Raw genomic sequence first — 224108 nt, forward strand, 5'->3', positions numbered from 1 at the left:
GTCTAGCTCAATGAATGCAATAAGTCAAAAAGCAGAAGATGTAACAAGACAATCCGAAGAGATAAAAAATATCATCGTAATAATAAGAGATATAGCAGATCAAACAAATTTACTTGCTCTTAATGCTGCAATAGAAGCAGCAAGAGCAGGAGAACATGGTAGAGGATTTGCCGTAGTGGCTGATGAAGTTAGAAAACTAGCAGAAAGAACTCAAAAATCACTTGGTGAAATAGAGGCAAATGCAAATGTCCTAGCTCAATCAATAAATGAGATGAGTGAATCAATCAAAGAGCAAAGTGAAGGCATAAATATGATAAATCAATCAGTTGCTCAAATAGATAATCTAACAAAAGAAAACGTGGTAATTGCAAACCAAGCTAACGAAGTAACATCAGAAGTAGATGAGATGGCTAAAGCTATAGTTGAAGAGGTTAGGAAGAAGAGGTTTTAAATTTCTTAATAAACAAACTTAAATTTGTTTAATACAGATTACTTCATTAATATTCATAAATCCCAACCTGGTTTAAGCTGGGTTGGAATTTTTTAATCTTTTTAATTCTAGACTTTAAATTTAATATTCAAGAACTATCTATAAATTTCAAATTTAGCACTCAAGAATTATCTATCAAATTTTAAAATTTCTAATTACAAACTAAAAATATTTTTTATAAGAGAAACTCGAGTAAATTTTAAAATTTCATGAGCGAGTAATTTCGGCTCTAAAATTTGAGCTAAGCTGTAAGCGAAGCCAAATTTTAGTAGTTAATTCTTGCGAGTGAGGTTTAAAATTTATCAGAGTTTCTTTGACATAAACGGCATGCAATGCAAAGCACTGAAGCATACCACCTCTAGTGAGGAGATTTGGAAATTTTAAAAAGGGGAATAAGGGGGACGGCTTCGTAATTTAAGTCCCCTTGTCCCTCTTTTGAATAAAAAGAAATTTACAAATTTAATAAAGCTATCTTTACAAATTTTAAAACTTTACTCGCTCGTAAATTTTAAAATTTTCCCGAGTTTTTAACCGCACGCTATTTGTTTCAAATATTAAATTTTCACTATAATTTTTCCTGTCACAAAACATATATAATTGTGACAAACCTTGCCAAATATTAAAAACATCTTAGATATAAATTTTAGCTTCATATTTATTGCGTTTTTGGATAATTTAACTAAATAAAAGATAAATTTAGCCCATTTTATATGTTACTTTTCTACACATCATTTAATAAAATTTTTAATATATTTTTTTAAGATTAATAAAAAATAAATCTATATAATAATTTATATTTTTGATTTTAAATTTACGATTTTGCGCTCTTGGCAAGGCTCTTTTTTATAAAAAATCTTTGAAGTAATTTATAATTTAAAAATTTAAGTTTCTCAAAATTTAGCCGATGTAAATCAGGTGTAAATTAAGCTTTGCAAAGTTAATATCTATTTAACTTTGTTTTAAACTTTCAAGGAGAAAAAATGAATCGACGAGATTTCATCAAAAGTGCTGCAGCTAGTGCTGCTTGTGCTAGTGCCGGTATCGCTGTGCCAAGCTCGCTAAGTGCGGCAAACGAAGCTGAAAAAGGCTGGCGTTGGGATAAGGCTGCCTGTAGATTTTGTGGAACTGGATGTGGCATCATGGTTGCTACAAAAGAGGGCAAGATAGTAGCTGTAAAAGGCGATCCAGAAGCACCAGTAAACCGCGGTCTAAACTGTATCAAAGGCTACTTTAACGCTAAGATCATGTACGGCGAAGATAGGATCACTCATCCACTTTTACGTGTAAATGAAAAGGGCGAATTTGACAAAAAGGGTAAATTTAAGCAAGTAAGCTGGAAGCAAGCATTTGACGTGATGGAAGCTCAGTTTAGAAAGACTTATGACGAGCTTGGACCTCACGGCGTTGGCGTGCTTGGCTCTGGTCAATACACAATCCCAGAGGGCTATGCAGCAGTTAAGCTTATGAAAGGTGGCTTTAGAAGCAACAGCATCGATCCAAATGCAAGACACTGCATGGCAAGTGCAGTTCTTGGCTTTATGCAAGTTTTTGGTATTGATGAGCCATCAGGCTGCTTTGATGACATCGAGCTAACTGATACTGTCATAGCTTGGGGCGCAAATATGGCTGAGATGCACCCGATCCTTTGGGCGCGCGTGAGCGATAGAAAGCTTAGCGATCCTGATAGAGTAAAGGTTGTAAATTTAAGTACTTACTCAACTAGAACATCAAATTTAGCCGATATTGAGATCATTTTTGCTCCGTCATCTGACCTTGCTATATGGAACTACATCGCTCGTGAGATAGTTTATAACCACCCTGAGATGATCGATGAAGAATTTGTTAAAAAACACTGCGTCTTCACAGCTGGCCCAGTTGATATCGGATATGGTCTTCGCCCAGACATCCATCACAAAAAATATGCTCCAAGCGAGCTAGACACAGCTGCGACTGAGAAGTCAAAGGTTCTTAGCGAGGCTGAGGGCGTTACACTTTCTTATCTTGGTTTAAAAGCTGGCGATACGCTAGAAAATAAAAACGCTGCAAAAGCTGGCGATCACTGGCAAATAACATTTGAAGAGTTTAAAAAAGCTCTTGCACCTTACACACTTGACTTTACGGCTAAGGTAGCAAAAGGCGATCCTAACGAAGATATAAATGAATTTAAGAAAAAACTAAAAGCGCTTGCTGATCTTTACATCGAGAAAAATCGCAAAGTCGTTAGCTTCTGGACGATGGGCTTTAACCAACACCAACGTGGCACATGGGTAAATGAGCAAGCTTATATGGTGCATTTCTTGCTTGGCAAGCAAGCACTCCCAGGCTCAGGTGCCTTTTCTCTAACTGGTCAACCAAGTGCGTGCGGAACAGCAAGAGAGGTTGGAACATTCGTTCACCGCTTGCCAGCTGACATGGTTGTTGGCAATCCAAAACATAGAGAGATCACTGAAAAACTTTGGAAACTACCTGCTGGCACACTAAATGCCGTACCAGGCTCACACTACGTAAAAATGATGCGTGATCTTGAAGATGGCAAGGTTAAATTTATCTGGGTTCAAGTAAATAACCCATGGCAAAACACTGCAAACGCAAACCACTGGATCAAAGCAGCCCGCGAAATGGACAACTTCATCGTTGTAAGTGACCCTTATCCAGGAATTTCTGCAAAAGTAGCTGACCTTATCCTCCCAACTGCTATGATCTATGAAAAATGGGGCGCATACGGCAACGCCGAGAGAAGGACACAGCACTGGAGACAGCAAGTGCTCCCTGTTGGCGAAGCGATGCCTGATATCTGGCAGATGCTTGAGTTTAGTAAGCGCTTTAAGCTAAAAGACGTTTGGGGCGAGAAAAAGCTAAATGACAAAGTGACACTTCCAAGCGTGCTTGAAGCTGCAAAAGCTATGGGATATAGCGAAGAAGATACGATATTTGACGTGCTTTTTGCAAATGAAGATGCTAAGAAATTTAGCGCAAACGATCCGATCATGGAAAACTATGACAATACAGAAGTCTTTGGCGATAGCAGAAAGGTGATCGGCTCTGATGGTAAAGAATTTAAAGGATATGGATTTTTCATCCACAAATATCTTTGGGAAGAGTATAGAAAATTTGGAGTTGGTCACGGTCACGACCTAGCTGACTTTGACACTTACCACAGAGTAAGAGGTCTAAGATGGCCAGTCGTTGATGGCAAAGAGACTCAGTGGAGATTTAACACTAAATTTGACCCATACGCTAAAAAAGCTGCTCCAAATGATAAATTTGCATTCTACGGCAACAAAAACGCAGCCCTTCCAACAGGCGATCTAAAAGGTGTGAAAAATCAAGAGAAAACTCCTCTTGCAAACAAAGCAAAAATTTTCTTCCGCCCTTACATGGATCCATGCGAGATGCCAAGCAAAGATTATCCATTCTGGCTATGTACTGGCCGTGTCCTAGAGCACTGGCATACAGGCACGATGACTATGCGTGTTCCTGAGCTTTATAGAGCCGTCCCAGAGGCACTTTGTTATATGCACGAAGATGACGCTAAAAAACTTGGCGTGCTTCAAAACGAGATCGTTTGGGTCGAGTCACGCCGTGGCAAGGTAAAAGCAAGAGTAGATCTAAAAGGTAGAAATAAGCCGCCAGTAGGTCTTGTTTATGTGCCTTTCTTTGACGAAAACGTATTTATAAATAAAGTCTGCCTTGACGCTACTTGCCCGATCTCAAAAGAGACAGACTATAAAAAGTGCGCGGTTAAAATTTACAAGGCATAAAAGTGGCTGATATGGAATTTTCAAGTAGGCGTGAAGCTTTGAAATTTGGAGCTAAGGCAGCGATCTTAGCTCTTGGCGGAGGCTTTATATGGTCACTTAGTGCCAAAGCCTCACCGCTTGTACTTCTTAGACCGCCTGGTGCGAAAGCGGAGAAGCAGTTTTTAAAGAGCTGTATTAGGTGTGGGCTTTGTGTAGAGGCCTGTCCATTTGATACGCTAAAACTCGCTACTCTTGAAGATGGTATAAGTGTCGGTACGCCTTATTTTGAGCCTAGAAAAATTCCTTGTCATATGTGCGAGCATATCCCTTGCGTGCCAGCCTGTCCGACTGGTGCGCTGGATGCAAATTTAGTAAGCACAGCTGGCAAACTAGACATAAATAAAGCCAAAATGGGCGTTGCAGTGGTCGATATGAAAAACTGCGTGGCATACTGGGGCATACAGTGCGATGCTTGCTACAGATCTTGTCCGCTCATAGATAAGGCCTTGTATCTTGAGTATCGCCGCAACGAAAGGACGCAAAAGCATGCGTTTTTGCTACCAGTAGTTGATAGTGATATCTGCACAGGATGCGGCGTGTGCGAGCGAGCCTGTATCACCGAAAAAGCAGCCATTACCGTACTAAACCGCGAAGTTGTGCTTGGCAAAGTTGGCGATAACTACGTCAAAGGCTGGGTAAAAGAAGATGAAAGGCGCGTAGATGATGCCGACAGCAAGATAAAGCTCGACATCAAAAAGGCGACTGACTATCTAAATGGTGGTGAGCTATGAAATTTTTAATCTTAAGACGAATAACTCAAATTTCTATCCTAGTGCTATTTATCCTAGGAAATGTTTATGGAGTTAAGATACTTAGTGGAAATTTAAGCTCATCTTTGCTTTTTGGACAAATTCCACTAAGCGATCCATTTGCGGTGCTTCAAATTTTACTAGCAGGCTTTAGCGTAGGCATAAATGCAATAATTGGCGCGATCATCGTCTTTGCATTTTACGCACTCATCGCTCCAAGGGCGTTTTGCTCGTGGGTTTGCCCAGTGAATTTACTAACCGACATTGCTTACAAGCTAAGAGAGAAATTTGGCTTTAAGGGCGAGAAAATTTTAAATGTAAGTAAAAATTTGCGCTACTACTTGCTAGCGCTCACTCTTATCTTAAGCCTAGCTCTTTCACTGCCAGCGTTTGAGAGCATTAGCTTTATAGGTATCATCCAGCGTGGCATCATCTACGGCTCAGTTAGCGCCATTGGCATCGCCCTTGGCATAGTTGCCTTTGATATGTTCGTGCTAAAGCGTGGAATTTGCTCACACGTCTGCCCGCTTGGTGCATTTTACGCTGTGATATCAAAATTTGCTCTTATTAGAGTAAAACACGACGCAAATGCCTGCACAAAATGCATGAAGTGCAAGCTCGTCTGCCCAGAGGTGCAAGTGCTAGATATGATCGGCAAAGAGAGCCGCGTGGTTAGCTCAAGTGAGTGCATAAGCTGCGGTAGATGTATCGACGTTTGCGGCGACGGGGCGTTAAATTTTAGTATTAGAAATTTAAGGAGAGAAAAATGAAAATGAAAATAATGGCGCTTGGAGCACTATGCGCTGCCTTTTTAGCGGCATGTGCATTGAATAATCCAAGCATTAGCGATTCGCAAATCGGCCTTAGAAATGTCGATTTATTAGATGATAAAGACGTTGTTTTAAAAGACATCAACTACACAAAAGAGCCAGCCGGTATGGCAAAGAGGTTTGATAGATCTTTTGAAAATGCACCTCCGTTTATCCCACACGACACTGAGGGCTTGGTGCCTATCACAAAAGATTCAAATATGTGCGTAACCTGCCACATGCCTGAGTTTGCAAAAGATAGCGGAGCTACTCCTATCCCAGCTTCTCACTTTTATGACATCAGAAACAAAAAAGATCTTGCAGGCAAGCTTGATGATGAGAGATATAACTGCACAACTTGCCATGTCGAGCAACAAAATGGCGTAACTCAGCTTGTTGGCAATAAATTTAAGCCTGACTTTAGAGATAAAAACGGCTCACATAAGTCAAATTTACTAGACGTCTTAAATGACGGCGTTAAGTAATGCAAAGCAGGCGAGAGCTTTTTAGCAAAATTTTGGGGGCAAAACCTGCTCCCAAATTTATAAATCCACCATTTTTTAGCGGTGAATTTGACTGCGTTGGCTGTGGGGCTAGCTGCGTCAGTGCCTGTGAAAAAGAGCTTCTTAGCTTTGAAAATGAAAGAGTTGTTTTTAAAGTTAAAAAGCTAGGCTGCGACTTTTGTGAGGAGTGTGCGAAGGCTTGCCAAAGTAGCGGGCGAGCGACGCTAAATTTGAACTCGCCAAAGAGCATAAATGCAAAGGTTAGCATAAATGTAGCTAGCTGCCTAGCGTGGAATGACACGATATGTTACAACTGCCTTGATGCTTGTAAATTTAAAGCGGTTGAGTTTCTTGGTGTTTTTCGCCCTATAATCAATCAAAATTGCGTGAGCTGCGGCGAGTGCTTTGATGTTTGTTTTAAAAATTCGCTTGAGATGGAGGCTTTATGAGAGTTTTATTTTTTCTTTTTTGCTTGTTAAATTTTATCTTTGCAAATGAGATCACAACGCCTATTAAAGAGATAGAAGCTAGTGCAAATGTGCTTAATACTACGCTGATAAATGGCAAACTTTTTATCGCAACTGATGGTGGCACGGTTGAAATTTACGATCCAAAAGAGTCTAAATTTGACGAGATTATTAAAATGGATGATATAAAAACATATGTGAGCGATCATGAGAGGCCAAAAATTTTAAATGTCGATGAGCTAAATGGCAAGATACTCATCCTAAGCGAGGGCGACTACGCTACAAAGGTGCTTTATATAAGAGAAAATGGGCAGATGAAAAGCATAAATTTAACAAATCAAGCGATAAAAAAAGCTCTATTTTTAGATGATGAGCACATCGCACTTGCCTCAATCAGCAATGAAATTTACTTTTTAAACCTAAAAAGTGGCGAAATTTATGATAGTTTTAAGATATCAATCGCAATGCTCTCAGACATGGAGATAAGCGAGGATAGAGGCACGCTAGTGATCGCTTGCGAGAGTGGTAAGGTCTATTTTTACAACGTTCGCACTAAAAAAATGGATAGAATTTTAGATATCCACACTGATAATATCTACGACATCGCCTATAAAAATGGCGTCATGATAAGTGGAGGCACCGATAGGATCGTTGGCATCTTCTCAGCTGGAACGCTAAAAAAGATAAACACTGGCTTTTTGGTTTATGGCGTGGGGCTTAGTAGTGACGGCAAGATCGCAGCGTATATGAGCGATGAGATGAGCGATGTAAATTTAGTTGATAGTGCTAGCCTGGAAAATATCGCGATGCTAAAAACTGGGCAAAGCACGATAAATAGCATAGTTTTTATAAGCGACAACGAGGTCGTAACCTCTGCTTATGAGAAGAAAATTTTATTTTGGAGAGTTAGATGAATATTTCAAGCCTGATAGTCTATACGGATAATAAAAATGAGAGCGTCAAAAGCGAGATAAGCAAGCTAAAAGAGTGCGAGATCATCACTGACGCGGATGATAGGATAGTTGTGGTCGTTAGTTCAAAGAGCATTGAAGATGAGATCAGAGTTTTTAAGATGATAGAGGGCATTAGCGGTGTGGTGAGCGTTGCGATGGTTTATAGCTATCAAGAAGACGCTCAGGAGAATAGAGAGAGGCTTGAAGCAAACGGCAAGATAAGTGAAATTTTAACAAGCGATGACCTAAAAGCCGAAGATATCGCATATGGCGGTAGCGTGCATTATAAGGTGAGATGAAATTTAACTCCCTTTTGGTTTGAAATTTAATCAATATGTTGATAGGTTTTGCAAATTTTAAAATTCCACTCACTCGCCTTAGCAATTTACTAAAAATTATTTTAACAAAGCCTAATTATTAAATTTATAATCGCAATATTTTCTTTTATAAAAATTTAAAATGGTCTGATCAAAAATCTATAAAAGAAAGGTAAAGAGGCTCAAATTTTATTTAATAAAATCGCGATTGTAAGTAAAATAATAATTTTATCAAAGTAGTTTTAAAACTTTTACTCTGCTATAAATAAAAATATTTACTTATTTTATCACTTTAAAACCCATAATGGTTCAAATATATCATGCGGTTAAAACTCTTTATGGAGTGAAATATCATAAAACATAAAAAATAAATTTAAAATAATACAAATTATATATCTATAACTTTCTCTTATCTTTAAACCGAAAAAAGATATGCTAAACATAATTCAAAAATTTAAATAAAGAAATAAAATTTCTTACTTTATTTAAAGAACAATTTTTAATATAATATTAAAACTATACAATAAAATTTAGATAAAAAATCTTTTAAAGCTAATAATAAAAATTCACTCAAGGCTTAATCGAACCGCACGAAATATACGCCATATATAAAAATAACTATTCGCTAGTAATAGAAAAACTTGACAATAATTAAATTATTAAAGAATAAATATATTGAAAAATAAATGCTTTTTTATCAAATAAAGATCACCACCATTAAATAATAATATCTTTAAGCAATTTTTCAAACTGCACACCATATTTTGTGCGGTTATTATCTTGTAGCGTGATCTTGATGCTCTCAAGCACAAAATTTGCTGCCTTTTTGATAGCATTTTGCATGCTTTCGCCATTTATAAGCGAGCCAAAAAGCACTGAAGCGAAGATATCTCCGGTGCCACTTGCGTGAAAGGGCAAATACTCGTGAAAATACTCCACTTTTTCTTTCGTCTTTGCGTCATATGCTATGATGCCACACTCATTTTGCCTATACCTAATGCCCTTTAAAACGATCTTTTGCGCGCCAAAACTAGCCAAGCCCTCAAGTAGCTCTAAAATGTAATCCTCGCCGTATCCCTCGCTTAAAAATGACTTTTCACACATAAAACTTGCCTCAGTTATGTTTGGCGTGATGACGTGTGCCTTTGTGCAAAGCTCTCTCATCTTTGCGACAAATTTCTCATCAAAGCCGTGATAGAGATTGCCATTATCACCCATGCAAGGATCCACAAGCCTTAGCAAAGAGCCACTATCAAACTCAGCAAAGACCTTCTCTATAAGCTCAAGCTGTCTAAAACTACCTAAAAATCCAGTGTAAATTCCATCAAAGCTGATGCCCTCTTTGTGCCAAACCTGCGTTATAGCGTCAAATTCATCAGTTAGATCACGAAAAGTGAAATTTTTAAAGCCAGTGTGAGTTGAGAGCAGTGCCGTTGGCAAGATGCACGCCTCGATGCCTTGGGCGCTGATTATGGGAAGTGCGACTGTGAGCGAGCATTTGCCCACGCACGAGATGTCTTGTATAGTTAAAATTCGTTTCATCTATCATCTCAATTTATAAAATTTAACGCCAGCAACGTCAGTTTGATAAACCGCACCGTCTTGCAAAAGGCTGTTTAAAATTTGCTTTGAGTGCTCTGAGAAATTTTCTTCGACATTTGCCGTAGTTTGCGGACGGCGCTCTAGCATGGCTAAAATTTCACTCTTGCTAAATTCATACTTTTGCTCTACCTTGTGAGCCCTAGCTATGGTGACTGGCACGCCTTTTATCTTGCTTGCAAGCTCTTCAAGCCTACTAGCATCAACGCCTTTTACGTTGTAAGCTGGCGGGCGATCTATCGTACCCACATCCACTCGGTGCGGAGCTATCTCATTTATAGCCTCATTAAGCGCTATAAATTCCTCTTCTTTGTCGTTAAATCCAGCCACTACCAAAATTTCAAGCACAAGCTCGCCCTTAAAATCCTTGCGAAATTTAGCCATCGCTTTTACAAGCTCTCCAACTTCTATGCCACTTTTGTTGCGGTCTATCTTTTTAAATGTGCTTTGCACGGCGCTATCTAGGCTAAATTTAACTATATCAAGCCCTTGCAAGGCTTCACAAATTTTTTGGTCCCTCACGCCTGAGCCGTTGCTTAAGATGAGAGTTTTTGCCATGCCTTTTAGCTCATTTACCTTTATGGTCAGCTCTTTTAAGTGCGGATAAAGAGTTGGCTCGCCATTTGCTGTAAGCGTGATGACATCGATGTTTTGATGAACTTTTAAAGCTTCTTTTAAAGCGCTTATGATCTCATCAACACTTGGTGGATTTTCTATCTCTTCAACCGGCTTTGCGCCCTTTAACTCGCAATAAATACAGTCAAAATTGCATGATTTTTGCTTTGGACTTAGATCGATGCCAAGGCTCATGCCAAAACGGCGCGAATTTATCGGCCCAAAGACTGGAGTGCTATCTTGCACTTTTTCTTTGAACCTCTTTTATAAAATATTTTGCGTTTTCAACTGGCACATCAGGCAAGATCCCATGACCAAGGTTGAAAATATGCGGTGCGCCTTTCATCGTGCTTAAAATTTTATCCACGCCCTCATCGATCGCCTTTTTGCTATAAAGCCTTGTTGGCTCCATGTTGCCTTGAAGGACGTATCTTGGGCTAAGTTTTTCTTTTGCTAGCTCGATTGGCGTGCTCCAATCAACTCCAAAAACGTCAAATTTACCTGAAATTTTATCCAGATAGCCGCTTATGCCTTTTGGGAAAACGATGATCGGGATCTCTGGAAATTCAGCCTTGACGCTATCAACTATCTTATTTATATAGCTAAATCCAAACTCAAAATAAGCCTCCTCTTCAAGCGCAGCCGCCCAGCTGTCAAAAATTTGCACTGCATTTACGCCAGCTTTTATCTGCTCTTTGACGTAAAGGATGAGCGCTTGCGTCACTTTTTCTAAAATTTGATGTAAAAATTCTGGATTTTGGTAGAGCATCTTTTTGCAGACCGCATAGTTTTTGCTGCCGCCACCCTCTATCATATATGTAGCTATCGTCCATGGCGCACCACAAAAGCCAATGAGCGCCTTATCTTTAGCCAAATTTTCTCTTGTAAGCTTGATCGTGTCATAGACGTATGCTAAGCTTTTAACCGATCTTTCGATACTAAGCGCATCAAGTGCGGCCTCATCACGCAAAGGCTTTGTAAAAACTGGTCCCTCGCCCTTTTCAAAGCGCAGATCCATGCCCATTTCAAGAGGCACGACAAGGATATCGCTAAACAAAATCGCCGCATCAACGCCTAGGATTTCAACTGGCTGAAGCGTGACTTCGCTAGCCTTTTTATAGTCTTTACAAAGCGATAAAAAGTCCCCTGCTTTAGCTCTTACAGCCATATATTCTGGTAGATATCTACCAGCTTGGCGCATCATCCAAACAGGCGTGTATGGGGTCGGTTTTTTAAGGCAAGCGTCTATGAAAATCATCAAATTTCCTTTAAATTTTTAAATAGATATTATCCAAAAATAGCTAAAGAAAAGATGTAGAAGAAATTTTAAGCGTAAAAACGCTTAAAATTTTAGTGATCTCCCTTGTGAAGGAAGTAAAGTCCAAGACAAAGTGCGAGGATAGAAGCCGCAAGATAGGCCATCTCAAGCGGAGTTGTGAAGTTTGCGTGAAGCACCCTTTGGAAGAAATTTACGATTAAAACCATGACGATCACTTTGCCAAGCTTGTCTTTTAACTCATCAAGTGAATGCACTTCAAGCACCTTGCTCTGCTTTGACTGTTTTAGCTGTGTGATCTCTGAGATGAAAAGCTCGTAAATTCCGAAGCTAAATATATAAAGAACAAGTGCCATCAAGTATAGATCGATCGCTCCAACTATCTCGCCAACGACTTCTGAGTGAAAATTTTCAACGTGAAAATCTGTGGCAAAAAAATATTTATAAACCTCTAAAAGTACCTTGCCGACGTCATAACTTGCGATGATAAAAAGTACGATCGCACCTAAAAGTCCAAAAACTACCGGAAAAAGTGTAAAGCTGTTGCTTGCAAGCAAAATTCTCTCGAATATTTTACGCAATAAAAACCCTTTTTGTGAAATTTAAAAAGGGGGTATTTTATAGTTTTTTCCTTAAAATTTAGGTGCAAAATCGCAATTAATTTTAATGCAAACTACTCCTGCATCGCTATCCATTTTTGTGCGATCCTGACGGCATTTGTCGCAGCTCCAACGCGGATCTGATCGGCACTACACCAAAGATGAAGCACATTTGATCTAAAGTTATCAACCCTGATCCTGCCAACGTAAGTCTCGTTTGTATCGCTTGAGATAGTAGGCATCGGATACTCTTTTTTAGCTGGATTATCGACTACGACGACACTTGGAGCTTTGCTTAAAACCTCTCTTGCCGCATCTGCGCTCACGTCTTTGTCAAAATGGATAGTAATCGCCTCAGAGTGGCTTCTAAGCACTGGCACACGCACACATGTCGCGCTCACTTCGATATCTTTGTGAAGAATTTTTTGCGTCTCATTGACCATTTTCATCTCTTCTTTTGTATAGTCATTATCCAAAAAGACGTCGATGTGTGGGATCACATTTAGCGCTAGGCGGTGCGCAAAGACCTTTGGCTCGCACTCATCAAGCTTAAATTCAAAAAACTTTTGCATCTGGACGACAAGCTCTTCCATACCCTCTTTGCCAGCACCGCTTGCTGCTTGATAAGTAGATACATCGACTCTATTGATACTAAAAGCGTCGTTTAATGGTTTTAAAATTTGTACCATTTGGATAGTCGAGCAGTTTGGATTTGCGATGATACCGCGGTTTTTCCACATGGCGATATCACTTGGGTTACACTCAGGCACGACTAGCGGGATATCTTTATCCATCCTAAAATGGCTAGTGTTATCGATAACTACTGCGCCGCTGTCGGCTGCAAATTTGGCAAATTTCTCTGAAACTGAGCCGCCTGCACTAAAAAATGCGATATCGATCTCGTGCTCGCTAAAAACTTTCTCGGTTAGCTCTTTTACTTTGTAATGTTTGCCCTTAAATTCGATCTCCATGCCAACGCTCTTTGCGCTTGCAAGTGGCAAAAGCTCACCAACTGGGAAATCAACCTCTTCCATAACTCTAAAAAGCTCTTCGCCGACCGCTCCTGTCGCACCAACGACCGCTACGTTAAATTTTCTCATCTGCTCTCCTTTACCCTCTTAAATTTCATAATCCTGCGTAATTTTACTAGCCAAAAACTTAAATTTATTATTATTTCTTACTTCTTGCTTGTAAAAATAGATCTTTTGGTAAAATTTCATCGCCCTCGCTTAGTATCACCGCACGCTGCACGACCGAGATGAGCTCTCTTATGTTGCCTGGATAGTCGTAGCCTAAAAGCTCCTCTTTGGCTGCTTTTGAGAAATTTTTAGCCTCAAAGCCATACTCTTTGCAGCATTTGTCCAAAGCATCCTGCGCGATAGGCAAAATTTCATCCTTTCGCTCGCGAAGTGGCGGGATAAAAAGCGGGATCGTGTTTAGGCGGTAGAAAAGATCCTCTCTAAACCTGCCCTCTTTCATCGCAAGCTCTAAATTTGCATTTGTAGCGCAGATGATGCGAACGTCTATCTTTTCGCTCTTTGTAGCGCCAAGTCTTGTTATCTCGCGCTCCTGCAAAGCACGAAGCAATTTTGGCTGTAAATTTATAGGCATCTCGCCGATCTCGTCTAAAAATAGCGTTCCGCCATTTGCCAGCTCAAACTGCCCTTTTTTGGTAGTCGCAGCGTCAGTAAATGCGCCCTTTTCAAAGCCAAAAAGCTCACTTTCTATCAAATTTTCAGGGATAGCAGCCATATTTAAAGCGATAAATGCAGCGTCTTTTCTTGGTGAGTTTGCGTGGATAAATTTAGCAAAGACCTCCTTGCCAACGCCGCTTTCGCCACTAAGCATGACTGAAGCGTCAGTTCTTGCGGCTTTTAGCGCGATATTTAGCGTCGCTTCTAGTGCTTTTGAAGTGGCCAAAAAGCCGTTATTTTCGCTTTTAGTTTCAACTTTTTTTATGTTTTTTGGAGTCTTTTGCTTTAGCGCCTCTACCCTTTTTATCGCTTCATATAGCGTCGAGACGTCAAATGGCTTTGTTAAAAAGTCTTTCACGCCAAGTCTAACGCTCTCAATCGCCTTGTTAAGTGTGGCGTTTCCAGTCATTATGATGACGTCAAATTTGCCGTTTAGCTCTTTAATGAACTCAAGTCCGTCCATCTTTGGCATGTTTATGTCGGTGATGATTAGATCAGTGTCGTCGCTCATCTTTTTTAGAGCCTCAACTGCGCTCTTATAGCTCTTGATCTTTAGCTCGTCGTACTCGCCAAGTGCGATCTCAAGCGACTTTCGCATATTGATGTCATCTTCTACTATGACGATATTCATTTGATCTCTTTTTTATTGAAGTGTGCCGATGATAGCGGATTTTGGCTTAAATTCCACTATAAATCTAACTGGCAAAATTTTCAAATTTGAAGCATTTGTGACCTGTGCATTTTTGACATTTAGCTCATTTTTTATCATCACTTTTTTTAAAGCAAAGCAGTCAAAAATTTCATCTTTGTGTAAATTTAAAAAGCCAAGAGCTGTGGTGTTTTCATCTTTAAAAGCGTCTATCTGACAAAGAAATTTTGGTTTTGGATTTGGCGAGAGAGTCATCGCCTTTGAAAATGAAATTTCTTCAAAGGCAACTATTTGATTTTTCGTATCGACCTTCGCCCAGAAGATAAACTCCTCCAAGCAAAAGGCGAAATTTAAAAGTATCGTTAGTAAGAAAAGACTTCTCGCCACTTATCTTCGTCTATCTTAAGCTCCATATTTACCTTATAAAGCCCGTCTTTGAAATTTTCATTCACGATCCTTGCGTTTTTAACAAGACCTTGAACCTTTGAAGTGATAGATGAGTCGTTTAGCATCGCGTCTCTTACGGTGTCTTCAGCGTTGATCTTTACGCCATAAAGCTTGCCTGCAAGCTGCGAATAAGCATCAGCCATCGCCGCTCTTTTTGCAAGAGTGACTGACTGAGCGTATGAGAGCGAATTTAGCGGAGCTATGCCCTCGCCTGTGGCTCTAAAAGTGGTCTCTCTTGGAGCGCTATCATATATCATCTTCTCTTTTTTCATCACCTCTCTAAGATCGTCTTTATCGACCTTTTGGATGACTACGTTGCGGTTTGATGTGCTAGTTGGCTCGCCCATAAAGCCGTTAAATGAGCAGCCGCCAAAAATAGCGATCATCAAAGCAAAAGATAAAATTTTAACCTTCATAAACAACCTTTTTTATGCTTTTATTTAAAATTTAATAGCAAATTTTATTCCAAAAGCCCCATATCTTCGCTTGGTGCTTCTTCCTCATCTTCGCCATCATCTGCCTTAGGGCATCTTGCGATACTTACAACATCATCGCCATCTACATTTACGACGATAACGCCGCTTGTGTTACGTCCTGCTTTGCGGATGCTTTGCATATCAACTCTTATCATCTTGCCGCTTGATGTTAGAGCCATCAGATCTTGCTCTTCATCAACCATCACAACACCCACAAGATCACCTGTTCTGCTTGTTAGCTTCATGCAGATGACGCCTTTGCCACCGCGATTTGTCAAGCGGTACTCATCAGCGGTTGTGCGCTTGCCGATACCTTTTTGAGATATGCTTAAAATTTCTTGGTCATTGCTTTCGATGACTGCAGCACCTACGACCTCGTCTCCTGGCTCTTTAAATTTGATACCAGTTACGCCGCGTGCAGTTCTACCCATTTGGCGAACCTTGCTGATCTTAAATTTAAGACACATGCCCTTTTTGGTAACGACAAACAGCATTGTCTCATCGCTTGAGTTTGCGTCCTCTTCGGCATTTGCACTATCTTCGTCGATCTCATTTTGAAGCTCTTCAACTTCAAGCACCTCTGTCTCTATGCTTAGCTCATTTTCAGGGTCGGTTACTGGCATATCATCGTATGTTTGAGCGATGAGTGCAGTTACTAGCTCGTCGTTCTCATCAAGGCTTATAGCTCTTACGCCAACTGAGCGGATGTTTTTAAACTCACTTAAATTTGTGCGTTTTACGATGCCGTTTTTAGTGAAGAACGCTAGCGATTTACTCTCGTCAAAGTCAGTCGTTGGGATGATCGCTTTGATCTTCTCATCAGGCTGCAACTGGATCAAATTTACAACTGCTTTGCCCTTTGCTGTGCGGCTTCCCTCTGGGATCTTATAGACTTTTAGCCAATAAAGCTGTCCGCGGTCAGTCACAAACATAAGCGTGTCGTGAGTATTTGAAGTAAAGAAGCTCTCTATAAAGTCATCATCGTATGTAGTGACCGCTACTTTGCCCTTGCCACCACGTTTTTGCTTCTCGTACTGCTTGCTTGGCACACGTTTGATGTAGCCGCGGTGAGTTATGGTTACGACCATATTTTCATTTGGTATAAGATCTTCAATGTCGATATCATCGTAGTCATCAACGATCTCAGTCACTCTTGGTACTTTAAATTTATTTTTGATCTCAAGAAGCTCTTCTTTGATCAAATTTTCAAGCAATGTCTCGCTCTTTAAAATTTCATCAAGTCTTGCGATCTCAGCCATAAGCTCAGCTAGCTCGGCCTCTAGTTTTTCTCTCTCTAGGCCTGTAAGCTTGCTTAGACGCATATCAAGGATAGCGTTTGCTTGAAGCTCTGAGAGGTTAAATTTACTCATCAAGCCTTCTCTAGCAACGGCTGTATCAGCACTATTTCTAATAAGCTCGATCACCTCGTCGATGTTATCAAGTGCGATCTTTAGACCCTCTAAGATGTGGGCTCTTGCGCGCGCTTTTTCAAGCTCAAATATCGTCCTTCTAATGATAACGGTTTTTCTGTGATTTAAAAATAGCTTAAGTAGCTCGATAAGGTTAAATACCTTTGGCTCTTTGTTATTAATAGCAAGCATAATAACGCCAAAAGTGCTCTCCATCGTGGTTGATTTAAAAAGGTTATTTAGCACGATGTCACTCATAGCGTCGCGTTTTAGCTCGATAACTACGCGGATGCCGTCTTTATCAGACTCATCTCTAACCTCGCTAATGCCATCTATCTGCTTATCTTTTACAAGCTCAGCGATCTGCTCGATGAGCCTTGCTTTGTTTGTTTGATAAGGTAGCTCGTCGATAACGATGACGTCTTTGTTTGGCTTTTTTTCTATGTGAGTTTTAGCTCTTAGTTTGACCCTGCCACGACCTGTGCGGTAGGCCTCTACGATCCCTTTTTTACCAAAGATGATACCGCCAGTTGGGAAGTCTGGACCTTTTATAAATTCCATCACCTCTTCAAGTGTCGCCTCTTTGTTTTCAAGAAGTAGTAAAAGACCATCTATTAGCTCGTCAAGGCTGTGTGGTGGGATATTTGTCGCCATACCAACCGCAATACCGCTTGAGCCGTTTAATAATAAATTTGGCACACGGCTAGGCAAAACATCTGGCTCAACCTCTCTATCGTCGTAGTTTGGTACAAAATCAACCGTATCTTTGTCGATATCTTTTAAAAGCTCTTCAGTAAGCATGGTCATTCTAGCTTCGGTATAACGCATCGCAGCTGCGCTGTCACCATCAATCGAGCCAAAGTTTCCTTGTCCATCAACGACTGGATAACGCATAGAAAATTTCTGAGCCATACGAACAAGTGCGTCATAAACCGCTATGTCGCCGTGTGGGTGATACTTACCGATGACTTCACCGACGATACGAGCTGACTTCATATAGGCACTTCTGCTGCCAACGCCGAGGTTATCCATAGCGTATAAAATTCTTCTATGAACTGGCTTTAGTCCGTCTCTGGCGTCAGGCAAAGCACGTCCGACGATGACGCTCATAGAGTAGTCAAGATAGCTATTTTTTATAGAATCTTCGATATCAACTGAAGCGATATCTTGAGTTAATTCAAGTAGATTGTCTTTCATTTTTATCCTTAAATTTAGCTTGAGGGATTTTAGCTAAAAATTGATAAAAACTTGCTAAGGGCAAAGCGACCTGGGTTAAATTTAACCCTTAAGCACGCTCGTAATATGTAGCTCCGTTTGAAAAACGCTTTGTGTAAAGCGGGGTGTATGGCACAAGATCAGCGTGTCCTGCGTAGAGCCTGCCCTCTGGTTTAAGTAGCTTGTGCAGCCTTTCGACACACTTTAGTCTAAATTCATCGTCAAAATATATCATCATATTTCTTGAAAGGACGATATCAAATTTTCCAAGATTAAATATCGCATCATCAAAAACATTTAAAATTTTAAACTCACACCTTGGTAAAATTTCTTTTTTTATCTGGAATTTGTCATCAATTTTTGTAAAAAATCTCTCTTTTTGAAAATCGCTTAGTCTATTTAGACTTCTTTCACTAAAAATACCTTTTTGACAGCTCGTTATAGCTTCTGAGTTTATATCGATGCCAACGATTGAAATTTCATTTTGCTTAAAACCTAGCTCATAGGCCAGCATAGCTAGTGAATATGGCTCATCACCAGTTGAACATGGCGCACATAAAATTCTAGCCTCTCCAAGATCTTTAGCATAGTAAATAACATCTTTAAGCTGTGTCAGCTCTCTGTAAAAATATGTCTCATTTACAGTTACTAGATTTAAGATATCTTGGCGCAAATTTGAGTCATATCTTATCATCGAAACTAGATCTTTAAAGCTCTTTATCTGGCGGTTTTTAGCAAAAATGCTAATTCTTTGAAGTGTAATATCTCTCTTTGGCTCTAGATCGACCCCACAAAGTGTCTTTATAGTACTCATAAATTCGTTAAATCCATCCATGTCGCTTGGTGCTTTTACTTCCAAAGCTTCACTTCCCTTTGTATCTTTGTTAAAAAGCATTTAAAAAATCCTCCAATTCTTTTCTTATCATTATTAGATTTAACGATTTTAAATTTTGATTTAGTTCTTTAGCACGCTTTGGCATACCATAAACTATCGCACTCTCTTCATTTTCAGCTATGCATTTTGCACCTGCTTTATAAAGTTTATCAAGTCCAGCCGCTCCATCATCGCCAATGCCAGTTAGTAAAATAGCTAGCACATTTGCGCTTTTACAAATTCCAACTCCAGAGCTAAACAAAACATCTACATTTGGTGTATATATTGTCTTTTCTTCAGGATTAGGTTTTGCACTTATTGGCAAAGTTGGCGCCACTAAGGTATTTTGTTCACATATATAGACAATATTTTCTTTCAGATTTGTTTTTTCGGTCAAAATTTCAACATTTATATTGCACTCTTTTCCTATTTGTACTGCGAAAGAATGTATAAACATCTTGTTCATATGCTGAGCTATCACAACGATAGCGCCATTTAGTTTGATGTCTTTTAATAGCTTCTTAATATGCCCAGGACCACCAGTAGATGCACCAATTAATATTAATTTTTGTGCCACAAATTACCTTTTATTTTATTTTGTGCTTACTATATCGTCTATTTTGTATAAATTTTTACTGCTAAATTTCAATAATAATTAGCAAATATATAGTGTTTTTGTGAGTACTCTTAAGGTATTTTTATGATTTTTTATTTGTGATCTTATATAAAAAGCTAAATATCTCAGCCACCGCCTTATATAAATTTGGCGGTATCTCTTGATCGACCTCGACCTTGCTTAAAATTTCAATGAGATCAGGATCCTCTTTGATCGGTATGTCATGCTCTTTTGCAAGGCTTATTATCTTATTTGCTATCTCGCCAGCACCGCTTGCAAGCACCTTTGGAGCGTTATCTTGCGATCTGTTGTAGCCAAGAGCGACGGCTTTTTTCTTATTTACTTGCATCAAATTTTCTTATCAAAGCCCACATCAAGGCCGCCAAAATTTTTAAATCTATCGTTTAGCTTCACCTTTGGCAAGGTTTTGATGTTAAAATTTGAAACGATCAGTCCGAGCTTTGAGATAGCCTGCTTTAGCTCGCTTGAATTTCCTAAGATAAGCTCTTTAAACTCATTTGTCTGCGTTGCCACCGATAGATCGATATAGCGTTTATCCACAAGCCCAACCATCACATTTATCTGGCCAAATTTCTTAAAATTTAGATCGATCTGGGCATAAAATTTATCCTTTTTGCCCTGTTTAAACGCGACATTTCCGCCCTCCACGCCGTCCCAGATATAAGGCATATAAGTTTGTATGCCTCCTTGCAAGCTTGAGACCATCTGGTGCATCTCGATTTGAGAGATCATTTTGTTTGCAGCATTGACGGTCTGGACGTTTTGGCTCTTTTCGCTTATGTTTAAAAGCGTGCTTTTTACATCTTGATTTAGCACCTTTGAAATTTCACTCTGGCTCTTTGTCGTGATGTTATTTATGTCGTTAGTGGCTAGTTTTAGCTGCTTTAAAAGCGCCTTACTCTCGGCTAGATCGCTTTTAGCCGCACTTGCTTCTGGGTCTGCTAGGCTAAGGCTGTGGGCTAGGCGTCTTGCAGCACTTTGGAGCTTATCTTGTAAGCTACCCTCTTTTGAGACGTCGCTAACCTCGTTAAACGCCTTTACAAGTCCAGCCTCATCGCCTATGTTATTTAGCATTTTTAGATCGTTTTTTAGGCTCTCAAGGATAGCTTTTAGTTCTTTGTGATTTTGTGTAAAGCCAAAGTTTTGATTTAGTTTTTCGCTAGCTAAATTTGCTACCTTCTCGCTTAAATTTGAGATGAAATTCTCCATCTTGACTATCTGGCTTTTAACAGCGTCTGCGCTTTGCTCTTTTGAGAAGTTTTTATCCAGAAATTTAGCCACATTATCAAGCTTATCCACATCTTTTAAAAGCGTTTTTATGCTCGAGTTATCAAGGATGTTTTTAGCATCACCGCTCGCTTTTTCAAGCATAGAAGTAAGCTTCATAAATGAGTTTTGATTATCCAAGCTCTCATCATTTAGGGTTAAAATTTGACTAAGTAAATTTTGATTTGAGAGATTTTTTATATCGCTTAGTAGCTTTTGTATAGAGCTTGGCAGCTTCTCTGGGGTGAGCGCATCTTTTAAATTTGCTTCAAGCATGACGCCAGAGTTTTTGATCTGATCATTTAGCGAGCCAGCTTTAAGATCAGCTATTGGCTTTAGAAATTCTTTTAGTTTTAGAGCAAGGCTCTTTATCTCAGGGCTTTCATTTTGCGCAGCTTCTGCCTCTAAGCTTTTTGCAAGGTCTGAGAGCTCGCTAGCTAAATTTGGAGCGATCTTGGTGTCTTTTGCTTGAGATAAAATTTGCTCAGCTTTGCTAAGGCTTGAAGCGCTTTTTAGATCATCAAGCACCCTTGCAACTAGCTTACCAACGTTATCAAGGGCGTTTGCAACGGTTTGCTCACTTGGCGCCCCAGCTGGCTGATTTTTAAAAAGCGAACCCTCGTTTTTACGGACAGGCGCGTTTTGGGTGGCGTTTTGCCCAGTTTGAACCGAGGTGTTTGATATATTTAGAGAATTTGCTACGTCCATTTTCTACTTTTTATTTTCTCTATCGGCAAAATTGCCATTTTGCTGAATAGTAGCGATCCCAGCCGTCCTTGCAACGAGCCTGTCGTTGTACTCTTTTCTCATGTGCTGTGGTATGGTCTTTTGCGTTAGTGCAAATAAAATAAGCCCAACATAAAGCACCAAATAGACATAGATAAAGCCAAATGCGCCAAAAATTTTCATCGCATAGCTCATAAGAAGCGGCGAGAAAAGCGAGGCAAAAGAGTAGCTAAAAAGTAGCGCTCTTGCCACTTGGACGCTCTTTGTCTTGTCTGTGATCTCGTCATTTGCCCTAGCAAGCGAAAGTCCGTATGTGCAAAAAATGCCACCTCCAAAGAAAAATGAAAGTATGTATTGAATGATCAAATTTGAGCCATTTAGCAAAAAGAGTGCTGCACTAACTAATGCCACGGCGCTGCAAAGCAAGAGCGCTGGGCGTCTGCCGTATCTATCTGAAAAGCCTCCGATAAATGTTTGAGCCAAAAAGCCTCCAGCCATCGCTATGGTCATAAAAAATGACGCCTCTTTTGCGCTATATCCTTGAAGCAAGACAAAGAGGCTTGCCATAGAAAAAAAGCCATTTATCGCTAAACCCGCAACAAGCGCTCCCACAAGGGCAAGTGGGACGATACCAAAAATTTTAGGGATGTTTATGGGTTGGCGCTGCGGGATTTGAGGCTGGTTTATGCGGATTAAATTTAAAGGTATGCTTGAGAGCATGATAAAGGCTGCGCTGATGATGAAAATTTCAAATGCGCTAAGATCAAGCGCTAAGATCAAAATTCCAAGGCCAAAGCTCGTGTAGAAAACGCACTCGTAAAAGGCGATGACGCGCGATCTTATCTTGTTTGGAATTTTAGCATTTAGCCAGCTCTCTATAACCATCAAAAGTGCGTAGTAGCAATATCCCAAAAAGGCTCGCAAAATCGCCCAAAAGATGAGATTACTACTTATCGCATGAAGCATGGCTGAGACTGCAAAGATAGCTGAAAAGATAGCAAAAGCTCTGATGTGGCCGGTGGTTGAGATGACCCTGTGCGCTGTGATCGTGCTAATTAACGCTCCTATAAAAAATCCAGTGTTAATTAGTCCAATCGCAAGCTCGCCTACGCCATTTTGCTTAAGAAGTGCGCTACAAGATGCGATGACTAGGCCATTGCCTATAAAAAGTAGGCTCATGCCTAAAAATAGCGGCCCCATCGAGCGAATGATCCTAAAGCTACTTGCCATCTGCGTCCTTTCTCAAATTATTTTGCATTATCCCAAAGATAAAAGCTCCAATAGGCATCGGAGCAAGCCCCACCAAAAAGCCAGGCACGTTTAGTAAATTTTCATTTTTTAAAAATATAAATCCAAAAAAAAGCATCGCATACGCAACCAAGCGATAAGGCATAAAGGCTGCTGCAAAGCTTCTATCTTTAAATGAAAATTTCTGCTTTTTTAGCCTTGCTTTTTCATCTTTTAGGCTAAACTCTTTTGCCTCATTTCGGGGCAAAATTTCTTCATCCTCTTCGTCCTCTTCTTCTATCTTGGCTAAAATTTCATCTCTTGCATTTTCTAGCCTTGAGTTTATGCGGTTTTTATAGGCAAAAAAGCTAGCCGTTAGGATGATAAGCGAGGCAAAAAATGAAATTTGCGAGCTTATAAAAAATTGATTTGATATAAATTTGCCAACCACGCTAAGGGCTAGCCAAAGCGTAAAGTAGCAAATACAAAGCCTGCTAATCGTCCTCGTCATCATCGTCTTTTGTGTAGCCCTTATATCTAGTCTCGTCCTTTAGCTCATCTAGACTTTTAACCTGCGCTTTGTAGGCTTTATAGACATTTAAAATAGCAGCTGCGATGCCAATAGCAAAGCCTATCCAAAGCGCTGGCGTGAAATTTGTAGCCTTTTTTACAAGATATCCTAGCCCAGTGCCAAGCAAGATCGCAACTACGATTGAAACGCCAAGGCTTAGCTGCTCAGCTCCTGCTACGATATCTTTTACTTTTAGCTTTGCCATTAAGCTTTTATCTCCAAAAATGCCTCTTTAGCTGCATTTACCGCTAGATCGATATCGGCTTCACTCATCGCGTCGCAGACAAATCCCGTCTCAAACTGACTAGGTGCAAGATAAATTCCGCGTCTAAGCATCGCTTGGTGAAATTTAGCAAAGAGTTTTGTGTCGCTCTTTAGCGCATCGTCGTAGTTTTTTACTGCATGCTCTGTAAAAAAGTAGCCAAACATCGAGCCACGAACCTCAGTTTGGATAGCAATACCTGCGCTTTTTGCAGCTTCTTTGAAGCCCTCCATTAGTTTTTTAGCTAGTTTTTCAAGTCTAGCGTATAAATTTACGTCGTTATTTATCTTTGAAATAGCCGCTATACCAGCGCTCATCGCCACTGGGTTGCCACTTAGCGTGCCTGCTTGATAGACAGCGCCCTCTGGGCTTAGGCAGTCCATGATCTTAGCTTTGCCACCAAATGCAGCGACGTTCATGCCTCCGCCTATAACCTTGCCAAATGTGACAAGATCGGCATCTACTTCGTGAAATGGATATGAGCCAAGGCGAGAAGCTCTAAAGCCGCTCATAACCTCATCAAGAATGAGCACAGCGCCAAATTTATCGCAAAGCTCTCTAAGCTCACGTAAAAATTTCTTATCAGCTGGCACAAGTCCCATATTTCCAGCGATTGGCTCGATTATGACGACGCCTATTTTGTCTTTATTATTTTCAAAAATAGCTTTTACGCTTTCAATGTCGTTATAAACTGCTAGGTATGTGTTTTTCACAACATCTTGTGGCACGCCGCCGCTTGAAGCGTTGCCATATGTCGTTGCGCCACTTCCTGCTTTGATAAGAAGTGCGTCGCTGTGTCCGTGATAGCAGCCTTCAAATTTGATAAGGCCGTCTTTTTTAGAGTAACCTCTAGCCACTCTGATCGCGCTCATGGTAGCCTCCGTGCCAGAGCTAACGAAGCGAATTTTATCTATTTGTTTAAACTCATCACATATTAGCTTTGCTAAAGCGGTCTCTTTTGGTGAGGGAGCGCCGTAAGATACGCCTTGTTTTACAGCAGAGATGATCGCTTCTTCTATGTCTTTGTCGCAGTGACCAAAGATGAGCGGGCCCCAGCTTTGGATGAAGTCAAGGTACTTTTTGCCCTCGACGTCGTATAGATAAGCGCCCTTAGCATGATCTATCATCACAGGCTCGCCTCCAACGCTGCCAAATGCACGAACAGGTGAATTTACGCCGCCTGGGATATATTTTTTAGCTTCACTAAATGCCTCTTTATTTGTCATTTTTTATCCTTTTGATTTTGTGTTTTTAAATTTGTCTTTTGATTATCTTTTTGATTAGTTACTGGTTTTACTGAAGCCTTTTGTGCCTGCGTGCTAGCTGGCTTTACAGGCTCAGCTGGTTTTGCAGGAGCGCTCTTGGCTGGCTCTGCAGTTTGTGCGCTTGGGGCAGCTTTGGCAGGTTCTGGCTGTTTTTGCGTAGCAGCAGGGGTGGCTGGCTTAGCTAAATTTTTTGGTGCTACTTTTGCCGCTTTTGCAGGAGGTTTCATCTGATTTGTGATGTATTCATAAAGGATGGTCGTCTCCTCGTCTGTCAAAAAGTAGCTTGGCATGACGCCTTTTGGCTTTGTAAGAGCTGCTTTAAAGCTTTCAAAATCTATATCGTTTATCTTTGGTGCTCTAAGCTCATCATCGACCGTTTTGTTTGTTTTTTTGTCAAAGTGCTTGTATTTAGAGATTAGGCTGCCCTCGCCCTTTGCGCCGTGACATTTATCGCAGCCTATGCCACGCGGATTTAGGTAGAGCATCTTGGCGTACTCGGTTTTTGTGATAAAATCAGCTCCAAAAATCGCCACGCAAAAAAGCAAAATCAAAAAAACAGACCTCATAAACCTCTCTTTTAAAAATTTAATTTATTTTTAGGTATGATACCACCCTTGTGATTAAAAAAGCTTTTAAGTAAGGATCGAATATGAAAATTTTAGACGGAAAAGCCGTATCTTTAAAGGTCAAAGAAAGCGTAAAAGTAAGAGCTGATGAGCTAAAGAAATTTAGTATCGAGCCAACCTTAGCCGTCGTCTTGGTCGGTGAAGATAAAGCATCTCAAACATACGTTAGAGCCAAAGAGAAAGCCTGCAACGAATACGGCATAAAAAGCGTAGCTCACCGTCTAAGTGAAAATACAACCCAAAACGAGCTACTTGCACTTATAAACGTGCTAAATTTAGACGATAGCATCCATGGCATCTTGGTTCAATTGCCACTGCCAAAGCACATCGACACAAACGTCGTGCTCGCAGCGATCGATCCACGAAAAGATGTAGATGGCTTTCACGCTGTAAATGTTGGCAAACTTGTTAGCGGACTTGATGGCTTCGTGCCTTGCACACCGCTTGGCGTGATGGAGATTTTAAAAGAGTATGATATAGAAGTGGCTGGGCTAAATGCAGTGGTGATTGGCAGAAGCAACATCGTTGGCAAACCTATGGCAAATTTACTCCTAAATGCCTCTGCAACGGTTACTGTGACGCACAGCAAGACTAAAAATTTAAAAGAAATTTGCAAAAATGCTGACCTCATCGTTGCAGCCATTGGCAAGCCATTTTTCTTAAAGGCCGACATGGTAAAAGATGGCGCAGTAGTCGTTGATGTGGGCATAAACAGACTTGATGATGGCAGGCTTGTGGGCGATGTGGATTTTGACGAGGTCGCACCAAAATGCTCATACATCACGCCTGTTCCTGGCGGCGTTGGTCCGATGACCATAGCCATGCTTTTAAACAACACAATCCTTGCTGCACAAGCAAAGATAGCTAAAAATTAAAGAGTGAGATAATGAAGAGAGCTTTTACTAAATTTTATGACTTTTGCTCGAGCTGGACAGGCACGGTTATCATCGTTTTGCTTGTCATTTTCTTTGTAGCTCAAGCCTTTGTGATCCCGTCTGGTTCGATGAAAAACACACTTTTGGTTGGGGATTTTTTATTTGCTAAAAAGTATGTTTATGGCATACCAACACCAAGAATTCCATGGCTTGAGGTAAAAATTTTACCTGAGCTAAATGACAATGGTCACCTCATCACAGGTGATGGTCCTGCAAGGGGCGATATAGTCGTATTTCGCTATCCAAAAGATGAGAAAACTCACTTTGTAAAGCGCTGCTTTGCAACTAGCGAGGACGAGATCGTTTTTACTGAAAAAGCCCTCTATCTACGCCCAAAAGAGGGAGATAGCTTTATAAAGGCAAACTGCCGTGAAAATTTAAATGGCAAAGAGAGCAAATTTGGCTACTCATGCAGCGACGTTGTCGAGCTTGATGGCAAACTTTTCATAAAAGAGCCATATAGATTTAGCGGCATCCACTACGATGAAAATGTAAATTTATTTGAGCAGATGGTTTTCATGCTAAATACAAACAAATCAAACGTTTTTATGAAGCCAGCGCTCATTAGCTCACTACCGCAAAATCCAAATTTTAACTTTAACGCTTTTTACGTCAAAGTGCCAAAAGATGAGTACTTTATGATAGGTGACAACCGCGACCACTCAAACGATAGCCGTTTTTGGGGAAGCGTGGCTTACAAGGACATAGTCGGTCAGCCTTGGTTTATATATTTTAGCTGGGACAGCAACTACAATGTGCGCTGGGAGCGTATCGGACGCTTTGTAGATACGATAGAAAATGATGAGTTTTTCACAAAACAAGCTCTAAAAGAGGGAGAAGTTGATGGACTTCACTAATTTTGACCCCATAAAAGTCGCCACTATCGTCATCTCTTTAATAATCGCCATCGTCGGTCACGAGATCGCGCACGGATATGTCGCTTATAAATTTGGCGACAACACCGCAAAAAGCCTTGGCAGACTTAGCATAAATCCCATAAAACACATCGATCTTGTTGGCACCATCATCGTGCCACTGGTGCTTTATCTAAGCACTGGCATGATGTTTGGCTGGGCAAAACCAGTGCCTGTAAATACCTACACAGTCGTGCGAAATGGCGGCTACAAGGCAGCTATCTACGTAAGTCTAGCTGGCATTTGCTACAACATCATCCTAGGCATCTTATCGCTTTTTGTGCTAAAGGCTCTATTAAATATAGAAACCTTTGAAATTTTACTTCAGTTTTTATTTACGCTTGCGCTTTTAAATTTGATGTTAGCCATCTTTAATCTCTATCCGATCCCGCCACTTGATGGCTTTCACGCGACCCAGTACGCGCTTAGAAATTTTGGTTTTCACGCACTAGCTGAAAAGCTTGAGGGCATCTCAAGATACGGCTTTTTCATCCTTATCATCATCCTCATCTCGCCTTTAAAAGATACTATCTTTTATCCGACAAGATACGTTTTAGATATCGCAAGCGCCTTTATAAATGGCTAAATTTAGAGCAAATTTGCTCTAAATTTTTGGCTTTGTGATCTTATAAGAGTACTCTTTTTTAAATTCCTCTTTTGGTGCGAGGCTAAATTTAAGCTCCACTTTGCCATCTTTGCTGATATCTTTTTTATCAAAGCCCTTTATCTCGACCTTTACCGCCTCGTCGGCAGATACTGGCACACGATCGACCAAGGCGACATCGACACTTTTACTTGAGTTATTTTTGACGCTTATCTCATAGCCCTCTTCGCTTATTCGCTCTTTGCCAAGAAGCGAGCTCTTTTTAAATTTATTTAAGCGCTCTTTTTTAAGCTCAATTAGCTCGTTTTGTCCCAAAAATAGCTGCACTGGCTCATCTTTAGCTTTCATCTCAAACTCGCTAGGACTACCAACACTCACACCATTAACATAAAACTGCGTTTTAGCTGGCGTTAGATCGTCATTTAGCTTAAAGCTAGCTACGTTATATGCCTTTAATGAGTCGTAAAAATCAGCAAAAACGCTAAAATTTGCGTCCATTTTTTGCGTGTCGTAAGTTATATATTTGCTCTCGCCTTTTGCTAAATTTATCCCATCTATCTTCCAAATTTTGGCAAACTCATTCTCATCTCTTTGCACACGCATATCAGCGACCTCAGCGGCGACTTTCGCGGCTCTTAGCATATTTTTTGAAGCGCCGTAACCATCAGCCTCTGCCTCACTCTCCTCGTACCAAGGGTAAAATTTGCTTGGAGCAAGCGCCTTTTGGTATCTGGTCGGATAGATAGCGAGCTTTAAATTTTTAACTTCACTGGCAAATGGGTTGGTGAGTAAAATTTCTTGTTTTATCAAGATATTTTTGTTTTTTGTATCTGCGTAAATTTCATTTAGCGTCTTTGGGGCCTCATCATCCATGTATGAAAGCGTCGCCTCTTTTGGGTCGCAAGCAAATTTCATATCAAGCTGCAAAAATCCAGCCATCTCGCTCTTTGGCTCATTGTCTTTAAGCGCTTCAAGCTCACTTTTAGTAGCTGAAATTTTCTCGATATTTTCTAGGCTAAATTTATAAAACTCATCAGCTCTTTTTGTCACATCGTTACTTTTGTTTTCTTCTACCAAAGCTTGCTCTATAAACCTGCCTCTTGCATTTAGCGCCTCAAGCTTGCTACTTAAATTTGCAACTTCTTGCTTCCATTTTATGTAACTTGGGCTATTTTCTTCGCTGATCTTTTTTAGATAAGCATTCGCGTCACAATCTCCATTTATCGTGATGTTCTCACTCTGCACACCCTCTGGCACAAAGGCGCTAAAAGAGCTATTTGCGTCACTAAATTTTTGAGTGACTATGGTTTGATCTGTGTAGATCTCTATTAGATTTTCATTTGCAAAGGCTAGCGTAGAAGCCACTAAAAAGAGCACTTTTTTCACATTTTCTCCTTTAAATTTTTGGTAAATTATAGCTTCATTTTGGCTGAGAGTAAAATTTTATTTTAATGCAACTTTGACTATAATCAACAAAAAATTTAACGGACTTTTCATGAAGATAGACAAAGTTTTCTTAGCTAGCGATCACGCTGGTTTTGAGCTAAAAAACGAGCTTAAAGAGGCTATTAAAGGGCTTGGATACGAAGTAGTTGATCTTGGCACAAACGATAAAAATAGCGTTGATTACCCTGATTATGCGCATTTGCTAGCAAGCAAGCTTGAGCCTAACTGCTACGGCGTGCTAGTTTGTGGCACTGGCATAGGCATATCAATAGCCGCAAACAGGCACGAAAACGTAAGATGTGCCCTTTGCCACGACGAATTTACCGCTAGACTTGCTAGAGAGCACAACGATGCAAACGTGATCGCCTTTGGCGCAAGAGTTATCGGCACTGGCGTGGCTATCTCGGCGGTTGAAGCATTTTTAAAGACTGAGTTTGCAGGCGGCAGACACGAAAGAAGAGTCAAAAAAATAGAGCTTGAGGCAGGCAAATGATAGGCGAGTGGATCGTTTTTACCGCTCTTGTTTGTGCTGCGATCTACCTAACCGTCATGGTTTTTTACTTCAAAACGCTTCTAAAAAAAGAGCGTGCGACAAAAGATTTTATGAAAAATAACCTCCAAGATACCGAGGTCGTCATAAGAAAATTTCAGATCCAACTCCAAAGAAGTCTAGGCAACATCGACATCTTGACAGATGAGCTAAACAAAACTAAAAACGACGTAACCTCACTTCGCACAAGAAATTCCCAGTACCGCTTAGAAAACGACAAGCTAAGACAACGAATTCGTGAGCTTGAAGGTAAAATTGAAGCACTACTATAACCTCAAATTTAAGGAAATTTATGAAAATTTTAGATCAAAAAGGCAAAGAATTTTTACTAAACTCTATTCGCTGCATAAACGACTTTCCAAAGCCTGGTATAGTTTTTCGCGACATCACGACGCTACTAAATAACAAAGAGGCATTTAACTTTTTGATAGATCATTTGGTGGCTAGATATGAGGACGCAAATATCGACTACATCGCTGGTATAGAGTCTCGTGGCTTCATCTTTGGTGCGGCGCTTGCAGCAAGACTAAGGCTACCTTTTGTGCCTATTCGCAAGCCAAAAAAACTGCCTTTTATCACGCTTTCTCAAAAGTATAGCCTAGAATACGGCGTTGATGAAGTGCAAATTCACATCGATGCTTTTGGAGAAAAAGCAGGCGCTAGAGTGCTTTTAATAGACGATCTCATAGCCACTGGAGGCACTGCGAAGGCTTCAGTTGAGCTTATCAATCAAACTAACGCAACCTGCGTAGAAGCGTGCTTTCTCATAGATCTAGTCGATCTAAAAGGTAGCGAAAAGCTAAAGTCGCTTACTAAAATTTACAGCGTTTTAGAGGTTTAGAATGGAAGAGTTTTTTATAGAACTGCTTAAAGAGTACGGCTACATCATACTTTTTGTCTGGTGTATCATGGAGGGCGAGATGGCCTTAATAATGGCTGGAATCCTCGCTCACACCACGCACATGCACATCGCACTTGCTATCTTTGTGGCTGGACTTGGAGGCTTTGTGGGAGACCAAATTTACTTCTATCTTGGCCGTTACAATAAAAAATACATCGCAAAAAGGCTTCACACGCAGCGGAGAAAATTTGCAGTGGCGCACATAATGCTGAAAAAATACGGCTGGCCGATCATCTTTTTGCAACGCTATATGTATGGCTTTCGTGTCATCATACCGCTTTGCATAGGACTTACTGGCTATGATGCTAAAAAATACGCCTTTATAAATTTAATTAGCGCTTGGTGCTGGGCGGCGATCACCACCATACCTGCTTGGATACTTGGCGAGCATATACTTGTGCTTTTGCAAGAAGCAAAAGAGCACTGGTACGTCGCTATCCCAGTGGTTGCTATATTTATGGGGCTTTTGATCTATGCATTTAAGCGCATCGAAAATAAAATTTTAAACGAAAGGAGAGATAGAAAACATGCAGTTTCAAATAGTTGATAAGAAATTAAAAGACATAAAAGCTGATATTGAACTAATTTTCGTAGTAGATAAGGACTTAAAACATAAATTTATAGGCGATAAAGAGGCTATTAAATTTAATAATTATAAGGGCGAAAGCGTCCTTGTCCTAAGCGAGGCAAAAAGGGCCTATGTGCCACTTTCTAAGCTTGATCTTGACGAGCTTAGAGTTGCGGCTGCTAAAGCTTATAACGCGTTAAAGTCACTTAACATCAAGAGCATAAAGCTAGCTTCTTACGTAGCGCAGTGTCAAAAACTTAGCTTTGAGGCGCTAGCTGAGGGCTTTTTGCTTGGAAGTTATGAATTTAACAAATATAAAGAGAAAAAAGAGAAATACACCCTAAAAGAGATCATCTTTTCTACTGAAGAATTTGCTGGCAAAAAGGTCGATCTAAAGGCAGCAAATGAGGGCTTTAAAGAGGCGGAGATAATAGCAAGTGCTACAAATTTCACAAAAGATATCGTAAATGAAATCCCAGAAATTTACACACCACAAAAGATGGCGCAGGACGCTTTAAATTTAGCCAAAAACATCACAAGCATAAAGTGCGAGGTCTATGACGAGAAATTTCTAGCAAAAGAGAATATGAATGCATTTTTGGCAGTAAATCGTGCAAGCGTGCATAAACCAAGGCTCATCCACCTAACCTATAAGCCTAAAAAGTCTAAAAAACGCATCATCTTTGTCGGCAAAGGCCTAACATACGATAGCGGCGGACTTAGCTTGAAGCCGGCTGATTATATGCTAACAATGAAATCAGACAAAAGCGGTGCAGCAGCAGCTCTTGGCATCATAAAAGGCGCAGCGGAGCTAAATTTACCATTTGAAATTCACGCCATTTTGGGTGCAACTGAAAATATGATCGGTGGCAATGCCTATAAGCCAGACGACGTGCTTATTTCAAGAAGCGGCGTTAGCATAGAGGTTAGAAACACCGACGCAGAGGGACGTTTGGTGCTGGCTGACTGCCTAAGCTACGCACAAGACTTTAAACCAGACATCCTAATCGACATGGCAACCCTAACTGGCGCTTGCGTCGTAGGACTTGGCGAATACACAACAGGCATCATGGGCAACAGCGAGAGCCTAAAAAGCGAGTTTAAAAACAAGATAAAAGATAGCGGCGAGCTAGCGACTACGCTTGATTTTAACCCTTATCTTAGCGAGCTTATCAAAAGCCAGATCGCAGATGTTAGCAACTGCGCCTCAAGTAGATATGGCGGCGCTATCACAGCTGGCATGTTTCTAGCTAAATTTATCAAAGATGAGTACAAAGATAAGTGGCTACACCTTGATATCGCAGGCCCAGCATACCGCGAAAAGGCTTGGGGATACAACCAAGTAGGTGCGAGTGGGGCTGGCGTGAGGATGAATTTATACTTTTTACAAGCACTTAGCAAGGAGAATTGATGGGACTTTCAGTTGGAATCGTAGGCCTACCAAATGTGGGCAAATCAACGACATTTAACGCACTTACAAAGGCGCAAAATGCCGAGAGTGCGAACTATCCGTTTTGCACTATCGAGCCAAACAAAGCCATCGTGCCAGTGCCTGATAAGCGCCTAAATGAGCTTGCAAAGATAGTCAGTCCTAATAAAATTCAATACTCAACCATCGAATTTGTAGATATCGCAGGCCTTGTAAAAGGGGCAAGCTCTGGCGAGGGACTTGGCAATAAATTTTTATCAAACATCAGAGAAACCGAGCTTATTTTACACATCGTTCGCTGCTTTGAGGATGAAAACATCACTCACGTCGAAGGCAGCGTCGATCCAGTAAGAGACATCGAGATCATCCAAACCGAGCTGATACTAGCTGACATCGAGCAGCTTAATAAAAAGATAGAAAAGCTCACAAGAGAGGCAAAAGCAAATGCAAAAGGCGCAAAAGAGGCGCTTGAGATAGCAAATTTACTTCTAGCTCACCTAAACGATGGCAAAAGCGCAAGCAGTTTCGAACAAAGAGATAGCGAGGCGTTTTTGGCACTCAACAAAGAGCTAAGGCTTCTAAGCGCAAAAGAGGTAGTTTATGGCGCAAATGTCGATGAAGAGGGGCTTAGCGAAGATAATAAATTTGTAAAAGCGCTAAAAGAGTATGCTAAAGCTTCAGACCACGAGGTGATCAAGCTTTGCGCCAAGGTCGAAGAGGAGCTAATAGGTCTAAGCGATGAGGAGGCTCACGAGTTTTTGGCATCTCTTGGCACGAGCGAGAGCGGCCTTGAAAAGATCATCAAAACATCTTTTGCGAAGCTAAATTTGATAAGCTATTTCACCGCTGGTGTCGTAGAAGTAAGGGCTTGGACGATCACAAATGGTTGGAAAGCGCCAAAAGCAGCAAGTGTCATCCACAACGACTTTGAGAGGGGCTTTATCAGAGCTGAAGTGATAAGCTATGATGACTACATCGCACATGGCGGCGAAAACGGAGCCAAAGAGGCTGGCAAGATGAGACTTGAGGGCAAAGACTACGTCGTGCAAGATGGCGACGTGATGCACTTTAGGTTTAATGTCTAAAATTTTACAAGGTTTTTACCTTGTAAAATTCACTTGTAAAAGATCAAATTTAAATTTTTTAATCGCCTCAACTAACTTGGCTTAAAATTTATCTAGCAGATAAATTTTTAAAATCTGCAAAATTTAACTTTTAAATTTTTATACTCGTTATTATACATACAAAAATGACTAGGATTAAATTTACCATAGCGTTAGTTATCCTTTTTTGTATTTATACAGGGCTTTTAGCGATACCATAAAACACCCAACTTACCAGAAACAAAAAGGTATTTGTGTAAAATGTAGTGAGCATTTTGATATAAGTGATATGGAAGCTGATCATATTACACCATGGAGCGAAGGCGGAAAGACAATATCTCAAAACTGTCAAATGCTTTGCAAGAATTGTAATAGGATAAAATCAAATAGGTGATTATGACTGATTACCCTTTGAGGATGGTGCGAATAGTATTATAATACTATTTTATAGTATCTTACTATCAGGCGAGTAGTAAGATACTACTATAAGTAAGTAAAATTATTTTCTTTCTACTGTTGTGCTAGCACTACTAAAGGATACATATTTTTTTAACGGTTTTACATCAGCTGGTGCTTTATCAAAGTAGTCACCGCTATCTCCACATTGTAATTGTCCTCTAACTTTTATCTTTGCGTATCTAAATTTGTTATCGTTTGTTAGTTCAAATTGTGCATAATTTGCTAGATCATATCTACCTATACCACCGACTTCTAAATCTTGGTCATCTTTATCATAAACTACGTATCTTTCTTCTCTTCTGTCGTTTTTATCAATATTTATTAATTTATATTTTACATCAGCTACAAGCCAGTCATATTTAACAGATGTGTCTTGGCATGCTTCTTTAAAACTTCTTGCTACTTTACCGCTAACACCATCACTATTCCAGCAGCCTGATAGTGTTAGAGCCATAATACCACTCAATGCTAATAATGAAACTTTTTTCATATACTTTCCTTTTATATTTTTTAGATTTAAGCTCTAAAAACAATTCATTTTTTCTAAATTTTCCTTGCGGAAATGAAAAATTTATGTTTTTCATCGCTTGATTGGCTATTTTATCCTTTTATTTTTAAAGTTTTCACTTTATGCGACTTAAATTTAAACCTCTTTTGCGCTGTTTTTAAAGACATTTACCACGCTGGCTCGTTTGTGGCAAATTTCAGCATACTCTTTCTCACTTTTTGAATCATAGACTATGCCAGCTCCAGCTCCGACAAAGACGTCGCTAAAGCCATTTTTAGCTGGCACAAAGATGGCTGAGCGGATGAGGATCGCCACCTGAGCGTCGCCATTAAAATGCAAAAATCCAATGCCCCCACCATAGATATTTCGCTCAAAAATTTCAAGCTCATTAATTATCTGCATCGCTCTGATTTTTGGCGCACCGCTTAGCGTGCCAGCTGGGAAGATGCTAGCTAGCACGTCAAAAAGGTTAAGCTCCCTAGCGCACTTGCCATAGACGTCGCTCACGATGTGCATCACTTTTTCAAATTTCTGGATATGCATCGCATTTTTCACGACCACGCTTTTTGGCTCTGAGACCCTGCCGATGTCATTTCTGGCAAGATCGATTAGCATCTTATGTTCAGCCAGCTCCTTTTCGTCGCTTAGTAGCTCATTTTCAAGCGCCGCATCAGCGTTTGCATCGCCCCCTCTTGGTCTTGTACCAGCAATTGGTGCTACAAAAATTTGCTCACTTTTCATCTCAAAAACAAGCTCAGGCGATGAGCCAACCACATCACCATAAGGCGTAGGAAAATGAAACATATATGGGCTAGGATTTGCTATGGCAAGCTTTTTGTAAAAGTCCAAGCTACTCATATTCGTTGAAATTTCAAGTAGCTCACCAAGCACCACTTGAAAGACATCGCCACTTCTTATGTATTCTTTTGCCACCTCGACCATATCCTCAAAGTGTTTCTTCTCGCTACTAAGGTCAGTTTTTATGCTAAATTCACACTCTTTTTCGCCTTTATGCTCTGCCTTTAAATTTAGCAAAAAGTCATAATACCTCTCTTTATCTCCATAAAAAGTGTAAATTTTACTCATCTTATCAAAGTGAAGATATGCTTTAGCATTGGCGTAGATAAATTTTGGAAACTCATACTTTTTAGCCTTCTCTTCGCCGATATACTCAAAGTATCTCACGCCGTCATAAGCAAAAACGCCAAAAAGTCCAGCAAAAGGTGCGAGTGATCTGTTACGGTTAGTATCAAAGTAGCTTCTAAGTCCGTAAAAGTCCATATCTTTTTCGTCGATATATTCGCAGTCTATGCCGATTATCGTTTGCGTCTTGTCTTCAGCAAGGTAGCTATTTTTAAATTTCTCTCTGATCGCTTCATAATAAAAAAGTGGTTGTTCTAAGAGCATATTTTTCCTTTTAAATTTTTATTGATTATAAAAAATTTTCGCTTTTACTTTTTAGAATTTTGGCTAAATTTTTAAATTTACGCCTTTTTACTATTTTTTTAAGAGCCCCTTGGCTAAAATTTGCGCCAGTCGAGGGAGAAAAAATGCTTTTTGTAGAACTATTTATAATCGGTATCGGCGTTGGTTACATCGCTGGGTTTTTTGGCATCGGTGGCGGCACGGTCGTCGTTCCTATCATGGTCGCCTTTGGATACGACGTAAAAACTGCCATTGGCATAAGTGTCATGCAGATGATCTTTAGTGCGACGTTTGGCTCGTATCTAAACTACAAAGCTGGGCTTTTAAAGCTAAATCGAGGCGTCTTTTTGGGGCTTGGAGGCTTGGTTGGAGCTAGCTTTAGCGGCATCATCGTATCGCACGCGCCTGCACTTTTACTTGAGTCTATGTTACTTGCGACATTTGTCTTTTCGCTTATAAAACTATACTTTTCACCAAACAGCGACGGCTCAAATGCGAATAATTCGCTCTTTTTGCTATTTTTAGTTGGCGTTTTTGTTGGCGTTTTTGCCATTAGCATCGGCATCGGTGGAGGCGTCTTTATCGCTCCTATCTTGGTTGGCTTTTTGCGTTATGAGCTGAAAAAAGCCGTTTCTATGGGCGTATTTTTCGTTATGTTTGCAGCCATCGCTGGCTTCATCTCGCTCTCGCTAAATGGTCACATCTCATACGCTGAGGGCACATTTTTAGGTCTTGGCTCTCTAATAGGCGCATACTTTGGCACAAAAAAGACGCAAAATACCGACAAAAAAACACTTAAAAAATGGTTTTTGGTCTTTTACATAGCGATGATATGTTTGATATTAAAAGATATGTTTTTTGAGTAAGAGCATGGCTAAATTTGCCACGCTCTTTTTAAATTTCTTCAAAAAAGTAAGCTTCACTTAGTTTAAAGGCAAGCTCTTTTAGCTCATCTTCGCTTAAATTTACGCCCTTTGCGATCTCTTTAAGGCTAGCCTTGCCGTCAAATTTCAATGCAGCTTTGATCTCCTCAACGCTTAAACTAAGCTTACCATTTAGCTCGTTTGCTAAAGATATAACTGGAGAGCTAGCCTCCAAAAAATACCCAAGATAGGCCGCTGCCCTAGGCTTTAGTCTGGTTTTTTTAGGCTCATAAGCAAGTGCTGCAAGCTTTGATGATGAAATTTTGGTGTTTTGATCGTTTAAAATTTCAAGTAGCCCCATAAATGCTTCGCTCTCGCTCTCTCCAAGTGCAGCCTTTACTTCACTTAAATTTAGACTTTGCGGATAGGCTTTGCTTAAAATTTCTTGCGTTTTTGTCCTTGGCTGCTCACTAAAATATGCAAAATAAACCCTATCAAGCTCGCTCTCGCCAAGCACCGCGTCAAAGTCCTCAGCGCCCTCAAGCCTTTCTTTGTGCGCGATGAGGCTCTTTCTAAAGGATCTATTAAACAAAAAGTCGTTTAGCTGCTCTTTTTTGATGCGAGTGTTGTAGCTTTGCTCGATGTGCGCGTCAAAGCGGTAGATCCCAGTCGAGCTTGCAAAGATGTCATTTAGCGAGGCGTCTATGACGTAGCAAAGTCCGTGTTTATCGATGTGCTTGGCAAATTTATGAAAGTATGTTGGCTCGTTACTAGCCTCCAAAAAGTCGTGCAAAATGTAATAATCACTCCCCTTTGCGATGATGCCTTGAAGGAAATTTAGCTGCGTTAAAAGTAGCTTCATGCTGTCTTTATAGACGACGTCGTTTTGGTTTTGCAGGCTAAATTTCAAATAATCCTGCAAGAAATTTAGCTCTTCTTTGACGTGAGGTAGCGACTCTTTATCGCCCCTGTTTGCGCTCGCAAAAAGCATAAAATCTCTTAAGATATCAAGGCTCTTCCAACCTGGGTATGTGTTATAAGAGACGTAGGCGAGGCCATCTTTGCTAAGTAGCGCCTTTATCGTTGCAAGTAGCGCGTCTCTTACGTTTGGGCTCACCCAGCTATAAACGCCGTGAGCGATGATGTAGTCAAACTCGCCAAGCTCCTTGATATCGTGCTCGTTCATATGCAAAAAGTCGCGCTCAAGAAGGGTGAAATTTTCTAAATTCATCTTCTTTGCTATCTTGTTGCCCTCTTCTACTTGGTGGCTTGAGATGTCGATGCCAACGACCTTTGCCTCTTTGTGAGAAGCTGCAAATGGCAAGATATTGCCGCCGTATGACGAGCCAAGCTCCAACACTCTAGCATCTTTTAAATTTGCCGCCTTTAAACCTAGAAATTTAGCCACTGCCTCTATCCTAACGGGCGAGCAGTCGCTAAATGCAGCTGAGAAATAGGGAATTTCGTCGTAAGCTTTTTTTGCCTTGTTCATCAGCCGTGCTTTCTGGCAAATTCTCTCATGAACTCGCCAAGTTTCTCAACGTCGCTTTGACTAACGGCGTTGTAAATAGAGGCTCTTATGCCGCCAAGATGTCTGTGACCTTTTAGCCCTAGCATGCCCTCTTTTAGCGCTTCTTCGACGAAAACTGGCTCAAGCGCATGATCTTTTGGTATCGTAAAGCTCACGTTCATATCTGACCTGCTTGATTTTTTAGCGTGACCCACGTAAAAGCCATTTGAGCTATCAATGATGCTATAAAGCGTGCTTGCTTTTTTGGCATTTATCTTCTCAACCTCGGCAAGTCCGCCAAGATCTAGCAGGTGCTGCATGGTTAAATTTAAAAGATAAATTCCAAAAGTTGGTGGTGTGTTATAGAGCGAGCTTGCCTCTACGTGCGTTTTGTAGCGCAAAAACATAGGGACATTTTGGCTGCTCACGCGATCAACTAGGTCTTTTCTTAAAATGACGATAGTCACGCCGCTTGGGCCTGCATTTTTCTGAGCGCCGCCGTAAAGCAAGCCGATACTGCTAAAATCAAGCGGTCTAGCGAAAAAATCGCTCGAAGCATCGACAACAAGGGGCGATTTGGTCTTTGGCATAGCCTTATACTGCGTGCCGTAAATCGTGTTGTTTGAGCAGATGTAGGCATAGTCGGCATCATCGCTAAATTTAAACTCAGGGATGTAAGAGAAATTTTCATCTTCGCTACTTGCAACGACATCTACATTTACGCCAAGCACTTTTGCCTCTTTGATCGCTTTGTTTGTCCAAACGCCAGTGTTTGCGTATTCAGCCCTGCCACCTTGATATAAATTCATCGGTATCATGCTAAATTGCAAGTGTGCGCCGCCTTGCAAGAATAAAATTTCATACTCATCGCCGATGCCGTAAAGCTTTCTTATCTTCTCCATCGCGCCAAAGTGGATCTCCTCAAAGGTCTTGCTTCTGTGGCTGATCTCCATGATCGAGTAGCCCTCGCCTCTGTAGTCGGTAAATTCGGCCTTTGCGTGCTCTAAAACATCTAATGGTATCGCGCTTGGGCCTGCGCTAAAGTTGATTTTTCTACTCATTTTTACTCCTTGATAATTGCTTTTTTATGTGTATTTTGCGAGATAAGCTCGATCTCATCATCTATTTTTAAATCCCTAAGATCAGCTCTCTTGCCATCTTTTCTAACCTCGATAAGCCCCTTCGTGCTCTCAAAAAAGAGCTCCCTCATCTCATAAGCCTTCTCAAGCGAGCCAAGAGCTGAGCTAAGAAGCAAGAGCTTTCTTTGCACGACGTTTGTTAGGGCATTTTGCTTGTTTGCCACCTCGCTAAATTTTAGCTCGATCCTAGCTTTTAGGGCGTTTGATGAAAATTTAGAAAGTAGTAAATTTAATAAATTTTGCTTCTTTGTGATCTTTAAATTTAATGCGCTATCAAGATCGTCGCTGAGCCTATCAAGATACTGAAAAAACGCCTCTTCATCAGGCAACAGATCAAGCATGGCTGCACTTGGCGTAAGAGATCTGCGGTCTGCCACAAAGTCACTTATAACATAGTCGATCTCGTGTCCGATAGCACTTATGACTGGCGTTTTTGTAGCGTAAATTTCACGTGCCAAACCCTCGTCGTTAAAGCACCAAAGATCCTCTTTGCTGCCACCTCCTCTAGCTAAAACGATCACATCGACGCCATATTTATCGGCTCTGCGCAAAGCTTTTATAAGCGAGTTTGGAGCACTTTCGCCCTGAGTTAGCGCATCAAATATATAAATTTCACTTAGCCTCCAGCGGCTTCTTACCACCTTTAGCATATCCTGAAGTGCAGCTGAAGTGGCGCTTGTGACAAGGGCTATTTTCTTAGGTAAATTTGGTATCTCTTTTTTTGCGCCGATGTCAAAAAGCCCCTCGTTTTCGAGCTTTTCTTTAAGCTGCCTAAACGCAAGCTCAAGCTCACCCTCGCCATCAGGCAGTATCGCACTAGCCACCAGCTGATACGACCCACTTGGCGAGTAAATGGTCACTTTGCCATAAATTTTGACCTTCAAACCCTCTTTTGGCAAAAATTTCACCTTTTGGTTATTCATGCGGTACATCACAGCTGAGATGCTTGACTTTTCATCCTTTAGCGTGAAGTACCAGTGCCCAGAGGCGTGCTTTGTAAGGCGCGAAATTTCGCCACTTACCTCGACGTAGTCAAGTGTCGCTTCAAGCAGCGCCTTTGCTTTTTCGTTTAGCTCAGATACGCTAAGCATTGATCTCTCTAAAATGTGATCTGATATCATCTAAAAGAATTTTTTTGTTATCTCTCATGACATGCCAAAATTTAAATCCATTTAATCGTTCGGACTTTGCGGATTTTAATTTTGCTGCAAGCGAATGTATATCATAAAGTATATTATTATATTCGAGTCTGGAGCCACGCTTTAAAATGGCGAATTCATCACTATTTTTTAAATAGAATCTCTCGCCTAAATTTAAAAAATTTGCGTCAATCATCTGATCTAAATTTACCTTTAATGGTTTTTTATCGAATTTTGCATGAGCTATATCACTATCTTCAAATACAATATCATTAACTCTTTTTTTGCCAAATTTTATATATTTATCATTTTGTTCTATAGAAATATAATTTCTTCCAAGCTTTTTTGCCATAGCTGCAGTTGTCATTGTTCCACCAAAAGGATCAAGCACTATATCTCCGATTTTTGAACTAATAGCAATAACCCTATAAAGCAGACTTTCCGGTTTTTGTGTAGAATGCAACTTATTGCCATTTTCATCCTTTAAGCGCTCATTTCCGCTACACACAGAAAATCTCCAAACTGAGCCTAATTGCCTTCTCTCGCCTTTTTCAAATAAATTTATATCAATATTTTCTGTATTTAATTCTTTTGCTGTTTTATAGTTAAAAGTAAATTTTGATTTCTTACTTTTTGTTGCCCAAATAAGAGTCTCATGCGAATTATTCAATCTTGTTCCCATAAAATTTGGGGTTGGATTACTTTTTTGCCAAATAACATCATTGATAAACCAAAACCCTAGCTCTTGCATAATCCCACCTATTGTATAAATGCACTGCATTCCTCCAATAACCCAAATAGAGCCATTTTGCTTTAATACACGCTTACATTCATTAAGCCATTTGCGAGTAAAATCAACATAATCATCATTATTTAAAAAGGTGTTATCCCATTCGTCATTACAACCATCAAATTCTTTGCCTTCTGGACGTTTTAATACTCCATCTACCCTCATCCAATATGGTGGATCAGCAAAGATTAAATCTATACTATTAGTTGGAATACCTTTTATTATTTCTAAACTATTGCCTTGTAAAATAATATTTTTTTGCATTTTTTACAATCCTTGCAAATTCTTACCAGTAGGAAAAAGTTCCTTTCTTATTTCAACAAAGTCTGGCTTATTTGATGTTAATTCTTTTATCAATTTTGGACATTTAACTTTTAGTTTGTGTAAAGCTTTTAAAATTTCATCGCTAGTATCAAAATCTGGTATGCTTAAAATTTCATTTGATCTCTCGGCTTTATTTTGTTTTAAATGAGTAACTAGTTCATTCCATATATCTTCTCTATTGAATAAAATTTTAAAAATTTCCTTACCATAAAAAAGCGAAATTTCAACATCTTTATCTGTATTAAGAGAAATTTCCTCTAAATAATAATTTTTATTTTTTTTCAAACCATCATCACTAAACCACATAGAAGCATTAATTTTTTTATTTGGGAAATTAGTTTTTAAACAATGAATTTTTTTAATTAAATTCGCATATTGACCACGCTTTTTAGTACTATCGTGATCGTCTCTTACTTTTTGTTCTATTAAATAAATTTTATCATCCTTTTCAAAAACTTGATCAGCGCTTAGCATTTTGCCTTTTTCATCTTTCCCAATATTTTTTTCTAAATTTTTATATCCCATTTCTTCTATATACTTTGTTAAAATTTCTTCCAAAAAATCGCCAAATTTAATCTCACAACTTTGAGTTAAATTTTGAATTAATTTTGTTTTTGCATTAGTAATCCTAAAGAGTCCAATGTATCTTTTAGGATTCTTAAGAACTGTTTCTAAAATTTCATAATTTAAATCATCACCAAAAATTCTACCATTCAAACTATTTTTAAAGTTATCATATGTCATTTTTTCACCTTTTTAGCGATAAATAATGTTGAGATATCCATACTAAAGCCCTTGCAAAGCTCTATCTCAAAGCCAGCCTCCACAAGCTCATCACAAAAGCTCTTTGCATCGAGGAAATTTTCTATCGAGCTTGGCAGATACTCGTATGCCTCTTTGTTTTTTGAGATAAAGCCGCCGATACTTGGTAAAATTTTACTTAGGTAAAAATCTCTTAGCACAGTTATAAAGCCCTTTTTCTGGCGCTTTGTAAATTCAAGCACAACTACGTAGCCATCTAAAGCAAGTACTCTATTAAACTCTCTTAGTGCAGCCTTTCGCTCGACCACGTTTCTGATGCCGTAGCTTATGCTTAAAATTTGAGCCTCGCCACTTGTAAGCATCGTATTATCAGCGTAGGCTTCTATAAATTTAAAATTTGGAAATTTCGCTCTCGCCTCTTTTAGCATACCGCTTGATGGGTCAATGCCAGTTAGGTTTTTTATCTCCACGTCAAATTCTTTTGCCATTTCACTCCAAAGCCCCATCATATCGCCAGTGCCGCAAGCTACATCCACGATATTTATGCTTTTATTTTTAAAAATTTCTAGCATATATCTGCAAGCAAATTTCCTCCAGCTCACATCCACGCCAAGGCTTAGCACCCTGTTTGCGACGTCGTAAGTCGGAGCGATCTGGTTAAACATATCAACTATCTTTTCTTGTTTTTGCATAAATTTTAGACCTTTATATGTAGTAAATTTTTAAATTTCGCGAGATCTTGCGAGTTGCTCTTATAAATTTAAGCCGCTTTTTTAATATCTCTTCTCTAGTTTTGTAAATTTGTTTGTAAATTTTGCTCTCAAGTTTTTCTTTGCCGACAACCTCTGGCAAGCGCTCTAAGATGCCAAGCCAAACGTCATAGTCTTGAAGCGCACCAAAGATCTCTTGCATATCTTTTAGCCGCTCTTCATACTTTTTAAGCCCGTCAAAATAAAAAATCTCACTCAAAAACTCGTAGGTATATCTCACCTTTTTAAGCTCGATCCTGATCTTGTGAAAGCTCTCATTTGGGCAGTCTTGATCTAGGCTTTTTAGCCTCTTTTGAGCCAAAACTAGAAGCGTTCTTAGCTTAAACGAGCCAAGGCGTGAAAGGCTCACGTCAAAGAGCTTTGACCTATAAAACTCGCCCTCGTTTAAAAATATCTCCCACTCTTTTAAAAATGCGTAGTTTTCCTCGTCACTCAGGTAGCTTTTAACGTTTTCATACTCTAAATTTAAAGCCTTTTGCACAAAGTAAATAAGCTCATTTGCGTGCTTTTGCTCGCTTAAAAAGCCTAAAAATATGTCTAAGTCTCGCTTTTTATTGGTTGAATTTGCCAAAATTTTAAAATTCTCTCCAAAAAAGAGCGTCACTTTCTCATCAAAAACGCCATTAAAAATTTTAAGTAGCGACCTGATTTTTCTTAAATTTACTCGTAGGTTGTGCAAAATTTCTTCGTCATGATCTTGCAGATAGTCGCTCTTTAGCCTCTTTATCTCTTTATATATGCTTAAAAATAAAGCTCTAAGTGCCTCGCCGCTTTTTAAATTCGCAGTAAAATTTGGCGAAATTTCTTTGTTTTTAAAGACAGAGTAAGCTCTTTTGTAATCGATTTGTTCATTTTCGTTTGCGTGAATGGCAAGAAATTTGTTTTTATACCTTTTATCGCAGGTGACATCGGCCTTACAAAACTGCTCCAAAAATGATGGCAGTTTAAAATATACAGCCTCATTTTCATCAGCAAATTCGATCTCAAATGTGCAAAGTCCATTTAAGCTGTCTTTAAAAACATCGATGTTGCAGGGATTGTTGTTTAGCCGAAAAATGTATCTATCTTTTGTGATGACGCGTCCGATGCGGTTTTTTAGAGCCTTTTTAAACTCCGCCTTTTCGCAAAATTCCTCATTTTCTTCTCTTATAAGATCTTTGCCGACCTTGATCGTTTTTATAAATTTATCCTCTTCGCTTCTGAAGCGGATCTCTTCATTTTGCGTGATCTTGGTGTAAAACTGAGAAATTTCAAGGTGCTTAAAAACTACTCCAGCCTCTTTTAGAAAATCTAGAATTTGAGAATTTTTGAGTAAAAATTTACGCTCTATCTCCAAACCCACATTTTTCTCCGAAATTTTTTGTTTATTTTAGCGAGTTAGTGCTTAAAATAATGAGAAAAAGCTAATTTCAGGCTTGCTTGAAATGTTTTATGAAGAAAAATAAAAATTTATGTTGAGTAATGCAACATAAATTTTGCCTTATCGGCAGTGTTTACAGCTTTTTACGCTAGCAACGATATTTAGGCGCTCTATAATATTTCCGATTTTTTTTTCAAGCGCTTCTTGGTATTTGCCAAGCTCTGAGTCATCATAGCTCATATCCTCGACGCTACCGCAGTTTTCGCAAACCACGTGGATGTGCGGATGCTCGTAAATGTCGTATCTCGCCTTTTGATTGACGATATTTACTTCAACCACCAACCCCTCGTCTTTTAGAGTGTTTAGGTTTTTATAGACAGTTGCGAGCGAAACTGATGGATTTTCTTTCAAAATTTCATCATAAAGCTCATCGATCGTTGGATGTGTGTGACGATCAAGAATTCTCAAAACGCTAAGACGCTGCGGCGTTACTTTAAGCCCAGACTGTTTTAGCAACGATACATATTGCATAATTTTCCCCTATACAAATTTTTGCTTTATGCTAGCAAAAGTAATATTAAACGTTTCTTTATTAAATGATATTAATTATTCTCTAGTAATTTTTGGGTAATTTGCTCAGCGCTTATGCCAAGGCTCTTTTCAACCTCAGCTGTCGAGCCATGCTGGATAAATTTATCGTCATATTCAAAGCTAACAACGCTTACATTTGAGATGCCATTTTCTTGTAAAAACGCACTTACGATCTCGCCAACACCGCCTTTTTTAGCGCTATCGCTAAAGATGTACCACTTTTTAGTGCGTTTTGCAAGATCCAGCAAAAGCTCTCTATCAAGCGGCTTTACAAAGACTAGATCGACAAGGATAGCTTCAAGCTTGCCAGCTAGTAAATTTCTAACCAAATTTGCCCTGCCAACGCCATTGCCATAGCCTAAAAATGCGATGTCACTCTTTGCGTCAGCCAAAATTTCGCCCTTGCCAAACTCTAGCGGCTTAGCTTTAAACTCATCCCTTAAAATAAACGCCCCACGCGGATATCTAAACGCGCTAACGCCCTTGTAAGAGTAGGCAAATTCCATAACATTTTTCATGCTCTCTTCGCACCTTGGAGCAAAAAGAACCATGTTTGGCACAGCGTTTAAAAAACTAATGTCAAAAGCGCCCTGATGCGTTTCGCCATCCTCGCCCACGATGCCCGCTCTATCCATCGCAAACGTGATGTTTAAATTTAAAATAGAAGCGTCGTGAATGACCTGATCGTAGGCTCTTTGCATAAAGGTCGAGTATATCGCGACAAATGGCTTAAAGCCCTCTTTTGCCATGGCTGACATTGAGGTAACTGCGTGCTGCTCGGCTATCGCCACGTCCCAAAAGCGGTCTGGAAACTCATGTATGAGCGCGTCCATGCCAGTGCCTGTTGGCATCGCAGCCGTTACACCAACGATGTCACTATGCTCTCTTGCCATCTTTAAAAGCTGCTCGCTAAAGATCGCCGTGGCTGACTTATTTGACTGTCTTTTTATAAATTCGCCACTTTTTAGATCAAATGGCCCAACTCCGTGCCAATTTTCATAGCACCCCTCAGCAAATTCATACCCTTTACCCTTTAGCGTCTGTACATGCACGATGACTGGTTTTTTCATACTTTTTGCCGTCTCAAAGGTACTAAGAAGCGCTGCTAAATCATGCCCATCAACTGGGCCTATATACTCAAGCCCAAGCTCTTCAAAAAACATACCAGGAGTGATGAGCCTGATGCCCTCCTCCATGCGTCTAGCCATATAGGCTGCAGAGTCTGGCATATAGCTTAAAAAGCGCTCAACCCTGCCTTTAAATTTTTGATAAAACTGCCCAGCCATCATCTGGCTTAGATACTTACTAAGTGCGCCTATTGGCTTGCTTATGCTCATCTCATTGTCGTTTAGGATTATAACGCAAGGATATTTTCTATCCCCCAGCTCATTTAGCGCCTCGTATGCCATGCCGCCACTTAGCGAGCCATCACCTATGACAGCTACTGGCAAACGCTCTTCATTTTTTAGCTTGATCGCCTTTGCAGCGCCAACTGCTAGCGAAATGGAAGTTGAGCTATGACCTGCTACAAAGTAGTCAAATTTGCTCTCGCTTGGCTTTGTGTAGCCACTAATACCGTTAAATTTTCTAAGCGTATCAAATTTGTCCCAGCGCCCAGTTAGTAGCTTGTGCGTGTAGCTTTGGTGGCTCACATCAAAGATAAACGGATCTTTTGTAACGTCAAAAATTTTGTGCATCGCAACGATGATCTCGACTGCGCCGATGTTTGAGCTAAGATGGCCGCCATTTTTACTAACGGTGGATAGAATTTTATCTCTGATGTCGTGGCAAAGTGCGTTTAGCTCATCGACATTTAGGCTTTTAACGTCTTTATTCATTATTTACCAACATTTTTAGTTTCTCAAGCCTTGTTTGCATCGTCGCGTCGATGTTTCCGCCCTCGCTTATTATCACCACGCCACCTTTGCTTATGGCGTCATCAGCGCTTACTTTTACGCGTTCGTTTTTACTAAATTGCTCTTTTAGATAGTCGCTATCTTCTGGATTTACGCGAATTTCTATATTTTTTACGTCGCTTAGCTCTTTTATAAGTGAATTTGCTAGGTGATGAGCGATCTGGCTAGATGCGCTTGAAACCTCTTTTTCTATCACCTCTTTTGCGATCTTTATCGCAGTTTGCCCAAGCTCTTCCTCGCTCTTTTTCAAAAACTCATCAAATTTAACGTACTGCTCATCTAGCTTTGTGGCTGAAGCGCTAAATTTAGCCTCAAGCTCCTTTATCTTTGCCTCGTTCGCAGCATTTGTTTGAGCAATGCCTTCATTTTTGCCATCCTCTTTTGCACGAGCGATCTCAGCTTCAAGACGCTTTGCAAATTCGCTCTCTTGATTTTCTATCTGCATTTGAAGTTTGATGATGTTGCTACTTAGCTCATCTGTCTTTTTAAGCAGCTCCTCGACAAAACTCGAGTCAAATCCAGGCTGGTGAGCTTGGCTATTTTGAGGTTGAGGCGCAAAGTGATTTTGCATGCTTGGTTGCACTGGGTGCGGCATCTGAGGTGCAAAATTTTCACCACCTTGCTCTAAATTTTGCTCATTTAGCTCTTCACTAAGATTATTTTCTTCTATCAAAACAGGTGCGCTATCTTGGGCTCTTTCATTGCTCCCAAGTACCTTAAATCTATAATTTTCTATAAAGTGAGCCGGCGAGGTCTCACTTGTTATTACGCTACTTTTCATTCTATCATCTCATCTGCTTCGCCAACTTGGAATACACCTTGATCAGCTAAGGTTTGTACTACTTCTACAATGCGTCTTTGCGCCTCTTCAACATCTTTTACACGCACAGCACCAAGGTATTGCATCTCCTCTTTAAAGGCTTCGGCTGCACGCTGAGACATATTTGATAAAAATTTATCCTTAATGCCATCGCTTGAGCCCTTAAATGCAACCATAAGGTCCTTTTTATCGACATTTTTGAGAATTTCTCTAATCGCAGTTGCGTTAAGATTGATAATATCTTCAAATGTAAACATAAGCTCTTTGATCGTTGTAGCAAGCTTATCGTCGCTTTGCTCGATGCGCTCGATCGTGCTTTTGCTAGCTTTTTGACCAAGTCTGTTAAGCACTTCTGCCACAGCTCTTGGACCACCAACCTCGACCTTGTAAGATGTAAGGCTTTCAAGTTTACCCTCAAGCACGGTTGAGACACGCTTAATCACTGATGGGCTAATATCGCCAAGATTTGCCATCCTGATCACTACCTCGCTTCTTAGCTCATCTGAAAAAAAGCTTAGCGTCTCAGCAGCACTACTTGAGTCCATGTGGGCTAGGATTAGCGCGATAGTTTGAGGGTGCTCTTTTACGATGAAGTCTGCGAGTTGCTGCGGCTTTATCTTATCAAGATAGCCAAAGCTTTTTGAGTTTTCCATGCTTTTTGCAAGCTTGTCTAAAATTTTCTGCGCAGCCTCTGGACCAAATGTGCGGTATAAAATTTCTTTTGCATACTCTAAGCCACCACTTCTCATATATTGATTTGACTGCATTAGTGCGTAAAATTCTTCAAGCACTGCGCCTGCAACTTGTTTATCTATATTTTTTGCAGTCGCTATGTAGCCTGAAATTTCAGTGATAACATCAACATCCATATGAGAAAATATAACAGCTGTCGCCTCTTCGCCAAGTTGAATTAATAAAATAGCAATCTTTTCAGGCATTGATAGATCATCGTAGATCATCTTTTGCTTATCATTTAACTTCATCGACATTAAATTTCCTTACGCATGTTAAAGTCATTATCATTTTTAACCATATCTTGAAGTAATGCCGCAATCTCTTCACTACGTTCAGAGATAACCGTTCTCATTTTTTCTAGCAATACATCGTATTTTAGCTCATCTTCATTAAATTCACCACCAAGGCCAAGTTGTTCTTCGACCTTCTTGCGAGCAGCTTTAAATTTCTCAAGTGTATCTTCAGCATCAGTCTCGATATCTTCAAGATCGTCCTGGGCTTGTTCCTCTTCTTCTTTCGTCTCTTCAAGCATCTTTTGCATAAATGGCACGATGACTTTTTTGTAGAAGATGTAGAGTAGCAGTGCTGCAAAGATGTATTTAAGTAGTGGCAAGAAAGGCATCACGTAGTTATTCATAAAGCCATCCATCTTCTCGCCAGTACTGACATCTTTACCAGTCTTAAACTCGAAGTTATCCAAGCTTACCTCATCGCCTCTATTTTGATTGTAGCCGATTGATTGTTTGATTAAATTTGTGATTGACTCTCTTTGCTCTTTAGTAAGCGGGGCAAATTCAAGCTCACCAGTTGGCTTGCCATCTTTATCCTTTTTGCTTTGATAAAGTCCGTCTATAACGACAGCTGCGCTTACTCTGTTTATGCTAGCAAACTGCCCTTTGACGTTTGTCACTTTCTTTGAAATTTCGTAGTTTGTCTGCTGCGAGCTTTTGTTATACTGCTCTTTTAAAGTGCTATCATCAAGACCTTGAACAGGGCCTATGTTGCTAACTGCACCTGGTACGCCGCCCACTTCATTTGGAGCTGAGCCTTGGCGCTTTTCTTCGATGTTGCTCTCGCTTCTTACGACGTTATTTGGGTCATAAACCTCGCTTTTTGTATCTTTTTTATCAAAGTCAAAGTCGATATTTACCTTTGCTACGACCTTATCTGCCCCGCCCACGATAGGAGCTAGCACATTTACTATCTTTTGCTCGTAGTTGTTTTCAAACTCACGCTTATAGCGGATCTGCTGAGCTATGGCGTCACTATCAAACTCTCCGTCTTCATCGCCAAGTGCGACGCCATCTTGATTTACTATCTTTACATTTTCTGTGCTTAAATTTGTAACAGAGGCAGCAACTAGGTTTTTAATGCCAAAAATTTGCTTAGCATTTAGACTAACGCCTGGCTTTAGCTCAACCACAATAGAAGCGGTTGGCAGTGCTTGCCTTTCAGTAAAGACACTCTCTTTTGGTATGGCTATTCTTACGGTTGCTTTTTGGATAGATGAGAGGCTCTCGATCGTTCTAGCTAGCTCGCCCTCAAGCGCTCTTTGGAATTTAACTCTCTGCTCAGCGTCTGTTGCTCCAAATTCTTGCTTGTCAAAAATTTCAAAACCGATCTTGCTCTCTTTTGGTATGCCAAGCGTTGCAACAGCGATACGCTCTTTATATACATCACTCGTTGGCACGAGGATAGTGCCCTCGTTTGCCAGTTTATATTTTATACCATCTTTATTTAGCTGATCGACTATTAAGGCTGAGTCGCTTGGGCTGATGTTTTCAAAAAGGACGCTATATCCTGCAAAGCTATCACTTTTGCTTTTGTAAAGCGTTAAAAATACCAAAAAAGCCACAACTAAGACGATCGAGCTGCCTGCGACGATCTTTTGTTTTAGTGAAAGCTTTTGATAAATTTGACTTATTTGATGAAGTAATGCCTTAAAATCCATATCCCTACTTTAAAATTTGCTTTAACTCTTCAAAAACTCTATCGTTTTGCCATGCCTGACCGATGGTGATTCTCACCGCATTTAAGGCGTAGCTTTTTAAATCTCGTAAAATTATACCTTTTTTTAGCATCTTTTCGCATATCTGGCTTGATTTTGGCTCGTTAAATTTAAAAGTGATGAAATTTGTATAGCTTGGGATAAACTCGATGCCATTTTGCTCTGCAAATTCCTCATATCTCTTCATCTGCTCGAAGTTGTTTTGCATAGTTTTTTGCACAAATTCATCATCTCCAAGCGCCACTATCGCTGCTCTTAGGCTTGGAGTTGTGATGTTAAATGGAGCTCTTAGCTTTGAAAGTGCGCCTATGATCTCTTCATTTGCCACGCCGTATCCAACGCGCATGCCGCCAAGTGCGTAGGCCTTTGAGAAAGTGCCAAGATAGATGGCATTTTTAAATTTCACCACCTCACTTGGCTTTATCTCTTTTTTGCTATCTTTAAATTTAGCAAATTCGTTGTAAGCGCAGTCAAGCACCACAAGCGTGTTTTCATCAATGTTTTTTATAAATTTATAGACCTCGTCGGCATCGATGCACTCGCCCAAAGGGTTGTTTGGCAAGCAAAGAAAGATGACAGAGATTTCATCTTTGTGCGCGTTATAAATTTCTAAAAACTCGCCCAGATCATGCTCCATGCTCTTTGTGCGGTAAATTTTAGCCCCTGTTTGTTTTGCATAAATTTCATACATTGCAAATGTCACGCCAGCCATCAAAACACCACTTTGCTTGTTCGCCTTTGCGTGAAGTGCAAATTCTATGATCTGGTCGCTTCCAGAGCCGATGATTAGATTTTTGCTAGTTACGCAAAATTTCTTAGCCAGCCCCTCTTTTAGCTCAAAGTAGCTATCGTCTGGATAGAGATGTGCGTTTTTAGCGACCTCTTTTAGCGCCTCTTCTACGCGTTTGCTAGTGCCAAAAGGGTTTTCATTACTCGCTAGCTTTATCACATCTTTTGCATCGATGCCAAACTCTCTAACTACAAGCTCGATCGGCTTTCCAGCCTCGTAATTTACTAGATCATCTAAAAAGTCATTAAATTTCATTACTCATCTCCGTTTAAATAGCTTCCAAGCCAAGTTATCTCAGCGCCGCTCTCTTTTGCGAGTTCAAAGGCATTTTGCACCTTCTCATCGTCGATATGCCCTTCAAAGTCAAGGTAAAAAATTGACTTAAATTCGCGCTGTTTGATAGGACGTGACTCAAGTTTTGTGATATTGATATTTTCATTTTTAAAGATAGAAAGTAGATCAGCAAGGCGTCCTGGGCTGTGATCAGTCTTTGCTAGGATCGAAGTTTTCGAGTTTTCAACCTTGGCATTTTTAAAATCACTTAAGATCAAAAATCTCGTTCTGTTTGCCATATTATCTTCAATAGTCTCATAGACGATTGGCACGTTGTAAATTTTGGCTGCGATTTTTGAGCAAATGGCGGCTGATTCTCTATCCATAGATGCCATATATGCGGCTGCTGCGGTTGATTTGGCTGGGACAAATTCGACCTCATTTAGCAAGTGATCTTCTAAAAATTTACGGCACTGGTTGTAGCCTTGCGGATGCGAGTAAATTCGCTTTATCTCTTTTAAATTTTCATTTATGCTAACAAAGCTGTGGTGGATGTCTACGTAGAGCTCTGCCACTATCTTTATATCATCAAATTTACTCAAACAATCAAGCGTAGCTCCAACAGCGCCTTCGGTGTTGTTTTCGATAGGCACAACGCCATATTTCGCCTCTTTTTGAGCTAGCTTCGTAAAAACTGCCTCGATCGTAGCAAGTGGCAGATAGGCGCTCATCGCACCAAATCTACTTTGCGCCGCTTGATGCGTATAAGTGCCCTCAGGTCCTAGATAGACGATCTTTTGAGGCATCTCTAAATTTCTACTTACAGCAAAAATTTCAAGATAAATAGCCTCGATAGCAGCCTTATTTAAGGCTTTATCTTTGCTAAGGCTAGTTAAGCGGTTTATGATGGCTCGCTCGCGCTCAGGGCGATATATAGGCGTCCCAGTCGTTTGCTTTAGCTTGCCGATCTGCTCGACAAGCTTCATTCTTTCATTTAGTTTATTTAAGATGAGATCATCTATACTATCGATCTCTTTTCTAAGCTCATTTAGCTCTTGCATCAGTGCTCTCCAAAAACTCAATCTCAGGTGCCACGACATCCTCAAAGCACTCACGTCTTCTTATCAGCCTATCTTTGCCATCAAGCACGCAAACTTCAGCGGCTCTGTTTCTTGTATTGTAGTTTGAGCTCATGCTAAATCCATAAGCTCCAGCCCCTTTAACAACGATGACATCGCCACTTTCACACTCTGGTAGCTTGATATCTTTTGCTAAAAAGTCGCCGCTTTCACAAACTGGACCAACCACGTCGCAAGTGCCTAAATTTTCATCCTTGCCATCGACAAAAATTTTGTGATGCGCGCCATAAAGGCTTGGTCTTATGAGATCATTCATCGCGCCATCAGTGATGACAAATCTCTTTTTACCGTTAAATTTCTCATATAAAACACTTGCTACAAAGTAGCCAGCATTGCCCACGATAAAGCGTCCTGGCTCGCAAACGACGGTCACATCTTGACCTTTTAGCGCGCCTAAAATTCCTTGTGCGTAGTCGTATAAATTTATCTCTTTTTCGTCGTTATAGATGATGCCAAGTCCGCCGCCAACATCAAAGAATTTGATATCGATCTCAAGCGCTCTTAGCTCTCTTAAAAGCTCGCTTACGATCTTTGCAGCGTCTATTATCGGGCTTAGTGAAGTTAGCTGCGAGCCGATGTGAAAATGTATGCCAGTTGGCTCAAGAAAATCTGAAGCTTTAGCATGGATATACATCTTTTTAGCTGTCTGCGCATCGACGCCAAATTTGTTTTCATTTAGCCCTGTCGAGATATATGGGTGAGTTTTTGCATCAACGCCAGGATTTACCCTAATGCTGATCCTTGCCTTTAAATTTAGCCCTTTTGCTATCTCTTCAAGCCTTAAAAGTTCAGCAAAGCTCTCAACATTTATAAGCAAAATTTCATTTTCTAAAGCCTCTTTTAGCTCTTCATCGCTCTTGCCAACGCCACTAAAGATGATCTGATATCTCTTGGCCCCTGCCAAAAGCGCCCTTTTGACCTCACCGATGCTCACGCAGTCAAATCCGGCTCCAAGATCAGCTAGAAATTTTAAAACGCTTAAATTTGAGTTTGCCTTTACAGCGTAGCAAACCAGAGATTTTCTAGCGTAAAATGCGTTTTTTAGCGCCTCATAGCGCTCTTTAATGTAGTTAAAATCATAAACGTAAAGTGGGGTTTTGTATTTGCTTGCAAGCTCTTTAAAATCCATAAAATAGCCTTTGTTAAAATGGCTTGATTTTACAAAAAAGTTGCCAAAATTTGGCTTAACGATGCGATTTTATGAGATAAATGGCGTATGCAAAAAGCAAAATAACAGGGAGCACCATGCCGATCTCTGGCAAGATGACTGAGGTTTGAGCAAATTTAGTTAAGATAAAGAGAAGTCCCCAAACTACGAGTGTTATCACAACAAAGATAAATGTTGAGAGTGCGAGGTTAAAAAACCTGCCAGTCACTGGCAAATGATAGTAGAAAATAAGCAATAAAAATGGCGCAAAAAATGGCGTGATGGCAAGGTTATAAAATGCAGTCCTTGCGCTATCAAGTCCTATGCCTTCGTTTTTAAATGTCTTTATAAAATTTATCGCATCAGGTATGTTAAATTTCGAGTTTTCAACGCTTGCAGCACTCTCGATGCTCTTTGGCTTAAAGCCTCTTAACGCATCTAAATTTTTACTTTCTACCTTGCTAAAGCCATTTTCGCCAAGCTCTAAATTTTGAGGCAAAAAGGTCTGATTTACATCTTCTAAAACCCACTCATTGTCTTTAAATTTAGCGTGATCGGCAAAAGTTGTTGAGAGCAAGTCAGTGCCATTAATGTCAAAAATTCTCACGTCATTTGCTCTTTGCTTGGCTGAGTTTAGCTCTTTTATATAGATAAATTTGCCTTCAAATTTCAAAAATGAGTCGTTTGTACTTTTTGAAAAAGCGGTGTTTTTAGCGATACTTTTTTGATAATCATGCGCATAAGCAAATGGCGTAAAATTTAGCCCAACGTAAAAAATCGTCACAAAAAGTGCGATGAGAAATGGAGGCAAAATGAGCTTGTTTTTACTGATGCCAAGAGCATAAAAGCTGATTAGCTCATTTGAGCGAACCATATTTACATGTAAAATTATTAGCGCAAAAATGAGTGAAAGTGGCAAAACGTAGCTAATGGCACTTAGTGCAGTAAGGCCAACGTAGAGTAGCTGAAGGTTTGCAGATGGCGGCAGATCTTTTAAATTTGTAAGCAGGTCAATGCCAACATAAAATAGCTCAAGCGCTAAAAATACGATAAGAAAAGATTTTATATAGACCCAGCCAACGTATCTGGCGTATAGTTTCATTTGATAAGACCTTTTTTTACCGTAAATTTTTGTGAAATTTCGTTGATGTCGCTCTTTAGCAGCTCGCAAACTGCATTTTTTGTATAGGCTAAAATTTCATCTAAAGCCTTTCTCTCCTCGTCGCTAAACTCGCCAAGGACAAAATTTTTAGCATCGCCCTCATGTCCGATGCCTACGCGCACCCTTTCATAGTCGTTGCCTATTAGATTATCGATCGATTTTATGCCGTTATGTCCGCCACTACTGCCGCCTTTTTTAAATTTAACCGCGCCAAAACTAAGGTCAAGATCGTCGTGGATGACGATGATCCTATCTGGCTTATAAAAGTCTTTTACCGCCTTAACACTTTGACCTGAGAGGTTCATAAAGGTTGTTGGTTTTAGCAAGATAATGCCATTAAATTTAAAAACTTCGCCTTGAAATTTAGCTGAGCTAACATCTTTGAAATTTGAGTCTTTTAGGAGGTCTATAAGCATAAAGCCTATATTGTGTCTAGTGTTTTCGTATTTGGGGCCAGGATTTCCCAGCCCCGCTATTAGTGTCACAAAGGCCCTTTTTATTTAGCTTTTATGACTCCAAGTACCGCAACACGGTCAGCGTCAATGATAGTAACGCCTTTAGGAGCTGTGATATCACGAACCAAAATCGTATCATCAATGTCAAGTTTGCTTACATCAACGTCAAATGAATTTGGTAAATTTTCAGCCGTGCATTTTACGCAAAGACGTCTTTTTGACTGGATCAAAACACCCTTATTTTTAAGACCAATAGGTGTTCCAACTGGCTTAACTGGGATCATATATTTTGATAAAACGCCTGGAAGTGCTACTTTTAGATCTACGTGTTTAAGATCGCTTGTAACAACATCTCTTTGGTAATCAACAATAACGACATTATAAACTTTTCCGCCTACTTTTACATCAAAAGCAAGGCTCTCTTTTTTGCGTGCCTCTTTTATAAAGTCATTGACTTTAAAAGCAGCTGCAACATTCTCTAATCCCTTGCCATAAATGTTGGCGATTAGATAACCATCTCTTCTCAAAGCCTTCGCAGACTTCTTACCGATACTCTCTCTAACGATACCTTCTAACATCGTTTTCCTTTCATAAAAAATAGGTGCTGATTTTATCTAATGCTTTATAAATTTCACATAAAGCTTATTAAATTTCTTTAAGAGCGATCACTTCAGGTTGATCTTGTTTGCTTTGAGGTTTGCCAAAATTTACACCATTTTCAAAGCTAAAACCTGCTACATTTGAGCTTTTTATCTTAAGTTGCAAATCGCCCCTATTGCTAGCATTGTCAAGCGCCACTTCGGCACTAATTATCTTATTTTCATAAAGTTCAAGCAGGTGCTGATCAAAAGTTTGCATGCCGTAAGTATTTTTTGACTCAGCTATGGCAAGGTCGATCTCATCAAATTTCTCTTCAGATATGAGCTCTTTTATGCGGGTATTTTTTCTCATGATCTCGACTGCTGGGCGTCTTGTGCCAAAAAGAGTCTTAACTAGCCTTTGTGAGATAACGCAAGCAAGCACTGAAGAGAACATAAGACTAACTTTATCTCGCTCGCCTTGTGGGAAGCTATTTACTATTCTATTTACGCTCTCTTTTGCATCAAGCGTGTGAAGTGTCGAAAGCACCAAGTGACCAGTCTCGGCAGCTCTAATGGCAGTCTCAATAGTCTCAAGATCTCTCATCTCACCAACCAAAATGATATCAGGATCTTCTCTAAGTGAAGCTCGTAGCGCATCTGAGAAATTTAGCGCATCTGCCCCAATAGAGCGCTGGTTGATTATACTTTTATCGTCGTTAAATACATACTCAATCGGATCTTCGATAGTCACGACATGTGATCTTTTTGTCTGGTTTATGAAATTTATCATACTTGCAAGCGTTGTCGTCTTGCCGCTTCCAGTCGGGCCAGTCACTAAAATGATGCCACGAGTGGTCTCTGCGCAAATTTTTTCTATCACGCTTGGTAAATTTAGATCTTTTATGGTTGGAATTTTCGTTGGAGTGACACGAAAGACAGCAGAAATTCCATTTATCTGCAAAAACATATTTACACGAAAGCAGTACTCATCATTTAGTTTATACGAAAAATCTATGTCCTTTTTATCCATAAACTCATCAAATTTAGCCCCCAAAAGCTCTTTTGCGATAGCTACTGCGTCACTTGGGTCTAAATTTTCTTCGCTAAGTGGCATGATCTCGCCATTAAATCTGCCATAAACAAGGCTTGCAGACTTTAGATGAAGATCGCTGCCGCCTCTATCAACTAAAGAGCACAGATATGAGTCTAGGTCTTTTTTGGTCATTAAAGTGATTTCATAATGTCGTCAAATGCTGCAACAAACTGCTTTAAGCCATCATTTAAAAGCTCTTTATAAGTAGCATTTATATCGATCTCATTATTTTTTATGATATGAAAAAAGCTTGAGATATTCTCTTTGCTAGGGGCATTTTTTGCCTCAGCTTTTTCTTTTACAAATTCTTTTATCGTATCTATCGGAGCTGTGTTTATAGAGTTTTTATACATTAACTCTCTAACGTAATAATCCCCTCTTAAGCCACCACCTTTTACGCCAGTGCTTGCAAAAAGTGTCCTTATATTTTCTAAGCCAAAGTCCTCAATGATATGATAGATATTTGCAGCGTTCATTATACCGATCTGTCCTGTTGGTAGGCTCTTTGCAGCCATTGTCTCATCAAGCTTTCTATCAAATCTACTAACAAAAACACTGATCACACCTTTTGGCATCGTCGTATCCACAAAGCGGCTTGCATAAGCCTTGCTACCCTCTTTAAAGGCCTCTAGGCAGTTTTTAGCCTGATCTGGCGAGAAAATGAGCGTCGCATTTACGCTGATGCCTCTTGCCATAAGTGCGCTCATCGCTTCATAGCCCTCTTTTGTAGCTGGAATTTTTATCATGACATTTGGCATTGAGATAAGGTTGTGAAGCCTGATGCCCTCTTCTATCGTCGCAGCTGTTTCGCCACTTAAATTTGGATCAACCTCGATGCTAACAAAGCCGTCATCGCCATTTGCGTAGTTTTTTAGCATTTTACATGCGGCGATCTTGATATCTTGGGTCGCTAAAATTTCATAAAGATCTTTTGGATGACGCTTGTTGCTATTTTGTATGATCTGTTTGTAAGCAGGTGATGCAAAAGCTGTTTTAAAGATAGCTGGATTGCTTGTAGCTCCGTTTATAACGCCTTTTTCTAATAAAGAGTTGAATTCGTTTTGTAAAAAATCTCTCTCTATAAAGTCACACCAAAGAGAAAATTTAGCTTCATTGTCATACATTTTTTTCACCTTATATATTTTAAAATTTCACGCAGATCCTTGACATCCACGCAATGCGTCGCCTCTTTTTTTAAAATTTCTTTTGCACAAAAGGCAATTTTTAGATCACATTTTCTAAACATAGACACGTCGTTAGCGCCATCGCCAACGCACATGATCTCACTTTTATCTAAATTTAATAGCCCCTTTAAGCGATCTATCATCTCGCCTTTTGAGCTACTAAACATCATCTCTCCGCCAACTTCACCTGTTAAAATTCCATCTTTGTGGTGCAAGATATTTGCAAAATTTGCGTCAAATTTAAGTTTTTCTTGCATCTTATCAGTTGCGATGTGAAAACCACCACTAAAGACCACGACCTTTATACCCTTTTGCTTTAGAGCAGTTATAAGCTCGCTAGCCCCTGGCATGATGGGTAAATTTTTACAAATTTCATCTACTTTTGAAAGTGGCATTCCTTTTAAAAATTTTACTCTTGCTGTAAGACTTTCAAAAAAATCAAGTTCGCCGTTCATCGAACGCTTCGTTATGCTTGCCACCTCGTCACTGGCGTTATTAGCGGCGGCGAGGATATCAATCGTCTCGCCGTCCATTATCGTAGAGTCAAAATCAAAAACACAAAGTTTTATCAAGCTATGCCCTAAAAATCACGCTTTAAAAGGCTTTCAACCTTTAAAATCGTAAGGATGTTTTGATCGCGTTTGCCGATACCATAGATCATGCCTTTGTCTTTTACTAAAGTCTCTGGCGGCGGATCGATCCTGTTACGAACTATTCTTATAGCCTCCGTCAAGCGGTCTATTACGAAGCCTGCGATATTATCCTCATCTTTCATGACAATATATCTTGTACTTGGGCTTTGTTTTGTAACATTTAGTGAAAAACGCTTACGCAAATCAATAAGTGGGATAACGTTTCCACGTAGGTTAAAGACGCCAAGAACATAGTCAGGCACGCTAGGGACACGGGTGTATTCGATAGGTTTGATTATCTCTTGGATATTTAAAATAGGTATCGCATACTCTTCTTCGCCAACAACAAAGCCTACTAGTTGAACTATATCTTCATTGTTTTTTGACTCAGGACCATCTATTTGCTGTTTTTGTTTGCTTAAAACCTGATTTAGTTTATCGTTCATCCCTTACCCCTAAGCTAATTTTATATTTTTTCTAACAACGTTTTCAAGATATTCTGCCGAATACGGTTTAGTAATGTATTCAGTCATACCAACCTCTACTCCGCGCAATCTATCAGTTTTAGACGTCCTTGATGTAACAGCAATAAGTGGTAGATTGCGATATTTAGAGTATTTTCTAATCTCACCAGCGAGTGTATATCCATCCATCCTAGGCATCTCAATATCAATCAAAATTGCATCAAATGAATGCTCGCCAGATTTAATTATATTGAGTGCTTCTACTCCGTTAGTTGCTTCTATGATTGTGACGCCGGTTGGTTCAAGTGCTTTTTGCATGATGGTTCTATCCATTTTAGAGTCATCAACAATCAAGACCTTATAATCACTTGGCTTTTCCTTTACTTTTGTGCTATCTTCTATTTCGGCTCTAATATCTACCTTGATATCTTTAGCCATCTCCATCATAGCACCAACGTCTATAATAAGAGTTACACGGCCATCACCTCTAATAGTAGCTCCAGCGATGCCTGGGATATTTTGCAAATAATCACCCATTGACTTAATAACGATCTCTTCTTGACCAACTAAAGTATCTACTATGATGCCCAGTTTTGCCTCGGCAACACCTATGATAACGACATAAGTATGATCACCGCCATCAAACACTTTTTCAACACCAAAGACATCCGCAAGCCTAACAAGAGATAAGACCTCATCTCTTAGTCTTAGAACGTTTTTGCCATCGATCGTGTAAATATCATCAATAGGCACACGAACAGTCTCAAGAACGCTAGCAAGTGGTATCGCATAAAATTCCTCTTGTGTTCCAACAAGAAGCGATTGAATGATCGCAAGTGTGAGTGGAATTTTAAGCTTCATGACTGTACCTTTTCCAACTTCACTCTCGATATCGATGATACCATTTAGTTTTTCAATGTTTGTCTTAACAACGTCCATGCCAACGCCACGACCAGATACGTTTGTAACCTTTGCAGCAGTTGAAAATCCTGGTCTAAATATAAGACCAAATGCCTCTTTCTCACTCATCGCATCAGCTTCTCGCTCAGTGATAATGCCTTTTTCTATAGATTTAGATTTAAGCATATCAGCGTCTAGACCTTTACCATCATCAACTATCTCAACAACGATATGGTTGCCCTCATTATAAGCTTTTAGCTGAACAAGACCTTTTTCAGGTTTGCCCATTGCCTTTCTTGTCTCAGGATCTTCAATACCGTGGTCGCATGAGTTTCTAATGATGTGAACTAGAGGATCACCAATCTCTTCAACGATTGACTTATCAAGCTCCGTCTCTTCACCTGAAATTTCAAGATCTATTTGCTTACCAAGGTCGCGGCTAAGATCACGTATCATACGTGGGAATTTATTAAAGACTTTAGCTATTGGAAGCATTCTAGTCTTCATAACAGCTAGCTGGATATCAGTCGTAACTAGACTTAGACTTGAGACTACTTGATTTAGCTCCTCAAGGAATTTCTCGCCCTCATATCTCTCTTCCACGTCATCATAAATTTTTAATAAGCGGTTTTTACCAAGAACAAGCTCGCCGATTAAATTCATCAAGTGATCAAGTCTTTTTACTTCAACACGTATCGTTTGCTCTTGTGCTACTGCACTGCTGCTACTAGCTGCTGGTACTTTTTTATCTGCATCTCTTTCTCTACTAGGAGCTGGTTTCGCTGCAGGTGCTGGTGCAGCGCTTGCAGCTGGAGCTATCTCTTCAGGAGATTTTGGAGCTATGCCTTTTGAAGCACGTCTTGCTTGATCTTCTGCTTTTCTAACTTTTAAGAGTCTCTCTATCTCAGCTTCAACCTCAGAGTCACTTAACTTTGAAAGCTCGGCATCGCTTACTTCAGGAGCTGCTTCTTCAGCTGGCACGGCAGGTTCTGGCTCTTTTACTGGCTCAGGAGCTGGTGCTGCTGCTGGAGCTTCTGCGGCTGCGCTTGGTGCTTCGCCTTCAGAAATTTGAGTAAGTCTTACACAAATATTTTTAATATCGATGCCAGCAGCCGAGTCACTACCACTGTCTCTAATACTTTCTAGTAGTCCCTTCATCATATCAACTGACTCAAGAACAACGTCCATGATATCTGGAGTGATCTTTAGTTCGCCTTTTCTAGCTTTGTTCAAAACATCTTCCATGTGGTGAGTAAGCTCTGTTAAAACATCAAAATTTAAAAAACTTGAGCTACCTTTTACTGTGTGAGCAACGCGGAAAATTCTATTTAAAAGCTCTAAATCCTCAGGGTTTGACTCAAGTTCGACAAGGTCATGGTCTATCTGCTCAATAAGTTCGAAAGCCTCTATTAAAAAGTCTTCCATTATTTCTTTCATATCATCCATGCTTCACCTCATTTTGCAGATTGAGAATGTGCTTCAATTACTTTTAGCACCTCTTGATAAAATACACTAGCATCAAATTTTGTAAGATACGCAGCGCCACCAGCCTCTTTACTCTTAATCTCACTAAATTCATTACTTAATGAAGAGTTAAATACAATTGGAACCTCTTTGAACCTATCATCATTTTTAATAGTTGATGCAAAGCGGTATCCATCCATTTGAGGCATTTCTATATCACTTAAGATAACTCTAAGCTCTCTTGTTAGGTTATCCCCATATCTTTGATAAAGCTCCTCCATCCTCTCTAAGCCCTCAACGCCGTTTTTGGCTTCAACCACGCTAAGGCCCATCTTCTCAAGTGCATCTTTTACCAGTTTTCTAGCAGTTGAGCTATCATCTAGCACTAGAGCAGAACCTTTTAGTTTTTGATCATCTGTTACATCAAATTCGATCTTTGGCGAGTAAATTCCTAGCTCTTCAACGATGCTTTCAAGATCAAGAATAAGAAGCACTTCATCATCTTCTATTCTTGTTACACCTGTGATCTTGCCCTTATCTAGAGTACCAGACCCTGAAGCAAAATTTGCAGGCTCTATGTCTTTCCAGCTTATTCGTCTAATCCTCTTTGCCTCATGAACGATAAAGCCGATTAATATACCGCTAAATTCAGCGATAATAACACGTGGTTTTATGACTACACCCTCGGTTGGCTCGACGATATTCATCCATCTTGCCAAATTTATGACAGGGATCACCACACCTCTTAAATCAAAAATTCCCTCGATATACTCAGGAACGCCAGGAAGCTCGGTAAGATTTGGCATCTTAATGATCTCCCGCACCTTTGCGACATTGACTCCGTATATTCCTTCATATACTTTGTTTTCGGCCTTTTTAAAGATACGAAAATCAACAAGTTCCATCTCGTTTGAGTCCGTTTTTAGTACGTTATCTCCAAACATCAATGTCCTTTCAAACTCATTTTGAGCAAATTCAACTTTTGCTGGGCGTATTCTACAACAAAATAACTTTGCTCACATGCAAAACAAGGTAAATTTATATAAAATCTATCATAAATATCAAATAGCTCACCTTGATGATAGTGTCCCTCTATCACTATACTTGCGTCAAAGCCCTGCAAATGCTTGCTCATTAGCTCCTTGAAGTTTGAAATTTTATAGTGCAGATTTTTATTAGTAAGTTTGGCTAGTATCGCTTTTGAAATTTTAAAATCCAAAATTTTATCAAGCGCGTTCATAAATTTCAAAAACCATCTAAGCCTTAAAAACCTAAGCGCATACTTATCTATAAAAGGCAAAAATATATCGCCATGCGCGATCTGGACGTGCTCGCCACTTATAGTTCTAAATTTCACTGGCTGAGCGCAAATGTCATAGACCTTTACCCCCTCAAAGCTTAGCCTCTCGCCTTTGTCCCAAAAATCTCTAGTTTTATTAAATAAATTTGAAAGCCTAAAATCGTGGTTACCCTCGAAGTAAAAAATTTCCACCTTTTGTGAAATTTTGTTTATAAGCCTTAAGTGCTCAGCGTAAAGTTTTTGCGTATATTCGCCCTCGCCCGTTAAAAAATCAAATATATCGCCAAGCAAGAAAATCTGCGGTGGCTCCTTGATCTCTCCGCTATCGACGGCGCGCAGAAATTTCAAAAAGCCATCTCTATTTACATTTTCATGCGCATCAGCTAAAAAGATCGCACCTTCTTTTATAACGGGGGCATATAGATATTCGCTCAAATTTTGCCTTAATTAAAAAATAGCAGAGCCAAAAAGCAGGTTTTAGCTCTTCGCCTCATCTTTTTAGTCAAATTTTATAGGTTTGTAGCAGATATTAACGATCTCAACGTCGCTTCTGCCTTTTGGTAAATTTAGCGCTACCTCATCGCCTTCAGCCTTGCCTAAAAGCTGCTTTGCAAGAGGTGAGTTTATCGAGATATAGCCCTTGTCTAGGTCACTTTCGCTCACACCAACTATCGTGTAAGTATGCTCTACCTCGGTCTCTTCGTCCATTATCGTCACACTAGAGCCAAATCTCACCCTATCATGCTCGTAGCTACTTGGATCGATCACTTCAGCATTTGCCAAAAGTGCGCTAAGCTCAGCGATCCTAGCGTCTATAAAGGCTTGCTTCTCTTTTGCAGCGTGATACTCGGCGTTTTCTTTTAGATCACCGTGGCTTCTTGCGATGTCTATCTCAGTTACTATTTGTGGGCGCTGTACTAGCCTTAGATCTTTTAGCTCAGCTTCTATCTTCTCGTATCCGTGCATTGTCATTGGTTCACTCATTTTTTACTCCATATTTTTTAAAATTTTTACTACATTTTTACTGCTGCCATGCCCTAGGTAAGCCCTTAGCTCATCGCAGCCTTTTAAGAATTTTTGCCTATCGCAGCTCTTGTAGGCTCTTAGCAAATTTTCAGCCGTTGCAAACTCTTGGATAAACTCCTCATGAAGCGGCTCTTTGCCCATGAAATCAAACATTATATTTGCAAGTCCCGCGTGCTTGATCTTTACAAATTTTCTAGCGATGAAAACATCTATCGCTTTTGCCTTATATGCTAGCACAAATGGCGTGCCAATGAGCGCTGCCTCAAGCGTAGCAGTGCCAGAGCACACAAAGGCAAAGTCGCTCTCATACAAGGCTTCAGGCGTGTTTGAGACGATATCAAAATCGCTCACATCGCCATAAATTTCGCCCATTTTATCAAGCAAAAATGGCGGCACGACAAGTAGCCTTTTTGCTTCTATCTTTTTAGCAAGCTCTCTATAAACTGGCATCAGCCTTGAAATCTCTGACCTTCTTGAGCCTGGCAGAAACGCCACTTTGCCACTGCTACTTAGGCTAGCTTTCTTAAGCTTTATCTCATCCATCAAAGGATGACCCACGTAGGTCGATCGGCTATAAAATTTAGAGTCAAATGGCAGGATCGAAGCAAGATTGTCACAGTATCTCTCCACAACGCTCACTCTTTTTGGCTTCCACGCCCAAACTTGAGGCAAGATGTAGTATGTCACGGCTGCTTTTGCGCCGGCCTCTTTTATCGCCTTTGCAAGTGGCAGGTTAAAGGCTGGACTGTCTATTAGCAGCACTGCATCAGCCTCTTTTGCCATCTGGCTCATCACTTTCATCGCCTTTTTTGCCTTAAAAATAAGTGGCAAAACCTCGACAAAGCCCATCGCTGAAAACTCGCTGCTTTTCATATATGGCATGCCAAGCTCTTCGCTAAAAATTCCCATTAGCTCAAATTCGCCCTCAAAATTTTTAAAAATTTCTTTTAAATGCAAATTTGCCGATGGCTCAAGAGCGGAGACTAAAATTTTCATTTACACACTTTCATCAGGTCTTTTTTTGGGGGGCATTATACGCAAAAATTCTTTAAAATTTTAAGAAAGCTGTGATAAAATCCAACCCTTTAAAGGATAAAATTTGAAAGAAATTTTGATAACAAATGACGATGGATTTGAAGCGACTGGGCTGCTTGCCTTAAAAGAAGCTTTAAGCGAGCTAGATGACGTAAATGTCACGATCGTGGCTCCAAGCTCTGAAAAATCAGCCTGCGCTCACTCTTTGACACTCACAAGGCCTCTTAGATTTATAAAACTTGATGATGGCTTTTTTAAGCTTGACGACGCAACGCCCAGCGACTGCGTCTATCTCGCACTTCACGCACTTTATAACAAAAAGCCAGATCTAGTGATAAGCGGCATAAATCACGGGGCAAATTTAGGCGAAGATATCACCTACTCTGGCACGTGTGGAGCGGCGATGGAGGGCGTTTTGCAGGGCATTAGAAGCATCGCTTTTTCACAGTTTTATGAAAACAACTCACTAAATGAACTTGGCTTTGAGTTAGCAAAAGAGATCGTTAAATTTGTCGTACCAAAGGTGCTAAATGATGAAATTTTGCTAAATCAAAGAGAATTTCTAAATGTAAATATCCCAGCTAGAGCTAGCAAAAATTTCAAAGGTTATGCCGTCGTGCCAGCTGGCAGACGCACCTACGCCACGCATGCCACGCTTAATCGCAACCCAAGAGGCATCGAGTACTACTGGCTTGGAAACGCCGCACTTGAATACGAAAAAGGTGAGCCAAGCGACATCAGCAAGGTAAATGAGGGCTTTGCCACGATAACGCCCATAAAACTAAATATGACTTCATACGAGAGCTTGGAGAGCTTAAAAGGGAAATTTGATGCAAAATGATAGATTTACAAGGTTAAGATGGCTCTTTGGCGAGGATGGTTTTAGTAAGCTTCAAAGCGCAAAAGTGCTAGTTTGCGGAGCCGGAGGTGTGGGCGGAATGTGCGTAGATGCGCTTGCTAGAAGCGGGGTCGGAAGCATCACGCTGATCGATAAAGACATCTTTGACGTGACAAATCAAAACCGCCAAATTTACAGCGAAAATGTAGGCAGCATAAAAGTGGAGGAGTTTGCCAAAATTTATCCTTGCGTCACGCCTATGCAGACGCTGATAACGCCTGAGTTTGTCACTGGATTTGACTTTAGTAAATTTGACGTGGTGATCGATGCTATCGATGATATCACCGCCAAGATTGCCCTTGCAAACGCAGTAGATCCTAGCAAATTTATAGCCTCGATGGGTGGGGCAAAAAGGGTTGATCCAACCAAGATCAAGGTGGCCTGCGTTTGGAAAACTTCGGTCGATCCACTAGCTAGAAAATATAGATATGAGCTCAAAAAATCAGGCTTTAGCGGTAAATTTGACGTGGTCTTTTCGGTTGAAGAGCCACTTTGCAAGCCACTTGGAAGCTTCATGGGTGTGACTGCCTGCTTTGGACTAAATTTAGCTTCACTAGCTGTTAAAAAGATAGTTGAGCAATAAGGCTAAATTTACATTTCAAATTAGTTAGAGCTGACATTTTTGGATATAAATTTAATAGTCAGCTCTACAATAGACTAATTTAACAATCCAAGATGAGAATCTAGCAAATTTTAAAATTTCATGAACGAGTAATTTTAGTAGTCAGTTCTTAGAGGTGAATGAAAGTTTTAAAATTTGAAAAACGCAGTAAATTTAAAGAGCAGCTAAATTTAAATTAGCCAGCTGCAAATTTAACAGCTGGCTAAAATTTTAGTTTTTATGGATGCGAAGGTAGCTATTTAGTGCGCCGACATAGGCCTTAGCGCTTGCCATCATCGTATCGATATCTAGTCCATGACCCATTACGGCTGTCTTGCCCTCAAACTCGACTTTTACATCGACCTTTGCAAGAGCGTCTTTGCCCTGAGAAACAGCTGTGACCTTGTAGTCTTTTAGCGTGCCACTAATGCCACTAATGCGATCAACTACCTTAAATATCGCATCTGCTGTGCCATTGCCAAGGGCTGAGTCGCTAACGATCTCGTCGTTGTGTCTGATGCTCATAGAGGCACTTGCTAAGCTGCCACCGCTACTTTGAAGCAAGTCTGTGATCTCGTAAGCTTGTGGGATCTTGGTGATCTCCTCTGCAACAAGCGCCCTGATATCATCGTCAAATATCTCTTTTTTCTTATCTGCCAAGTCTTTAAATTTCTCAAACGCCTTATTAAGCGCATCGCTATCAAGGTCAAATCCAAGGCTAGCAAGCTTATCTTTAAACGCATGGCGGCCGCTGTGCTTGCCAAGAACGAGCGAGTTTTTCTCTAAGCCGATACTCTCAGCACTGATGATCTCATAAGTCTCTTTGTGCTTTAGTACGCCGTCTTGATGGATGCCACTCTCGTGCGCAAAGGCGTTTTTGCCAACGATTGCTTTGTTTGGCTGTGGCTCGATGCCTGTGATGCTAGCGATCAGTCTTGAAGTTGGATAAATTTCTTTTGAGATGATGCCTGTGTAAAGCGGCGCAAAGACGTCCTGACGAGTTTTTATGGCCATCACGATCTCTTCAAGTGCAGCATTTCCAGCGCGCTCGCCGATGCCATTTATCGTGCCTTCAACCTGCCTTGCACCAGCTTTTATAGCAGCTAGTGAATTTGCTGTTGCCATGCCTAGATCGTTGTGGTTATGCACCGAAACTACCGCTCTATCGCCTATAAATTTTACTATTTCGCTAATGCGAGCTGTGATCTCCTCTGGATACAAGTAGCCAACCGTATCAGGGATGTTTATGGTTTTTGCCCCTGCGTTTATCGCTGCATCGCAAATTTCTTTTAAAAAGCTCATCTCGCTTCTGCAAGCATCCTCGCAGCTAAACTCCACGTCATCGCAAAATGTTTTTGAGTATTGCACCGCCTCGACTGCACGCCTGATCACCTCGTCTGGGCTCATTTTTAGCTTATACTCCATGTGGATCGGACTTGTTGCTATGAAGGTGTGAATTCTTTTGTTTTTTGCTGGAGCTAATGCCTCGCCAGCTGCCTTGATATCACGCTCAACAGCACGTGCAAGCGAGCAGACAGTGATGTTTGAAGCTTGCTTTGCGATCTGATTTACCGCGTCAAAGTCCCCTGGACTTGCAGCTGCAAATCCAGCCTCCATCACATCCACACCAAGCCTTTCAAGCTGAAGTGCGATCTGAAGCTTTTCAGCTGTGTTCATAGAAGCTCCTGGGCTTTGCTCGCCATCTCTTAAAGTCGTATCAAAGATTATAATTTTATTTTTATCCATTTTTTGTCCTTTTATAATTTTTTATATTTAAATTTAATGAGTTAAGTAAAGAAGAATTTGCTACCTAAGTAGCAGCAGTAGAGAGTTTTTAATTTCGATTTTTGGTAAAAATTTACGCGATTTTATTATGCCATTTTCGCTCATTCGCTCTCCTTTTTTTTGTGATTTTTGCTAAACATTATCGCCGCTCTAATAATACCATAAAGCATATAAACGCTCATAAAAAAGGTCGCACTCTCGTAAGGATATAGATAAAGCATAGAAAATACAACTACAAGTGCTACTAAAATTCGCATAACATGAGTTTGTTTTAAATTCATCTTTTTAAAGCTTGGGTAGCGGATGTTGCTAACCATCAAGATAGCTAAAACTGCTTCAAGCAATATCAAGCACCACTCAAAACCATATAAAAATTCATGCTTTAGATAAACACCAACCCAAAGCACTCCGATGATGGCTGCTGATGGTATAGGAAGTCCGATGAAAACATTTGGTTCGTATGTGCCAGTAGTAACGTTAAAACGAGCTAGCCTAATAGCACCAAAGACAACAAACATAGCTGCTATTAACGCACCAAATCTGCCAAATTTTGCACCAACTGTTAGATAAAATAAAATCGCTGGGGCCACACCAAATGCTACAAGGTCTGCAAGACTATCAAACTCCACGCCAAATTTACTTGTAGTCTTTGTAAGTCTTGCCACGCGTCCATCAAGTCCGTCTAAAATCAGTGAAAGAATGATGTAAATAATGGCTTTAAAATAGTTCCCCTGAATAGATGAAATAATGCTTATAACGCCCAAAAAAGCGCTTGCAGCGGTAAATAAATTTGGCAAGATATACATTAACTGCATTTTTTGTATGCTATTCATTTTATTTTTCCTCTTCAAAGTATCCAAGAAGTGAAGCAGCTTTAACGCTCTCGCCAACGCTTACGCAAATTTTAGTATCTCTTGGCAAGTATAAAATCACTTCGCCGCTTCCTAAAAAGCCAAATTTTCTAGAGGCTTTTAGACTGGTAATGTTATAAATTTCTAAACTTCTACTAAAAACTCCAGCTATGATCTTCATAGCAAATTTAATATTTCCTTTTTCAAAACGAATTATCGCTCTTTCATTTAGCATCTCTGAAATTTTCATAGCCTGGCATAAAAAGAGCCCATGCCTTTTTTTAACTTCAGTGACGTTAGCATCGCTTATAGCTCTTAGCGTACCTACGCCAAAAAATGGCTTTGAGATAACTATCTTAGCCACCTCTTTATCATCAAAATTTGAAACGCTGATCTCTTTTATCTTACCATCTATGGGCGAAAGTAAGGCTAGTTTATCATCAGTAAAAGGCTCTCTTTCAGGGTCTCTAAAAAAATAAAGATTTAAAAGAAGCAGTGCTAGAAAAAATAGTGGCACAATACCAAACAATGCAGATATAGCAAATAAAATCAAAAAGAATAATATAAATTTATATCCTGCTTTTGCGATGTAGCCACTCATTTTTATTCCTCTTTTTTGCCTTTTTCCTCTTCTTCAAGCTCCACAAGCCTGCTTTCAAGACCATTTTCTTCTTCATAGTTTTTGATGATCTCTCTAACTCTTTTTCCCTCGATAGTCTCTTCTTCGTAAAGTGCTGAAACCATGTTTTCAATGGCACCTTTATAAATTTCAAGAAGACCAAGCACAGCTGTATATCTCTCATGAAGAAGTGCTTTTACGAACTCATCAACCTTTTCAGCCATCTTGTCGCTATAGTCTTTTATACTTTGTCCGCCATTTAAAAATGTCGCGCGTTGCTTTTCAAGTACCATAAGACCGGCAACATCACTCATACCATACATGCTAACCATAGCTTTTATGATATCAGTTGCACGCTCTAGATCGTTGCTAGCTCCAGTTGATATCTCTTTTATAAAGACCTCTTCAGCAGCCCTACCAGCCAAAAGCACATCCACTTCTGCAAGTAGTTCATGCTTTTGCATCATAAATTTATTCTCTTCAGGCGTATTTAGCGTATAGCCAAGCGCTGCAAGACCGCGTGGTACGACTGAGACCTTTGTCACTCTTTTTGCACCTTTTGTTAGCTCAGCTATCAAGGCATGGCCGCTTTCATGGTAAGTGACTATCTTTTTCTCTTTTGGATTTACGCGGCGTGATTTTTTCTCTAAACCAGCTATCGATCTCTCAACAGCCTCCACTAGATCAGCCTGCTCGACAAAAGTCTTTGACTTACGTCCTGCAAGAAGAGCTGCCTCATTTATGATATTTTCAAGATCAGCACCAGCTAAACCAGTAGTAAGCCTTGCGATATCCTCGATATTTACATCTTTGCCGATTTTAACATCTTTCATATGGACTTTTAAGATGTCGCAACGTCCTTTAAAATCAGGCTTATCAACAAGCACTTGCCTGTCAAATCTACCCGGTCTTAAAAGTGCAGCATCTAAAACTTCAGGTCTATTTGTAGCTGCTATAACGATGACTGGCGACTTATCCGCATCAAAGCCGTCCATCTCAGAAAGAAGCTGATTTAGTGTCTGCTCCCTCTCGTCATTGCCACCCATAGGACCAGAATTTCTGCTCTTACCGATTGCGTCGATCTCATCTATAAATACAATCGATGGAGCCTCTTTTTTTGCATTTTCAAAAAGATCCCTAACCCTACTTGCACCAACGCCAACAAACATCTCTATAAAGCTTGATGCCGACATAGAGAAAAATGGCACGCTAGCCTCGCCTGCAACTGCTCTTGCAAGAAGCGTTTTACCAGTACCTGGAGGGCCAACTAGCAAAATACCTTTTGGAATTTTAGCTCCAAGTCTTAGATATTTATCTGGGCTCTTTAAATAATCAACTATCTCTTGAACCTCTTCTTTTGCCTCTTCAACGCCTGCAACATCGTCAAATTTAACTTTTGGTTTTTCAGAATTTATAAGCTTTTTCGCACTTCCTATGCCAAGTATGCCACCGCCGATATTCTTTTGCATACGGCTAGCGATAAACATCCAAATAGCAAAAAATATAAACACCGGTATGATCCATGAAAATATAAGATCTCCAAACCAGTTATTTTCGCTATAAACGCTGTAAGTTATGCCGTTTTGCTCAAGTATGCCAATGAGAGTTGGATCATTTATGCGCTTTGCGAGGTAGATGGTTTTATCATTACCAACGCCTTTTATCGTGGTTTCAGATATCGCAACCTCATTTAGTTGCTTATTTTTTAGCATATCTTTAAATTCGGAGTAGGCCACCATCTTGCTTTGAGCGTTGCTGCCAAGCCCAAAAGTACCGCCTAGTCCGTCGCCACTAAAGCTTCTAAAAGCTAGAACTATAACTATCGCAAAAATAGCAAAGATAAAGATGGGATTTTTGTTAAAAAACCCGTTATTATCGCCATTGTTTTGGTTATTATTTTGATTATTCATCCATTTCCTTATAAACAAAGCTAACCCAATCATTAGCCTGTTTTATCTCAACTAGCTCCAAATCCTTAAACGTATCTTTAATCCTATCTTCGTATTTGTTCAAAATTCCAGACAATACTAAATAGCCGCCTTTTTTAAGCGATTTTTTCAAGTCATTTGAGAGCATAAAAATGACATCAGCAATGATATTTGCTACGACGATGTCATATTTTTGCTCTAAATTTGCAATAGAACCTGTCCAAATTTTATTAAATTTAACCCCATTTAGCTGGGCATTGCTAAGTGAGCTTTGCGTGGCTTGCTCGTCTGTATCGCAGGCATCGACCTTGCAGCCAAACTTTGCCAAAGCTATGCTTAATATCCCGCTTCCGCATCCCACATCTAAAGCGCTATCGCCACTTTTTGCATATTTTTGTAAAAGTTGCAAGCAAGAATTTGTGCTTTCATGGTGCCCTGAGCCAAAGGCTAGAGCTGGGTCGATTATGATATTTGTTACGCCTCTAATTGGCTCTTCCCAGCTAGGTCTAATATAAATTTTATCAACCAAAATAGGCTTAACTGCCTTTTTATATTCGCCTAGCCAGTCTTTGTTTTCTTTTAAATTAAGAGAAATTTTTAAATCATTTGAAATTTTACGAACGCTAGAGAGCCCTTTTGCATACTCTTCGACACCCCAAGCTATATCTTTTAGATCATACTCTTCCCTGATGATGATCTCATGATCTAGCTCTTCTACACAGGTGACCCCAAAAGAAAAAACTAACTCTAAAATTTCATCATAAAAATTTGATGTTTTGATGCTTAATTCGTAAAATTTATCTTTCATTAACCAAGAACGTCTTCAAGCTTCTCTTTTAAAACTTGTGGCGTAAAAGGTTTAACGATGTAGTTATTAACACCTGCTTTTAAAGCTGTTATAACCTCGGCTTTTCCGCCCTCTGTTGTTACCATTATGATAGGCATATCAACATATTTTTGCTCAGCTCTTACCTTTTTAACAAGCTCAAGACCATTCATCTCAGGCATGTTCCAGTCAGTAATAAGAACCTCAATACCCTCGTTTTGTGTCAAGATATTCCAAGCTTCAAGCCCGTGCTCAGCCTCAAGAATTTCTTGATGTCCTAACCTTTGCAAAGTATTTTTTATGATCCTTCTCATTGTTGAGCTGTCATCTACAACCAAAATCTTCACATAATATCCTTTTAGTAAAAATTGCCCTATTCTAGCTAATTAAAATTTATAAAAGCTTTAACGCTAGCCAACTTGTTTGAAAGCATCTTTCAAATCAAGTCGTCCCTCATAGTAAGCTTTACCAACGATCACGCCAGCTATCTCTTTTGTCTCTTTAAGCGCCAAAATGTCGTTTATATCGCTCACACCGCCACTTGCTATGGTCTCAAGCTTGCTGCTTCTAGCTATTTGCAAGCTAAAATCAACATTAACTCCGCCAAGCATTCCGTCTTTGTTAATATCGGTGCAAATCACAGCTTCTACACCCACATCTGCAATTTTTTTTGCAAGATCGACCGCTTTTATACTTGAAACCTCGCCCCAGCCTTGCACTGCCACATAGCCATCTTTTGCGTCTATGCCAACTACGACTCTGTAAATTTCAGCCATTTTTGCTGTAAAATCTGGATCACGAAGAGCAACTGATCCAAGGATCACCCTGCTAACTCCAAGGTCCAAATAGCGCTTTATACGCTCTTCATCCCTTATGCCACCACCCACTTGCACCTTTAAATTTGTAGCTTTTACTATCTTTTCTATCGTGTTAAAATTTATAGCTTCTCCTGCAAATGCTCCGTCAAGATCGACCACATGCAGCCATTTTGCGCCGTAATCTTCAAATCTTTTAGCTAGCTCACTTGGCTCACTGCTATAAATTTTAGCGCTTTGCATTAGCCCTTTGCTAAGCCTAACTGCTTGCCCCTCTTTTAGATCTATCGCTGGGAAAATTTCCATCACAACCTCGCAAAATTTTCTAAAATTTTAAGCCCAACCTCATGACTTTTTTCTGGATGAGGCTGAAAACCAAAGAGATTTTCGTGCTGAACCGCACTTGTAAATTCATATCCATAAGTTGTCTTTGCAAGTGCAAATTTATCATCGCAAACCACGTGGTAGCTATGCACAAAGTATAAATATTCAAGCTCTTTTAATCCTAATCTTAAAGGGCTGTTTTGTTTAAACTCGAGTGTGTTCCAGCCAACATGTGGGATCTTCAGCGGTTTATCAAATTTAGTTTCATCAAATTTAACAACCTCGCCTGGCAAAAGAGAAAGCCCCTCGTGCTCGCCAAATTCAAAGCTTTTTTCAAACAAAAGCTGCATACCAAGGCAAATTCCTATAAAGGCTTTTCCACTTTTTACAGCCTCTTTTATCGCTTCATCCATGCCGTTAATCTTGAGCTTTTTCATCGCCTCGCCAAATGCCCCAACACCTGGTAAAACGATGTGAGAGTGCTCTTTTAAACTCTTGGGCTCACTTAGTAAAATGCACTCATGCCCAAGAAATTTAAAAGCATTTATCACGCTTTTGATGTTTCCAGCACCATAATCAATAATAGCGATCATCTATTCTCTTGTCTTTTTACGCTAAAAAGATAAAAGCTAAGTGCCGCCATCAGCATCGCCACACCGCCTATTAGATAGATAGCGTTTATGATATTTTCAGGTGCAGTGATAGCAAATTTAAAGACTAGCATGAGCGCCTCGATTGCAAGTGCGATGATGATAGAGCCGATAAATCTCACCATCGTCTTATAAATAACGCTATTTTCTTCGTGATTTTTGCCTAAAACCTCTTCTTCAAATATCGTCTTAACAAGGTCAAAAATGGCAAGAGCCAGTGTTAAAATGATGGTTGATTCAAAAATTTCTTCGACATTTATATGCTCGATGCTCTTTGAGATAAAGCTCTTTACACCGTGCCAAAATAAAAATGCGCAGATCATAAAAAGCGATGCACAAAAGAGCGCATAGACTGTCTTTAAAAATCTACCAAAATGCTCCTCGACAAAGCCGCTATCGACCATATTTAGGATATTTTCTAGGCTTATATCGATGCAAGCGATAAATTTAAGCTCATTTTTTTCATTATAGATAGGTACGCTTGCTGTGACACACAAACCTCCATTTAGACTTGATGGATATGGATCGCTTAAAACGCACCTTTTCTCGCGCACGGCGGTGTAGTAGTATGCCTTGTTTGCGCGGTTTTCACCTTTTGGGATTTTATACTTTTCATTTAGGCTGATCGAGTCTTCGATCTGTATGCCATTTTCGTCCAAAATGTATAGTGCGTCAAAATTTTCTATCTCGTGGCTGATCTTATCAAAGCCAGCTTTTATGTTTTCTAAGCACACTCCAGGCAGTCTGTTTGGCAAATTTCTACTAAATAAATAGCAGATATACGCCCTTGCCTTGTATCTCGTGTCACTAAATCTCTTAATATCTTTTATAACCAAAACTAGCCTTTTAAATTTAATGCATGATTAAACTCTGGCACGATCACCTTAAGAGCAGGTGCTACCTCGTCATCTTCAAGCTGTAAAAGCCCATTTATCTGTGAATTTAAAAGGGTCAGATCATAAGGCTGTGAGTGCGTCACAAAGATCGACTCATACTTAGTTTGAACGTCATCTTTGTTGATAAGCAGCTCCTCATAAAGCTTCTCGCCAGGTCTAAGCCCTACAAATTCGATGCCCAGATGCTCTTTATTTGAAAGCAGAAGCATCTTTTTAGCAAGATCGACGATCTTAACAGGCTCGCCCATATCAAGCACGAAAAGCTCTCCACCTTTTGCGATAGAGGCTGCTTGAAGGACTAGCTGACACGCTTCAGATGTAAGCATAAAGTATCTTGTGATCTCTGGGTGGGTGACGCTTAAAGGCTTATTTACAGCGATCTGCGCCTTAAATTTAGGTATGACTGAGCCACTTGAACCAAGGACATTACCAAAGCGCACGCAAACTATCTCGCACACACCTGCTTCGTTTGAATTTAGCGCATAAAGCTCGCAAACACGCTTAGTTGTACCCATTATGTTTGTTGGGCGCACAGCCTTGTCTGATGAGATCATGACAAATTTCTTAGCACCATATTTTTTAGAAAGATCGACTGCATTTTTTGTGCCAAGGATGTTGTTTTCAACTGCTGAGCGAGGATTTAGCTCGCAAAGTGGCACGTGCTTGTAAGCTGCAGCGTGGATGACGATCTCTGGTCTAAATTCTTCAAAAACCTCTTCAAAGTCTTTTAAATTTGTGATATTTACAAGCTTGCTAACAGTTCTTTTATCTCTTGTATCTTCGCCTATTTTATAAAGGTTAAACTCGCTGTGCTCGACCATTATAAGCTCGCTTACGCCATATTTCAAGCACTGCTTACAAATTTCGCTTCCTATACTTCCGCCAGCTCCAGTGACAAGCACTTTTTTATCTTTTAAGAAACTTGAAATAGCCTCTGGATTAAGGTCTTTTGGCTTTCTAGCGAGCAAATCTTCGATCGAGATATCTTTGATCGGCTCATTTTCGATAAGCGAAAAGAGCTTCATATCTCTTATGCCATATCCAGTTAGCTCATCGACTAAAGCTTGAAGCTCGTCTTGATCAAGTGCTAGTGCGATGATAGCAGTCTTTGCGTCGTAGTCTTTTATAAGGCTTGGTATATCTTTTTTATCTTGAACTAAAAATCCATCACAATATGTGCCAACAAGATCGCTCCTGCCATCTACCACACCAACTGCGTAGTAGTCAAGATAGCCCTGCTTTAAGCCACGTAATACGTGAAGCGCCTTTGAGGTCGCGCCTATAACGATACAAGGCTCGCCTTTGTGAGGTCTGTTTGAAAAGTCAAGCACCATACGCTTTGAAATCCTCAAAAGCCCGATAAGTAAGCATGAGATAAGAAGATCGATAAAGATGACGCTTCTTGGGTAAGGATTTAAAAAATCTTGAATGATGAAAAATACGATCGTAAATAAGATCGCCGCGCAAACGTGAGCTAGGAAAATTTTACGAGCTTCATTTAAGCCAAAAAATCTCCACGGCACCTTGTAAATTTTAAACATCCACATAAAAAAGAGCTTAAATACGATCAAAAAGCCAGCCGTTACAAAAAGCCCTTGCACATAGATATCTGGGATGTCGGCGTTAAATCTCAAAAGATAAGCTGCATATATCGAAAAAACAAATATAAAAACATCGCCAAGAAGGAAAAATACGAGCCTTTTTAACTTCGTTGCATGAAACATTTACGCATTTTCCTTGACTATTTTTATCACTCTTTCTTGTGTCTGCTCGCTCATATCGCTGCCGCTTGGCAAGCAAATTCCTCTTGAAAATAGATCTTCGCTATATCCATCAACAAAGCTTAACGCACCTTTAAAGACAGGCTGCAAGTGCATAGGCTTCCAAAGTGGGCGGCTCTCGATGTTTTCATCAGCTAGTGCTTTTATAACCTTTAAGTGCGCGTCTTTTTTAGCAAAAACGCCAGTTGTAAGCCATCTGTTTCCACGAGAATTTGGTAGCTCTGGCATAAAATCTAAAATATCGCCAAGCTCTTTTTCATAAATTTCAAAGACTTTTCTCTTTTGCTCGACTCTTTTTTCTAAAACCTCCATCTGAGCCACGCCAATAGCGCCTAAAACGTTACTTAAGCGGTAGTTGTAGCCGTAGTCCTTGTGCTCGTAGTGAAGCAAAGGTTCTCTTGCTTGAGTGCTGTAAAATCTAGCCTTTTCTACAAATTCGCTATCTCCAACTAGCATGCCGCCACCTGAAGTAGTGATGATCTTATTGCCATTGAAGCTATATCCGCCCATCACGCCAAATGTGCCAAGCGCCTTGCCGCCGTAAAATCCACCAAGTGCTTCAGCTGCATCTTCGACCAAAGCGATGCCCTCGTTTTGGCAAATTTCGCAAATTTCTTTCATCTTTGAAGCTTGTCCGTAAAGATGAGTGACGACTAGTGCTTTTGGCTTTTTAGGTAAATTTGAGATCGCTTTTTTAAGTAGTTCTGGGCTTAAATTCCAGCTCTCGTCGCTATCTATAAAGACTGGAGTTGCCTTTTCATAAAGTATCGGCGAGACTGAAGCCATGAAAGTAAAGCTAGAAGCTAGCACAAGATCGCCCTCTTTTACGCCAAGGACGCGAAGTGCTAGGTGAAGTGCCGCAGTTCCAGCGCATAGTGCAAGCGCATCTTTGGCACCAGTATAAGCTTTTATGCTATCTTCAAATTTATTGACATATTCGCCAAGTGGCGCTATATAGTTGCTTTCAAAAACTTTTTTTATATATTCTTGCTCTTTTCCACTCATATTTGGTGGAGATAAAAAAACCCTATCCATTTTCATACCTTTCGTGATTTTTTGGCGATTTTAGCACTTATTTTTAAATTTATATCTTAGCGCGCTCGCATGCAGGCACACCATACGCCTTTATGCCATCCTTTATATTTCTAACGACAACGCTTCCAGCGCCTATGATGCAGTTTTTACCGATGCTTATACCTTGAATGACGCTTGAGCCAATGCCAACGTGCGTAAATTCGCCCACGCTAACGTTTCCAGCAAGGGCTGCATTTGGGCTGATGTGAGCAAATTTTCCTATCACGCACTCATGCTCTATCACCGCACCAGAGTTTATGATAGCGCCCTCTTTTATGCGAGCTTTTGCGTTTATCACGGCATTTGGCATGACCACTACGCCTTTTTCTATCATAGCGCTCTCGCTCACAACCGCACTTTTATGGATCAAATTTACTATCTCAAAGCCAACATCCTCCACCTTTTGGCTGATCTTTTGCCTTGTTTTATTATCGCCTATGGCTATTATGATGTCAGCTTTTTCAAGCTCTGGGCTAAATTTACGCTCACTAGCATCGTCTAAAAAAACTATCTCATTATAGCCATTATCTCTAGCGATGTCAGCGATCACAAGCCCATGCCCGCTCGCTCCGTAGATGTAAATTTTCTTAGTTTTTGCCATTAAATTTCTCCGTCGTCGCCTGCCCCTCTTTGCTGACACCACTTCGTTTTAGCACCTTTTCGATGGTCTGCAAAGCGATCTTTACATCAAGCATAAAGCTTAAATTTTTAGCGTAATAGACGTCGTACTCAAATTTTTTCTGCCAGCTTATGGCGTTTCTGCCATTTACCTGCGCTAGACCCGTGATACCAGGGCGCACATCGTGGCGGTGCTTTTGCGTTTCGTTATAGATGGGTAGATACTCAACCAAAAGCGGCCTTGGTCCGATAAAACTCATATCGCCCTTTAGCACGTTAAAGAGCTGTGGCAGCTCATCGAGGCTAAGAGAGCGGATCAGTTTGCCAAATTTACCAAGACGCTGATCATCTGGCAAGAGCTCGCCATTTGCGTCACGCTCGTCACTCATAGTCTTAAATTTATAAATTTTAAAAATTTTCTCATTTAGCCCCGGTCTTGCCTGCGTAAAAATGACGTCACGACTTACTTTAAAATAGATAAAAATCGCCGTTGCTATGATGATAGGCGATGTCAAAATGAGCAAAAACAAAGCTCCCAAAATATCAATCACCCTCTTTAAAAAATTTCTATACATCTATAAATTTCCTATAAATTTCTATATATCTTTTTGCGATTTGCTTCTCGTCAAACTCACTAACTGCCCAGCTTCTGCCATTTTGACCAAGTTTTACACAAAGCGCTTCGTCATCAAGCAAAATTTTTATCTTTTCTGCTAGGTCGCTCGCGTCTTTTACCTTGCATAAAAGTCCGTTATAGCCCTCTTTTACAGCTTCATTACATCCTGTCACGTCGCTTGCAACGACTGCTTTAGCCATGCTCATCGCCTCTAAAACCGTTCTTGGAAAGCCCTCTTTGTAGCTTGGTAAAGCTAGCAAGTAAGAAGCTTTTAAAAGCTGTGGTATGTCGTTTCTAGCGCCGAGATATCGCACCTTGCCACCTTTTAAAAAGCTCTCGTCTGCGGTTGATTTATTGCCACTAAAGCCTTCGCCAACAAAGACAAATTCGCAGTTTTTATAGCCATTTAAAATTTCTGCTGCCTCGTAAAATTCACGAACACCCTTGTGCCACATGGCTCTGGCTATCATGAGAACCACCTTTTTTTCACCAAGGTCCGCTGCCTGCGTGATAGCTGGGTCAAATTTAGCAGTATCGACGCCGACACTTTTTATGCGGTACACTTTGCTTTTATCTATCAAATTTTTAGAGATCAGATAGTCTGGATCCGCGTCATTTACGAAGATGCAAGCATCAGCCTTTGCAAAAGATAGCTTATAAAGGCTCTCCATGACAAAACGCACGGCCTTTGTCTTAATATCATCATCGATATAAAAGCTACCAAGGCCTTCAACCAAATTTATTACGTGCTTTATGCCAGCATTTTTAGCAGCAAATGTGCCAAAGACATTTGACTTATGGGCGCCAGTTTGAAGCAGGTCTAAATTTAGCTCGCCTAAAATTTGAGATAGTTTTTTTGAGTTATTTATCACGGTTAGTGGATTTAGGCTCGCCTTATCAAGCTCGTAGGTGACGGTGTGAAAGCTTTTAGCAAGCTCATTAGTGAAATTTCCTTTTGGAGCGATAGCAAAAACCTCATGCCCCATATCTTTTAAAGCCTGCATTATAGGGCGTCTAAAAAAGTGTATGCTCATATCAGCGTGGCTTAAAAATCCTATCCTTGCCATCTCTACCTCTTTAGCCTATAAACTTTTGCTGCCCCGTCAAGTATGACTGGCTCAAAGACCTTAGGATCGTATCTTTCAAGCACGAAAAGCTGTATGTAGGCGCTATTTAAAATGCTCTCATCAAGGATGATAAATCTACCATAATCCCTCATAAAAATGACAGAAATGTTTGAGCTTTCGTTATTTTTATACTCTTTTACATTTAGCTTGCCAGCCTCGTTGTAGTCGGTCTCTATGAAAGATCTTAGTGGCAAGACATTACCATCATAGATCAAATTTGTGACATCGCTTGTTAGAGTAAATCCACCACTTAGCCTAATGCCCTTTTCGCTTTGCGAGATCGCTCTAGTGGTGATGAAAAGTCCGTTGTTTAAATTTTTACCACTTTTTAGATCGATCTTGCTAAACTGCAAAATGGTCGGGAAAATGCTAAGCATCCTATCTGGCAGGTAATAATATATCTCTCTGCTCTTTGCTGGTAGGCTAAAATTTGCCTCTTTTATCTCGCTAAAAAACTGATCAACGCTTAAATTTCTATCTTTTAAAATTTGAGCCAAGTTGCCATTAAAGTGCTCTTTGAAATTTCGCTCAGTGTATTCTACATCGAGCCTTGCCATATTTGCCGAGCTCATCTCGTCGCTTCCAAGCGCAAAGCTCACGGCAAAATTTTCACGTCCGAGGTGCTTTCCGCCGTCAATTAGCGTCTTAACATCGCTGTAATATCTAATCGGATATCCATAGTCCCACCACGCAACCACGTAGTCCTCGCGTCCTGCGATGCTTTTTAGCTTGTTTAAAATTTCAACCTCTTTATTTACAAAGACTGGCTCAGCCTTGTAGCCATAGATGTGAATGAGCGCTGAAGCAAGCACTAGGGCCGCTATGAAGGCTCTTATGAGATTTAGCACGGCTCCTTTTAGCTTTAAATTTGCAAGCACAAACTCCACTAAGTAGCCAAAGCCAAGCGCCATGATAGGCACAGCGTAAATGGTAAATCTAAGGCCGCTTTTAAAGGCCAAAAAGCCAAGTGCGAGCATGCCAAGCGAGACGGCAAATGAGCGGTGCTTGTAGCAAAATAGCGCAACACCTGCAAGTGAGATCAAAAATGTGATGACATTTGCGCTGATCCTCTCGCAAAATAGCGTAAAATCAACGACGCTTGACTCTTGGATGGTTTGATTGACATTAAAAAAGTGAAAGCTCATGCCGCCAACTTCAGGTGCATCTCTAAAGACGTAAAATTTAAGCTGAAAGATTATCGGATTTAGCCCGCCACGGATGACAAAAATGACAAAGATAATTGCCAAAATACCAAGAGCAAATTTTAAATTTATCACCTCTTTTTTAAAGAGACAAAGTGCATAAATAGCGATGACAGCGATAAATTTAAGCGTTAGATCAAGGTTTGAGATAGCAAGTAAAAGCAGTGAAATTTCAAAGTAAAAAAGTGGATTTTTCCTATCAAAAATGAGCGTGTAAAGTAAAAATAGCCCAGTTAAAATGCTAATAAGCGAAAAGGCGCTCATATACCACCACATATAGATAAGCACACTTAAAGGGGCGATTATAAGGCTCTTTGCGTCCTTTTTCTCAAGCACTCTAACAAGCCCCCAAACGACAAAGACGCTAAGAGTGATGATGAGCATGTCAGTGTCGTAGTAACCAGCCATCGTGCGGTTGTAGTAGCTATTTGCGATCACAGCAAGAAGTGCAGCGATGAAGCCAGCCATTTTTAGTTTGTATTCGTTTGCGATCAAGATAACAGGCACAGCCACAAGCGACGAGAAAAATACACTCATATAAATCATCGCCGTCTCAAGCTTGACGCCTAGAAATTTCACGATCCAGTAGGTAAGCGTCGAGAGCGGATAGCCATAGTAGCTAAGGTCGTTTTCTTGGTGAAAGCCAGCTAGCATATCCCTTGCCCCTTCGGCAAATGCGTAGCCGTCGTTTGTGCTGATCATCAGCTCGTTGTTCCAGAAAAAGACTGGATACTCACTCGCCCAAAAGACCCAGTAAAGCCTGCAAACCATGCCAAAGATGACTGCGGCAAATATCATAAGGTATAAAGAGTAATTTTTAAAAAATAAATTTCTATTCATTAGGATTTTCCAAAAAATTTATAAGCTTGCTCGCTATGTTTTCACTATCAAAAAATTTAGCCCGATTATACGCAACATTTTCAAAATTTTGCCTTATTTCACGCTCGTTAAGCACCTTTATCATCGCCTCTTTCATCGCATTTTCGTCATCAACAGGCACTAAGATGCCAAACTCACTCTCGCCCAAAAGCTCCTTTGCGCCGCTCTTGTGCTCAGTTGAGATGATAGTTTTTTCGCACGCTAGTGCTTCAAGCAAGACGTTTGAAAAGCCCTCAAAACGCGAAGCACAAAGCAAGCAAGAGGCGTTTTTTATATGCCTAAAAGGATTTTTATCAGTGCCAAGAAGCTTTACTCGATCACCCACGCCAAATTTATCTATCAAATTTTGTAGCTCGTCTTTTAAAGGCCCTTTGCCAAGGATGCCAAGCGTGGCACGAGGGTCGTTAATTAAAGCTATTATTTTTATTAGCATGGCTTGATTTTTACCGCTATCAAGGCGGCCTATGTTTATGAAAAATGGCTTAAAGTCGCCCTCAAGCGGCTCATCTTTTAGCAAATTTATAGTTTTTAGATCAAGGGCGTTATAAAGCACTTTTGTTTTGTCCTCGCTCATGCCAAAATTTCGCACCAGATCCTCTTTGTTGCCAGCTGCATTTGCGAGAATTAGATCAGCTTTTTTATAAAGATGAGTGAGTAAAAATTTATTAACTCGCCCGCTTAGATCGTTTTTATATAGGATCGACGGACAGCTTCGCTCGCTGATAACTAGCCTAGCCTTTAGCCCTAAAATTCTAGCAACCCCAGCGATATAGCAAGGGCGGTTCATAAGCACAAACTGCGTGTCAATGCCCAAAATTTGACAGAGCTTTTTATATTTAAAGGCAAGCAACGGCATCGCTAAAAAGAGCCTTGCAAGCTTCTTTAGTCCGCTCTCGTAAGGATCGCTATTTTCTATAAAATGGATCTGCACCTCACTTGGGATCTCGTAAGCGATGACCTTGCTCATTAAGATGAGATGAACTTCATAATGTTTAACCAAAAATGGCAGTAAATTTGCCACATTTCGCTCAGCCCCACCAGGCCCCATCGAGTATAAAAAAACGGCTAATTTTTTCACTTGCTAACAACCTTTTTTATAAATTCTCGCCACTGTTTGATGATATTTTCTTTGCTAAATAAATTTGCACTTTCACTGGCGTTTTTTGCTAGTTTTTGCCTTAAATTTTCATCTTTTAAAAGCATTTCAAGCTTATTTTTTAGATCATTTGCGTCGCCATTTTTAAAGATAAGCCCGTCCATGCCGTCATTTATAAGCTCTCTTGCACCCACGGTATCACTACTTAGCCTAGCGCAATTAAAAGCGCCTGATTCTATTAGCACATTTGAAAGCCCCTCGCTTCTTGAGCTAAGAGTAAAAATTTTTGCCTCACTATAAAGCTTGCTAACGTCGCTCATGTGACCTAGAAATTTGACATTAAGCCCTAAATTTGACGCCATTTGCTTCAGTTCGGCTTCTTGCCTACCACTGCCTGCGATCTTTATCTCCCAGCCATCAAGCAAGCTCTTATCCACCTTGCTAAGCGCCTCAAAATAGAGATCATAGCCCTTTACCGCCTCCAGCCTTGCCACGCTTAAGATGACGTTTTGCTTCTCGCAAATTTCAGGCACATCGATAAAGAGTGGGTTGTGGATGACCTCGCGATTTTTGGCAAATTTATAGTAGTTGAAGTCGCTTTTGCTTAGCACGCTTAAGCCATCTACAAAACGGTAGCTAATATCACGCATAGCGCTTGCGATTTTGCTTTTTAGGTAGCTGTGCTCGTGATGCTCGGTTGCTATTAGTTTGCTCTTTAGCCCAGCATTTGCCAGCACGCAAGCGACATTTGTCCAGTCGATAAAGCTCATTATCAGATCAGCTTTTTGCTCTTTAAAAAGCGCTCTAAGAGCTAGGATTTTTTTAAATTTTAAAGCGAGCCCTGAGCCAGTGACGTTAAGATTTATGATCTTTATCTTTTCACTAAATTTATAAAGCCCAAGGTCCTCTTCAAGAATAGCGATAGTGATCTCATTGTCTTTGCAAAGCTCGTTTGCAAGCACGTTTAGCACTCGCTCGGCTCCACCGTTTCTAAGTGCGGCGATGACAAAAAGAATTTTCACTTCACACCTCCAAGTCTTAAAAGCTCCAGCCATTTTTTATAAATTTGCTCCACGCTAAACTCATCAAGTCTAGCTCTTGCGTTTTTAGCGAATTTGCTCATTTTTGCCTCATCTTGCAGCAAATTTGCAAGCTTTTCGCTCATCTGATCAGCATCATTTATCTCGCAAAGCAAGCCATCAAAACCATCTTTTATAAGCTCTTTTGCCCCGCTAGTTCTTGTCGCAACCCGCACGCAGTCGTAGTTTATCGCCTCTATCAAGGTATTTCCAAGACCCTCGAAATTTGAGCAAGAGAGCAGCACCTTTGCCCTTTTATAAAGCGAGGCGATGTCGCTTACATTGCCTAAAAACTCCACCTCTGCGCCCAAGCTTTTGGCTAAATTTTCTAAATTTAGCCTCTCGCCGCCATCTCCAGCCACGGCAAATTTATAGCCGCTTTGTTTTAAGTTTGCTGCCACTCTTACAAACATTTCGCAGTTTTTTATCTTATTTAGCCTGCCAATAAAGATGACTAAATTTTCTTTATCAAAGCTCTCATTGCGCACCTCTTCAAAGAGCGGGTTGTAAATTTTCATCACATTTTTGCAAAATTTAGAGTAGTAGCCTAAATCCTCGTCGCTTAATACGCTAAGTGCGTTTGCAAATGGATAGCTTATGCGTCTTAGCACCTTAAAGATCGTCCTTTTTGGCGCAAGATAGTTTGTGTGCTCGCTTATGATTATAGGCGTTTTTAGCCCAGCTGAGCTAAAGAGAACCAAGGTATTTACGGCGTCTAAAAATGATATCACAGCGTCAAATTTACCCTCTCTTATGAGCGCCCTTAAAGCAAGCACCTTTGAAACTCTCTTTTTTAAATTTCCAATCAAGCCAAGCTCATCAGCCCCAACGCCTAAATTTATGAGCTTCACGCCGCTTGCCAGCTCATAAAATGGCTCATCCTTGTCAAATTTAACAAGGCTTACATCATGATCCACGCTAAATCTTGAAGCGATCACCACGCAAACTCGCTCCGCACCGCCACTTCTAAGCGTTGATGTGACAAATAATATCTTCATACGCCAAACCTTTGCTTGATCTTTACACGTAGCTTTGAAAGTGCTGGTAAAATGCCACTTGGAAGCGGACTAAGCAGCAAAAAAATAAACGCCTCTTTACTAAATTTAATACTAAGACTTTTAAAGATACACCTTAGCATAAGGCCATATTCGCCCGCTATTTTGGCGTAGTAAGCGGCGTTTTTATACTGCATAGCTAGAAATTTTGGCTCATTTTTGATAGCGATGTCGTAGTGTAAATTTGCTGTTTTGATGTAGGCGTTTGCCACATTTAGCGCGTGTTTGCCAGCATTTAGCGTCGCACTGTCACTTCTTGCGATGCGGTAGATGTAAAGTGGCTTTTTAAGATAAAAGACATTTTTTTCAAAAAAGCGGATATAAAGCTCATTTTCGCCGCCAAAACTACTCTCATCAAACCTAAAATCATCTATAAATTCACGCGAAAAAAGCTTAAAATACTCGCCATTTATCCGCCCACAATGATAATCAACCTTACTCATCGCCCCACTCTTGCTATATGGGCTTCTACCAGCCACGACCTCGGTCATCACGCCATCTTTCTCGCAGATCGCGTCTGCAAAAACGCACGAATACTCGCCACTTTTTAAAATTTCATAGCACTGGGTAATCGCCTCTGGCAAAAGCTCGTCGTCATCGTCAAGCAAGCAGACAAACTCGCCTGTTGCGTTGTCAAAGCCGTTATTTTTGTTGCCATTTGGACTCTTTTTGTGAGTGCTGTTTTTTACAATTTTGATCCTTGTGTCATTAAAACTCTTGCAAATTTCACTCGTACTCTCGTCATCGCCGTCATCTGTTACAACTATTTCTAAGTTTTTATAGCTTTGAGCTAGAGCGCTTTTTATGGCTTTTTGTAAAAGCTCTGGACGCTTATAAGTCGCGGTTACGATGCTGATTAATGGCTCGCTCATCTAGCCCCTTTTAAAAATTCTCTCATAGCCTTGAAGCTTTTCAAGACGTGAGAAAAATATAAATTTAAATGTTTTTATGTAGGCCTTTAAATTTGCGCTATATCCCCTCTCAAGGCGCTCTCCCTCGATGTTTGAGCCACTTAGATCGGTTGGGTGCGCAAAAAGATCGCAAAAATACATCTGCATATCATTAACGCCAAGCAAATAGTCCCAAACATCAGTCGTACAAAGCGCACGTTTGTGAATTTCAAGCAAATTTTTAGCGCTTTTTTTAGTTAGAACATAAGCCCCTGCTCTATAAATGCTTGAAAATGAGTGCTTTGAGACCTGCCAAAGTGGCCTACTTAGGCTAGTATCCACCTTTTTGCCAAAGGCGCTAAATCTACCCTCTAGCCCATCTTGCATGCCACATATGAGCACGCTGTTTTCAGGTATCTTGCTAGCTGCCAAAAAAGCCTCTTTTATGGCATTATCATCTCCTATCACATCATCTTCAAAGATGAGAGCAAATTTCGCCTCACTTGCCAAAAACGCCTCATAAGCCTTCACGTGCGAGAGCGAGCAGCCAACCTCAGCTGGGCTTAAAACCTTACCGTAAGCTTTAAATGATGGCGAAATGATCTTATAGTACTCCCTTGCGTTTAGCTCTCTGCCGTCTATTGCGTCTATTAGCTTAAAGCTATCATAAAAGGCAAATTTTTGCTGCAAAAGCTCGCGCCTTTTGGTATCTTTTGCCAAAGAGATCAGGTAAATTTCATTCATTTAAGACCTTTTAAATTTTTTTAAAATTTTACGCCAGACTATGCCTCGCTCGTAAGCATTAAAAAACAAAAAATATCCCAAAACATAAGCTGCGCTGGCGTATATCGCAGCAAAGATAGCAAATTTTAGCCAGTTATTTAGGCTCACAAAGTCCTTGCAGGCAAACATCGCAAGCACGCAAAGCGCAAAAACGGCTAAATTTTTAAAATAAACCCCATAAAATGTGGTGAGTTTCACCTCTAAATTTAAAGCGGCATTTATGAGGTCAAAGCCAAGAATTCTTATGCTATAAAAAATGGCTGCGACGATGACGATGCCATAAACGCCGTAGTCACTAAATTTAAGCAGCGCGATCTGCGCTATGATCGTGCTAACGCCAAGGATAGTGTTGGCAATGGCTGGTCGGCGAAGCTTGTTTGTCGCGCTATCAAGGTTAAAAAGCGAAAAGACAAAGCTTATAAAGACGATAGGCACTAGCGTGATCATCGAGACATTGTAGATAAATTTAACCTCATCTGCGCTTTTAAAAGGTAGCCAAAGCGTGTAAAAATCAAGCCCAAAAACGACGAAAAATGCAGCTGGAGCGCTCATCACAAAGGCGATCACCTTCATCGAAAATTTAGCCTCTTTTATGAGGTCCGTGATCAAATTTTTAGAGTAAAGCTCGACAAATTTTGGCGCAAAGATACCGCTAAGCTGCGCTACAAAGCTCTCAAGTATGATAGGAGCGGCCTTGGCGACTGAAAGAAGGCCAGTGGCGTTTGCACTTACGAAAATATTGCAGATAAATAGGTCCATGCCTGTTAAAAGTATGCGATTTAGCGCATTAAAGCTGTTCCAAATGCCAGAGCTTAAAAGCTCTTTGATCTTAGAAAAGTCAAATTTACTAAGGCTAAATTTTAGCTCCGGTGTGATGCGAGCTGACATAAAAATGGTGCTAAAAAAGACAAAAAGGCTAGCAACTAGCGCTGAAATGGCGATATATGAGATAAATGGCTTAAAAAAGAAAAAGAGCGCCACGATGAGGATCGCTAGGATCGCGCTTGAGATGGCGTTTCTGATGGAGAGTAGATAGAGCTTATTTGTCACAAAAGCGCAAACCGTCAAAACGCCGTTAAATAGCCCAACGCAGAAATTTATAAAGTAAAAAACAAGGGTCATTCTCACGTCAAAGAGTAAATTTTCAGGGACATTTAAAAAGCTTTGCAAATTTAGTATGAAAACGGAGCTAAGCACCACGACAACGGCGCAAAAGAAGATATTTACAACAAGCACTGATGAGTAGTAGGTGTTTGCAAGGCTTAGATCTTTTTTGTGCCACGCGTGAGCGACAAAGCGCCCGCTGACCGAGTTTATGGCTACACTTACGACTGCTGCGTAGCTAACGATGGCGTTGCTAAGTCCCACAAAACCAAATGCCTCGTTACCAAGGCTTTTTAAGATAAATGGCGTAAGAAAAAAATTTATGCCCATTGATACGACAAAAACGACGATTGAGCTTATTAGATTGATTAGCATTAGACTTTTAACCTTTGAAATTTAGCCCAAAAGCTAAATTTGAAAAGAAAAAACCAAAAAATTTAGCCGCCAAGCCAAATGGCAAGGCAGCTAAGTAAATTTTAAATTTAACGCTCACTTACAGCCTAGCGTCAGCCTCTGGGTAGATATTTTTTATATCATAAACCAAGTGGCCTTTTAGGTTGAGCTTTTTAAATTCATTGTGAGCTACGGCGATCACGATGCAGTCGTAGTCGTCTAGGTTATACTCTTTTACTAGATCAAAGCCATACTCGTGTTTTACCTCGGCGCTATCAGCCCAAGGATCAGTCACATCGACCTTGCAGCCAAAGTCTTTTAGCTCATCAACCACGTCTATAACGCGAGAATTTCTTATATCTGGGCAGTTTTCTTTAAATGTCATACCAAGAACAAGCACGCGCGCTTTGTTGATAAGCACACCTTTTCTTATCATTAGTTTTATCACTTGATCGGCTGCATATCTGCCCATATCATCGTTGATGCGGCGACCTGCTAGGATCATTTCAGGGTTGTAGCCTACCTCTTGAGCTTTGTGAGTTAGATAGTATGGATCTACGCCGATGCAGTGACCGCCAACTAGTCCTGGGCGGAAATTTAAGAAATTCCACTTAGTACCTGCAGCCTCTAAAACGTCGATAGTGTTGATGTGAAGCTTTTCAAAGAGCATCGCAAGCTCGTTTATAAAGGCGATGTTGATGTCGCGTTGGGTGTTTTCGATGACCTTTGCTGCTTCTGCCACTTTGATGCTTGAAGCTTTGTGAGTGCCAGCTGTGATGATAGAGCGATAAATTTCATCGACCTTGTCAGCGATCTCTGGAGTTGAGCCACTTGTGATCTTTTTGATCTTTGTCACTGTGTGCTCTTTATCGCCTGGGTTTATGCGCTCTGGAGAGTAGCCGCAGAAGAAGTCTTTGTTAAATTTAAGCCCACTCTTTTCAAGAAGTGGCACGCAAATTTCTTCTGTAACGCCTGGATAAACGGTGCTTTCATAGACAACGATGTCGCCTTTTTTAAGCACTTTTGCCACGCTCTCAGTTGCTTTTACCACTGGGGTTAGATCAGGGCGTTTGTTCTTATCTATCGGAGTTGGGACGGTTACGATGAAGAAGTTGCAACTTCTGATGTCATCTAAATTTAGGCTAAATTTCATGCCATTATCGATCGCTTTTTTCATCTGCTCATTGCTAAGCTCAAGCGTTCTATCATAGCCACTTTTAAGCTCTTCTATACGTTTTGCATTTACGTCAAAGCCGACTACTTCGTACTTTTCACTAAAAGCTGCTGCTAGTGGAAGTCCCACATATCCAAGTCCTACTACTGCTATTTTCATTTCTCTTTCCTTTTTAAAATTTTTGGTTTTATTGTTTCTACACGTTCATAAATTCTTATCTCTGCGCCCACGCTTTGCGGAGTTACGATCTTAATGGGGCTAATGCCAGGCAAAATTTGAGTAAATTCATAATAAATTTGCCTCTTTTTATTTTTGCCATTGCAAGGCTTAAGCGGCTCATCATCTGCGCTAAATTCATAATAAACCCCGCTTTTATCCTCTTTTTTATCTAAATGTCCGCCCTCTAACATAGCAAATTCACAATCCGTTTGCACCTCTTTAAAAAATGCAGCTTCATATTTAAAATAATCATTCGGCATCTTTGAGACGGGCAGCTCAAAAACCTGCTCTTGCGTCTTTGCTTCACTTTTACCTGAAGCCTCGCTAGCTAAAAGCACAAAAGGCAGCAAACAAGCTATGAGAGATAAAATTTGCTTCACGCTTTGACGCCTATTTGAAAATACTTAAATCCATGCTCAGCCAAAGCTTTAGCGTTATACTGGTTGCGTCCGTCAAATATGACAGCATTTTTTAGCCTCTCTTTGATCTCCATAAAATCAGGCGATCTAAACTCACTCCACTCTGTCACAAGCACCATAGCATCGGCGTTATCAAGAGCGTCATATTTATTTTTGGCATATTTCACATCTAAATTTGGCATATATTTTTTAGCTTCTTCGCTTGCTTTTGGATCGTAAGCGACCACTTTTGCGCCAGCTTCATCTAAAAGCTTTATCAAAGTTAGCGAACTAGCCTCTCTCATATCATCGGTATTTGGCTTAAATGCAAGCCCCCAAAGTGCGATCGTTTTGCCCTTTAGATCGCCGCCAAAGAAGTTGTAAATTTTATCAAAAAGCACTCTTTTTTGAGCCTTATTTCTTGATTCGACCGCGTTTAAAAGCTCTGGCTCAAAGCCATTTTGTCTAGCTGTATAGATGAGCGCCTCGACGTCTTTTGGAAAGCAGCTACCGCCATATCCGCAGCCTGGGTAGATGAAGCTATATCCGATCCTTGAGTCGCTGCCGATGCCTTTTCTAACTAAATTTACATCAGCGCCTACGCGTTCGCAGATATTTGCTATCTCGTTTATAAAGCTTATTTTGGTTGCCAGCATTGAATTTGCAGCATATTTTGTCATCTCAGCTGATTTTACGTCCATACAAATGAGCCTGTCGTGATTTTTCATAAATGGCTCATAAAGCTCTCTCATCACGCTAAAGCCCCACTCGCTGCTAGCTCCGATAACAACGCGATCTGGCTTTAAAAAGTCCTCAACCGCCGCACCCTCTTTTAAAAACTCTGGATTTGAGACGACTTCAAATTTAACCTCTACATTTCTCTTTTTAAGCTCAGCCTCGATCACCTCATGCACCTTGGCTCCAGTGCCCACTGGAACGGTTGATTTATCGACAACTATTAGTGGTTTGCTTAAATTTTCTCCGATAGATTTAGCAACTGATAGGACATATTTTAAATCTGCCTGTCCATCAGCACCCATAGGCGTGCCAACTGCGATAAATAGCACATCTGCATGCTCTAGCGCCTCGGTTATCTGCGTGCTAAATTTAAGCGAGCCATTTTTATAGCACTCGCTTACGATATCAGCAAGCCCTGGCTCATATATAGGCACGACGCCGTTTTTTAGCGCCTCGATCTTTTTACTATCAACATCGACGCAGATCACGCTGTTGCCCATTTTGGCAAAGCATGCACCACTTACTAGTCCAACATATCCGGTTCCAATCACTGCTATTTTCATGCTTATCCTTAAATTCTCTTTTCCCACTCAAGGGCGGTTTTTATGATGAGCGCCAGATCGTCTCTTTTTGGCTTCCAGCTTGTTAGCGAGCGTAGTTTGCTTGCGTTTGAGATTAGGATAGCTGGGTCGCCGTCCCTTCTTGGCGCATTTAGCACTTTAAAATTTACTCCACTTACTTTTTTTGCGGTCTCAATGACCTCTTTTACGCTAAATCCCCTGCCATATCCCACGTTAAAAGTCTCACTGCCATTTTGGCCGATATACTCCAGCGCGCTTATGTGGGCGTCCGCTAGGTCGCTAACGTGGATGTAGTCTCTAACGCATGTGCCATCTTTTGTCGCGTAGTCATCGCCAAAGATGCCCATACTCTCGCGCTTGCCAAGTGCAGTTTGAACGGCCACCTTGATAAGGTGCGTGGCGTTTGGATAGTTTTGACCGATAAGCCCCTCTTCGTCTGCGCCTGCTACGTTAAAATAGCGCAAAATCGCAAATTTGAAATTTTCATTTGAAGCGGCGTAGTCTTTGATGATCTGCTCGCTCATTAGCTTGCTTCTGCCGTATGGATTTATCGGGTTTGTAGGTGTTGTTTCGCTCACCTCTGCCACGTCTGGCTCGCCATAAACTGCAGCAGTTGAGCTAAATATAAATTTATTTACATTGTAAATTTTTGCGTATCTTAGCACCCTTGCGACGTTTGCTGTGTTGTTTAGATAGTATTTTAGCGGCTCGCTCATACTCTCAAAGACCTCGATAAACGCTGCAAAATGGATGATCGCATCAAATTTACCATTTGCGAAAATTTCGCTTAGATCGTCCTCTAAATTTGCGTTTATAAATTTGAAATTTCCTATATTTTTGAGTGCCTCAAGTGCTTTTTGTGAGCCCTTGCAGAGGTTGTCGATGATGGTTATCTTATCTTTGCCTTGCTTTAAAAGTGCTTTTACTACGTGGCTGCCGATGTATCCAGCTCCACCTGTTACTAAAATTTTCAAGTTTAAGCCTTTCATTAAAAGTGTGTAATTTTATCAAAAATAGAGTAAAGCAAAAGTAAAGCAAGGTTAGTTTTTAAAATTTACCTAAAAGCTGCAAAATAGATATTTCTCTTTATAAATTTAAAATAGACTTACAATCTATTTTAAATTTAATCTTTATAATCTTTCATCTACAAAAATAAAAGGATAAAAATGAATGTCTCAATATTAAATTTACTGCCTATTAAGCAAGGCAGTGACGCAAAAGCTGCCATAGATGCAGCCGTTAGACTAGCTATTTTTGCCGAAGATATCGGCATAAATCGCTACTGGGTCGCAGAGCATCACAACATGAGAAACTTAGCAAGCTCAGCCACGCAGCTCATCATCGCGCACATCTTAGAGCACACAAAGAGCCTGCGAGTGGGCTCTGGCGGTGTGATGCTACCAAATCACAGCCCCTACTCTATCGCCGAGCAGTACGCCACCCTTGAGACGATATTTCCTAACCGCGTCGATCTTGGGCTAGGCAGAGCTCCAGGGACCGACCAAGATACAGCTGCGGTGCTTAGACGAGGCGCAAGAGAGATAGAATTTGATCTGCAGATAAACGAGCTAATGGACTATTTTAACGCCAAAAGAGCCGTGAAAGCCTATCCAAAAGTAGACAAAATTCCGCCCATCTACATACTTGGCTCAAGCATATATAGCGCATACGTGGCGGCTGAGTTTGGCCTGCCTTACGCCTTTGCGTCGCACTTTGCACCACGTGCGCTAGAAAAAGCAATAGAAATTTATCGTCAGAATTTCAAGCCCTCTTCGTTTCTTGCCACCCCTTATGTCATCGCAGGAGCAAATGTGATAATAGCCCAAAGTGACGAGCTAGCAAAGAGTTTGGCAACTACGCAAACGCAGTTTTTCTTAAACGTAGTAACTGGCGAAAAAGAGTATTTGCAGCCACCAAAAAAGGACAACGACGAGGTCTTTGCTGTCTCTTACAAAGCAGGCGCCAAGGCTCCACATTTTGGACCGATCGACTTTAGGCAAATAGAGCTAAAAAATAGAGAAAGAAGCGTCACAGAAGAGATGATGGCGTGCTCTTTCATAGGCTCAAAGCAAAGCGTTAAAGAGCAAATTTTAGAGTTTCAAAACAGACTTGAAGTCGATGAGATCATGGCTCAAAGTTTCATTTTTGATGAGGATGCGCAGTTTGACTCTTTTAGGGCGTTAAAAGAGATCGCGGACGAAATTTAATCCTCTCTAATCCTTAAAAATATAGGAAATCTTGGCTTGCCATAAGAGGTTAAATTTTGAAATTTATATGTGATGATAGAGCCTATCTTTGGGGGATTTGTGCGCTGCTCGTCGCTTAGTCCTGAGCCTATTTTAAAGATAGTGCCCTCTTTTGGCTCGCCAGCTTTTTCTCTATCATCTTTGCCGCCAAGCGCCTTGCAGGTGAGCGAGCCAGCAAGATTTGCGTATTTACCGCTGCCTTTGTTTATGGAGACCACCTCGCACTCGGCATCTTTAAATTTCTTAAATTTGAGCGCATTCTTGCTTCGTTTTCGCTCGTAGGGCGCATTTGGCTCACGCACGACTGCTCCCTCGCCACCTTTTGCGATGATACCCTTTGTAAATTTTAAAAACTGGGCGTTATCACGCATCTTTATCTGTTTTATGATGATTAAATTTTGATTTGGCTCATTTTTTAGAAATTTGGCCAAAACTTCAAGCCTATCAAGCAAGCCACCACTTGCCTCTGGCACGTCAAAAACGTGAAATTTAAGCCTGCTCCACTCCTTTTCATCTGGCAGCTTATCCATCACGGTAGCTTGAATTTCTTCAAATTTAAGCCCCTTTGCATAAAGCTCGCCATCAAGTGCAAATTTTGGGAAATTTTTAGTAAAACTTAGCGGTGCATTTAGCTTTTTGCCCTGCCTTGAGAGCAAATTTTCTCCGTCCCAGTAGGCACGCACGCCATCAAGCTTCTCGCTAGCTAGCCAGCCTGAGACGTTTTGATCTTTAAATTCGCTAAGGCGCAACAGTTCAAGAGAAAATGCAAAATTTAAAAGCACCAAAAGTGCAAAAATTATTCTAATCAGCCTTTTGCCTTACAAAAACAATAGTCCATATGATCATCCACCACGCCCGCGCTTTGCAAAAGGGCATAGGTGCTAACAGAGCCTAGAAATTTAAACCCTCGCTTTTTTAGCTCCTTTGCCACAAAGTCAGACATCGGCGTGGTTGCCGGCACTTGCTTGATATTTTGATAGTGATTGATGATCTGTTTGCCGTCAAATTTAGGGTCAAATTTTCTTAGCAAATGCCCCCAAAGATAATCATAAAAGCTACCAAATTCTTGCGTTACTGATAAAAAAGCAAGTGCGTTTGTGGCAAGCGATTTTAGTTTTAGTCTATTGCGTATCAGCTCATCGTTTTGCATAAATTTAGCTATCTCAGCCTCGCCATAGAGCTTGATCTTTTCAGGATCAAAGCCGTCAAACGCCGCTCTCATAGCCTCTCTTTTTTGAAGTACTCCATGCCACGAAAGTCCCGCTTGAAAGCCCTCTAAAACTATCATCTCAAAAAATTTTCTATCATCTTTTATGACTTTGCCACACTCATTATCGTGGTAGGCTATGTCAAGCTCGCCCTTGGCCCACTCGCAACGTCTCATTTAGATCTTTATCCCGTAAAACTCGCTATACCACTCGACAAATTTAGCCACGCCGTCGTTTACTTTTGTATTTGGCTTGTAGTCAAAGTCAGCCACCAAATCACTCACGTCTGCAAATGTCGCTGGCACGTCGCCTGCTTGAAGCGGGAGAAAATTTTTCTTGATCTCACGGCCGATCTTTATCTCAACTGCCTTAATGTAGTCCATGAGCTCGACTGGGCTGTTGTTGCCGATATTATAGACCTTAAACGGCGCTTTTGAGGTGGCAGGGTCTGGGTGCTTTGCGTCCCAATTTGGATTTGGCTTAGCAGGGTTGTCGATGCACTTGATGATGCCCTTTACGATGTCGTCCACGTAGGTAAAGTCGCGCTTCATCTTGCCATAGTTAAAGACGTCGATGCTCTTATCTTTAAGTGCGGCATCAACAAACAAAAATAGCGCCATATCAGGGCGTCCCCATGGTCCATAAACCGTAAAAAAGCGAAGTCCGGTCGTTGGCACATTAAATAGGTGACTATAAGTGTGCGCCATCATCTCGTTGCTCTTTTTGGTCGCTGCGTAGAGGCTTATAGGGTGATTGACCCCCTCGTGCGTAGAAAATGGCATGTTTTCATTTAAGCCGTAAACCGAGCTAGAGCTTGCATAGACTAAATTTTTGATCTCATTGTGACGGCAGCACTCGAGGATGTTCATAAAGCCTGTGATGTTGCTGTCGATGTAGGCTTTTGGATTTATGAGCGAGTAGCGAACGCCAGCTTGTGCGGCTAAATTTACCACTACGTCAAATTTCTCCTTCTCAAAAAGCTCTTTCATCGTCTTTTCATCAGCAAGGTCTGCTTTTATAAATTTTAAATTTGGATGCGTTTTTGAGGTGATAAGCTTGCCGTAATCTATCTCGCTCACGTCAAAGCCAGCCGTTTTTAGGCGTGCAAGCTTTAAATTTACGTCGTAATAATCATTTATCACGTCATATCCAACGACCTCATCCCCACGAGCCACAAGGGCATTTGCAAGTTGAAATCCTATAAATCCAGCTGTTCCAGTTACTAAAATTTTCATATTTTTCCTTTCATTTTGGCTTATTCGTCGTCTAAATTTATCTCAGGCACTTTCTCTTCAAAAAGTGTCTTGTTTTTTGGCTCTTTTGGCTTTAGATCGCTTGCTTTTTTAAGCAGACCACCCAGCATATCGCAGTTTAGCTCCTCTTTGCTAATCGGCCTTACATCATCAAATTCGCTAAATTCCAAAGCCTCTTTATCTACCTTTATCTCGTAGTCTAGCTGTCCGCTAAGCCTTGCTAGCTCGTCGCTTATCGCAGAGCAAAAGACCTCGCTATATCCCCTGTGAGCGCAGTTTTTAGCTAAAAATTCGCTCATCACGTTTAGGTGATTTATGTAATCTTCTTGCAAGATATTTGCCTGCAAAAGCTCAAATTTCAAAAATAGCCAGTAGGTGTTGAGCACGTCGCTTTCGCAGTATTCGTTTATCTTATCAAGCTCGCCTGCATAGTATAGCTCAAGCACCTGATCGCCGTGCACGTCGTATTTACCAGGTAAATTTAAGCTAGCACAAAGCGTATCGAGCTTTAGCCCTCTTACGCTTCCAAAATCGCTTATAAAATCAAGTAGGTCAAGGTGAAATTTAGGCGAATACCTCGCTCTATAGTTTTCCCATTTGTTTTTATTTAGCTCTTTGTTTTCGCTCTCATAATATGCCGCTGCGTTTAGGTTGTAGCGCATCGCACGCACCATAAGCATTGGCAGGTCAAAGCCACGGCCGTTAAAGCTAACGAGCCTTGGGTTGTAATCATTTATAAATTTTAAAAATTTAGCGATGATTTCGCGCTCGTCCTTGCCCTCCATCGTGCTAACTTTTAAAAATTTGCCGTACTCATCGGCCATCACCGCAGAAATCGCGACCACCCTATGAAACATCACAGGCAAAAACTCACTCCCACTGGCCTCTTTTTGCAAGGCCATAGCCTGCACGCTCACATCTTCGTCGCTTCCGTCGATGCCGTAAATTTTTCTTATCAAATTTGCATCAGGTATCGTCTCGCAGTCAAAGACACAGATGTAACTTTTCGCCATTTTAGCCCTTTTTTAAGCATTTTTTTTTAAAATCATACCAAAAATTTATATTTAAAGTAGCCAATGCAAGATAAAAATCAACTAAAAATAGCCATCGTAAAGCTTTCGGCACTTGGGGACATCGTCCATGCAGCCATCGTGCTTCAGTTTATCAAAAAGCACTGCCCAAATACTCACATCACATGGCTAGTTGATGCCCGTTTTGCAAGCCTTTTAAAAGATCATCCGCTTATCGACGAGCTAGTTATTTTGCCGCTTAAAGAGAGCTTTAAAAAGAGCTACAAGATCATAAAAACGCTTGGTAAATTTGACAAGATCATCGACTTGCAAGGGCTTTTCAAATCAGCCGTCGTCGCAAAACTACTTGGCAAAGAAATTTATGGCTTTAGCAGAGAAAGCGTCAAAGAAAAGATCGCAGCCAGGCTTTATAGGTATAAATTTAAGATCGACTACAATGAAAATATCATAGTTAGAAACCTAAGCCTCGTTGGATATGCTCTAAATTTTGGCTTTGATAGAGGTGAAATTTTAGAAAAATCGCCCTGCTTTGAAATAGTAGGGAAATTTAAAAATGAAAGCGGCAAAAAACGCGTTTTAATCGCTGCCTTTGCAAGCGAAGAGAGCAAAATTTATGACAAATTTAAAGATGTGATCAGACTGCTTGAAGGTTGCGAAATTTACCTTTGCTACGGGAGTGAGAGCGAAAAGACAAGGGCTGAGGCGATCATTTCAGGCACTAAAGCAAAACTGCTTGAAAAACTAAGCATAAAAGATATGATAGATTTTATCGCGAGCTGCGATCTAGTAATCGGCAATGATAGCGGTCTAACGCACCTTGCATGGGCTGTAAATAGGCCTTCTATCACGCTTTTTGGCAACCGCCCAAGCCACCGAAATGCCTACGTCACGGACAAAAACCTTGTTGTTGATATGGGCAAGGAGATAGATGCTAGAAGTATCAATAAAAACGACTTTTGCATAAGAGAAATTTACCCTGAAACGGTTGCAAATTTCGCAAAAAGGCTGCTAAATGGATAGGCTCTATCTAGCTGGCTTTTACACCTTGAAATTTCTTATATTTATATTGCCAAGCTCGCTTCAAAGGACGCTTGCTAAATTTTTAGCATTTGCGTTTATGAAGCTTAAAAAAAAGAGATTTCACATCGTGATGACAAATTTAAACCTCGCTTTTGGTGAGACAAAGAGCAAAGAAGAGAAGCTAGAGATCGCCAAAAAATGCTACTACAACTTTGCAAAATATCTTGGTATAAATTTCATCCTCAATCAAAACACGACAAAGCAAAAGATACTTAAGCAAGTTGTTTTTAAAAATGAGCACTTTTTGCTTGATGCGATAAGATCTGGCAGGCCCATCATCGTCACAACGGCGCACTTTGGGCAGTGGGAGATATTTCCTCTAGCAGTTGCAGCGCATTTTGGGCCATCTTCAGTGCTTGGCAGAAAGCTTGATAGCAGCGTCATGGATAAAATTTTAAGGGCAAACAGAGCGCAGTTTGACGTGGAGCTAATCGACAAAGATGGCGGCGCAAAAGATATCTTAAAAGCGCTAAAAGCTAGGCGAATAGTAGGAATTTTAGTCGATCAAAACACCGCGCCAAAAGATGGCATAAAGGTGAATTTTTTTGGCAAAGATGTGCTTCATACGCCAGCGGCAAGCGTGCTAGCGCAAAAGACAAATGCCCTTATCATAAACGCATTTATCTACCAAAAAGATGAAAATTTAAATGAAATTTGCTTGGAGCAGCCAATAGATATAAGCACGTTTGATAAAGAAGATGCCGTACAAAAAGCGACGCAGATGCAGTGCAGCGCTTGCGAAGAGATGGTTAGAGCAAGGCCTGAGGAGTACTTTTGGTTTCACCAAAGGTTTAAGAGATTTTACGAAAATGAGTACAAATGCTAAGCGTTGTCATTTTGACTTTTAACAGCGAAAAGTACCTAAAAGAGGTGCTAGAGAGCGCTAAATTTGCTGATGAGATCATCGTGGTTGATAGCGGCTCAAAAGATAGCACAAGGCAAATTTGTGATGGCTTTAGTAATGTGAAATTTCACGAGCAAGCTTGGCTTGGATTTGGCGCGCAAAAGCAAAAGGGCGTGGATCTAGCCAAAAACGAGTGGGTCTTTGTGCTTGATAGCGACGAGGTGATAACAGACGAGCTTAAAAATGAGATCATTAGCACGCTAAAAGAGCCTAAATTTATGGCTTACAACGTTGCTAGGCTAAATTTCTTTTTTGGCAAAGCGATAAAAAACATGGGGCTATATCCAGACTACACGGTGAGACTTTTTAACAAAAATTTTGCCAAATTTGATGGCAGAGCTGTGCATGAAAAGGTTGTTTTAAATGACGGCTCACAAAGGCTTGGAGCGCTTAAAAATCACTTCTTGCACTACGCGTATGAGAGCATCGAGCAGTTTATCGCCAAGCAAAATCGCTACTCGAGCATGGGCGCAAAAAGAAATTTGCTAAAGGCGCTTACAAGCCCAACTTGGACATTTTTTAAGCTTTATGTGCTAAAAGGTGGCTTTAAAGAGGGCTTTGTGGGTTACGTTATCGCTAGACTTTACGCCCAGTACACATTTTGGAAATATATAAAATGAAAATACTTGTGATTAAATTTAGAAACATCGGCGACGTACTTTTGACAACGCCGCTCATTGAAAATTTGCACCACTACTACCCAGACGCGACCATCGACTTTGCCTTAAACAAAGGGACAGAAGCGATGATAGAAGGCAATCCCTACATAAATAAAATCCACATTTACGATAGGCAAAGTGCAAATTCTGGCTTTTTTAAAAAGCTAATTACCGAGCTAAAATTTATAAGAGCGATCAAAAAAGAGAAGTACGATATGGCGGTGCAAACGACCACTGGAGACCGCGGCGTCATCATCTCAAAATACGCCAAGATCAAAAAGATAGTTGGCTTTTTAGGCAAGCACAAGGCGATAAATAAGCTTTTAAGCGTAAAGGCAAAATACTACGAAAATTTCTCACACACGGTTGATCTAAATTTAAACGCACTAAGAGCTTTGGGCTTTGAGCCGGTTAGTAAAAAAGTGAGCGTTTTTTCAGACGAGAGCGTGGAGTATCTAAATTTACCAAAACGCTTTGTGCACGTGCATCTAACAAGCCGCTGGATGTTTAAATGCGCAAACGATGAGAGCATGGCAGAGCTCATAGACTACTGCGAAAACGAGCTTGGCATAAAGGTCGTGCTAACAAGCGACAACAAAGAAAATGAGCTAAATAAGCTTGCAAACGTGCTAAAAATTTGCAAAAGCGAGCCTATAAATTTAGGTGGCAAGCTAAGCCTAAAACAAACGATCGCTCTCTCAAAGCGCTCAAGTCTCTTTATCGGCGTCGATACTGCGATCATGCATATAGCCGCTGCAAATGACGTGCCAGTGATCGCCCTTTTTGGCCCAAGTGGAGCTTTTGAGTGGGGGCCATGGGATAATAGCTTGATGCAAAATGGCTACACAGCGCAAAATGGCATACAAAGCATGGGCAAGCACACCCTCTATCAAAAGGAGTGGGACTTTGTGCCATGTGATAAAGAGGGCATAAAAGAGCATGGCATCGAGAAGACTTTAATGGACTTTAGCGATGAAATGCCAGAGATAAAAGAGAGGATAAACCAAATTTTAAAAGGAGAAATATGAAATCACTAATTACCCCCCCCCCATTTTATCACTAGAGACTACTCTCACATAAAACTTAGCTACGTTACGCATTTTTATTGCGATCAAAATGATATAAACTCTGTCCTAAACTTATTAAATGCTTATGCCAAATATGATCCGGAATTGCTGGATATTATGGAATTTGTCATAATAGATGACGGCTCGCCATTAAAATATGAAATACCAGATTTTAATCTAAATTTACGCTGGATAAAAATCAATGAAGACATAAAATGGAACCAAAGTGGAGCAAGAAATTTAGGAGTTCTAAGCGCAAAAAGTGATAAATTGATAATCACAGATTTAGATCATATCTTTTATGAAGATACATTAAAATTTATGGCAAACCACGCCTTTAAGGAGCATGAAATTTATAAATTTAGACGAACACATATCCATAGAAATAACTTTATATCAGGTAACTATCCATCTCATGGAAACGTCTTTGCAATGAGCCGAGGTGATTTTTTAAAATATTTTGGCTATGATGAAGAATTTGCTGGAAACTACGGCTATGAAGATAACTTTTGTGCTGAATATTTTGATGCACTTGGTTTTAAGAGAAAATATATTACAAAGAAAAAATATTTTTGCAGAGAAAGAGATGATAATGATGTTAACCGTAAAAGCTCATATCACTCATTAAACAGAGATGATTCACAAAATAAAATAATTTATGAAAAGAAAATAGAAAAAATGAAAAAGTATGGTGCAATAGTAGCACATTCAAGAATGTTTCTAAATTTTACTTGGCATGTTTTAAGCGAACAGTTTAGAAAAAACATCCCAGAAAACACTATAAAAAAGAAATTTTGGCTTTTGAATTGGAGATGATAAATTTACGATAAGATTCACTGATATTTTAAATAATAAAAAAGAATTGCTATATTTTGAGATCAAAAAAGTTCTTTATCTTTTTTGATCTCACTAATTAATTGAAAAATTTAATAATGTTTTATTAGTTTTAACTCCTAAGAAAAGCATATATCGAGCCCAAAAAGTCATTTTGGTAGATGAACATAGTCTTTTTAAGCCATTTTTCATCGCGCTTTGTCACTATGCGTTTTATCTCCTCTAAGTTGCCATCAGCCTTGTTTATGCCACGCTTTGTCGTGAAAAATGCCTTGTAGCCATGCTTTTTAGCAGCATTTAGATACTCGTCATTATATTTGCCTCTTGGCCAGCAAAGCGACTCATCTTCAAAGCCAAAATTTTTCTTCATAAACTCACGGCAAAGACCAAATTCTTCATCCAAGCTAAGCCGCCCAAAATATCCATCAAAATGCCCATGCGTATGCGAGTGAAAGCTAAAACAATCACTCATCTTCTCGATCTGCTCTAAATTTAAGATCACGTCTTGCGGCCTACTTGGAGCCACTTTTTTACACTCACTATGGCTACCATTCAAGAAAGTTCCACGGCTTATTTTATTAGCTTTTTGTGCTGCTTCTATCCAGCCAGTGACTATAAACATATTTGCTTTTAGTCCAAAGTCTTTCACGATAGGATAGGCATAGATGTAGTTGTCCATCCAGCCATCATCAAATGTTATACAAACGCTCTTTTTAGGCACCTCAAGCTCGCCTTTTTTATATGCTATAAATTCATTTATACTTAACGTTTTATAGCCATTTTCAGCTAGAAATTTCATATGCGATTTAAACTCATCCACGCTACTAGCGATAAATCCGCTCTTTTCAAGCACGTGGTGATACATTAAAACTGGTACGCTCATTTTTGCCTTTTTATAAAGTTTTATTTTTTAATTTTGTATTCTAACAACCTATTTATTAAAAACTATGTAAAATATGCCTTAAATCAAACTAAAGGAATTTGTTTTGTTTTACCTTTTACAATATCTACTTTTTTATCCCATATTTAAATTTATAAGTTTTTTTAGAAAACCATCTGATAAAATTTTAATCATACAAACTGCCAAGATTGGCGACTATGCAAATTCGACTATTATTTTTGAGCCTTTGGCTAAATTTGATATATTGCTTGATGAGATAAATATTGCTTTTGCCAAACATGACAATAGGATAGATAAAATTTTTATAATAAATGATATAAAAAAGAAAAAAACTTCCAAGCTAAGACTAGCATTTGCACTTTTTAAACAAAACTATAAAGATGTTTATGTTCTTATGCCAAATAGTCTAAATCTTTTCTTGGCACGTTGCACTTTATCCAAAAACATAGCAACTATCAAACATTACGCTACTTCTAGTAGCTTTAAACTGCTAGCTTTTGGTATGAAAAAAATTTCACATACATTAAACGACTTAACGCTATCAACATACCTAAAGATGATAAATGTTAATGAATTAAAATTTGAAAAACAACTGCAAAAACCACTGTTTGTGCCATCAGAAAATATTATCAAAAGCGATAAATTTAAGGTAGGTATAAGTCTTAGTGCTGGCAATAAAATGAAAACGCCACCTAATCAAACTTGGGAGAAGATCTTAAAAATTTTCTCTAAATTTGACTGTGAAATTTATGTTTTTGGTGTTGGTGATGAGGCTAAACTGCTGGAAAAACTAATTTTAGAAAGTAGTGAAAGAAATAGTTTTGAGGGATTAAAATTTATATCGATGATAGATAAGATCAAACTTGAAGAACTTCCGTTTTATCTATCGCAGATGCAGATATACATAAGCTCTGATACTGGAAACTACTATGTGGCTGACAGTGTGCACACTCCAACGATATGTTTAATGGGACCATGCTTTGCAAGTGAGCAAAGGGGAGTATTTGATTCGCTTATTATAAATTCCGCTTTATACCCGATTAGTTCGGTGTTTAAAACTGTTAGAAATATAGATGCAAGTTCCTTTTTTGAGCTCAGCAAAGATGATCTAGAAAAGATTGAACGATTTGTCAAAGATCACTATATATCGCATCAACGCTGCGAATATAATTATCCAAACTAAAAGTATCAATGACTGCACTATCTGGTGCTTTTGAGCTTGGTTTAGTTAAATTCTCAAGACATTTTAAAAGCGACTTTGATTCTCTTTGGACTATGAAAAAATCTTCTTTTTTTGATGATATATTATAAATTTCTTTTATGACTGGTATGTCGGAGTAAATAACACCAAGACCACAACTAAGCCCTTCTATAACGACTCTTGGCAGGCCTTCATCACTTGAAAAGCCTAGTACGTAGTCACAATTTTTATAAATTTCTCCCATTTGTTGCACAAATCCCAAATATTGTGCTTTACCAGATTTTATTAGCATATCAAATTTCTCTTTTGCACCAGGTGTCAGCTCTCCACTGCCTGCAAAATAAACATCGACATCATCTCTTTTTAAAATAGTTAGCGCATCAAAGACCAGCTCATGTCCTTTGAGTGTTAGAAAATTTGCAGGCATTATTATATTGATCTTATTTTTATCAAATTTTATATTGTCTATAACTGTTGTCTCCTTATTAACTATCACTGGATTATATATGATGTTTTTTTGTATTTCTATCTGTTTGGCATAAAATTCATAAGTTGAGTTTGAAACGCAAATGGGTATAAATTTTTGTTTATTTAAAATTTTAAGTTTAAATGGTTCTATGGGAGAGTTCTTTCTTAAATGCTGTATAACTTTAATGCCTAAAACATTTGCGGCTTCGATATAGGCAAGGTTTGTTGAAAAGTGATTATTTAGATGAATTATGTCTGGTTTTTCATTTGAAAGCATAGCGATGGCATATTTGTAATCTTTTTGATAAAGGTATTTAGCTAAAGTTTCTTTGCTAAATATACGCAACAGCTCTTTTATTATTTTTGCTGGCTGCCTCTTTGGCGTAAATTTTATAAAGTTCACGCCAAGATTATTGATTATTTCAGATATATTTTGCTCACCAACTTTATAGTCATTTTCAAAAAAAACGCTAAATTGATATTTCTTGTATTTTTCTAGACCTTCTAAGAGATATATAAAGCTCTTTGTTCCACCACCATATTCATGTCCAGTATCCACAAACAAAATTTTTTTCAAATCATTTCCTTGAGCATATCATAAACCTCTTTTTCATCAATTTGCAACATACATTTTTGAAATTTACACTTTTTGCCTATGCATGGAGAGCAAGTGCGTGGTTTTTTAATAAATTTATGAATATCTATATCAAAATCTGGATTTGAATTTATAGGTGATGCCACCGCAAAAAGACCAATAGTTGGAGTTTTTAGGGCTGCTGCGACATGCAAAGGACCAGTATCTGGCGTGATTAGTATATTTAGCCTTGAAATTAGTGCGGCTGCTTCTCTGATATTAAATTTACCAGCAAGGTTTAAAAGACGAGGATCATTTATCCTTTCTTCTAACTGCTTAGTCATGGCACGCTCAGCAGGACTTCCTGTTAAGACTATGACAGTATCTCTATCTTGTAAAACAAGCCTTGCAAGTTTTTCCCACTTATCAATAAACCACTGCCTAGAAATAGTGCTAGCACCCATTTGAAAACCGACAATTTTACGGCTCTCATAGCCTTTTAGCGCCTCATCAACATTAGTAAAATCACTTGCCTCAAGGTATAAATTTAGACGCGTGTCGCGACTTTGAATACCTATAAATTTAAGCTGTTCTAGACGGTTTAATACCACATATCTATCATCTCCATATGGCTCTGAAGCATTTGAGTGAAAGAGGCTAAACCTATTATTTAAATTTGGCAGTTTAAATAGATATTTTACCCCACTAAGAACAGCTAGTGGAGTAGCTTGCGGTTCATTTGAGTGCAAAATAAAAACTATATCTGGTGATAGTTTTTTTATTTTTTTAAAATATCCAAAAACCCACTTTTTTTACCATCATATAATAAAATTTCATCAATGTTTGGATCGGTTTTAAAAAGTAACGCAGTAGATGGATTTAGTAGCGCAACTACTTTTACATGCGGAAAATTTTGCTTAAACACTCGAAATACTGGTGTGTTAAAAATAGTATCGCCCAGTGCTGTGTTACTAAAAAAACAAACGGTTTCAAAAGGCTCGGTTACCAGCTGCGTCTTTTGTATTTTTTTAAAATTTAAAATTAGACGCATAAAGTTTTCAAAGAGCTTCATACATTTTTTCCGTTTGTCTCACCATTGTTTGGATCGAGAAATTCTCTACTATAAAATCTCTAGCATTTGCGCTAAATTTGGCACGAAGATTGGCATCTTCTATGAGAGTTTTTAGAGCATTTTTTAAAGAATCTTTGTTGTCGTTCTCAAATAAAAGTCCAGTTTCATTATCTTTTATCGCTTCGCCAATGCCTCCTACATCACTACCTATACAAGGCACGGCACAAGACTGAGCCTCAAGCAATGCTGTGCCAAGGGCTTCCATTTTTGATGGCAAAACGAATAGATCAAAGCTACCTAAAAAATCGCTCACATCGGCTCTATTGCCAAGCATTAAAATGTTTGAGGTTTTTATATTCTGCAAATTTTCATATTGTGGGCCATCACCTACTACAACCAAAAAAGTATTTGATAAATTTAACTCATTAAATGCTTCAAATAAAATTTTGTGATTTTTAGCAGCTCTCAACACTGCCACAATGCCCACTATAATGGAATTTGTTGGTAAGCCAAGCTGGTCTCTTATGTCTTTTTTAAAATGTGGAGTAAATTTATCAGTATCGACTCCAGTGTAGATAGTCTCCATTAAGCTTTCTTGTACTCCTTGAGATACAAGCTGAGTCTTGACGGCGTTTGAAACAGCAACGATCTTATCATTTATGTTGTAACTAAATGGCGACCTAATTGGTGTTTGCAAATGTCTAGTGCGAACTACCTTTGCACCAGTTATTTTGCTAACTATGGCACCTATAATTCCATCTTTACCAGAGTGAGTTGAGATGATTTTTATATTATTTTGCTTTACAAATTTGCAAATTTTTAAAATTTCAAGGATATTAAATGACCTTTTAAGGTTAAACTCGACAAATTCACACTCTATCTGCTTTTCAAAACTTTTTGAGCCAGGGTTTAGGCCATAAAAAACTTTAAATTTGCTCTTATCTAGCCCGTTTATCACACGCTGCGTGCGGTGCTCCTGCCCGCCAAAACCAAGAGAGCTTTCAAGCTCTAGTATATTTATCATCGTTATTAGGGCCTTTTTTATAATATATACCAAGTGCCATGCCTAATGTAAGGTAGAAAAGTTTTGCTTCGCTACTTCCAAAAAAACTACCAAATAGCAAGCTTGCAATAAAACCAAGTCCGCCAAAGAAAATCGTGTATCCAAACACCATTAAAAGCACATCATTATTTTTACTTACCTGAATGCTAGTTTTTAAATAACTTATCCAAATTCCAATAAATGCGAGAAGCCCAAATATGCCAAGCGAAAAAAACATTCCTAAAAATTCATTATGAACTTGAGAATAATCAGAAAAAGGCACATCTTGCTCGCTATTTAATTTTCTAATAGTTTTTCCATATAAAAATCTACCATATCCAGTCGGTACAAATGGCTCATGCATTCTATAAATAAGGACTGACTTCCACGAAGCTATTCTAGAAGGAACTGACTCAGTTAGCCCCATTTCAGAGTATGTCCCCATCTCTTTTGGAGATTTTTTCATAAGCTCAATATATTTTGGTATTAAAGTCAAATTATATCTATCTGGAGATATGTGATGAGAAATCTCATAAAAGCCAAAGATAAATATAGCAACTAACGCGCAAGATAATATTCTAATTTTATTTGATCGTATAAAAATAAAAAAAACAGCTACTAGCACAAATATAACACCTATATAAGTAGCTCTTGTATTGTTTGAAATGATGCTAACTAGTGATATTACTAAAAAAAGAACCGCGAATGCTTTATTTTTTTTAAATGTTAAAAGAGAAATGGCACATCCAAAGGCATACACTGCCCAAATTCCAAACCTCTCGCCACCACCATCGTAAATATATCCATCTAATAACCCACCAGTTCTATAACGAAAATCAAAGCCAATATTAGCCCACGTTATTATATTTATGACAGAATGCAGTAAAAGTGAAGAGAAAAATATATAAATATAAATTTTAATTTTCTCATATCCTAAATTCATAAAATAATAGAACAAAACGATCATAAAAGCGACATTTTTTATAACACCCTTATTAACCTCTTTTAGTGTTTCATTTATATCTATGGTAAAAAAAAGCGATATATATGCTAATAAAGTTATGATAAAGAGTAGAGCTAGTGGAGCTTTTATTTTTAGTAAATCTTTCAAGCTCCATTTTTTATACTCTGTTGCAACGACTAAGAGAGTAAATAATGACATAGATATAGACTGTATAGAAGCTACTTTTGCCACTGGCAAAGAAAAGAGATAAATGGTAAAAAATATATATTTTAAATTTTCAAGCAAACTGTAATATTTTGTTAAAAATTTCATCATTTTTGATTTCCTCTGCTATTTTGTTCGGGCTTTGTAAGACTATGCACTCACCGCTGCCGTAGATTGGCGCCCATCTTAAAGGATTTGTTTTTCCAAATAAAACGATCGTCTTTACACCAAGCGCTGGGGCTAAATGTGCTACACCTCCGTCAAGAGTAAGAACAAATTTAGCTGCCCAGATATAACTTGCTAGCTCATCTAAACTTTTTGTTCTAGCAAAAACAACATCTGCCTTATGAGATATGTCATTACCAAAGTTAGCCTCTTCTGCACTAATGGCAATATTTTTAAATCGTTGCTTTAGAAATTCTAAAATTTCTAAGATTTTACCTTCACTTAAGCGATTTTGTTCTACTCGTGATGAGATATGAAAAAATACAAAGTCTTTAAATTTTTCATTTTTTTCACTTGGCACGTAAAGTGTTTTTTCATCTTTAAAATTTACCCCAAGTGGTGTCAAGCATTGACAACATAGCATGGTTTCATGTAAGGACTGATCAAAATTTAACCTATCTGTTATGAGATGTCTATCTTCGTTTTGTTTGACTGCTCCTATTATCTTTTTAGCACGAGCCACTCTTGCAAATATAGCGGCAGATGGCGAATAGGAGCTTCTAAAAATAACAACTACATCATAATTCTCACGCCAAATTTGAAATAAAATTTTACACTTTCCAAAAAAAGCTTTAACCTTCGCGGCAATGGATCTCACATGCTTTGGCTTTGTATATGTGTATATTTTGTTTAAAAAAGGGTTGTTTTTAACAACACAAGCATTTAGACTATTTACTACGATATCTATCTGAGCCTGAGCGTAGGCTTTGCACAACGCTTCAATGGCTGGCGTAGTGCAAATTAAATCACCTATGTTGTCATTTCTTATAAGTAAAATTTTCAAAATGTTCCTTCATTAAAATGGCAAATTATATCTAAGATTATTTTAAAACAAGCCAATTTTTAGGTTAAGGCATTTTTTTGTATTATTAAACGATTTAATATTATTTAAAAATGTCTTTGGCGGAGTTATCGATGAAAAAAATAGTATTTTTAAGAACTAATCCAAACGCAGTTGGAGGTGCTGAAAGATACTTAAGAAGGCTTGTTAAGGCCATAAATGAGCTTGGTATCCAAACAGAAATTCGCTCATATCTTGGAGATGCTGGCATATCTTCTTGGAAAAAAGCTCTAAATTTTAACCGCCAAGTAAAACGCCAAAAAAAAGAGGACGAGTTTTATTTTAGCCTAGAGCGAGTAAGCTGCGCCGATATCTACAGGGCAGGAGATGGCGTGCATAAGGTTTATAGGGCGACAAAGAGCTTTTGGTGGCTAAACCCCCTAAATTTCGTCTATCCATACTTAGAGAAAAAGTGTTTTAAAAAACTCCCAAAAGATCATCACAAACTCAAATTTCATCAAAGAGCAGATCATCGCGACTTACGGCATAGAGTCTGAAAAGATCACGACCATTTATAACGGCGTAAATTTACCCCAAAGGGTGCAAAAAGCTGAGGCAAAGCTCGCACTTTGTGAGGAATTCGGACTTAAATTTGAGCTTGCAACCCTGCTTTTTGTGGGAAATGGCTTTAAAAGAAAGGGGCTAAAAGAGTTTTTACTCCTTGCTTCAAAGCTAAAAACTCCCGTAAATACGCTCATTGTCGGCAAAGACAAAAACATCTCAAGCTACAAACGCCTAGCTAAAAAACTTGGGCTAAACGCCTACTTTGTCGGAGAGCAAAAGAGCACAGCTAAATTTTATGAGGCGAGCGATGTCTTTATCTTTCCAACGCACTATGAACCATTTTCAAATGTCGTGCTAGAGGCACTTAGCTTTAAAAACGTGGTCTTTACGACGGCTCAAAATGGCGCTAGCGAGATTTTAGAAGATAAATTTGTACTTCAAAGCCCAAATGACGAGAGCGCGCTGGAGTTTATAGATGAAATTATCACAAACCATGGACTCATGGCGAGCCTGCAAGAGAAGGCTTATGAGCTTTCTTTAAATTTTAGCATCGAAAAAAACGCCGCTCTTACGCTTGATGTTATAAAAGATGCTTTAAAATGAGAGTTTTTATCGAGCTTCCAACCTGGCTTGGTGATAGCGTGATGGCAAGCGCTGCGATTGAGAATTTAGTGCAAAATGAGAAGAATTTACAAATCGTTTTTTTTGGCTCGTTTGTAGCTTGTGAGCTTTACAAAAGCCATCCAAACTGCGAAAAAGTGGTCGTTGATGAGAGCAAAAAGGCTAAATTTAGACTTTTATCACTTGCTAAAAGTGCTAAAAGTCTTGGCAAATTTGATCTAGCACTTAGCTTTAGAAGCTCGCTTGCTAGTAAATTTTTGCTATTTTTTATAAACGCTAAAAAAAAAGCCATCTTTAAAAAGAGTAAAACCGTCCTTCATCAGGTGTTAAAATATACAAATTTTGTAAAAAATGCCCTTGGCTTGGGCGAAATTTCAACTCAGCTAAAGCTACATTTTACACCTCAAGTTTCAACCAAAAAAACACTAGCTCTAAATCCAGGTGCGAGCTATGGAAGTGCGAAAAGATGGTACCCAGAGTATTTTGCGCAGGTGGCGCTAAATTTTAAAGATGAGTTTGAGATAGTCATCTTTGGTGGCAAAGGCGAGCAAGAAATTTGTGAAAAAATAGAGCAAATTTTAAGAGAAAATGGCGTAGCTTGCCAAAATTTAGCTGGCAAAACCAGTGTCAAAGAGCTTTGTGAGTGCATAGCTGGGCTTAGCAAAAATGGCATTTTCGTCACAAACGATAGCGGTCCTATGCACGTAGCTGCCGCCTTTCATGTGCCAACGATCGCTCTTTTTGGACCGACAAAATTTAGCGAAACCTCACCCTGGGACAATAAATTTGCAAAGATATTGCATCTAAATTTAGCTTGCATGCCCTGTATGAAGCGAGTTTGCCCACTAAAAACGCACGCTTGCATGAGAGAACTCAAGCCACAAATGGTAATAGATGAGATAAATTTACTAAGAAAAGAGCTAGATTATTAAGCTAAGCGCACGAATAACCAAGCCAAAATATAAGCTTATAATTTCGCGGAGACGCTTGTTAGCCTATTTAGCTCATCAAATGTAAAACTTACTTTGTCTTGAAAATTAGCTACTATCTCATCTTTGCTTTCGCTAAATTTTATCTCGCAACCCAGCAAAAGCCCTTTTATAAAAAGCTTGTGATCAAGCTCATAGGCGCTTATAGACTCATTCACTACGCTAACTACTTCGCTTGCTAAAACTGGCTCTTTAAAGATAGTCTCCGCCCTAAATGCCACGTACGCAGCACCTCCGTCGTAATCAATCCTATAATAGCTTAGCTCGTCGCCAAGCGCCACGCAAGCAACCATGCTGAGCGTATGACCATTTACAGTTTCGTCCAGCTCAAACTGCGCTGTTTTAAACGCTTCAAGTCCAAATTTCTCGCCAAACTCACGCGCCCTATTTGCAAGGCTAAGCAAGCGCTCATCAAAGCCATTTACATTTTCATAGCCCCAAAGCCAAGTGTTTGACAAAAAGCTCTCAGAGCCGATAAACTGCATATCAAACTCCTGTTTGTCAAAGCAAATTTTGCCACTTTCAAAGTCAGCCTGCCACTTGCTAGCCTCAACCACTTGCTTAAATAACCTCTTTTGAAGCAGCATCGCTCTGCCAAAACAAGCGCTAAAAAGCTCACTCCAGTTACTTTTATCTATGCCAAGCTCATCTAAAAAATGGCTCTTTTTTCTAAAAATATCAAACATTTCTCGTCCTTAAATTTACGCCGAAGCAGCGAGCTTTTCTATCTCTTCGCCCACATCGTCGCTTATGATAAAGTCAGTCTTATAGATGAAAATTTCGCCAGTTGCTTCATTTTTTATCTTCAAAATTAGCCGTTTTTGATTATTTGGAGCATTTTTGCTAAAAACTAGCGAGTAAATTCGCTCCAGCTTTTGCCTGCTAAGCTCGCTAAGACTTAAAAGTACCTCTAGCTCGGCATACTCTCTTACTTTTTGAGGAGCGCTCACCTCTTCGTTTTTGCTAAATTTAGAGTTTTGCTTTAGCTTTCTTGTCTTAAAGTCTAAATTTTGCGCATCTTCTAGGCTATAAACCTCATTTAAATTTGTCCTAACAAACTGATCGTCGCGCGAGATGTTTATCCTAAAAGCATAAGGCAGATCGCGCTTTGCCTCGTCTTTTACGATATCTTCGATGTTGCCAAGCTCCCTTTCAAAGACGGCGATCTCGATGTTGCCGTGAAAGTCAAGCACATTTATAGTACCCATTTTTTTGCCACTTTTTGTGATCCTTGTGCTAAAGTCCTCGATCTTGCCAACTACCAAAATTTCAGCACTTTGTGGCAAGGTCTCAAACTCCGAGCTTAGCGTGTATTTGATCTTATTTATTTCATCTTTATAGTCATCAAGCGGGTGGCCTGAGAGGTAGATGCAAACGCTCTCTTGCTCAAATTTCAAGATCTGTTTAATGTCAAATTCATCATCTATAGTGACAAAATTTATCTTCACATCATTCATGCTATCATCTTCGCCAAAGAGGCTCTCAGCCGCATTTTTACGTATCTGGGCTGCATTTTTACAAGCTTCTACGATATTTTCTACATTTTGTAAAAGCATCTTACGGCTAAAGCCAAACTCATCAAAGCAGCCAGCTTTTATAAGGCTTTCAAAGACCTTTTTATTGACCTTAAATGGATCGATCCTCGAGACAAAGTCATCCATGCTCTTAAACTCGCCCTTTGCGTCACGCTCAGCGATGATGTTCTCAATTGCTGCTCCGCCAACGCCCTTAATAGCTCCAAGACCAAAAATAATGCCATCGTGACCCTCATTTTTAACGACGCTAAATTCTTTGGTTGATTTGTTGATAGATGGTGGCAAAGTATCGATGTTTATGCGCTTTATCTCATCGATGTAGCGAACGATCTTATCGACGTTGCTCTCCTCGCTTGTTAGAAGTGCCGCCATAAATTCAGCCGGATAGTAAGCCTTCAGATAAGCCGTCTGAAATGTGACATAAGCGTAGGCTGCGGAGTGAGACTTGTTAAAGCCATATCCTGCAAATTTAACGATCAGCTCGAAAAGATCGTCCGCTTTTTGACCATTTAGTCCCTTTGCCTCAGCGCCTTTTACAAACTCGCCCTTTAGCCTATCCATCTCTTCTTTGATCTTTTTACCCATCGCACGACGCACAAGATCCGCACCGCCTAAGCTAAAGCCGCCTATGGCCTGTACGATCTGCATGACTTGCTCTTGATAGACGATGACGCCGTATGTTGGCGCAAGGATCGGCTTAAGCTCCTTAAATGCGTATGTTATCTCCGCCTCGCCATGTTTTCTTTTGACGAAGTCATCAAGCATACCACTCTCCATCGGCCCTGGGCGGTAGAGTGCTAGCATCGCGACGATATCCTCAAAGCAGTCTGGGCGCAGACTGGTTCCTAGCTTTCTCATGCCCTCGCCCTCTATCTGAAAGATGCCGATGGCTTGGCCACTTTGTATCATCTTATAAACGCCAGAGTCGTTTTTATCGACCTGCTCCCAGATGATGTCCCTGCCAGTGCGCTGTTTAACGAGCTTGATCGCATTATCTATAACCGTTAGCGTCTTAAGGCCAAGAAAGTCAAATTTTATCAAATCAACGTCTTCAAGGTATTTTAGACTATACTGCGTCACAAAGCGATCTTCTGGGCTGTTTGGCTGGCGAAATAGCGGGGTTTTGTTCCAAAGCTCTTCGTTTGAGATGACTACGCCTGCTGCGTGCTGGCCGGCGTTTCTGTTTAGCCCCTCAAGATCAAGGGCAAATTTCCAAATTTTAGCCGCCTTTGGATTTTGACTTATTAGCTCAGCTATCTTTGGCTCTTTCTCGTAGGCGTCTTTTAGCGTGATGTTAAGCTCATCAGGGATAAGCTTTGCCATCGCATCAGCCTCAGCATAAGGCATGTCGCAGACTCTAGCGACATCTCTAATGACACCTTTTGCGAGCAATTTACCAAATGTAATAACGCCAGCAACGTTAAATTTGCCGTATTTTTGCGTGACGTAGTCGATGATCTCGCCACGTCTGCTTTGACAAAAATCCACGTCGATATCTGGCATGCTAACGCGCTCTGGGTTTAGAAATCTCTCAAAAAGCAGGTTGTATGGGATAGGATCAAGGTCGGTGATCTTTAGCGAGTAAGCGACCAAGCTACCAGCCGCAGAGCCACGTCCTGGACCAACTGGCACGCCTCTGCGCTTGGCCTCGTTGATGAAGTCCCAAACGATCATCATATATCCTGGGAAATTCATCTTATTGATGATGCCGATCTCTATCTCAAGGCGCTTTCTATACTCTTCGTGTAAATTTTCAGGGACAAATTTCAGCCTCTCTTCAAGGCCCTTTCTACACTCATGCTCGAAAAATACAGCGTCATTTTTGAAGCTATATCTGTTTTCTGGCTCTGGGAGGGTCAAATTTCTCTCCTTGGCGCACTCAAGAGTAAATTTAAAATTTGGTGGAGTTGGGTTGCCAAGCTTGATCTCAAGGTTGCACTTATCCACGATCTCTTGGGTATTTTCTATCACTTCAGGGATATCTAAAAATAGCTCATTCATCTGCTCTTTGCTTTTGACAAAAAACTCATGGACGCTGTGGCGAAGGCGGTTTGGATCATCTAGTGTTTTGTTCATCGCGATGCACATGAAAACCTCGTGCGCAGCGGCTCTTTCTTTAAAAGTGTAGTGGGTATCGTTTGTGGCGATGACCTTGATGCCAGTCTCTTTTGCGATATGCAAGATGTCATCGTCTATGCGCCTTTGATCGCCGATGCCGTGGCGCATGATCTCAAGGTAAAAGTCATCGCCAAAAATTTCTTTATACTCAAGCGCGACCTCTTTTGCCCTCTCGTAGCCTTTAGCGCCAAATTTAACGTTACGCTCGCTTAAATTTAGATGCCAGCTCACCTCGCCCTGCAAGCAAGCAGAGCTGCAAACTAGGCCCTCGCTGTGCTCTTTTAAGATTTTTTTATTGATACGAGGATAGTAGTAAAAGCCCTCGATATAGCTCATGGAGCTAAGATACATCAGATTTTTATAGCCAGTCTCGTTTTTGGCGATTAATATGAGGTGAAAGCGCTGTTTGGTGCTCTTGTCATCGAGCTGTTCGCCGTTATGCACGTAAGCTTCGATGCCAATTAGCGGTTTTATCCCATTTTTTTTCATCTTTTTGTAAAAATCAATCGCGCCAAACATGTTGCCGTGATCCGTGATCGCTGCTGCTGTGTCGCCTCTGTCATGGAGCGTATGAGCTAGCTCTTCTATCTTGTTTGCTCCGTCTAGTAGGGAGTATTCGGTGTGTAAATGTAGGTGTGTAAAGCCAGAATTTTCACTCATTTTTTATCCTTTTTAATGAGCGGATTTTACAAAATTTTGGCTAATAAGGCGCTTGATGAAAGCTTAATGATAGCTTTAAAATTTAGAGATTTTTTCAGTCTGTGGCAAGAACAAAGCGCTTGGTTAAGTTGTCACGCTGCGTTCGTTTTATAACAAAGAGGCTCGAGCAAATTTTAAAATTTCATGAACGAGCAATTTCGGCTCTAAAATTTTAGCTAAGCACTAAACGAAGCCAAATTTTAGTAGTCAATTCTTAGTGGTGAATGAAAGTTTTAAAATTTGAAAAAAATATAAAAATTCATTTGCGATACTTTTACTCAAAAGGGAGACAAGGGGACTTAAATTACGAAGCCGTCCCCTTATCCCCCTTTTTAAATCCTCCAAACCCCTCGCACGTTCAAGGTGCATGCGATAGCGCTTCGCACTGCATGCTATTTGTGCCAAAAAATTCAAGCTAATTTTAAATTTCTAGAAAATTTTAGAGTTCACCAACTTCTCGGCCATATTTTTAATCCTAAATTCATAAAGCATGTTTGAAATTTTATCTGCTGAGTTTAAATTTAGTCCAAGATCAATTGCTAACATTTTGTAATAAATTTTAGGATTTTGGCTTAGATCTATTGGTGGCGACTTGGAGCTTTTAGAAAGCTTTTTGCCTCCGTCTAAAAGTAGCTTGTGGTGGATAAATTTAGCATTTAAAAAGCTAAAATTTAGCCTTTTTGCAAGGTATCTTTGAGCTAGCGTGCAAGGCAGCAGGTCCTCGCCTCTAACGACTAAATTTACCCCCATATCCTCATCATCTATGACGCTTGCAAAGTTATAAGCTGGGGTAAAATCCTTTTTATAAATGACAAAATCGCCCATCTGCGCTGCCACTTGCCTGCCAAGCTCATCATTTTCATCCACGATTAGTCTGATAGCGGTTTTATCTTTTATAAATTTTAGCTTTTTGTCTTTGCAAATTTTAGTGTAAATGCCGTTTTCATAGGCATCTTTGGTAGCTCTTGTGCATTCACAAATGTAAATTTCATCTAGCTTTTCAAGTGCGTTTTCATATCTTTTAGCTCTTGTTTTAAAGCTAAAATTTTGCTCAAAGTCGCTAACGTTTTTAGCACCTTTGTCGTAGCAAAGCCCCAGAAATTCTAATACGTCAAAGATATTTTGAACAAATTCGCGCCGGTATCTGCCAAGGTCGTAATCATCAATCCTTAAGTGTAAAACGCCACCCAGTGAGCGCGTCAGAAGATAAGTCAAGATGAAGTTGTAGGCGTTGCCAGCGTGCAGGTAGCCGCTTGGCGTCGGAGCTATGCGAGAGACTATACCACCAGATGGTGGCAAATAGTCATTAATCCCTTGGTCTAGCCTCATTTACTCTTAAAGTGCGTCCGCCAAGTTCTTTTTCATTTAGTGCGTCGATCGCCTTTTGGCCCTCGTTCGCGTCGTCCATCTCAACAAAGCCAAAGCCCTTTGAGCGGTCTGTTTCTCTATCTTTTACGATCTTTGCGCGCCTTACTTCACCAAATTGTGCAAAAGCTTCCTTCAACTCTGCCTCTGTCGTTCTATACGACAAATTTCCTACATAAATGTTCACAGGAGTGTTCCTTAAAAAAATTATCGATCTGATCGATTAGAGAAATAATAGCTTATTTCCGTCAAAAAGATGTAAAAATCAAAAAAATATTACAATTTTTTAAAAAATATCCTTAAATGCAACAAATCGCAACAGCAAGGCATTATAATATCTATCACTAAACAAAATTTATCCTTATGTTTAAGTGGAATAATTAAATAAAAAATTACAATTTTTTTATAAACTACTTATAAAGTAAATCATTTTTTACTTTAAGATAAGCCTCTTCGCCAAGCAAATTTTCCACTATAAAAAGCGCAAATTCCATAGAAAAAGCTGGTCCCTTGCCAGTGATGATGTTTTGATCTTTTAGCACGTTTTTATCGCTCACGTAGCCTCTTTTGTCGCTTCTTACATTTTCTTCAAAGCCAGGGTAGCAGACAAAATGCTCTTTAAGCACACGAGCTCGCTCAAGCACCATAGGAGCGGCACAAATGGCACAAATTAGCTTATCTTTTTTGTCAAATTCTTGCAAAATTTCTATTAGTTTGGCGTCATTTGCGAGATTTTCTGCGCCAGGCAGACCTCCTGGAAGCACGATCGCATCATAGCCTAGCTCCTCCACCTCGCGAAGTGTGACATCAGCTTTTACATTTATGTTGTGAGCACCTCTGATCTGCGCGTCCTTTAAGCTAGCGATAGATGCTATCGCACCTGCTCTACGCAAAACATCGACGGAGGTTAGCGCCTCGATCTCCTCAAAACCATCAGCTAGGATTACGGCTACCTTTTTCATAAAATCGTCCTTTCTCGTGTTATCTGTTCGTTAGGATAAATTTTATATAATCAAAGCTTATTTCACAAGAAAGGACAGAGCATGCAAGTAAAAATTATTTACTGCAACTCTTGAAACTATCGTCCGGTAGCTTCTCGTGTAGAAGATGAAATAAAAGCGAACTTTAGTGATGCAAGAGTCGAGTTGGTTGTAGGAGATGGTGGAAATTTCATCGTCGAGGTTGATGGAAACGTTATCTTTTCTAAAAAGGATCGCATCGGAAACGATGAGTCAAGGTTCCCACACGGCGAAGAGATCACAACTCTCATAAACAAATATCTCAAAGAAAAGTCGGCTTAATGCTAACTAGCGGGGCAGGCAACTGCCTCGTTTTCCCTCAAATTTACTCTTTAAAATTTATCTCGTCTTTTAAAACTCAAAATCTAAAAAATGTTTCTAAATAAATATTTCTTATAAATTTAAAAATTTTTGATTATCTTTTGTAAATTTTTGATATTTTCTTTGATGTTGCCATTTTTATATATTGCTGAGATGACGGCGATGAGATCAGGTTTGGCATGAGAGAGCGAGCCGATATTTGCCTCATTTATGCCACCTATCGCGCAAATAGGTAGGTTTAAAATTTGCTTTGCCTCTTTAACTACTTCAAGCCCACATTTTGGGGCATTTGGCTTTGTGGGGCTTGTAAAAATAGAGCCAAAAGCAACGTAGCTGGCCCAGTTTTTAGCGGCATTTATGGCTAAATTTATATCGTTATAGCAGCTAACGCCCACGTATGCGTCCTTGCCTAAAATCTCAAACGCCTCTTTTATATTTTCATCGTCTTTGCCTAGATGAACGGCCTTAGTGCCTATCTTTTTAGCAAATTTGACATCGTCATTTACGATAAATTTCGCGCCAAATTTCTCGCATAAATTTAAAATTTCACTCGCAAGCTTCTCATTTTTGACCGCTTTTTTTGACCTAAACTGAAAAAATTTAACCCCGCACTCCAAAATTTCTCTAGTGTAGTCCAAAGCCAAATTTTCAGGCATTAAAATATCATCGCTAATAGCGTAAATTTCAGCCATTAGGCCCTGCTTTATGGTCTATAAGTCTTGCGCCAAATTTACTTTTATGAGCATTTTTTATCCCATTTGCCACAAATTTTTTAGCCATTTTTATGGCGCTTACTAGATCACTTTGCTGCGCTAAAATGGCCGCTAGCGAGCTTGAGAAGCTACAACCAGCCCCGTGCATCACCTTTGGCTCAAAAAGCTCCCCGCTAAATTTCATCACGCCACCATTTTTTAGATAGAGCGTATCCTCGCAAATTTCATCAACCTTCGTTCGCTTTAGCACCATATCGCAAGGCAAATTTGTAAAATTAATACCCAAAATCCTAGCCTCATCTACATTTGGTGTGGCGACACTTGCGAGATTTAAAAGCTCTTTTAGTGCTTCGATCGCCCCATCTTCTAGCAGTTTTGACCCTGACTTTGCCACACAAACTGGATCTATCACGACTGGCACATTTTTAGCTCTTAACTCCTTTAAAAACGCGCTTACAACGGCTATTATCTCCTCGTTAAAGAGCATACCAACCTTCACAGCGTCTATATCAAGCTCAGCTAGCACCATCTCAAACTGAGCTTTCACCATACTTGCTGGCATCGCAAGCACGCTGCTAACGCCATTTGTATTTTGCGCGGTCACAGCTGTGATGACGCTTGCGCTAAAGCAACCAAATGCCTCGCAACTTTTTATATCCGCCTGCACTCCTGCACCGCCGATGCTGTCGCTTCCAGCAACTATCAAAACATTTTTTTTACTCACCCACACACCCACTTATCTCTTTTACGTCAAAAGGGTCTTTGACCTGCCATGAAAGTGCGTATTTCTCGATACTTTTCTTGATCGCACTCACCAAATAATCAATATCCTCAAAGGTATGCGTATAGTGCAGGCTAACCCTCACCCAGCCTGGCTTGTGGGTGAAATTTGGGTCCTCTTTTAGCCCCAAAAGGTCGTGTCCGTATGAGCCTGCGCATGAGCAGCCAGCACGCGTTTGTATGCCATACTCTTTGCTTAAAATTTTTGAAAGCTCGTATGGAGCTACGTTTTTTACATTAAATGAAAATATCGCAAGGCGCTTTAAATTTGCCGGGCAGTAGCTAACTAGCTCTGGGATCTCCCTTAGCCTTTGGCAAAAGTATTCGCTAAGCTCGCTCTCGTTTTCGTAGATAGTCGCAAGCCCTATCTCTTCTCTTAGTTTATAAGCTAAATTTGCCCTTATAAGCCCCAAAATAGGCGGTGTACCAGCCTCTTCAAGTGCCTCTTGATCCTTTAAAAATATATGGTAGTTTTTGCTCACATAGCTTACCGTGCCACCACCTGCAAAGCTTGGTACATCGTCATTTGCTAGCACTTTTTTGATTGCCAGTAGCCCACAGCTACCAACTCCGCCAAGAAGCTTATGCGGCGAGATAAAGAGCGCGTCAAAGTAGTCGCAGTCTAAATTTGCATAGGCGCTAAGGCTCGCCACGTCAAATGCCACGATGCCACCAAATTTCTTAACAAGCGTGTAAATTTGCTTGTAGTCGCTTATGACGCCTGTGACGTTTGAGGCTGCGCTAAAGCTAGCGATGATCTCGCGCCCTGCGTTTATCTTTAAAATTTGCTCCAAGTGAGATAGGTCGATGCTGCCGTCTTTTGCAAGCCTTATGCGCTCGACCTCACAAAGCGCCTCTTTAAAGCTGATCTCATTTGAGTGGTGCTCATAAGGGCCAAGTATGACTAGGGGCGAGTCGTTGTTTGGCTTTAGATCAAACCTTCTTTTAGCAGCTGGAGGCACGTAAAGCCCCAAAAGCTCTTGAAATTTCTTGATCGCACCAGTGGCGCCGTATCCTGTGGCTATGAGATAAAAGCTATCATCAAGCCCTAAAAATCGCTTTAACTCGCTTCTGGCGCTATCATACAAAAGCTGCGTTTTATAGGCATTTGAGGATGTTAGCGAGTGGGTGTTGGCGTAGGTTTTTAAGATATCAGCGACCTCGTCCTCGATAGGCTTATACGCAAGCCCAGAGGCGGTGTAGTCGAAGTAATGTATCCCTTTTTTTAAAATAATATCTCTTCTAATGTGCTCTAAATTTACCAACTTTAGCCTTTTAGTTTTTGCGTGATTATAATTAAAATTTTCTAAAAATATGCTACAATCCGCCACACAAAGGATACGAAATTTTAGCCATAAAATCGACATTTGAGCGGATGAAGCACCTTGGTATTGCTGAAGTTATAAAATTTCATCTTGTTTTTGATGACTTTTTATTAAAGGGCTCATACTACGATGTTTTTGAGGCGATCAGGGCTGAAATTTTAGATGATTATAAAAATTTAATGGCTAGGTTTTACTTTGACGAGGATAGCGACGAGGCCATTAAAATGGCTCTCATTAAGCTTGCTAGAAGCGACAGAAAGAAATTTAGCGTAAATAAAATTTTGCCCCAAAGCATGACAAATAGGGTCTATGCGAAGCTTTTTAGTAAGGATTTTTTAGTACTTGAAAAGAGCCAAGAAAAGCCACGAGTAAAAAACAAACGTCAAATTTTAAAAAAGAGTGAGCGAGCTTATAAGATAGAGGATAAAATTCATTTTAATAGCCATTTTTCAAGGTTTTGGTTTAGATTTATCGAGCCAAATTTAAGCCTTTTAAAAGAGGGCAGGAGTGAAGAAATTTTAGAGCTTATAAGAAGAGAATTTGATGAATACGCGAGCCTTGGCTTTGAGCTTTTAAGCGGCGAGCTAATGGCTAAAAAGCTTGAGCTTGATGGCATTTTGTTAAGTTCATTTTGGAGCAAAAATATAGAGCTAGACATGCTTTTTAGCATAAATGGCAAGATAATAGTCGGCGAAGCAAAATATAAAGAGCGAAAAATTTGCAAAAATGTCTTAAATTTAGTCCTTCACAAGTGCGAAAGACTAGGCATAAAGCCTGATATCGTGGCGCTTTTTTCAAAAAGTGGCTTTAGCAACGAGCTTTTGGGCTTAAAAGATGAGCGGCTTAGGCTTTATGAGATAAAAGATTATGAGGAGTTGCTGTGAGTGATATCGATATACAAAATGGCCTAAAAAGCCTGATAGAGCAGACCTATCTGATAGAGCGTGAGTATAAAAATTTGACCGCTTCTTATATGGGCCTGCAAGGTTTTATAAAAGATATCGTGGAAATTTTGCCAAATGCCATTTGGGTGCTTGATCAAAATGATGAAATTTTCTTGCAAAACTCAGAGGCACAAAAGCTTGGCAAAGCGCTAAATTTTATCCCTAAAGATGAGGGTGAGCTAAATTTTGGCTCACAAATTTATCTAGTAAAAAAGGTGGTCAAAGATGATAAAAAGATCATCTCTGCTACCGACATAACGCAAGAAAAACGCACCGAGCGCCTAGCCTCGATGGGTCAAGTAGCAGCGCACCTAGCTCACGAGATAAGAAACCCCATAGGCTCTATCTCGCTTCTAAACTCCACACTTTTAAAAAGGGCTGAGCCAAAAATTTTGCCTATCGTTGAGCAGATACAAAAGGGGATCTGGCGGGTTGAGCGCATCATCAAAGCCACACTTCTTTTTACAAAAGGGCTTAGCATCACGCCAAAGGAATTTAACTTTTTAGATATCAAAAGCGAGTGCGAAGAGGCACTTAAATTTTATGAATATTCAAAAGATATAACTTTTGAGCTAAATTTCCCTGACACCTTTTATTGTGGCGACTTTGACCTCATCGCGATGGTCTTTCAAAACATTTTATTTAACGCGATCGATGCTATCGAAGAGGACGAAAACGACGAAGGCGTGGTGAGACTAAGCTACGAAAAGACGCCAAATGAACATAAATTTATAGTCTATGACAGCGGAGTTTCTATAAAAAATGAAAATATCGTCTTTGAGCCGTTTAAGACGAGCAAACTAAAGGGCAATGGCCTGGGACTGCACCTTTGCTTGCAGATCATCGAGGCGCACAAGGGCAGTATAGAGATAACCCTTGAGCCAAAGACATTTTGTATAAATTTACCTATAAAGGAGAAGTGATGAGTGAAATTTTAGATGAGTTAAATGCGTGGCAAAATGGCCTAAAAGCACTTAAATTTAGCGAAATTTTTAAAAATGGCAGCGAAAAAGTAGCATTTATAAGCGTTGATATGATAAATGGCTTTTGTTGTGAAGGCGCGCTGGCTAGTAAGCGTGTGGGTGAGCTAGCAAGCCATATAGCAGATACTTTTAGGCTGGCAAGAGAGAAATTTGACCTTAAAAACTACATCCTCATCCAAGATGCTCACGAGCCAAATTCAGCTGAGTTTGCGAGCTTTCCAGCTCATGCTTTAAAAGGGCAAGATGAGGCGGAGGCAGTTGATGAGCTACGAAATTTAGACTTTTTTGATGAGATGAAGACTTTTTATAAAAACTCACTTAGCATCGCTTACTCGCAGGAGTTTAATAAATTTATAAGTAAATTTGATAGCTTTGTCATCATGGGCGACTGCACCGATATGTGCATCTATCAGCTTGTCTCTCACCTAAGACTTAGTGCAAATGAGCAAAATTTAAAAAGAGAGATCATCGTGCCAGCAAATTTGGTGCAAACCTACGACGCACCAGGGCATAGTGGGGATTTTTATCAAAATGTATTTTTACACCACATGCAAATGGCACTAAATGCACGTGTGGTAAAAGAGCTAGAAATTTAGCCATATATTTACATTAAAAACAATTATCAAGTTATAAAATTTAGCGCTTATCTATTGTATTAATATAATTAATAACGCAGATTTGCGCTAATCTTTAGATCTGTTCTCTTTAAACTTCTTTTCTTATAAAATATTTTTAGGTTACATTTTTACAATATATTTGATATTAACTATCAATATAGTTATAATCACGCTCAAATTTTAAAAATAAGAGGCATTATGGAACTTTTAAAACACAACATTGACTATATTATCATCGGTATTTTGGGCGTTATGAGCTTTTTTGTGCTTTGGTATACGATCGAGCGTATCATTTTTTACTCACGCGTCGATATAAATGGCTACAAAAACATCGAAGAGCTTGATGAGGCACTGACAAAAATTTAACCGCACTTTACATCATCTACTCAAATGCCACATACATCGGACTTCTTGGCACAGTTGCTGGTATCATGATCACATTTTATGACATGGGTATGGCAGGTGGCATCGATACAAAAAGTATCATGATCGGTCTATCTTTGGCGCTTAAAGCAACCGCATTTGGACTACTTGTGGCGATACCTACGCTCATGATCTACAATGGCTTTGTTAGAAAAGTCGATGTCATGATAAACAGATACAAGGCCGAAAATGCGTCTAAGTAAAAAAGATGGGCTAAATATCGTCCCATTTATCGATATCATGCTCGTTTTGCTAGCTATCGTGCTAAGCATCTCGACCTTTATCGCCCAGGGCAAGATCGCAGTCGATCTACCAAGTGCCAAAAGCGCACAGCAGGATAAAGAGGATGAGAAAAAAGTGAGCGTCGTTATCGATAAAGATAATAAATTTTTCATAGATGATGCAGAAATTTCAGAAGATGAACTAAAAGATAAGCTAAATGCTGTGGATATAAAAACCTTAATCGAGCTAAAAAGCGATAAAAACGCTAAATTTGACAGCTTTGTCAAAGTAATTGATATCTTAAAAGAAAAAGGTCACGAAAACTTTGCAATCCAAACAATCTCTGAGTAAAATTTCAAACTATAGTGACCTAGCGGTTTCAGCAATAGTGCATGTAGCGGCGGCTTATTTCTTGCTTTCACATAATTTTAGTGAGATAAAGATAGGCGAGCAAAACCTATAAAAATAGCTCTAAATTCTTTTACTCCGGTGCCGCAAACTTCGGCTCCGCAGATAAGCGAACAAGTGATGATACCAGAGCCAACACCCCCAGCTCCTCCGCCGCCACCAGAGCCTCCAAAACCTGAGCCTAAACCTGAGCCAAAGGTGGAACCAAAGCCTGAGCCTAAACCTGAGCCAAAGGTGGAACCAAAGCCTGCTATCACTGCGCCATCTCCTACCGCGACGCCAGCACCTGTTGTAAATACAAATTTACCAGCAAACAACAAGTCTATCGCCGCAGCTCCAGCTCAAAAAGTAGCCCAAGAGCTAAATTTAGCAAATGCGCAAAGCGACGAGGACTTTAGCAAGGTCATAGCAGCTGTGAAAAAGCATAAAAGCTACCCAAACAACGCTAGAAGGATGAAGCATCAAGGCGTTGTTGAAGTTAGATTTTTGCTTAAAACAGACGGCAGTATAGATGAGCTAAAGGTTACTAAGAGTTCAGGCTTTGAGTCGCTTGATAATGGTGCTTTAGAAAATGTCAAAAAAGCAAGCTCTGAGTTTCCAAAGCCAAAAGAAGCTCGCTATCTTCGCTTTCCGATAGCATTTACATTAAAATAAATTTTAAGCTCATTTGAGCTTAAAATTTCTTACATCAAGTGTTTAAATCAGAATAGTCCCAGCAGTTAAACTCAGCGCTCAAATCGTCATTTTCTTGCCCTTTGCAGCATAGCCACTCAAGCCCTGCTCGCCTCTCCATAACGACCTCTTCGTCAAGTCCAGCCGCCTTTGTGCCATTTACTCTTGCATTTACGCACGCCCAGTGGTAGCGATAAACTAGATCGAGCTTGCTTAAAATTTCATCCATACTGCGAAGCTTTGAGCGGCCTTTTAGCCCGCCCTCTCTAAAGACATTCATCACAAACTCACAGTCGCAAATTTTATCCATCTGACCGATATCTTCAGCTATACCAAGCGCCCAAAGCAAGATCCAAAGCGACTCATATTTCCAGCCCATATTCACAGCCGTGTCCATATCGGCCCTGTCCTCAACGACCTCTTTTTCTTTTACGCTTAGTCCGTCGTAAGCTTCACCTAAAAAGCTCTTTGCCCACGCCATATTTTCTTTGCCCAAAGAGCCCTCATCACGGATAGTGCAAGCACACATGATCGCTGTAAATGAGCAAACTGCGCGCTTTATTATCTCGTCAATATCTCTTGGCATAACCTCGCTATTTTCATAGCGAAGTGGCAAGCTCTCAAGCACCGCCACACCCTCTTTTTTTAAAATTTTTATGTTCTCATCTTTTCTTTGTTGTGCTGTTTTCAAGACAAGCCTCCTTCTGTTTTTATCGTTTTGTCTATTTTCTCTTTCAAAATAGGCAAATAATCCCTAATCGCTATCTCTATAAGCTCCAAATTTAGCCTTTCATATTCATGTGACGCGATATTTCTTGTGGTGCTGATCGCCCTTATCTCTTCTTTGGTAAAAATAGCCAAAGCCTCAAGGTCATTGCTCTCTTGTATGCCTTTTAAAAGCGCATCGATATTAACAAACTGCATCATTATGGCTGGTTGCAAAACATCCTCGTCATGAAGTGCCTCGTATATGCCACCGCTACATTTATTTAAGATAGAGCCTATTTTTTGAGATATTTTTTTAAGACGCTCTACACTTGCTTTTTCAAACATAAATGGCTCCTTTTACTAGCTCTTCTTTAATTTGCGCCGACATAGACGTGGTGTCACATATATCAACCAAAACGCCAAATTTATCAGACACGCTTTTTCTAAAATCATCTAAAAATGTAACTACCAAAAAAGGGTTACCAAGGCTTTTTACCATCTTTTTAGCATCTGTTTCTATCACTATATCTATATCAGAAAATGCATCCTCTTTTCCCTTTGCATAGCTTCCAAAAAGGCCTAGCTTGGTAACTCCAAGCAAAAACAACCTCTCTTTTTGCGATGATAAAAAATTTAAAATTTCACTTTTTGTTGTCATTTCTACCCAAAAAACTCGGCGTTAAATTTCTCTTCGTCGAAATTTTTGCCCAAAAATTTACAAATTTCCTCCATATCAGCTCTCGCCGTTTCAAAACAGCTAGTAGCTCCCGGGCTTGGCGTCATGTTAAAGCTTATGCCCTCGCCTGTGCTGATCTTGCCCTCACCAAGCTCGAGCCTTTTTTTATTGCGGTCGATCACCTGCGGCCTTACGCCACCAAAATTTACAGCGTAGCTTAGGTCGTTTTCGCTTAGGCTTGGCACGATCTTTCTGGCGTCTTTAACAAATTCTTTTTTGTTGATAAATGGCACTTCAAACAAGAAATTTCTTAGTATATATGACCTGATGTCCCCATCTTTTAGTAAATTTGTAAAGACTTCAAGGACGTTTTTGTCAAATTTTAAGCACTTTAAAAAGTCAAAAAAACTAGAACAGCCGTGAAATCTCTCAAGCTTTGGTATGACAAGGGCAGTTGGCCCAAAGCGGGTGTTGCCATTAGCTAGGATATCTGGGTCGCCGTGAAGTGCGGCAAATGGCAGCTTGTCGTTTTGCACCATATAGACTTTGCCGTTTAGTAGGCGCTTGTTCGCGAAATAAAAGCTTCCAGCAACTGGCAGCGTGCTAAGATGTAGCCCATAACCCATCTTATGAGCTAGAAATAGCGAGTGCGCTCCAGCATCGACTACAACGTAGTTTGCTGTGATCACTTCGCCGTCATTTATCTTGATGTGAAATGTATCGCCAACCTTTTTCATATCAGTCACTTCTGAACTTAGGCTGATCTCATAGCCATCTCCGCCTAAATTTAGCGCATTTTGCACGAGCGAATTTGCCACGCCACCAAAGTCCATCGTAGTGTACTGGCCATTTTGCGCGCCAATAGCGATGATATTTTCTGGGCGCTCATTGCCATTTGCGTCAAAAACGACGTTTGGCTCGATCTGCTTTAGCTTCTCTTTGTCATAAATTTCAAGATAAGGAAATAACTCTTTAAAGCTCTCATATCGCTCCTTGATGCGCTCTACTTCGGCATCTCCGATGGCTAGCGTCATCTTTTGATGAGCAAACATATATTTGCCCTCTAAGTTGTATTTTAGGGCGTATTTTACTGGCATATTTGCCACTTGTGAGACCTTTTTTGCCTTTTCTAGCGTGTAGTTTGTCTCGATATCTCCGCAGTGGATGGTCTGCGAGTTGCCCTTGCCGCTTGAATTTAGCGTAGCTACGCCGTCATATTTTTCTAAAAGTGCGACTTTTTTTATATCGCTAAATGCAGCCAACTCGTAAAAGAGTGCCGTCCCGCTAATGCCCGCTCCAACAATTGCCACTTCAAAGTGCTTTTGCCTCATTTTCTCCCCTGAAAGTTTAGTCGCACAAATGATACTATATTAAATTTAAATCAAACAGCAAAAAGCGAGGTGTGACAAATAGGCTGTGTAAAAGTGAAATTTGGCAAGGCTTTCACCTTGCCTTGAAGTTAAAATTTATAAGAGACATTTACTTTGAAATTTCTACCTGGCTCCCAGTCTATGTAATTTTGATTACCTGTATAGTCAGCCATTCTTTGTGACTGCGAAGCGTATGCCTTGTTAAAGAGGTTGTAAATTCCAGCATTTATCTCTAGCCCTTTAAATTTACCACTGCTTGGTGCATAGGTAGCGTAGATGTCGCTAACTGCGTAGCTTGGTATCTTATCGCTCTTATCATTGCTGGCTGAGACGGTATTTTTTGAGGCAAAGTAGATTAGGTTGTAGCCTATTAGCGTATCGATCCTTGAAAATGCGTACTCTGCATTAAATGTGTATTTATCGCCCTGATCGCGGTAACCAATGATATTTGAGGTATAGTAGCCACCGCTTGCCTTAGCGACCCTATCTTTATATTTTACATTTTGATGAGTGTAGCTAGCAGCTAGGCTTAGTGCGTCTAAATTTAGCCTTGCAAGTAGCTCAACGCCGCTTATATCAGCACCACCAGCGTTTTTTCTAATCATTATCGGATTTGTTCTACCACCTGCTGCGTTATTATCGACTATTAAATTTTTATATTTTGTCATGAAGTATTTTGCAGAGAGGTTATATGAGCTAGCTTCATTTATATCGCCGTGGTATTTAAGACCAGTTTCGTAGCTGTTGCCAGTTGTAGGTTTCAGATCTTTGTTTGCTTCCCAGCTTCTGCTTCCACCTGCCATCATCGACTCCATAACGTCAGGCCCTCTAAAGACTCTTGCATAGCTTGCAAATGCGTTAAGCCCTTTAAATATCTCATAGTCAAGCGCAAGCGCTGGGGTAAATTCGTTAAATTTATATGTGTAGCTCTTTACATTTCCAGCTCTGCCGTCGTAGCTTTTTAGCTCGTGATGAGTGTATCTGATGCCAGGTGTAACGGTTAGCGAGCTAAAATTTAGCGCATCTTCTGCGTATATTGAGTAGTTATTTACCTTTTATGGGTAGTGATTGTCTGGTTTGTTGAAATTTTTACTTTGGTAAAACTCAGTGCCATATCTAAAAGTCTGCGTCAAAGCGCCGCTCTCTACTACACTTTTAGCCTTTGCATTTATGCCGTTCGTCTCTACGCCCCATTTTGAATCATCGACCCTTTGGTGTCTTGTGTTATAAGCTGTCACATCTAAATTTAAAAGATCGCTAGGCTTATACTCATATTTTAGCGTTGTTGTGTCGCGCTCATACTTGCGGTTATCGACACTATTTGAGCCGCTATACCAGCTGCCAAATTCTGCTCTTAAAGGATAAAGACCCTTAAATTCATTATGCTCTCTTGAGATAGAAATTCTATGCGCATCAAGGAAGCTATAGCCAAGCTTTAGAAGATAGCTAAGATCGTTTCCGTCGCCACCTATCTTTCTTTTGTTGCCGCTTTTGCCGTAGTCGTAGCCTTTGTGATTAATAGCTGCTATAAAGTCAAGCCCTTCAATTGGAGCAGTAAAGAGCATAAGACCTTGAGAAAATTCGCTGTTATTTGAGGCGTATCCTGTCTTTATCTTTGCACCGATCTTCTCGCCGCTTTCTAGCAAGTCTTTTGCATCGACCGTTTTAAAGGCGACTGAGCCACCAAGCGCGCCAGAGCCATTTACGACTGACCTTGAGCCAACCTCGACGTCTATTGCCTTTATGAGATCAGGGTCGATCAGCAAGTCGGCGTTGTGGTGAAACGTGTTTCCATTTTGTTTCGCGCCATCTATCGTGATGTTTAGACCGCGGTCACTTACGCCTCTCATATAAATTTTTTGATTCATGCCGTTTGTGCCGCCCACATAGACGCCAGGGATGTCCCTCATCACGTCTTTTGCTAGGCCAGCGTTTCTAGTTGAAATTTTGATGTCATCAACGCCGTATCCACCGCTGCTACTTGTCACCTCAACACCGCTTAGCACGCTCTCGTCTGCTGCGTTTGCACAAACTGCCACGCTTGCTGCAAGAGAAAGCTTAAATAAGCCCTTAAATCTCATCTCTCCTCCTAGTTTGATTATTAAAATTACTATTTTAGTTTATAGTCTAATTTTGAAATTGAATATTATAATTTTAAATATAAATTTCAGGTAAAAATTTAAAATAAATGCGATTTTATAGCTAAGAGTATAGAAAATTGAATTTATTAGTGTAGAAAAATAGCGAGTAAATTCTAGTGATTTTATTTAAGAAAAGTAAAATTTGGCAAGGCACTCACCTTGCCAAGAAAATTTAGTAAGCCCTTTTGTAGGCGTTTTCTATTTTGTCATTTTCGCCAAATTCTTTCATGGCGCCAAAAGCAAAATATGGGTTGCGTAGTAGCTCCCTGCCAAGCGCCACGCCGTCGCAAACATCGCCAAGTAGCAGCGCCTCGCACTCGCTTGCCTTTGTGATGAGACCGACTGCAAAGACTGGGATATCAACTGCATTTTTCACCGCTTTTGCGTAGCCAGCCTGATAAAGAGGCGTAAATTTAGGCGCGCTATCAACTTTTGCATAGACTCCGCCAGCTGAGACGTGGATAAAGTCAGCTCCATTTTTCTCTAGCTCACGCGCTAGTTTTACGCTCTCCTCTACGTCCCAGTCGCCCTTAAGCCAGCTACTTGCACTTATCCTCACGCCAACAGTGATATTAGCGCGAGCCTTGATCTTTCTTAAAATTTCAAGCAGCAGCCTTATGCGGTTTTCAAAGGTGCCGCCATATTCGTCACTTCGCTTATTTGTGCCAACGCATAAAAATTGATTTATCAAATATCCATGCGCCGCGTGTATCTCCACAGCCTCGTATCCTGCGCTCTTTGCTCTAATGGCCGCATCCACAAAGCTTTGCTTGACGCTTGCGATATCCTCTGCGCTCATCTCTTTTGGCGTGGCGTAGTCTTCACTAAATTTGATAGCACTTGGTGCGATGATACCCTCACAAGTGCCCTTTCTGCCAGCGTGAGCTAGCTGGATGGCCATTTTGGCGCCGTATTTACTGCAGCCTTTTACCAGCTCCGCGTGAGCCTCGATCTGCTCGTCACTCCAGAGCCCAAGGTCTTTTTTAGTGATCCTGCCGCGCGCCTCCACAGCCGTCGCCTCAACAATGATCATGCCAACACCGCCGATCGCCCTTGTAGCGTAGTGAAGCTTATGAAAGCACCTTGGACGGCCATCCTCTTTTTTGACCTCATACATGCACATCGGAGCCATGATAATGCGGTTTTTGATCTCGATGCCGCCTATCTTAAGCGGCGCAAAAAGCTTACTTTGCATGAAATTTCCTTTAAATTTTTTGATTATTTTAGGATATTTGTTTAAATTCTTGGATTTGTAGGAATTTACTCAAAAGTGTTTAGTAAATTTTAAAAATTGCAAATTTGTTTTGTCAAATCAAATGAGTGTCAAGTAAATTTTAAAATTTCATGAACGAGTAATTTCGGCTCTAAAATTTGAGCTAAGCTGTAAGCGAAGCCAAATTTTAGTAGTCAATTCTTGCGAGTGAATGAAAGTTTAAAATTTGCAAAATAGATTTTTATAAATTTAATGTTTATTTCTTTGTTAAGGGGGAAGAGGCTTGAATTACGAAGTCGCTCCCTTCCCCCTTAACAATCCCCTAACCCCGACGACGTTAGAAGTGGCATGCGAAAGCGCTTTGCACCGCATGCGTTTTATCATCATGCGAGTGTCAGGCAAATTTTAAAAATTAATGAGAGAGCATATCACGCTTCAAAATTTAGTAAGTTGCTAAGGTAAGCGAGTAAGATTTTAAAATTTGCAAAAGCAGAAATTTACAAAATCAATCCTATTTCTCCCTCTTAAACAAAGAAGCAAAATACTCATCGATATTAACGCCATCTTTTTTCATATCTTTTAGCCTTAGCTTTATGTCAGCGTCTTGCCAAAAAAGTGGTGGTAGCGCAAACATCACCTTATCAAGGCTAAAATTTCTCACATCATCGCGCCAGCCATCCCAGCGGTAAAGCTCGTAAAATTTAGATATATCCCCACTTAGCGCCCAGTATAAAAACTGCGAGTAGCCAAGCTGTGTATCTTCCCATTTGCCGCTATCTGGTGCGTAGTAAAAGACGTTGCCAGCTTTGCCACCAAAGGCGCCACCATTTACCGCAAAAAATCCGCCCAAAACATCATCCGCCACGAGCAAATAGCCAGGCATCTGCCCTACTTCGATAAAGCTTTTGCCAAGGTTGAAGCTGTAAATTCCGCGCTTCATCTGCTCGCATCCTGAGCCAAGAAGACGCAACCAACCACCATCTATCACTATGCCGCCGCACCCATAAACAAGCGCTCCCATCGGCGAGCGAGTGGTGACCTGAAGTCCCAAAAGCTCCTTTTGCGCCCTGCTCTCATCGCGAGGCAAAATTTCATAGTCGTTTTTAGCCTCTTTTAGCCACTCTTCGATCAGCGCCCAGCCTGGCTCATTTGTGTCTATAAGCTCATCTAAAGCCCTCATTTTCTGTCCTTGCGATAAATTTGGTGAAATTTAAAAGAAGAATTTGGCGAGTCGCCCCGCCAAATTTATATTGGTAGGTTATTTTGCGTCCCAAGCTAAGATCGTGTTGCCCTCGGCATCGGTAGCCACGTCGCCCATGCCCATGATGTTGTAGCCGCAGTCTACGTAGTGAACTTCGCCTGTTACGCCGCTAGCTAGGTCGCTAAGCAGGTACATAGCGCTGTTGCCGACATCTTCAGTGGTGACGTTGCGTTTTAGCGGGCTATTTACTTCGTTGTAGCGCAAGATCATCCTAAAGTCGCCTATTCCGCTTGCAGCAAGCGTTTTAATTGGCCCTGCGCTGATCGCATTTACGCGGATATTTTTAGCGCCAAGGTCGTGTGCTAGGTAGCGAACTGAGCTTTCAAGTGCTGCTTTTGCAACACCCATGACGTTGTAGTGTGGTACAAATTTTGGTCCGCCAAGATATGTAAGAGTTAGCACCGAGCCGCCCTCTTTTAGCACTGGCAAAACCGCGCGAGTAAGGCTTAGCAGCGAATAAACGCTAGTACCCATCGCTATGTCAAATGCCTCTTTTGTCGTATTTACAAACTCGCCCTCAAGCGCTTCTTTTGGTGCGTAAGCCACTGCATGCACGACAAAATCGATCTCGCCAAGGTCTTTTTTGATTTGATTTGCAAGCCCATCTAGGTGAGCTTGGTTATTTACATCAAGCTCGTAGACAAATTTGCTACCAAACTCCTCAGCGATCGGCTCTACACGCTTTTTAAGAGCGTCATTAAGGTATGTAAATGCCATCTGCGCACCTTGATCGTGACAAGCTTTTGCGATGCCATAAGCTATTGATTTAGCATTAGCAACGCCTACGATCAGACCTTTTTTACCTTTTAGTATCATCATTTCTCCTTTTATTTTGTTTGACTTTTAAGCGATATTTAAATTTTAAACCAAATTTAATAGCGGCAGTATCGTGAGATGAATTTTAATGTTGTGTAGAAATTTTAGGTCAAGACTAGGCAAATAGCCTGTCGCAGACTTAAAATTTCGAACTCATTAAAAAGCGCTCACGAGATAACGCGTATCAAATTTAAAAAATTATTCGCATCCCAGCTGGCTGTGCCTACTAAAACCCCATCGCAGCTTTTTATACCTGCTATATCAGCGATATTTGCTGCATTGACGCTTCCGCCGTAAAGTAGCGGCACGTTTGCCTTTGTCTTTAAAAAACTTAGCACCTCATCTATCTGCTCTATGCTAGCGCTCTTGCCAGTTCCTATCGCCCAGATCGGCTCATAGGCGATGATCAAATTTTTATAGCCAAGGTCGATATTTTCAAGCTGACGGCTTAGAAATTCTTTGGTCGCTCCGCTTTCATTTGTGCTTAAATTTTCGCCGATGCAGTAGATGACATTCCAGCCATTTTTTGCAGCAAAGTCAAATTTTGCTCGCAAAAACTCCTCACTCTCTTTTAAAATTTCACGCCTCTCAGAGTGGCCGATCAGCACATCTTTGATGTCAAATTCATCAAGCATCGCCTTGCCGATCTCGCCGGTAAATGCCCCGCTCTCGCATGGGTAGAAATTCTGCGCCCCAAGCCTAAAAATATGCCTTTTTTCATCAAAGGCACTAGCTGGAGCAAATACGCTCACATCGTCGTTTGCGCTTAAATTTTCGTCTAAAATTTTCGCGTACTCTCTAAAGCTTGCTCTTGTGTGGTTGCACTTTAAATTCGCTAGAAATTTCAAGACCTACTCCTCTTTTCTAAGCGGCTTTATGCCAGGCAGCTCTTTGCCTTCAATGAGCTCCAAGCTAGCACCGCCGCCAGTTGAGATAAATGTCATCTCATCAGCGTCTCCTGCGCGCTCGACCACGTCAGCCGTATCGCCACCGCCAACGACGGTTGTCGCGTGAGTGTCGATGATAGCGTGGCTCATTTTGATGCTACCTTTGCTAAATTTATCCATCTCAAAAACGCCCATAGGTCCGTTCCACCAGATGGTTTGCGCATCGGCGATGACCTCTTTAAATAGCCTAATCGACGCTGGTCCGATGTCAAGCCCCATCCAGCCATTTGGGATCTCTTGTGCAGGGACGTATTTTACGGCACTTTCAGCTGAAAATGTCTGAGCAGCGACGACATCTACTGGCAGGTAGATTTTCACTCCTAGCTCTTTGCCTTTTTGTAAAATTTGCCTTGCATCTTCGATGAGCTCTTCTTCAAGGAGCGAATTTCCGATGTTTTCGCCAAGTGATTTTAAAAATGTAAATGCCATGCCGCCGCCAATTATGAGCTTATCGACGCGTGGCAGAAGGTTATGTAGGGCTTGAAGTTTGCCGCTTACCTTTGAGCCACCCACGACTGCGACAAATGGACGAGATGGATGTTTTATCAAATTTTGAGCGAAATTTATCTCTTTTTGTAGTAAAAATCCCGCCGCTTTGTGCTTTTCATCATAAAATTTAGTTATTGCTTCGACAGATGCGTGAGCCCTGTGGCAAACGCCAAATGCGTCATTGATGTAAAATTCGCCAAAACCTGAAAGCTCTTTTGCTAAAGCCTCGTCATTTTTGGTTTCGCCCTTTTCAAAGCGTAAATTTTCTATCATTAAAATTTCGCCTGGCTTTAGAGCCGCAGCCTTTGTTTTAGCGTCATTTCCGATCACATCTTCAGCAAATATCACCTCTCTATCAAGCAGTCTTGATAGCCTCTTTGCCACGCCTTGAAGTGAAAATTTCTCTTCATAGCCGTTTTTTGGACGCCCTAAGTGACTGGCCAAAACCACGCTGCAGCCATTATCCAAGCAGTAGCGGATAGTTGGTATCGCTGAGCGGATCCTGCGGTCGTCGGTAATGTTTAAAAACTCGTCCATAGGCACGTTAAAATCGCACCTTATAAAGACTTTTGCACCATTAAGCTCAAGGTCGTTGATCGATAAAATATCACTCATTTTTCACCCTTTAAATTTACTTTGTAGCCACGATCTTAGCAAGATCAACAAGCCTTGTTGAGTAGCCCCACTCGTTGTCGTACCACGCAAAGACCTTCACCATATCATCAGCGATAACCTGCGTAGTGTCGCTCGCTACGATGCTGCTAAAGGTGCTCGTGCAAAAGTCGCTGCTAACCCTGTAGTCGTCATCGACGAATAAAATTCCCTTTAAATTTGACTCCGCAGCCGCTCTAAATGCCTCGTTTATCTCCTCTTTGCTAGCTGGTCTTTTTAAAACCGCCGTTAGATCGACCATAGAGACGTTTGCCACTGGCACGCGGACCGCTTGACCATGCAGCTTACCGCTTAGCTCTGGGAGCACTTTAGCGATCGCTTTTGCAGCTCCGGTGGTCGTAGGTCCGATATTTAGCGCTGCAGCGCGTGAGCGGCGAAAATCTTTAGCCTTTACATCAACTAGGCTTTGGCCATTTGTATATGCATGGATAGTAGTCATTAGCCCTTTTACGATGCCAAATTTATCATTTAGCACCTTTGCCACTGGAGCTAGGCCATTTGTGGTGCAGCTTGCGTTTGAGACGATCGCTTCACCTGCGTATTTATCGTCATTTACGCCAACTACAAATGTCGCTGTGTCGTCTTTTGCTGGAGCGCTCATGACGACTTTTTTGACGCCGCGAGCAAGATATGGCTCACATTTTTCAGTGGTTAAAAACTTGCCAGTGCACTCTAAAACCACGTCTACGCCGTAGTCTGCGTAGCTAAGCTCGTTTAGATCTCTTGTAGAAAAAACTCTTATCTTTTTGCCATTTACTTCTATAAAATCGTCGCTTATCACCTTAACGTCTTGCTTAAATTCGCCATGAACGCTGTCGTATTTGAGCAAATACCTCGTCATATCCCTTGTTGCGGTGTCGTTAATAGCGACAAGCTCAACATCATCACGCTCTAAAATAATACGAGCGGCACACCTACCGATACGCCCAAAGCCGTTTATTGCTACTTTAACTGACATCTTAGCTCCTTTTGATATAATTACGCCTAATTCTACAAAAAAGAATTTTAAAACAAATATAAACAAGGCACTTTAATAGATGAAGTTAGCACTTTTTGGCGGGAGCTTTGATCCGGTTCATTTAGGACACGATAGCATTGTGAAAATGGCACTAAGCGGCCTTGACATCGACAAGCTCATCATCATGCCAACTTTTATAAGTCCCTTTAAGAGCGAATTTTCAGCTCCGCCAGAGCTTCGCCTAAAGTGGATAAGAGAAATTTGGGGCGGCCTAGAGAAAGTCGAGATCTCAGACTATGAGATAAATTTAGCTCGTCCGGTGCCTACGATCGAGACGGTCAAGTATTTGTATGAGAAATTCAAGATAGAGAAATTTTATCTCATAATAGGTGCGGATCACCTAGCCACACTTGATAAATGGCATGGCTACGAGGAGTTAAAAAGCTTAGTGCAGTTTGTGATCGCTAAGCGCAATCACATAGAAATTCCACGTAATTTACAAAAAATGGACGTGCATGTGGATGTTAGCTCGTCACAGATCAGGCACCAAAAGGGGCTTGATGAGCTACCTAGCAAGATAAAAGATGAAGTTATAAATTTTTACCAAGGATTAAAAATGCAAGAGAGATCGATGCAAGAGCGCACCGAAAGTATAGTTAAGGTTTTAGACGCAAAAAAGGCTGAAGAGATACAAGTGTTTGATATGAGTGGGGATGATTATTTCGTAAAAGCCGTAGTTATCGCTACCACGCTTGGCGAGAGGCACGCTTACTCACTGAGCGAGGATCTAAAAGAGGAGCTTAAACCTCTTGGAGAAAAATTTATAGGTACAGAGAGCTCGCCTGATTGGATCGTGATGGACCTTGGCGACATTTTGATACACCTTTTGAGCCCAGCTTACAGGGCAAAATACAACATCGAAGAGTTTTTGCAAAAGCTAAAAACTAGCAAAGAGTCTTAACAAAAACAAGCGATGAGCAAATAAGCCATAAAAATATAAAAAATGCTAACAAAAATGGCTTTTTGCCCGTTGCTTTAAATATACTCCTATCTATCCCAAATCCCAAAGCACACATCGCGACGCAAAGGCAGATGCTAGCTGCTAGCTTTAAAATTTGCACCAAATTTTCAGGGAAAAATGGCAAAGATCTAACGCAGATCGCCACTAAGAAAAATAGCGCAAACCAAGGTATGCTCTTTATTTTTGAGCCACCGCTATTTTGGCTTAAATTTAAGAAATTTAGCAAAAACAAAAATGGTACTAGCATGATGACACGAAGCATTTTTATGATGAGGGCAGTGCTACTTACTGTGCCGTCAAATGCCGCTGAGGCTGCCACTACATGGGCTACTTCGTGAAGTGAGCCACCGATAAAAAAGCCAGTTTGGTGCGGCGTGAGAGCTAGAAATTTAGCGATAAATGGATAGATAAACATACCAATCGTCCCAAAGAGCACCACTGTGCAAATGGCGATAGCAAGCTTGTTTGCGTCTGCTTTTATCTCATTTTGTGTAGCCATAACAGCAGCTGCGCCGCATATACTTGCCCCTGAGCCAATAAGCACGGCGCTATCCTTGCTAAGCCCCAAAGCCTTAGCGGTAAAAAGCGCAAAGCAAAAGGTCGCAAATACCATAAAAGCTGCGTATATCACGCCTAGAGTGCCGACACTTGCGATCTCGCTAAGGCTTATGTTAAAGCCAAAAAGTATGATGCCTAGCCTTAAAATTTGCTTCCCAGCGATCGCTACGACGCCACTAGATTTTAAAATTTGAGTTTGTTTGGTGAAAAGATTTGCAAAAATGGCGCCTAAAATGATAGAGATGATGAGTGGGCTAGTGTGAAATTTAGCCAAAAGTGTGTTTGAGAGCGCAAAAGAAATGGCGCAGATCAGCGCTAAAACAAGCACAGCAAGAAATTTATGAGACATATTTTAACCTTAACTCTTTTTTTAAAAATGCAATTAGCACGTTTGGGTATAATTAGACGAATTTTATAATGCAAATTTAAAATAAAGATAAAGGGATAGACCTATGATCATCCTTGGCGAAAAATATACTTTCACCAAACTCGAGCTAGAGAAGCTTAGGAAGAAATTTGGCCAGGTGAATTTTTTATCCCCTGAAAATAGCGACGCTAAAGCTTTGCGAGGTGCGCTAGAAAATCTCATAAAATCAGGCGATCAGAGGCTAATAGTGCTAAATACCCAAAAGCCCGTTGATAGCAAACTGGTGAGATTTCTCACGCTTTTGCAGTTTAAGACGAAGTATAAAAAGATCAAATTTCTAAATGTGGAGAGCTTTTTAGAAATTTACTTGCAAAAGTGCTACATCCCAGAAAATGGCGAAAATTTAAACTTTTTAAACGATATCAAGCCTTACAATGCCTTTGAATACGCCTTAAAACGCGTGATCGACTATGTAAGCTGCTCACTGCTTCTTGTGATACTTTTTGTACTTAAATTTTATGTAAAGAAAAAGATAGACGAGCAGTCTCCTGGTAGCCTTTACTTCTTGCAAAATAGGGTTGGGCTGGATGCTAAAATATTTAAGTGCTATAAATTTAGAACGATGCATGAAAACTCAGAACACAACCCATACACGCAAAAAAACGACACAAGAGTATTTAAATTTGGCGAATTTATGCGCAAGACTAGAATGGATGAAATACCTCAATGCATCAATGTATTTCGCGGCGATATGCACCTAATTGGACCACGTACAGAATGGGATATATTAGTTCATGACTACGAAAAAAGGATCCCTTACTACAATGAACGCCACATCGTCCGCCCAGGAATCACTGGCTGGGCACAGGTAAACTACCCTTACGGCGCAAACACTCACGACGCCAAACAAAAGCTAATGTATGATCTTTACTATATAAAACACTGGTCACTTTGGCTGGAGATAAAAACTATGTTTAAAACATTTGAGATAATACTAGGCAAAAAAGGTATTTAGCTGTTTAGTCCATAATAGCTTTCGTATATTTTTCTAGGACAATATTCTCATCAAAAGATAAAATCATCTTTTCTCTGCCATTTTTACCCATTTTTTCAAGAATACTTTTGTCAAGATTTAAAATTTTTTCCATTTTTTCAGCGAGGTCTATAGAGCTTTTTGGCTCACACAAAAAGCCATTTACTCCATCGTCTACTATTTCTTTACAGCCACTAACATTTGTAGCTATTAATGGCTTTGCCATGGACGCGGCCTCTAATAAACTTTTTGACATTCCCTCTTTGTACGATGCCAGCACGACGCACTCAGCACTAGCTACAACCTTACTTACATCATCGCTCATACCAAGATAGTCCAAAAAGTCGTTTTTAAGCCACAAATTTAACTCTTCGTCGCTAATGGCAGTATTATTTTTGACATTTTTTTCTCCAAGCAGCAAAATCTTAAAATCATCTCTTTTTTTTCTTAAAATTTTACCAGCCTCAACTAACTCAACAATACCTTTATCTTTTATAAGTCTTGCTACACATAAAAATTTAAATTTTTCGTCGCTTTTGCTCTCTTGTCTTGGGGCAAATTTATTTATATCTACACCACTTCCTGGTAGGAGGTCGCATTTTCCTTTTGAAATAAGGCCCAAATTTACAAATAGATCTTTATCGTCTAAATTTTGAAAGAATACAACCTTATTTGCATTTAGCGATATCTTATAAAGAAATTTAACTATGCTTGTGACAAAACTTTGTTTTATAAAAACTGTTCCAAGCCCTGTGATATTGCTAACACAACAAATACCTAAAATTTTACAAGCAAGTGAGCTATAAATATTTGGCTTAATAGTAAAATTTAAGACACAAGCTGGCTTCTCCTTTTTATAAAGGGCTAGCAAACTAAAAAAAGTTTTTAGATCAACTAACGGATTTATCCCTTTTGCATCAAAATTTATATGAAAAACTTCGAATTTTTCTTCCAATAAAGTTGAGTATTTTTCATCAAACGGAACAACAAACGACACTTTAAAGCCGTTTTTCTTTAGGTGATTTGCAAGGCTCAGTCTAAAGTTGTACCCACTCCAAGCGCTATTTGTCACTATAAAGACGCTTTTACTCAAGCCATCTCCTTTTCCACATTTGATAAACCACCATAAACCAAATAAGACTTTGAAGCTCTTCTCCAGCATAAAATCTATCTTTTAAATTTTGTATTTGTTTTATATCAAATATCTCATCATTTAAAGCCCTAGAGTCCAGATTCTCTTCAACAAGCCATCTTAGATCACCTCTTAGCCACTTTGCAAGTGGGATCTGAAAGCCTGATTTTGGCTTGTCTATTATATCTTTTGGGATATATTTGTACAGAATTTGTCTTAGCAAATATTTTGGCTGATTATTCTTATATTTTATACTTACTGGAACGCGTGCCAAATACTCTATCAAACGATGATCTAATAGTGGCTCACGTCCCTCTAAACTAACACTCATTGTGGCGCGATCAACTTTTGTAAGCACATCATCACACATAAAAAATTTATAATCACACATCATCATATGATCTAAAAAATCAAGATTGAGCTCATTTTTCCACACATTCATATACTCTTGTTTTAGCCCTATTTTTAGAAATTTAGTTACGTCCGACCTATCTACATAGCTACTTGCATTTATAAACATTTCGTCTAAATTTTTACTATTTATAGCTCTTTTTAACTTTAGAAATTTATCTCTGAAATTTGTCTGGCGGATATTATTTGGCAGGGCTTGATTTGCAATGTCAGCTACTTTTTCATTTATTAAATTTAGTCCAAATTTAAACAAATTTTTCTTGAGCGAAGCAGAAAAAATACCCTGAAATTTATGTAAAAAGAAATACTTACTATATCCACAAAAATGTTCATCTCCACCATCTGCGCTAAGTGCAACTGTTACATCTTGTTTTGACATTTTTGAAACTGCCATGGTCGCTACCGCAGAGCTATCCCCAAAAGGCTCATCATAAAAGAAAGAAAGAGTGTCGATATATGAAAGCATGTCGGCTTCATTTATATAATACTCATGATGATTTGTACCAAAGTGTGTGGCCACTTGCTTTGCGTGAGCAGCCTCGTTAAATCTAGCGTCATCAAAACCTATGGTAAATGTATCAATCTTTTGCGTTTTGCTTAGTAAAGCAGCCACCAGTGAGCTATCATATCCGCCACTTAAAAAGACGCCAACTGGCACATCAGCAATAGTACGTAAATTTATTGCACTGTCTAAAAGACCTTCAAGTTCGTTTAAAATTTCACTCTCATTTTTATTAAATTTTGGCTGTGCATAAAAATATCCTACATCCCAATATTTTGTTATTTTAAATGTTGTTTTGACAATATCAAATTTTAAATAACAACCAGCAGGAAGTTTAAAACAATCCTTAAAAATACTATAAGGCGCAGGAATGTAGCCAAACTGAAAAAAATAAGCTAGCGCATCTAAATTTTGCTCTTTCTTAAATTTTGGATGCTTGTGAAAAGATTTGATCTCAGAAGAAAAAATAAAATTTATACCATCAAAATAGTAATAAAGTGGTTTTACGCCAGCTCTATCACGGCATAAGAATAGCTCATTTTTATTTTTATCCAAAATAGCAAATGCAAACATTCCTATAAATTTAGCAAGACACTCATCACCCCACTCTTTATAAGAGTATAAAATAACTTCGGTATCAGAATTTGATACAAATTTATAGCCAAGGGCTAATAGCTCTTCCTTTATAGCTTTAAAGTTATAAACTTCTCCATTAAAAACTATCACATATCCACCGCAATCACTCACAAAAGGCTGGTGTCCATTTGAGCTTAGATCCATTATAGATAGGCGGTTGTGGCCAAGGTGAACGCCACTTTTTTCATCAAAAAAAACACCTCTATCATCTGGGCCGCGATATGCCTGCATCTCTAGCATATCTACTAAAATTTGCTCATTTTTATTTTTATCTAAAAAGCCAACTAACCCACACATATCACTTCCTTGTATCGTTTTATAATACCATCAATGTTAAAGTCATTAGCCCTTTCTTTGGCAACTTGTCGGTACTTCCCCCTTAACTCATTATCACCTATTACAACTTCTATCGCTTTTGTCAAATTTACCTCATCTTGCACCGGCACCAACACTCCAAATTCTGCAAGCTCAATATCATCTCTTAATTCAAATTTAATATCGCTTTTTGGCGCTAAAATCTCCCTTGGACCACTAAGACAATCCGTGCTTATAACTGCACATCCACAAGCCATTGCCTCTGCCAGCACATTTGGAAAGCCTTCAGCATTTGACCCGAGTATAAATATACTGCATTTTGAAAGATATTTATATGGATTATTATCAAAACCCAAAAAAACAACCCTCGTGGCAATACCAAGCTCTCTTGCAAGAACTTTTAGTTTACTCTCATTTTCGCCTTTTCCCAGTAGATATAATATATAGTCGTTATCAGCTATTCTTGCAAATGATCTTAATATCAACTGCTGATTTTTCCTATCGCACAATGTTCCAACTGCGATTATGCTTTTCTTGTCAATATCAACGCCAACTTTTTCGTTGGCCTTATTGTTTATACTCTCTATATCATATGGATTATAAATTACCACCTGTTTAACACCAATATTAAAAGTTTCAATCAAGTCAAATTCTATTGCTTTTGAAACCGATATTATCAAGTCTGCCTTTTTATATAGAGTTCTTAATAAAATTTTACTAATCATATCTTCGAGAGAATTATTACGATACATCGCACTAGGAGCTATTCTCTCGCTAATAACAACCCTATGTTTTGCAAAAAAACTAGATAATATATTTATATAATTTGCCCTATACAAAAAGCTTGTTACCTGATTAAAGCCAAATTTTTTAATGATTTTAGCTAGCTTAAAGGACAAAAATGGAAGCCTGATTAGTTTTTTTACGCCACTTAAATTTACATCTTCGTTTAAACAAATAACATTTATTCTATCATCAAGAGGATAGTCTATGTTATTTTCTAATAAGATTAGATAACATTCATATTCAAAGCACAACTCGTTTAATAATGTACTAACGACCCTCTCTGCACCACCGCCGCCAAGAGAGTTTATTAAAATAACTGTATCACTCATTTTTTAATCTACACAGCAATCTTCTTGCAAGAACTTGACAAGGTTTTTCAATAAATTTATACGAAAAGGCGCTAATCGAAAAAATTAGGACCAACATTACCAAAAAATAAAAAACCATTTTTTCATCACTATAGCCAATTTTACTAATTAATATACCAATTAAAATCGTACATATAGTTTGATGATTTAAATATGTTGAATAACTTATATCCCCAAGATAAAGTAAAAAGTTTGGAACATTAATCTTATTATTAAAATATACACCTATAAAAAGTAACAAATATGATAAAAATATATACCTAAACAATGACTGTTCGTGTAACAAGAAAAATAAAATGGATGAAAAAATTACAAAATTTATCACATTTATGCGTTTACTCAACCAAAAAAACATTAAACTACCTAAAAATAGGTATTGTAGATATTTTAATTCTCTCTGTATTTTATAAAAAACACTATCTGAACTAAATTCTATAAAGTAAAGCAAGATAAAGAATATAACTATAAAAATAAAAAAACTATTTGGCTTTTTTTTAATATATGGTAAACAAATAAAAATAATTACGTAGAATGTTATTTCAATTCTTAAAGTCCACATAACCATATTTAAATCGACTTTAAATAAAAATAAATTCTTTAAAAAATAAGAAAAAGTAAAATTATCCCATGGTACAAGACTTGGCCAAGCATTGCTATACATATCAATAAAATTTGTCAAATTTAAAAAATAAAGTACCCAATATATTATTGATATTAAGAATAGAGAAAAAAATATGGGTGGAAAAATTCTAAAAATTCTCTTTATTGCAAACTCAATTCTACTTTCTCTAGTTGCAACCATGCTTATTACAAAACCACTCAAAACAAAAAACTGTACTACACCAAGCCCACCTCCATGATCTATGATGCCAAACGGATGAAAAATAAATTTTGATATATTATATGAATAGAAGTTATATTGCTTTAAAACAAGGTCAATATAAGAGCCAAAAAGATGTTCATATATCACTAAAAAAGCTGCGTATGCTCTTAAAAGTTGCAGTATATCATATCGAATTTGCACTGTTCTGGTCATTTTCTTACCAAAGAAAAAAACTTGTAATAACAATACTTAGCAAGACTGATAAAAAATACTTTAATGGATGCGCTTATCATATCCAAGCCTTGTTCTTTTAGTATAATACTCCAAACTTTGGACATTTCAGCATAGTTTCTTTTTTTTTGCTTTGTTAAACTATCAGATATTTTTGTATCATAATTTCTAGCAACGAAATTTGTAAAGTATGCATTTCCACTCATTTTAATAACCCTAGCATGGCCTATGCCTGGTGCTCTTCTGGTTGTCTCGTCAAAAAGACACTTTAGAAATGTCTCTCTTTTAACCATAGGCAAGTATTCTCCTTTTATTTTCCTACAAATATACTCTTTATAGTTTAAATATCCTTCAAAACTAGGTTTATTTGAAGTGATATTGCCATCAGAATCAATGCATGCGGAAAATATAATATCACTTTTTATTTTTTTTGATAAATCTTTTAAATGTCTTAATGAGCCATTTGTTAAAGTATCATCTGAGTCCAAAAACAAAAGCCACTCTCCTCTAGCCGCGTTAGCTCCTCTATTTCTAGCTACATTAGCTCCCCTGTTTCTAGCTACATTTTGACCAAAGTTTTTTTCTAGCTCAATAACAGTTATATCTTTATATTTTTTCCTTATAAATTCAGCAGTACCATCCATAGATACATCATCAACTACTACTATTTCAACACCTTCTTCATTTTGCACCAATACACTATCAATGGAATTAGATATAACATGCCTTCTATTAAACGTAGGTATAATAACTGAAATTTCTATATCCATTTTTCCCTCCATTTCATATAGTTTAATATAAGCCAAAATTTATTCGAGTTTATATCAACCCCGCTAAAATATGCGTTTAGCATTTTATCTATATACTCACCATTGAAATAACCCACACCATTAAGCCTTTTTTTATCTAAGTAATATTGATAAACTGGCTTTAACTCATCTTTAAACCATTGCTGTATAGGCATACCAAACCCCATCTTCGGTCTGTCTACTAGTTCTTTTGGTATGTATTTATAAAGGATCTTTTTTAGTAAATATTTATTTTGCCCATTTCTTAATTTCCATTCAGATGGTAATGATAGTGCAAATTCTACAATTTTATTATCCAAAAAAGGTTCTCTTCCCTCAAGCGAAACGGCCATGGTGGCACGATCTATCTTTGTTAAAATATCTTCTTGCATATAGGTCTTTTGATCATACAAGAGAATTAAATTTAAAAGATCTTTATAACAAAAATCATGAGTATAAATACTACAAGAGTCTGGTGAAAAATTAAAAAGTCTAACAAGATCATCTTTTAGCCAATAGCTTTTAGAGCTATCAAATATATCAAGAATACTATTGCCCAATAAGCTTTCAAGTATTTTTCTATATTTATCATATGAGTTTAATTTATTTTTTAATACAAAATGATGCATTAAATCTTTTCCAATTTTTGTAGATAAGATAGAATGTATAATACGCCTAAAGGACATTGGTATATTTCTTAAAGCATTATGTATTTTTAATATAGGAGCATAGTTGCTATAACCACAAAATAACTCATCACCACCGTCAGCAGAAAGTGAAACAGCAACATTTTGCTTAGCCAATTTTGAGACGATATATGTAGGCACTGCAGAATTATCGGCGAAAGGTTCGTCAAATATTTCTGGTATTAAATCTATGTGATCAAAAACTTCTTTTGGCTCTACATAAAGTTCAATATGATTTGTTCCAAGATAATTTGCTACTTTTTTTGCCCAAATAGCCTCATTACTATCTTTTTCATTAAAACCTATAGTAAATGTATTTAACCTCTTAGTACTATTTTTTTGTAAAATTGCGGTTACAAGTGAGCTATCTATGCCTCCGCTCAAAAAAATTCCTACTGGTACATCAGAAACCATTCTAAGAGAAAAAGATTCTTGCAAAATTGTTTCTAATTGTTCCAAAATTTCATTTTCACTTGTCGGTTTTTTTATACTCTTTACACCATCAAAACTATAATCAAGAGCGTTCCAGTATGTTTCAAATTTCATTTTTCCATTTTTGTTTATAACTAAAAACTGGCCAGGATTTAACTTAAAGGTATTCTCAAAAATTGTATACGGAGACGGAATGTATCCATACTTGAAATAGTAAAACAAGCCTTGCTTGCTTTCATGTTTTTCAAAAAATGGAATTTGATGAAAGCTCTTCAGCTCACTTGAAAACAATATTATGTCATTTTTATTATAAAAGTAAAGTGGTTTTACCCCCATTCTATCACGACATAGTACAAGCTCGTCTTTGTCTTTATCAAATATTGCAAATGCCCACATGCCTCTAAATTTATTAATGCAATCTTTACCCCATTTATGAAAAGCTTTAATTAAAACTTCAGTATCACAATCAGAAATAAAGTTATACCCAGACAATACGAGTTCTTTTCTTATCTCTCTAAAATTATATATTTCACCATTATAAACTATTTCTAAATTCTCATAACTCATTGGCTGATGACCAAACTCAGAAAGATCCATGATGGAAAGCCTTCTATGCGACAATCCAATATTAAAATTATCTCTTTGTATAAATGTATCACCGCTATCATTTGGACCTCTATGTTTTAAAGAATCCCCCATTTTTATCAACTGCTCTTTTTGGAGTTTTTTTGAAAAATCAATAAATCCAGCTATTCCACACATATTTTATTAACCTTTTTTAAAGAACAAATTCTCTTCTTGTCGTCCTACCTGTATCCCGTATCCAAATCCTTTTTTACTTGCATACAAAATTTCATTAGGAATAATTTTTTCAAATGCCTGTTTTAAAATAAGTTTATTTCTATTTTGACCATTTATACTTTTGCCAACTTTTTTATGAGCATCAATTCTAAATGCAAGCTCTACAACATTGACATCCAAAAATGGGGCTCGCGCCTCAATACCATACATCATCGGCGGCAAATCTGAGCTAATAGTAATTGAATGTGCATTTTCAATAATCAAACCAAGCCAATTTGATACATCTATGTAGTTTTTAGTATTTACCTTTTGCGCCCAAAAATCAAGCAATAGGCTATAATTAAAATTTAAAAAACCCTTCTGCAGTGCTTCCTTTTGATATAAATACCCCTTGCGATTATTATTTTTAACTCTGGCCAATTCAAAAAGCAATTTTAAGTCACTACTTTTAGAACAAATTTTTTCTAAAATTTGCAAAAAGGTATTTGGTAAAATGTCTACAAATTTAATAATATCCGAAAATATTAGCTGTTTTCTTGCATTATCGTACCCATAAAATATTTCATCAGCTCCTATGCCACTCATTACGACCTTTATGCCTTGGCTAGATATTTGCTCATAGAGCCTAGCCGCATGAGTTAGTGGCAACAATCTAACTTCCTCCCCATAAATTTTAACCATTCTATCATATAATTCTTTTTGAGCTTCTCTCTTGTATTCAAATGTCTTAAGTTCCAAACCAAGTATTTTTGCCATTTTTATAGCACGTGATAACTCTTCATCGTCAGCTTTTAAGCTAAAAGCCATTGGTTTTAAACCATGCCTTACCATCAATGAACTTATTATAGAGCTATCCACACCACCACTTAAAAGTGTAGCGATCTCAACGTCAGATCGCTCTCTTATTTTTACAGCATTATTTACAACATTAAACACTTCTTCTTTGGTAATATTCTCATCATACTCCATATTCGGCGACCAATAACACCATTTTTTTACTATTTTTTTATCTTTTATTATCATAGCATGAGCTGGCTCAAGCCGCCTAATGGATTTATATTTTGTGTATGGTTCTGGAATATGTAAAAAATTTCTTAAATTAGAATAAGCTACACCTATTTCATCAATTTCGTCACTAAAAATTCCCAAACTAAATAACGCAGCTAATTCTGAAGCAAAATAAAAACCGCTATCTATAGCAGAGTAAACAAAAGGCTTTTCACCGATTCTATCTCTAGCGCAAAAAAGTGTTTTTTCTAATTTATCGTATATTGCAAAGGCAAACATACCATTAAATTTAGAAATGCATTTTGCTCCGTATTTAATGTAGCTAGCAAGCAAAACCTCGGTATCACTACTTGTTCTAAAATCATATTCAAGCTCACTTTTAAGCTCTAAATAATTATAAATTTCACCATTAAAAACTACGATATATCTGCCACACCCTGAAATAAAAGGTTGATTTGCCTCTGTACTTAGATCAATTATCGAAAGTCTATTGTGCCCAAGTGTAACATCACCACAAGATAACAAACTAGTATTATCAGGTCCTCTATGATATTGTTTTACTAACACTTTAGAAGCTTGTTTTTCCCTTAATTCTTTTGGATCGAAAGAATATATTCCCACTATTCCACACATTTTTCTAGACTCTTCTTTACACTCAACACATATCTATATATGTATATATTCCTAGTATATTCTATAATACCACACCTATCAAAGATATTTTTAAAAAGTTTTTCACCGCACCCAAAATCAAATAATTTTATATTTTTATGATTATTTGTTATCATAAATTTCTCTATAGCTTCTATAATTTTTTATCTGTCCAATAAGAACTTTGAGATAAATTACCAAAATATTTTAATTTCATTATCACCCTTTTGCACTAAGCTATTTTTTACTTACTATATATTGAATAGTTGGATATATTTTTGTCATTTTAAATATCCAAATTAAAAATTTATAAAAACACAAATTTGGCAATAGGTGTTAAAACTATATTATGAAATGGGCTTAACAATAACCTTAGATATCCCAACTTTAGTCAAATAATTCAGTGTTTTAACATAGATCGAACCATTGTCCTTTAAACTATTATTTAATTCAATCTTTTTAAACTCTTGCAACTTCAAAAAGTTTGCACATACATTACATGAATATAGAATTAAATTTTTGGATTGTAGCATATACACAATACCTCAATTTTATTTTAACGAAATTACAACAATTACATACTGAAATATCATTTGTTTTTTATTTAAATACTTTAAAATATATTTAGTTACCACGTTGTTATTTTATTTTTTTCAATATAACAATAAAATTCTGGTGAAAATATTTATTTATTTTTCCAGCAAAATTTATAATCATCTGTTTAAAATTGGATTCTGGATTAAAAGTAAAATAATCCACATAAATCACTTCAAATCCATACCTGGCAGCTAGCTGTCTAACATTACAAATATCTAGCCACATTGTGTGATCCTCTAGCGTATTTAAGCCTTTAAAAAATAATGTTCTAATAATATTATTTAAGCTCATCGGATTTGGTGTTGTTATTATAAATTCAGTATTATCACTCATATATTTTTTTATGTTTTCCAAAGCCATTCCAACATTATTCAAGTGCTCCACAACATCAAGCAATAATATTGTATCTATATAGCCAAGCTCTTGTGATATATCTGTTTTTTCTATATCAAAATAAAAATAATCAAACCCGCAACTTTTAACAAATTCCACTCCTCGACTATTAATATCTCCACCATACAAAGCTTTAGCTATTTTTTTATTTTAGCATATCGCCAGTTTTGAAAATTTCTTTTTGAATAATTTTCAAAGCTACCAAGTCCACCTATTTCAAAAACTCTCTTGTTTTTAACTTTTTCATCTAAAAAGCTTTCAATCTCCATTTTTTATCCTCCTGGTAATAACGATTAAAATAATCAATGGCACACAAAGTGACACCAAAAAAGCACTTCCACCTCTTACAAAATCAAACATGTATAAATATAAATAAAAATATAGTGTTACTATTATAATATTATTTTGATTATTGTCGAATAAGTTTTCCATTTTGGAAAACAAATAGCCTATAACATAAGCAAAAATTAAACAACCGAAAATGCCCGTGGTATATAACAGTTCCACAATAAATGTAGATGGTAAAGTAACTTTGAATTGCAGCATATTGCTATTCGTAATAGTAGTAAAGCTTTGCGGAGCTAAAAATTTTTGAATTTCAATAATTCCAATGTCATAGGGCTTTGAATGCCAAATAAATCTTGGTATATAACTAAGCAAATTTCCAATAGGCTCAAAAAAATTTACTCCAAACAAGAAATCTCTAAAACTAATTTTCTCTAAAAATACAGCTAACCATTGCCCCTCAAAAGAAGAAACATGTATTTGCTTAAAAAAATAAATAATATACCCAAAGGTGTTTTCACTGTAAATCTCACTATTTACATTAGTTCCTTGATAAACTAAACCATATCTTATAATTTGCAAAATAGGAGCAAAAAATGGAACCAAAATAACTACCATTGCATGCAATATATACATCTTTTTTTGATAAAGTAAAGCCAAAATAAAGGATATGCTAAAAAAAAGAACTGCAATACTCCGTCTACTTGTTAAAATAAGCCCATCCAATAATAAAAAAATAAAAAAAGCAAATAGTTGCAATATCAAATTTACATAACACTTGATCATTCTTGATCTTTATAAAAACATAAGCAATAAAAAAAATAAAACAATATTTGTATATACCAGATATCAGAATAAAAGCACCATTACCATCGCTTACCTTAAAAATATCAATTGCTTTATGAAAAAAAAATCTGGCAAAAATATCGTCTAAATAAAAGTATACAAAAAAACAAATACTGCATAAGGCCACCAAATAGAATAATTTTAAATTTAATACTACATTTAATCTCATCACATAGACTCGTTTTTGCCCCCCCCCTTATGTAGCCAAGAATTATAAAGAAATAAATAAAAAATGATAAAACTAATGAAATATACAAATAGTAATCTTTTGGATCATTGTAAACCCCTATAATATTTTTATCAGCCAATAAGATAATAGGAGACATTATATAAGTACAAAAATACAAATACGAAAATATAAATATTAAAGACGTTGACCTAAAACTCATCTAAAATACTTTGACAAAATTATGTTACCCATTAATAACATTTTTTTTTCTATAAAAAAATACGTAAGCCAGGATATGATAAAAACAGATAATAAACACAAAATCAAAACAATAAAAATATTTAAATCCAAAAAATATTTAACAAAGAATTCTATAATCAACATATGAATTAAGTAAATTGAATAACTTATTTGGCCTATAAAAAGTATGAATTTTGGGAATTTTATATTACAGTTACTTGAAAAATATATTAAAAAACAGGAAAAACAAAGAACAGCAACCCATACATTTAAGAAATTATACTTAATAAATGGCATAAAACATCCAAATAAAATTCCTAAATATAAAAATAAATTAGTTTTTTTAAACATATCCTTGTATTCGTATATTAAACAGCCTATGAAAAAAACAAACATTTGATATAGTGGTGTAAAAAAAATATACTCTTTTACAGCAACATCATTCTTATAAAAAATATTAGATATAAAAATAGAAAAAATATGTATTACAAAAGTAATTATTGCTATGTACAATAAATAGCTTTTAAAACGATAAACAACAAAAGCAAATAAAATATAGCAAACAACTTCTACAAAAATGGACCAAGCGGGTGGAATGATAGAAACCATGGTTTCTGGCAAAAATCCAAATAAAAAAGAATAATGTAATAAAATATGCACAAAATCACCTACTTTGTTTGTTGAATAAGAACTTAGATTAAGACCAAGACAATAATAATACACAACAATAAGAATATAAAATAATGGTGCTATTCTAAAAAATCTTTTTAGAATAAATTTTCCAATATCTTTCAATGTAATAATTTTTGTTTTATATATCATATACAGTGTATATCCAGATATTAAGTAAAACAGCTGCACTCCGCGTCCTAAAAAATTGGTGTATTCAGCTAATATGGAATTTGGAACTAAGACAAACATATGTCCTACAAGAACCATCAATGCTGCCCCCCCCCTTAAAAAATCCAGAAAGTTAACTCTTTGCATCTATAAAAATACCTTTTGAATTTTTCCTATAAAAATAGATCGTTATTAAAAGTCCAAACAACCAACCTAAAATAGCACTTACTTCTTTAAAATAATTAAAAAGTACCAATATAAATAGTATTTTGCACAAAAGTTCTACAATCATTAAAAGATTTAGTATATTCATACCATTGGTATAAAAATTTGTCATAAAATATAGACGCTGAATAATTGATAAAAATATTAATGCTGATGAAGCTATATACATATATTTTACTTCATAAATTTTATCACCTAGCCAGGCTTCTAATACAAGATGCCCTAAGAAAAAATATCCAAAGGCTACTAAGAGCCCAGCAATTAATATTTTTTTTTCAATTTTTAAAAAATTCAAATATGCTGAATTTTTATCTTTTTTTATTTGCCTTGAAATAACTATACCAAATGGCTCACTAAGTCTCCAGCCAAGCATTATTAAAGTATTAGGTATCTTGTAAATTATCATATATTTTGCCAAAATTTCTTCACCATATAAATATACTATCAGCAAAACATCTATTTGCAATATTGCAATAAGCAAAAGAGAGTTTAAAAAAATACTTTTACCATCTATAAAAAATATTCTACTAAATAAAGTCTTGCTTATATGTATAAAATCAAAAGCAATATTAAAATTAGATTTTACATAAAGAATAACCATTATAAATGTAGCTACAGACCCTATAAAAAGTCCTAAAAATATATCGCTTAAACCTTTTTCTGATGATAAAAAAAAGATAGCAAATGAAAATATAAAAAATAAAAATTGAGATAAAAATTTAAAAAAACCAACAACAGATTGCATATTGTTTACCATAAGCAATTCATAAAAAGGCAAACAAGCAAAACTAATGCCTGCAAAAATACCAAAATAAATAGAGGATACAAAAATATCCCCTTTTAATAATCCATATATGCAAAAAAATAGGAAACAAAAAATAGCATAAAAACTATTTATTAAAAAAGAGAGTGTAAAAATGCTATCTTTTAAATAGTTGTATTTAAGCAAATTTTTAATAATACTGGCACTCATCCATCCAATCCCAATATCTATAAAGGATTTAATACTATAAAATAGACCAAATATTCCAAGCTCTTTTTCACCCAAATATTTTAGTATTAATGGAAAAAATACAAAGCCAGCAAGAATGTTAATACCGATGTTAAGGTAATTCCAGATAATAGTAGCCCTATAATCGCCAATCTTTATTTTTTTGATATTAGTCAATTTTGTATCGCCAAATATTGTAAATTGGAATTTTCTAATATAAATATGGCTTGATCTGGTACTTCCACCAATGGATGCCCATCTTGACTAACGACTTCTAATAATTTATCATCCTTAAAAAGTAAAACCGTTGTATTATGTTCTAACCGCAATGATAGTATATACATATCTAATTTTTCTACTTTTTAATATAAACTGCTTCTATTTCTTTTGGAAACAGAAATTTTAAACTTCCTGGTTTTAACCCAAAAAAATGTTCTAATTTTATAGTATTACTATTTGAATTTAGCAAAATATGTTCTCTAAAACCATAAATACCCATAAGATGTCTTAATCCATTTGAAGAAAATGGTCGAATGTGAGTAATATCGTCGTAAAAAGAAAACTTAACCTTTTTAATATCCGGGGTTCTAATGTAGATTTTAGATTCAGTCTTCATTATACGTTTAAGCTCTGTCATAAAAAAATCTAAATTTTGAATATGCTCTATTACATGATTTAGCATTACAAGGTCGATAACACCATCTTTTATTTCAGAAATTTTTTGTTTAGATATGTCTTGCATATAAAATTCTATATTAAGGCTTTTAAAATATTCCTCATAGTAATTGTCTATGTCTATCATTATTTTCCTAGAAATATTTTGATGATTAAACATCATGTAGTCACCCCCACCGCCGCCTATCTCCAACACAGAAATTTCTGTATCCTTTAAATCTATATTAGAAATTTTTAAAACCCTATCAAAAAAGATAGCCTTATATGATTTTTGACCAGCCAATAGATATTTTTTATTAATTTTATCTAGTATAAATTGACTCACGAAATTTCTCTTACTAGATTCTCTGTTACTTTGATACTCTTTTAAATATTGCATTTTACTCCAATATATTTTTAAAATTTTCAAGCCAAATTTTTGGAGAAAATTTTTGTTCAAATAATTTTATGCTATTTTCTTGCCATTGTTTATAATTAATTGTAGCTTCTTCTATTGCCATCTTTAACTCACTATAAAGTCCGTAATAAAATTCATTATTTTGTAAATATTTTCTATAAAACTCTTCAGCTCTTTGCTCAACACATACTATAGTTTCTTGTTTACCCAACATTTTTGGTCTCAAAATAGGATGATGTAGAAGACGCCCATTAATACCATTCTTCAATATTTCTGGTGTAGCATATGTATTTGTAGATATTATTCCAGCACCAAAAGACATGGCTTCCAGTAAAACAACTCCAAAAGATTCATAAAATGAAGGAAAAATCATAATATCCATAGAAGGGTATAAAATATCCAATAAATATTCTCTTGGCTGAGGATCTAGCAGAACCATTCTCTTATCACAACTATACTTTTCTCTCATGGTTTTACTTAAGTCAGATACAAAAGTTAATTTGATATTATCTTTTTTTACATTATGAAAAGCTTCAAGTAATTCGTATCCGCCTTTATATTTACCATTTAAACCTACAAAAACAAAATGAATGCTAGAATTGCTATTCTCAACTCTCTTTTTAAAATTCTCATTCATATATGGATAATTCACAAAGCTTTTATTTATTATGTCATCTCCAAAAAGCTCTATCGCATTATTTTTACTAGCCTCACTTAGGTACGTTATCTTATAAGCTTTTTTTAAAATCTTTTTTATTTTTTCACTATTGTTGTGAAAATTTTGTGTGTGATAATAAGATAATGCATACGGATTATCTAACTCTATAATATAATCCTTATCAAAATTATCTCTAGGGCAAGCACCCCACATATATATTAGATCTACACTTTTTACTATATTTCTGTCTATCGTTTGTTTATTAATTATTTTTTTTGAAATTGCATATTTTATCTTTGACATTATGTTGTTGCTATTTGCAAAAGTTTTAATAGAAGACTGTTGTATCACATCATGTGGTAAAATAGCGTCACATATTTCTCCTGAATATTTTATAGTATCCCACATCCTTTCTCTTGAGGTTGTGCGTATATTAAAATAAACTTTCTTCATTATTGAATATAATCCTTATAAACACAATAGCTTTTAAAACACTACAAAATACTTCATTTTTTAATTTAAAATATATCAATAAATTATTTTAGCAATATATTTACATCCTATCTTTAGCTGTGATTCCCATTATATTAAATGCTGTTTTTATCGAGACAGCAACGACTGCAAACACCTTTAACAAACTATCTTCATTTTCATTTCCAACCACACGGTTTTCATTATAAAATTTATGAAAGCTAGCAGCTAGTGACTTTAGATAGTCTGGTATTTTTTGAAGCTGCCTTGAAGCAAAAGCATCCTCTAAAATTTCAGGTAAGATAAGCGCTTCAAAAAGTAAATTTTTAGCATTTTCATCTAGGCACTCAAAGTCCGCATTTATCACGTCACTAACACTTTTTCCAGCCTTTGCAAAGATCTGATTTATCCTAGCGTGAGCGTAATTTATATAAAAAATAGGGTTTGAGCTATCCTCTTTTTTAAGCTCATCCACGTCAAATTCCAAGCTGCTCGTGTTTGCTTTGCTTATAAAGATAAACCTAAGTGCCTCAGCACCGATCTCACTCGCAATATCGCTCATCAGCACCGCATTGCCAGCACGCTTGCTCATTTTATATGGCTTGCCCTCTTTTAGCAGACTAACCATCTGCATAAGTATCACTTCAAGCCTATTTTCGTCATACCCAAGGAAATTTATCGCAGCCTTTAGCCTTGCGATATATCCATGGTGGTCTGCACCCCAAATGTTTATATAGTGGTCAAAATTTCTTTCAAATTTAGCGTTATGATAGATGATATCTCCAGCTAGATATGTCGGTCTGCCGTCATTTCTAACCACAACCCTATCGTTATCGTCGCCAAGTGTGGTCGAAGCGATATAGGTAGCGCCCTCTTTTTCATACATTTGATTTGAGCGTTTTAGCTTTTCTATAGTTGGCTCTAGGCGGTCGTAAAGTGCTTTTTCACTAGCCCAGCTCTCTATAAAAATGCCAACATCAGCCAAGTCTTTTTTGATGATCTCAAGCACGATATCCTTGCCAAACTCAGCAAGCTCAAGGTTTCTGCTCTCGTCATAAAAAATTTCCTTGCCAAATTTCTCATTTGCAAGCTTAGCGATATCTAAAATATAATCCCCGCGGTAATATTTCTCTGGATAGGCGACACTTTCGTTAAAAAGCTGCTCTTTAGCCGCAAGTGATATCGATGTGCCAAGCAGATCTATTTGATTGCCCGCATCGTTTATGTAGTATTCTGTTGAGATGGCGTAACCAAGTCTTTTGCCAAGTCTTGCCAAAGTATCGCCATAAACTGCGCCCCTAACGTGTCCGATGTGAAGCGGTCCAGTCGGATTTGCGCTGATGTATTCTATTAAATAGCTGTCTTTTTTCGCATCTTCTTTTGCAAAATTTTCGCTATCTAGCAAAATTTGCTTTGAAATTTCATCTAAAAATTCGCTCTTAAGCTTGAAATTTAAGTAGCCATTTACTGCGCTAGCTTCCACTATCTTGCTGTCACTAAATTTATCAGCAAACTCGCTAGCTATCATAGCCGGCGACTTTCTTAGCTCCTTTGCTAAGCTAAAAAGCGGTGTCGCATAGTGGGCTAAATTTTTATCCTTTGGCTTTTCAAGCACAAATTCTCGCTCTAAAACCTTTGAAATTTCTGCTTTTACTTTATCTTTCAACTCTAAAACCTATGCGTTTTTAGTTGTTTCTTCTATCTTTTGACTAGCTGCACCCTCTTCTTTATGCTCGACTTTTTCGCTCTTTTCAGGGGTTGTGTCCTCCATCTCAGCCTTAAAAGTCTTTATGCCTTTGCCTAGTCCTTTCGCAAGCTCTGGGATCTTCTTTGCTCCAAAAAGTAATACAATGATCGCTAAAACAATCAACCAGTGGCCAATACTAAAAGAACCCATCTTTTCTCCTTATCAAATTTTCTCAAAATATTATCATAAATTCCTGAATTTCTAACAATCTATCCACTCGTCGATGACGTTTCTTAAGTTTATCTTAGCGCTTTTTAACCTCATCGCTCGAAGGATTGATTTTAGCCCTTTATAGCTCTTTTCTATATCATCATTTACTAAAAAATAATCATACTCTAAAATGTGCTCCATCTCACCAACTGCGTTCATTAGGCGATTTTCTATCGTCTCGTCGCTATCTGTTCCGCGGTTTTTCAAGCGCCTTTTTAGCTCTTTTTTATTCGCAGTTGTTATAAAAACTGAAGTGATGTAGCTTTTAAATTTCTCAAGTGCGATGTGAAAGCCCTGCACATCGATGTCAAATATCACTATCTTTCCAGCTTCAAGTGCTGCTAAAACTGGCTTTAAGCTCGTACCATAGTAGTTTTTATGCACCTGCGCCCACTCTAAAAACTCGCCCTTTTCTATGCCACTTTTAAATTCATCTTCTTTTATAAAATAATAATCCACCCCATCAACTTCGCCTTCTCTTTTGGCTCTTGTCGTGCTTGAGATAGAAAAATATAGGTCTTTCTCTTCCTTTAAAAGACGACCCAAAAGCGTGCTTTTGCCGCTTCCACTAGGTCCCGAAACTACTAAAATTTGTCCTTGCAACTACTTTTCCTCGAAACTTATATTTATCTTGATGTTCATATCTTTTAGCACATCTCTTAGCGAGCTTTCATTTAGTGACTCATGGACGTGTTTTGTGATCTTTTTAGTTAGCTCTTCTTTGTAGTCTTCTTTTGCATCATTTTTTGAGCTTATTTGAGGCATATCATTTAGTCCAAATGCCGCTAACATCGTGTTTTCATCTATGTCATCTATCGATGCCGCGTCAAAATTTAACTCACTTAGTGCCGCGTCTTTACTATCATCTTGCGCGTTTTCTTCTTCAAAAGTTTCATCCACAAGGCCTAGATCTTCTTTGGCTTCTGGCTCGCTCACATCTTCTAGCTCTTCTACTAGCATCTCACTAGAAGCGTTCTCGCTAGACTCTAAATTTTCTAGCTCTTCACTTGAAATTTCATCCAAAGCCTCTTCTTCTATATCTTCTTCTACTTTTTCATCATCTACTTGAATTTGCTCTTCATCAGCCTCAGAGATCTCATCTAAATTCTCCTCATCTTTAGGCTCATCTTCTAAATTTATCTCATTTTCAAGGCTATCTTCATCATCAAATTTAGCTAGCTCGTCTATATTTAGCTCTTCTTGCTCTAAATTTTGAACATCTAGCTCAGTATCCTCTAAATTTTTATTTTCCTCATCAGCCTCTTCACTATTTAGCTCTTCATTAAGCAAATCAATCTCACTAAGCTCTTTTTTGCTTTGACTAATATCATCTAGCTCTTCATCATTCTCATCTATTTTTAAATTTTGTATATTTTGCTCAACGATCTTTTCAAGCTCGTCTCTAGCTTTTTCATCTACCGGGCTGCTCTCGTCCATATTTTCTATCTCATCAACAAGTGCGCTAAGATCTCCAAAATCACTGCTTAATCCATCTTCGATAGTTTCTTCTGCTTTTGGCGTTTTACTAGATTCATCATCTACATTTTCATTAGCCGCTTCAGTTTCTTCACTATTTTCGTCAATTAGCTCAGTATCAGCCTCGTCCAAACTAATCTCTTCATCTTCTAAATCTCCAACACTAGAATCTTCTAAGTGCTCTTTTAAAAATTCATCATTTAAAACATTATCATCTAATTTTTCGGTTTCATCTTCTTTTGCTAAATTTTCAAAATCTGTGTCAATTTCTGGCAACTCAAAATTTTGTAGTTCTTCATAATTTTCATCAATATGTTCAAAATCATCGAAGTTTGCGGAATCATCAAGTCCTAGTTCAGCCTTTGTATCATCACCAGCCACATTAACCGCCCTACTTTCTTCAAATAAATTTATAAATTCGGTAGGGAGGAATGGCTTTTCAAGCATAATGTCAGCAAAATCAGGCTTTATGCCGCCTCTTGGGGCTAGATACATCACTTTTTGGTCAAATTTTACATCAGCGCTCTCCATATCGCTGTCAATAATAATATAGTCAAATTCACCACTTACTGCATTAACATCATCAAATTCTACATACTCTACGCCTATTTTATTTAGACTTAGTGTTATGAGACGTGAAACTGCTGGGTTTTTGTTTACGAGCGCAACTTTCATAATCCCTCCTTGAAACACTTGAAGCTGTATTTTATGATAAATTTCATTGCTATTTACTTAAAAAAATAATGACGGCATATCGTTTAGAATTTGCATCATCATATCAGTTATTATCTTTATAATGCCAGCAAGAATGGCTATCAAAACAGAAAAGCCAATCGTTACTTTAATAGGATAGCCGATAACCAATAGGTTAAACTGAGGCATCGTCTTCATAAGCATGCCAAAAATAGCATCTGAAAGCATAGATAACGCAATAATAGGAAAAGCTAGAACAAAGCCAAACATAAAAAGATTTCCAAAAAGCTTTATAGCATAGCTCATCACACCATTTCTCGGATAAAAATCTCCAAGTGGTATGACAGCGAGAGAATTAGAGTAAAACTGCAATATCAAATGATGCCCATCAAGTGCCAAAAAAGCAAGAAGAACTATGAAATTTATAAGGTTTGCTATAACTGGAGAGTTTGTGCCAGTTTGCGGATCAAGCACTGATGCCATCGAAAAGCCCATAACCATTGAGATTTGTTCGCCTGCCATTTGGAGTATGGCAAAGACGATATTTAGTAAAAGTCCAGCACAAAGCCCAAGTAATGCCTCACTTAAAATTTCTATGACTAAGAAATTTATAGCGTGTTCATGAGTGTGTGAGAGCGGAAAAAGCACAACACAAAGAGCAAAAACTAGCAAAGTTTTTACGCTAAGCGGGATCTGATTGTGAGAAAAAAATGGAAAAAAGACGATGAGACCGCTTAGGCGTGCAAATAAAAGCATAAAAACTATTGCTTTATCGGCTCCAAAAAATTCTACTAGTTCCATTTTGCTCTTTTAAATTTTTTGCTAATTTTACAAAATTTTACTTTGTTTTTTAAATTTAAGCGGTAGTTTTTAGAAATTTGAAGCTAAATTTTAAGAAATTTGCACAAGCTCTTTGTTTTCAAGCTTGTATGAGTTGTCACATTTTGCGGCTAGGTCGTTGTCGTGAGTGACTAGAACAAGGGCAGCGTTATTTTCATTTATATAGTCAAACAAAACTTGCATCACTTCATTTGCCGTTTGCTTATCAAGGTTGCCCGTTGGCTCGTCTGCAAAGATGATCTTTGGCTTTTTGGTAAGCACTCTAGCGATGCTGACACGCTGCTGCTGGCCGCCGCTTAGCTCACCAACTTTTTGATTTATTACGCTTGAAATTTTAAGCGCTTCAAGATCATTTTTTTCTATATTTTCGCCAGATAAGATGCTTGCAAGCTCGATATTTTCATAAGCACTAAAACCTTTAAAAAGATAGTGCGACTGGAAAATGATGCCAAAATGAAGCCTTCTAATGGCCAAAAGCTCGTTTTGAGAAAGCTCATAGATCGATCTATCTTGATAGATGACCTCGCCAAAATTTGGCTTTAAAAGTGTTGAAAGTATGTGTAAAAGTGTTGATTTGCCACAACCGCTAACGCCTGTTATCGCGATGCTTTGTTTTTGATTGAGAGTTAAATTTATATTGTTAAAGAGCGTATAATCATACGCAAAGCCTAGATTAGACGCTCTTAAAATTTCCATTAGCCTATTTGAGCAGCAACTTCTGCAGCAAAGTCATCTACTTTTTTCTCTAAGCCTTCGCCAAGCTCGAAACGAACGTACTTTACGATCTCGATCTTGCCGCCAAGCTCTTTGCTCTTCTCTTCGATAACTTGTTCGATAGTCTTTTTATCGTCCATTACATAAAACTGACCTAAAAGTGTGAGGCGTTGGTCAAGCACTGTGTTATCAGCATAAAATCTCTCGATCTTACCAGGGATGATCTTGTCCCAAATTTTCTCAGGTTTGCCCTCAGCCTTTAGCTCTTCTTCGATCGCCTTTGTAGCTTTTGCAAGCTCTGCCTCACCTATCTGGCAGCGGCTAGCATACTCAGGGATGTGGTGAAGTGGCTTGCCTAGGCGTTTTAGCTCTTCATTTTCTTTTTCAAGCTCAGCGCGAAGTGCGATAAATTCTTTCTCAACAAAATCTTTATCAAGGTCTTTGTAGCTTATAACGCTTGGCTTCATAGCAGCTGCGTGCATACATAAATTTCTTATAAATTCAGCTGCTTTGTTTGCAACTTCAGCACTTTCGCAAGCTGCACCGATAAGTACGCCAACACGGCCATTTGAGTGAACATAACCATTTACCACGCCCTTGTCATCAGCGCTAATAGTCTCAAAGCGGCGAACCACAAGGTTTTCGCCGATAGTTGCGATCTGAGTTTTGAAGTATTCTTCAAATTTAACACCGTTTAAAGTGCTTGTATTTAGCTCTTCAACTGTTTTTATGCCACTTGATTGGATGTGAGCGGTTGTGTCTTTCGCAAGCGCTTGAAACTGTGGGTTTCTAGCAACGAAGTCAGTCTCAGAGTTGATCTCACTGATAGTTGCTTTTTTGCATTTTGAGCAAACTTCAACGCTTACTAAGCCCTCGCTTGCAAGGCGGTCAGCCTTTTTAGCAGCTTGACCTAGGCCCTTTTCGCGAAGGATATCAACAGCTTTTTCCATGTCGCCATTTGCTTCGCCAAGTGCCTTTTTGCAGTCCATCATGCCAGCTCCGGTTGATTCACGGAGCTCTTTTACCATTTGTGCAGTTATTTCCATTACTCTTCGTCCTCGCCAAAGTCTTCTTCACTCATAGCCTCAGCTACAACTGCGTCTTTCTCATCTTGGCTTACTTCTTCGCCAGCAGCTTGCTCGCCACCATCTTGCTCAAGAAGTGATTTGCCTTCGTTGATCGCCTCAGCCATCTCTTGGCAGAAAAGCTGAACAGAGCGGATCGCGTCGTCGTTTCCTGGGATAGGATAATCAACAACGTCAGGATCACAGTTTGTATCGATCGGTGCTACAACTGGGATTTTTAGGCGGTTTGCCTCTTGAACGGCGATCTTTTCTTTAACTGTATCAACAACAAATATCATATCAGGTAGGCTTTTCATATTGCGGATACCACCAAGAGTTGCGATAAGCTTCTCTTTTTTGCGGCGAAGCATCAAAGCCTCTTTTTTAGTTAGTAAATTTATCGAGCCATCTTCTTCCATAGTCTCGATAACTTCTAGTTTGCGGATAGACTGGCGGATAGTACCGAAGTTTGTCATCATACCACCTAACCAGCGGTGATTTACATAAGGCATTCCACATTTTTCAGCGTACTCTTTTATAGCGTCGATAGCTTGTTTTTTAGTACCGACAAATAGTACTGACTTACCTTCAGCAGCTGCGTCACGAACGATGTTGTAAGTGTAGCGGAAGTAGCGGATAGTCTTTTGTAGATCTATAATATAGATACCTTTTCTCTCACCAAAGATAAATTTTTTCATCTTTGGGTTCCAGCGGCGTGTTTGGTGACCAAAATGTACGCCACACTCTAATAAATCTCTCATAGTTACCATGAGTTTCTCCTTGTTTTAGGCATTTTGCCTTGAATTTAGTTTTATCCTCCACGACCATTAATGCTTTCGCACAACCAAATTTAGGATTGTCGTGTGTGAAATAAAGCTTGGATTATATTGAAACTTGGCTTTATTGAAGCTAAATTTAAAGATATTTTTAGCTACAAATAAAGCTCAAATTTCTTTAAATTTACTCGAAAAAGCCTTTTTTAACGACCTTTTCATCTTTAACGCAAAACTCGCCTTTTGCAATCACGTCGTATAAATTTAACTCCTCGTCAAAGACACAAAGATCAGCGTCATTGCCAACTTTCACTTCGCCTTTTTGACTTAAATTTAGATATCTCGCCACGTTTTTGCTCATCAAAGCCAAAGTATCTTCTATCTTTAAAATTTTATTTCTTACCAAAGCTTGCAATACCTCTAAATTTGACGCACATGAGGCACAGCCGTATCCCACTAGCTCGCCATTTTCGTTAAATTTAGGCACGCTGCCGTTGCCATCTGAGCTCATCGTTAGGCGCTCTAAATTTAGCCCATTTTCAAGGCCATAAGCCACCACCTCGTGGAGTGGGGCAAATTTACTCCCACCACTTGTGATATCGACATTTCCGCCCATTTTTTGAAATTTTAAAGCCTCGTTAAAAAGATCTTTTGTCCTAGCGCAGTGTGTCGGCGAGAAGTAATGAACTGGGAATTCATAGTCTTTTATCACTTTAAAGACATTGTCAAATTTCTCGCTTAGTCCGCCCATGTGCATGTGAAGCACGCCACCTTTTTTAGAGACCATGCCGCCTATGCGTATCTTGCTTAGAATTTTGATAAGCTCCTCTTTTGAGACGTAGCTGCCGCGGTTGTCGGTCAGTGCGATCTTTACGCCGATCACTTTGTCGATTAGTATGAGGTCCTTTGCGATGTCGCCGGTAAATGTCACACAGGGGCTTGCATATGAGCCAGTGTGGATGAAGGTCGAGATGCCCTCAAATTCGAGCGCTTTTGCTTTCGAGTAGAGATTTTCTAGGCTTCTAGTGACACCATCGGTCCCCAAAACGCCAACAAGCGTCGTAGTGCCGTATTTTACGATCTGACTAAGCGTGATCTCAGGCGTTCTTGAGTGATATCCAGCCTCGCCGCCGCCACCCGTGATATGCACGTGCTGATCAATGAGACCTGGAGCTAAAATTTTGCCCTTTAGGTCGTAAATTTCTAGCCCCTCTACGCTAAAGCTTAGCCCCTCGCCGATGGCTAAAATTTTACCGCCACCTACCAAAACATCGCGCTTGCCAAGAAATTTTGGCGTGTATAGATTAGCATTTTTAAGCAAAAGCATCTTCTCTCCTTTATTTGCTAAGTTGTACTTTCTCTTCTATCTCCATCAGTTTTATAAAAATTTGCTCGATATTTTCCCTATCCAAGGCACTTAGCTCCATCTTTTTTGAGCTAAGTAGCATCTGCACAAACTCCTCATTCATAAGCTGCTCAAAGCCCAAATTTCTAGCGTTTTGAGCTATTTTTGCCGCTAGTGGATTTTTAAAGCTCGCATATCCCATTTTTATCCTTAAATTTGACTGCAAATCCGCAAAATCTACCGCACACGCCGTCTCTTCGGTATGAAAAATATCTCTCGTCGCAGTGCGTGCAGACTTCGCTAAAGTTTAAATTTCTAACTCCAAGTGCGCTAAATTCATCCCTTAAGGCTGCGTTCATATCAAAATTTCTACCTATTTTATATGCGTTAAATTCCCCAAGATCAAGCTCGCCCACCTCGTAGCAGCCGCCTTTTATATTTGCTCCGACAAAGACGCTCATCTCGCCCGCTCTTGAGCCAAATTTCTCGCCCATAAGCTTAACTGCTTTTGTGCAAATTTTTAGCATCACGCCGGCTCTACCCGCATGAGCCACGCAAATGGCACCTCGCCTCTCATCTATCATCACGACTGGCGAGCAGTCCGCCACCAAGACGCAGATGCCAACATCACTTAAATTTGTGATCACAGCGTCGCACTCTGGCAGCTCGTCCTCCTCGTTTTCAAGGACAAAAACCTTGTCCGAGTGGATCTGCTTCATAAATTTAAGCTGCCTAACGCCCAAATTTCTAGCCAAAATTTCTCTATTTTTGATGACATCTCTTGGCTCATCGCCCACGTGATCGCCCAAATTTAGCGAGCTAAATTTAGCTTCACTCACACCACCAAATCTATTTGTAAAGCCAGCCACTATGCCATTTTTATCAAAAACGATCTCTAAATTTTCACGCATCTTCGCTCGCTTAGTAGAGGCTTGAAATTCTCTCGACCTCGCCCCAGCTAAGGCCGCCATTTTGCTTAGCTTCAAGCATCCTAGCCACGTAGCGAGCCAGCAGGTCGCTCTCGATATTTACGCGCCTGCCGACCTTGAAAGTGCCAAAAAGGCTGTCTCTAAATGTGATCGGTATGATCGTTAGCCTTATGCCCTTTGGCAAAATTTCATTTATCGTAAGGCTCACGCCCTCGACGCCAACCGAGCCCTTGTTTGCCATCAGAGCCATCGCCTCCTTTGGCAGGTCGATGTAAAAATCAACGCCATTTTCATGCTTTTTTATGGCCGAGATCACGCCGATAAAGTCGATGTGTCCTTGCATCAAATGCCCATCCACGCGCTCGCCAAGTTTCATCGCAGGCTCGATATGCACCAAGCCACTTAAATTTTCAACCGCGACATTTGCCCTGCTCTCTGCGCTTAGCTCCACGCTAAAGCCATCATCGTATAGTTTTATGACACTTAAGCAAGCGCCATTTACTGCGATGCTGTCGCCTAAATTTGGGCGAAATTTAGCCTTTAGCCGTAAAACATTTTGCGAGTAGCTAATGACCTCGGCAAGCTCCCTGATTAAGCCATTAAACATATTTTGCCTTTAAATTTTTTAAGGATTTTACTAAATTTTGCCTAAATTTGGCGCATGGATAGCTCTGCTAGTTTTGTGAAATTTAAGCCACACCAAAATAAATTTACGACGCCACGCCAGAGCGTAAAATTTCGCTATGAACTTTAGGCGGCATGCCAAACATCCTTGCGTATTCGCGGCTAAACTGCGACGCGCTCTCGTATCCCACGTCAAATGCAGCCTGCGCAACGCCGATATTTTTATTTACGAGCAGGTTTTTAGCCTCTTCAAGGCGGATCTTTTTTTGAAAGGCTACTGGACTTAGCGAAGTTACGATTTTGAAGTTATGATATAGCGAAGACTCACTCATATCGCACTCTCTAGCGACATCTTTCATATTTAGTTTTTGCGAAAACTCGTTTTTTATCTTTGCTACGGCTTTTGAAATTTTATTTGAAACGCTGCCTTGCATCGCAAATTTACTTAAAAAATAGCCGCTTTTATCGTTTGTTGCGAGCATGTAAAGTATCTCTTTTTTAGCAAGGTCTGAGAGAAATTTGACCTTATCCTTTGGCTTTTCTAGCAGCCAAACAAACCTCAAAACAGGCTCTAATATCTCATCCGTTAGCTCGCCAAAAAATATGCCTTTTTCGCTTTTTTGCAAGCTCTGCTCTTTTACGTCCACGCCTTTTAGCACTTCATAGACCTCATCTAAGCTAAATTTAATGCAAAGCGAGATGTAGGGCTTCTCTTTTGAGGCGTCTGTTAGGCTTACATTTAACGGCACATGAGTAGAAGCTAGCGCGTAGGTTCGCTCGTCATATCCATACATCTCATCGCCAAAGCCGATTGCCTTTGCTCCTTGCAGTATTATGCACAAAGACGGCTCATAAACTGCGCTGATAAAATCATGCGTTTTATCGCTGATATAAAAGTCAAGCGAGCCAATGTCGCTGCGCTCTAAGCAGTTTACGCCGTATCTGTCTAATAAAAACTCTTTTGTCTGCTCTTTTAGTAAATTTACATCAGCCATTTTCGCGCTCCTCAAGTCAAATTTTGTAAGATTATACAATTTTTTAGAAATTTTGCAGGATTAGGCATGAAATTTAGAGGATCTTTCTAACGTAAAATTTATGATACAGATATAATGCATCACAACAAAAAGGTATGCTGGGAAGCAAAAACCAAAGCTCGCCAAAATATCAAAAAATTTATGTTGGCACTTGTAGCGTCAAGTTTTATTTTAGGAGGCAATTTAGTGGCTAGTACAAACGTAGCAAAATCACCGCTAGAAGCGGTATCTATGGTAAGCTAGTGGGACAAAGTTTTCGCCAAAAGCGATAAGGTAGATCACAAGAAAGTTAAATTTAAAAATCGCTACGGCGTGGAGATCGTCGGCGATCTTTATACGCCTAAAAATTTGCATGGCAAAGCTGCTGCGATCGCAGTTAGCGGACCTTTTGGCGCGGTCAAAGAGCAATCAAGCGGCCTTTACGCCCAAACTTTAGCCGAGCGCGGCTTTATCACGCTTGCCTTTGATCCAAGCTACACCGGAGAGAGCGGCGGCGAACCAAGAAATTTAGCAAGCCCAGAGATAAACACTGATGATTTTAGCGCGGCGGTAGATTTTCTAGGCACCCAGAGCAATATAGACCGAGATAAAATCGGCATTTTAGGCGTATGCGGCTGGGGCGGTTTTGCTCTAAACGCAGCTCTAGCAGACCCTCGCATAAAGGCTGTTGCGACCAGCACGATGTATGATATGACGCGAGTGATGGCAAAAGGCTACAACGATAGTGTGGGCGCCGATGAGAGATATGAAACCAAAAAGAAGCTAGCCGAGCAACGCTGGCTCGATCTCCAAAATGGCAAACCAGCATATACAGGTGCGATAAATGTTGATCCAAAAAAGATAGACGCGAGCACGCCGCAGTTTATAGCTGAATATGCTGACTATTACCGCACGCCACGCGGCTATCACAAACGCTCTGTAAATTCAAACAGCGGAGAGAGCGGCTGGACCAAGACAAATCCTATCTCGTTTATAAATATGCCAATCCTTGCCTACGCAAGCGAGATGAGGACTCCAATCCTTATCGTAGCCGGCGAGAAAGCGCACTCAAGATACTTTAGCGAGGACGCCTTTAAATCTCTTGGCAATAAAAATAAAGAGCTAGTTATCGTCCCTGGCGCTGTGCATACAGACCTATATGACAATAAAAATAACAAGATCCCATATGATAAATTTGAGGAATTTTTCAAAGCAAATTTGAAATAAACCGCTGCCCCTGCACCTTGCGGGGGAAATTTAAAAAGGAAAATAATGGAAAATTTTACATTTTATAACCCAGTAAGAATAGAATTTGGTAAAGGCAAAGAGGCTCATATCGGCGAGTATATGAGAGAATTTGGTGCTAAAAAAGCCCTTGTGCTATACGGCAGTGAGCGCGTAAGAAAGAGCGGACTGCTTGGCGTAGCTACCGATAGTCTAAAAGAAAATGGCATCGAATTTACTAAGCTTGGCGGCGTGAAATCAAACCCGGTGCTAAGTAAAGTAAATGAAGCGATCAAAATAGCCCGCGAATTTGGCGCCGATAGCGTGCTAGCTGTTGGCGGTGGCTCGGTGCTAGACTCTGCAAAGGCAGTCGCTGCCGGAGCTAAATACGATGGCGACGTGTGGGACTTTTTCGTAGGTAAAAATCCAGCCGAGTCGCTCATGGTATTTGACATCATCACGCTAGCGGCAACTGGCTCTGAGATGAATCAAAACGGCGTCGTGACCAACGAGGCGGCTAAACTAAAGCTTCATCTGGGCGCGCAGCGCCTTTTCCCAAAAGTATCTGTCGTAAACCCGCAGCTACAAGCCACCGTTAGCCGCGACTATCTAGTTTATAGCGCAAGCGACGTTATCGCGCACAGCATCGAGGGCTATTTCACAGCTACAAACTATCCGCTAATCGCCAGAATGCAAGTAGAAGCAAACATCAAAACTATCATACGAACGACTGAAATTTTACTTGCAAACCCTGATGGCTACGACGCTAGAGCTGAGTTTGCCTGGCCTGCGACGATGGCACTAAATGGCATAACTATGGTTGGTACCTCAGGCATCGAGTATCCAAATCACATGATCGAGCATGCGATGAGTGCGGTAACGGACTGCGCGCACGGAGCTGGACTAAGTGTGGTTATGCCTGCGTGGATGAAGTGGTATAAGGATAGAAATTTAGGCGTGTTTGAGCGTTTTGCGAGAGAAATTTTTGGGCTTAAAACCGCAGATGAGGGCATAGAGGCGCTAAAAGCGTGGTTTGACAAAATAGGCACTCCAACAAGACTATCGCAGCTAAAAATAGATAGCGAGGCGCTTATAAATGAGATCGCGGGTGTTGCCTATGAAAACGCAAAGGCGTGGGCTATGCAAGAGCTCTATCCAAAGAAAAATATCGTCCAAATCCTTGAACTGGCAAAATAAATTTAAAGTGAGTCAAAATGAGAAAAATTTTAGCCATCTTTATGCTTTTTGCGGGGTTAAATTTGGCAGCAGAAGAGAAAATGCAAAATTTAAAGATAGTCCTAAAGAGCTCTAATGGCGAAGCGACGGCTATCCTAGACGATACGGCAGCAGCAAGAAGCTTTGCCGCACAGCTACCGCTAACACTAAATTTAGAGGACTACGGCGGACACGAAAAGGTCGCTAAGCTGCCAAAACCGCTTGATACAAGAGGCGCTCCGAGCGGCAGCGACGGCAAAAAAGGCGAGATCTCCTACTTTGCTCCGTGGAACAACTTTGTAATCTACTACGGCTACCAGCCATATTATGAAGGCATCGTGCGCTTAGGCGTGATCGAGGGCGATGTGAGTTCGGTCGTAAAAGACGGGCAGATCAAGATCGAGCTAGTAAAATAATATAAATTTTAGGCGACTTTTGCATTTTGGCTTTGAATATGTCATTAAATTTACAGTCATATACGTAAAGTTCTTAAAAATTTAAGCACGGTGGCGTGCTAAATCGCAAAAAATAAACAAGGGAGAAAAAATGCAAGAAACGCAAATTTTGGTTAAAAAAGAAGATCTCGCCGTCTATGACAAGGTGAGCGATAAATTTTTGCAGACAGTCTGTCAAAAGTCACGATGCTTTTTGGCGCGACACCTTATGCAAACGCAGGAGCAGCGCTAGTGCATTTTCCGCGTGGAGTTCGCACGGAGTGGCATACACATCCCGCAGGGCAAAATTTGATCGTAACAAAGGGCAAAATTTACACCGGCACAGCAGATGGGATCTTGCAAATCGCTAGTGCTGGCGACGTAGTGCTCTGCCCGCCTAACCTCAAGCACTGGCACGGAGCCGGAGTGCAAGAAGATGGCGAGCATATCGCAGTGACCTTTGAAAAGGACAGCAAAAACGTAACATGGCTGGAGCATCTAAGTGAGGACGAATACAAAAATTTGATCAAAAAAGCGGACGAGCTACAAAAGATAGATAAACTTTAAAGTAGCGGCGACGGCTAAATTTAGCCTTTAGCCGTAAAACATTTTGCATATTTTTGGGTATTGATGGGCTTAATTATTTTAAAAAAGAAAAGATAAATTTAAAGCTTTGGTGTGTAAAAGTGCTAGCAAAATTTAACCTCAAGCCACTCATTTAAAGTGGCTCGTTTTATAAATTTAAATCAAATTTACAATCTCAATGAGCCAATTTGCCAGCTCTTTTGGCTTTGCAATCATCGAAAGATGCCCGCTATCAAGCTCTTTTATCCTTGCATTTATCTGCTTTGCAAAAACGCTGCTGCACCTCATGCGCCAAGGTGTGATCGTTTTTAGTTAAGAGATAAAAAGATGGCTTTTCATGCCAAGCAGCCGTGCCTATCTTATCGCCAAACGCGGCTTTGCTTAGCTGGCAGGTCGTTTGCCATAACATCCGCAAACGCCTCAGCTGACAAGAATATCTCGCCATTTGCGTCTGGACTAAGACCTTTCATCGGCGCATTTTGACGCTCAAGCGCCTCGTAGCGCACTCGCCGTTATCAGGCAGGGTGGTTGATAGATAGATAAGAGCAGCGACCTTTTCGTGAGTGCCTGCTTCAGTGATCGGCACACCGCCCCAAGAGTGCCCAACTAGTAGGCTCTTGCCCTGAACTCTCTCAAGTGTGCGCTTAAGCGTCTGCTGCAAGCGAAGTTAGCATGTTTTGCACGGCAACGGCGTTAATGCCAGCTTCTTGCTGATGGCGGATCAACTCAGCGTAGCAAGAGCCATCGACAAATGTGCCATGAACTAAAACGATATTTTTAATCATCTTTTTTAAATTTGTTTGATTTTGACCTTTTGTGGGCGATGTGTGAGCAAAAGTAGGCAAAATGGCACTTGCTGCAAGCAAAGCAGTCGTAGCAAGAAAGTGCCTACGTGATGAAATTTTAGGCATAAATCCCTTTAAAATAATCGCTAATCATACAAAAAAACGTAATCGATCTTGATAAATTTTTATAATTAGCTCGTCTGCAAAACTAGCCACGTCTTGCTAAAGTCGTGCGCCGCTAGGTCGTCCCTCTTTATCCACAGATAAACTCTGCCCTCTCCGTCCCAGTCCATGTCGCTATCCCAGTCGCTATCTATCTGCAAAAGCAGCTGCCACTGGGCGGCATTTTTCTCAAACTCCGCGATATTTGGGTGGTGATAAGCGCTACCATCGCCGCAGTCAAGGCCGTTTGCCACGAGCTCGCACTCTAGCTCCATGCCGTCTTGGATGTTGTCAGAGTGACCAAGAAGCTTGTTTTCTTTAGCCTGCCAGCTTGGCTCGATAATCTCGTGATAGGCCTCCCACTCCTCCTCGCTAAATTTGCCAAATGGCACGAGCGAGCTTTGCAAACTTGGCAAATTTAGCTCGTTTTTAAAGCTAAGAGAGCGTGCGCCAAATGTGAAATTTCCGCCCTCCATGTTTTGGCGAGCAAGCTGGTCTTGAGCTGCCTCACTAAAGATCACAGCAAAGCCCTTTTTATCAGCAGGATCGTAGCCCCAAACACGCAAATTTATATCATAAAAAAGATAGAGCATGCCGCTTTTTGGTAGTAACCCGTCGGTGTCAAATTTACTAGCTTCAGCAAAATTTATCTGCGCCACAAAGCTAAGCGCGCCGTTTTCATTTGATGGCCAAGGCACGCTAGCTGGCAGATCTGGCTGTCCGCCAAATTTAGACGCTCCAACAGCGATATCACCGTCATCTTTAGCCTGCGCATCTATCTTTATAGCATTTTTGGCCATTGGCTTTAAAAACTCAAAAAGCTCATCCAAACCGCGCTCTTTGCAGCCTTTTGCAATTTCATTTAGATCCATATTTTTCCTTTCTAGCAAGCATCAATGTAGATGTGATACTTTTTGCAGTGCAAGCAACGAAACAAATATCCAGCAAAATCGCCACCCGCTACGAGCAGCTCGCGAGCCATTTTCGCGTCGTAATCGTCTCTTTTTGCGTAGTCCGCAAAGACCTCGTCTGCAATGCCGAGCTCCTCAAGCTCCTTCGTGCCTACATCACCCAAAAATGCGCAATAATCATCACAGCACGCCACCCAGTGCTCGCCCTGCCAGCTCTCATAGCCAGGTGTTCTTTCAAAGAGCTCCTCATCTTTTTTGGCGTCATCTGTGGCAAGATTGTCGGCGCCCTGCACAAAGGTAGCGTCAAATTTCTTGGCAGCTTCACCATTTGCGATGCAGGCTGGGCAAAGATAGGTGACGTCTTGCTCGCTATAGACGCCATTGTTGTAATAAATTTCTGTATTTTTGCCGCAACACTCGCAGACTACACTCATATCATCTTTAAATGCGCCAGTTTTTAATGGCTCTGGGTGATAGCGAAATTTTGGTAAGGTGGCGACCTTTGCCTTTTGGGCTAAAATTTGCCCTTTACTTTTTGGCCTTGGCACTGCCCATTTGTCGCCCTTATCCACAAACTGCGCAAGATAGCCAAGCGTTTTTAGTTGCTTTTTGTCATTTCTATCGTGTATCTTTAAAAGTAGCTCATAAGCGCTCTTTTGCATAGACAAAAGCTGATAAATATCTACTAAAACGTGTTTTGCCTGCGGCTCCTCGCTTGCTTCAAGCTCTTCTTTAAACTGATACAAAGCCTCTACGCTTACTGCATTGCCCTTATTTTTGTAGTAATCTTTTGAAAGATTTATATATTTTTCTTGAAATTTATCCACAAATAGCCTTTATGAAATTTGCTAAGAATTTTAGCTTTAAAGACTTAAAAGTCGCATAGATGAGTTATTGAAATTTAAAAGAATGGGATAAAAATATAAAATTGTTTAATTTTTAAAATTTAAAAAAAGGCACATTAAATTTAGCGTAAAGGAGACCGCAAGCGAATTTACTTAAAACTAAACTCACTTGCGACTATAAATTTTACTCTTCGTATGCCCCGATAGAGAGAATTTTGTCTATTCTTTTTGCGACAAGCTCGTTTATATCAAGCTTCTCAAGCTCGGCTAGCTCTGAGATGAAGTAGTTTGCAAGTGCTTTTGCGGCACCGTCTTTATCTCTATGAGCTCCATTTATTGGCTCGTTTATCACATCATCTATAAGCGATAAATTTTTTAAGTCATCAGCCGTTATCTTCATAGATTTTGTAGCTTGCTCTTGTTTGGTTGGGTCGTTCCAAAGTATCGCTGCACAACCCTCTGGTGAGATGACTGAAAAGACAGAGTTTTTCATCATAGCAAGTCTATCAGCCACACCAATAGCTAAAGCGCCGCCACTTCCGCCTTCGCCGATAACGACAGCTATTATTGGAGTTTTTAAATTTGCAAATTCAAATAAATTTCTAGCTATGGCCTCGCTTTGACCTCGCTCTTCAGCGCCAACACCAGGATATGCGCCCGGAGTGTCTATCAAAAATAAGATAGGTAGATTAAATTTCTCAGCCAATTTTGCTACGCGTAAAGCCTTTCGGTAACCCTCTGGATGAGGCATACCAAAATTCCTTTTTAGTTTATTTTTAGTGCCACGACCTTTTTGCTCACCTATAACGACAGCCTTTTTGCCTCCGATATAACCGATGTAGCAAACTATTGCTGGATCGTCGCGAAATGCCCTGTCGCCATGGATCTCATAGCCATCAACTAAAAATGAATTTATATAATCAATAGCGTATGGCCTATCTGGGTGACGAGCAAGTTGTAAACGTTGGTATTCGTTTAAATTTTTATATACTTTTGATATCTCTTTAGATAGGTTCTTATTTAAAATTTCAACAGCATGTTCATCGCCTCTGATCTTAGCATTTGCTATATCTTCATCAATCTGCTTTATGCTCTTTTCAAAATCTAAATAATTTGACATCTTAATCCAACTTTTTAAATATCACGACGCCGTTTGTTCCGCCAAAGCCAAATGAGTTGCTCATAACAGCTTTTATATCAGCTTTTCTAGCTTTATTTGGAACGTAGTCTAGATCACACTCTGGATCTGGCGTTTCGTAGTTTATCGTTGGAGGGATGATGCCATCTCTCATTGCCATTATAGATATGACAGCCTCGATCGCACCAGCACCGCCCAAGCAGTGTCCAGTCTGACCTTTGGTTGAACTAACTGGTGGGCACTTATCACCAAAAACAGCCTTTAAGGCAGCTGTCTCATTTTTATCATTTACTGGCGTTGAAGTACCATGCGCATTGACATAGTCTATCTTTACGCCTTTTGCCATATCAAGTGCTTGTTTCATCGCACTTAATGGCCCCTCAAGTGTTGGTGATGTGATGTGGTGCGCGTCTCCGCTCTCGCCAAATCCAACTACTTCAGCGTAAATTTTAGCACCTCTTGCAACAGCTGACTCATACTCTTCAAGCACAAGTGCGCCAGCGCCTTCGCCCATGACAAAGCCATCGCGGTTTGCATCAAATGGCCTTGATGCCTTACTTGGCTCATCGTTTCTTGTTGATAGCGCTTTCATCGCTGCAAAACCACCTATGCCAACGCCACAGATAGTTGATTCGGCACCGATAACTAGCATATTTGTTGCTTGACCGATCATTATGCATTTTGCAGCTTGTGATATCGCATGAGTGCTTGCTGCACAAGCTGTTACGCTTGATAAATTTGGACCTTTTAGTCCGTGATTTATTGAAACTATGCCACCTAGCATATTTACAAGTGCAGATGGGATGAAAAATGGCGAAATTCTCTTTACGCCTTTTTCAAAATATGTGATTGAGTTTTTCTCAATGTTTGGCAAACCGCCTATACCAGCTGCTGAACTAACGCCAAATTTATGAGCATCAAACTCCTTAAAATTTGCATCAGCCATAGCTTCGTTAGATGCTTTTATGCCAAGCTGTATGAAACGATCTACTTTTTTCACCTCTTTGCCGTCTAAAATGCTATTTGGATCAAAATCAGTTATCTCGGCAGCAATTTTAACAGGGAATTCGCTTACATCAAAGCTCGTGATCTCTTTCACACCTGTTTTACCCTCGCAAATAGCCTTAAAAGAGCTCTCTTTATCAAGACCAAGTGCGTTTATCATGCCAATACCAGTTACAACGACTCGTTTCAATACATCTCCTTAAATCAAACTATGCAAATTTAAATTATTTGCCTAGTTTTTCTATATAATTTACAACGTCTTGAATGCTTACTAATTTCTCTGCTTCGCTATCAGGAATTTCTACTTCAAATTTCTCTTCTAAAGCCATAACTAGCTCTACAACGTCAAGTGAATCAGCGCCTAAATCTTCGATGATTTTAGACTCTAGTTTTACTGCTTGTGGATCTACGCTTAGTTGCTCTACAACTACGTCTCTTACGTCTTCAAATACTGCCATTTAAGGTCTCCTTATAAAAAATGTCTGTTATCTTATAATATTTACGCTTTTATTTATTTTAAATTTCAAAACTTGTTGAAATTTCATTACATATAAAGTCCGCCATTTATTTTTAGCGTCTCGCCAGTCACGTAGCTCGCGTGATCACTTAGTAAAAATGCCACAGCCTCGGCCACCTCACTAGCGCTGCCAAAGCGTTTTAGCGGGATGTTGTCGCTATAAGTTTTTTTCACCTCGTCACTTAGCCCATGTGTCATATCAGTCTCGATAAAGCCTGGAGTTACACTGTTAAAGCGGATATTTCTGCTTGCGCCCTCTTTTGCAAAGCTCTTACTCATGGCGATTAGTCCGCCCTTGCTAGCTGAATAATTCACCTGCCCTGCATTTCCCATCTCGCCAACGATAGATGCGACATTTACGACCGCTCCAAAGCGCTTTTTACTCATCACTTTCAAAGCCTCTCTACATCCTATGAAAGCTGAAGTTAAATTTGCATTTATCACATCTGTAAATTCGCTAGTTTTCATGCGAAGCGCTAGCTTGTCGTTTGTGATGCCAGCGTTATTTACAAGGTAGCTTAGCTCGCCGTCGCTATCAACTATCAAATTTATACCTTTTATAAACTCATCTTCGTCTGTTGCATCAAATTTTATCACCGCAGCCTTGCCACCATTTTGCTCGATCTCAGCCTGCAAAGCGTCTGCTACTTCAGGCTTTGAGCGGTAGTTTATCCACACTTTTAAGCCCATATTTGCAAGCGTCTTTGCGATCTGTGCGCCGATACCTCTGCTTGCACCTGTTATTAGCACGTTTTTTCCGCTAAATTTCATAGTTTCTCCTTATAAATTTTGCTTATATTATCAAATTTAAAATAACGCCTCGTCCATCTCAGCTGGGATCTCAAGCCCCATGAGCTTTAAAACGCTAGGCGCGATGTTGTTTAGGCCGCCATTTTTTAGCTCTTTAACTCCCTCAGCCATCACAAAGCAAAAGACGTCATAGGTCGTGTGGTTTGTCAGTAGCTCGCCGCTGCTATCACGCATCTCTTCGCAGTTTCCGTGATCGCTCGTGATGATCATAGCGTAGTTTTTCTCTTTTGCCTTGGCATAAATTTCTCCAAGAGCCGCATCCACCGCCTCAACCGCCTTTATAGCGGCCTCGTAGTTACCAGTGTGCCCCACCATATCGCCATTTGCGAAATTTACAACGATGAAGTCTTGCTCGTCATCCATGCCCTTTAGCACGGCTTTGCAAACCTCAGTAGCGCTCATCTCTGGCTTTTCGTCGTAGGTTTTTACTTTTGGACTAGGGATAAGCACCCTAGTTTCGTTGCTAGCTAGCTCCTCGACGCCGCCATTAAAGAAAAATGTGACATGTGCGTATTTTTCAGTCTCAGCCGTGTGAAGCTGCCTTAGACCAGCAGCCGCTATGACCTCGCTTAGGGTGTTTTTTATTTTTTCATTTTTAAATAGAACTTCAAATTTAAAATTTGCGTCGTATTCGGTCATGGTGATTAGATTTTTAATGACAAAAGGTCGCTCAAACTCGCTAAATTTCTCTTCACCTAGAGCCTGGCAAATCTCTCTTGCCCTATCATTTCTAAAATTTATAAAGATCACGCCGTCATCTTCGCCCATGCCACTAAAGCCATTAAAGCTTGCTGGCTTTACAAACTCGTCTGTCACGCCCTCATCGTAGCTTTTTTGTAGATACTCGCTTGGCGTTAAGCTGCTTAAATTTGCTCCCTTTACCAAGCTATCATAGGCCTCTTTTACGCGCTCCCAGCGTTTATCTCTATCCATCGCGTAAAATCTCCCGCAAACCGTCGCTACCTTAAATTTAGCCTCTAAGCTTTTTATGAAATTTAGACCGCTATTTGGGCTAACGTCGCGTCCATCGGTGATAGCGTGGGCAAAAACTTCGCAGCCACTTTTGTTAGCAAGCTCGCACATACCATCAAAATGCTCCATGTGAGAGTGCACGCCGCCGTCGCTATAAAGCCCTATGACGTGGATCTTTTTGCACTTTTTAAAAAGAGCCTTTAGCGCTTCATTTTCTGCTACTGAGCCATCATTAAAGCCTCGTGAAATTTTGACCAAATTTTGATACAAAACTCGCCCGCTTCCTATGCACATGTGCCCTACTTCGCTGTTTCCCATCTGCCCTTCAGGTAGCCCCACAGCGTTTCCAGAGGTTTTTATGAGTGAGTTTGGAATTTCTTTAAAAAATTTATCGTAGTTTGGCTTTTTGGCCGCCTCAAATGCGTTAAATTTGCCATTTTTATTTGATCCAATGCCATCAGTTATTATAAGTATAGTTTTTTGAGCCATTTTTAAATTTTATCCTTAAATTTAGATAATTTTTAAGGCCATTATACTAAAATTGCTTTTTTTTAAAATAAAGGCCCCTATGTTTTACTATATCTATGAAATTTTAAATTTTAATATCTTTCAGTATATCACCGTTCGCGCTGGCATCGCGTTTTTCATAGCATTTATCTTGACAGCTTATCTGATGCCTAAATTTATCGCTTGGGCAAAGGCAAAAAACGCCGCTCAGCCTATCTACGAGCTTGCCCCGCAAACTCACCAAAAAAAGGCTAAAACGCCGACCATGGGCGGACTTGTCTTTGTCTTTACAGCCGTGATCGCCACGATCATCTGTGCTAGGCTTGATAACGCCTTTGTGCTAGCCTCGCTCTTTTGCCTAGTTTGCTTTACTCTGCTTGGCTACAAGGATGATTACAGCAAAATTTTAGGTGCGAAAAACCACGCCGGCCTAAGCCCAAAGGCAAAGCTCTTTTTTCAGTTTCTCATCGCCTTTTTACTCGCAGCATTTCTCTACTTTAGCAAAGAGCTAAACACCGAGTTTTACCTGCCGTTTTATAAGCAGCCGATCTTTGACATGAAAATTTTTGCCATTTTCTTTTGGACGCTAGTCATCGTCGCAGCCTCAAATGCAGTAAATTTAACAGACGGACTTGACGGACTTGCCGCCGTGCCATCGATATTTTCACTTCTAACTCTTGGCGTTTTTGCCTACATCTGTGGCCACGCTGTCTTTAGCTCGTACCTACTTTTACCAAAGATCGCAGGCGTTGGCGAGAGCGTCGTCGTAGCCTCTGCGCTAATTGGCTCGCTCATGGGCTTTTTGTGGTTTAACTGCCACCCGGCCGAGGTCTTTATGGGCGATAGCGGCAGCCTAAGCGTTGGCGCATATATCGGCTTTATGGGCGTTGCGACCAAAAATGAAATTTTACTCATTATCATCGGCCTCATCTTTGTCGTTGAGACCCTAAGCGTCATCTTGCAGGTGGGCAGCTTTAAAATTTTTAAACGCAGAATTTTCTTAATGGCGCCTATACATCACCATTTTGAAATAAAGGGCTGGGCGGAAAATAAGATCATCGTGCGCTTTTGGATCATCGCGCTTTTAGCAAATTTGATCGCACTGACCGCGCTAAAGATCAGGTAGATCATGCGAGCGCAGATAGAGCCTGACTTTGAGAGTGCTAGAAAAAAATATGATGAAATTTTGGAGCAAATTTTAGCCTACACCGACTATTGCGACGAATTTGGCGATGAAGACGGCGAAGAGTACCGCAAGGTAGAGCAGCGTCTAGCCAAGATAAGCGGCAAAGATATGAGTAAATTTAGCCTGCACGAGTGGTGGGAGGCCGAGGGCGCTGAAAATCTCGCCTTTGACATCGCTTTGCCAGAGCCAAAAGTGGTGCCTGATATAACAAAAGACGAGCTTAGCGAGATCGTAGAGCGTATGTTGGCGCCTGTGCCTGAATTTGATGATGATTTTTTAGAGGCATTTTACGTAAGAGTGACATTTGCTTGCAAGGGTGCATATTTCGCAGAGTTTTTGAAGCTAAATTTTGCCAAAACCTTTAGCTTTGAACTCTTTGATCGCCGCAAGATAGAGGGCGTGATGCGTGAGCTTAGCGCTAACGAGATAGTAGAAATTTTATGGGGCAAAAGAGGATAAAAGCATGAGAAAATCACTATTTGGCTATGGTGGCACGACAAAGGCTATCGCTAAAAACTTCGTAAATGACGGACTTTGGGACATCTACGATGATAAATTTAGTGAAGCTTCAAAGGACGAGTTTGGTAATGCTCTTTTGCCAGTTGGCGAATTTGACCCAGCAAAAAGTGGCCTAGAGATACCAAGCCCAGGCATCCCGCCTCACCACGAGCTTGTCAAAAAAGCTAAAAATTTGATCAGCGAATATGACTATTTTTATGAAATTTACAAGGCGCATCTGCCATTTAACGTCTGGATAAGCGGCACAAACGGCAAGACGACGACTACAAAGATGATGCAGCACCTGCTAGAGAGCAAAGGCTCAGTTATGGGAGGCAACGTCGGCATCGCGCTAGCAAATTTAGACCCGCACGCTAAAATTTGGATACTTGAGACTAGCTCATTTACCCTGCACTACACAAACCGCGCAACGCCTGGCATCTACGTGCTTTTGCCGATCACTCCAGATCATCTAAGCTGGCATGGCAACATGAGCGAGTACGAAAAGGCAAAGCTTAAGCCGCTTGCTAGCATGAGTGAAACAAGCGTAGCTATCGTGCCTGAAATTTACGCTAAAACGCCCACAAAGGCCAAAGTGATCGCCTATAAAGATGAGAGCGACTTGGCTAAATTTTGTGGTGTAAATTTGGGCGATATAGCCTTTAAAACGCCGTTTTTACTTGATGCACTGCTAGCACTTGCAGTTGAGAAAATTTTATTTGACCGCTGCGATGTTGGGCTTTTAAACACCTTTGTTATCGAGGCAAACAAGCTAGAAGAATTTACTGATAAGATGGGTCGAACCTGGGTAAATGACACAAAGGCGACCAACATAGATGCGAGCATTCAAGCTGTGAAACGCTATAAAGATCACTTCATGCACCTTATCTTAGGCGGCGACGACAAGGGCGTTAGCATGGATGAGCTATTTGAAAATTTAAAGGGCCTTAAAGTCAAAATTTACGCTATCGGCTCAAACAGCGACAAACTTATGAATTTAGCTGCTAAATTTAACGTGCCTGCCCTAAAATGCGACTTTTTACAAAACGCTGTAAATGAGATAAGCAAAGAGCTAAAAAAAGGCGAGATAGCGCTTCTAAGCCCAGCAGCTGCGAGCCTTGATCAGTTTAAGAGCTACGCCGAACGAGGAGATAAATTTAAAGAGTTTATAAGGGCTCTTTAACAGCTTTTACAAAATCTCTCTTGTTATTTTTTTAGTTTAGATAAAAATTTATTTTTTCTTATATAAAAATTTAGTAAATTCTTCCGATATTACAATACACACATTTTACAGGGATGAAGAAATGCCAAATTTTGACGCCATAAGGATCGGCGTTATCAAAAAGATCAAGGGTGAAGCCATCGCCATAAGCAGAGACGGCACTATGAGGGTGCTGCGCAAAGGCGATGAAATTTACCTTGGTGACGATATAAAAACGAGCGAAAACTCGAACCTTACCATTGTTTTTGATGACGGCGAAAAGGCTTATGTCGGCTTTAGCTCGGTATTTCACACTATAAATGTCTTTGCTGAGCATAAGGGCGAGCTAGTCATCCCAAAAAATGCAAACATCCTTGAAAATCACAAAGAACACGCAAATGACGATGATCAAATCTCCCATCAAGAGCTATCTTCTCACGGCTCATCATCGCACAACTTCGCCTCAGCAAGCAGTGGCGGCATCAAATTTGAACTAGGTGGTCACTACTCAAATATCTACGACTTCTACACTGGTTTGCGCGCTCTTGAAGCTAGGCATGACGAGGTCAAATGGCCAGTTGGTGGGACTATAAAAGGGGCATTTTATAGTGCTAAAAGCACTATAAACTCACAACCAGAGCCAAACATCGTGCTAAATTTTAACCTCACAAGCGATACTGGCGAGAAAAAGGGCTTTTTAGGAGGAGCGCAGCTAAACTCACTACCAAAGACTCCTGATGGCAAGAAAATCATCACAAGCATAGGCGTTGATATCCCAGACGTTGCTAAAAATGGCGACATCATCACGATAAAGACAAACATGAAAGGTGGTGGCAAAACTAGCAACTACAAAGTGAATACGATAACAAACGAGCTAATCCCAGTTGATAGCACCGGCATGCCCACTGGAGCGCCTCCTATACCTATCGTAAATGGCAAAGCAGAGATCACTGGGGTTGAAATTTTAAACCATGGCAAAACGACCGTGACAAGCTCATACACCACTGGAGGCAGAACATTTACAGCGCCGCCAACTGCCTATGAGCTAAACGACACGCCAGCCATCTCAAAAGTGACAGCCACGCTTGATCTTGATAAAAATGGCGACGGCGTGATAGACGCGACCGAGCTAGGATATGGCAGCGGCACGCAAACTAGCGGTATGAAATTTGTAGTGCCTGACGAGCTTAGCACTGGAGATAAGATCACGTTTAAGCTAAATGAACCGGGCAAACCACCAGTTGAGAAGAAATTTACGCTAGATAAAGAAAATGGCACAGCCACTGACGAGGACGGCAACACCTATACATTTACGACCGATGAAAATGGCGCAGTTAGCTTTAGCGTGCCAAACATCGCAAACATCACAGCAGGAAGCAGCATAGAAACTGGCGTAGTCGATAAATTTGGCAACATCTCAGCCACTCACACTACGCCAAGCAGCAGTGTAAGTGACACTGTAAAAGTGACGCTAACAGCTGATAAAAACGGCGATGGGCTGATAAGTAGCGACGAGATAGGGGATGGCACTTCAAAGGTTGAGATAAATTTACCTCGCACTATAAAACCAAAAGAGAGCGTCACTATAAACATAGGTGGCTCGCCAAAAGAATTTGTCGTAAGCGACGATGGCACAAGCGTCTATGATAAAAATAACCCAAGCATAGTAGTGCCGATAGTTAATGGTAAATTTGAAGTACCAGGCGTAAGCGTACCAGTAACACCTGGCTCAAGTGTATCTATAAGCACAACGGTTAATGACGAGCATGGCACGCCAAAACCAAATGGCACAAGCAACCAAACCACCCCAAGCGTCGTAGTAGCTCCACCTGTAAAATCAGCCAAGATAAGCTTTGATAGCGACCTAGGGCATAACAATAGAACTCCAGATGGCAAGATAGATACCTCAGAAAACAGATACAATGACGGCGACCCAACAAAAACTGAGGCGTCTATAAAGATCCCAAGCGTGATAAAAGAAGGCGATAAGATAGCCATCGATGTCACCAACCCAGACGGCAGTAAAACGCACAAAATTTACACATACACTAATGGCAAGATAATCGCCCCTGATCACAATGAAGTGCCACTAAATGATGGTAAATTTAAGATCACAGTGCCAATAGAACATGGCAAAACCACAAGTATAACGACGACCATGATGGACAAGGCTGGCAACAAAGGCGAGAGCGATACAAATGAGATAAAATTTAGCGACAGTCCAGTGGCTAAATTTGTCAAAGACGCTGACGGAGACGGGCTCATAGATGACACCACTGGAGCCATAACGACCTCTGATGTAAAGGTCTATCTCCCAAGTAGCGCAGTGCCAAAAGACGAGTTAAAGATAAGCATCCTAAACCCACTTACTAACAAACAATCAACCGTGAGCTACATCCTAGACGATGATGGCGTGCATATGATAAACAAAAAAGATCCAAGTGATATCAAAGTGATAAGTGACGGCGCTATCACCATACCAGATGTGACGGTAAGCAGCAAGCGCCCGACCTTAGTCGATGCGACCCTTATAAAAGATGACGGGAGTGCGATCTCTGGCACTTCAAGTGGCAGGCTATTTGCCTTTGGCGTGCTGGACTACATAGACGACGTAAAGCTTGTTACAAAGATAGATAATGCCGATATCCACTCCGCAAAATACCTAAACGAAGAGGACTATGAGCATATCATCTCGACAAGCCAGTATGAGTCAAATTCGACCCAAAAGATAAACTACAACATCGCTCTTACAAATGACGAACAGCCATACATTAAATTTGGTATAAACAAGCCTGATACCACAAGTGACGGCAAAGGCTACGTGCTAATCGAGATAAAAGATGAAAATGGAAATATAAGTGATAGCTTTATAGCTAAGATCGAAAACAACACCGTCATAGCAGACTTTGAAAAGGTTGGCAAAAAGCTAGATAGAACTCACCACATCATAGACGCCACCTACGTGGGAACTGACGGCGTGCCTCAAAGAGATGATAACCTAACTATCACAGTCGATCTTGACTCAAAGCCTGACAAGCTAATAGAATCTGACTTTGATAATATAAAAAACAGCTCTGGCAACTACGCTATAAATTTTAGCGGTAAAGGCGAAGCTGCAAACAATCCACACGATGAAAAATCAAAAGATGTAGAGGTCATAGACGCTGAGACATCTGAGAAGACGACACTGACACTTGATAGAAATTTAAGCTACTCTGGAAGCTTTAACGTGGCGCAAAACACTGGCAGCAAAAACTACATAGTAGAAAGACTAGATGATGCGGGAAATTTAGCCGTTCAAACCGTGACTATGGTGGCAAACAAAGGCCTTGATGTTGATATGTGGTTTTATGATTGTACAAATAAAGAATTTTGGAGTAAATACAGCCCTGTAATCTACAAACCATCGGCACCACCTTATCACTACAATGACACTTTGCCAACACCAACAACTGCTGGCTTATACCATGTAGCAAATCACTATACACAGTGGATGGAGTGGGCTGGTGTTAGTGCAACTACTACATTTAGTCAAGTTACTTTTAGATCAGGTCGAGATTATAATAGATCTTGGACTAGACCACACTCAGGTGAGCTAAATACAAATGATATGGCAAGGGTTGGGCATTCTCCAAATGCAAGCAAAACAGATACATATGGGCTAGATCCCTATACGGTAGATACAGAAAATTATCCAGCAGATTATTCGAAAAAAGATGCCTCTGGGAAATACAGAGAAGATTATTTAGAAAATTTTAAAGGAAACTATACATTACTGGAAGCTGAGACAGTAGGAACAGACCTTATCATGCATATGAGTGGCTGGATATATGTAAGCGAAACAGCCAACTACTTATTAAAAATGCAATACTATCAAGACCTAGCAAGCCTTAAAATATCAAATCATGAAATGCAAGGCGCTTGGTGGTCTGGTGATTATGGCAAACATAAGACAGAAGCTAGTTTTCACCTTGAAAAAGGCTTTCATAAAATAAATATTGACTACATTGATCAAAGAACAGATCTAAATTTTGATATTGCGATTAAAAAAGATAGCACTTATAAAATAATAGGCTCACAAGGAAGCGGCACGCATCTTTTTAGTGATAGCTATGTGAAAGCTTTAGAAGATAAAGGATATGTCAGTAGTGCTGATGCAAATGGCTATAGAAAAGCACTAAATGGCTATGGCAACGATCCAGATGATTTTAACAAAGTAATACATCTAAAACACAACACAGATGCTCTTGAAGGTAGCAACCTAAACGATGTCTTTATCTATAACGGCAAGAGCATAGATGCAAAAGGTGGCGTAGATAAGCTGATATTTGTTGAAGATATAGACCTTAGTGAAGTAAATAATCTAAAAGATAAACTAAAAAGTTTTGAACGCCTGCAACTAGGCACAGAGAGCCAAAACGTTTCAATCGCGCTAAATGCAAAGAGCGTTCTTGACATCATAGACTCAAAAACGACAAAGATAACAGAGGGCGAATACTCAACCTTAAGAACTATACCTGGAACAGAGAGTGTAAATACAGTTTTAAAGATAGCAGGCAAAGATGGCGATATAGTAAAACTTATAAATTCTGGAGTTAATAAATTTGAATTAGCAACAAAAGAAGAGGTAACTTTACTAAACTGGAAGCATAGCAAAGCTATAGGGGATAGCTATAACAAAGTAGAAGTGGATACAAATGGACATGCAGTAAATCACGTCTATAAAGGTACATACGTAAAAGATGGCGAGTTAAAGACATTTTTTATTGAGATAGACAAAAATGTCAAGACCATAGCACAAGAGCGCAACTACGACGACACCTTTACATATAATGCCACCAACGCTATAGATGCAAAAGATGGAGTAGATACGCTCATCTTTACAGCAAATACCGACCTTAGTAACATAGACGTAAAAGATAAGCTAAAAAGCTTTGAGAGGGTGCAACTAGGTAAGGATAATGAAGCGGTTGCCCTCACTCTAAATTCAAAAAACATACTTGACATCATGGGCTCAAAAGAGACCGCCACGACCATCGAAACAAGCGGCACGAAAAAAGAGATACAAGGCACAAAAAGCATAAATACAGTCTTAAAAATAACGGGCGACGAAAACGACGAGGTAAAACTCATAGGAAGCTTCTCAAAAGCAACTGATGAGGAAGTGACGATGCTAAACTGGAAGCACAGTCAAGTCGCGGGCGATGAATTTAATAAAGTCGAAGTCACAGATAATAGCGGTAGCAAAACCTACCCTAACCACAGCAATGTAACTTACAATGCAAGTGCAAATGCAACGATACACGGCATGGATCACGCGGTAAATCAAGTCTATAAAGGCACATATACCGATGGAGCTAACACGAGGACATTTTTCGTTGAGATAGATAAAGGCGTTAAATTTACACGCGAGGGGGATGACAAAGATAATAAATTTATCTATGACGGTGACCAAATAGACGCAAAAGGTGGCGTAGATACGCTCATCTTTACTGAAAATATCGATCTTAGCAGAGTGGCTGACCTAAATGATAAACTAAAAAGCTTTGAAACTTTACAGCTTGGTAACAAGAGCACTCAGGCGGTCTCCATAGGGCTAGACGCCAAAAGCGTGCTTGATATCATAGACTCACAAGTAACAGATGGAGGGCTAAAAAGTGTAAATACCGTGCTAAAGATCAAAGGCGATAATAATGACAAAGTGGCACTAGAAGGCAAAGACACTATCTTTACACAAGCAACAGATGGCGAAGTAGCAGCACTAAATTTAAAACATAGCGCTTTAGGCGATACACACAACCAAGTAGCAGTTGATGGTAGCGGTCACGCTGTAAATCAAGTCTATAAAGGCGTATATGGTAGCGGAGCTGGCGCACAAACATTTTTTATCGAGATAGATAAAGATGTAAGTGTAGTAAATTTGGTGCATTAAATTTAACTCTATCAGGCTAAAATTTATAGTTTTATATTTAAATTCCTTAAAAATAAAAGCTTCTTGTAGATTTTTAAACTTAGTTTAAATATTTAAAATGTATAATCCAATTTCTTTTATCAAGGTGGTTGGATAGCTCAGTCGGTAGAGCAGCAGACTGAAAATCTGCGTGTCGGCAGTTCGATTCTGCCTCTAACCACCATTTCTTTTTCATAAACTTTTTTCATGGGCACGGACAGATGGGTGAGCGGCTGAAACCACACCCCTGCTAAGGGTGCAGCTCTTAATCGGGGCTCGAGGGTTCAAATCCCTCTCTGTCCGCCACCAATACAATGTTTTTCTTTCCAACCCTCCCCCATAAATTTCAGTGTTTTGGCTATATTTCTTATTTTGAATTTGGTTTTTTAGCTTAAGTGATTAAAAATAAATTTAAAAAAATATGAAAATTTATAAAAAGATGGGCGATTGCTCGCCCTTTGAATTAGTTCTTGCGTGTATTTGCGTCTGGAGTGAAAAGTGGCTTATCAAGAAGCTTGAAGTCACCTATAAATTTCTGACCCTCTTCGCTTGTCGCCCATTTTATAAATTTCTCTGCATTCTCGATGTCAGTTTTAGGGCAGTGTTTTGGATTTACTGCGATTAGAGAGTAGAAGTTTTTAAGGTCGTTGTCGCCCTCGTTGATGATGACCATCTCAGGATGACCTTTTTGATTTGCTTCATATTTAATGTAAGTACCGCGATCAGTAAATGTAACACCTTTTTGCTCAGCAGCAGCATTTATCGTAGCTAGCATGCCTTGACCTGTTTGCATATACCAGCTATCTTTTTCAGGGACTTCGCCAGCGATCTTTTTCCAGATGCCTTTTTCTTTATTATCTGTGCCTGATTTGTCGCCACGTGAGAAGAATTTGATACCATCTTTTTTGATAAGCTCAAAGCTTTGTTTGATATCTTTACCTTTAAATTTATCAGCGATTGATTTATCAGCGATAACGACGAAATCGTTGTACATTACGGCATTTCTCTTTAAGCCAAAACCTTTTTCTACAAATTCTTTCTCAACTTTTGGTGAGTGAACGAAAAGTATGTCAGCGTTGCAGTCTTCGCCAAGCTTTAGAGCTGCGCCTGTACCAACAGCTGTCCATTTTATATCAACACCTGTTTTTGCCTTATAAGCTGGATAGATCGCATCAAGCAAGCCAGTGTTATCTGTACTTGTTGTAGTCGCCATGATTAGTTCATTGTCAGCGCCAAACGCCAAAACTGCGGCTGCTAGTGAGCCTAAAATAATCTTTTTCATTTTTCTCCTTTAAAAAAATTGTGATATTATAGCACATTTAAAATAATCTTAAGAAATATGCTAGGAAAGAATAATTGGATTTTTTACTTAATGGCTTTACAGAAGCCTTTAATCTACTTTTAAACGGCAACCTTGAAACATATTCAGCTATCAAGGCTACTCTTTACACATCAAGCGTGTCGATACTTTTTGCTGTTGTTGTGGGTTTTCCACTTGGTTTCATGCTTGGCTTTTATGACTTTAGGGGCCGAAAAATTTTACGCCTTCTAAGTGACACGGCTCTTGCTATGCCAACAGTTGCGATCGGTCTTATCTTATACGCATTTATCACTAGAAACGGCCCGCTTGGCAGCTTAAATTTACTCTTTACGCTAAAAGCGGTCATGCTAGGTCAGTTTGTGCTCGCCCTTCCTATCATTATCTCGCTTACTGCAAGCGTGGTTGAAAATATGGATAGAAAACACTATCTAACTATCCTAAATTTACGCCTTGCACCAGCAAGGCTAGTTTGCTGTGTGCTTTACGAGCTGCGCTACGCACTCATGGTAGTCATCGCCACCGCATACGGCAGGATCGTGGCTGAAGTGGGCGTTGCGATGATGATAGGTGGCAACATCAAGTACTTTACTAGAACGATCACCACGGCCGTTTCGCTTGAGACGAACAAGGGCGAATTTGCCATGGGTATAGCGCTTGCTATGGTTTTGATATTTATCGCATTTTTAGTAAATTTAGCGATCTTTGCGCTCAAAAAACTAGACAAATAGGAGCAAATTTTGATAAAGATAAGAAATTTACACCTAAGCTACGGCAAAAGCGAGATCCTAAATATCCCAAGCCTTGATATAAATACCAAAAAAATAACCGCTCTAATGGGTAGTAATGGCAGTGGAAAAAGCACGCTAATAAGAGTGCTCTCACGCCTGCAAAGCCCAGATAGCGGCGAAATTTCACTTTGGGGAGAAAATAGACCAAGCCTTGAAATGCTGCGTAAAATTTGCGTTTTACTGCCTGAGCCTGCCCTTTTAAAAAGAAGCGTTAGAGAAAATTTCAAAGTCATCTTAAAAAGTAGAAATTTACTAAGCGAATTTGAGGAGCGAACCAGCGAAGCACTCGCTCTTGTGGGACTTGATGAGAAATTTTTAGACAAGCGCCACTTTGAGCTAAGCTCTGGTCAGACGCAGCGCATCGCATTTGCACTTGCACTTTCTTTAAGGGTGCCATTTTATCTGCTTGATGAGCCGACAAATAGCGTTGATATCGCCACTTCAAAGCTCTTTAGCAAGGCTATAAATTTGATGCACGAGAGATATGGCTGCGGCTTTGTCATCGCAAGTCACGACGAGAAGTGGCTTAGCATGCTAGCAAATGAGTGCGTGTTTTTGCACAAAGGCAGGGTCTGCGAGTTTGAATACAAAAACATCTTCGAGATAGAAGGTGGCGTGCTAAGCTTTGGTGGTGACGTGCGGCTAAATTTAGCTTCAAATTTTAAAGGTAAAAGCAAGATAACGATCAACCCAAGCAAGATAAAAATTTCTAAAACAGGTGGAGAGGGTCAAATTTCAGGGATTTTGCACTCAGCTTCGCTTTATATGGGCGATGAAAAGCTTTTGAAGGTCAAAGTTGGCGACTTTTTGATCAAAATTTTTAGCCACGATGATGAAATTTTAAAGATTGGCGAGAGGGTATTTTTAGAATTTGAAGATGGCTCGATGCTAGCTTTAGAGTAAAATTTACTCCCACTCTTTAAATTTAGCCCAAAAATAAAAATGGATATCAAAAAATAGCTAAATTTTAATAATCCTGCTAAAAAATCATATCTTATATAACTCCCTAAAAATGGCGTTTTTAAATATGCAATTAAGGCATATTTAAGCTTTTTTTAACTTTTCTAATTTATTTTATTTTAAGCCACATTAATAAGGCAATTAATTGTATAGTTTCAGTGTCGTTAAAAAACTATTTAAGGAAAAAGGTGAGCACAAAAGAGGAATTTGCAGCTGGCAGAAAACTTTACTACGCTACTTTCTCTAAATTCTTCGTATTTAGTGAAGATGAAAAGAGATTTGATGGCCTTAGTAAAATGCTTGATCTCATAGAAGAATACAGCCTAAATGATGAAGTATCGCGAGCTGTTGCAAATATAAAAAGTAAATTTAATGAAAAAAATCCAGAGAATTTGATCACCGAATTTGATGACATTTTTCACACTCCGCCAAGTCCGCTTCGAAACTCGCTCTCTTTTTACGATGAGGGTTATGAAGTGGGTCATGCTTGCGCTGATGTGCGTAAAATTTTGGCTAAGACAAACATCAGAAGAGATGAGAGTAAATTTAAAGAGAATGAAGATAATGTGGGCTTTGTCTTTACACTTATGAACGAGTTTATCGGTAAATTTGACGAGTGCGAAGAGGAGCTTTTTAAAAATATTATAAATCCAAACATTGATGAGTTTATAGAAAATTTATATGAGCATAAAAATAGTGAAATTTACAAGGATGTGGCCGTTTTGCTAAACGAATTTATAGCTTTTGAGCGCATAGCACTAAACTCACCAAAACCAGTCAAGATAGACCACAAAAAGAGCGATGGTCTTTCAAGATCTGAAAGCATAAGAAGAGAAAAAAATAGGATAAGAAAACTAAGAACGGAGGGTACATATGCAAAATAGACGCGAATTTCTAAAAAAAGTCGGTCTAGTTGGCGCTGTGGCAGCAAGTGGTGCGGTAGCAGCAAATGCTAATGAAAATTTAAAATCAGGAAAGAGTAAAAAGACCGAGGTGCTTTACAAAAGAAGCAAAAACTGGGAACTTTACTACAAACAAGCAAAATAAAATTTGATAGAAATTTAAGAAAGGATGAAAATGTCTGAAGCTAGATTAAACGCTACGCCAAACAACATCGGCCGTAGATCGTTTTTAAAAATGGCTGCATTAGCAGGTGCTAGTGGAGCGGCCGGCTTTGCAGCAAGCAATGTCACAAGAGAAGCAACAGCTCAAGAGATGGCAAACCCATTTCCAGACTCAAAAATAGTAAAAACTGTCTGCACAGTTTGCTCTGTAGGATGCGGAGTGCTAGCAGAGGTAGAAAATGGTGCATGGGTACGTCAAGAAGTAGCACAAGATCACCCAGTAAGTGCTGGTGGTCACTGCTGTAAAGGTGCAGACGTTATCGATATGGTGCGCTCACACTGCCGTGTAAAATATCCGATGAAAAAAGTTGGCGGCAAGTGGCAACGCATCTCTATGACGCAAGCACTTGACGAGATCGGTGCAAAGCTAAAAGCTTACCGCGAGAAAAATCCAGAGCAAGTAATGTTTTTAGGATCAGCAAAAGATAGCAACGAGCAGAGCTACTACATAAGCAAATTCTCTGCGATGTTTGGGACAAACAACCTAGATCACCAAGCAAGAATTTGACATAGCGCAACAGTCGCCGGTGTGGCGAATACGTGGGGTTATGGAGCTATGACAAATCACCTTGGAGATATCCAAAACGCGAAGTCTATCTTTATAATCGGCGCAAATCCAGCGGTAAATCACCCAGTTGGCTTTAGACACTTTTTAAAAGCGAAAGAGAATAATGGCGCAAAACTAATCGTTGTCGATCCAAGATACACAAGAACAGCTGCAAAGGCTGATTATTTCGCACAAATTCGCCCAGGCACAGACATACCATTTATGTATGGCATGATGAATCTCATCTTTGAAAACGGCTGGGAAGATAAGAAATTTATAGATGAGCGCACATACGGCATCGATGAGATCCGTAAAGAGGCTGCAAAATGGACACCAGAAGTCGTTGAAGATGTGACTGGAGTGAGCGCTGCAACGCTAAAAGAGATCACAGAAATTTATGCTAAAAACCGCCCTGGCTCAGTCGTTTGGGCGATGGGTCTAACTCAGCACACAATAGGCAGCTCAAATACTCGTATAGCTCCGATCTTACAACTAGTGCTTGGCAACATGGGCGTAAGTGGCGGCGGATGTAACATCTTAAGAGGCCACGACAACGTTCAGGGCGCTAGCGACATGGCAAACGCACCTGATAGCTTGCCTGGATACTACGCTAAAAACGAAGCTACATGGAAATATTTTGCCAAAATGTGGAAGGTGGATTACGAGTGGCTACAAGGAAATTTCGTAAAACCAGAGTGGATGATGAAGCCTGGATTTACCCTAGCTCGCTGGTGGGCTGGCGTGCTTGATGGCAAAGATGGCAACGACGCTATCGAAAACGCAGGCGATAGCCTAAAAGCTCTTGTAGTTATAGGTAACGGCATAACATCTACTGCACAACAAGCAAAGGTTCAAGAGGGTCTTGACGGACTTGAGCTTTTAGTGCTTATGGATCCATTTGTAAATGATGCTGGCGTTATCACTAATAAAAAAGATGGAGTTTATCTTATCCCAGCAGCAACTCAATATGAAACTAGCGGCACAGTCGTAGCTACAAACAGAAGTGGTCAATGGAGAAGCCAAGTATGTAAGCCACTTTATGAGAGCATGCCAGATCATGAAGTTTTATTTGAACTAGCTAAACGCATAGGCTTCTATGATGAGCTAACTCGCACTATAAGAGATGCCGATGGCAAGATAGAGTGGCCAGAAGCTGCTACCCGCGAGATAGCAAATATCGTAAAAAGCATCGGACTTACAGGCTGGACACCTGAGCGCCTAAAACGTCACCAAGAGAACTGGGATAAATTTGATGAAAAAACTCTTATGGGCAAAGAGGGCACTGACGTAGCTGGTGAGTATTACGGCTTGCCATGGCCTTGCTGGACGGAAAAGCACCCTGGTAGTCCAAATTTATATGATATAAGCAAACCAGTAATGCAAGGTGGTATGGGATTTAGAAACCGCTTTGGTTTAGAGCACAACGGCGTTAATCAGCTTGCTGCAATGGGCTCTGCTCCAGAGCAAGGCGCGGTAAATGGCGGATATCCTGAGATAACTAAGAAAAATATCGAAGAGGTTCTTGGCATAAAACTTACAGATGAAGAGCGTGAAAAAATGGGCGCTACATGGGCTACTGATGGCAGTGGCATAATCGCTGAAAAATGTATGCAAAAGGGCATAGCTCCATATGGCAATGCACGTGCTAGAGCGATAGTTTGGACATTTGTTGATCAGATCCCTCAGCATAGAGAGCCGATCCACTCACCAAGACCAGATCTAGCCAAGAAGTATCCAAGCTTTAAAGATAAAGCAAAACAATACCGCGTTGATACTAAATTTGAAAGCTTGCAACAAAGTAAGGACTTCTCAAAAGAATTCCCTATAAATTTAACTACGGGACGCCTTGTAAACTTCAGCGGTGCTGGTATGGAGACGCGTGCTAGCAAGTATCTATCACGCATTACGCCTGAGATGTTTGCAGACATCCACCCAGAGCTAGCTAAAAAGCATAGCATCAAAAACTGGGACTTCGTCTGGGTTCATTCACCTGAAGGCACTAAGATCAAGGTACGCGCTAGAATCGTACCATCGGTTAAACCAGATACTATATTCTTGCCATTCCACTGGGCTGGATATATGCAAGGTGTTGATATGACTGGAAATTTCCCTGAGGGAACAAGACCTTTTGCAGTTGGCGAGAGCGCAAATACCGTAACAAACTACGGATATGACATAGTCACTCAAATTCCAGAAACAAAAGGCGGTCTTTGCCGCATAGAAAGGGCATAATATGAGCGCATTTAACGATAACAATAGACTTAAATTTTACTGCGACACAGATAGATGCATTGATTGCAACGGCTGCGCAGTAGCATGTGATGAAGCTCATGAGTTGCCTATCGGCGTTAGAAGACGCCGCGTTATAACGCTAAATGAAGGTGTGCCAGGTAAAGAAATTTCAACGTCAATCGCATGTATGCACTGCGAAGACGCGCCTTGTTCGCTTGTTTGTCCGGTTGATTGTTTCTACATCCGAGCTGATGGCATCGTGCTTCACGATAAAGATATCTGCATAGGTTGTGGATACTGCTTATATGCTTGCCCATTTGGTGCGCCACAATTCCCTAAAGATGGTGCCTTTGGCGCAAGAGGCGTAATGGATAAATGCACCATGTGTGCAGGCGGTCCGCTACCAACTAATAGTGAAGAAGAGCGCGAAGTATATGGACAAGATAGAATTTCTGAGGGCAAGGTGCCAGTTTGTGCTGCGATGTGCTCTACAAAAGCTTTGTTAGTTGGCGAGTCAGATGTGATCGAAAAAATCTATAATGACAGAGTTGCTGCAAGAGGTTATGGTGAAAAGAACCTAAAACAAACTACTGTTTGGAAGATCGCTTACTACGCTGGCGACAGACTAAAATTAAAAGCGTAAATTTTATAGGTGCTTTTTGCACCTATAAAATTTGTTATTTTCTCTAATTTTATACTTTAAGAAATATGCCTATTTTGCATATCAAATTTTAATTACAATAACGTTTATTTCGTATCAAAATGCGTTTAAGCTTTTTGCTTTGTTTAAGCAAGTTTTTACTACAATCCAAAATTAAATTTAGCTTTTTGGGCTATCATTTGTGAAAACTTCAAGGAGCAAGATGGAACCGATTTATAAAACGCAGATCATCAAATATAAGGGTGAGCAAAAAGCGCAGGTTGATGATATTTTGGTGCGTGAGATCAAGCTTGAAATTTACATAAATGACAAAAAATTTGGTGCTGTTATGGCAACGCCAACGGATCAAAAGGCGCTTGCTGTGGGCTATTTGATCAGCGAAAATGTCATCACAAAGCCAGAAGACATAACTGAAGTTAGGCTCTCAAACGACGAGCTAAGCGTCTATGTAAGCGCCAAAGTGAACGAAAAACGGCTAGAGCAGTTTGACGAAGAAAAGGTCATAATAAGTGGCTGTGGCAGAAGCTCAACGGCAAATATCGACCCACAGGCGATGGCGGCAAGAGCCGTAAAAAGCGGGGCTAAATTTAACAAAGATATGATCCTTGCTCAAATGAAGGAGTTTTACACGCAGTGCGAGCTTTATGAGATGACTGGCTGCGTGCATACGGCAAAGCTTTTTGTGAGCGAAGATAAATTTTATATAGGCGAGGATATCGCTCAGCACAACACGATCGACAAAGCCGTTGGCAAGGCCGTTTTAGACGGAGCTAACTTAGCAAATTCATTTTTGATGGTGAGTGGCAGACTTAGCTCGGAAATGGTCGCAAAGGCTGTTATGCACGGCATCCCAGCGCTTATCTCAAGGACAGCGCCAACTAGCCTTGGAGTGGTGATCGCTCGTAAATTTGAGCTGACGCTTTGCGGCTTTGCAAGGGGCGAAAATATCAACGTTTATAGCGGTGAAGAGAGAATTTATGAGTAAAAATTTAGAAGAGCTAATAAAACAAACGCTAAATAAAAGTGGCAAACTTGACTGTGGTACGGCTTTTAAGATCGCAAACAAGCTTGGCATAGAAGTCGGCGAGGTAAGCGACGAGGCAACCAGACTTGGCATCAAGATAGACAACTGCGAGCTTGGGCAGTTTGGCGCCCTAGATAAAGACCGCGGTAAATTTACATTGTCACTAAAACTAAAAGAAGTGAGCGACGAAAAGGGCAGAGTTTTTTGCAAAGATGCAAGAGAGATGGCGGCGGCTAACGGCGGGCTAAAGACCATGCGCTCGACGCTTAGAGACTACGGCTTTGACGTGAAGTACTGTCAGCTAGGCTGTTTTAAGGAAAAGAAAGGCAAAAAGATGAGAGTAAAGACAAAGACTTGGATAGAAAACGACGAGGGCGAGCTTATATTTGGCAAGGGTAAAACCGAGGTTTTAGACGTTATAGCCGAGGTTGGCTCGATATCAAAGGCGGCTGAAATTTTAGGTATGAACTATAAAAAATGCTGGTCGCATCTACAAATTTTGCAAAAAAATTTAAAAGAAGATCTCTTTACGACCAAGCAAGGTGGCGGAGATAGTGCTGGCACCACGCTAAATGATAGAGCCCATGAGCTCATAAACGCCTATAAACAGCTTCAAAATGACATCGAAGACTATGCAAATAAGCGCTTTAAAGAGCTATTTTTAAAACAAGACGAGAAGAAAAACGATAAAAAATAAACCAAATTTTTAAAAGGAGAAAAACATGTATGTAAAACTAAATGACAGGACTTATCTAAACAAAGATAAGATCACTAGAATCAAGATCGATAGCGTTCAAGACGGCATTCGTATCCGTTTCTACGAGGGTGCAAACCAAGTTGCTAAGAGCCAAAGATTTGAGAGTGAAGCAAAAGCTAACGAGTGGTTAGAGAAAAACTTCTTAAACAAATAAACAGACGCGAGTGGGCGCCCTGCCCGCTTGTAACCTCACTTTATACAAAATTTCATTATAATCGCGCTTTTAACCAAAAGGAAAATCGTGCCAACCATAGATGAAGTAAGAAAAAATATCATTTTAAAAGATGGAATTTACTATTTTGACTACACGGCCTCAGGCCTTGCCTATGCGCCTATCGAAGATGAAATTTCAAAATTTTTAAAAACCTACGCAAACACTCACTCAGACAGCAGCTCAAGTGCTGTGCTAACGCAAAAACGCTACGAAAACGCAAGAGCCGAGCTAAAAGAGCTTTTGGGGCTTGATGAGAGCTTTTATCTAATAGCAACAGGCCAAGGCGCAACGGCTGCGATAAAGAAATTTCAGGAGATAATGGGAATTTATCTGCCGCCAACGACAAGAGCCTTGATCGGCGAAGCAAATTTAAGAAGCGTAAATTTACCACTAGTGCTTGTGGGGCCATACGAGCACCACTCAAACGAGATCAGCTTTCGCGAGGGGCTTTGCGACTGCGAGCGCATCAGACTTGATGAAAATGGCGAGATAGACTACGTGATGCTTGAGAGGACGCTAAAACTAAACGCAAAAAGAAAGATCATCGCCTGCTTTAGCGCCGCCTCAAACGTCACGGGAGTGAAAACTGACTACAAGAGAATTTACTCGCTCGTTAAGAAATTTGGCGGAGTGGTGGCATTTGACTGCGCAGCAACCAGCTCGCATGAAATTTTAGACGCCGCATACTTTGACGCAGCCTTTTTCTCGCCTCACAAGCTACTTGGCGGAGTTGGGAGTTGTGGGCTTTTAGCGATCAAAAAAGAGCTTTATACAAGCGATATACCAAGCTTTGCAGGTGGCGGCACCATCGCACTTGCGACGCCATCAAAGCACCTTTTTATAAAAAATGTCGAGCAGCTTGAAGAGGCTGGCACGCCATCTATCTTGGGGCTGGTGCGAGCAAGTCTAGCCTATAACTTACAAGCAAGCGTCGGATTAGAAAACATCAAAGCTCGCGAAGATGAACTGGCAAATTTCTTTGAAAAAGAGCTTAGCAGCATCGATGAGATCACCATTTATGGCCCTAAAAATGCAGAAAAACTGCCTATTTTTTCATTTAATGTGCGAGACATTTCGCCTTATGACTTTGCCGCAACACTTAGCAACAACTACGGCATACAAAGCCGCGCTGGTGTGATGTGTGCTGGGCCCTATGCTTTTGACCTGCTGAGGCTTAAAGAGAATAAGATCTTGGAGAAAAAGCCAGGTTTTGTAAGGGTGAGCATGCACTACACGCACACAAAAGAGGATGTGCTCTATCTCATAAACGCTATCAAATCATCTATCAAAAAGCACCACGAGCTTTGGGGTGAGGAAAAAGCGATGTATGAGATGTTTGGCGGTAAAATTTAGGCTAATTTATTAGGCTTTGAAATTTAAATGCTTTACCTTAAACAGCTTCTGCAAAATTAACTCTGTTTTTTTAAATTTAAACCAGCCTATCTATATAAAATTTAGTCAGTCTGAAATAAAATTTAAAATTTATCATAGTAGGACATAAGCTCAACAACAAAGCTTGCCTGCCCACTCAATAAAAATATTCAAATTTAACTTGTAACTTTAGTGGCGGTTACAACTTTTGATTTGCCCAAATTTTAATAGCAAGTTTTTTAAAAATAGGTTTTGAAATTTAAATGCTTTGCTTTAAGTAACTTCTGTAAAATTAGTTTTTTAAATTTAAACCTGCCTCATCTACATCAAATTTCTTCACTCCAAAATAAAATTTGACTATAAAACTAAAACCTATCATAGCAACACACAAACCCAATCAAAAACGCGCATCTTGCTACACCCAATCAAATAACTTCAAATTTAACTTGTAAATTTAGTAGCAGCTACTACTTTTTCTATCTTACTTAGCTCAAATTTTAATAGCAATCTTTTGCAATAGCCTAGAAAAACGAAATATTTTTACAATTTAAATAAAGTAAGCGGCATAAATTTAATATCCTATGCACTTAAATTTATTAGCTTCAGAGTGGATAAATTTAGGCGTTTTTAAATTTAGAAGCCGAAATTTCAAATTTTACTTTGAAATTTCATCTTTTATCTTTTGATAAAGCTCCAAAATTTCATCTTTTTTGATGATAAAACTATTTTTATTTGCGATCAGATAGGCTGAGCTTTGCATGATGTCGCCAGCCACTTTTAGTCCATTTTGCTTCATGGTTGAGCCAGTCTCTACCACATCGACGATCGCGTCGCTTAGCCCAACAAGTGGTGCTAGCTCGATCGAGCCATAGAGCTTGATGATCTTGACGCCAACGGCAAGCTTGGCAAAGTAGTTTCTGGTGATATTTGGCATTTTTGTAGCGATCTTTAGCTCAGACCTTGAAAAATCAAGTTCATCTTCGTTTTTTATGCCGATGCAGACCTTGCACTTGCCTATTTGCAGATCAAGCAGCCTCACTACATTTGGCTTATGCTCTTCAAGCACGTCAAGACCGACCACACCGATATCCGCCGCGCCTTCGGTGACGTAAGTTGGTATGTCTTGGTTGCGAACCATTAAAAATCTAAAATTTCCCTCTTCAAGGATGAGTTTTCTATCCTCAAACATAAAGCTCGAACCAAAAATTTTTCTAAAAATTTCAAGTGTATCTTCTGCGATCCTGCCCTTTGGCAAGGCTACTGTTATCATTTTAAAATATCCTTTTTCTCATCGATTATTTTTTGCATGGCACGAAAGATCAGCATCTTGTCGCAAATGGCATTTTTAAAAAATTTAGATAAAAAGTCACCATCTCCGCCAGTAAAATAGACTTTTTTGCTGCCTGCTAGCTTTGAAATGAGCGTGATAATGGGCTTTATGATGCCATAACTCACAGCGTCGCTCGTCTTTTGAGGCAACGCATCGATGTCTATTTGCGAATTTAGTGTCACATCAAGGCGTGGCGAGATGCTTTTATAGGCATTTAACATAGTTGCGATGCCTGGCAAGATGTAGCCGCCAAGATGAAGTGAGTTTGCCATTATATCAACGGTTATGGCACTTCCAGCATCTACTATAACGCCATCATTTATCATATAGCAACCTGCTTTTCTATCTACACCAAGACCTTGATATATCGTGTCTATCTCAAAGTAAGGCTCTAAATTTACAAACATTTCGTCCTTATCTATCATGCGCAAAATTTCTTCATTTACGCAGATAAAATAGACCTTTTCGTCTGGCTTATAGTTTTTAAATTCACTAACTTTTACGTGTGTGATCTTGCCATTTTGCAAAAAAGAGGCGTTGGTATTGCCGATATCACACAAAATCATAACAGCTCCAGCCTTCTTCTTTGAAGTAGTTTAGGGATTTTGAGCAAATTTGAGAGTTGTAAAAGATCACACGTTTTTTGATCTTGGTTTGAAATTTCTCTTCAAATTTAGTGCAAATTTCATTTATCTCGCTGGCTTCTTTGAGCAAAAGCCTGCTCTTTGCACTCCTTAAAAAAACGATCTCGTAGAAATTTTTTGTATCGACACCAAAAAACGCCTCAAGCGAGCGTTTCTTGGTAAATTCGCTAAGCTCAAGCCTTTTTAGATCCCTTAGCAAGATCTTTTTAGCTTCAAAAAGCTCCCAAATTTTTTGGTTCATTGCCCTAGATTAACATACTCGTTATCGTAGTAAAATGCGCCATTACCCATGAAGCTTTTATCTTTTATCTCGTCGCTAAATTCATAAATTTCAGCTCCGCTAAGGTCTAAATTTGTCTTTATAACATAGCCTGTTTTTTCGATGACATAAAGCTTATTGTTGATGATAGTAGCCGCTGAGAAGATAGCAAATTTGAAATTTACCTTATTTTGCTCTTTTAGCATGAGGTCTGTTCTTACTATCGTGCCATCTTTTTTAAAGATGTAAATTTCATCGTTATGAACTAACACGTCTTTGATCTCACCGTCATAATAAACTGTCTGGCTTGGGTTGATGACGATTAGTTTTTTAGCTGTTGCTGCGATTAGGTTATCGCCCTCAACGCCTAAAAATATGATGTTGTTAAAGAAATTTTCAGAGCTTACGACAACGTCGCGCAAAATTCTACCAGTATCTTTTTGCACGATGTAAATTTTACCATCAAGCGCTGGATAGACGATGAGCGAGCTCATAAAATAAGGCGCAACAACTCTTGAGTCTACTGCTGCGATGTCAGACGAGCTATACTCCATGATCGTAGTTGCGGTGTTTGTGTCGATAAGATAGATGTGGTTTGACGCGCTGATCGCTGCAAGCTGGTTGTGGTCAAGCGAAGCTGCTACGATCGCAGTTGGAAATTTACCGCTATAAACGCTGTGTCCGCTAGGATCAGTCACATTTAGATCGCCATTTATGCTAGCTGAGATGATAAAGCCATTTTCTTCATTTAAAAAGTTGAAATTTTCAGGCAAAGTAACACTTGTGTTTAGGCCAGTTTTTGTGACGATATTGCCGTTTGCTAGCGTCGCGCCGTTTGCATTTGCTGATTTGATGTAAGAAGGAAGATCTTTTGATAAAGATATCTCGCCAGAAGTTTGCGCAGGCTCAAAATATTGTCTTTTTGTGCCGCATCCGCTTAGAACTAAAGCCAAGGCAAAAGCCAAGAATAGTGTAAGTTTTTTCATTATTTTATTCCCTGATAGTGTTTTAAATTTTTAACTAAAGTTTGTAGTTGTGAGTCGAGTGCGATCTTGTCAAATTCCACATTTGCCTCTTTGATCTTGTTTTCTTTTAAGAGCTCAAAACCTTTTAAAAGCGCGTTATATTCTTTTAAAATTTCAGAATTTGCGTTGCCAGTTTGTGAAAGGATGATATCTTTTACAAGAGGATTTATCTGTAAATTTGCAAGCTCGCTAATGCCCTTTGTATCGTTTTTATCAAGCATTTGCCCAAGTGAGAAAAGCGCATACATATTTGGCTCTTTCTCTTTTAAAACACTTAAAGCATTTGCGTCATTTGGGTTTAAAATCAGCTTTGAATAGGCCAAATTTGCCTCTTCGACTCTGTTGTCATTTAAAATTTTGCTCGCATAAAAGCCAACAGCTGCAACGATCGCTGCTGCGCATAGCACGATCAGTAAAGTTTTGTATTTCCTAAAAAAACGCTCTCCCTTGATCATACTCTCAAGAAACTGCTCTTGGGCGTCGATCTCTTTTTTTATCTCGGTTAAGTCTTCTTTTATAGCCAACGTTTTTCCTTGCTTTTGAAAAATTTTAATTCGCAGATTTTAGCATAATTAAATTAAAAGTAGCCCAAAATTAAAGCTTGAATGTGATATAATGCCTCAAAATCAATTAAAAGGTTGCTTAATAATGCAAATAGACGACACTCTCTTAAATAAACTAGAAAAACTCTCCGCATTACAAATTAATGATGAAAAAAGAGAAGAGATCAAGAAGCAATTAAGTGAAATCGTATCTTTTGTCGATGTTTTAAACGAGCTCGATCTAAGCAGCGATGAGGCTGTAGTTAGCTCTATAAAAGGTGGCACTCCATTAAGAGAAGATGAGCCACATTTAAGTAACGTTGTCGATGAAATTTTAAAGCACGCCCCTTCACGCGAGGGACACTTCTTTGCCGTGCCAAAGATCATAGAGTGAAATATGGATCTAATCGAACAACTAAGAGCGCAAAGCTCGGACGCTCAAGCCAAAGCATCGGAGAGCAATCTCTCTGGTGACATCCAAACGCTTCTAAAAACCGTTGTTTTCAATAAAGCCAGTGACCTCCACCTAGTCTCAAGGTCTGAACCTCAGATAAGGATAGATGGCACTTTAAGACCGCTTGAATTTGGCGTGCTAAGTGGCAAAGATATAGAAAATTTATGCTACGCTCTAATCACAGACGCCCAAAAGAGCGAGCTTGAAAACAATAAAGAGCTTGACTTTGCTATTGAGCTTCCAAATATCGGCCGCTTTCGTGGCAACTACTACTACACGATGAATGGCGATCTAGCCGCAGCTTTTCGTATCATACCTATCGACATCCCTTCGCTTGATGATCTAAATGCACCACAAATTTTTAAATATATCATCAAACGTGAAAAGGGCCTTATCCTAGTTACTGGACCAACAGGCAGTGGTAAATCAACGACGCTTGCTGCGATGCTTAATGAGATAAATTTAAATTATAGAAAGCACATCATCACCGTTGAGGACCCAGTAGAGTTTGTGCATAACAACAAAAAAGCCCTATTTTCACATAGAAATATCGGCACCGACACGCACTCTTACTCAAAGGCACTAAAATTTGCACTTCGCGAAGACCCAGATATCATACTTGTGGGCGAGATGAGGGATAGAGAGACGATCTCTACGGCTATTACAGCAGCTGAGACTGGACACCTAGTCTTTGGCACGCTTCACACAAACTCGGCTATACAAACTATAAATAGGATCGTTGATAGCTTTGATGGAAGCGAGCAGCTTCAAGTAAGAAATATGCTTAGCGTTTCGCTAACTGCCGTCATCTCACAAAGTCTGATCCCAAAAATAGGCGGCGGAAGGTGCGCTGTGCATGAAATTTTGATAAATAACATGGCGATATCAAACTTGATACGCGAAAACAAAGTACATCAAATTTACTCTCAAATGCAGCTAAATCAGCAACAAACCGGCATGAGTACGCAGACTCAAGCCCTGATGAAAGCACTAAAAGAGGGCTTGATCACAAAAGAAAACGCGCTAGCCTACTCGACTAGCCAGCAAGAACTTCAAAATTTAATAGGAACTGTATGATGGATTTAGTAACTTGGTTTGACATTATCGTCATCGCCCTTGTCCTGATACTTGGCGTAAAAGGCATAATAAACGGGCTTATAAAAGAGTCATTTGGGCTTATCGGACTTATTGGCGGCCTAGTTGTCGCTAGTAGATTTTCAGATGTAGCTGAGAGCTTCATAAGCAAAAATATCTATAAATTTGAAAATCCTTCATTTTTACAGTTTGTCGCATTTATCGGACTTTGGCTAGTTTTTTGGCTAGTTTGTCTGCTAGTTGGCAAATTTTTATCAAAGATAGTTTCAGTAAGCGGCCTTGGCTTTTTAGATAGGCTTGGTGGATTTGTCATGGGAAGTGGCAAAATTTTCCTCACATTTTCAGCAGTCGTCGCCGTAATGTCAGGCACTTCGCTAAATAAAATGATCGAGCCATACTTCACAAACAGCAAGGTCTATCCGCTCCTACTTGAAACTGGTAGATGGATAACAAATATCGATGTGAAAAACATCAAAAATGAGCTAGATGAGATGGTAGTAAGACCAAAGGATACAAACAAGAGTGATGCATTTATATCAATGGATGCAAATGCGAGCACAAACACCGACACAAACGTCACTAAAGGGGAAGAAAAATGATAGAAAATTTAGAATATGATGCCTTGCTTGAGAAATTTAAAAGAGTTCTTCGCGACAACGGTTTAAAATATACAAAACAGCGTGAAATTTTACTAAAAACGCTTTATAACAACGACGAGCACTTTACGCCAGAGAGGCTATATCTTTTCATAAAAGAAACCTATCCTGAGCTAAATATCGGCATAGCAACTGTTTATAGGACGCTAAATTTACTAGAAGAATCAGAGATGGTAACATCTATCAGCTTTGGCTCACAAGGCAAGAAATTTGAGCTTGCCACAAAGCCACACCACGACCACATGATATGCAGAAAATGCGGCCTTATCATAGAATTTGAAGATCCTATGATAGAAAAAAGGCAAATAAGCATCGCAAAAGAGCATGGCTTTAAACTAACTGGTCACATGATGCAGCTTTATGGAATTTGCGAAAAATGTTCAAAAAATAATATAAAGGGAAAGTAAGGTGATATTTGACAACCAACACGAAATTCAAAGATTAGAAAGCATAGACGAGCTTAGAAATTTAGGTATAAATCCATATCCACATTTTCTTAGAAGAGATATGAATATCTCTAAATTTAGACTTAAATTTAACTATATAAAAGATACAGAAGAGAAAAAAGCAGAGGGGCAGCTAGTTGGCCTTGCAGGCAGGATAAAGCTGATCCGTGACGCTGGTAAAGCGGTCTTTGCAAACATCGAAGACGAAAATGGAAATTTACAAATTTATTTTAGTAACAAGACACTTGACCCAGAGTGGTTTAAAATCGTTAAAAAATATGTAGAAATAGGCGACATCGTATATGTTAGAGGCTACGCTTTTATAACAAAAACTGGCGAATTTTCAATGCATGTAAATGAGCTTAGCTTAGCTACAAAATCGATAAGTCCGCTTCCAGAGAAGTACCACGGGCTAGTTGATGTTGAGACAAGATATCGCCAAAGATACCTCGATATGATAATGAACCCCGAGGTTAGGGCTGATTTTAAACGCCGCTCGGTTATCGTTAGCACGATTCGCAGATTTTTCGAGGATAAGGGCTTTTTAGAGGTTGAAACTCCAATGCTTCACCCAATAGCTGGCGGCGCAAATGCAAAACCATTTGTGACATTTCACAACGCTCTTGGAGTTGAGAGATACCTAAGGATCGCACCTGAGCTATATCTAAAACGCCTTATAGTTGGCGGTTTTGAAGCTGTTTATGAGATGAATAGAAACTTCAGAAATGAGGGTATGGACCTAACCCACAACCCTGAATTTACAAGCATAGAGTTTTACTGGGCATACCACAACTACCACGATCTAATGGGCATCACAGAGGATTTATTTAATGTCATTTTAGACAAGCTAGATATGGGAAAAGTGATACATTTTGACGGCATGGAAATTGATTTTAGTAAGCCATTTAAACGCATAAGCTACAAAAAAGCCTTAGTTGAGATAGGCGGGCTTGCTGAGGATGTGGTAAACGACAAGGATAAAATTTTAGCAAAACTAAGAGCTGACGGCTTTGAGGCAAACGAGAAGCTTGACCTTGGCCACTTACAGGCTGAACTCTTTGACAACTACGTAGAGAGTAAGCTCATCCATCCAACTTTTGTCATAGACTATCCGATCTCTATTAGCCCGCTTTCAAGAAGAAGCGACACAAATCCTGATGTGGCAGAGAGATTTGAGCTATTTATCGCTGGTAGAGAGCTAGCAAATGGCTTTAACGAGCTAAATGATCCGATCGATCAATACAACCGCTTTAAGGCTCAAATCGATGCTAAAAACGCAGGCGATGACGAGGCTCACGAGATGGACGAAGACTATGTAAAAGCCCTAGGATACGGCATGCCACCAGTTGCAGGCGAAGGCATAGGCATCGACAGACTTGTTATGCTTTTAACAGATAAAAAATCAATACGCGACGTTGTCCTCTTCCCGGCGATGAGGCCACTAAAAACTGAGACAAAGGAGAACGAAAAATGAGTTTGCAAAGCTACGATAAAGATATTTACGACCTAGTAAATTTAGAGTTAAAACGCCAGTGTGATCACCTTGAGATGATCGCTAGTGAAAATTTCACATATCCAGAAGTCATGGAAGTGATGGGCTCAATCCTAACAAACAAATACGCCGAAGGCTACCCTGGAAAAAGGTATTATGGTGGCTGCGAATTTGTCGATGAGATCGAGCAGATCGCCATCGATAGATGTAAAGAGCTCTTTGGATGTGAATTTGCAAACGTTCAGCCAAACTCAGGCTCTCAGGCAAACCAAGGCGTTTATGGTGCTTTGCTTAACCCGGGCGATAAAATTTTAGGCATGGATCTAAGCCACGGCGGACACCTAACTCATGGCGCAAAGGTAAGCAGCTCTGGCAAGATGTATGAGAGCTTCTTTTATGGCGTAGAGCTTGATGGTCGCATAAACTACGATAGAGTTATGGATATCGCAAAGATAGTAAAACCAAAGATGATCGTTTGTGGCGCTAGCGCATACACAAGAGAGATCGAGTTTAAGAAATTTAGAGAGATAGCTGATGCTGTTGGCGCGATACTCTTTGCAGACGTTGCTCACATCGCTGGCCTTGTAGTAGCCGGTGAGCATCAAAATCCTTTCCCGCACTGCGACGTCGTAAGCTCAACTACACATAAAACTCTAAGAGGCCCAAGAGGCGGTATCATCATGACAAATAACGAAGAGTACGCTAAAAAGATAAACTCTTCTATCTTCCCAGGCATCCAGGGCGGACCACTAGTTCACGTCATCGCTGCAAAGGCAGTTGGCTTTAAACACAACCTTAGCCCTGAGTGGAAAATTTATGCTAAACAAGTAAAAGCAAACGCTAAAAAACTTGGCGAAGTGCTAATTAGCAGAGGCTTTGATCTAGTAAGTGGCGGCACCGATAACCACCTAATCTTAATGAGCTTCTTAAATCGCGAATTTAGTGGAAAAGACGCTGATATCGCTCTTGGAAATGCTGGCATAACAGTAAATAAAAACACGGTCCCAGGCGAGACACGAAGTCCGTTTATCACAAGCGGCATACGTGTAGGTAGCCCAGCTCTTACAGCTCGCGGCATGAAAGAGGCTGAATTTGAGCTAATAGCAAACAAGATCGCCGATGTTCTAAGCGACATCAACAACACCTCTTTGCAAGAGAAGACAAAAGCCGAACTAGTCGATCTTGCTCATAAATTTATAATCTACGATAAAGCGACATTTTGATGCAAAGTATTGATACATCTCTTATAAAGATAATAACGACCCACTACTACATCAAACGTGACACGATCGTCAATAAGATAGAGTACAAGGGTAAAATTTTCTTTGATAAATTTGAAAAGATCAACGAACCACTAACTTATAGTGTCATGAAAGAGCATGAGGAGGGCAAAGCTATAATCGCCCACTCGCTAATCAATGCAAGTGACAAGGTCGAAAATATAGTCTTTGACTACAACGGCAGAACTCCAGATAGGTTTTGGCATAGAGCTCAGCTTCTTTTAAGAGAAGAAGGCTTTATAAATTTCACAGCCTACGAGACCAAGACGCCAGGACATTTGCACCTTTATGTGCATAAAGGTCACACTACGCTAAATGAAGCTTGCACGCTTGCAAATATGCTAAGCGCAAAGCTCTCACAAAAGTTAGCCAAAGAGTGGAGAATGTTCCCAAATCAAGATATGCCAAAAGAATTTAATATCCTAACTTTGCCATATAACCTCTATCAAAAAGAGCGTGGGGCAAGTTGGTCAAAATATATGTAAGGAGAAATAATGGAAAACGAAGAGTTAAAAGATATACTTTTAGAAAAAGATGATGAGGCAAAGGGCGCAAAACTAAAGAAACTTCTTATGTTTATAGCAGCTCTTGTTATACTTTTTTTAATCATCATCGTAGCCATGAAGCTTATAAACTCAAGCGACTCGACACAAGCACAAAATGAAGCCGACTCAAGACTAGTTCTGCCTCCAGTACCAGCAGAGCAACCAGTCGATACGCAGGTGCCTGCACAAGATACAAATTCAGATGTTAAAAAAGGCGATACTCAGCTTTTCGAGCAAGTACCTATCGTGCCTGAAAACAAGCAACAAGATGATTTTGAAGATATGATCAAAAAGCTAAAAGATAAAGAAGGTGCAAAATCAGCTCCTAAAACTGAAGAGCCAAAAGAGGTAGTAAAAGCTGTTGAAAAACCAGCTGAAGCACCTAAAAAAGCTGAGGCAAAGGTAGAGGCTCCAGCTAAAAAAGCTGAAACAAAAAGCGAAGCTAAAGCAGAGAAAAAGCCTGAAGCAAAGCCAGCTAAAACTGAGGCAAAAGCTGAGAAAAAACCTGAAACTAAAGCTGAGAAAAAACCTGAAACAAAGGTAGAAAAAAAGGCTGAAGCTCCTACAAAAACTGAAAAAGCAGAGAAAAAAGCTGAAGCCCCAGCAAAAGCTGAGAGCGTCGTAAAAGGCTCTTATGTTCAAGTATTTGCAACTAGTAAATTTAACCCAAATGCCGACTACATGAAAAAAATAGCAACCAAAGGCTATAGCTACAAAACTATAAAAGCTGGCGAGCTAACTAAAATTTTAGTTGGTCCATTTGATGAAAAAGGGCTACAAAAAGCTGTAAATGACATAAGAAAAGATGTCAATAAAGACGCTTTTGTCTTTAGGGCAAAATGAAAACCTTCGCAGTTTTTGGAGATCCGATAGCTCACTCGGTATCTCCAAGACTACACAACAAAGCCATTGCCGATCTAGCTCTTGATGCCCTTTACACAAGGGTTTTGCTAAAAGATGGCAATGAGCTAATCAATAAATTTAAATCCCTAAAACTAAACGGCGCAAATGTCACACTCCCGCACAAAGAATTTGCTCTAAATTTAGCCGACGACGCCTCAGAAGCAGCACGTAAAATAGGCTCTGCAAACACTTTAGTACTAAAAAATGAGAAAATTTATGCCTACAACACTGACGCACCTGGTTTTTTAAAAGCGATATCAAATTTCAAAGAGGCAAAAAGCGCCATCATCCTTGGAGCTGGAGGCACCGCAAATGCCCTAGCCTACGCACTTAAATCACAAAACATAGATGTTTGCATACTAAATAGAAGCAAGGCAAGACTTGATAAATTTAAAGATCACTATGAGTGCTTTAGCTGGGATGATTATAAAGAGCATAAATTTGATCTGGTGGTAAATTCAACCTCAGCAGGGCTAAAAGACGATCTTTTGCCAGCACCAAAAGAGATTTTAGATGGCATTTTAAAAAGCGCTAAATTTGCATTTGATGTGATATACGGCAAGCAAACGCCATTTTTAAAAGAGGCTAAAAACCAAAATTTAGCATGCAAAGACGGAGCTGATATGCTCTTGTACCAAGCGGTTTTAGCGTTAAATTTATTTTATAACAGCAGCCTCGATGAGAAAAAGATAGAAATTTCTATGCGAGAGGCTTTGAGATTATAAATTTTAAAATTTAAATTTTATTTTTAGAAAAATTTACCTCATATTACAACACTTTGTTGCTTTTTTATTTTGTTAATTTTGCTATATCTTTCAAAGTATATCCCTAATACTACGCATTTTATATCTATTTAAGAAACTATTTGTGACATTTTATAATATAACGTTATATTGTACTCTAGTACAATTGTGACATATTCTCAAAAAGCTATAATTAAGCTAAAAAACTACATAAAAGGGGAATTTATGGCAAGTGTTATAGGAGTGGTTAAAAGCATTTCAGACAAAAATGCAAAGGTTATAAACAACCTAACTAAAGAAGAAAGAACACTAAACGTGGGTGACACACTCTTACAAAATGAGACTATTATCTCAGATGATGTAAATTTTAAAGTTGAAGTTGCCAAAGTGGGTGGAGCGGACAAAGTTTTTACTGGAAAGCGTATCGATCTTACAAATTTTGCAGATGATAGCTCTAACACACAAAGTAGCGGCAAAGATGAGATTGCTAGCTTACAACAAGCCATCTTAAAAGGTGAAAATTTAACAAATTTAGAAGAGACAGCAGCTGGTGGAAACCAAGCTGGCGGTAACGCTAGTGGTGGTGGCGTTAGTCTTGGAGCAGCTAGCTTTGCTCAAGGTGGTCACTACTCAAACATAAATGCAAATTTTCAAAATCTAAGCGACATATCAAGAGGCGAGGCGCCAAGCGTGAGCTCTGTATCAGGCTACGCAGATGCTGGTACAAGCGGCACAGCAAGCCCTGATGAGATAGAAATTTTACACGTTGATAAAGAGATATTTGCCAAATTTGCAGCCACAGAGTCTGATATAGCAAATATCGTAAAAGCAAGGGTTGATGAGGCAAAAGCTAAGATCGAGATAGCTAAAAACGCTACTTATGATAACGAAATTTTTACCAAAGAGTACTCATGGAGCGATAAAAAAATGCCAGATGGCTTTTTAGACAAGACAAACAAGGCAGTTGCGACTAATCACCTTGACTGGATGGATATAAAAAACACAACCAACGATAACCTAGTCGATCTAAGAATAGGCGGAAGGGAATTTGCACTATTAGGTGGCTCATCAGGCAACAACGTCGTCTTAGGCGGCGGCGATGATATAGCACCTGGTGATCCTTTTGTTGATGACACCGTAGCACTTGGCAACGCTTCAGGCAACAATATCATAAGCTTTGAGACAAATGAATCTACATTTCGCGCCTCTATCGAGAGCGATGCTACAAGCGGTGATAACACCATCTTGTCTGGCGGAAGCAGGCTAAATGCCGGCCTTTACGCAGTGTCTGGTCACAATGTAGTAGACGGCAGCCACTCATCTAGCATAGAGGTAAAAATAGGCGGTAGGTCGTCTTCAGACGCGGGGTCAGCGTGGGGGATAAACGATAAAGATGAGTCTTTCATCTCACAAGCTGACAATACCGTGCTTGGAAGCGATAATGCTGATTATGTAAGTTTTATAAACGCAGCAGGAAACAACCTGATCGATCTAGCTGGCGGCAATGATGAAGTCTTTATCTCAGATAGAGCTGGCGGCACAAATGCCACCATATATTTAGGTGACGGCGATGATGTTTTATCAGCAGGACCGACAACTAGCTACTATACAAATGTAAGGCAAAATTTAAATATCGATGGTGGAGCTGGCAATGACGAGATAATAACTATCAGCAAGCAAGGCACCTACCATATAAATGGCGGAAGCGGTGACGACACGATAATAATGAGCGCGAACAACTTTAATGGCGTAGTTGATGGCGGCGAAGGCTATGACACGCTAAAGCTTGCCACGCAAGGACAGGCTGAGATTATCGACTTTAGAACACTTGCTAACGGCGAGCTCGACGCTAAGATCAATAACATAGAAGAAATTTCATTTGACACAACACAGAGCGTAAGCTACAATGGTATCAGCGGTGACGGCTCTGGCGTACATATCAAAAACATAAACGCGCAAGACGTTCTTGATATCACAGACGATAAGGATGTGGTGCTTAAATTTACAAACGGCAACACAAGCGGAAATTCGCTTTCACTTGATGGCTTTAGCGTCTCAAGTGATCAAAGTGGCGCACAAGCTGGCTACACTAGATATGAAAGCAAGCTAGTTAGGGTGCTAAACGACGACACTGGCGAGCTCTCAGCTCCAATGACTGTAAAGATCGATATAGAAAATACGATAACAGTTGATCTTTAAAATTTAGAAGTTAAATTTTAAAAACCCTTTCTCAAAACCGAGAAAGGGTAAAATTAGGATGGTTTATTTTTCAAACGCTTTTTGCAAGCTAAATGGAAACGCTTGATAGCCCATAGCATTTGTCATCTTTATCTCGATGCTAGGCTCTTTTGCGCCCCACTCAAACTCATCGATGTGTGGGCTAGGAAGTCCTACTGGGCGGCCTTTTGCGATGTCAAACTGCATGCCAGCAACAGCTGAATAGACCATCACGCTATCAAGGTCATCTTGATACTGCGTAAGGCTAGTAACCGAGCTATACCACTCTTTGCCGCGCTCTTTGCCGTACTCCCAGATCTGTTCAACGGTCTTTTTGTTCTCATCGATCTTATAAACGACCGCACGAGAGTACTTCATGCCAGCGATAGCTGGTTGCTCCATGCCCCTTGTGTCGCCGTTGTCAAATACACTTAGATAAATTTCGCCTTTTTTAGACTTGTTATCTATCCTAAATGCTGTGTGCTGCGTCCATTGCCAGTCAAAGCCACCTTTGTCGCTCTCGTATCCTGGGCATTTTGAGTACTCATCTTCGCAGACGATCTTGTTGCCTTTGCTATCAACTGGCTGAAGTAGTTTATCTTTAAATTTATCGCTCCAGCCCTTGTGAGCGCCCATGATCCATTTTACTTGTTTGTCACGGCCGATCTTGATAACTGCGTCTTGGTGGCGGCTTGAGATGATGATGCTATCGTCGCTTGGGTCGTAATCCACGCTATTTACGTGCGCCCAGTTGCGTCCTGGACCTGCTCCTACTATGTCGCCCCATTTATCATGCGTATCCATAGACTGAAGCTCATCAGAGCTTGCTGTGTGGCCTGCTTTTTTAGCGTCTATGTTTAAGCAAACTGCGCCTTGATCAAGCGTTTTTAGCACGATATCGCGGTAAGGATCAAGAATTTCATATAGTCTAAAGTCATCAACTACGTTGCCGTCGCGGTCAAGTTCAACGATGACGTCGCGTACTGTTCTTACGTTTTTGCCATCAGCCCTTTTGTAGTCAGCGTTTGCCGCGCGTAAGAAGTAGTGCCCGTTTTGTGCTACGTCCATCGAGTGAGAGAAGTCGTTGTAGCTAGCTGGTAGCTCGCGGTTGAAAATTTCTCTACCCATGATGTCGTATTTTGCATATCTTTGGCCGTATCCCCAAGTCATAGCACCATCGTCATTTTGCTTAAAGCCCATCATTACGCCAGCGTGAAATGGCTGTTTAAGATCGTAAATTTTACTTGGCTCAAGATACCATCTAACCTCGCCTTTTGTATCAAGGATGAAGTTATTTGGGCTGTAGTTCCACTCGATCGCACCGCCAGCTGGGTTGTTCCAAACGACTTTTGTGCCCTTGCCTGTTTTATTTACAAAGTTATTTACATAGTAGAGGCGGTTTGCAAATTTAGCACTTGCTGGCTTAGTAACCTCGATCTTGTCAAATAGCGCGCCCTTTTGATTTGGCGTGCCAGCGCTCTCTAGGTAGATAGCTGGAGCGTAAATTTTATAGCTCTCTTTTATATGCTCTGTCTTGCCCTTGTAGCTCTTGTCGTACTCGACCTCAACGGTGTTTTGATAGTCAGGATACATGCCAAAAACTGGGATGCCGCCATGTGTGCGAAGATGCTTGTCAGCCACTTTGTAGCTTATAGTTTGACCACCTTGTTTTGGCACGATAGTGACCTTAGCGTTGCTTAGTGTGTAGCCGCCATTTTTGATGACTGCTGTAAGTGGCGCTGTGTCGTATGGATTTACCACTACTTCGCCGATCTGCCCAGTGATAGCGTAGTCAAGTTTAGCTCCGCTTGGACCGCCTATCGCAAAAGCGCTCGAGCAAAGCACAGAGGCTAGTGCAACACAACTCAAAGTCTTTTTCATAACATCTCCTTTAGATAAATTTTATAAACTCTACTCATAAAGCTTATAAAATTTAGAAAAAGCCTTGGCAAAAACCAAGGCTTAAATCAGTAAAAGGAATAACAAAAATGATTTGCTTTGTGTGTAATTGTAGTAAATCTTTATAACATAAATTTCACGCTAAAGTTAATACTAGCTTAAAATTTAAAAATATATTTAAAATTTATTAAATAGCGTATCGGGCCTCGTTATCTTCGCCATTTATAAGGTCAAAGATCTTAGCTTTTAGCTCAAAATACTTTAGATCATGCACGCCAAAGTTAGCTACTATAAAGTTAGCTACTATTTTGAAAGTAAAAAGCTTTGATAGTTTAGTTAAATTTTAAACATAGGCATCAACACATTTTCATGCCATAAGTACTCTAATAAAAATTAATATAGATACAAAATTAATAGTAACTATAAGTTTTACCCTTGATCATTTTTTACATTAATGTTAGTTATTGATATCTCTCTAGGTCTTGCCTCAAACTCTTTTACCTGCGTATCTTTGGGATTTAGAGCGATCTTTTTAAATTTCTCTAGCCTGCTATCAAGCCCACCTTGACCGCTCACGCTTTTAACGACCTCATTGAAGTTATCATTTACCGATCTCACCGAGTTTCCAAGCCTGTTTAGCTTCTCAGCGACGGTGCAAAATTTCTCATAAATTTCATTTGCACTCTTTAATATCTCTTTTGCCTCTTTGTTGCCATGCTCCATGCGCCATAAATTTGCCACCACACGAAGCAGTGGCATGAGCGTCGTGTGCGAGACTAGCACCACTTTTTTCTCGTAGCCGTAGTTAAATAAATTTGGATCAAATTTCAAAGCCTCCAAAAATGCCGGCTCAACTGGCACAAACATCAGCACAAAATCAGGGCTTTTCACAAGCGATGAGTAGTCTTTTTTAGCTAGCTCGTCGATGTGTTTTTTTATTGAGGCGATGTGCTCGCCAAGAGCTAGCTTGCTCTGCGCCAGGTCAGCCGCAGCGACTGCTTTTTCGTAGGCATGGAGCGAGACTTTGCTGTCTATTATCATCTGTTTGTCGTCTGGGAAATTTATGACAAAATCAGGTATGAGCTTTTTGCCGCTCACGTCAAAACTCTCTTGCGTAGTGTAGTGCGTGCCCTTTTCTAGCCCAGCGGCCTCCAGTGTGCGCTCAAGCTGCATCTCACCCCAGTTGCCAAGGACCTTGTTGCTGCCTTTTAGCGCCGTGCTTAGCGAGTTTGCCTCTTTTGACATATTTTTGCCAAGCTCGACCACCTCTTTTAGCTGCGCACTAAGTTCGCCTGCGCTCTTTTGCGAGTCGCTGTGAGCGTCATTTACCCTCTTTTCAAAGCTTGTTATCTTCTCTCCAAGTGGCGTTAGCAAGAGCTCAAGCGACTCTTTGCTGTTTTTTGAGAAATTTGCACTTTTTTCTTCAAATATCTTATTTGCAAGGTTTGCAAACTCTAAATTTAGCTCGTTTTTCACCTTTTTTAAATTCTCTTCTTGTGATCTTAGGATGTTTTCTTTGGCCTCGATCTCGCTTTTTAGTGCGACGATAGCGCGTTTTAGCTCGTTTTCACTCTCGTTTGATCTTTTTAGCTCATCCTCTTTTGCACCAAGCTCGTTTTGTAAATTTAAAGATAGCGACCTTGCCATCTCAGCCATCTTTGTCTGGCTGCCAAGCTCCTCGTTTAGGCGCCTTAGCTCGCGCTCTAGCTTGTCCTCTTTTTCATCTTTTTGTCTGAGCGAAATTTTATACTCATCTAAATTTTTAGCTAGCTCATCTATCTTGTCGCTATTTGCTTCAAGCTTTGCTCTTTGCTCGATATTTAGCCGCTCGCTATCTTTTAGCTCATCTTGTAAATTTTCTAAAGCTTCTCTTTGTTTTGCATTTTTCAAATTTGCACTTATCAAAAAAGCTGCTAGTATCACGCATATAAGCGCAAGAGCTGCCACCAAAATATATAAATTTTCTATCGTTAGCACTAAAATTTCCTTTTAAATTTTGGCTTTATTATAGGTGAAATAGCTTTAAATTTAAAGGGCATTTAAGCCCTTTTGAGAGTTTATTTGTTTAGATAGGCAGCAAGCCAGCACAAAAATATAAAGACAAAGATGATGGCCGACATGATAAGTGGCGTCGTGGTCGTAAAGAGTGCTAGCATGGCTGATGAGACAATGCCGCTTCCATATTGCAGTGAGCCAATGAGAGCATTTGCTCTGCCTTTCATCTCTTGAGGTACTTGATTAAGAGCGGCTGCGTTTGAGCAAGAGGCGATGATACCGTTCATACTAAAGACGAAAAACATAGGTATGATAACGCCCCAAACTCCAGCGATACCAAAAAATGTAAGCGCTAAAAGCAAAGCTGCAGCGACAAAAGCGACTGTGCTTGAGGTGATAAGAAGCGAATTTAGGCTAAATTTATTGACCAAGCTCTTGTTTAAAAAAACTAAGCGCCGCCACACCAAGTATATTTACGCCAAACAAAAATCCATAGTACTTGCTCGGTATGCCAAAATAATCTATATAAACAAATGACGATCCCGTGATAAAAGCGTATGCTGCGATGTAAAAGAAGGTCACGCTTAGAGTGTATTTCATAAATTTAGCATCTTTTATAAGCACAAAATAGCTCTTAAACGAGTTTATCATCGGCTCTTTTGAGCGCTTCTGCTGTGGCAACGTCTCTGGCAAGAAGAAGATAAGGATAAACAAAAAAGCACTTGCAGCTGCCATTAGCCAAAATATCCAGTGCCATGAGCCAATCTCTAGTAATGCGCCACCAAGCAGCGGTCCTATGATAGGAGCTGCAGCCATGATGATGACTAAGTTTGAAAGCATCTTTGCAGCTTCGCTATTTTCAAAAACATCGCTGATCATCGCACGGCTAAGCATAGGTCCCACGCACGCGCCTGTGGCTTGAAAGATACGCCAGATTATCACTTCGCTCATGCTTTGTGACATGGCACATCCGATGGAGCCAACGACAAAGAGCGCCATACCGATAAATAGCGGGAGTTTTCGCCCTATCCTATCGCTAATGGGCCCCCAAACGAGTTGCGCGATGGCAAAACCGATCAAAAAGCCAGTGATCGTTAGCTCCGCATCGCCATGAAGCTGTCGCTCCATCGTAGGCATGGCAGGCAGATAGACGTCCGTTGATAGCGAGGTGCAAGCCATAAGACCGCTTAAGATGACTAAAAACCAGATAGATGTTTTTGTTGATTGCAAGATTTCCCCTTTTTTAGCTGCGATTAAGATTTTGTAGATATAGCATAAATTTATAAATTTACAGCAACAAGCGCCCAAAACTAGCCTTGGGCGTAAATTTAGAAAATTTGCTTTGGTGGAGTAAGGTAAATTTATCAAGGTTTTGTTTGGCGAAGAGGTTTAAATTTAAAGGCAAAAATTAGGCAAAGTGACTTTTATCTAGACGAGATGGTTTTAAATTTTGAGGCAAGAGCTGCCAATCTGGTCAAAATAAAATTTAATAGAACTCAGGCGAAGTGTTGTGAAATGGATTTTGAGCTTTGCATCCCCAAGGGTCGCAACTGCTAGCAGAAGCGAAGGAAATTTTCATCCTAAGACTAAACAGATAGTCTTTCAAGGTATTAAATTTAATAAATTTAGGCGAAGTATTTTTCGCTTAGACAAGGCGAAATTCGATTTTTAAGCGGAGCGTATATGTGATACGTGAGCATTAAAAATCGAATTTCAACGAAGTATAAGTAGAAAAAGACAAGCCTAGCGAGTCTAAAATTTAAACTTCGTATCTTTCGCCTGGTTTCATTTCTATTACCTCCCACGGCAACCCCTGCTTATTTAGCTCGTCCATGAAAGGTTTTGCGTCGAAATTCTCCATATTAAAGACGCCTTTGCCGCTCCAGATGCCTTTTGCGACCATTAGCGAGCCTATCATAGCTGGCACGCCTGTGGTGTAGCTAACAGCCTGCGCGCCTGTCTCGGCGTAGCAAGCCTCGTGGTCGCAGACGTTGTAGATATAGACTTGGCGCTCTTTGCCATCTTTTAGACCACGTATCACGCAGCCGATGTTTGTTTTGCCTTTTGTTCGAGGGCCAAGGCTTGCAGGGTCAGGTAGAAGCGTCTTTAAAAACTGGATCGGCACGATTTTCATACCGTTATGCTCGACCTCGTCGATGCGTAGCATGCCGACGTTTTCTAGGCACTTCATGTGAGTTAGGTAGCTTTGTCCAAAGGTCATAAAAAAGCGAATTCTCTTTAGTCCCTTGATGTTTTTAACTAAGCTCTCTAGCTCCTCGTGATAGAGTAGATAGCTATCTTTGACGCCTACTTTTGGATAGTCCCACTTAAACATTATCTGCATCGGCTTTGTCTCGATCCACTTGCCAGCCTCCCAGTAGCGGCCATTTGCGCTAACTTCACGTAAATTTATCTCTGGGTTGAAATTTGTCGCAAATGGATATCCGTGATCGCCAGCGTTGCAGTCTAGGATGTCGATCTCATGGATCTCGTCAAATAAATTTTGCTGTGCATAGGCACAAAATACATTTGTCACGCCTGGGTCAAAGCCAGAGCCAAGAAGCGCCATGGTGCCAGCCTTTTTGAAGTCACCATCCTTTGCCCACTGAAGCTTATACTCAAATTTTGCGGTGTCTGGGTGCTCGTAGTTTGCGGTGTCGATGTAAGGTATGCCAGCCTTTAAGCAAGCGTCCATAAGAGTTAGGTCTTGATACGGCAGCGCGACGTTTAGTAGCAAGTCAGCCTTTGTTTGTTTGATGAGCTCCACAACAGCCGCCGTGTCGTCAGCGTCGATCTGCGCGGTGTTTATCTGCACGCCAAGGCGATCTTTTATAAATTTAGCGATCGCGTCGCACTTGCTTTTTGTGCGGCTTGCTAGGGTGATATTTGTAAAAACGTCCGAGTTCATCGCACATTTTACGGTTGCGACTTGGCTAACGCCACCTGCTCCGATGATTAAGATATTTGACATTTTTGGCTCCTTAAAATTTTAGTGATTTTAGCAAAGTTAATATAAATTTCTAGCTTCAAAAGGTAAAATGAGCTAAATTTTAAAGGTAAAAAGATGAAGAAAATTTTGCCATTTTTAGCGCCTATTTGCCTCTTTGCAAGTAGCTGCGACGAGCTAGTGCAAGAAAGCGTAAATGAGTTTTATAAAAGTGATAGAAATTTGGAGAGAGCCATAAATTTAGCCGAGCAAGCGACCCAGGCATGCCTAAAGGCTGGCGATACCCAGCAGGCGATCACTTCGCTAATAAATGGCGCCAGCATTTGCATGGTAAATAAAGAGCCTCAAAAGGCACTAGAGCTCTCACAAAAAGCACTAGAGCTCGCGGCAAACGTTAGTGACAAACTGCTACTAGCTCGCTCTTATCAAAACATAGGCGCAGCAAAAAAGGCGCTAGGCAAATACGACGAGGCGCTTGCTAGCTTTTATGAAGCTCAAAAAATTTATGACACCAACTCAAATACGCCGATGCGTGACGAGCTGCTTTGCATAAAGTCCATCGGCAGCACCTACTACATGAAAAATGACTTTGCAAAAGCCTACGAAAACCACATTTTAGCGTTAAATTTACTTGATATCACGCCAGATCTAAGTGGCAACGAGCTTGTACGATCAGAGCTGTTAATAGAAGTCGCTAACGACCTAGCAAAGCTTGAGCAAAAGGACGAAGCTGCCAAAAACTACAAAAAGGTGCTTGAAATTTTAAAAGGCAAAGAGCAAAACCCGCGCGTGCTGGGTCTTTTAGAGCGAGCCAGCAAAGGACTAAAGGAGCTTAACTAAAGTTTTTCTTTAGGCTCTTTAAGACGAAATTTGCAAGCTCCAGCCCCTTTGAGCGGTGAGAAATTTTAAGCTTTGTCTCGTTATCTAGCTCGCCAAGCGTCTTGTTAAAGCCATCTGGGATAAAAAGTGCGTCGTAGCCAAAGCCGTTTGTGCCGCGCTCCTCATCTATCGCTTCGCCATACATAAAGCCATGGGCCGTGAAGTCGCCAAATTTTGAGCTAATGGCGATACAAGCGGTGTAGTGAGCCAGTGAGCTTTGTAAATTTAGAGCATTTAGCTTTGAGATTAGTTTTGCTCTGTTGCTTGCGTCTGTGGCGTTTTTGGCAGCCATTTTGCCGTTTTCGTCGATGTCTGAGTAGCGCGCTGAGTAGATCCCTGGCTCGCCACCAAGCGCGTCCACGCTAATGCCGCTATCATCGCTAAGCGAGATAAATTCATCCTCAAGCCCAAGCTCTTTAAGCTTTGCAAAGACAGCTTTTGACTTTATGAGCGCGTTTTCTTGAAAGCTGCTGCCATCTTCAACTATCTCAAATGGCTTTACAACCTCGCTTAGAGCGTAAATTTCATAGCCTTTTAAAAACTCTTTTATCTCTTTTACTTTGTCCAAATTTGATGTCGCAAGCACGATTTTCATCGCAAAACTCCTTGATTTTTGGGCGTATTTTACAAAAAAGTAGATTAAATTTTTAAATTTAAATTAGTGTTAAAATGATAAACTTAGTCCTTTTAAAAATAAGGGAAAATTTATGTTAAAAAGCGTTTTGCCACTATCTTTTATCGTAGCTAGCAGATTTTTTGGGCTTTTCATAGTCCTACCAGTTCTTAGCCTCTATGCGCTAAATTTAAGCGGCGCAAATGAATTTTTAGTGGGGCTAATAGTAGGCGTCTATGCGATCTCACAGATGATATTTCAAGTGCCCTTCGGCGCTCTTTCAGACAAGATCGGCCGCAAAAAAGCCCTAACCATTGGCCTTTTGATCTTTGTGGCTGGCTCTATCGTCTGCGCGCTGGCAAGTGAAATTTATACGATGCTTTTTGGTAGATTTTTACAAGGCGTAGGAGCCGTCGGAGCCGTGGCAACAGCGATGATAAGCGACTTTGTAGCTGAAGAAAACCGCTCAAAAGCCATGGCGATAATGGGCGCTTTTATAGGGCTTAGTTTCACGCTTTCGATGGTGCTTGGACCGCTTCTTGCCAAGGACTACGGGCTTTCAAGCCTCTTTTATCTAAGCGCCGCTCTTAGCTTGCTTTGCGTTGTGCTGCTATACACCGTCGTGCCAAAAGAGATAAAAGTGAGCGCAAAAGCCGAGAAGGTGCCATTTGGCAAGTTATTTTTACAAAAAGACTATATGATCATAAATTTCACCTCTTTCATGCAAAAGATGCTCACAAGCATCGCATTTTTGGTGATCCCGATCGTTTTAGTAAAAGAGTATGGCTATGAGAGTGGCGAGCTTTACAAGGTCTATACGCTTGGCGCTGTGCTTGGCTTTTTAGCTATGGGGCTAGCTGGCGCTTTGGGCGATGGCAAGGGGCTTAGCAAGGTCATCTTGATAGCTGGCACATTACTTTTTGCCCTAACCTACGCCATTTTTGCCCTTAGCTTTACGAAATTTCTCTTTGTGGTTGGCATCGCGGTATTTTTTATAGGCTTTAACCTTCACGAGCCAATCATGCAATCAACCGCGACGAAATTTGTAAAATCCTCACAAAAAGGCACCGCTCTTGGTATCTTTAACTCATTTGGCTACTTTGGAAGCTTCGTTGGGGGCGCGTTTGGCGGATACATCATGCACGCTTTTGGTTTTAAAGTGCTTGCCATCATCTGCGTGGTGCTTTGCGTGATCTGGCTTGTTTTGCTCTTTAGCCTGAGTGATCCAAGAATTTTTAAAAATATCTACCTAAGCCCAGAAGCGAGCCTAAATTTAGAGCTACTAAACAGCCAAAAAGGCGTGGTGGATTATTATAAAAATGAGAAAAATCAAGTGATCAAATTTGACTCTCGCCTAACAAGCGAGGCGGCCTTAAAAGAGAGCTTGAAGTTTTGATCTACGACGTCATTATCGTTGGTGCTGGCGCTAGCGGGCTCTTTTTAGGGGCAAATTTAAAGGGCAAAAAGGTTGCCATTTTAGAAAAAAACAGTAGCGCTGGCAAAAAGATCTTGGCAAGCGGTGGCGGCAGATGCAACATCACAAACCGCTTCGTAAGCGCTAAAAACTACCTTGGCGAGCAGAAATTTATAGAGCAAATTTTAAAAGTGCTAAGCTTTGATCAGGTTTTGAGATTTTTTAGTGAGCTTAAATTTAGCGAGCAAAAGCAAAATCAATTTTTCTGTGATAGCGGTGCAAAGAGCGTTTTGAGCCTGCTTTTAAAAAGGCAAAATGCAGAGATTTTTTATAACAAAGAGGTTCTTGGCGCCAAAAAAGTAGATGAAATTTTTGAAATTTTGACAAAAGATGAGAAATTTAGAGCTAGAAATTTAGTCATCGCAAGTGGCGGACTAAGCTACAAAGCCCTTGGCGCAAGCGATATTGGCTATAAGATAGCTAGCGAATTTGGCATTGAGCTCTCAATGCCTGCCCCTGCTCTTGTTGGCTTTAGCGTGCAAAAAGATGAGTTTTGGTTTAAAGAGCTTAGTGGTGTTAGTCTAAGCGCAGATGTAGTGATAAATACCAAAAATGAGAGCTATAAATTTAGTGGTGATCTGCTTTTTACACATAGAGGCATAAGTGGTCCAGCGATACTAAACGCCTCACTCTTTTGGCAAAAGGGTCGAATTTGCATAAATTTTCTGCCTAAATTTAGTGAGAAAAATTTAGTAAATGGCAAAAAGCAGCTTAGTTCAGTTTTACCTTTGCCAAAGAGATTTGTGCTGGAGTTTTTAAGAAATTTTGGTTTAAAAGATAGGGCATTTTATGAATTTAGTGATGATGAAAAGAGCATCATAAAAAGGCTTTTTGCATATCATTTTGCCCCAGCTGGGACATTTGGCTTTGAAAGGGCTGAAGTTACAAAAGGTGGCGTAAAGACTAATTTTTTAAATGAAAATTTAGAGTGTAAAAGCGTAAAA

Annotated in this window: 219 protein-coding genes, 2 tRNA genes and 5 pseudogenes; 72 read left to right on the plus strand and 154 right to left on the minus strand. The window is 39.7% G+C overall.

Annotated features, from left to right (window positions below; all coding sequences use genetic code 11):
* From HMPREF1019_RS04940 to HMPREF1019_RS04975, 8 genes are all read left to right on the plus strand, one after another.
* On the plus strand, window positions 1–451 hold a 451-nt coding region (locus HMPREF1019_RS04940), incomplete at its 5' end, for a methyl-accepting chemotaxis protein (RefSeq protein ID WP_009294611.1).
* A gap of 1019 nt (window positions 452–1470) precedes the next feature.
* The gene (gene napA, locus HMPREF1019_RS04945) at window positions 1471–4251 is read left to right on the plus strand and encodes a nitrate reductase catalytic subunit NapA (protein ID WP_009294612.1); all 2781 of its coding nucleotides are present in this window, start codon (window positions 1471–1473) and stop codon (window positions 4249–4251) included.
* An 11-nt stretch (window positions 4252–4262) separates the two neighbouring features.
* A complete protein-coding gene (napG, locus tag HMPREF1019_RS04950; RefSeq protein ID WP_034901590.1) occupies window positions 4263–5021 on the plus strand; it encodes a ferredoxin-type protein NapG in 759 nt (252 codons plus the stop codon).
* Window positions 5018–5809, plus strand: a complete 792-nt coding sequence (napH, locus tag HMPREF1019_RS04955; protein WP_009294614.1) for a quinol dehydrogenase ferredoxin subunit NapH — start codon at window positions 5018–5020, stop codon at window positions 5807–5809. Before napG ends, napH begins: the two co-directional genes overlap by 4 nt.
* Entirely contained in the window at window positions 5806–6333 is a 528-nt protein-coding gene (locus tag HMPREF1019_RS04960; protein ID WP_002939541.1) for a nitrate reductase cytochrome c-type subunit, read from the plus strand. Before napH ends, HMPREF1019_RS04960 begins: the two co-directional genes overlap by 4 nt.
* Window positions 6333–6800, plus strand: a complete 468-nt coding sequence (locus tag HMPREF1019_RS04965; RefSeq protein ID WP_009294615.1) for a 4Fe-4S ferredoxin — start codon at window positions 6333–6335, stop codon at window positions 6798–6800. The genes HMPREF1019_RS04960 and HMPREF1019_RS04965 overlap by 1 nt, the downstream gene beginning before the upstream one ends.
* Window positions 6797–7732: a WD40 repeat domain-containing protein gene (locus tag HMPREF1019_RS04970; protein ID WP_009294616.1), complete on the plus strand. Its 936-nt coding sequence runs from the start codon at window positions 6797–6799 to the stop codon at window positions 7730–7732. The genes HMPREF1019_RS04965 and HMPREF1019_RS04970 overlap by 4 nt, the downstream gene beginning before the upstream one ends.
* A complete protein-coding gene (locus HMPREF1019_RS04975) occupies window positions 7729–8070 on the plus strand; it encodes a chaperone NapD (RefSeq protein WP_009294617.1) in 342 nt (113 codons plus the stop codon). The genes HMPREF1019_RS04970 and HMPREF1019_RS04975 overlap by 4 nt, the downstream gene beginning before the upstream one ends.
* 735 nt (window positions 8071–8805) lie before the next feature.
* On the opposite strand, the gene HMPREF1019_RS04980 is transcribed toward HMPREF1019_RS04975, so the two are convergent.
* The 18 genes and pseudogenes from HMPREF1019_RS04980 to HMPREF1019_RS10105 all read right to left on the minus strand — a co-directional run.
* Window positions 8806–9630: a pyridoxamine kinase gene (locus HMPREF1019_RS04980; RefSeq protein WP_009294618.1), complete on the minus strand. Its 825-nt coding sequence runs from the start codon at window positions 9628–9630 to the stop codon at window positions 8806–8808.
* A gap of 3 nt (window positions 9631–9633) precedes the next feature.
* Entirely contained in the window at window positions 9634–10548 is a 915-nt protein-coding gene (locus HMPREF1019_RS04985; RefSeq protein WP_009294619.1) for a radical SAM protein, read from the minus strand.
* Window positions 10538–11560, minus strand: a complete 1023-nt coding sequence (gene hemE, locus HMPREF1019_RS04990) for a uroporphyrinogen decarboxylase (RefSeq protein WP_009294620.1) — start codon at window positions 11558–11560, stop codon at window positions 10538–10540. The genes HMPREF1019_RS04985 and hemE overlap by 11 nt, the downstream gene beginning before the upstream one ends.
* Window positions 11561–11652: 92 nt before the next feature.
* Window positions 11653–12159 carry a YqhA family protein gene (locus HMPREF1019_RS04995; RefSeq protein WP_034901395.1) on the minus strand — a complete coding sequence of 169 codons (507 nt, stop codon included), beginning with the start codon at window positions 12157–12159 and terminating at the stop codon, window positions 11653–11655.
* Window positions 12160–12251: 92 nt separating this feature from the next.
* Entirely contained in the window at window positions 12252–13277 is a 1026-nt protein-coding gene (locus HMPREF1019_RS05000; protein ID WP_009294622.1) for an aspartate-semialdehyde dehydrogenase, read from the minus strand.
* A 70-nt stretch (window positions 13278–13347) separates the two neighbouring features.
* On the minus strand, window positions 13348–14502 hold the full coding sequence (locus HMPREF1019_RS05005; RefSeq protein ID WP_009294623.1) for a sigma-54-dependent transcriptional regulator: 1155 nt from the start codon (window positions 14500–14502) through the stop codon (window positions 13348–13350).
* Window positions 14503–14514: 12 nt separating this feature from the next.
* Window positions 14515–14907, minus strand: a complete 393-nt coding sequence (locus tag HMPREF1019_RS05010; protein ID WP_050805235.1) for a hypothetical protein — start codon at window positions 14905–14907, stop codon at window positions 14515–14517.
* A complete protein-coding gene (locus HMPREF1019_RS05015) occupies window positions 14883–15383 on the minus strand; it encodes an LPP20 family lipoprotein (protein WP_002939671.1) in 501 nt (166 codons plus the stop codon). Before HMPREF1019_RS05015 ends, HMPREF1019_RS05010 begins: the two co-directional genes overlap by 25 nt.
* A gap of 44 nt (window positions 15384–15427) precedes the next feature.
* On the minus strand, window positions 15428–18049 hold the full coding sequence (gene gyrA / locus HMPREF1019_RS05020) for a DNA gyrase subunit A (RefSeq protein ID WP_009294625.1): 2622 nt from the start codon (window positions 18047–18049) through the stop codon (window positions 15428–15430).
* An 88-nt stretch (window positions 18050–18137) separates the two neighbouring features.
* The gene (locus HMPREF1019_RS05025; RefSeq protein WP_002939562.1) at window positions 18138–18962 is read right to left on the minus strand and encodes a CheR family methyltransferase; all 825 of its coding nucleotides are present in this window, start codon (window positions 18960–18962) and stop codon (window positions 18138–18140) included.
* Window positions 18952–19518 (minus strand): CheB methylesterase domain-containing protein, encoded by a 567-nt coding sequence (locus HMPREF1019_RS05030; RefSeq protein WP_009294626.1) that lies wholly within the window; start codon window positions 19516–19518, stop codon window positions 18952–18954. The genes HMPREF1019_RS05025 and HMPREF1019_RS05030 overlap by 11 nt, the downstream gene beginning before the upstream one ends.
* Window positions 19519–19639: 121 nt before the next feature.
* Window positions 19640–19909: a FlhB-like flagellar biosynthesis protein gene (locus HMPREF1019_RS05035; RefSeq protein ID WP_223154848.1), complete on the minus strand. Its 270-nt coding sequence runs from the start codon at window positions 19907–19909 to the stop codon at window positions 19640–19642.
* Entirely contained in the window at window positions 19906–21552 is a 1647-nt protein-coding gene (locus HMPREF1019_RS05040) for a flagellar hook-length control protein FliK (protein WP_009294627.1), read from the minus strand. The genes HMPREF1019_RS05035 and HMPREF1019_RS05040 overlap by 4 nt, the downstream gene beginning before the upstream one ends.
* A 3-nt stretch (window positions 21553–21555) precedes the next feature.
* Window positions 21556–22800 carry an MFS transporter gene (locus HMPREF1019_RS05045; protein WP_009294628.1) on the minus strand — a complete coding sequence of 415 codons (1245 nt, stop codon included), beginning with the start codon at window positions 22798–22800 and terminating at the stop codon, window positions 21556–21558.
* Window positions 22790–23308, minus strand: a complete 519-nt coding sequence (locus tag HMPREF1019_RS05050; RefSeq protein WP_232210172.1) for a hypothetical protein — start codon at window positions 23306–23308, stop codon at window positions 22790–22792. The genes HMPREF1019_RS05045 and HMPREF1019_RS05050 overlap by 11 nt, the downstream gene beginning before the upstream one ends.
* The gene (locus HMPREF1019_RS05055; protein WP_009294630.1) at window positions 23292–23573 is read right to left on the minus strand and encodes an AtpZ/AtpI family protein; all 282 of its coding nucleotides are present in this window, start codon (window positions 23571–23573) and stop codon (window positions 23292–23294) included. Before HMPREF1019_RS05055 ends, HMPREF1019_RS05050 begins: the two co-directional genes overlap by 17 nt.
* Complete coding sequence (gene hemL / locus HMPREF1019_RS05060) at window positions 23573–24856, minus strand: glutamate-1-semialdehyde 2,1-aminomutase (RefSeq protein ID WP_009294631.1); 1284 nt, start codon at window positions 24854–24856, stop codon at window positions 23573–23575. The genes HMPREF1019_RS05055 and hemL overlap by 1 nt, the downstream gene beginning before the upstream one ends.
* A gap of 269 nt (window positions 24857–25125) precedes the next feature.
* Window positions 25126–25461, minus strand: a pseudogene (locus HMPREF1019_RS10105) (c-type cytochrome); the annotation flags it as partial.
* Between the two features lie 83 nt (window positions 25462–25544).
* Here HMPREF1019_RS10105 and folD point away from each other — a divergent pair.
* From folD to HMPREF1019_RS05080, 3 genes are read left to right on the plus strand one after another with little or no spacing between them, the layout of a single operon-like run.
* Complete coding sequence (gene folD / locus HMPREF1019_RS05070) at window positions 25545–26396, plus strand: bifunctional methylenetetrahydrofolate dehydrogenase/methenyltetrahydrofolate cyclohydrolase FolD (RefSeq protein WP_009294633.1); 852 nt, start codon at window positions 25545–25547, stop codon at window positions 26394–26396.
* Between the two features lie 11 nt (window positions 26397–26407).
* Complete coding sequence (lepB, locus tag HMPREF1019_RS05075) at window positions 26408–27313, plus strand: signal peptidase I (protein WP_009294634.1); 906 nt, start codon at window positions 26408–26410, stop codon at window positions 27311–27313.
* On the plus strand, window positions 27300–27956 hold the full coding sequence (locus tag HMPREF1019_RS05080; RefSeq protein WP_009294635.1) for a site-2 protease family protein: 657 nt from the start codon (window positions 27300–27302) through the stop codon (window positions 27954–27956). The genes lepB and HMPREF1019_RS05080 overlap by 14 nt, the downstream gene beginning before the upstream one ends.
* An 18-nt stretch (window positions 27957–27974) precedes the next feature.
* Here HMPREF1019_RS05080 and HMPREF1019_RS05085 read toward each other — a convergent pair whose 3' ends face one another.
* A complete protein-coding gene (locus HMPREF1019_RS05085; RefSeq protein WP_009294636.1) occupies window positions 27975–29360 on the minus strand; it encodes a DUF4139 domain-containing protein in 1386 nt (461 codons plus the stop codon).
* Window positions 29361–29469: 109 nt separating this feature from the next.
* On the opposite strand from HMPREF1019_RS05085, the gene rpiB reads away from it, so the two are divergent.
* From rpiB to HMPREF1019_RS10510, 7 genes are all read left to right on the plus strand, one after another.
* Window positions 29470–29913: a ribose 5-phosphate isomerase B gene (rpiB, locus tag HMPREF1019_RS05090; RefSeq protein ID WP_009294637.1), complete on the plus strand. Its 444-nt coding sequence runs from the start codon at window positions 29470–29472 to the stop codon at window positions 29911–29913.
* Window positions 29910–30242 carry a hypothetical protein gene (locus HMPREF1019_RS05095; protein ID WP_002939538.1) on the plus strand — a complete coding sequence of 111 codons (333 nt, stop codon included), beginning with the start codon at window positions 29910–29912 and terminating at the stop codon, window positions 30240–30242. The genes rpiB and HMPREF1019_RS05095 overlap by 4 nt, the downstream gene beginning before the upstream one ends.
* A 20-nt stretch (window positions 30243–30262) precedes the next feature.
* Window positions 30263–30811 (plus strand): adenine phosphoribosyltransferase, encoded by a 549-nt coding sequence (apt, locus tag HMPREF1019_RS05100; protein WP_009294638.1) that lies wholly within the window; start codon window positions 30263–30265, stop codon window positions 30809–30811.
* A gap of 1 nt (window position 30812) precedes the next feature.
* Entirely contained in the window at window positions 30813–31418 is a 606-nt protein-coding gene (locus HMPREF1019_RS05105) for a DedA family protein (protein ID WP_009294639.1), read from the plus strand.
* Complete coding sequence (locus HMPREF1019_RS05110; RefSeq protein ID WP_009294640.1) at window positions 31399–32850, plus strand: leucyl aminopeptidase; 1452 nt, start codon at window positions 31399–31401, stop codon at window positions 32848–32850. The genes HMPREF1019_RS05105 and HMPREF1019_RS05110 overlap by 20 nt, the downstream gene beginning before the upstream one ends.
* Window positions 32850–33953: a redox-regulated ATPase YchF gene (gene ychF / locus HMPREF1019_RS05115; protein ID WP_009294641.1), complete on the plus strand. Its 1104-nt coding sequence runs from the start codon at window positions 32850–32852 to the stop codon at window positions 33951–33953. The genes HMPREF1019_RS05110 and ychF overlap by 1 nt, the downstream gene beginning before the upstream one ends.
* A 205-nt stretch (window positions 33954–34158) precedes the next feature.
* Window positions 34159–34365, plus strand: coding sequence for an HNH endonuclease (locus tag HMPREF1019_RS10510; protein ID WP_034901404.1), 207 nt, complete (start codon window positions 34159–34161; stop codon window positions 34363–34365).
* Between the two features lie 105 nt (window positions 34366–34470).
* Here the strand turns inward: HMPREF1019_RS10510 and HMPREF1019_RS05125 are convergent, their stop codons facing one another.
* Both HMPREF1019_RS05125 and HMPREF1019_RS05130 read right to left on the minus strand, forming a co-directional pair.
* Complete coding sequence (locus HMPREF1019_RS05125) at window positions 34471–34920, minus strand: hypothetical protein (RefSeq protein WP_009294642.1); 450 nt, start codon at window positions 34918–34920, stop codon at window positions 34471–34473.
* A gap of 153 nt (window positions 34921–35073) precedes the next feature.
* The gene (locus HMPREF1019_RS05130; protein ID WP_009294643.1) at window positions 35074–36345 is read right to left on the minus strand and encodes an anthranilate synthase component I family protein; all 1272 of its coding nucleotides are present in this window, start codon (window positions 36343–36345) and stop codon (window positions 35074–35076) included.
* A 143-nt stretch (window positions 36346–36488) separates the two neighbouring features.
* On the opposite strand from HMPREF1019_RS05130, the gene HMPREF1019_RS05135 reads away from it, so the two are divergent.
* Window positions 36489–37229, plus strand: a complete 741-nt coding sequence (locus HMPREF1019_RS05135; protein WP_009294644.1) for a sulfite exporter TauE/SafE family protein — start codon at window positions 36489–36491, stop codon at window positions 37227–37229.
* Window positions 37230–37257: 28 nt separating this feature from the next.
* Here HMPREF1019_RS05135 and HMPREF1019_RS05140 read toward each other — a convergent pair whose 3' ends face one another.
* From HMPREF1019_RS05140 to lpxB, 27 genes are all read right to left on the minus strand, one after another.
* Complete coding sequence (locus HMPREF1019_RS05140; protein ID WP_009294645.1) at window positions 37258–38718, minus strand: class I SAM-dependent methyltransferase; 1461 nt, start codon at window positions 38716–38718, stop codon at window positions 37258–37260.
* Entirely contained in the window at window positions 38718–39797 is a 1080-nt protein-coding gene (gene serC / locus HMPREF1019_RS05145) for a phosphoserine transaminase (RefSeq protein ID WP_009294646.1), read from the minus strand. Before serC ends, HMPREF1019_RS05140 begins: the two co-directional genes overlap by 1 nt.
* Before the next feature lie 2 nt (window positions 39798–39799).
* Complete coding sequence (xseA, locus tag HMPREF1019_RS05150; RefSeq protein ID WP_009294647.1) at window positions 39800–40966, minus strand: exodeoxyribonuclease VII large subunit; 1167 nt, start codon at window positions 40964–40966, stop codon at window positions 39800–39802.
* Window positions 40959–42068: a DNA-methyltransferase gene (locus HMPREF1019_RS05155; RefSeq protein WP_009294648.1), complete on the minus strand. Its 1110-nt coding sequence runs from the start codon at window positions 42066–42068 to the stop codon at window positions 40959–40961. Before HMPREF1019_RS05155 ends, xseA begins: the two co-directional genes overlap by 8 nt.
* A 3-nt stretch (window positions 42069–42071) precedes the next feature.
* The gene (locus HMPREF1019_RS05160; RefSeq protein WP_009294649.1) at window positions 42072–42872 is read right to left on the minus strand and encodes an HpyAIV family type II restriction enzyme; all 801 of its coding nucleotides are present in this window, start codon (window positions 42870–42872) and stop codon (window positions 42072–42074) included.
* Window positions 42869–43582: a bifunctional demethylmenaquinone methyltransferase/2-methoxy-6-polyprenyl-1,4-benzoquinol methylase UbiE gene (ubiE, locus tag HMPREF1019_RS05165; protein ID WP_009294650.1), complete on the minus strand. Its 714-nt coding sequence runs from the start codon at window positions 43580–43582 to the stop codon at window positions 42869–42871. Before ubiE ends, HMPREF1019_RS05160 begins: the two co-directional genes overlap by 4 nt.
* Window positions 43583–43595: 13 nt before the next feature.
* On the minus strand, window positions 43596–45002 hold the full coding sequence (locus tag HMPREF1019_RS05170) for a CYTH and CHAD domain-containing protein (RefSeq protein ID WP_009294651.1): 1407 nt from the start codon (window positions 45000–45002) through the stop codon (window positions 43596–43598).
* 138 nt (window positions 45003–45140) lie between these two features.
* The gene (locus HMPREF1019_RS05175) at window positions 45141–45551 is read right to left on the minus strand and encodes a Fur family transcriptional regulator (protein WP_009294652.1); all 411 of its coding nucleotides are present in this window, start codon (window positions 45549–45551) and stop codon (window positions 45141–45143) included.
* 71 nt (window positions 45552–45622) lie between these two features.
* Complete coding sequence (gene dxs / locus HMPREF1019_RS05180; protein WP_009294653.1) at window positions 45623–47449, minus strand: 1-deoxy-D-xylulose-5-phosphate synthase; 1827 nt, start codon at window positions 47447–47449, stop codon at window positions 45623–45625.
* A complete protein-coding gene (fliH, locus tag HMPREF1019_RS05185; protein WP_009294654.1) occupies window positions 47442–48308 on the minus strand; it encodes a flagellar assembly protein FliH in 867 nt (288 codons plus the stop codon). Before fliH ends, dxs begins: the two co-directional genes overlap by 8 nt.
* Window positions 48305–49336, minus strand: a complete 1032-nt coding sequence (gene fliG, locus HMPREF1019_RS05190) for a flagellar motor switch protein FliG (RefSeq protein WP_002939877.1) — start codon at window positions 49334–49336, stop codon at window positions 48305–48307. The genes fliH and fliG overlap by 4 nt, the downstream gene beginning before the upstream one ends.
* Window positions 49336–51033 carry a flagellar basal-body MS-ring/collar protein FliF gene (gene fliF / locus HMPREF1019_RS05195; protein WP_009294655.1) on the minus strand — a complete coding sequence of 566 codons (1698 nt, stop codon included), beginning with the start codon at window positions 51031–51033 and terminating at the stop codon, window positions 49336–49338. The genes fliG and fliF overlap by 1 nt, the downstream gene beginning before the upstream one ends.
* Window positions 51034–51037: 4 nt before the next feature.
* On the minus strand, window positions 51038–52135 hold the full coding sequence (gene hisC, locus HMPREF1019_RS05200; RefSeq protein WP_009294656.1) for a histidinol-phosphate transaminase: 1098 nt from the start codon (window positions 52133–52135) through the stop codon (window positions 51038–51040).
* Window positions 52135–53214, minus strand: coding sequence for a prephenate dehydratase (gene pheA / locus HMPREF1019_RS05205; protein ID WP_009294657.1), 1080 nt, complete (start codon window positions 53212–53214; stop codon window positions 52135–52137). The genes hisC and pheA overlap by 1 nt, the downstream gene beginning before the upstream one ends.
* Complete coding sequence (gene lysA / locus HMPREF1019_RS05210; RefSeq protein WP_009294658.1) at window positions 53198–54421, minus strand: diaminopimelate decarboxylase; 1224 nt, start codon at window positions 54419–54421, stop codon at window positions 53198–53200. The genes pheA and lysA overlap by 17 nt, the downstream gene beginning before the upstream one ends.
* 55 nt (window positions 54422–54476) lie before the next feature.
* The gene (locus HMPREF1019_RS05215) at window positions 54477–55541 is read right to left on the minus strand and encodes an LptF/LptG family permease (RefSeq protein ID WP_009294659.1); all 1065 of its coding nucleotides are present in this window, start codon (window positions 55539–55541) and stop codon (window positions 54477–54479) included.
* The gene (gene pth / locus HMPREF1019_RS05220) at window positions 55538–56086 is read right to left on the minus strand and encodes an aminoacyl-tRNA hydrolase (RefSeq protein ID WP_009294660.1); all 549 of its coding nucleotides are present in this window, start codon (window positions 56084–56086) and stop codon (window positions 55538–55540) included. Before pth ends, HMPREF1019_RS05215 begins: the two co-directional genes overlap by 4 nt.
* Before the next feature lie 11 nt (window positions 56087–56097).
* A complete protein-coding gene (locus HMPREF1019_RS05225) occupies window positions 56098–56634 on the minus strand; it encodes a 50S ribosomal protein L25/general stress protein Ctc (protein WP_002939542.1) in 537 nt (178 codons plus the stop codon).
* A gap of 67 nt (window positions 56635–56701) precedes the next feature.
* Window positions 56702–57862, minus strand: coding sequence for a type IV pilus twitching motility protein PilT (locus HMPREF1019_RS05230; protein WP_009294661.1), 1161 nt, complete (start codon window positions 57860–57862; stop codon window positions 56702–56704).
* Window positions 57862–58854 (minus strand): transaldolase, encoded by a 993-nt coding sequence (locus tag HMPREF1019_RS05235; RefSeq protein WP_009294662.1) that lies wholly within the window; start codon window positions 58852–58854, stop codon window positions 57862–57864. The genes HMPREF1019_RS05230 and HMPREF1019_RS05235 overlap by 1 nt, the downstream gene beginning before the upstream one ends.
* Window positions 58855–58859: 5 nt before the next feature.
* Window positions 58860–59486, minus strand: a complete 627-nt coding sequence (serB, locus tag HMPREF1019_RS05240; RefSeq protein WP_009294663.1) for a phosphoserine phosphatase SerB — start codon at window positions 59484–59486, stop codon at window positions 58860–58862.
* A gap of 8 nt (window positions 59487–59494) precedes the next feature.
* A complete protein-coding gene (locus HMPREF1019_RS05245) occupies window positions 59495–59992 on the minus strand; it encodes a chemotaxis protein CheW (protein WP_009294664.1) in 498 nt (165 codons plus the stop codon).
* A 9-nt stretch (window positions 59993–60001) separates the two neighbouring features.
* Complete coding sequence (locus HMPREF1019_RS05250) at window positions 60002–62356, minus strand: hybrid sensor histidine kinase/response regulator (protein ID WP_009294665.1); 2355 nt, start codon at window positions 62354–62356, stop codon at window positions 60002–60004.
* Between the two features lie 8 nt (window positions 62357–62364).
* A complete protein-coding gene (locus tag HMPREF1019_RS05255; protein ID WP_002939662.1) occupies window positions 62365–63318 on the minus strand; it encodes a chemotaxis protein in 954 nt (317 codons plus the stop codon).
* Window positions 63318–64109 carry a UDP-2,3-diacylglucosamine diphosphatase gene (locus HMPREF1019_RS05260; RefSeq protein ID WP_009294666.1) on the minus strand — a complete coding sequence of 264 codons (792 nt, stop codon included), beginning with the start codon at window positions 64107–64109 and terminating at the stop codon, window positions 63318–63320. The genes HMPREF1019_RS05255 and HMPREF1019_RS05260 overlap by 1 nt, the downstream gene beginning before the upstream one ends.
* A gap of 63 nt (window positions 64110–64172) precedes the next feature.
* On the minus strand, window positions 64173–64658 hold the full coding sequence (gene greA, locus HMPREF1019_RS05265; RefSeq protein WP_009294667.1) for a transcription elongation factor GreA: 486 nt from the start codon (window positions 64656–64658) through the stop codon (window positions 64173–64175).
* A 3-nt stretch (window positions 64659–64661) separates the two neighbouring features.
* Entirely contained in the window at window positions 64662–65696 is a 1035-nt protein-coding gene (gene lpxB, locus HMPREF1019_RS05270) for a lipid-A-disaccharide synthase (protein WP_009294668.1), read from the minus strand.
* A 103-nt stretch (window positions 65697–65799) separates the two neighbouring features.
* Between lpxB and surE the strand changes: the two genes are divergently transcribed.
* Entirely contained in the window at window positions 65800–66576 is a 777-nt protein-coding gene (gene surE / locus HMPREF1019_RS05275) for a 5'/3'-nucleotidase SurE (RefSeq protein ID WP_009294669.1), read from the plus strand.
* The gene (locus tag HMPREF1019_RS05280; protein ID WP_009294670.1) at window positions 66566–67216 is read left to right on the plus strand and encodes a tRNA threonylcarbamoyladenosine dehydratase; all 651 of its coding nucleotides are present in this window, start codon (window positions 66566–66568) and stop codon (window positions 67214–67216) included. Before surE ends, HMPREF1019_RS05280 begins: the two co-directional genes overlap by 11 nt.
* Before the next feature lie 249 nt (window positions 67217–67465).
* Here the strand turns inward: HMPREF1019_RS05280 and HMPREF1019_RS05285 are convergent, their stop codons facing one another.
* From HMPREF1019_RS05285 to galE, 25 genes are all read right to left on the minus strand, one after another.
* Window positions 67466–68980 carry a 2-isopropylmalate synthase gene (locus tag HMPREF1019_RS05285; protein ID WP_009294671.1) on the minus strand — a complete coding sequence of 505 codons (1515 nt, stop codon included), beginning with the start codon at window positions 68978–68980 and terminating at the stop codon, window positions 67466–67468.
* A gap of 140 nt (window positions 68981–69120) precedes the next feature.
* Complete coding sequence (gene pssA, locus HMPREF1019_RS05290) at window positions 69121–69852, minus strand: CDP-diacylglycerol--serine O-phosphatidyltransferase (RefSeq protein WP_009294672.1); 732 nt, start codon at window positions 69850–69852, stop codon at window positions 69121–69123.
* Window position 69853: 1 nt separating this feature from the next.
* Window positions 69854–70471, minus strand: a complete 618-nt coding sequence (locus HMPREF1019_RS05295; protein WP_009294673.1) for a phosphatidylserine decarboxylase — start codon at window positions 70469–70471, stop codon at window positions 69854–69856.
* A gap of 2 nt (window positions 70472–70473) precedes the next feature.
* Window positions 70474–72399 carry an ATP-dependent zinc metalloprotease FtsH gene (gene ftsH, locus HMPREF1019_RS05300; RefSeq protein WP_009294674.1) on the minus strand — a complete coding sequence of 642 codons (1926 nt, stop codon included), beginning with the start codon at window positions 72397–72399 and terminating at the stop codon, window positions 70474–70476.
* Complete coding sequence (locus tag HMPREF1019_RS05305; RefSeq protein ID WP_009294675.1) at window positions 72392–73225, minus strand: 50S ribosomal protein L11 methyltransferase; 834 nt, start codon at window positions 73223–73225, stop codon at window positions 72392–72394. Before HMPREF1019_RS05305 ends, ftsH begins: the two co-directional genes overlap by 8 nt.
* Entirely contained in the window at window positions 73225–73590 is a 366-nt protein-coding gene (locus HMPREF1019_RS05310) for a chemotaxis response regulator CheY (RefSeq protein ID WP_002939933.1), read from the minus strand. Before HMPREF1019_RS05310 ends, HMPREF1019_RS05305 begins: the two co-directional genes overlap by 1 nt.
* A 63-nt stretch (window positions 73591–73653) precedes the next feature.
* Window positions 73654–74364: a 1-(5-phosphoribosyl)-5-[(5-phosphoribosylamino)methylideneamino]imidazole-4-carboxamide isomerase gene (hisA, locus tag HMPREF1019_RS05315; protein WP_009294676.1), complete on the minus strand. Its 711-nt coding sequence runs from the start codon at window positions 74362–74364 to the stop codon at window positions 73654–73656.
* Window positions 74364–74975, minus strand: coding sequence for an imidazole glycerol phosphate synthase subunit HisH (gene hisH / locus HMPREF1019_RS05320; protein ID WP_009294678.1), 612 nt, complete (start codon window positions 74973–74975; stop codon window positions 74364–74366). The genes hisA and hisH overlap by 1 nt, the downstream gene beginning before the upstream one ends.
* Window positions 74972–75868 (minus strand): PDC sensor domain-containing protein, encoded by an 897-nt coding sequence (locus HMPREF1019_RS05325; RefSeq protein WP_009294679.1) that lies wholly within the window; start codon window positions 75866–75868, stop codon window positions 74972–74974. Before HMPREF1019_RS05325 ends, hisH begins: the two co-directional genes overlap by 4 nt.
* A 2-nt stretch (window positions 75869–75870) precedes the next feature.
* A complete protein-coding gene (pglF, locus tag HMPREF1019_RS05330) occupies window positions 75871–77652 on the minus strand; it encodes a UDP-N-acetylglucosamine 4,6-dehydratase (configuration-retaining) (protein WP_009294680.1) in 1782 nt (593 codons plus the stop codon).
* Window positions 77653–78744 carry a UDP-N-acetylbacillosamine transaminase gene (pglE, locus tag HMPREF1019_RS05335; protein WP_009294681.1) on the minus strand — a complete coding sequence of 364 codons (1092 nt, stop codon included), beginning with the start codon at window positions 78742–78744 and terminating at the stop codon, window positions 77653–77655.
* Window positions 78745–78793: 49 nt separating this feature from the next.
* Window positions 78794–79384: a UDP-N-acetylbacillosamine N-acetyltransferase gene (pglD, locus tag HMPREF1019_RS05340; RefSeq protein WP_009294682.1), complete on the minus strand. Its 591-nt coding sequence runs from the start codon at window positions 79382–79384 to the stop codon at window positions 78794–78796.
* Entirely contained in the window at window positions 79371–79976 is a 606-nt protein-coding gene (pglC, locus tag HMPREF1019_RS05345; protein ID WP_009294683.1) for an undecaprenyl phosphate N,N'-diacetylbacillosamine 1-phosphate transferase, read from the minus strand. The genes pglD and pglC overlap by 14 nt, the downstream gene beginning before the upstream one ends.
* On the minus strand, window positions 79969–81084 hold the full coding sequence (gene pglA, locus HMPREF1019_RS05350; protein WP_009294684.1) for a N,N'-diacetylbacillosaminyl-diphospho-undecaprenol alpha-1,3-N-acetylgalactosaminyltransferase: 1116 nt from the start codon (window positions 81082–81084) through the stop codon (window positions 79969–79971). Before pglA ends, pglC begins: the two co-directional genes overlap by 8 nt.
* A gap of 2 nt (window positions 81085–81086) precedes the next feature.
* Window positions 81087–83186: an STT3 domain-containing protein gene (locus HMPREF1019_RS05355; RefSeq protein ID WP_009294685.1), complete on the minus strand. Its 2100-nt coding sequence runs from the start codon at window positions 83184–83186 to the stop codon at window positions 81087–81089.
* Window positions 83179–84303, minus strand: coding sequence for an N-acetylgalactosamine-N,N'-diacetylbacillosaminyl-diphospho-undecaprenol 4-alpha-N-acetylgalactosaminyltransferase (pglJ, locus tag HMPREF1019_RS05360; protein ID WP_009294686.1), 1125 nt, complete (start codon window positions 84301–84303; stop codon window positions 83179–83181). The genes HMPREF1019_RS05355 and pglJ overlap by 8 nt, the downstream gene beginning before the upstream one ends.
* Window positions 84300–85343: a glycosyltransferase gene (locus HMPREF1019_RS05365; RefSeq protein WP_009294687.1), complete on the minus strand. Its 1044-nt coding sequence runs from the start codon at window positions 85341–85343 to the stop codon at window positions 84300–84302. The genes pglJ and HMPREF1019_RS05365 overlap by 4 nt, the downstream gene beginning before the upstream one ends.
* Window positions 85340–86398, minus strand: a complete 1059-nt coding sequence (locus HMPREF1019_RS05370; RefSeq protein ID WP_009294688.1) for a glycosyltransferase — start codon at window positions 86396–86398, stop codon at window positions 85340–85342. Before HMPREF1019_RS05370 ends, HMPREF1019_RS05365 begins: the two co-directional genes overlap by 4 nt.
* Entirely contained in the window at window positions 86395–87327 is a 933-nt protein-coding gene (locus HMPREF1019_RS05375; RefSeq protein WP_009294689.1) for a glycosyltransferase family 2 protein, read from the minus strand. The genes HMPREF1019_RS05370 and HMPREF1019_RS05375 overlap by 4 nt, the downstream gene beginning before the upstream one ends.
* Window positions 87328–88089, minus strand: coding sequence for a glycosyltransferase family 25 protein (locus HMPREF1019_RS05380; RefSeq protein WP_009294690.1), 762 nt, complete (start codon window positions 88087–88089; stop codon window positions 87328–87330). It lies immediately after the preceding gene.
* Window positions 88090–89607 carry an MATE family efflux transporter gene (locus HMPREF1019_RS05385; RefSeq protein ID WP_009294691.1) on the minus strand — a complete coding sequence of 506 codons (1518 nt, stop codon included), beginning with the start codon at window positions 89605–89607 and terminating at the stop codon, window positions 88090–88092.
* A gap of 118 nt (window positions 89608–89725) precedes the next feature.
* The gene (locus tag HMPREF1019_RS05390) at window positions 89726–90958 is read right to left on the minus strand and encodes a nucleotide sugar dehydrogenase (protein WP_002939912.1); all 1233 of its coding nucleotides are present in this window, start codon (window positions 90956–90958) and stop codon (window positions 89726–89728) included.
* The gene (locus HMPREF1019_RS05395; protein ID WP_009294692.1) at window positions 90955–91398 is read right to left on the minus strand and encodes a hypothetical protein; all 444 of its coding nucleotides are present in this window, start codon (window positions 91396–91398) and stop codon (window positions 90955–90957) included. The genes HMPREF1019_RS05390 and HMPREF1019_RS05395 overlap by 4 nt, the downstream gene beginning before the upstream one ends.
* Window positions 91395–92717, minus strand: coding sequence for a UDP-glucose dehydrogenase family protein (locus HMPREF1019_RS05400; protein WP_009294693.1), 1323 nt, complete (start codon window positions 92715–92717; stop codon window positions 91395–91397). The genes HMPREF1019_RS05395 and HMPREF1019_RS05400 overlap by 4 nt, the downstream gene beginning before the upstream one ends.
* Before the next feature lie 8 nt (window positions 92718–92725).
* The gene (gene galE / locus HMPREF1019_RS05405) at window positions 92726–93709 is read right to left on the minus strand and encodes a UDP-glucose 4-epimerase GalE (protein WP_009294694.1); all 984 of its coding nucleotides are present in this window, start codon (window positions 93707–93709) and stop codon (window positions 92726–92728) included.
* A 192-nt stretch (window positions 93710–93901) separates the two neighbouring features.
* On the opposite strand from galE, the gene HMPREF1019_RS05410 reads away from it, so the two are divergent.
* Window positions 93902–94942, plus strand: a complete 1041-nt coding sequence (locus HMPREF1019_RS05410; protein ID WP_009294695.1) for an LLM class flavin-dependent oxidoreductase — start codon at window positions 93902–93904, stop codon at window positions 94940–94942.
* Here HMPREF1019_RS05410 and HMPREF1019_RS05415 read toward each other — a convergent pair.
* Genes HMPREF1019_RS05415 through HMPREF1019_RS05430 form a run of 4 tightly spaced genes read right to left on the minus strand, consistent with a single transcriptional unit; the run spans window position 94939 to window position 98455 of the window.
* On the minus strand, window positions 94939–95787 hold the full coding sequence (locus HMPREF1019_RS05415) for a DNA ligase (RefSeq protein ID WP_083827842.1): 849 nt from the start codon (window positions 95785–95787) through the stop codon (window positions 94939–94941). The genes HMPREF1019_RS05410 and HMPREF1019_RS05415 overlap by 4 nt on opposite strands.
* Window positions 95787–96365 (minus strand): DNA-3-methyladenine glycosylase I, encoded by a 579-nt coding sequence (locus HMPREF1019_RS05420; RefSeq protein WP_009294697.1) that lies wholly within the window; start codon window positions 96363–96365, stop codon window positions 95787–95789. The genes HMPREF1019_RS05415 and HMPREF1019_RS05420 overlap by 1 nt, the downstream gene beginning before the upstream one ends.
* Window positions 96366–97424 (minus strand): NAD-dependent epimerase, encoded by a 1059-nt coding sequence (locus tag HMPREF1019_RS05425; protein ID WP_009294698.1) that lies wholly within the window; start codon window positions 97422–97424, stop codon window positions 96366–96368.
* 20 nt (window positions 97425–97444) lie between these two features.
* Window positions 97445–98455 carry a 3'-5' exonuclease gene (locus HMPREF1019_RS05430; protein ID WP_009294699.1) on the minus strand — a complete coding sequence of 337 codons (1011 nt, stop codon included), beginning with the start codon at window positions 98453–98455 and terminating at the stop codon, window positions 97445–97447.
* A gap of 63 nt (window positions 98456–98518) precedes the next feature.
* Between HMPREF1019_RS05430 and waaC the strand changes: the two genes are divergently transcribed.
* From waaC to HMPREF1019_RS05455, 5 genes are all read left to right on the plus strand, one after another.
* Window positions 98519–99493 (plus strand): lipopolysaccharide heptosyltransferase I, encoded by a 975-nt coding sequence (waaC, locus tag HMPREF1019_RS05435; protein WP_009294700.1) that lies wholly within the window; start codon window positions 98519–98521, stop codon window positions 99491–99493.
* Window positions 99486–100379, plus strand: a complete 894-nt coding sequence (locus HMPREF1019_RS05440) for a lipid A biosynthesis lauroyl acyltransferase (protein ID WP_009294701.1) — start codon at window positions 99486–99488, stop codon at window positions 100377–100379. Before waaC ends, HMPREF1019_RS05440 begins: the two co-directional genes overlap by 8 nt.
* Entirely contained in the window at window positions 100373–101077 is a 705-nt protein-coding gene (locus tag HMPREF1019_RS05445) for a glycosyltransferase family 2 protein (RefSeq protein ID WP_009294702.1), read from the plus strand. The genes HMPREF1019_RS05440 and HMPREF1019_RS05445 overlap by 7 nt, the downstream gene beginning before the upstream one ends.
* The gene (rfaQ, locus tag HMPREF1019_RS05450; protein ID WP_009294703.1) at window positions 101074–102144 is read left to right on the plus strand and encodes a putative lipopolysaccharide heptosyltransferase III; all 1071 of its coding nucleotides are present in this window, start codon (window positions 101074–101076) and stop codon (window positions 102142–102144) included. The genes HMPREF1019_RS05445 and rfaQ overlap by 4 nt, the downstream gene beginning before the upstream one ends.
* Window positions 102145–102300: 156 nt before the next feature.
* Entirely contained in the window at window positions 102301–102999 is a 699-nt protein-coding gene (locus HMPREF1019_RS05455) for a glycosyltransferase (RefSeq protein WP_009294704.1), read from the plus strand.
* Between the two features lie 130 nt (window positions 103000–103129).
* Here the strand turns inward: HMPREF1019_RS05455 and HMPREF1019_RS05460 are convergent, their stop codons facing one another.
* The gene (locus tag HMPREF1019_RS05460) at window positions 103130–103900 is read right to left on the minus strand and encodes a polysaccharide deacetylase family protein (protein WP_009294705.1); all 771 of its coding nucleotides are present in this window, start codon (window positions 103898–103900) and stop codon (window positions 103130–103132) included.
* Window positions 103901–104003: 103 nt separating this feature from the next.
* Between HMPREF1019_RS05460 and HMPREF1019_RS05465 the strand changes: the two genes are divergently transcribed.
* Window positions 104004–105101 (plus strand): glycosyltransferase family 9 protein, encoded by a 1098-nt coding sequence (locus HMPREF1019_RS05465; RefSeq protein ID WP_009294706.1) that lies wholly within the window; start codon window positions 104004–104006, stop codon window positions 105099–105101.
* Here the strand turns inward: HMPREF1019_RS05465 and HMPREF1019_RS05470 are convergent.
* The 6 genes from HMPREF1019_RS05470 to HMPREF1019_RS05490 are packed head-to-tail and all read right to left on the minus strand — an operon-like array spanning window position 105049 to window position 110452.
* Complete coding sequence (locus HMPREF1019_RS05470) at window positions 105049–106164, minus strand: glycosyltransferase family 4 protein (RefSeq protein WP_009294707.1); 1116 nt, start codon at window positions 106162–106164, stop codon at window positions 105049–105051. The genes HMPREF1019_RS05465 and HMPREF1019_RS05470 overlap by 53 nt on opposite strands.
* On the minus strand, window positions 106161–106910 hold the full coding sequence (locus tag HMPREF1019_RS05475) for a glycosyltransferase family 9 protein (RefSeq protein ID WP_009294708.1): 750 nt from the start codon (window positions 106908–106910) through the stop codon (window positions 106161–106163). The genes HMPREF1019_RS05470 and HMPREF1019_RS05475 overlap by 4 nt, the downstream gene beginning before the upstream one ends.
* A gap of 29 nt (window positions 106911–106939) precedes the next feature.
* On the minus strand, window positions 106940–107233 hold the full coding sequence (locus HMPREF1019_RS10330) for a hypothetical protein (RefSeq protein WP_009294709.1): 294 nt from the start codon (window positions 107231–107233) through the stop codon (window positions 106940–106942).
* Entirely contained in the window at window positions 107220–108257 is a 1038-nt protein-coding gene (locus HMPREF1019_RS05480; RefSeq protein WP_009294710.1) for a glycosyltransferase, read from the minus strand. Before HMPREF1019_RS05480 ends, HMPREF1019_RS10330 begins: the two co-directional genes overlap by 14 nt.
* Window positions 108235–109554 (minus strand): O-antigen ligase family protein, encoded by a 1320-nt coding sequence (locus HMPREF1019_RS05485; RefSeq protein WP_009294711.1) that lies wholly within the window; start codon window positions 109552–109554, stop codon window positions 108235–108237. The genes HMPREF1019_RS05480 and HMPREF1019_RS05485 overlap by 23 nt, the downstream gene beginning before the upstream one ends.
* Window positions 109517–110452, minus strand: a complete 936-nt coding sequence (locus HMPREF1019_RS05490; RefSeq protein ID WP_009294712.1) for a glycosyltransferase family 9 protein — start codon at window positions 110450–110452, stop codon at window positions 109517–109519. Before HMPREF1019_RS05490 ends, HMPREF1019_RS05485 begins: the two co-directional genes overlap by 38 nt.
* Before the next feature lie 131 nt (window positions 110453–110583).
* Between HMPREF1019_RS05490 and HMPREF1019_RS05495 the strand changes: the two are divergent.
* Both HMPREF1019_RS05495 and waaF read left to right on the plus strand, forming a co-directional pair.
* A pseudogene (locus tag HMPREF1019_RS05495) lies at window positions 110584–111616 on the plus strand (glycosyltransferase family 4 protein).
* Complete coding sequence (waaF, locus tag HMPREF1019_RS05500) at window positions 111613–112566, plus strand: lipopolysaccharide heptosyltransferase II (RefSeq protein ID WP_009294715.1); 954 nt, start codon at window positions 111613–111615, stop codon at window positions 112564–112566. The pseudogene HMPREF1019_RS05495 and the gene waaF overlap by 4 nt, the downstream one beginning before the upstream one ends.
* Before the next feature lie 35 nt (window positions 112567–112601).
* On the opposite strand, the gene HMPREF1019_RS05505 is transcribed toward waaF, so the two are convergent.
* From HMPREF1019_RS05505 to HMPREF1019_RS05525, 5 genes are all read right to left on the minus strand, one after another.
* Window positions 112602–113309, minus strand: a complete 708-nt coding sequence (locus HMPREF1019_RS05505; protein WP_009294716.1) for a DUF6882 domain-containing protein — start codon at window positions 113307–113309, stop codon at window positions 112602–112604.
* 15 nt (window positions 113310–113324) lie between these two features.
* Window positions 113325–116936 carry a DNA polymerase III subunit alpha gene (gene dnaE, locus HMPREF1019_RS05510; RefSeq protein WP_009294717.1) on the minus strand — a complete coding sequence of 1204 codons (3612 nt, stop codon included), beginning with the start codon at window positions 116934–116936 and terminating at the stop codon, window positions 113325–113327.
* 468 nt (window positions 116937–117404) lie between these two features.
* Window positions 117405–118304: a glutamate--tRNA ligase family protein gene (locus HMPREF1019_RS05515; protein WP_009294718.1), complete on the minus strand. Its 900-nt coding sequence runs from the start codon at window positions 118302–118304 to the stop codon at window positions 117405–117407.
* Window positions 118282–118527 (minus strand): RNA recognition motif domain-containing protein, encoded by a 246-nt coding sequence (locus HMPREF1019_RS05520; protein ID WP_009294719.1) that lies wholly within the window; start codon window positions 118525–118527, stop codon window positions 118282–118284. Before HMPREF1019_RS05520 ends, HMPREF1019_RS05515 begins: the two co-directional genes overlap by 23 nt.
* A gap of 223 nt (window positions 118528–118750) precedes the next feature.
* Window positions 118751–119302, minus strand: coding sequence for a DJ-1 family glyoxalase III (locus tag HMPREF1019_RS05525; protein ID WP_009294720.1), 552 nt, complete (start codon window positions 119300–119302; stop codon window positions 118751–118753).
* Window positions 119303–119383: 81 nt separating this feature from the next.
* Between HMPREF1019_RS05525 and HMPREF1019_RS09835 the strand changes: the two genes are divergently transcribed.
* Window positions 119384–119641, plus strand: a complete 258-nt coding sequence (locus HMPREF1019_RS09835; protein ID WP_257639680.1) for a SelT/SelW/SelH family (seleno)protein — start codon at window positions 119384–119386, stop codon at window positions 119639–119641.
* A gap of 119 nt (window positions 119642–119760) precedes the next feature.
* On the opposite strand, the gene thiE is transcribed toward HMPREF1019_RS09835, so the two are convergent.
* Genes thiE through HMPREF1019_RS05540 form a run of 3 tightly spaced genes read right to left on the minus strand, consistent with a single transcriptional unit; the run spans window position 119761 to window position 122438 of the window.
* On the minus strand, window positions 119761–120372 hold the full coding sequence (gene thiE, locus HMPREF1019_RS05530; RefSeq protein WP_009294721.1) for a thiamine phosphate synthase: 612 nt from the start codon (window positions 120370–120372) through the stop codon (window positions 119761–119763).
* On the minus strand, window positions 120365–121117 hold the full coding sequence (gene thiD / locus HMPREF1019_RS05535) for a hydroxymethylpyrimidine/phosphomethylpyrimidine kinase (protein ID WP_034901602.1): 753 nt from the start codon (window positions 121115–121117) through the stop codon (window positions 120365–120367). Before thiD ends, thiE begins: the two co-directional genes overlap by 8 nt.
* Entirely contained in the window at window positions 121110–122438 is a 1329-nt protein-coding gene (locus HMPREF1019_RS05540) for an aminotransferase class V-fold PLP-dependent enzyme (protein ID WP_034901605.1), read from the minus strand. The genes thiD and HMPREF1019_RS05540 overlap by 8 nt, the downstream gene beginning before the upstream one ends.
* 110 nt (window positions 122439–122548) lie before the next feature.
* Between HMPREF1019_RS05540 and HMPREF1019_RS05545 the strand changes: the two genes are divergently transcribed.
* The 6 genes and pseudogenes from HMPREF1019_RS05545 (at window position 122549) to HMPREF1019_RS05570 (ending at window position 126749) form a co-directional block, all read left to right on the plus strand.
* Window positions 122549–123382, plus strand: coding sequence for a DUF234 domain-containing protein (locus tag HMPREF1019_RS05545; protein WP_009294724.1), 834 nt, complete (start codon window positions 122549–122551; stop codon window positions 123380–123382).
* Complete coding sequence (locus HMPREF1019_RS05550; protein WP_009294725.1) at window positions 123379–124365, plus strand: sensor histidine kinase; 987 nt, start codon at window positions 123379–123381, stop codon at window positions 124363–124365. The genes HMPREF1019_RS05545 and HMPREF1019_RS05550 overlap by 4 nt, the downstream gene beginning before the upstream one ends.
* Window positions 124365–125021, plus strand: coding sequence for a cysteine hydrolase family protein (locus HMPREF1019_RS05555; protein ID WP_009294726.1), 657 nt, complete (start codon window positions 124365–124367; stop codon window positions 125019–125021). Before HMPREF1019_RS05550 ends, HMPREF1019_RS05555 begins: the two co-directional genes overlap by 1 nt.
* A gap of 219 nt (window positions 125022–125240) precedes the next feature.
* Window positions 125241–125668 (plus strand): annotated as a pseudogene (gene exbB / locus HMPREF1019_RS05560) (TonB-system energizer ExbB).
* Complete coding sequence (exbD, locus tag HMPREF1019_RS05565; protein WP_009294729.1) at window positions 125655–126038, plus strand: TonB system transport protein ExbD; 384 nt, start codon at window positions 125655–125657, stop codon at window positions 126036–126038. The pseudogene exbB and the gene exbD overlap by 14 nt, the downstream one beginning before the upstream one ends.
* Before the next feature lie 177 nt (window positions 126039–126215).
* Entirely contained in the window at window positions 126216–126749 is a 534-nt protein-coding gene (locus HMPREF1019_RS05570) for an energy transducer TonB (RefSeq protein WP_232210183.1), read from the plus strand.
* 34 nt (window positions 126750–126783) lie between these two features.
* Here the strand turns inward: HMPREF1019_RS05570 and HMPREF1019_RS05575 are convergent, their stop codons facing one another.
* From HMPREF1019_RS05575 to gap, 12 genes and pseudogenes are all read right to left on the minus strand, one after another.
* Window positions 126784–127458 (minus strand): DUF4272 domain-containing protein, encoded by a 675-nt coding sequence (locus tag HMPREF1019_RS05575; RefSeq protein WP_009294731.1) that lies wholly within the window; start codon window positions 127456–127458, stop codon window positions 126784–126786.
* Window positions 127455–127820, minus strand: a complete 366-nt coding sequence (locus tag HMPREF1019_RS05580; protein ID WP_009294732.1) for a HepT-like ribonuclease domain-containing protein — start codon at window positions 127818–127820, stop codon at window positions 127455–127457. Before HMPREF1019_RS05580 ends, HMPREF1019_RS05575 begins: the two co-directional genes overlap by 4 nt.
* Entirely contained in the window at window positions 127813–128133 is a 321-nt protein-coding gene (locus tag HMPREF1019_RS05585; protein WP_034901430.1) for a nucleotidyltransferase family protein, read from the minus strand. Before HMPREF1019_RS05585 ends, HMPREF1019_RS05580 begins: the two co-directional genes overlap by 8 nt.
* Window positions 128134–128135: 2 nt before the next feature.
* Window positions 128136–129482, minus strand: a complete 1347-nt coding sequence (locus tag HMPREF1019_RS05590) for an FAD-dependent oxidoreductase (protein ID WP_009294734.1) — start codon at window positions 129480–129482, stop codon at window positions 128136–128138.
* Between the two features lie 128 nt (window positions 129483–129610).
* A pseudogene (locus tag HMPREF1019_RS10335) lies at window positions 129611–130561 on the minus strand (TonB-dependent receptor domain-containing protein); the annotation flags it as partial.
* A gap of 15 nt (window positions 130562–130576) precedes the next feature.
* On the minus strand, window positions 130577–131602 hold the full coding sequence (locus HMPREF1019_RS10340; RefSeq protein ID WP_009294736.1) for a TonB-dependent receptor plug domain-containing protein: 1026 nt from the start codon (window positions 131600–131602) through the stop codon (window positions 130577–130579).
* A gap of 232 nt (window positions 131603–131834) precedes the next feature.
* Window positions 131835–132857, minus strand: a complete 1023-nt coding sequence (locus tag HMPREF1019_RS05600) for an NADH:flavin oxidoreductase/NADH oxidase (RefSeq protein ID WP_009294737.1) — start codon at window positions 132855–132857, stop codon at window positions 131835–131837.
* A 529-nt stretch (window positions 132858–133386) separates the two neighbouring features.
* Window positions 133387–134055 carry a DUF2625 family protein gene (locus tag HMPREF1019_RS05605; RefSeq protein WP_009294738.1) on the minus strand — a complete coding sequence of 223 codons (669 nt, stop codon included), beginning with the start codon at window positions 134053–134055 and terminating at the stop codon, window positions 133387–133389.
* Window positions 134056–134133: 78 nt separating this feature from the next.
* Window positions 134134–134952, minus strand: coding sequence for an enoyl-ACP reductase FabI (gene fabI, locus HMPREF1019_RS05610; RefSeq protein WP_009294739.1), 819 nt, complete (start codon window positions 134950–134952; stop codon window positions 134134–134136).
* A gap of 167 nt (window positions 134953–135119) precedes the next feature.
* A complete protein-coding gene (locus HMPREF1019_RS05615; RefSeq protein ID WP_009294740.1) occupies window positions 135120–135800 on the minus strand; it encodes a triose-phosphate isomerase in 681 nt (226 codons plus the stop codon).
* 3 nt (window positions 135801–135803) lie between these two features.
* Complete coding sequence (locus tag HMPREF1019_RS05620) at window positions 135804–137003, minus strand: phosphoglycerate kinase (protein ID WP_002941208.1); 1200 nt, start codon at window positions 137001–137003, stop codon at window positions 135804–135806.
* A 16-nt stretch (window positions 137004–137019) separates the two neighbouring features.
* A complete protein-coding gene (gene gap, locus HMPREF1019_RS05625) occupies window positions 137020–138018 on the minus strand; it encodes a type I glyceraldehyde-3-phosphate dehydrogenase (protein ID WP_009294741.1) in 999 nt (332 codons plus the stop codon).
* Between the two features lie 79 nt (window positions 138019–138097).
* On the opposite strand from gap, the gene nadD reads away from it, so the two are divergent.
* The gene (gene nadD, locus HMPREF1019_RS05630) at window positions 138098–138979 is read left to right on the plus strand and encodes a nicotinate (nicotinamide) nucleotide adenylyltransferase (RefSeq protein WP_009294742.1); all 882 of its coding nucleotides are present in this window, start codon (window positions 138098–138100) and stop codon (window positions 138977–138979) included.
* On the opposite strand, the gene HMPREF1019_RS05635 is transcribed toward nadD, so the two are convergent.
* Window positions 138963–139946, minus strand: a complete 984-nt coding sequence (locus HMPREF1019_RS05635) for a YeiH family protein (protein ID WP_009294743.1) — start codon at window positions 139944–139946, stop codon at window positions 138963–138965. The two genes, nadD and HMPREF1019_RS05635, sit on opposite strands and share 17 nt — an antisense overlap.
* A gap of 103 nt (window positions 139947–140049) precedes the next feature.
* On the opposite strand from HMPREF1019_RS05635, the gene HMPREF1019_RS05640 reads away from it, so the two are divergent.
* Complete coding sequence (locus HMPREF1019_RS05640; protein ID WP_009294744.1) at window positions 140050–140979, plus strand: sugar transferase; 930 nt, start codon at window positions 140050–140052, stop codon at window positions 140977–140979.
* 4 nt (window positions 140980–140983) lie between these two features.
* Here the strand turns inward: HMPREF1019_RS05640 and HMPREF1019_RS05645 are convergent, their stop codons facing one another.
* The 27 genes from HMPREF1019_RS05645 to HMPREF1019_RS05770 form a co-directional block, all read right to left on the minus strand.
* A complete protein-coding gene (locus HMPREF1019_RS05645) occupies window positions 140984–142090 on the minus strand; it encodes a glycosyltransferase family 4 protein (protein ID WP_009294745.1) in 1107 nt (368 codons plus the stop codon).
* Window positions 142083–143975, minus strand: coding sequence for an asparagine synthase (glutamine-hydrolyzing) (gene asnB / locus HMPREF1019_RS05650; RefSeq protein ID WP_009294746.1), 1893 nt, complete (start codon window positions 143973–143975; stop codon window positions 142083–142085). The genes HMPREF1019_RS05645 and asnB (HMPREF1019_RS05650) overlap by 8 nt, the downstream gene beginning before the upstream one ends.
* A complete protein-coding gene (locus tag HMPREF1019_RS05655) occupies window positions 143963–145108 on the minus strand; it encodes a glycosyltransferase (protein WP_009294747.1) in 1146 nt (381 codons plus the stop codon). Before HMPREF1019_RS05655 ends, asnB (HMPREF1019_RS05650) begins: the two co-directional genes overlap by 13 nt.
* Window positions 145101–146183 (minus strand): acyltransferase family protein, encoded by a 1083-nt coding sequence (locus HMPREF1019_RS05660; protein WP_009294748.1) that lies wholly within the window; start codon window positions 146181–146183, stop codon window positions 145101–145103. Before HMPREF1019_RS05660 ends, HMPREF1019_RS05655 begins: the two co-directional genes overlap by 8 nt.
* Complete coding sequence (locus tag HMPREF1019_RS09705; RefSeq protein ID WP_009294749.1) at window positions 146180–146971, minus strand: glycosyltransferase family 2 protein; 792 nt, start codon at window positions 146969–146971, stop codon at window positions 146180–146182. The genes HMPREF1019_RS05660 and HMPREF1019_RS09705 overlap by 4 nt, the downstream gene beginning before the upstream one ends.
* Window positions 146962–148869: an asparagine synthase (glutamine-hydrolyzing) gene (asnB, locus tag HMPREF1019_RS05670; protein WP_009294750.1), complete on the minus strand. Its 1908-nt coding sequence runs from the start codon at window positions 148867–148869 to the stop codon at window positions 146962–146964. Before asnB (HMPREF1019_RS05670) ends, HMPREF1019_RS09705 begins: the two co-directional genes overlap by 10 nt.
* A gap of 6 nt (window positions 148870–148875) precedes the next feature.
* Window positions 148876–150549 carry an asparagine synthase (glutamine-hydrolyzing) gene (gene asnB, locus HMPREF1019_RS05675; RefSeq protein ID WP_009294751.1) on the minus strand — a complete coding sequence of 558 codons (1674 nt, stop codon included), beginning with the start codon at window positions 150547–150549 and terminating at the stop codon, window positions 148876–148878.
* Window positions 150550–151206: 657 nt separating this feature from the next.
* A complete protein-coding gene (locus HMPREF1019_RS05680; protein ID WP_009294754.1) occupies window positions 151207–151686 on the minus strand; it encodes a methyltransferase domain-containing protein in 480 nt (159 codons plus the stop codon).
* A gap of 8 nt (window positions 151687–151694) precedes the next feature.
* On the minus strand, window positions 151695–151826 hold the full coding sequence (locus HMPREF1019_RS10515) for a hypothetical protein (protein ID WP_009294755.1): 132 nt from the start codon (window positions 151824–151826) through the stop codon (window positions 151695–151697).
* Complete coding sequence (locus tag HMPREF1019_RS05685; RefSeq protein WP_009294756.1) at window positions 151816–152628, minus strand: hypothetical protein; 813 nt, start codon at window positions 152626–152628, stop codon at window positions 151816–151818. Before HMPREF1019_RS05685 ends, HMPREF1019_RS10515 begins: the two co-directional genes overlap by 11 nt.
* Window positions 152629–153073: 445 nt before the next feature.
* The gene (locus HMPREF1019_RS05690; protein ID WP_009294757.1) at window positions 153074–154084 is read right to left on the minus strand and encodes an acyltransferase family protein; all 1011 of its coding nucleotides are present in this window, start codon (window positions 154082–154084) and stop codon (window positions 153074–153076) included.
* On the minus strand, window positions 154071–155330 hold the full coding sequence (locus HMPREF1019_RS05695) for a lipopolysaccharide biosynthesis protein (RefSeq protein ID WP_009294758.1): 1260 nt from the start codon (window positions 155328–155330) through the stop codon (window positions 154071–154073). Before HMPREF1019_RS05695 ends, HMPREF1019_RS05690 begins: the two co-directional genes overlap by 14 nt.
* A 178-nt stretch (window positions 155331–155508) precedes the next feature.
* Window positions 155509–156207 (minus strand): class I SAM-dependent methyltransferase, encoded by a 699-nt coding sequence (locus HMPREF1019_RS05700; RefSeq protein WP_009294759.1) that lies wholly within the window; start codon window positions 156205–156207, stop codon window positions 155509–155511.
* A 1-nt stretch (window position 156208) separates the two neighbouring features.
* Window positions 156209–157336: a glycosyltransferase family 4 protein gene (locus HMPREF1019_RS05705; RefSeq protein ID WP_009294760.1), complete on the minus strand. Its 1128-nt coding sequence runs from the start codon at window positions 157334–157336 to the stop codon at window positions 156209–156211.
* A 100-nt stretch (window positions 157337–157436) separates the two neighbouring features.
* Window positions 157437–159020, minus strand: coding sequence for an arginine--tRNA ligase (argS, locus tag HMPREF1019_RS05710; RefSeq protein WP_009294761.1), 1584 nt, complete (start codon window positions 159018–159020; stop codon window positions 157437–157439).
* 9 nt (window positions 159021–159029) lie between these two features.
* Complete coding sequence (gene tatA / locus HMPREF1019_RS05715; protein ID WP_009294762.1) at window positions 159030–159251, minus strand: twin-arginine translocase TatA/TatE family subunit; 222 nt, start codon at window positions 159249–159251, stop codon at window positions 159030–159032.
* A gap of 51 nt (window positions 159252–159302) precedes the next feature.
* Window positions 159303–159914 (minus strand): guanylate kinase, encoded by a 612-nt coding sequence (gmk, locus tag HMPREF1019_RS05720; protein WP_009294763.1) that lies wholly within the window; start codon window positions 159912–159914, stop codon window positions 159303–159305.
* Window positions 159915–161462 carry a hypothetical protein gene (locus tag HMPREF1019_RS05725; protein ID WP_009294764.1) on the minus strand — a complete coding sequence of 516 codons (1548 nt, stop codon included), beginning with the start codon at window positions 161460–161462 and terminating at the stop codon, window positions 159915–159917.
* Between the two features lie 57 nt (window positions 161463–161519).
* Window positions 161520–162281: a flagellar biosynthetic protein FliR gene (gene fliR / locus HMPREF1019_RS05730; RefSeq protein ID WP_009294765.1), complete on the minus strand. Its 762-nt coding sequence runs from the start codon at window positions 162279–162281 to the stop codon at window positions 161520–161522.
* A 90-nt stretch (window positions 162282–162371) separates the two neighbouring features.
* Complete coding sequence (locus HMPREF1019_RS05735) at window positions 162372–163016, minus strand: ABC transporter ATP-binding protein (RefSeq protein WP_002941236.1); 645 nt, start codon at window positions 163014–163016, stop codon at window positions 162372–162374.
* Complete coding sequence (gene tsf / locus HMPREF1019_RS05740; protein ID WP_002941206.1) at window positions 163016–164080, minus strand: translation elongation factor Ts; 1065 nt, start codon at window positions 164078–164080, stop codon at window positions 163016–163018. The genes HMPREF1019_RS05735 and tsf overlap by 1 nt, the downstream gene beginning before the upstream one ends.
* On the minus strand, window positions 164080–164868 hold the full coding sequence (rpsB, locus tag HMPREF1019_RS05745) for a 30S ribosomal protein S2 (RefSeq protein ID WP_002941277.1): 789 nt from the start codon (window positions 164866–164868) through the stop codon (window positions 164080–164082). Before rpsB ends, tsf begins: the two co-directional genes overlap by 1 nt.
* 190 nt (window positions 164869–165058) lie before the next feature.
* Window positions 165059–166198, minus strand: a complete 1140-nt coding sequence (gene iadA / locus HMPREF1019_RS05750) for a beta-aspartyl-peptidase (RefSeq protein WP_009294766.1) — start codon at window positions 166196–166198, stop codon at window positions 165059–165061.
* A 10-nt stretch (window positions 166199–166208) separates the two neighbouring features.
* Window positions 166209–166418: a hypothetical protein gene (locus tag HMPREF1019_RS05755; RefSeq protein ID WP_009294767.1), complete on the minus strand. Its 210-nt coding sequence runs from the start codon at window positions 166416–166418 to the stop codon at window positions 166209–166211.
* A complete protein-coding gene (locus HMPREF1019_RS05760; protein WP_009294768.1) occupies window positions 166399–167127 on the minus strand; it encodes a polyphenol oxidase family protein in 729 nt (242 codons plus the stop codon). Before HMPREF1019_RS05760 ends, HMPREF1019_RS05755 begins: the two co-directional genes overlap by 20 nt.
* 10 nt (window positions 167128–167137) lie before the next feature.
* Entirely contained in the window at window positions 167138–167752 is a 615-nt protein-coding gene (locus tag HMPREF1019_RS05765; RefSeq protein WP_009294769.1) for a riboflavin synthase, read from the minus strand.
* Window positions 167753–167855: 103 nt separating this feature from the next.
* A complete protein-coding gene (locus HMPREF1019_RS05770) occupies window positions 167856–168764 on the minus strand; it encodes an AraC family transcriptional regulator (protein ID WP_009294770.1) in 909 nt (302 codons plus the stop codon).
* A gap of 114 nt (window positions 168765–168878) precedes the next feature.
* Between HMPREF1019_RS05770 and HMPREF1019_RS05775 the strand changes: the two are divergent.
* From HMPREF1019_RS05775 to HMPREF1019_RS05790, 4 genes and pseudogenes are all read left to right on the plus strand, one after another.
* Window positions 168879–170009, plus strand: a pseudogene (locus HMPREF1019_RS05775) (alpha/beta hydrolase).
* Window positions 170010–170054: 45 nt separating this feature from the next.
* A complete protein-coding gene (locus HMPREF1019_RS05780; protein ID WP_009294772.1) occupies window positions 170055–171203 on the plus strand; it encodes an iron-containing alcohol dehydrogenase in 1149 nt (382 codons plus the stop codon).
* A 17-nt stretch (window positions 171204–171220) separates the two neighbouring features.
* Window positions 171221–171637 (plus strand): cyclophilin-like fold protein, encoded by a 417-nt coding sequence (locus HMPREF1019_RS05785; RefSeq protein ID WP_009294773.1) that lies wholly within the window; start codon window positions 171221–171223, stop codon window positions 171635–171637.
* A 225-nt stretch (window positions 171638–171862) separates the two neighbouring features.
* Window positions 171863–172222, plus strand: a complete 360-nt coding sequence (locus tag HMPREF1019_RS05790) for a cupin domain-containing protein (protein WP_009294774.1) — start codon at window positions 171863–171865, stop codon at window positions 172220–172222.
* 174 nt (window positions 172223–172396) lie between these two features.
* On the opposite strand, the gene HMPREF1019_RS10520 is transcribed toward HMPREF1019_RS05790, so the two are convergent.
* The 10 genes from HMPREF1019_RS10520 to gpmI all read right to left on the minus strand — a co-directional run bounded on the left by HMPREF1019_RS10520 (window position 172397) and on the right by gpmI (window position 179874).
* Window positions 172397–172528 (minus strand): hypothetical protein, encoded by a 132-nt coding sequence (locus HMPREF1019_RS10520; protein ID WP_262359236.1) that lies wholly within the window; start codon window positions 172526–172528, stop codon window positions 172397–172399.
* Between the two features lie 178 nt (window positions 172529–172706).
* Window positions 172707–172901: an alpha/beta hydrolase gene (locus tag HMPREF1019_RS10110; RefSeq protein WP_198002692.1), complete on the minus strand. Its 195-nt coding sequence runs from the start codon at window positions 172899–172901 to the stop codon at window positions 172707–172709.
* On the minus strand, window positions 172885–173151 hold the full coding sequence (locus HMPREF1019_RS10115; RefSeq protein WP_009294777.1) for a hypothetical protein: 267 nt from the start codon (window positions 173149–173151) through the stop codon (window positions 172885–172887). The genes HMPREF1019_RS10110 and HMPREF1019_RS10115 overlap by 17 nt, the downstream gene beginning before the upstream one ends.
* 65 nt (window positions 173152–173216) lie before the next feature.
* Window positions 173217–174059, minus strand: coding sequence for a YwqG family protein (locus HMPREF1019_RS05800; protein WP_009294780.1), 843 nt, complete (start codon window positions 174057–174059; stop codon window positions 173217–173219).
* 11 nt (window positions 174060–174070) lie between these two features.
* Window positions 174071–174925, minus strand: coding sequence for a CbrC family protein (locus tag HMPREF1019_RS05805; protein ID WP_009294782.1), 855 nt, complete (start codon window positions 174923–174925; stop codon window positions 174071–174073).
* A 202-nt stretch (window positions 174926–175127) separates the two neighbouring features.
* On the minus strand, window positions 175128–176063 hold the full coding sequence (gene accA / locus HMPREF1019_RS05810) for an acetyl-CoA carboxylase carboxyl transferase subunit alpha (RefSeq protein WP_009294784.1): 936 nt from the start codon (window positions 176061–176063) through the stop codon (window positions 175128–175130).
* A gap of 1 nt (window position 176064) precedes the next feature.
* A complete protein-coding gene (locus tag HMPREF1019_RS05815) occupies window positions 176065–177276 on the minus strand; it encodes a beta-ketoacyl-ACP synthase II (RefSeq protein ID WP_009294785.1) in 1212 nt (403 codons plus the stop codon).
* A 34-nt stretch (window positions 177277–177310) separates the two neighbouring features.
* The gene (acpP, locus tag HMPREF1019_RS05820; RefSeq protein ID WP_002941395.1) at window positions 177311–177544 is read right to left on the minus strand and encodes an acyl carrier protein; all 234 of its coding nucleotides are present in this window, start codon (window positions 177542–177544) and stop codon (window positions 177311–177313) included.
* An 86-nt stretch (window positions 177545–177630) separates the two neighbouring features.
* Window positions 177631–178374, minus strand: a complete 744-nt coding sequence (fabG, locus tag HMPREF1019_RS09970; protein WP_009294788.1) for a 3-oxoacyl-ACP reductase FabG — start codon at window positions 178372–178374, stop codon at window positions 177631–177633.
* Window positions 178375–178410: 36 nt separating this feature from the next.
* Complete coding sequence (gene gpmI, locus HMPREF1019_RS05830) at window positions 178411–179874, minus strand: 2,3-bisphosphoglycerate-independent phosphoglycerate mutase (protein ID WP_002941403.1); 1464 nt, start codon at window positions 179872–179874, stop codon at window positions 178411–178413.
* A gap of 79 nt (window positions 179875–179953) precedes the next feature.
* Here gpmI and mraY point away from each other — a divergent pair, with 79 nt between their 5' ends.
* The 6 genes from mraY to HMPREF1019_RS05860 all read left to right on the plus strand — a co-directional run bounded on the left by mraY (window position 179954) and on the right by HMPREF1019_RS05860 (window position 189033).
* Window positions 179954–181018 carry a phospho-N-acetylmuramoyl-pentapeptide-transferase gene (gene mraY / locus HMPREF1019_RS05835; RefSeq protein ID WP_002941305.1) on the plus strand — a complete coding sequence of 355 codons (1065 nt, stop codon included), beginning with the start codon at window positions 179954–179956 and terminating at the stop codon, window positions 181016–181018.
* Between the two features lie 3 nt (window positions 181019–181021).
* Window positions 181022–181537 (plus strand): hypothetical protein, encoded by a 516-nt coding sequence (locus HMPREF1019_RS05840; protein WP_009294791.1) that lies wholly within the window; start codon window positions 181022–181024, stop codon window positions 181535–181537.
* A 4-nt stretch (window positions 181538–181541) separates the two neighbouring features.
* Window positions 181542–182759, plus strand: a complete 1218-nt coding sequence (murD, locus tag HMPREF1019_RS05845) for a UDP-N-acetylmuramoyl-L-alanine--D-glutamate ligase (protein WP_009294793.1) — start codon at window positions 181542–181544, stop codon at window positions 182757–182759.
* 121 nt (window positions 182760–182880) lie between these two features.
* Window positions 182881–188709, plus strand: a complete 5829-nt coding sequence (locus HMPREF1019_RS05850; protein WP_009294794.1) for a hypothetical protein — start codon at window positions 182881–182883, stop codon at window positions 188707–188709.
* Between the two features lie 126 nt (window positions 188710–188835).
* A tRNA-Phe gene (locus HMPREF1019_RS05855) sits at window positions 188836–188911 on the plus strand.
* A gap of 31 nt (window positions 188912–188942) precedes the next feature.
* A tRNA-Ser gene (locus HMPREF1019_RS05860) sits at window positions 188943–189033 on the plus strand.
* A 157-nt stretch (window positions 189034–189190) separates the two neighbouring features.
* Here the strand turns inward: HMPREF1019_RS05860 and tupA are convergent.
* Window positions 189191–190009 carry a tungstate ABC transporter substrate-binding protein TupA gene (gene tupA / locus HMPREF1019_RS05865; protein WP_002941321.1) on the minus strand — a complete coding sequence of 273 codons (819 nt, stop codon included), beginning with the start codon at window positions 190007–190009 and terminating at the stop codon, window positions 189191–189193.
* 74 nt (window positions 190010–190083) lie between these two features.
* Here tupA and tupB point away from each other — a divergent pair, with 74 nt between their 5' ends.
* The 10 genes from tupB (at window position 190084) to HMPREF1019_RS05920 (ending at window position 199708) form a co-directional block, all read left to right on the plus strand.
* Window positions 190084–190776 (plus strand): tungstate ABC transporter permease TupB, encoded by a 693-nt coding sequence (gene tupB, locus HMPREF1019_RS05870; RefSeq protein ID WP_009294795.1) that lies wholly within the window; start codon window positions 190084–190086, stop codon window positions 190774–190776.
* A gap of 9 nt (window positions 190777–190785) precedes the next feature.
* Complete coding sequence (gene tupC, locus HMPREF1019_RS05875; RefSeq protein WP_009294796.1) at window positions 190786–191739, plus strand: tungstate ABC transporter ATP-binding protein TupC; 954 nt, start codon at window positions 190786–190788, stop codon at window positions 191737–191739.
* A 245-nt stretch (window positions 191740–191984) separates the two neighbouring features.
* Window positions 191985–192680, plus strand: a complete 696-nt coding sequence (locus tag HMPREF1019_RS05880) for a TorD/DmsD family molecular chaperone (RefSeq protein ID WP_009294797.1) — start codon at window positions 191985–191987, stop codon at window positions 192678–192680.
* Window positions 192670–192843 carry a twin-arginine translocation signal domain-containing protein gene (locus HMPREF1019_RS05885; protein ID WP_002941238.1) on the plus strand — a complete coding sequence of 58 codons (174 nt, stop codon included), beginning with the start codon at window positions 192670–192672 and terminating at the stop codon, window positions 192841–192843. The genes HMPREF1019_RS05880 and HMPREF1019_RS05885 overlap by 11 nt, the downstream gene beginning before the upstream one ends.
* Before the next feature lie 30 nt (window positions 192844–192873).
* On the plus strand, window positions 192874–195699 hold the full coding sequence (locus tag HMPREF1019_RS05895) for a formate dehydrogenase subunit alpha (protein ID WP_232210174.1): 2826 nt from the start codon (window positions 192874–192876) through the stop codon (window positions 195697–195699).
* A 1-nt stretch (window position 195700) separates the two neighbouring features.
* Complete coding sequence (gene fdh3B / locus HMPREF1019_RS05900; protein WP_009294800.1) at window positions 195701–196342, plus strand: formate dehydrogenase FDH3 subunit beta; 642 nt, start codon at window positions 195701–195703, stop codon at window positions 196340–196342.
* Between the two features lie 220 nt (window positions 196343–196562).
* Window positions 196563–197345, plus strand: a complete 783-nt coding sequence (gene fdhD, locus HMPREF1019_RS05905) for a formate dehydrogenase accessory sulfurtransferase FdhD (RefSeq protein WP_009294801.1) — start codon at window positions 196563–196565, stop codon at window positions 197343–197345.
* Complete coding sequence (locus tag HMPREF1019_RS05910; protein WP_009294802.1) at window positions 197338–198081, plus strand: winged helix-turn-helix domain-containing protein; 744 nt, start codon at window positions 197338–197340, stop codon at window positions 198079–198081. Before fdhD ends, HMPREF1019_RS05910 begins: the two co-directional genes overlap by 8 nt.
* 25 nt (window positions 198082–198106) lie before the next feature.
* Window positions 198107–198295, plus strand: coding sequence for a hypothetical protein (locus tag HMPREF1019_RS05915; protein ID WP_002941192.1), 189 nt, complete (start codon window positions 198107–198109; stop codon window positions 198293–198295).
* A gap of 87 nt (window positions 198296–198382) precedes the next feature.
* Entirely contained in the window at window positions 198383–199708 is a 1326-nt protein-coding gene (locus HMPREF1019_RS05920; protein ID WP_009294803.1) for an aminotransferase class V-fold PLP-dependent enzyme, read from the plus strand.
* Window positions 199709–200381: 673 nt separating this feature from the next.
* Here the strand turns inward: HMPREF1019_RS05920 and hisG are convergent.
* The 5 genes from hisG to HMPREF1019_RS05945 are packed head-to-tail and all read right to left on the minus strand — an operon-like array spanning window position 200382 to window position 203508.
* Window positions 200382–200996, minus strand: a complete 615-nt coding sequence (gene hisG, locus HMPREF1019_RS05925; RefSeq protein WP_002941288.1) for an ATP phosphoribosyltransferase — start codon at window positions 200994–200996, stop codon at window positions 200382–200384.
* Complete coding sequence (locus HMPREF1019_RS05930; RefSeq protein ID WP_009294804.1) at window positions 200993–201622, minus strand: type III pantothenate kinase; 630 nt, start codon at window positions 201620–201622, stop codon at window positions 200993–200995. The genes hisG and HMPREF1019_RS05930 overlap by 4 nt, the downstream gene beginning before the upstream one ends.
* The gene (locus HMPREF1019_RS05935) at window positions 201609–201941 is read right to left on the minus strand and encodes a hypothetical protein (protein ID WP_009294805.1); all 333 of its coding nucleotides are present in this window, start codon (window positions 201939–201941) and stop codon (window positions 201609–201611) included. The genes HMPREF1019_RS05930 and HMPREF1019_RS05935 overlap by 14 nt, the downstream gene beginning before the upstream one ends.
* Window positions 201938–202945 carry an L-seryl-tRNA selenium transferase gene (locus HMPREF1019_RS05940; RefSeq protein WP_009294806.1) on the minus strand — a complete coding sequence of 336 codons (1008 nt, stop codon included), beginning with the start codon at window positions 202943–202945 and terminating at the stop codon, window positions 201938–201940. Before HMPREF1019_RS05940 ends, HMPREF1019_RS05935 begins: the two co-directional genes overlap by 4 nt.
* Entirely contained in the window at window positions 202945–203508 is a 564-nt protein-coding gene (locus tag HMPREF1019_RS05945; RefSeq protein ID WP_009294807.1) for a hypothetical protein, read from the minus strand. The genes HMPREF1019_RS05940 and HMPREF1019_RS05945 overlap by 1 nt, the downstream gene beginning before the upstream one ends.
* A gap of 124 nt (window positions 203509–203632) precedes the next feature.
* Here HMPREF1019_RS05945 and gatC point away from each other — a divergent pair, with 124 nt between their 5' ends.
* From gatC to HMPREF1019_RS05995, 10 genes are all read left to right on the plus strand, one after another.
* Window positions 203633–203920: an Asp-tRNA(Asn)/Glu-tRNA(Gln) amidotransferase subunit GatC gene (gene gatC, locus HMPREF1019_RS05950; protein WP_002941258.1), complete on the plus strand. Its 288-nt coding sequence runs from the start codon at window positions 203633–203635 to the stop codon at window positions 203918–203920.
* Window positions 203921–203923: 3 nt separating this feature from the next.
* Window positions 203924–205057 carry a type IV pilus twitching motility protein PilT gene (locus HMPREF1019_RS05955; protein WP_009294808.1) on the plus strand — a complete coding sequence of 378 codons (1134 nt, stop codon included), beginning with the start codon at window positions 203924–203926 and terminating at the stop codon, window positions 205055–205057.
* Window positions 205057–205674 (plus strand): CvpA family protein, encoded by a 618-nt coding sequence (locus tag HMPREF1019_RS05960; RefSeq protein ID WP_009294809.1) that lies wholly within the window; start codon window positions 205057–205059, stop codon window positions 205672–205674. The genes HMPREF1019_RS05955 and HMPREF1019_RS05960 overlap by 1 nt, the downstream gene beginning before the upstream one ends.
* Window positions 205671–206138 (plus strand): Fur family transcriptional regulator, encoded by a 468-nt coding sequence (locus HMPREF1019_RS05965; RefSeq protein WP_002941362.1) that lies wholly within the window; start codon window positions 205671–205673, stop codon window positions 206136–206138. Before HMPREF1019_RS05960 ends, HMPREF1019_RS05965 begins: the two co-directional genes overlap by 4 nt.
* 4 nt (window positions 206139–206142) lie before the next feature.
* Entirely contained in the window at window positions 206143–207651 is a 1509-nt protein-coding gene (gene lysS, locus HMPREF1019_RS05970; RefSeq protein ID WP_232210185.1) for a lysine--tRNA ligase, read from the plus strand.
* The gene (locus HMPREF1019_RS05975) at window positions 207648–208892 is read left to right on the plus strand and encodes a serine hydroxymethyltransferase (RefSeq protein WP_009294811.1); all 1245 of its coding nucleotides are present in this window, start codon (window positions 207648–207650) and stop codon (window positions 208890–208892) included. Before lysS ends, HMPREF1019_RS05975 begins: the two co-directional genes overlap by 4 nt.
* Entirely contained in the window at window positions 208892–209434 is a 543-nt protein-coding gene (locus HMPREF1019_RS05980; RefSeq protein WP_002941307.1) for a DUF1882 domain-containing protein, read from the plus strand. The genes HMPREF1019_RS05975 and HMPREF1019_RS05980 overlap by 1 nt, the downstream gene beginning before the upstream one ends.
* 9 nt (window positions 209435–209443) lie before the next feature.
* A complete protein-coding gene (locus tag HMPREF1019_RS05985) occupies window positions 209444–210337 on the plus strand; it encodes an SPOR domain-containing protein (protein WP_009294812.1) in 894 nt (297 codons plus the stop codon).
* Window positions 210334–211122 carry a shikimate dehydrogenase gene (locus HMPREF1019_RS05990; RefSeq protein ID WP_009294813.1) on the plus strand — a complete coding sequence of 263 codons (789 nt, stop codon included), beginning with the start codon at window positions 210334–210336 and terminating at the stop codon, window positions 211120–211122. Before HMPREF1019_RS05985 ends, HMPREF1019_RS05990 begins: the two co-directional genes overlap by 4 nt.
* A gap of 243 nt (window positions 211123–211365) precedes the next feature.
* Window positions 211366–213339, plus strand: a complete 1974-nt coding sequence (locus HMPREF1019_RS05995) for a hypothetical protein (protein WP_009294814.1) — start codon at window positions 211366–211368, stop codon at window positions 213337–213339.
* A gap of 63 nt (window positions 213340–213402) precedes the next feature.
* Here HMPREF1019_RS05995 and HMPREF1019_RS06000 read toward each other — a convergent pair whose 3' ends face one another.
* From HMPREF1019_RS06000 to HMPREF1019_RS06015, 5 genes are all read right to left on the minus strand, one after another.
* Window positions 213403–215238 (minus strand): aryl-sulfate sulfotransferase, encoded by a 1836-nt coding sequence (locus HMPREF1019_RS06000; RefSeq protein WP_009294815.1) that lies wholly within the window; start codon window positions 215236–215238, stop codon window positions 213403–213405.
* A gap of 447 nt (window positions 215239–215685) precedes the next feature.
* Complete coding sequence (gene rmuC / locus HMPREF1019_RS06005) at window positions 215686–217233, minus strand: DNA recombination protein RmuC (protein WP_009294816.1); 1548 nt, start codon at window positions 217231–217233, stop codon at window positions 215686–215688.
* Window positions 217234–217313: 80 nt separating this feature from the next.
* A complete protein-coding gene (locus HMPREF1019_RS10120) occupies window positions 217314–217682 on the minus strand; it encodes a hypothetical protein (protein ID WP_009294817.1) in 369 nt (122 codons plus the stop codon).
* On the minus strand, window positions 217672–218481 hold the full coding sequence (locus tag HMPREF1019_RS06010) for a Bcr/CflA family efflux MFS transporter (RefSeq protein ID WP_198002693.1): 810 nt from the start codon (window positions 218479–218481) through the stop codon (window positions 217672–217674). The genes HMPREF1019_RS10120 and HMPREF1019_RS06010 overlap by 11 nt, the downstream gene beginning before the upstream one ends.
* Before the next feature lie 529 nt (window positions 218482–219010).
* Complete coding sequence (locus tag HMPREF1019_RS06015; RefSeq protein ID WP_009294819.1) at window positions 219011–220222, minus strand: saccharopine dehydrogenase family protein; 1212 nt, start codon at window positions 220220–220222, stop codon at window positions 219011–219013.
* Between the two features lie 93 nt (window positions 220223–220315).
* Here HMPREF1019_RS06015 and HMPREF1019_RS06020 point away from each other — a divergent pair, with 93 nt between their 5' ends.
* Window positions 220316–221038: a tetratricopeptide repeat protein gene (locus HMPREF1019_RS06020; protein WP_009294821.1), complete on the plus strand. Its 723-nt coding sequence runs from the start codon at window positions 220316–220318 to the stop codon at window positions 221036–221038.
* Here the strand turns inward: HMPREF1019_RS06020 and HMPREF1019_RS06025 are convergent.
* Window positions 221031–221672 carry a non-canonical purine NTP pyrophosphatase gene (locus tag HMPREF1019_RS06025; protein WP_009294823.1) on the minus strand — a complete coding sequence of 214 codons (642 nt, stop codon included), beginning with the start codon at window positions 221670–221672 and terminating at the stop codon, window positions 221031–221033. The genes HMPREF1019_RS06020 and HMPREF1019_RS06025 overlap by 8 nt on opposite strands.
* 112 nt (window positions 221673–221784) lie before the next feature.
* Between HMPREF1019_RS06025 and HMPREF1019_RS06030 the strand changes: the two genes are divergently transcribed.
* Window positions 221785–223086, plus strand: a complete 1302-nt coding sequence (locus HMPREF1019_RS06030) for an MFS transporter (protein ID WP_009294826.1) — start codon at window positions 221785–221787, stop codon at window positions 223084–223086.
* A partial coding sequence (locus HMPREF1019_RS06035; RefSeq protein ID WP_009294828.1) for an NAD(P)/FAD-dependent oxidoreductase occupies window positions 223083–224108 on the plus strand: 1026 nt, incomplete at its 3' end. The genes HMPREF1019_RS06030 and HMPREF1019_RS06035, both read left to right, overlap by 4 nt.

This window comes from Campylobacter sp. 10_1_50, from assembly GCF_000238755.1.
GTDB classification, from domain to species: Bacteria; Campylobacterota; Campylobacteria; order Campylobacterales; family Campylobacteraceae; genus Campylobacter_A; species Campylobacter_A concisus_R.

What these genes read in the sequence shown, in the direction of transcription:
- HMPREF1019_RS05245 (WP_009294664.1), bottom strand. Translation starts at nt 59,992, where the DNA reads ATGAACGATAAACTAAATCAGGTTTTAAGCAAACAAAAACAGCAAATA.
- HMPREF1019_RS05545 (WP_009294724.1), top strand. Translation starts at nt 122,549, where the DNA reads ATGAAGCACCTTGGTATTGCTGAAGTTATAAAATTTCATCTTGTTTTT.
- HMPREF1019_RS05385 (WP_009294691.1), bottom strand. Translation starts at nt 89,607, where the DNA reads ATGCTAATCAATCTAATAAGCTCAATCGTCGTTTTTGTCGTATCAATG.
- HMPREF1019_RS05105 (WP_009294639.1), top strand. Translation starts at nt 30,813, where the DNA reads ATGGAAGAGTTTTTTATAGAACTGCTTAAAGAGTACGGCTACATCATA.
- HMPREF1019_RS06025 (WP_009294823.1), bottom strand. Translation starts at nt 221,672, where the DNA reads ATGAAAATCGTGCTTGCGACATCAAATTTGGACAAAGTAAAAGAGATA.
- asnB (WP_009294751.1), bottom strand. Translation starts at nt 150,549, where the DNA reads ATGTGTGGAATAGTGGGAATATATTCTTTCGATCCAAAAGAATTAAGG.
- HMPREF1019_RS04965 (WP_009294615.1), top strand. Translation starts at nt 6,333, where the DNA reads ATGCAAAGCAGGCGAGAGCTTTTTAGCAAAATTTTGGGGGCAAAACCT.
- HMPREF1019_RS04975 (WP_009294617.1), top strand. Translation starts at nt 7,729, where the DNA reads ATGAATATTTCAAGCCTGATAGTCTATACGGATAATAAAAATGAGAGC.
- HMPREF1019_RS05555 (WP_009294726.1), top strand. Translation starts at nt 124,365, where the DNA reads ATGAGTGAAATTTTAGATGAGTTAAATGCGTGGCAAAATGGCCTAAAA.
- HMPREF1019_RS05915 (WP_002941192.1), top strand. Translation starts at nt 198,107, where the DNA reads ATGTATGTAAAACTAAATGACAGGACTTATCTAAACAAAGATAAGATC.
- lepB (WP_009294634.1), top strand. Translation starts at nt 26,408, where the DNA reads ATGAAGAGAGCTTTTACTAAATTTTATGACTTTTGCTCGAGCTGGACA.
- HMPREF1019_RS05600 (WP_009294737.1), bottom strand. Translation starts at nt 132,857, where the DNA reads ATGCAAAGTAAGCTTTTTGCGCCGCTTAAGATAGGCGGCATCGAGATC.
- HMPREF1019_RS05620 (WP_002941208.1), bottom strand. Translation starts at nt 137,003, where the DNA reads ATGAGTGATATTTTATCGATCAACGACCTTGAGCTTAATGGTGCAAAA.
- HMPREF1019_RS05515 (WP_009294718.1), bottom strand. Translation starts at nt 118,304, where the DNA reads ATGAGGCTAGACCAAGGGATTAATGACTATTTGCCACCATCTGGTGGT.
- HMPREF1019_RS05410 (WP_009294695.1), top strand. Translation starts at nt 93,902, where the DNA reads ATGAATGTCTCAATATTAAATTTACTGCCTATTAAGCAAGGCAGTGAC.
- HMPREF1019_RS10515 (WP_009294755.1), bottom strand. Translation starts at nt 151,826, where the DNA reads ATGGAGATTGAAAGCTTTTTAGATGAAAAAGTTAAAAACAAGAGAGTT.
- HMPREF1019_RS05370 (WP_009294688.1), bottom strand. Translation starts at nt 86,398, where the DNA reads ATGAAGATATTATTTGTCACATCAACGCTTAGAAGTGGCGGTGCGGAG.
- HMPREF1019_RS05280 (WP_009294670.1), top strand. Translation starts at nt 66,566, where the DNA reads ATGCAAAATGATAGATTTACAAGGTTAAGATGGCTCTTTGGCGAGGAT.
- dxs (WP_009294653.1), bottom strand. Translation starts at nt 47,449, where the DNA reads ATGAATAAAGACGTTAAAAGCCTAAATGTCGATGAGCTAAACGCACTT.
- HMPREF1019_RS05295 (WP_009294673.1), bottom strand. Translation starts at nt 70,471, where the DNA reads ATGAGTGGCTACATCGCAAAAGCAGGATATAAATTTATATTATTCTTT.
- HMPREF1019_RS05660 (WP_009294748.1), bottom strand. Translation starts at nt 146,183, where the DNA reads ATGACCAGAACAGTGCAAATTCGATATGATATACTGCAACTTTTAAGA.
- mraY (WP_002941305.1), top strand. Translation starts at nt 179,954, where the DNA reads ATGTTTTACTATATCTATGAAATTTTAAATTTTAATATCTTTCAGTAT.
- HMPREF1019_RS05940 (WP_009294806.1), bottom strand. Translation starts at nt 202,945, where the DNA reads ATGAAAAAACTTACACTATTCTTGGCTTTTGCCTTGGCTTTAGTTCTA.
- HMPREF1019_RS05455 (WP_009294704.1), top strand. Translation starts at nt 102,301, where the DNA reads ATGGAATTTGTCATAATAGATGACGGCTCGCCATTAAAATATGAAATA.
- HMPREF1019_RS05590 (WP_009294734.1), bottom strand. Translation starts at nt 129,482, where the DNA reads ATGAGGCAAAAGCACTTTGAAGTGGCAATTGTTGGAGCGGGCATTAGC.
- apt (WP_009294638.1), top strand. Translation starts at nt 30,263, where the DNA reads ATGAAAATTTTAGATCAAAAAGGCAAAGAATTTTTACTAAACTCTATT.
- HMPREF1019_RS05390 (WP_002939912.1), bottom strand. Translation starts at nt 90,958, where the DNA reads ATGAAAATAGCAGTAGTAGGACTTGGATATGTGGGACTTCCACTAGCA.
- HMPREF1019_RS05045 (WP_009294628.1), bottom strand. Translation starts at nt 22,800, where the DNA reads ATGGCAAGTAGCTTTAGGATCATTCGCTCGATGGGGCCGCTATTTTTA.
- gpmI (WP_002941403.1), bottom strand. Translation starts at nt 179,874, where the DNA reads ATGGCTCAAAAAACTATACTTATAATAACTGATGGCATTGGATCAAAT.
- HMPREF1019_RS05305 (WP_009294675.1), bottom strand. Translation starts at nt 73,225, where the DNA reads ATGAAAGATAAATTTTACGAATTAAGCATCAAAACATCAAATTTTTAT.
- HMPREF1019_RS06020 (WP_009294821.1), top strand. Translation starts at nt 220,316, where the DNA reads ATGAAGAAAATTTTGCCATTTTTAGCGCCTATTTGCCTCTTTGCAAGT.
- pssA (WP_009294672.1), bottom strand. Translation starts at nt 69,852, where the DNA reads ATGAATAGCATACAAAAAATGCAGTTAATGTATATCTTGCCAAATTTA.
- HMPREF1019_RS10330 (WP_009294709.1), bottom strand. Translation starts at nt 107,233, where the DNA reads ATGAAGCTCTTTGAAAACTTTATGCGTCTAATTTTAAATTTTAAAAAA.
- HMPREF1019_RS05980 (WP_002941307.1), top strand. Translation starts at nt 208,892, where the DNA reads ATGCAAAGTATTGATACATCTCTTATAAAGATAATAACGACCCACTAC.
- HMPREF1019_RS05135 (WP_009294644.1), top strand. Translation starts at nt 36,489, where the DNA reads ATGCTTTTTGTAGAACTATTTATAATCGGTATCGGCGTTGGTTACATC.
- tatA (WP_009294762.1), bottom strand. Translation starts at nt 159,251, where the DNA reads ATGGGTTCTTTTAGTATTGGCCACTGGTTGATTGTTTTAGCGATCATT.
- pglE (WP_009294681.1), bottom strand. Translation starts at nt 78,744, where the DNA reads ATGGATAGGGTTTTTTTATCTCCACCAAATATGAGTGGAAAAGAGCAA.
- HMPREF1019_RS05110 (WP_009294640.1), top strand. Translation starts at nt 31,399, where the DNA reads ATGCAGTTTCAAATAGTTGATAAGAAATTAAAAGACATAAAAGCTGAT.
- HMPREF1019_RS05005 (WP_009294623.1), bottom strand. Translation starts at nt 14,502, where the DNA reads ATGAATATCGTCATAGTAGAAGATGACATCAATATGCGAAAGTCGCTT.
- pglF (WP_009294680.1), bottom strand. Translation starts at nt 77,652, where the DNA reads ATGTTTCATGCAACGAAGTTAAAAAGGCTCGTATTTTTCCTTCTTGGC.
- HMPREF1019_RS05430 (WP_009294699.1), bottom strand. Translation starts at nt 98,455, where the DNA reads ATGGCGAAAAGTTACATCTGTGTCTTTGACTGCGAGACGATACCTGAT.
- HMPREF1019_RS06015 (WP_009294819.1), bottom strand. Translation starts at nt 220,222, where the DNA reads ATGTCAAATATCTTAATCATCGGAGCAGGTGGCGTTAGCCAAGTCGCA.
- HMPREF1019_RS05800 (WP_009294780.1), bottom strand. Translation starts at nt 174,059, where the DNA reads ATGGATCTAAATGAAATTGCAAAAGGCTGCAAAGAGCGCGGTTTGGAT.
- HMPREF1019_RS05460 (WP_009294705.1), bottom strand. Translation starts at nt 103,900, where the DNA reads ATGAGCGTACCAGTTTTAATGTATCACCACGTGCTTGAAAAGAGCGGA.
- HMPREF1019_RS05885 (WP_002941238.1), top strand. Translation starts at nt 192,670, where the DNA reads ATGCAAAATAGACGCGAATTTCTAAAAAAAGTCGGTCTAGTTGGCGCT.
- HMPREF1019_RS05570 (WP_232210183.1), top strand. Translation starts at nt 126,216, where the DNA reads ATGATACCAGAGCCAACACCCCCAGCTCCTCCGCCGCCACCAGAGCCT.
- fabG (WP_009294788.1), bottom strand. Translation starts at nt 178,374, where the DNA reads ATGAAATTTAGCGGAAAAAACGTGCTAATAACAGGTGCAAGCAGAGGT.
- tupA (WP_002941321.1), bottom strand. Translation starts at nt 190,009, where the DNA reads ATGAAAAAGATTATTTTAGGCTCACTAGCAGCCGCAGTTTTGGCGTTT.
- HMPREF1019_RS05055 (WP_009294630.1), bottom strand. Translation starts at nt 23,573, where the DNA reads ATGGCAAAGCTAAAAGTAAAAGATATCGTAGCAGGAGCTGAGCAGCTA.
- hisH (WP_009294678.1), bottom strand. Translation starts at nt 74,975, where the DNA reads ATGATCGCTATTATTGATTATGGTGCTGGAAACATCAAAAGCGTGATA.
- HMPREF1019_RS05420 (WP_009294697.1), bottom strand. Translation starts at nt 96,365, where the DNA reads ATGAGACGTTGCGAGTGGGCCAAGGGCGAGCTTGACATAGCCTACCAC.
- napH (WP_009294614.1), top strand. Translation starts at nt 5,018, where the DNA reads ATGAAATTTTTAATCTTAAGACGAATAACTCAAATTTCTATCCTAGTG.
- HMPREF1019_RS05285 (WP_009294671.1), bottom strand. Translation starts at nt 68,980, where the DNA reads ATGGATAAAAATAAAATTATAATCTTTGATACGACTTTAAGAGATGGC.
- fdh3B (WP_009294800.1), top strand. Translation starts at nt 195,701, where the DNA reads ATGAGCGCATTTAACGATAACAATAGACTTAAATTTTACTGCGACACA.
- accA (WP_009294784.1), bottom strand. Translation starts at nt 176,063, where the DNA reads ATGTCAAATTATTTAGATTTTGAAAAGAGCATAAAGCAGATTGATGAA.
- HMPREF1019_RS05175 (WP_009294652.1), bottom strand. Translation starts at nt 45,551, where the DNA reads ATGCAATATGTATCGTTGCTAAAACAGTCTGGGCTTAAAGTAACGCCG.
- greA (WP_009294667.1), bottom strand. Translation starts at nt 64,658, where the DNA reads ATGAGTGAACCAATGACAATGCACGGATACGAGAAGATAGAAGCTGAG.
- HMPREF1019_RS05770 (WP_009294770.1), bottom strand. Translation starts at nt 168,764, where the DNA reads ATGGCTGATGTAAATTTACTAAAAGAGCAGACAAAAGAGTTTTTATTA.
- ftsH (WP_009294674.1), bottom strand. Translation starts at nt 72,399, where the DNA reads ATGAATAATCAAAATAATAACCAAAACAATGGCGATAATAACGGGTTT.
- fliF (WP_009294655.1), bottom strand. Translation starts at nt 51,033, where the DNA reads ATGGATTTTAAGGCATTACTTCATCAAATAAGTCAAATTTATCAAAAG.
- HMPREF1019_RS05230 (WP_009294661.1), bottom strand. Translation starts at nt 57,862, where the DNA reads ATGACCAAAAAAGACCTAGACTCATATCTGTGCTCTTTAGTTGATAGA.
- iadA (WP_009294766.1), bottom strand. Translation starts at nt 166,198, where the DNA reads ATGCTTTTGCTTAAAAATGCTAATCTATACACGCCAAAATTTCTTGGC.
- HMPREF1019_RS05995 (WP_009294814.1), top strand. Translation starts at nt 211,366, where the DNA reads ATGGCAAGTGTTATAGGAGTGGTTAAAAGCATTTCAGACAAAAATGCA.
- HMPREF1019_RS05850 (WP_009294794.1), top strand. Translation starts at nt 182,881, where the DNA reads ATGCCAAATTTTGACGCCATAAGGATCGGCGTTATCAAAAAGATCAAG.
- asnB (WP_009294746.1), bottom strand. Translation starts at nt 143,975, where the DNA reads ATGTGTGGGTTAGTTGGCTTTTTAGATAAAAATAAAAATGAGCAAATT.
- HMPREF1019_RS05780 (WP_009294772.1), top strand. Translation starts at nt 170,055, where the DNA reads ATGGAAAATTTTACATTTTATAACCCAGTAAGAATAGAATTTGGTAAA.
- hisC (WP_009294656.1), bottom strand. Translation starts at nt 52,135, where the DNA reads ATGAAATTTAATGACTTTTTAGATGATCTAGTAAATTACGAGGCTGGA.
- HMPREF1019_RS05235 (WP_009294662.1), bottom strand. Translation starts at nt 58,854, where the DNA reads ATGTATGACAATGAAGCTAAATTTTCTCTTTGGTGTGACTTTATAGAG.
- hemL (WP_009294631.1), bottom strand. Translation starts at nt 24,856, where the DNA reads ATGACAAATAAAGAGGCATTTAGTGAAGCTAAAAAATATATCCCAGGC.
- HMPREF1019_RS05605 (WP_009294738.1), bottom strand. Translation starts at nt 134,055, where the DNA reads ATGAGGGCTTTAGATGAGCTTATAGACACAAATGAGCCAGGCTGGGCG.
- HMPREF1019_RS05725 (WP_009294764.1), bottom strand. Translation starts at nt 161,462, where the DNA reads ATGAAAGTTGCGCTCGTAAACAAAAACCCAGCAGTTTCACGTCTCATA.
- HMPREF1019_RS05930 (WP_009294804.1), bottom strand. Translation starts at nt 201,622, where the DNA reads ATGATTTTGTGTGATATCGGCAATACCAACGCCTCTTTTTTGCAAAAT.
- lysA (WP_009294658.1), bottom strand. Translation starts at nt 54,421, where the DNA reads ATGGATTTTAAAGAGCTTGCAAGCAAATACAAAACCCCACTTTACGTT.
- HMPREF1019_RS05155 (WP_009294648.1), bottom strand. Translation starts at nt 42,068, where the DNA reads ATGCAAAAAAATATTATTTTACAAGGCAATAGTTTAGAAATAATAAAA.
- tsf (WP_002941206.1), bottom strand. Translation starts at nt 164,080, where the DNA reads ATGGAAATAACTGCACAAATGGTAAAAGAGCTCCGTGAATCAACCGGA.
- fabI (WP_009294739.1), bottom strand. Translation starts at nt 134,952, where the DNA reads ATGATACTAAAAGGTAAAAAAGGTCTGATCGTAGGCGTTGCTAATGCT.
- HMPREF1019_RS05250 (WP_009294665.1), bottom strand. Translation starts at nt 62,356, where the DNA reads ATGGATGATATGAAAGAAATAATGGAAGACTTTTTAATAGAGGCTTTC.
- HMPREF1019_RS05580 (WP_009294732.1), bottom strand. Translation starts at nt 127,820, where the DNA reads ATGTTTGAAAAAGCAAGTGTAGAGCGTCTTAAAAAAATATCTCAAAAA.
- hisG (WP_002941288.1), bottom strand. Translation starts at nt 200,996, where the DNA reads ATGATAACAGTAGCCTTGCCAAAGGGCAGGATCGCAGAAGATACACTT.
- HMPREF1019_RS05655 (WP_009294747.1), bottom strand. Translation starts at nt 145,108, where the DNA reads ATGAGTGATACAGTTATTTTAATAAACTCTCTTGGCGGCGGTGGTGCA.
- HMPREF1019_RS05735 (WP_002941236.1), bottom strand. Translation starts at nt 163,016, where the DNA reads ATGGAAATTTTAAGAGCGTCTAATCTAGGCTTTGCGTATGATTATACG.
- HMPREF1019_RS04960 (WP_002939541.1), top strand. Translation starts at nt 5,806, where the DNA reads ATGAAAATGAAAATAATGGCGCTTGGAGCACTATGCGCTGCCTTTTTA.
- HMPREF1019_RS05140 (WP_009294645.1), bottom strand. Translation starts at nt 38,718, where the DNA reads ATGAACAAGGCAAAAAAAGCTTACGACGAAATTCCCTATTTCTCAGCT.
- pglD (WP_009294682.1), bottom strand. Translation starts at nt 79,384, where the DNA reads ATGGCAAAAACTAAGAAAATTTACATCTACGGAGCGAGCGGGCATGGG.
- HMPREF1019_RS05255 (WP_002939662.1), bottom strand. Translation starts at nt 63,318, where the DNA reads ATGTTTGGAGATAACGTACTAAAAACGGACTCAAACGAGATGGAACTT.
- gyrA (WP_009294625.1), bottom strand. Translation starts at nt 18,049, where the DNA reads ATGAAAGACAATCTACTTGAATTAACTCAAGATATCGCTTCAGTTGAT.
- rpiB (WP_009294637.1), top strand. Translation starts at nt 29,470, where the DNA reads ATGAAGATAGACAAAGTTTTCTTAGCTAGCGATCACGCTGGTTTTGAG.
- HMPREF1019_RS05080 (WP_009294635.1), top strand. Translation starts at nt 27,300, where the DNA reads ATGGACTTCACTAATTTTGACCCCATAAAAGTCGCCACTATCGTCATC.
- HMPREF1019_RS05785 (WP_009294773.1), top strand. Translation starts at nt 171,221, where the DNA reads ATGAGAAAAATTTTAGCCATCTTTATGCTTTTTGCGGGGTTAAATTTG.
- HMPREF1019_RS10340 (WP_009294736.1), bottom strand. Translation starts at nt 131,602, where the DNA reads ATGAGATTTAAGGGCTTATTTAAGCTTTCTCTTGCAGCAAGCGTGGCA.
- ychF (WP_009294641.1), top strand. Translation starts at nt 32,850, where the DNA reads ATGGGACTTTCAGTTGGAATCGTAGGCCTACCAAATGTGGGCAAATCA.
- xseA (WP_009294647.1), bottom strand. Translation starts at nt 40,966, where the DNA reads ATGCTTAGCGTATCTGAGCTAAACGAAAAAGCAAAGGCGCTGCTTGAA.
- HMPREF1019_RS05790 (WP_009294774.1), top strand. Translation starts at nt 171,863, where the DNA reads ATGCTTTTTGGCGCGACACCTTATGCAAACGCAGGAGCAGCGCTAGTG.
- HMPREF1019_RS05015 (WP_002939671.1), bottom strand. Translation starts at nt 15,383, where the DNA reads ATGAAGGTTAAAATTTTATCTTTTGCTTTGATGATCGCTATTTTTGGC.
- HMPREF1019_RS05040 (WP_009294627.1), bottom strand. Translation starts at nt 21,552, where the DNA reads ATGGACGTAGCAAATTCTCTAAATATATCAAACACCTCGGTTCAAACT.
- rfaQ (WP_009294703.1), top strand. Translation starts at nt 101,074, where the DNA reads ATGAAAATACTTGTGATTAAATTTAGAAACATCGGCGACGTACTTTTG.
- HMPREF1019_RS05095 (WP_002939538.1), top strand. Translation starts at nt 29,910, where the DNA reads ATGATAGGCGAGTGGATCGTTTTTACCGCTCTTGTTTGTGCTGCGATC.
- pheA (WP_009294657.1), bottom strand. Translation starts at nt 53,214, where the DNA reads ATGCAAGAGCTAAATGAGCTTAGAAAAGAGATCGATAGTATAGATGAT.
- HMPREF1019_RS05965 (WP_002941362.1), top strand. Translation starts at nt 205,671, where the DNA reads ATGATAGAAAATTTAGAATATGATGCCTTGCTTGAGAAATTTAAAAGA.
- HMPREF1019_RS10520 (WP_262359236.1), bottom strand. Translation starts at nt 172,528, where the DNA reads ATGAGGTGCAGCAGCGTTTTTGCAAAGCAGATAAATGCAAGGATAAAA.
- HMPREF1019_RS05000 (WP_009294622.1), bottom strand. Translation starts at nt 13,277, where the DNA reads ATGAGAAAATTTAACGTAGCGGTCGTTGGTGCGACAGGAGCGGTCGGC.
- HMPREF1019_RS06030 (WP_009294826.1), top strand. Translation starts at nt 221,785, where the DNA reads ATGTTAAAAAGCGTTTTGCCACTATCTTTTATCGTAGCTAGCAGATTT.
- HMPREF1019_RS05765 (WP_009294769.1), bottom strand. Translation starts at nt 167,752, where the DNA reads ATGTTTAATGGCTTAATCAGGGAGCTTGCCGAGGTCATTAGCTACTCG.
- HMPREF1019_RS04970 (WP_009294616.1), top strand. Translation starts at nt 6,797, where the DNA reads ATGAGAGTTTTATTTTTTCTTTTTTGCTTGTTAAATTTTATCTTTGCA.
- fliH (WP_009294654.1), bottom strand. Translation starts at nt 48,308, where the DNA reads ATGAAAAGTAGCGTAATAACAAGTGAGACCTCGCCGGCTCACTTTATA.
- HMPREF1019_RS05700 (WP_009294759.1), bottom strand. Translation starts at nt 156,207, where the DNA reads ATGCAATATTTAAAAGAGTATCAAAGTAACAGAGAATCTAGTAAGAGA.
- dnaE (WP_009294717.1), bottom strand. Translation starts at nt 116,936, where the DNA reads ATGAGTGAAAATTCTGGCTTTACACACCTACATTTACACACCGAATAC.
- waaF (WP_009294715.1), top strand. Translation starts at nt 111,613, where the DNA reads ATGAGAGTTTTTATCGAGCTTCCAACCTGGCTTGGTGATAGCGTGATG.
- hisA (WP_009294676.1), bottom strand. Translation starts at nt 74,364, where the DNA reads ATGGAAATTTTCCCAGCGATAGATCTAAAAGAGGGGCAAGCAGTTAGG.
- HMPREF1019_RS05985 (WP_009294812.1), top strand. Translation starts at nt 209,444, where the DNA reads ATGGAAAACGAAGAGTTAAAAGATATACTTTTAGAAAAAGATGATGAG.
- HMPREF1019_RS05440 (WP_009294701.1), top strand. Translation starts at nt 99,486, where the DNA reads ATGGATAGGCTCTATCTAGCTGGCTTTTACACCTTGAAATTTCTTATA.
- lpxB (WP_009294668.1), bottom strand. Translation starts at nt 65,696, where the DNA reads ATGAAAATTTTAGTCTCCGCTCTTGAGCCATCGGCAAATTTGCATTTA.
- fliG (WP_002939877.1), bottom strand. Translation starts at nt 49,336, where the DNA reads ATGTCGATGAAGTTAAATGATAAGCAAAAGATGATCTACGATGATCTA.
- nadD (WP_009294742.1), top strand. Translation starts at nt 138,098, where the DNA reads ATGAAGTTAGCACTTTTTGGCGGGAGCTTTGATCCGGTTCATTTAGGA.
- HMPREF1019_RS05990 (WP_009294813.1), top strand. Translation starts at nt 210,334, where the DNA reads ATGAAAACCTTCGCAGTTTTTGGAGATCCGATAGCTCACTCGGTATCT.
- hemE (WP_009294620.1), bottom strand. Translation starts at nt 11,560, where the DNA reads ATGATTTTCATAGACGCTTGCCTTAAAAAACCGACCCCATACACGCCT.
- HMPREF1019_RS05355 (WP_009294685.1), bottom strand. Translation starts at nt 83,186, where the DNA reads ATGAATAGAAATTTATTTTTTAAAAATTACTCTTTATACCTTATGATA.
- HMPREF1019_RS05690 (WP_009294757.1), bottom strand. Translation starts at nt 154,084, where the DNA reads ATGCAAAGAGTTAACTTTCTGGATTTTTTAAGGGGGGGGGCAGCATTG.
- thiE (WP_009294721.1), bottom strand. Translation starts at nt 120,372, where the DNA reads ATGGCTGAAATTTACGCTATTAGCGATGATATTTTAATGCCTGAAAAT.
- HMPREF1019_RS05755 (WP_009294767.1), bottom strand. Translation starts at nt 166,418, where the DNA reads ATGGGATATGCGAGCTTTAAAAATCCACTAGCGGCAAAAATAGCTCAA.
- HMPREF1019_RS05935 (WP_009294805.1), bottom strand. Translation starts at nt 201,941, where the DNA reads ATGAACCAAAAAATTTGGGAGCTTTTTGAAGCTAAAAAGATCTTGCTA.
- HMPREF1019_RS05050 (WP_232210172.1), bottom strand. Translation starts at nt 23,308, where the DNA reads ATGACGAGGACGATTAGCAGGCTTTGTATTTGCTACTTTACGCTTTGG.
- acpP (WP_002941395.1), bottom strand. Translation starts at nt 177,544, where the DNA reads ATGGCAGTATTTGAAGACGTAAGAGACGTAGTTGTAGAGCAACTAAGC.
- rpsB (WP_002941277.1), bottom strand. Translation starts at nt 164,868, where the DNA reads ATGGTAACTATGAGAGATTTATTAGAGTGTGGCGTACATTTTGGTCAC.
- murD (WP_009294793.1), top strand. Translation starts at nt 181,542, where the DNA reads ATGAGAAAATCACTATTTGGCTATGGTGGCACGACAAAGGCTATCGCT.
- HMPREF1019_RS05400 (WP_009294693.1), bottom strand. Translation starts at nt 92,717, where the DNA reads ATGAAAATAGCAGTGATTGGAACCGGATATGTTGGACTAGTAAGTGGT.
- gatC (WP_002941258.1), top strand. Translation starts at nt 203,633, where the DNA reads ATGCAAATAGACGACACTCTCTTAAATAAACTAGAAAAACTCTCCGCA.
- HMPREF1019_RS05705 (WP_009294760.1), bottom strand. Translation starts at nt 157,336, where the DNA reads ATGAAGAAAGTTTATTTTAATATACGCACAACCTCAAGAGAAAGGATG.
- gap (WP_009294741.1), bottom strand. Translation starts at nt 138,018, where the DNA reads ATGTCAGTTAAAGTAGCAATAAACGGCTTTGGGCGTATCGGTAGGTGT.
- HMPREF1019_RS05480 (WP_009294710.1), bottom strand. Translation starts at nt 108,257, where the DNA reads ATGATAAATATACTAGAGCTTGAAAGCTCTCTTGGTTTTGGCGGGCAG.
- HMPREF1019_RS05640 (WP_009294744.1), top strand. Translation starts at nt 140,050, where the DNA reads ATGATCATCCTTGGCGAAAAATATACTTTCACCAAACTCGAGCTAGAG.
- HMPREF1019_RS05960 (WP_009294809.1), top strand. Translation starts at nt 205,057, where the DNA reads ATGGATTTAGTAACTTGGTTTGACATTATCGTCATCGCCCTTGTCCTG.
- HMPREF1019_RS05125 (WP_009294642.1), bottom strand. Translation starts at nt 34,920, where the DNA reads ATGAAAAAAGTTTCATTATTAGCATTGAGTGGTATTATGGCTCTAACA.
- HMPREF1019_RS05445 (WP_009294702.1), top strand. Translation starts at nt 100,373, where the DNA reads ATGCTAAGCGTTGTCATTTTGACTTTTAACAGCGAAAAGTACCTAAAA.
- HMPREF1019_RS05635 (WP_009294743.1), bottom strand. Translation starts at nt 139,946, where the DNA reads ATGTCTCATAAATTTCTTGCTGTGCTTGTTTTAGCGCTGATCTGCGCC.
- HMPREF1019_RS09705 (WP_009294749.1), bottom strand. Translation starts at nt 146,971, where the DNA reads ATGGATATAGAAATTTCAGTTATTATACCTACGTTTAATAGAAGGCAT.
- HMPREF1019_RS05025 (WP_002939562.1), bottom strand. Translation starts at nt 18,962, where the DNA reads ATGCTTTTTAACAAAGATACAAAGGGAAGTGAAGCTTTGGAAGTAAAA.
- HMPREF1019_RS05425 (WP_009294698.1), bottom strand. Translation starts at nt 97,424, where the DNA reads ATGAAAATTTTAGTAACTGGAACAGCTGGATTTATAGGATTTCAACTT.
- waaC (WP_009294700.1), top strand. Translation starts at nt 98,519, where the DNA reads ATGCAAGATAAAAATCAACTAAAAATAGCCATCGTAAAGCTTTCGGCA.
- HMPREF1019_RS05505 (WP_009294716.1), bottom strand. Translation starts at nt 113,309, where the DNA reads ATGTTTGATATTTTTAGAAAAAAGAGCCATTTTTTAGATGAGCTTGGC.
- HMPREF1019_RS05910 (WP_009294802.1), top strand. Translation starts at nt 197,338, where the DNA reads ATGAGTAAAAATTTAGAAGAGCTAATAAAACAAACGCTAAATAAAAGT.
- folD (WP_009294633.1), top strand. Translation starts at nt 25,545, where the DNA reads ATGAAAATTTTAGACGGAAAAGCCGTATCTTTAAAGGTCAAAGAAAGC.
- HMPREF1019_RS05485 (WP_009294711.1), bottom strand. Translation starts at nt 109,554, where the DNA reads ATGATGAAATTTTTAACAAAATATTACAGTTTGCTTGAAAATTTAAAA.
- exbD (WP_009294729.1), top strand. Translation starts at nt 125,655, where the DNA reads ATGCGTCTAAGTAAAAAAGATGGGCTAAATATCGTCCCATTTATCGAT.
- asnB (WP_009294750.1), bottom strand. Translation starts at nt 148,869, where the DNA reads ATGTGTGGAATAGCTGGATTTATTGATTTTTCAAAAAAACTCCAAAAA.
- HMPREF1019_RS05955 (WP_009294808.1), top strand. Translation starts at nt 203,924, where the DNA reads ATGGATCTAATCGAACAACTAAGAGCGCAAAGCTCGGACGCTCAAGCC.
- HMPREF1019_RS05225 (WP_002939542.1), bottom strand. Translation starts at nt 56,634, where the DNA reads ATGTTAGAAGGTATCGTTAGAGAGAGTATCGGTAAGAAGTCTGCGAAG.
- HMPREF1019_RS05160 (WP_009294649.1), bottom strand. Translation starts at nt 42,872, where the DNA reads ATGACATATGATAACTTTAAAAATAGTTTGAATGGTAGAATTTTTGGT.
- HMPREF1019_RS05215 (WP_009294659.1), bottom strand. Translation starts at nt 55,541, where the DNA reads ATGAAACTATACGCCAGATACGTTGGCTGGGTCTATATAAAATCTTTT.
- fdhD (WP_009294801.1), top strand. Translation starts at nt 196,563, where the DNA reads ATGGAACCGATTTATAAAACGCAGATCATCAAATATAAGGGTGAGCAA.
- HMPREF1019_RS05760 (WP_009294768.1), bottom strand. Translation starts at nt 167,127, where the DNA reads ATGCGTGAAAATTTAGAGATCGTTTTTGATAAAAATGGCATAGTGGCT.
- fliR (WP_009294765.1), bottom strand. Translation starts at nt 162,281, where the DNA reads ATGGAACTAGTAGAATTTTTTGGAGCCGATAAAGCAATAGTTTTTATG.
- pglC (WP_009294683.1), bottom strand. Translation starts at nt 79,976, where the DNA reads ATGTATAGAAATTTTTTAAAGAGGGTGATTGATATTTTGGGAGCTTTG.
- HMPREF1019_RS04980 (WP_009294618.1), bottom strand. Translation starts at nt 9,630, where the DNA reads ATGAAACGAATTTTAACTATACAAGACATCTCGTGCGTGGGCAAATGC.
- ubiE (WP_009294650.1), bottom strand. Translation starts at nt 43,582, where the DNA reads ATGCAAAAACAAGAAAAGATAGTTGATATGTTTAACCAGATCGCTCCG.
- pglA (WP_009294684.1), bottom strand. Translation starts at nt 81,084, where the DNA reads ATGGCAAGGATAGGATTTTTAAGCCACGCTGATATGAGCATACACTTT.
- HMPREF1019_RS05375 (WP_009294689.1), bottom strand. Translation starts at nt 87,327, where the DNA reads ATGAGCGAGCCATTAATCAGCATCGTAACCGCGACTTATAAGCGTCCA.
- HMPREF1019_RS05525 (WP_009294720.1), bottom strand. Translation starts at nt 119,302, where the DNA reads ATGAAAAAGGTAGCCGTAATCCTAGCTGATGGTTTTGAGGAGATCGAG.
- napG (WP_034901590.1), top strand. Translation starts at nt 4,263, where the DNA reads ATGGAATTTTCAAGTAGGCGTGAAGCTTTGAAATTTGGAGCTAAGGCA.
- HMPREF1019_RS10115 (WP_009294777.1), bottom strand. Translation starts at nt 173,151, where the DNA reads ATGCCTAAAATTTCATCACGTAGGCACTTTCTTGCTACGACTGCTTTG.
- HMPREF1019_RS05130 (WP_009294643.1), bottom strand. Translation starts at nt 36,345, where the DNA reads ATGCTCTTAGAACAACCACTTTTTTATTATGAAGCGATCAGAGAGAAA.
- HMPREF1019_RS05685 (WP_009294756.1), bottom strand. Translation starts at nt 152,628, where the DNA reads ATGATCAAGTGTTATGTAAATTTGATATTGCAACTATTTGCTTTTTTT.
- HMPREF1019_RS05840 (WP_009294791.1), top strand. Translation starts at nt 181,022, where the DNA reads ATGCGAGCGCAGATAGAGCCTGACTTTGAGAGTGCTAGAAAAAAATAT.
- HMPREF1019_RS05585 (WP_034901430.1), bottom strand. Translation starts at nt 128,133, where the DNA reads ATGACAACAAAAAGTGAAATTTTAAATTTTTTATCATCGCAAAAAGAG.
- HMPREF1019_RS06000 (WP_009294815.1), bottom strand. Translation starts at nt 215,238, where the DNA reads ATGAAAAAGACTTTGAGTTGTGTTGCACTAGCCTCTGTGCTTTGCTCG.
- serC (WP_009294646.1), bottom strand. Translation starts at nt 39,797, where the DNA reads ATGAGTAGAAAAATCAACTTTAGCGCAGGCCCAAGCGCGATACCATTA.
- HMPREF1019_RS05380 (WP_009294690.1), bottom strand. Translation starts at nt 88,089, where the DNA reads ATGAATGAAATTTACCTGATCTCTTTGGCAAAAGATACCAAAAGGCGC.
- napA (WP_009294612.1), top strand. Translation starts at nt 1,471, where the DNA reads ATGAATCGACGAGATTTCATCAAAAGTGCTGCAGCTAGTGCTGCTTGT.
- HMPREF1019_RS05975 (WP_009294811.1), top strand. Translation starts at nt 207,648, where the DNA reads ATGAGTTTGCAAAGCTACGATAAAGATATTTACGACCTAGTAAATTTA.